Source organism: Paenibacillus polysaccharolyticus (genome assembly GCF_900102085.1).
GTDB lineage: Bacteria > Bacillota > Bacilli > Paenibacillales > Paenibacillaceae > Paenibacillus > Paenibacillus polysaccharolyticus.
The window spans coordinates 288356-495615 of the sequence record NZ_FMVM01000002.1; the positions used below are offsets into that span (position 1 = coordinate 288356).

175 protein-coding genes and 2 pseudogenes (1 of these 177 cut by a window edge) are annotated in these 207260 nt (G+C 42.8%); 106 read left to right on the forward strand and 71 right to left on the reverse strand.

Annotated elements, in window-relative coordinates:
* The 3 genes from BLQ13_RS03775 to BLQ13_RS03785 all read right to left on the reverse strand — a co-directional run.
* Positions 1-653: the 5' portion of a carbohydrate ABC transporter permease gene (locus tag BLQ13_RS03775; RefSeq protein WP_090916140.1), read on the reverse strand. The gene continues 238 nt to the left of window position 1, outside the view; the window shows 653 of its 891 coding nt (coding positions 1-653); its start codon is at positions 651-653; the stop codon falls past the left edge of the window.
* Positions 654-668: 15 nt separating this feature from the next.
* Positions 669-1559: an ABC transporter permease gene (locus BLQ13_RS03780; protein ID WP_090916142.1), complete on the reverse strand. Its 891-nt coding sequence runs from the start codon at positions 1557-1559 to the stop codon at positions 669-671.
* 77 nt (positions 1560-1636) lie between these two features.
* The gene (locus tag BLQ13_RS03785) at positions 1637-3232 is read right to left on the reverse strand and encodes a type 2 periplasmic-binding domain-containing protein (RefSeq protein ID WP_090916143.1); all 1596 of its coding nucleotides are present in this window, start codon (positions 3230-3232) and stop codon (positions 1637-1639) included.
* 322 nt (positions 3233-3554) lie between these two features.
* On the opposite strand from BLQ13_RS03785, the gene BLQ13_RS03790 reads away from it, so the two are divergent.
* The 3 genes from BLQ13_RS03790 to BLQ13_RS03800 all read left to right on the forward strand — a co-directional run bounded on the left by BLQ13_RS03790 (position 3555) and on the right by BLQ13_RS03800 (position 6820).
* Positions 3555-4790, forward strand: a complete 1236-nt coding sequence (locus tag BLQ13_RS03790) for an RNA polymerase sigma factor (protein ID WP_090916145.1) — start codon at positions 3555-3557, stop codon at positions 4788-4790.
* Positions 4791-5068: 278 nt separating this feature from the next.
* Positions 5069-6076, forward strand: a complete 1008-nt coding sequence (locus BLQ13_RS03795) for an alpha/beta fold hydrolase (RefSeq protein ID WP_338060859.1) — start codon at positions 5069-5071, stop codon at positions 6074-6076.
* Between the two features lie 123 nt (positions 6077-6199).
* Positions 6200-6820, forward strand: coding sequence for an NAD(P)-dependent oxidoreductase (locus tag BLQ13_RS03800; protein ID WP_090916149.1), 621 nt, complete (start codon positions 6200-6202; stop codon positions 6818-6820).
* Between the two features lie 119 nt (positions 6821-6939).
* Here the strand turns inward: BLQ13_RS03800 and BLQ13_RS03805 are convergent, their stop codons facing one another.
* A complete protein-coding gene (locus BLQ13_RS03805; RefSeq protein WP_090916152.1) occupies positions 6940-7362 on the reverse strand; it encodes a VOC family protein in 423 nt (140 codons plus the stop codon).
* A gap of 191 nt (positions 7363-7553) precedes the next feature.
* On the opposite strand from BLQ13_RS03805, the gene BLQ13_RS03810 reads away from it, so the two are divergent.
* From BLQ13_RS03810 to BLQ13_RS03820, 3 genes are all read left to right on the forward strand, one after another.
* On the forward strand, positions 7554-9368 hold the full coding sequence (locus BLQ13_RS03810) for a glycoside hydrolase family 43 protein (RefSeq protein ID WP_090916154.1): 1815 nt from the start codon (positions 7554-7556) through the stop codon (positions 9366-9368).
* A 365-nt stretch (positions 9369-9733) separates the two neighbouring features.
* Complete coding sequence (locus BLQ13_RS03815) at positions 9734-11086, forward strand: glucoamylase family protein (RefSeq protein WP_090916157.1); 1353 nt, start codon at positions 9734-9736, stop codon at positions 11084-11086.
* A 193-nt stretch (positions 11087-11279) separates the two neighbouring features.
* Complete coding sequence (locus tag BLQ13_RS03820; protein WP_090916159.1) at positions 11280-12299, forward strand: phosphotransferase enzyme family protein; 1020 nt, start codon at positions 11280-11282, stop codon at positions 12297-12299.
* Positions 12300-12386: 87 nt separating this feature from the next.
* Here BLQ13_RS03820 and BLQ13_RS03825 read toward each other — a convergent pair whose 3' ends face one another.
* Together BLQ13_RS03825 and BLQ13_RS03830 are read right to left on the reverse strand one after the other, a co-directional pair.
* Entirely contained in the window at positions 12387-13085 is a 699-nt protein-coding gene (locus tag BLQ13_RS03825; protein WP_090916161.1) for a transglutaminase-like domain-containing protein, read from the reverse strand.
* Positions 13086-13114: 29 nt separating this feature from the next.
* Positions 13115-13876, reverse strand: coding sequence for a helix-turn-helix domain-containing protein (locus BLQ13_RS03830; RefSeq protein WP_090916163.1), 762 nt, complete (start codon positions 13874-13876; stop codon positions 13115-13117).
* A gap of 212 nt (positions 13877-14088) precedes the next feature.
* Here BLQ13_RS03830 and BLQ13_RS03835 point away from each other — a divergent pair, with 212 nt between their 5' ends.
* Both BLQ13_RS03835 and BLQ13_RS03840 read left to right on the forward strand, forming a co-directional pair.
* A complete protein-coding gene (locus BLQ13_RS03835; RefSeq protein WP_090916165.1) occupies positions 14089-14451 on the forward strand; it encodes a hypothetical protein in 363 nt (120 codons plus the stop codon).
* A 78-nt stretch (positions 14452-14529) separates the two neighbouring features.
* Positions 14530-15285, forward strand: coding sequence for an SDR family oxidoreductase (locus BLQ13_RS03840; RefSeq protein WP_090916167.1), 756 nt, complete (start codon positions 14530-14532; stop codon positions 15283-15285).
* A gap of 115 nt (positions 15286-15400) precedes the next feature.
* Here the strand turns inward: BLQ13_RS03840 and ureC are convergent, their stop codons facing one another.
* Positions 15401-17113 (reverse strand): urease subunit alpha, encoded by a 1713-nt coding sequence (gene ureC / locus BLQ13_RS03845; RefSeq protein ID WP_090916169.1) that lies wholly within the window; start codon positions 17111-17113, stop codon positions 15401-15403.
* Positions 17113-17736, reverse strand: coding sequence for an urease subunit gamma (ureA, locus tag BLQ13_RS03850; RefSeq protein WP_090916171.1), 624 nt, complete (start codon positions 17734-17736; stop codon positions 17113-17115). Before ureA ends, ureC begins: the two co-directional genes overlap by 1 nt.
* Positions 17737-18047: 311 nt before the next feature.
* Between ureA and BLQ13_RS03855 the strand changes: the two genes are divergently transcribed.
* A complete protein-coding gene (locus BLQ13_RS03855; RefSeq protein ID WP_090916173.1) occupies positions 18048-18932 on the forward strand; it encodes an AraC family transcriptional regulator in 885 nt (294 codons plus the stop codon).
* 477 nt (positions 18933-19409) lie between these two features.
* On the opposite strand, the gene BLQ13_RS03860 is transcribed toward BLQ13_RS03855, so the two are convergent.
* Entirely contained in the window at positions 19410-19862 is a 453-nt protein-coding gene (locus tag BLQ13_RS03860; RefSeq protein WP_090916175.1) for a hypothetical protein, read from the reverse strand.
* Between the two features lie 33 nt (positions 19863-19895).
* Positions 19896-20342 carry a hypothetical protein gene (locus BLQ13_RS28205; RefSeq protein ID WP_139168845.1) on the reverse strand — a complete coding sequence of 149 codons (447 nt, stop codon included), beginning with the start codon at positions 20340-20342 and terminating at the stop codon, positions 19896-19898.
* A 216-nt stretch (positions 20343-20558) separates the two neighbouring features.
* Between BLQ13_RS28205 and BLQ13_RS03865 the strand changes: the two genes are divergently transcribed.
* Positions 20559-21539, forward strand: coding sequence for an ROK family protein (locus BLQ13_RS03865; protein WP_090916177.1), 981 nt, complete (start codon positions 20559-20561; stop codon positions 21537-21539).
* A gap of 73 nt (positions 21540-21612) precedes the next feature.
* Here BLQ13_RS03865 and BLQ13_RS03870 read toward each other — a convergent pair whose 3' ends face one another.
* The gene (locus tag BLQ13_RS03870; RefSeq protein WP_090916179.1) at positions 21613-22857 is read right to left on the reverse strand and encodes an AraC family transcriptional regulator; all 1245 of its coding nucleotides are present in this window, start codon (positions 22855-22857) and stop codon (positions 21613-21615) included.
* A 268-nt stretch (positions 22858-23125) separates the two neighbouring features.
* Here BLQ13_RS03870 and BLQ13_RS03875 point away from each other — a divergent pair, with 268 nt between their 5' ends.
* Together BLQ13_RS03875 and uidA are read left to right on the forward strand one after the other, a co-directional pair.
* Positions 23126-24478 (forward strand): MFS transporter, encoded by a 1353-nt coding sequence (locus BLQ13_RS03875; RefSeq protein WP_090916181.1) that lies wholly within the window; start codon positions 23126-23128, stop codon positions 24476-24478.
* Between the two features lie 81 nt (positions 24479-24559).
* Positions 24560-26347: a beta-glucuronidase gene (uidA, locus tag BLQ13_RS03880; protein ID WP_090916183.1), complete on the forward strand. Its 1788-nt coding sequence runs from the start codon at positions 24560-24562 to the stop codon at positions 26345-26347.
* A gap of 194 nt (positions 26348-26541) precedes the next feature.
* Here the strand turns inward: uidA and BLQ13_RS03885 are convergent, their stop codons facing one another.
* The 3 genes from BLQ13_RS03885 to BLQ13_RS03895 form a co-directional block, all read right to left on the reverse strand.
* Positions 26542-27315: an AAA family ATPase gene (locus BLQ13_RS03885; protein WP_244159208.1), complete on the reverse strand. Its 774-nt coding sequence runs from the start codon at positions 27313-27315 to the stop codon at positions 26542-26544.
* 8 nt (positions 27316-27323) lie between these two features.
* Entirely contained in the window at positions 27324-27845 is a 522-nt protein-coding gene (locus tag BLQ13_RS03890) for a DinB family protein (protein WP_090916185.1), read from the reverse strand.
* Positions 27846-28083: 238 nt separating this feature from the next.
* Positions 28084-28842, reverse strand: coding sequence for an AraC family transcriptional regulator (locus BLQ13_RS03895; protein WP_090916187.1), 759 nt, complete (start codon positions 28840-28842; stop codon positions 28084-28086).
* A gap of 137 nt (positions 28843-28979) precedes the next feature.
* Between BLQ13_RS03895 and BLQ13_RS03900 the strand changes: the two genes are divergently transcribed.
* Positions 28980-30401 (forward strand): family 43 glycosylhydrolase, encoded by a 1422-nt coding sequence (locus BLQ13_RS03900; RefSeq protein ID WP_090916189.1) that lies wholly within the window; start codon positions 28980-28982, stop codon positions 30399-30401.
* Positions 30402-30526: 125 nt separating this feature from the next.
* Here BLQ13_RS03900 and BLQ13_RS03905 read toward each other — a convergent pair whose 3' ends face one another.
* Entirely contained in the window at positions 30527-31441 is a 915-nt protein-coding gene (locus tag BLQ13_RS03905) for an AraC family transcriptional regulator (protein ID WP_090916191.1), read from the reverse strand.
* A gap of 209 nt (positions 31442-31650) precedes the next feature.
* Between BLQ13_RS03905 and BLQ13_RS03910 the strand changes: the two genes are divergently transcribed.
* From BLQ13_RS03910 to BLQ13_RS03925, 4 genes are all read left to right on the forward strand, one after another.
* Positions 31651-32529 carry a fumarylacetoacetate hydrolase family protein gene (locus BLQ13_RS03910; RefSeq protein ID WP_090916193.1) on the forward strand — a complete coding sequence of 293 codons (879 nt, stop codon included), beginning with the start codon at positions 31651-31653 and terminating at the stop codon, positions 32527-32529.
* A 49-nt stretch (positions 32530-32578) separates the two neighbouring features.
* Complete coding sequence (gene gucD, locus BLQ13_RS03915) at positions 32579-34045, forward strand: alpha-ketoglutaric semialdehyde dehydrogenase GucD (protein ID WP_090916195.1); 1467 nt, start codon at positions 32579-32581, stop codon at positions 34043-34045.
* 18 nt (positions 34046-34063) lie between these two features.
* Positions 34064-36061: a YjhG/YagF family D-xylonate dehydratase gene (locus BLQ13_RS03920; RefSeq protein ID WP_090916197.1), complete on the forward strand. Its 1998-nt coding sequence runs from the start codon at positions 34064-34066 to the stop codon at positions 36059-36061.
* Positions 36062-36142: 81 nt separating this feature from the next.
* A complete protein-coding gene (locus BLQ13_RS03925) occupies positions 36143-37741 on the forward strand; it encodes a glycoside hydrolase family 43 protein (RefSeq protein WP_090916200.1) in 1599 nt (532 codons plus the stop codon).
* 86 nt (positions 37742-37827) lie between these two features.
* On the opposite strand, the gene BLQ13_RS03930 is transcribed toward BLQ13_RS03925, so the two are convergent.
* Positions 37828-39396, reverse strand: a complete 1569-nt coding sequence (locus tag BLQ13_RS03930) for an FAD-dependent monooxygenase (protein ID WP_090916202.1) — start codon at positions 39394-39396, stop codon at positions 37828-37830.
* 121 nt (positions 39397-39517) lie between these two features.
* On the opposite strand from BLQ13_RS03930, the gene BLQ13_RS03935 reads away from it, so the two are divergent.
* Both BLQ13_RS03935 and BLQ13_RS03940 read left to right on the forward strand, forming a co-directional pair.
* A complete protein-coding gene (locus tag BLQ13_RS03935; RefSeq protein WP_090916204.1) occupies positions 39518-40165 on the forward strand; it encodes a TetR/AcrR family transcriptional regulator in 648 nt (215 codons plus the stop codon).
* A gap of 59 nt (positions 40166-40224) precedes the next feature.
* Positions 40225-40578, forward strand: a complete 354-nt coding sequence (locus tag BLQ13_RS03940) for an SH3 domain-containing protein (RefSeq protein WP_090916206.1) — start codon at positions 40225-40227, stop codon at positions 40576-40578.
* A gap of 48 nt (positions 40579-40626) precedes the next feature.
* On the opposite strand, the gene BLQ13_RS03945 is transcribed toward BLQ13_RS03940, so the two are convergent.
* Entirely contained in the window at positions 40627-41190 is a 564-nt protein-coding gene (locus tag BLQ13_RS03945; RefSeq protein WP_090916208.1) for a GNAT family N-acetyltransferase, read from the reverse strand.
* 42 nt (positions 41191-41232) lie between these two features.
* Positions 41233-42123 (reverse strand): LysR family transcriptional regulator, encoded by an 891-nt coding sequence (locus tag BLQ13_RS03950; RefSeq protein ID WP_090916210.1) that lies wholly within the window; start codon positions 42121-42123, stop codon positions 41233-41235.
* A 123-nt stretch (positions 42124-42246) separates the two neighbouring features.
* Here BLQ13_RS03950 and BLQ13_RS03955 point away from each other — a divergent pair, with 123 nt between their 5' ends.
* The gene (locus BLQ13_RS03955) at positions 42247-43425 is read left to right on the forward strand and encodes an MFS transporter (RefSeq protein ID WP_090916212.1); all 1179 of its coding nucleotides are present in this window, start codon (positions 42247-42249) and stop codon (positions 43423-43425) included.
* A gap of 128 nt (positions 43426-43553) precedes the next feature.
* Here the strand turns inward: BLQ13_RS03955 and lpdA are convergent, their stop codons facing one another.
* Positions 43554-44918 (reverse strand): dihydrolipoyl dehydrogenase, encoded by a 1365-nt coding sequence (lpdA, locus tag BLQ13_RS03960; protein WP_090916214.1) that lies wholly within the window; start codon positions 44916-44918, stop codon positions 43554-43556.
* A gap of 200 nt (positions 44919-45118) precedes the next feature.
* Between lpdA and BLQ13_RS03965 the strand changes: the two genes are divergently transcribed.
* From BLQ13_RS03965 to BLQ13_RS03990, 7 genes are all read left to right on the forward strand, one after another.
* The gene (locus BLQ13_RS03965) at positions 45119-45700 is read left to right on the forward strand and encodes a TetR/AcrR family transcriptional regulator (RefSeq protein WP_090916216.1); all 582 of its coding nucleotides are present in this window, start codon (positions 45119-45121) and stop codon (positions 45698-45700) included.
* 44 nt (positions 45701-45744) lie between these two features.
* Positions 45745-46164, forward strand: coding sequence for a GNAT family N-acetyltransferase (locus BLQ13_RS03970; RefSeq protein WP_090916218.1), 420 nt, complete (start codon positions 45745-45747; stop codon positions 46162-46164).
* A 66-nt stretch (positions 46165-46230) separates the two neighbouring features.
* On the forward strand, positions 46231-46602 hold the full coding sequence (locus BLQ13_RS03975) for a DUF4180 domain-containing protein (protein ID WP_090916220.1): 372 nt from the start codon (positions 46231-46233) through the stop codon (positions 46600-46602).
* 254 nt (positions 46603-46856) lie between these two features.
* Positions 46857-48470 carry a xylulokinase gene (locus BLQ13_RS03980; protein ID WP_090916222.1) on the forward strand — a complete coding sequence of 538 codons (1614 nt, stop codon included), beginning with the start codon at positions 46857-46859 and terminating at the stop codon, positions 48468-48470.
* The gene (locus tag BLQ13_RS28650) at positions 48467-48718 is read left to right on the forward strand and encodes a hypothetical protein (protein WP_090916224.1); all 252 of its coding nucleotides are present in this window, start codon (positions 48467-48469) and stop codon (positions 48716-48718) included. Before BLQ13_RS03980 ends, BLQ13_RS28650 begins: the two co-directional genes overlap by 4 nt.
* Positions 48719-48801: 83 nt before the next feature.
* Entirely contained in the window at positions 48802-49131 is a 330-nt protein-coding gene (locus BLQ13_RS28210; protein WP_139168846.1) for a hypothetical protein, read from the forward strand.
* Positions 49031-50416: an erythromycin esterase family protein gene (locus BLQ13_RS03990; protein WP_090916227.1), complete on the forward strand. Its 1386-nt coding sequence runs from the start codon at positions 49031-49033 to the stop codon at positions 50414-50416. The genes BLQ13_RS28210 and BLQ13_RS03990 overlap by 101 nt, the downstream gene beginning before the upstream one ends.
* Before the next feature lie 198 nt (positions 50417-50614).
* On the opposite strand, the gene BLQ13_RS03995 is transcribed toward BLQ13_RS03990, so the two are convergent.
* On the reverse strand, positions 50615-51499 hold the full coding sequence (locus tag BLQ13_RS03995) for an alpha/beta hydrolase (protein WP_244159209.1): 885 nt from the start codon (positions 51497-51499) through the stop codon (positions 50615-50617).
* 100 nt (positions 51500-51599) lie between these two features.
* Between BLQ13_RS03995 and BLQ13_RS04000 the strand changes: the two genes are divergently transcribed.
* Entirely contained in the window at positions 51600-52514 is a 915-nt protein-coding gene (locus tag BLQ13_RS04000; RefSeq protein WP_167375630.1) for a LysR family transcriptional regulator, read from the forward strand.
* 48 nt (positions 52515-52562) lie between these two features.
* Here the strand turns inward: BLQ13_RS04000 and BLQ13_RS04005 are convergent, their stop codons facing one another.
* On the reverse strand, positions 52563-53276 hold the full coding sequence (locus tag BLQ13_RS04005) for a DUF421 domain-containing protein (RefSeq protein WP_090916232.1): 714 nt from the start codon (positions 53274-53276) through the stop codon (positions 52563-52565).
* 122 nt (positions 53277-53398) lie between these two features.
* Complete coding sequence (locus tag BLQ13_RS04010) at positions 53399-54286, reverse strand: AraC family transcriptional regulator (protein WP_090916234.1); 888 nt, start codon at positions 54284-54286, stop codon at positions 53399-53401.
* Between the two features lie 119 nt (positions 54287-54405).
* On the opposite strand from BLQ13_RS04010, the gene BLQ13_RS04015 reads away from it, so the two are divergent.
* The 5 genes from BLQ13_RS04015 (at position 54406) to BLQ13_RS04035 (ending at position 60461) form a co-directional block, all read left to right on the forward strand.
* Complete coding sequence (locus BLQ13_RS04015) at positions 54406-55782, forward strand: MATE family efflux transporter (protein ID WP_244159210.1); 1377 nt, start codon at positions 54406-54408, stop codon at positions 55780-55782.
* 75 nt (positions 55783-55857) lie between these two features.
* The gene (locus BLQ13_RS04020; protein WP_090916237.1) at positions 55858-56487 is read left to right on the forward strand and encodes a sugar O-acetyltransferase; all 630 of its coding nucleotides are present in this window, start codon (positions 55858-55860) and stop codon (positions 56485-56487) included.
* A 340-nt stretch (positions 56488-56827) separates the two neighbouring features.
* Positions 56828-58756: an AraC family transcriptional regulator gene (locus BLQ13_RS04025; protein WP_090916239.1), complete on the forward strand. Its 1929-nt coding sequence runs from the start codon at positions 56828-56830 to the stop codon at positions 58754-58756.
* 188 nt (positions 58757-58944) lie between these two features.
* A complete protein-coding gene (locus BLQ13_RS04030; protein ID WP_090916241.1) occupies positions 58945-59550 on the forward strand; it encodes a DUF2239 family protein in 606 nt (201 codons plus the stop codon).
* 14 nt (positions 59551-59564) lie between these two features.
* Positions 59565-60461 (forward strand): alpha/beta fold hydrolase, encoded by an 897-nt coding sequence (locus BLQ13_RS04035; protein WP_090916243.1) that lies wholly within the window; start codon positions 59565-59567, stop codon positions 60459-60461.
* Between the two features lie 88 nt (positions 60462-60549).
* On the opposite strand, the gene BLQ13_RS04040 is transcribed toward BLQ13_RS04035, so the two are convergent.
* Both BLQ13_RS04040 and BLQ13_RS04045 read right to left on the reverse strand, forming a co-directional pair.
* The gene (locus BLQ13_RS04040; protein WP_090916245.1) at positions 60550-61200 is read right to left on the reverse strand and encodes a CPBP family intramembrane glutamic endopeptidase; all 651 of its coding nucleotides are present in this window, start codon (positions 61198-61200) and stop codon (positions 60550-60552) included.
* Between the two features lie 42 nt (positions 61201-61242).
* Positions 61243-63771, reverse strand: coding sequence for a tetratricopeptide repeat protein (locus BLQ13_RS04045; protein WP_090916247.1), 2529 nt, complete (start codon positions 63769-63771; stop codon positions 61243-61245).
* Positions 63772-63903: 132 nt separating this feature from the next.
* Here BLQ13_RS04045 and BLQ13_RS04050 point away from each other — a divergent pair, with 132 nt between their 5' ends.
* The 8 genes from BLQ13_RS04050 (at position 63904) to BLQ13_RS04085 (ending at position 71839) form a co-directional block, all read left to right on the forward strand.
* On the forward strand, positions 63904-64287 hold the full coding sequence (locus BLQ13_RS04050; RefSeq protein WP_090916249.1) for a tautomerase family protein: 384 nt from the start codon (positions 63904-63906) through the stop codon (positions 64285-64287).
* 48 nt (positions 64288-64335) lie between these two features.
* Positions 64336-64971 (forward strand): FMN-dependent NADH-azoreductase, encoded by a 636-nt coding sequence (locus BLQ13_RS04055; RefSeq protein WP_090916251.1) that lies wholly within the window; start codon positions 64336-64338, stop codon positions 64969-64971.
* A 137-nt stretch (positions 64972-65108) separates the two neighbouring features.
* Complete coding sequence (locus tag BLQ13_RS04060; protein WP_090916253.1) at positions 65109-65792, forward strand: metal-dependent hydrolase; 684 nt, start codon at positions 65109-65111, stop codon at positions 65790-65792.
* Positions 65793-65998: 206 nt separating this feature from the next.
* On the forward strand, positions 65999-67003 hold the full coding sequence (locus tag BLQ13_RS04065) for an ornithine cyclodeaminase family protein (protein ID WP_090916521.1): 1005 nt from the start codon (positions 65999-66001) through the stop codon (positions 67001-67003).
* A gap of 12 nt (positions 67004-67015) precedes the next feature.
* Positions 67016-67978, forward strand: coding sequence for a threonine ammonia-lyase (locus BLQ13_RS04070; protein ID WP_090916255.1), 963 nt, complete (start codon positions 67016-67018; stop codon positions 67976-67978).
* Between the two features lie 373 nt (positions 67979-68351).
* A complete protein-coding gene (locus BLQ13_RS04075) occupies positions 68352-69209 on the forward strand; it encodes an ABC transporter permease (protein ID WP_244159223.1) in 858 nt (285 codons plus the stop codon).
* Between the two features lie 18 nt (positions 69210-69227).
* Positions 69228-70106, forward strand: a complete 879-nt coding sequence (locus BLQ13_RS04080; RefSeq protein ID WP_090916259.1) for a carbohydrate ABC transporter permease — start codon at positions 69228-69230, stop codon at positions 70104-70106.
* A 47-nt stretch (positions 70107-70153) separates the two neighbouring features.
* Positions 70154-71839 carry an extracellular solute-binding protein gene (locus tag BLQ13_RS04085; protein WP_090916261.1) on the forward strand — a complete coding sequence of 562 codons (1686 nt, stop codon included), beginning with the start codon at positions 70154-70156 and terminating at the stop codon, positions 71837-71839.
* A gap of 101 nt (positions 71840-71940) precedes the next feature.
* Here the strand turns inward: BLQ13_RS04085 and BLQ13_RS04090 are convergent, their stop codons facing one another.
* Together BLQ13_RS04090 and BLQ13_RS04095 are read right to left on the reverse strand one after the other, a co-directional pair.
* The gene (locus BLQ13_RS04090; protein WP_167375631.1) at positions 71941-73581 is read right to left on the reverse strand and encodes a response regulator; all 1641 of its coding nucleotides are present in this window, start codon (positions 73579-73581) and stop codon (positions 71941-71943) included.
* The gene (locus BLQ13_RS04095; protein ID WP_090916265.1) at positions 73559-75289 is read right to left on the reverse strand and encodes a sensor histidine kinase; all 1731 of its coding nucleotides are present in this window, start codon (positions 75287-75289) and stop codon (positions 73559-73561) included. Before BLQ13_RS04095 ends, BLQ13_RS04090 begins: the two co-directional genes overlap by 23 nt.
* 595 nt (positions 75290-75884) lie before the next feature.
* On the opposite strand from BLQ13_RS04095, the gene BLQ13_RS04100 reads away from it, so the two are divergent.
* The 23 genes from BLQ13_RS04100 (at position 75885) to BLQ13_RS04205 (ending at position 112102) form a co-directional block, all read left to right on the forward strand.
* Positions 75885-77912 (forward strand): tetratricopeptide repeat protein, encoded by a 2028-nt coding sequence (locus tag BLQ13_RS04100; protein ID WP_090916267.1) that lies wholly within the window; start codon positions 75885-75887, stop codon positions 77910-77912.
* The gene (locus BLQ13_RS04105; RefSeq protein ID WP_090916269.1) at positions 77902-80076 is read left to right on the forward strand and encodes a hypothetical protein; all 2175 of its coding nucleotides are present in this window, start codon (positions 77902-77904) and stop codon (positions 80074-80076) included. The genes BLQ13_RS04100 and BLQ13_RS04105 overlap by 11 nt, the downstream gene beginning before the upstream one ends.
* Before the next feature lie 45 nt (positions 80077-80121).
* The gene (locus tag BLQ13_RS28215; RefSeq protein WP_139168847.1) at positions 80122-80232 is read left to right on the forward strand and encodes an ammosamide/lymphostin RiPP family protein; all 111 of its coding nucleotides are present in this window, start codon (positions 80122-80124) and stop codon (positions 80230-80232) included.
* Positions 80233-80320: 88 nt separating this feature from the next.
* Entirely contained in the window at positions 80321-81622 is a 1302-nt protein-coding gene (locus BLQ13_RS04110) for a TldD/PmbA family protein (RefSeq protein WP_167375632.1), read from the forward strand.
* A complete protein-coding gene (locus BLQ13_RS04115; RefSeq protein WP_167375633.1) occupies positions 81619-82869 on the forward strand; it encodes a TldD/PmbA family protein in 1251 nt (416 codons plus the stop codon). The genes BLQ13_RS04110 and BLQ13_RS04115 overlap by 4 nt, the downstream gene beginning before the upstream one ends.
* A gap of 12 nt (positions 82870-82881) precedes the next feature.
* Positions 82882-84615 carry a tetratricopeptide repeat protein gene (locus BLQ13_RS04120; protein WP_090916274.1) on the forward strand — a complete coding sequence of 578 codons (1734 nt, stop codon included), beginning with the start codon at positions 82882-82884 and terminating at the stop codon, positions 84613-84615.
* Between the two features lie 14 nt (positions 84616-84629).
* Positions 84630-85883 (forward strand): MFS transporter, encoded by a 1254-nt coding sequence (locus BLQ13_RS04125; protein ID WP_167375634.1) that lies wholly within the window; start codon positions 84630-84632, stop codon positions 85881-85883.
* An 11-nt stretch (positions 85884-85894) separates the two neighbouring features.
* Positions 85895-88354 (forward strand): lantibiotic dehydratase family protein, encoded by a 2460-nt coding sequence (locus tag BLQ13_RS04130; RefSeq protein WP_090916278.1) that lies wholly within the window; start codon positions 85895-85897, stop codon positions 88352-88354.
* 29 nt (positions 88355-88383) lie between these two features.
* Positions 88384-89514: a glycine oxidase ThiO gene (gene thiO, locus BLQ13_RS04135; RefSeq protein ID WP_090916280.1), complete on the forward strand. Its 1131-nt coding sequence runs from the start codon at positions 88384-88386 to the stop codon at positions 89512-89514.
* 8 nt (positions 89515-89522) lie between these two features.
* On the forward strand, positions 89523-91994 hold the full coding sequence (locus BLQ13_RS04140; RefSeq protein ID WP_090916282.1) for a lantibiotic dehydratase: 2472 nt from the start codon (positions 89523-89525) through the stop codon (positions 91992-91994).
* On the forward strand, positions 91975-94530 hold the full coding sequence (locus BLQ13_RS04145) for a lantibiotic dehydratase (protein WP_090916284.1): 2556 nt from the start codon (positions 91975-91977) through the stop codon (positions 94528-94530). The genes BLQ13_RS04140 and BLQ13_RS04145 overlap by 20 nt, the downstream gene beginning before the upstream one ends.
* Positions 94511-96793 (forward strand): lantibiotic dehydratase, encoded by a 2283-nt coding sequence (locus BLQ13_RS04150; RefSeq protein WP_090916285.1) that lies wholly within the window; start codon positions 94511-94513, stop codon positions 96791-96793. The genes BLQ13_RS04145 and BLQ13_RS04150 overlap by 20 nt, the downstream gene beginning before the upstream one ends.
* Positions 96786-98399: a hypothetical protein gene (locus tag BLQ13_RS04155; RefSeq protein WP_090916287.1), complete on the forward strand. Its 1614-nt coding sequence runs from the start codon at positions 96786-96788 to the stop codon at positions 98397-98399. The genes BLQ13_RS04150 and BLQ13_RS04155 overlap by 8 nt, the downstream gene beginning before the upstream one ends.
* Before the next feature lie 31 nt (positions 98400-98430).
* Entirely contained in the window at positions 98431-100968 is a 2538-nt protein-coding gene (locus BLQ13_RS04160; RefSeq protein ID WP_167375635.1) for a lantibiotic dehydratase, read from the forward strand.
* Positions 100940-103378 carry a lantibiotic dehydratase gene (locus tag BLQ13_RS04165; protein ID WP_090916291.1) on the forward strand — a complete coding sequence of 813 codons (2439 nt, stop codon included), beginning with the start codon at positions 100940-100942 and terminating at the stop codon, positions 103376-103378. The genes BLQ13_RS04160 and BLQ13_RS04165 overlap by 29 nt, the downstream gene beginning before the upstream one ends.
* Complete coding sequence (locus BLQ13_RS04170) at positions 103362-105281, forward strand: hypothetical protein (protein ID WP_090916293.1); 1920 nt, start codon at positions 103362-103364, stop codon at positions 105279-105281. The genes BLQ13_RS04165 and BLQ13_RS04170 overlap by 17 nt, the downstream gene beginning before the upstream one ends.
* Entirely contained in the window at positions 105250-105918 is a 669-nt protein-coding gene (locus BLQ13_RS04175; RefSeq protein WP_090916297.1) for a tetratricopeptide repeat protein, read from the forward strand. The genes BLQ13_RS04170 and BLQ13_RS04175 overlap by 32 nt, the downstream gene beginning before the upstream one ends.
* A 41-nt stretch (positions 105919-105959) precedes the next feature.
* Entirely contained in the window at positions 105960-106496 is a 537-nt protein-coding gene (locus BLQ13_RS04180; protein ID WP_090916298.1) for an NADPH-dependent FMN reductase, read from the forward strand.
* A gap of 11 nt (positions 106497-106507) precedes the next feature.
* Positions 106508-107308: a class I SAM-dependent DNA methyltransferase gene (locus BLQ13_RS04185; RefSeq protein WP_090916523.1), complete on the forward strand. Its 801-nt coding sequence runs from the start codon at positions 106508-106510 to the stop codon at positions 107306-107308.
* A 270-nt stretch (positions 107309-107578) separates the two neighbouring features.
* On the forward strand, positions 107579-108580 hold the full coding sequence (locus BLQ13_RS04190) for an AraC family transcriptional regulator (protein ID WP_090916300.1): 1002 nt from the start codon (positions 107579-107581) through the stop codon (positions 108578-108580).
* A gap of 37 nt (positions 108581-108617) precedes the next feature.
* Complete coding sequence (locus BLQ13_RS04195) at positions 108618-109409, forward strand: SDR family NAD(P)-dependent oxidoreductase (RefSeq protein ID WP_090916302.1); 792 nt, start codon at positions 108618-108620, stop codon at positions 109407-109409.
* 328 nt (positions 109410-109737) lie between these two features.
* Positions 109738-110484, forward strand: coding sequence for an ABC transporter ATP-binding protein (locus tag BLQ13_RS04200; RefSeq protein WP_090916304.1), 747 nt, complete (start codon positions 109738-109740; stop codon positions 110482-110484).
* A complete protein-coding gene (locus BLQ13_RS04205; protein ID WP_090916306.1) occupies positions 110468-112102 on the forward strand; it encodes a hypothetical protein in 1635 nt (544 codons plus the stop codon). Before BLQ13_RS04200 ends, BLQ13_RS04205 begins: the two co-directional genes overlap by 17 nt.
* 91 nt (positions 112103-112193) lie before the next feature.
* Here BLQ13_RS04205 and BLQ13_RS04210 read toward each other — a convergent pair whose 3' ends face one another.
* Positions 112194-113015, reverse strand: coding sequence for a MerR family transcriptional regulator (locus BLQ13_RS04210; RefSeq protein WP_167375636.1), 822 nt, complete (start codon positions 113013-113015; stop codon positions 112194-112196).
* Positions 113016-113147: 132 nt separating this feature from the next.
* Between BLQ13_RS04210 and BLQ13_RS04215 the strand changes: the two genes are divergently transcribed.
* Positions 113148-114656, forward strand: a complete 1509-nt coding sequence (locus BLQ13_RS04215) for an MFS transporter (protein ID WP_090916310.1) — start codon at positions 113148-113150, stop codon at positions 114654-114656.
* 244 nt (positions 114657-114900) lie between these two features.
* A complete protein-coding gene (locus BLQ13_RS04220; protein WP_090916313.1) occupies positions 114901-115464 on the forward strand; it encodes a GNAT family N-acetyltransferase in 564 nt (187 codons plus the stop codon).
* Here BLQ13_RS04220 and BLQ13_RS04225 read toward each other — a convergent pair.
* The gene (locus BLQ13_RS04225; protein ID WP_090916315.1) at positions 115427-116362 is read right to left on the reverse strand and encodes a helix-turn-helix transcriptional regulator; all 936 of its coding nucleotides are present in this window, start codon (positions 116360-116362) and stop codon (positions 115427-115429) included. The two genes, BLQ13_RS04220 and BLQ13_RS04225, sit on opposite strands and share 38 nt — an antisense overlap.
* A 130-nt stretch (positions 116363-116492) precedes the next feature.
* Between BLQ13_RS04225 and BLQ13_RS04230 the strand changes: the two genes are divergently transcribed.
* From BLQ13_RS04230 to BLQ13_RS04235, 3 genes are all read left to right on the forward strand, one after another.
* Positions 116493-119207, forward strand: coding sequence for a glycosyl hydrolase family 95 catalytic domain-containing protein (locus BLQ13_RS04230; RefSeq protein WP_244159211.1), 2715 nt, complete (start codon positions 116493-116495; stop codon positions 119205-119207).
* A gap of 145 nt (positions 119208-119352) precedes the next feature.
* Positions 119353-119517 (forward strand): hypothetical protein, encoded by a 165-nt coding sequence (locus tag BLQ13_RS28415; protein WP_167375637.1) that lies wholly within the window; start codon positions 119353-119355, stop codon positions 119515-119517.
* Positions 119518-119672: 155 nt separating this feature from the next.
* The gene (locus BLQ13_RS04235) at positions 119673-120563 is read left to right on the forward strand and encodes an RCC1 domain-containing protein (RefSeq protein ID WP_090916319.1); all 891 of its coding nucleotides are present in this window, start codon (positions 119673-119675) and stop codon (positions 120561-120563) included.
* Between the two features lie 86 nt (positions 120564-120649).
* On the opposite strand, the gene BLQ13_RS04240 is transcribed toward BLQ13_RS04235, so the two are convergent.
* From BLQ13_RS04240 to BLQ13_RS28755, 3 genes are all read right to left on the reverse strand, one after another.
* Complete coding sequence (locus BLQ13_RS04240) at positions 120650-122191, reverse strand: glycine betaine uptake BCCT transporter (RefSeq protein WP_090916321.1); 1542 nt, start codon at positions 122189-122191, stop codon at positions 120650-120652.
* Between the two features lie 237 nt (positions 122192-122428).
* A complete protein-coding gene (locus BLQ13_RS04245; protein WP_244159212.1) occupies positions 122429-123670 on the reverse strand; it encodes a methyl-accepting chemotaxis protein in 1242 nt (413 codons plus the stop codon).
* Positions 123627-123968: a hypothetical protein gene (locus BLQ13_RS28755; protein ID WP_244159213.1), complete on the reverse strand. Its 342-nt coding sequence runs from the start codon at positions 123966-123968 to the stop codon at positions 123627-123629. The genes BLQ13_RS04245 and BLQ13_RS28755 overlap by 44 nt, the downstream gene beginning before the upstream one ends.
* Positions 123969-124274: 306 nt before the next feature.
* Between BLQ13_RS28755 and BLQ13_RS04250 the strand changes: the two genes are divergently transcribed.
* Positions 124275-124613 carry a CPCC family cysteine-rich protein gene (locus BLQ13_RS04250; protein ID WP_244159214.1) on the forward strand — a complete coding sequence of 113 codons (339 nt, stop codon included), beginning with the start codon at positions 124275-124277 and terminating at the stop codon, positions 124611-124613.
* A 161-nt stretch (positions 124614-124774) separates the two neighbouring features.
* Here the strand turns inward: BLQ13_RS04250 and BLQ13_RS04255 are convergent, their stop codons facing one another.
* A complete protein-coding gene (locus BLQ13_RS04255; protein WP_090916323.1) occupies positions 124775-125347 on the reverse strand; it encodes a flavin reductase family protein in 573 nt (190 codons plus the stop codon).
* Between the two features lie 169 nt (positions 125348-125516).
* The gene (locus BLQ13_RS04260; protein WP_244159215.1) at positions 125517-125798 is read right to left on the reverse strand and encodes a MerR family transcriptional regulator; all 282 of its coding nucleotides are present in this window, start codon (positions 125796-125798) and stop codon (positions 125517-125519) included.
* 134 nt (positions 125799-125932) lie between these two features.
* On the opposite strand from BLQ13_RS04260, the gene BLQ13_RS04265 reads away from it, so the two are divergent.
* Entirely contained in the window at positions 125933-126904 is a 972-nt protein-coding gene (locus BLQ13_RS04265; RefSeq protein WP_090916325.1) for an aldo/keto reductase family protein, read from the forward strand.
* Between the two features lie 156 nt (positions 126905-127060).
* On the opposite strand, the gene BLQ13_RS04270 is transcribed toward BLQ13_RS04265, so the two are convergent.
* Positions 127061-127846: a leucine-rich repeat domain-containing protein gene (locus BLQ13_RS04270; protein WP_090916327.1), complete on the reverse strand. Its 786-nt coding sequence runs from the start codon at positions 127844-127846 to the stop codon at positions 127061-127063.
* A 314-nt stretch (positions 127847-128160) separates the two neighbouring features.
* Between BLQ13_RS04270 and BLQ13_RS04275 the strand changes: the two genes are divergently transcribed.
* Complete coding sequence (locus BLQ13_RS04275; protein WP_090916329.1) at positions 128161-129351, forward strand: glycine C-acetyltransferase; 1191 nt, start codon at positions 128161-128163, stop codon at positions 129349-129351.
* 37 nt (positions 129352-129388) lie between these two features.
* Positions 129389-130348, forward strand: coding sequence for an L-threonine 3-dehydrogenase (locus BLQ13_RS04280; RefSeq protein ID WP_090916331.1), 960 nt, complete (start codon positions 129389-129391; stop codon positions 130346-130348).
* Between the two features lie 123 nt (positions 130349-130471).
* Here BLQ13_RS04280 and BLQ13_RS04285 read toward each other — a convergent pair whose 3' ends face one another.
* From BLQ13_RS04285 to BLQ13_RS04295, 3 genes are read right to left on the reverse strand one after another with little or no spacing between them, the layout of a single operon-like run.
* On the reverse strand, positions 130472-130945 hold the full coding sequence (locus BLQ13_RS04285; protein WP_090916333.1) for a DinB family protein: 474 nt from the start codon (positions 130943-130945) through the stop codon (positions 130472-130474).
* Between the two features lie 60 nt (positions 130946-131005).
* Positions 131006-131587, reverse strand: a complete 582-nt coding sequence (locus BLQ13_RS04290) for a TetR/AcrR family transcriptional regulator (RefSeq protein ID WP_090916335.1) — start codon at positions 131585-131587, stop codon at positions 131006-131008.
* Entirely contained in the window at positions 131584-132045 is a 462-nt protein-coding gene (locus BLQ13_RS04295; RefSeq protein ID WP_090916336.1) for a nuclear transport factor 2 family protein, read from the reverse strand. Before BLQ13_RS04295 ends, BLQ13_RS04290 begins: the two co-directional genes overlap by 4 nt.
* Before the next feature lie 321 nt (positions 132046-132366).
* On the opposite strand from BLQ13_RS04295, the gene BLQ13_RS04300 reads away from it, so the two are divergent.
* Complete coding sequence (locus BLQ13_RS04300; protein ID WP_090916337.1) at positions 132367-132708, forward strand: GNAT family N-acetyltransferase; 342 nt, start codon at positions 132367-132369, stop codon at positions 132706-132708.
* Between the two features lie 22 nt (positions 132709-132730).
* On the forward strand, positions 132731-133162 hold the full coding sequence (locus tag BLQ13_RS04305) for a GNAT family N-acetyltransferase (protein ID WP_090916339.1): 432 nt from the start codon (positions 132731-132733) through the stop codon (positions 133160-133162).
* Between the two features lie 140 nt (positions 133163-133302).
* Here BLQ13_RS04305 and BLQ13_RS04310 read toward each other — a convergent pair whose 3' ends face one another.
* Positions 133303-133899 carry a TetR/AcrR family transcriptional regulator gene (locus BLQ13_RS04310; RefSeq protein WP_244159216.1) on the reverse strand — a complete coding sequence of 199 codons (597 nt, stop codon included), beginning with the start codon at positions 133897-133899 and terminating at the stop codon, positions 133303-133305.
* A 195-nt stretch (positions 133900-134094) separates the two neighbouring features.
* On the opposite strand from BLQ13_RS04310, the gene BLQ13_RS04315 reads away from it, so the two are divergent.
* From BLQ13_RS04315 to BLQ13_RS04370, 11 genes are all read left to right on the forward strand, one after another.
* Complete coding sequence (locus BLQ13_RS04315) at positions 134095-134754, forward strand: SDR family NAD(P)-dependent oxidoreductase (RefSeq protein WP_090916341.1); 660 nt, start codon at positions 134095-134097, stop codon at positions 134752-134754.
* A gap of 39 nt (positions 134755-134793) precedes the next feature.
* On the forward strand, positions 134794-135438 hold the full coding sequence (locus tag BLQ13_RS04320) for an NAD(P)-dependent oxidoreductase (protein ID WP_090916343.1): 645 nt from the start codon (positions 134794-134796) through the stop codon (positions 135436-135438).
* A gap of 51 nt (positions 135439-135489) precedes the next feature.
* Complete coding sequence (locus tag BLQ13_RS04325) at positions 135490-136134, forward strand: DsbA family oxidoreductase (protein ID WP_090916345.1); 645 nt, start codon at positions 135490-135492, stop codon at positions 136132-136134.
* A 281-nt stretch (positions 136135-136415) separates the two neighbouring features.
* Positions 136416-137081: a GntR family transcriptional regulator gene (locus BLQ13_RS04330; protein WP_090916347.1), complete on the forward strand. Its 666-nt coding sequence runs from the start codon at positions 136416-136418 to the stop codon at positions 137079-137081.
* A 15-nt stretch (positions 137082-137096) separates the two neighbouring features.
* The gene (gene ilvD, locus BLQ13_RS04335) at positions 137097-138788 is read left to right on the forward strand and encodes a dihydroxy-acid dehydratase (protein WP_090916349.1); all 1692 of its coding nucleotides are present in this window, start codon (positions 137097-137099) and stop codon (positions 138786-138788) included.
* Positions 138789-140679: 1891 nt separating this feature from the next.
* Positions 140680-140919, forward strand: coding sequence for a hypothetical protein (locus BLQ13_RS04345; protein ID WP_090916353.1), 240 nt, complete (start codon positions 140680-140682; stop codon positions 140917-140919).
* Positions 140920-141022: 103 nt separating this feature from the next.
* Positions 141023-141964, forward strand: a complete 942-nt coding sequence (locus tag BLQ13_RS04350; protein WP_090916355.1) for a helix-turn-helix transcriptional regulator — start codon at positions 141023-141025, stop codon at positions 141962-141964.
* Positions 141954-143339, forward strand: a complete 1386-nt coding sequence (locus BLQ13_RS04355) for a hypothetical protein (RefSeq protein ID WP_090916357.1) — start codon at positions 141954-141956, stop codon at positions 143337-143339. Before BLQ13_RS04350 ends, BLQ13_RS04355 begins: the two co-directional genes overlap by 11 nt.
* A 16-nt stretch (positions 143340-143355) precedes the next feature.
* A complete protein-coding gene (locus BLQ13_RS04360) occupies positions 143356-144165 on the forward strand; it encodes a hypothetical protein (RefSeq protein WP_090916359.1) in 810 nt (269 codons plus the stop codon).
* Between the two features lie 17 nt (positions 144166-144182).
* Positions 144183-145901, forward strand: coding sequence for a ferredoxin (locus BLQ13_RS04365; protein ID WP_090916361.1), 1719 nt, complete (start codon positions 144183-144185; stop codon positions 145899-145901).
* Between the two features lie 77 nt (positions 145902-145978).
* A complete protein-coding gene (locus tag BLQ13_RS04370) occupies positions 145979-146626 on the forward strand; it encodes a hypothetical protein (protein WP_090916363.1) in 648 nt (215 codons plus the stop codon).
* Positions 146627-146963: 337 nt separating this feature from the next.
* On the opposite strand, the gene BLQ13_RS04375 is transcribed toward BLQ13_RS04370, so the two are convergent.
* A complete protein-coding gene (locus tag BLQ13_RS04375) occupies positions 146964-147623 on the reverse strand; it encodes a YczE/YyaS/YitT family protein (protein ID WP_420848897.1) in 660 nt (219 codons plus the stop codon).
* Positions 147620-148052 (reverse strand): annotated as a pseudogene (locus BLQ13_RS04380) (GNAT family N-acetyltransferase). The gene BLQ13_RS04375 and the pseudogene BLQ13_RS04380 overlap by 4 nt, the downstream one beginning before the upstream one ends.
* 353 nt (positions 148053-148405) lie before the next feature.
* Here BLQ13_RS04380 and BLQ13_RS28220 point away from each other — a divergent pair.
* Together BLQ13_RS28220 and BLQ13_RS04385 are read left to right on the forward strand one after the other, a co-directional pair.
* The gene (locus tag BLQ13_RS28220; protein WP_139168848.1) at positions 148406-148552 is read left to right on the forward strand and encodes a paeninodin family lasso peptide; all 147 of its coding nucleotides are present in this window, start codon (positions 148406-148408) and stop codon (positions 148550-148552) included.
* 424 nt (positions 148553-148976) lie between these two features.
* Positions 148977-149801, forward strand: a complete 825-nt coding sequence (locus tag BLQ13_RS04385) for a class I SAM-dependent methyltransferase (RefSeq protein WP_090916365.1) — start codon at positions 148977-148979, stop codon at positions 149799-149801.
* A 144-nt stretch (positions 149802-149945) separates the two neighbouring features.
* Here the strand turns inward: BLQ13_RS04385 and BLQ13_RS04390 are convergent, their stop codons facing one another.
* Positions 149946-150575, reverse strand: a complete 630-nt coding sequence (locus BLQ13_RS04390; RefSeq protein ID WP_090916367.1) for a hypothetical protein — start codon at positions 150573-150575, stop codon at positions 149946-149948.
* Positions 150576-150834: 259 nt separating this feature from the next.
* On the opposite strand from BLQ13_RS04390, the gene nirB reads away from it, so the two are divergent.
* From nirB to BLQ13_RS04420, 6 genes and pseudogenes are all read left to right on the forward strand, one after another.
* The gene (gene nirB, locus BLQ13_RS04395) at positions 150835-153276 is read left to right on the forward strand and encodes a nitrite reductase large subunit NirB (RefSeq protein ID WP_090916369.1); all 2442 of its coding nucleotides are present in this window, start codon (positions 150835-150837) and stop codon (positions 153274-153276) included.
* Between the two features lie 20 nt (positions 153277-153296).
* Complete coding sequence (locus BLQ13_RS04400) at positions 153297-153662, forward strand: nitrite reductase (NAD(P)H) small subunit (RefSeq protein WP_420848900.1); 366 nt, start codon at positions 153297-153299, stop codon at positions 153660-153662.
* 474 nt (positions 153663-154136) lie between these two features.
* On the forward strand, positions 154137-155474 hold the full coding sequence (locus BLQ13_RS04405; protein WP_090916374.1) for an ABC transporter substrate-binding protein: 1338 nt from the start codon (positions 154137-154139) through the stop codon (positions 155472-155474).
* Between the two features lie 84 nt (positions 155475-155558).
* Positions 155559-156455, forward strand: coding sequence for a carbohydrate ABC transporter permease (locus BLQ13_RS04410; protein WP_090916375.1), 897 nt, complete (start codon positions 155559-155561; stop codon positions 156453-156455).
* 31 nt (positions 156456-156486) lie between these two features.
* Entirely contained in the window at positions 156487-157305 is an 819-nt protein-coding gene (locus BLQ13_RS04415; RefSeq protein ID WP_420848901.1) for a carbohydrate ABC transporter permease, read from the forward strand.
* A 49-nt stretch (positions 157306-157354) separates the two neighbouring features.
* Positions 157355-157549 (forward strand): annotated as a pseudogene (locus BLQ13_RS04420) (family 43 glycosylhydrolase); the annotation flags it as partial.
* A 691-nt stretch (positions 157550-158240) separates the two neighbouring features.
* Here the strand turns inward: BLQ13_RS04420 and BLQ13_RS04425 are convergent.
* Positions 158241-159155 (reverse strand): LysR family transcriptional regulator, encoded by a 915-nt coding sequence (locus tag BLQ13_RS04425; protein ID WP_090916379.1) that lies wholly within the window; start codon positions 159153-159155, stop codon positions 158241-158243.
* 672 nt (positions 159156-159827) lie between these two features.
* On the opposite strand from BLQ13_RS04425, the gene BLQ13_RS04435 reads away from it, so the two are divergent.
* Entirely contained in the window at positions 159828-160622 is a 795-nt protein-coding gene (locus BLQ13_RS04435) for an alpha/beta fold hydrolase (protein WP_090916381.1), read from the forward strand.
* 658 nt (positions 160623-161280) lie between these two features.
* Here BLQ13_RS04435 and BLQ13_RS04440 read toward each other — a convergent pair.
* From BLQ13_RS04440 to BLQ13_RS04490, 11 genes are all read right to left on the reverse strand, one after another.
* On the reverse strand, positions 161281-161685 hold the full coding sequence (locus BLQ13_RS04440) for an RDD family protein (protein ID WP_090916383.1): 405 nt from the start codon (positions 161683-161685) through the stop codon (positions 161281-161283).
* Positions 161686-161950: 265 nt separating this feature from the next.
* Complete coding sequence (locus BLQ13_RS04445) at positions 161951-164461, reverse strand: WG repeat-containing protein (RefSeq protein ID WP_090916385.1); 2511 nt, start codon at positions 164459-164461, stop codon at positions 161951-161953.
* 97 nt (positions 164462-164558) lie between these two features.
* Positions 164559-165947 carry a hypothetical protein gene (locus BLQ13_RS04450; RefSeq protein ID WP_090916387.1) on the reverse strand — a complete coding sequence of 463 codons (1389 nt, stop codon included), beginning with the start codon at positions 165945-165947 and terminating at the stop codon, positions 164559-164561.
* A gap of 16 nt (positions 165948-165963) precedes the next feature.
* Entirely contained in the window at positions 165964-166566 is a 603-nt protein-coding gene (locus tag BLQ13_RS04455; RefSeq protein WP_090916389.1) for a sigma-70 family RNA polymerase sigma factor, read from the reverse strand.
* Between the two features lie 219 nt (positions 166567-166785).
* Positions 166786-167064 (reverse strand): hypothetical protein, encoded by a 279-nt coding sequence (locus tag BLQ13_RS04460; RefSeq protein ID WP_090916391.1) that lies wholly within the window; start codon positions 167062-167064, stop codon positions 166786-166788.
* Positions 167051-168955, reverse strand: a complete 1905-nt coding sequence (locus BLQ13_RS04465; protein WP_139168849.1) for an SWIM zinc finger family protein — start codon at positions 168953-168955, stop codon at positions 167051-167053. The genes BLQ13_RS04460 and BLQ13_RS04465 overlap by 14 nt, the downstream gene beginning before the upstream one ends.
* Before the next feature lie 4 nt (positions 168956-168959).
* On the reverse strand, positions 168960-172520 hold the full coding sequence (locus tag BLQ13_RS04470) for a DUF4132 domain-containing protein (RefSeq protein ID WP_090916395.1): 3561 nt from the start codon (positions 172518-172520) through the stop codon (positions 168960-168962).
* Between the two features lie 25 nt (positions 172521-172545).
* The gene (locus BLQ13_RS04475; protein WP_167375640.1) at positions 172546-173706 is read right to left on the reverse strand and encodes a VWA domain-containing protein; all 1161 of its coding nucleotides are present in this window, start codon (positions 173704-173706) and stop codon (positions 172546-172548) included.
* 26 nt (positions 173707-173732) lie between these two features.
* Positions 173733-176174: a DUF5682 family protein gene (locus BLQ13_RS04480; protein ID WP_208606749.1), complete on the reverse strand. Its 2442-nt coding sequence runs from the start codon at positions 176172-176174 to the stop codon at positions 173733-173735.
* A complete protein-coding gene (locus BLQ13_RS04485; RefSeq protein ID WP_208606751.1) occupies positions 176162-177262 on the reverse strand; it encodes an ATP-binding protein in 1101 nt (366 codons plus the stop codon). Before BLQ13_RS04485 ends, BLQ13_RS04480 begins: the two co-directional genes overlap by 13 nt.
* 493 nt (positions 177263-177755) lie before the next feature.
* Positions 177756-178733 carry an aldo/keto reductase gene (locus BLQ13_RS04490; RefSeq protein WP_090916401.1) on the reverse strand — a complete coding sequence of 326 codons (978 nt, stop codon included), beginning with the start codon at positions 178731-178733 and terminating at the stop codon, positions 177756-177758.
* Positions 178734-178922: 189 nt separating this feature from the next.
* Here BLQ13_RS04490 and BLQ13_RS04495 point away from each other — a divergent pair, with 189 nt between their 5' ends.
* Both BLQ13_RS04495 and BLQ13_RS04500 read left to right on the forward strand, forming a co-directional pair.
* Positions 178923-180140, forward strand: coding sequence for a cytochrome P450 family protein (locus tag BLQ13_RS04495; protein WP_090916403.1), 1218 nt, complete (start codon positions 178923-178925; stop codon positions 180138-180140).
* Entirely contained in the window at positions 180137-180502 is a 366-nt protein-coding gene (locus tag BLQ13_RS04500) for a ribosomal protein L7/L12 (protein WP_167375638.1), read from the forward strand. The genes BLQ13_RS04495 and BLQ13_RS04500 overlap by 4 nt, the downstream gene beginning before the upstream one ends.
* An 86-nt stretch (positions 180503-180588) precedes the next feature.
* Here the strand turns inward: BLQ13_RS04500 and BLQ13_RS04505 are convergent, their stop codons facing one another.
* From BLQ13_RS04505 to BLQ13_RS04545, 9 genes are all read right to left on the reverse strand, one after another.
* A complete protein-coding gene (locus BLQ13_RS04505; protein ID WP_090916407.1) occupies positions 180589-181344 on the reverse strand; it encodes an SDR family NAD(P)-dependent oxidoreductase in 756 nt (251 codons plus the stop codon).
* A 170-nt stretch (positions 181345-181514) separates the two neighbouring features.
* Positions 181515-183242 carry a ubiquinone-dependent pyruvate dehydrogenase gene (gene poxB, locus BLQ13_RS04510; RefSeq protein ID WP_090916411.1) on the reverse strand — a complete coding sequence of 576 codons (1728 nt, stop codon included), beginning with the start codon at positions 183240-183242 and terminating at the stop codon, positions 181515-181517.
* A gap of 232 nt (positions 183243-183474) precedes the next feature.
* The gene (locus BLQ13_RS04515) at positions 183475-184236 is read right to left on the reverse strand and encodes an SDR family NAD(P)-dependent oxidoreductase (RefSeq protein ID WP_090916413.1); all 762 of its coding nucleotides are present in this window, start codon (positions 184234-184236) and stop codon (positions 183475-183477) included.
* Positions 184237-184386: 150 nt separating this feature from the next.
* Positions 184387-184695: a Dabb family protein gene (locus BLQ13_RS04520; RefSeq protein WP_090916415.1), complete on the reverse strand. Its 309-nt coding sequence runs from the start codon at positions 184693-184695 to the stop codon at positions 184387-184389.
* Positions 184696-184877: 182 nt separating this feature from the next.
* Positions 184878-185129, reverse strand: a complete 252-nt coding sequence (locus BLQ13_RS04525) for a type B 50S ribosomal protein L31 (protein WP_090916418.1) — start codon at positions 185127-185129, stop codon at positions 184878-184880.
* A gap of 144 nt (positions 185130-185273) precedes the next feature.
* The gene (locus tag BLQ13_RS04530) at positions 185274-185540 is read right to left on the reverse strand and encodes an HPr family phosphocarrier protein (protein ID WP_244159217.1); all 267 of its coding nucleotides are present in this window, start codon (positions 185538-185540) and stop codon (positions 185274-185276) included.
* Between the two features lie 203 nt (positions 185541-185743).
* Positions 185744-186817 carry an NAD(P)-dependent alcohol dehydrogenase gene (locus BLQ13_RS04535; RefSeq protein WP_244159218.1) on the reverse strand — a complete coding sequence of 358 codons (1074 nt, stop codon included), beginning with the start codon at positions 186815-186817 and terminating at the stop codon, positions 185744-185746.
* An 85-nt stretch (positions 186818-186902) separates the two neighbouring features.
* Positions 186903-189056 carry an alpha-glucuronidase family glycosyl hydrolase gene (locus BLQ13_RS04540; RefSeq protein WP_090916423.1) on the reverse strand — a complete coding sequence of 718 codons (2154 nt, stop codon included), beginning with the start codon at positions 189054-189056 and terminating at the stop codon, positions 186903-186905.
* Positions 189053-191233 carry a glycoside hydrolase family 52 protein gene (locus BLQ13_RS04545; RefSeq protein ID WP_090916425.1) on the reverse strand — a complete coding sequence of 727 codons (2181 nt, stop codon included), beginning with the start codon at positions 191231-191233 and terminating at the stop codon, positions 189053-189055. Before BLQ13_RS04545 ends, BLQ13_RS04540 begins: the two co-directional genes overlap by 4 nt.
* A 222-nt stretch (positions 191234-191455) precedes the next feature.
* On the opposite strand from BLQ13_RS04545, the gene BLQ13_RS04550 reads away from it, so the two are divergent.
* Positions 191456-192367, forward strand: coding sequence for a helix-turn-helix domain-containing protein (locus tag BLQ13_RS04550; protein ID WP_090916427.1), 912 nt, complete (start codon positions 191456-191458; stop codon positions 192365-192367).
* Positions 192368-192412: 45 nt separating this feature from the next.
* Here the strand turns inward: BLQ13_RS04550 and BLQ13_RS04555 are convergent, their stop codons facing one another.
* Positions 192413-193813: an aldehyde dehydrogenase gene (locus BLQ13_RS04555; protein ID WP_090916429.1), complete on the reverse strand. Its 1401-nt coding sequence runs from the start codon at positions 193811-193813 to the stop codon at positions 192413-192415.
* A 147-nt stretch (positions 193814-193960) separates the two neighbouring features.
* The gene (locus BLQ13_RS04560; protein ID WP_090916431.1) at positions 193961-194263 is read right to left on the reverse strand and encodes an ArsR/SmtB family transcription factor; all 303 of its coding nucleotides are present in this window, start codon (positions 194261-194263) and stop codon (positions 193961-193963) included.
* A gap of 270 nt (positions 194264-194533) precedes the next feature.
* Here BLQ13_RS04560 and BLQ13_RS04565 point away from each other — a divergent pair, with 270 nt between their 5' ends.
* The 5 genes from BLQ13_RS04565 (at position 194534) to BLQ13_RS04585 (ending at position 198570) form a co-directional block, all read left to right on the forward strand.
* Positions 194534-195220, forward strand: a complete 687-nt coding sequence (locus BLQ13_RS04565; protein WP_420848902.1) for a GntR family transcriptional regulator — start codon at positions 194534-194536, stop codon at positions 195218-195220.
* Positions 195221-195289: 69 nt separating this feature from the next.
* Positions 195290-196357 (forward strand): mannonate dehydratase, encoded by a 1068-nt coding sequence (gene uxuA, locus BLQ13_RS04570; protein ID WP_090916435.1) that lies wholly within the window; start codon positions 195290-195292, stop codon positions 196355-196357.
* Entirely contained in the window at positions 196354-197229 is an 876-nt protein-coding gene (locus BLQ13_RS04575) for an SDR family oxidoreductase (RefSeq protein WP_090916437.1), read from the forward strand. The genes uxuA and BLQ13_RS04575 overlap by 4 nt, the downstream gene beginning before the upstream one ends.
* A gap of 171 nt (positions 197230-197400) precedes the next feature.
* Positions 197401-198126, forward strand: coding sequence for a DUF421 domain-containing protein (locus BLQ13_RS04580; protein WP_090916533.1), 726 nt, complete (start codon positions 197401-197403; stop codon positions 198124-198126).
* Positions 198127-198198: 72 nt separating this feature from the next.
* Positions 198199-198570, forward strand: coding sequence for a DUF4363 family protein (locus BLQ13_RS04585; protein ID WP_090916439.1), 372 nt, complete (start codon positions 198199-198201; stop codon positions 198568-198570).
* 147 nt (positions 198571-198717) lie between these two features.
* Here the strand turns inward: BLQ13_RS04585 and BLQ13_RS04590 are convergent, their stop codons facing one another.
* The 7 genes from BLQ13_RS04590 to BLQ13_RS04620 form a co-directional block, all read right to left on the reverse strand.
* Positions 198718-199425, reverse strand: a complete 708-nt coding sequence (locus BLQ13_RS04590) for a M50 family metallopeptidase (protein ID WP_090916441.1) — start codon at positions 199423-199425, stop codon at positions 198718-198720.
* A 41-nt stretch (positions 199426-199466) separates the two neighbouring features.
* Positions 199467-199961: a hypothetical protein gene (locus BLQ13_RS04595; RefSeq protein WP_338060861.1), complete on the reverse strand. Its 495-nt coding sequence runs from the start codon at positions 199959-199961 to the stop codon at positions 199467-199469.
* Between the two features lie 160 nt (positions 199962-200121).
* Positions 200122-201195 carry a metal ABC transporter substrate-binding protein gene (locus BLQ13_RS04600; RefSeq protein ID WP_090916445.1) on the reverse strand — a complete coding sequence of 358 codons (1074 nt, stop codon included), beginning with the start codon at positions 201193-201195 and terminating at the stop codon, positions 200122-200124.
* Between the two features lie 23 nt (positions 201196-201218).
* Complete coding sequence (locus tag BLQ13_RS04605) at positions 201219-202094, reverse strand: metal ABC transporter permease (RefSeq protein ID WP_090916447.1); 876 nt, start codon at positions 202092-202094, stop codon at positions 201219-201221.
* Positions 202040-202747, reverse strand: a complete 708-nt coding sequence (locus BLQ13_RS04610) for a metal ABC transporter ATP-binding protein (protein ID WP_090916449.1) — start codon at positions 202745-202747, stop codon at positions 202040-202042. Before BLQ13_RS04610 ends, BLQ13_RS04605 begins: the two co-directional genes overlap by 55 nt.
* 56 nt (positions 202748-202803) lie before the next feature.
* Positions 202804-202953, reverse strand: a complete 150-nt coding sequence (gene rpmG / locus BLQ13_RS04615) for a 50S ribosomal protein L33 (protein WP_036613813.1) — start codon at positions 202951-202953, stop codon at positions 202804-202806.
* Between the two features lie 82 nt (positions 202954-203035).
* Positions 203036-204247, reverse strand: a complete 1212-nt coding sequence (locus BLQ13_RS04620; RefSeq protein WP_090916451.1) for a GTP-binding protein — start codon at positions 204245-204247, stop codon at positions 203036-203038.
* 308 nt (positions 204248-204555) lie between these two features.
* On the opposite strand from BLQ13_RS04620, the gene BLQ13_RS04625 reads away from it, so the two are divergent.
* The 3 genes from BLQ13_RS04625 to BLQ13_RS04635 all read left to right on the forward strand — a co-directional run.
* Complete coding sequence (locus tag BLQ13_RS04625; protein WP_090916454.1) at positions 204556-205629, forward strand: permease; 1074 nt, start codon at positions 204556-204558, stop codon at positions 205627-205629.
* Positions 205630-205770: 141 nt separating this feature from the next.
* Positions 205771-206769: a TIGR03943 family putative permease subunit gene (locus BLQ13_RS04630; protein ID WP_090916456.1), complete on the forward strand. Its 999-nt coding sequence runs from the start codon at positions 205771-205773 to the stop codon at positions 206767-206769.
* A gap of 240 nt (positions 206770-207009) precedes the next feature.
* The coding region (locus tag BLQ13_RS04635) for a transposase (protein WP_090916458.1) at positions 207010-207260 on the forward strand (251 nt) is incomplete at its 3' end.

A 207260-nucleotide genomic window follows, 5' to 3' on the forward strand; every position in this document is an offset into this window, starting at 1 on the left:
ATAATGCCGTCAAACCAAGAGTTCCAGTGACCCACAATGCTGAACAATCCAACCGTCGCGAGCGCAGGTTTGAGAAGCGGCAGCATAATGCGGATCAACACTTGCAGAGGGCCTGCGCCGTCAATGATAGCCGATTCTTCGATCTCTTCAGGAAGTCCACGAATAAAGTTCATCAGAATAATCATGCTGAACACGGGGAGCGCTCCTGGCAGAATCAGAGACCAGATGGAATCAATCAGTCCCATTTTCACCACAACCAGATACGTCGGGATTAAACCGCCGCTAAACAGCATCGTTACGATAAAAAATCCCATGTAGACGTTGCGCCCCATCACCTTCTGTTTGGTTTTGGATAAAGGGTAGGCTGTGAGCACAATTAACACCAGATTCACAAGTGTACCCAGAACCGTTCGCTGGATGGCAACCCATAGCGAGGAATAAAACGCGCCACCCGAAAGAGCAAACTCATAAGCTTTGGTTGTGAACTCGACAGGCCAGAAGGTAACACTACCAGCCGATACCGCTGAACTGCTACTGAAGGACACAGCGAGTAAATTCACAAATGGCAACACACAGAGTAGCGAGATGGTCAGCAGGATAGTGTAATTTATAATAAGAAACACGCGTCTGCTTATACTTTTATCATAGATCATGCGAATATGCCCTCCTTAGAAGATACGGTAACCCGCCACGCGGTAAGCTAGAATGTAAGAGACAGCGACTAGAATGCAGGAGATCACGGATTTGAATAATCCAACGGCGGTCGCAATGGAATATTGGGCTTGCTGTATCCCCAGACGATAGACATAAGTATCGATAATATCACCGGTCTGATAAACGACAGGAGAGTAGAGGTTGTAAATCTGGTCGAAACCGGCATTCAACACGTTTCCAAGAGAAAGCACAGACATCAGAACAATCGTTGGCATGAGTAGGGGCAGGGTGATATAGAGTGTTTGCTTCCAACGCTTGGCTCCATCGATCACTGCGGCTTCGTATAGTCCGGGGTCAATGCTGGTTAAAGCCGCCAGATAAACGACCGTTCCAAAACCGAAACCCTTCCATATGTCACTCACGATCATTGTCCATGGGAAGATGGAAGGGGTACCGAGAAAAGAGATCGGCTTGACGCCGAACAAACTCAGAAACGTATTCACGATGCCATTCGCACTTAGAACATCCAGCATGATACCCGCCATAATGACCCAAGACAAGAAATTCGGTATATACACGAGGGTCTGAAAGGTGCGTTTGATCCCGTTGTGCAAGACTTCGTTCAGCAGCAGTGCGAAAACAACCGGCACCACAATGCCGCCAAGCATTTTGAATATGGACATGTAGAGGGTGTTCCAGATCGTTCTCACAAAGTTAGGCTGATTGAATACATGCGTGAAATTGTCCCATCCAACCCACGGTGAGTTAAAGCCGAGACCGGGGTTATATTTTTGAAACGCAATAATGAGTCCATAGAACGGGATGTAGCTAAAAATAAATACCAGCACAACGCTGGGGATCAACATGAGGTGGTAAGGACTTTGCTGCTTCCATTTTTTCAGCATGGCTTTTCCTCCGTTCAGTTATCAAAAAGAGGGGATGAGAACGGGCTCACCCCCTCCGGCTTCACACCGCAAATGCTTTATTTCCCGTAGGCTTCGTTGACTGCTTCAATGGCATTATCTCCACCAGCTGCTCGCCAGTTCTGTACGACCACGTCAAAATAATCGATGCTTTCACTGCCCATAATGATTTTGGTAAATCCTTCGGTCAGAATGTCATCCAGCGTTGTGCCGTAACTGGAGAGAGCTTCCGGCGTAACACCCCATAGCGCGGTTTTGATATAGTTGTTGCTATCAAGCACTTTTTTGGCCAGACCATACGCATTTTTCGGAGCACCCTGTTGCAAATAATCGCCAGTTGCTCCCGGTGTCGCATTTTTAATAAACTCCACGCTATTATTGTATTTCTGCCACATTCCTGAAGTCGTAAGTCCGCTTGTATCCTTCGTTTCAAGAGCTTTGGACACAGCCTCAAACTGCTCATAGTCCGAATTCGGATTAAGTACACGGAACGCACCAACCACGTGGGCAATATCATTATCGAGCAGGGCAGACAGTGTCTCCGGTGTTTCCTTGCCGTTACCTTCATCTACGATGTAGGCATAATCATTCAGGATTTCGATCACCGCTTGCGGATTGGCGGCATCTTTTTTCATAACAATGTAGTTGTTGTTGGCAAAAAAGATCGACTGTTTTGCTTCCTTACCGTCCACGGTTGGAATGAGATACGGATAAAAGATCGCATCTTTGCCCAGATTGGCAATCGTATCTACGCCCGGATTATACCCCCACCACTGATAGTAAGGCTGAATGCCTACTTTACCAGCAACGATGTCGGCATTCATCGCGTTGAAATCTTTAATTGCAAATTCGGGATCAATAATGCCTAATTTAAACCACTCCGCCCACTCGGCAAGCGCGTTTTTCATCTCAGGTTGAATGGAGCCATAGGTGAGTTTTCCCGAATTATCTTCAATCCACATGTCGGGATGTGCATTCCATGCAATGGCAAGCAGGTTGAGGTAGTCCAGGGATTGATCCACAGCAATGCCGTATCCGCCGTGTTTCTCCATAAATTTGAGTGCCATATTTTTGATATCTTCAACGGATTTCGGATCTTGCAGTTTAAGTTCTTCTTTCCAGTCGTTCCGGATCCAGATAAAGTCGGGCTGTTCAATTAACCCCCAGTGCATCTGCGGTATACCGTAGAGCTTGCCGTCTTTTTTGCCTGATTCGTAGCTGTCTGCATCCGCTTTCATATACCCTTTCAGACGTTCCGAGGCATGCTGTTCAAAGGCTTCTGTCAAATCCATGACCATATCGGCTTCAACCAACTGGCGTAGCTGAGAAGGGTTCACTCGAAAAACGTCAGGTAGTTCATTGGAAGAGATGGCGAGATTGAGTTTTGTTTCATATTCATCACTGACCCAGTCCGTCTTGACGTTAATGTTTAACTTCTCTTTATACCGGCGAGTCCAGACATTATTGGTGATATCATCGCCCTTTGGATATTTCGCTGAACTATACTCCGATGTGACCGTATGAATGGTGACTGCACCTGTGCCGTCATCGTCCGCATCGGTCTGTGTTTTACCTTTTCCCGTGTCACTACAAGCTGTGATCAGCAGAGTAGACATACTCACTGACATGATTAGAAGCTTCATCTTTTGGTTCATTCACGTTCCCCCTCAAGTTCAAGTCATATTTAGGAAAGTTGTACTTGAAGATATTGTAATGGAGAATAAGAGGAGGGGATATAAACGTTATTGACCAGAATCTGTATGATTTTTTACTTTAGAGGAAGATTGAGAGAGCGAATGGGATGAAAAGTGTGTACGGATCTTGCACTTATTTGAACTGTGTTGCACTTTTTTGACCTGTTCGAACCAAAGAAGATCGTGAGAATTATCGGAAGTATACATATTTTTTCAGCTTAGTTGTGGCTATTCGTTGCGCTGCGGTGTCTAATTCGTTGTAAATCAAGAGGAGGTTCACACCATGTCAGGAGCTCATGACACAGATTTCACACCTGTTTATCCGGATGAACAGGATAGCAATACCCGATTTGAACACATCTATGCATTATATCGTGACCGCATCCGTAGTTACTTTTTGCTGAAAATAAATGCCATGGTTGCAGACGACCTTACACAACAGGTGTTTATGAAAGTCTCGGAGAACATGCATCGCTTTAGAGGGAGTGCGCATATTTTCACATGGATCTTCAAGATTGCTCAGAATACGTTAAAAAACGAATATCGCAGATTGTCACGTCAGAATGAAACACCGCTTGATTTTACACAGTTAGAATCCCAATCCATCACTCTTGAATTTACAAAGTATGTTGACTTTCGAATTGACATTGGCGCGGCACTACAAACACTGGATGAGAAAAATCAGGAGATTATTGCGTTACGTTTTTTCGCAGATTGTACACTACCCGAGATTGCGAGTATTGTTGGCATGCGTGAGAGCGCAGTGAAGAACCGATTATATCGCGCTCTTGGAAAGCTGAAGCATGAATTAAATGAATGGGGGAACATGGCCATCATGTCGATTGAACAATTGATTTCTATCGAAAATAAAGGAAGTTCAGAACATTCGGTTAATCGTCTGAAAAAAGCAAATCATGATCTCTTCACGCAACTAAGTGGAAATGTCGAACGACTGGCGACCAAATACAATTACCAGCCCAAACGTAAAGTCATCATTGAAATGTATCCAGATCTGCCAACGTTTCATCGGGCTGTAGGTGAAGTGGATGCGCCTAACTGGTTCACGGGTACGTATGAAGAAAATATTCTTAAGATCGTATCACCACTTAATCCCGGACCGGAACATACCTACGAGTCTATTATCAAAGGTACGGTTCACCTGTTCTCCATGTGGCTGATTGAGGAGATTAATCCGCTGGCCCCCAAATGGATTAGACAAGGAATTGGCGGATACGAGGCTAAACTTATGACGCCCTATTTTCTTGAAAATTCGACGAAAGAGGCCATTCGCACGAATTCTATTCCTACTTTTGCTCAATTAGACGATGATACATGGGATTTCGAAACCAAGAAAGGATTTCAATTCTCGTATATGTTTGTCGAGTTTGTCATAGAGAAGTACGGTTTAGAAGCTATGAATCAATTGATCCGTCAGCCGCAGGATCTCAAAGGCATTTTAGGCTGCTCAGAGACTGAATTTCGTCAGAAACTGGTTAACTATCTGAATCAATTATTTTAAGAACTCACACGAAACGAACGACAGTTTAACGGTTAATAAGCTCAGACACCTTCAGCAACATGTAGTCCTGTTCATTATGGGATATCATGACTGGAGGTGTTTTTTTACATTTAAATAAGGTAGAAGGAAGAATGAAGAAGGTTTGAAAGAAAGTTTATAGCGTTCGTTCATGTTCCGTTCATATCGCATTCATTCTAGGGACATCGAAGTTAAGTACACTTGACTTGGAGTAAAACAAGACCCACCCGAGAAGGAAACATGACATAAAGGAGCTGAAGGTGTTGATTGAACCAAGTCATTCAGATTCAAAAAAAACAAAAGCGAGCCAGGATTCCAAAGTCAAGCGAGTGCTTAAACTTTTACTAAAAGTCATAGCCTCTATACTTATCGTCATCCTGCTTTTCATCGCGACCGTGTTCACGGTGAACCAAGTCAGCAGTCATTCTGAACAAAAGCGACTGGAACATTACGGGCAACAGGTATCTGTCGATGGAAAACGAATGAACGTATTCATGCAGGGGGAAGGGAAAGAAACGATAGTCATCTTACCTGGGTTCGGGACAGCTTCTCCTGCGCTTGATTTTAAACCGCTCATATCCGAACTGAGTCCTTATTATAAGGTCGTAGTTGTTGAGCCTTTTGGTTACGGACTAAGTGAACAGACTGACAAGGAACGTAGTTCGGCTAATATCACGCATGAGATCCATAGTGCGTTGCAAAGCCTCGGTATCAAACGTTATACGCTCATGGCACATTCTATCTCAGGTCTCTATAGCCTGGACTATGTGAACCGTTATGCAGATGAGGTACAAGCATTCATTGGACTAGATCACAGTGTTCCGTCTCTTAGTGAGCAAAAAGTTGAAGCGTCCGACATTGAGCCCATTAAATGGTTCCGTAACCTTGGTTTTGCCCGTGTTCAGTTGAAACTGACTGATGACCCGTATGAAGGGCTCTCCTATGACGACGATACCAGGGAGCAATTAAACATTTTAATCCGTAAAAATATGTACAACAACACACAATTAAACGAGGCCGTAAGCATGTATTCTAATTTCCATGCAGCGAAACAGCTTACCTGGCCAAGTGATTTACCAGTTCTTTTCTTTGTACAGAAAAATCACCCGGTCGTGAAAGAGTGGGTTGCAGAACATGAGAAACAGATGACGAACGCTAAACAGGGAGAAATGGTTTTACTGGAGGCAGGACATTACTTGTATCGCTCCCATCCCAAGGAAATCGCTGAGAAGATCAAGGAATTCACCGAAAAGATCGCTACAGATTGAGGCAACGGCGTTATATGGCGTACTTAAAGTACCCGTGTAACGCTTTTTTTGTTATTCTATTGTTTTACGGGCAAAATGCTGATACAGCATCGTATAGTGAACACATAATCAGGGGGTTTAAATATGCAACTTTTAGTGCTCGGGGCTACTGGACGTGTCGGAAGCCATATCATTACACTCGCGCTTCAAGGCGGACATCATGTAACTGCATTGGTGCGTAATCCAGAAAAAATAAACAAACGCCATGATCGCTTGACCGTTATTCAAGGAAATGTGTTGGAATCCGAAGATCTTCTCCGTGCTATACAAGGAGTTGATGCGGTAATCAGCGCGCTGAACACGGATGGAACAACTACACTGTCCAAAAGCATGCCGTTACTCATCAATGCCATGGGGCAGGAGGGCTTAAAGCGAATCATTACTGTAGGAACAGCCGGTATTCTGCAAAGCAGAACCGAGCCAGAGAAACTTCGATATCAGTCGAGTGAATCCAGACGTAAGTCAACTAGGGCTGCCGAGGAACATGAACAAGTGTACACGTTGCTTAAAGGCTCCACCTTGGAGTGGACCATTGTATGCCCTACGTATTTGCCAGATGGGGAGGTTTGCGGCAACTACCGGGTAGAGCGTGACGTTTTACCTGAAGGAGGCACAGAAATTACCGTTGGCGATACCGCTGAATTCACCTATCGTCAACTCAGCGACCGCCGCTTTATAAATGCACGCGTAGGGATATGTTACTGATAAGCCTGCATGAAAACAGCCTGCCTTCAATTCATAGAAGTCAGGCTTTTTTAATCTTTATACAACACTGACATTCTAGAGCAGAACACTCTCCCCGGTTCTTCAAACTATTTGTAACACTACTTCACACGTTTGGAGATAGGGTGATCCTCATTCATTTGCAGCAAATCCCACAGGTTCCCATAAAGGTCTTTAAATACAGCAACGATGCCATAGTCTTGTTCCTTTGGTTCTCTCACAAATTCAATGCCTTTGGCAACCATGTCCTTATAATCTCTCCAGAAGTCATCGGTATTCAGGAACAGGAAAACACGCCCACCAGCCTGGTTACCGATAAAAGGCTGTTGCTCCGGTTTGGAAGCTCTCGCGAGTAAAATGGTTGTGCCTATAGATCCCGGAGGGGCAATCACCACCCATCTTTTGTCCTGCTCAGGTTGATAGGTGTCTTCAAGCAATGTGAAGTTCAATTTTTGAGTATAAAATTCGATCGCTTCATCATAATCGTTAATGACCAAAGCGATATGTATAATCGACTGAATCATAAGGGGGCCTCCATTTCATCTTTTGGTCAACGATACAGTTATACCATTGGAATTGGAGAGACTACAACGGTAAATAAGGAAAAGCAGGAAGTTTCCCTACTCCTAAACCCTGATTTGAAGTATGATATATACTAGGTTAAGCGCTTTCTTTTAGATCAAATTCAATATACATACTTAGGAGGCTACTAAACTTGTTGAATACAAACACCAATTACGCAGGATATCTTTTTGTGCATTTTATCGGTGAACAGCCCGATGGAGAGCAGGTTTATTTTTCATATAGCGAGGATGGCCTTCATTGGAAGGACTTAAACGGGGGTAAGCCCGTATTGCGCTCCAATCTGGGGGAACAGGGTGTACGCGACCCGTTTCTCATTCGCTCCGCTAAGGAGAATAAGTTTTATCTGATTGCAACCGATCTGCGAATCGCAAACGGCAAAGGCTGGGGTGTTGCTGTAAACGAAGGCAGTCGTGATATTGTCGTATGGGAGTCCAGTAATCTCGTGGATTGGTCTTCTCCTTGGACAATTACACTTGGCATCCCGGGTGCAGGTTGTGTGTGGGCACCTGAAGCCGTATATGATGAAGCAACTGATGAGTTTCTTGTATTCTGGGCCTCAGCCACACAAGATGCAGATGCATCTGAACGTAAACAGAAGATTTACAGCGCACGCACCAAAGACTTCCGTACATTCACTCCATCGGTAAAGTATATCGAGCGTGAAAATCATATCATTGATACGACCATTCTTGCTTCTTCGGGTTCTTACTACCGATACTCCAAAGATGAAACAACCAAAAACATTCGTGTTGAAAAGGGGAACTCTTTGGACAAGGATGCCTTCACTACGATCCATGCGCCTGTGCTGGAAGCTCTGATGGGTGTAGAAGGGCCACAGATATTTAAATTCAATGACCGGGATGAGTGGTGCCTGATTGTGGATCGTTTTGCTGAGGGAAAAGGTTATCTACCGCTGTTGACAACGGATTTGGATAGCGGAAACTTCCGAATAGCTTCAGATGATGAGTTTGATATGGGAAAAACCCAAAAGCGGCACGGCGGCATTCTGCCAATCACCGTGGAAGAAGGTAATTGTCTGCTGGCCGCTTATGGAGACGGTCACCAGGTACTGGCTGGTCAATACGCTGACCCTGATGTGGCGAAGTTTGGCGACCGCTATTATATGTATCCTACTACGGATGGCTTCGACGGGTGGTCAGGTACGCAGTTTAAGGTGTTTTCCTCCAGCGATCTGCAATATTGGCAGGATGAAGGGATTATTCTTGATCTGGCAACGGATGATGTGCCTTGGGCCATCGGGAATGCATGGGCACCAGCGATTGCCAGCCACAACAACAAATATTACTATTATTTCTGCGGCAAATTGCCTAACCAGGAAAGTGCTATTGGTGTCGCTATTGCCGATTCACCGACGGGTCCATTCCGAGCGGAGCCTGAGCCTTTAATTACAATGGATCAATTAAGACATCTTGGGATCAAGATGGGGCAAGCCATTGATCCTTCAATCTATGCAGAGCAGGATGGCAAGATGTATCTGTTGTTTGGCAACGGTGATGCTGCAATTGTGGAGCTTGGTGACAATATGATCACTGTTCGTGAAGAAACGATGCGTAACATTGCAGGATTGCATGATTTCAGAGAGGCCGTAACCGTGTTAAAGAGGGATGGGCTTTACCACTTCACATGGTCTTGTGATGATACGGGAAGTGAGGATTATCACGTCAATTACGGTACGTCGGAAAGCCTCTACGGCCCGGTCACCTATCACTACCCTGTCTTAAGCAAAAATGTAGAAAAAGACATGCTTGGAACAGGACATCACTGTATTTTCCATGATTCTGAAACGGATCAGTATTACATGGCTTACCATCGTTTTGTAACTCCGTTATCGCGGTTCTCCGAGGGGAAAGGGTACCACCGGGAAGTATGTATTGACCCGATTCAGTTTGGAGCAGATGGTCGTATGAAGCCTATTGTTTTGTGAAATGATGGGATGGTTGAACAGTATTGAAGCGAACAATCACGATACAAAACCGAAGCAATTCGAATAGAGTATCGTAATGGAGATTCATCATTTGTACGTCTCATGGAAGCCGCTAAACCATAGCGGCTTTTTTAGATTTTGCTTATATACGTACATGGGCCAAATCATCGCTGTTACACAAGAAAGAGTGACTGCTTGCAGAAGAATTTCTGTTATCGATGAAACGTTTCGAGTTAAAAGTCAAAAGATAAACCTAAATAAAACTTTTAAAGTAAGGGTTTTCATTTTGTTATTTACCAGATATGTACATTCGTGATATCATAAATGCGAAACGTTTCGAATTCATTTTTGAAGGGAGAAAAGAGATGAACATTGTAAAAAGGTTAGGACTTATTTTAACTTTTTGTCTGTTTGCCAGCACAGCTTTCGCTCCTGTCATATCTGCACATGATTCAGGCAAGACGCCGGGCTTCAAACCAGAATTGAAAGCGGTTGCCAAAAAAACGTACAAGTACTTCAAAGATTTTACCGATCCCAAAACCGGGTTGACGTATGATGAAGTCCGAATGAAGGAAACGGGAATGGAAGAAGCCAAGCGTACCTCGCCAACAAACATTGCGATGTACATGATGAGTACCGTTTCTGCGGAACGAATGGGCCTGCTTTCGAAGAAAGAAGCCGTATCCCGCTTGAAAACAACGTTAAACACACTGGAGAAGATGGATAAGTGGAATGGTCTCTTTTATAACTGGTACAACACGGACGATGGTTCCGTCAAAAAAGATTGGGGGCAATTTATATCACAAGTAGATAATGGCTGGTTATCCGCAGGATTAATCGTCGTTGGACAAGCGTATAACGAGTTAAATGCACAAACCAGCACTCTTGTTAAACAGATGAACTATACAACGTTATACGATCCGGAAGTCGGCCAATTCCGTGGTGGCTATGATGTCGCAAAAGGCGCACTGACAGAGCATCATTATGGGTCCTTTTATACGGAACCTCGTGTAGCGAGTTATATTGCCATTGGTAAAGGAGACGTACCGAAAGAGCATTGGTGGAAGATGTATCGAACTATGCCTCTTGAATGGGATTGGCAGTCTCAGATTCCTCAGGGTCAAACGGTGAATTATGATGGCGTCGATGTCTTCGAAGGAAGTTATGAGTATAAAGGTAAAAAGTTTGTTCCTAGCTGGGGAGGCAGTATGTTTGAAGGGCTGATGCCGGGTCTGGTGATCAAGGAAAAAGACTTGGGTACTCAGGCGTTAGGTCTAAACAATAAACATCATGTCGATCTGCAAATCGAATATGCCAAAGAAAAAGGGTATGCAGCATGGGGATTTTCCCCGTCAGCAACACCTACCGGATATAGTGAGTTTGCAGCAACACCGCTTGGCATCTCAGGTTATAAAGACGGAGCAACGGTAACTGCGCATGCAACATTCCTTGCCTTGGACTATGCGCCTGAAGAGGCACGTAAAAACATCAAAACACTGAAAAAGTTAAACATGATTGGCGAATATGGCTTATACGACTCCATCAATCTGGAGACCAAAGAAATCGCCAAAGCTTATCTGGCATTGGACCAAGGCATGATTATGGTATCTATTGCGAACTATCTGGAGGATGGAGTTATCCGTGATTATTTCCACAGCGATCCTATTGGTCAGAAACCTGAAGAACTGTTGAAAAAAGAAGTATTCTCCATTCAGTAGACCCGATTCAGAAGGAACGAGGTATCACTTGATGACGCCTCGTTCCTTTTTTGTTGATTAGACTTATGGCTTTTTTTGTGTATAGCATAGTTTAAATTGTTTACTACATATTTTTAAGCTTTTGCGATCGTTACAATAACGTATAAGAGAAGTAGGTGATTTTTACTACATGAAAATTGCAGGAGGATAACCAATGAAAGATTTTTTAAAATTTGATACGAATGAAGAACGGCAAGCGTTGTTAATCAGAGCAAGGAAGGTTGCTTTATCAGCAATCCAACAGTATGACTTAGAATGGGATAAAATCGAGTTTATTCAACTATCTGAATCGATCACGTATAAAATTGAAACCAGTACAGCTAACCATTATTTGCTTCGCATTCATTCGGACCGATTGAGCAGAGAGGAAATTCGTTCGGAGCTCCTACTGTTACAAGCACTGAAAAAATCGAAAGAACTAAATGTATCCGAAGGGATACCAAGTTGTGATGGTATTTATGTTTTGGAGATTGAAACAGAAATGGGATATAGACGGCCTAATGTAACAATGATGCGGTGGATCGAGGGTGAAAAAACAACAGGGGAATTTACGGATAGTCATGCGTATAATATGGGAGTAATGATTAGCAGGCTCCATGCAGCAGCAAAGGATTTCAATCCACCTTCTGATTTTGTAAGGTCTGCTTGGGGAGTAGAAAGCTTTAAACGTGAACTGGCTAAGTTGGAACGTTACCATCAACGTTTTTTATCCGAAAAGGCATGGAAGCTGTATCAAGATGCAGCGGAGAAGGTTGTATCCCAACTTACCACTATGCGTCAAACTGAACATAACTACGGACTAATTCATGCTGATTTACATACCGGTAATATGGTTTTTAACGATGATCAACCTTCACCAATTGATTTTGAAAGATGTGGGTATGGATATTTTCTCTACGATATGGCAGGCACCATGCTGGAGCTTTGGCCTAAACATCGATGGCAGCTTATCCAAGGTTATGAGCGTAGTAGGAAGCTGGAAACGGACTATACCCGGGATCTGGAATGTTTTTTCATCATGTTCATGATCGAGAATTATTGTCATCACGCCTCTAATCCAAGAGAAACCGCCAGTTTAATCGATGAACAAAAATATGCCCAAGCATACATAAGAGAATATTTAAATGGTAATCCATTTTTATTCGAAGTAATCGAGCCTGTAAAAATGGATTAATACTAGCTTTCAGACGGAACGAAACGGAGGGTCTTCCTCGGATCGTTCCGTATTTTTGTTCGTGTTTTGCTTCAAAAGAATAACCGATCACCCTCGCCTAATGCGTCTCACATTCCTATTCATCAGATGCCGAACCAGATGACTAAATATCATTCTCTTGATTGGATTTAACTTTTGGGGATGGAGAGAAAAGAATTGATCCGGATTGTCAAACGTACCGAAATCCTGGACAATGCCTTCTTTCTGCACATAGGTGTCATTTTCATTCCAAAAAATAGCGGGGTTCTGAAAATCATCCGTAGCCACGCCATACCCGCAAAATGAACCTGTACATTGCTCGAACTTTTGTTGAAGCTTGGTCAGATAAGCAAGATCCAGGATAAATCCCTCAATATTTAACCATCTGTCGTTATATAACACTTCAATCCAGCTGTGGATAATCTCTTTCGGAGAAAGGTGATAATACCAGCCTTTCATGGCTCCCTTTTGCAATTGCTTATGAATCGTAAAACCGTGAATGCGGCAAGGTATACCCAGCGCTCTGAGTAGTGCCATGAATAAAATGCCTTTCGTATTACACTGTCCATAGCCGTCGTGGAGCACTTCTGAAGCTTGAACATTATCGCTACGATTATAACCAAATTCAATCTCGTCACGAACGTAGTTATATACGTGAAGGATTTGTTCCTTTACAGGGAGTGAAGCCCAGTTACGGCTGAGAATGAGGCTCTGAATGGTCGAATGATTGTAATCTAACAATTGCGTTTGCTCGAGATTGTGGTTCATGATGAGCACCTCCTGCAAACATTGTATCGTCAGTGCAGGGAGGAAACTTGCAAAAACACGCTATCTTTGCGAATATCTTTGGCGGTCATGCCGAGCAATCGTTTACTCGTATTGGCAAAATGCGAGGGCGTATCAAAACCAGCTGCCATTGCTGCTTCCGTGATGCTCGTTCCTTGGAAAATCAGATAACATGCCTTCTGTAGCTTATGTAAGACGAGATAAGCACTAAGGGAAATTCCTGTATTCTCTTTAAACAGATGTGAGAGCCTACTACTCGAAAGACCGAACTGTTCCGCGTAATTACGAATAGAGTGCTCCGAATCCGTGCAATCCTTCATATGTTGGATCAGTTCCTTGATTCGTGAATCCGTAATCGCAGGTGGAGTGTAATCCAGTTGAAAAAGAGTCATGAGTTCTTGTAAAAATAAACCGTATCGCTCTTCATCATGAATTTGCGGTAACGATGCTTTTATAAATTCGGCGACTTCTTTTCTATCCACTGAAGGAAGCTTGGCGTACGCCTGTTTGCCCATATATTGTTTAAAGGCGGCAGCTATGCTTGAAGTGCTGTCTATTAAAAGCAAGACTAGAGGTTGCCCCGATCCCTGCAAACGATGAGTAACATTAGAATTAAGCACGATTCCGGCAGTACTTATAATCTCTCCCTCAACTTCAATCTGAAAATGATTTTCTAGTGCAATCGTGACTTGAATAAACGTATGTTGATGTTCCTCAGCATCAATGGCATTGGAATGCACAAGAATGTTATGCTGCGCACCATATAAATTCATCAAACGGCTATCACCTCATAGTTAAAATAAATCAATGATCACTGTATATTACAATACAACTGGAGTGATATTGAAAGGGGTATTACATATGAATCTTCTTTATCTCTTTATTTTAGAATAATTTCCCACTATGCAGAACGAAAATGCTTCACTATAATGCAACAGGACATAGGTTACGATTATTTTATAATAGACTAAAATGGGGTACACATGTGATTAACTTGTTATGGACGATTTATCTTGGATTACTTGGAACAGCATCCCTTGGTTATTTGCTAAAAGGGAAATACAAAACAACACTTGGCAAAATTGATTTTGTTGTATCTGTTATCACTTGGATTGGATTGTTAGGGTATGTAAAACACATTCAATGGCTGAACCCTTTAACATGGAAAGTAATCACAATCTTCGGTTTATTGTGGGAAATACTGTTCGGGATGCTGCTTAAGGATCACCAAGGCAAAGAAATTCTAGCAGAAATCTCCCTTCGTAAGAGAAGATTGCTAATGTTTTTTACTCTAGTACTCATACTTGGGCCTCTTTACTATGGACTGTTCAGATATTCTTTTGGGTAGAAGTGTTTCATAAATCACCTCTATTCACTATACTTGATGAGAAAGATACACATCTTTTATGTAAGTGGAGGTAGAATGATGACTCTAACTCAGAGAAAAATCGCGATTATCACAGGTGCCAGCGGTCCCAGAGAAATGGGAAGTGCTTTTTGTCGCAAACTAGCTTCCAGAGATATTGATATTTTCTTCACACACTATAAGGCTGATCCGGAATGGACACTTGCGTTTCATAAGGAAATTGAAGACATGGGGGTTCGCTGTACATCAATCGAGATCGATCTAACCGAGCGTAACGCAGCACAACGAGTATATGAAAGTGCAGTCCAGCAACTGGGACAACCCTCAATACTGATTAACAATGCGGCTTATGGTGTCAACACCGATTACAAGTCCTTTGACGCCGAACTCTTGGATAACCACTATGCTGTTAATATGCGAACGACATTTTTACTGTGTACGATATTTGCTCGTGAATTCGAAAAGTCCAATCTAACCTCAGGCAGAATTATCAATATGACGTCGGGACAGGATATATCGCCGATGCCAGGTGAGTTAGCGTATGTTGCAACCAAGGGGGCGATCTCTGCCTTTACCACGTCCTTATCCCGTGAACTTGCACCATTGAAGATTACAGTAAATGCCATAAATCCGGGGCCAACTGATACAACGTGGATGGATGATTCCATTCGTGATTATCTGATGCCAAAGTTCCCGCTGGGACGAATTGGAGCACCTGAGGATGCAACGAACATTATGGATTTTCTCGTGAGTGAAGCAGGAGCTTGGATTACGGGACAAGTTATTCATTCGGAAGGTGGATTCATTCGAGAATAATCGAACGTTGCTGGAAAGAAAATGATTAGAATCATAAAAAGCCCGGCTAGGTTAGCTGGGCTTTTTTGTAGATTTAAACGGAGCCATTCAATGAAGGCAACAACGATTTCACATATTAACTCAAGAAGTATCTCTGAGCCATGGGTAATTCGTCAACCGGAAGACAGCGTAGCGTTTCACCATTCACGGATACGGTATAATTTTTCGGATTAACCATAATCGTTGGCGTTTCTCCATTTAAAATCATATCTTTTTTGCTAGCTGCACGACAGCCCGTCACTGGCTTTAAAGATTTACTGAGCTCCAGAGGGGAAAGGGTACCAGCATCAATAGAGGCCTGGGACACAAAGGTTGCACAAATGGCAGAACGTGCTTTGCCATAGCTCCCAAACATCGGTCTGTACATATAGGGCTGTGGTGTCGAGATCGTGGAGTTCGGATCTCCCATTACACTATGCATAATCATGCCGCCCTTAATAACAAGTTCGGGTTTAACTCCGAAAAAAGCGGGTTTCCATAACACAAGATCCGCCATTTTACCGACTTCAATCGATCCTACATATGTTGAAATGCCATGAGTAATTGCAGGGTTAATCGTATATTTGGCAATATATCGTTTCACACGATTGTTATCCGCCTGGGTATCTCCGGTAAGCGAACCGCGTTGTTTTTTCATTTTATCCGCCGTCTGCCAGGTTCGGATTGCCACCTCACCTACACGGCCCATCGCCTGTGAATCTGAACTAGTCATACTGATTGCACCGATATCATGTAATATATCTTCCGCACCAATTGTTGTCTCCCGAATCCGCGAAGCGGCAAAAGCGACATCCTCCGGAATTTTGGGATCGAGATGATGGCAGATCATTAGCATATCCAGATGCTCATCGACGGTATTTCGGGTATATGGCATGGTTGGACTGGTGGAAGAAGGTAGTACATTCGCCATGGAAGCAACACGTAACAAGTCCGGCGCGTGACCACCGCCCGCACCTTCCGTATGATAGGTGTGAATGGCCCGACCATTGAAAGAACGCAAACTGTCCTCCACATATCCGGCTTCATTCAGCGTATCGGTATGGATATTGACCTGAATATCATACTGTTCTGCCACGCTTAAACATTTGTCGATAACATATGGTGTGCTTCCCCAGTCTTCGTGAATTTTCAGTCCGCCAACACCAGCAAGTACTTGTTCCATCAACGCTTCGGGTCTGGAACTGTTGCCTCGACCAAGCATTACAAAATTCATCGGAAGTGAATCAAGCGCCTGCAGCATGCGTTCAATATGCCACACACCCGAGGTACAGTTAGTAGCGAGTGTGCCCGTGGCCGGGCCGGAGCCTCCACCAACCATCGTGGTAATCCCACTTTGCAACGCAATTTCAATTTGCTGCGGAGAGATGAAGTGAACATGGCTGTCTACACCGCCAGCGGTTACAATCAAATTTTCACCAGAGATCACTTCTGTACCTACCCCAATAACCATGTCAGGATCGACACCATCCATCACAAATGGATTTCCCGCTTTGCCAATGCCTCGGATCAATCCGTCCTTAATGCCAATATCGGCTTTGACAATTCCCCATGTATCTACAATAACAACGTTGGTAATGACCGTATCCAGAACGCCTTCGCTACGCGTTGCCAGAGGATGCTGCCCCATGCCATCCCTGACCGTTTTACCTCCGCCAAAAACACACTCATCTCCATACACGGTAAAGTCTTTTTCGATCTCGATTTTTAACGAGGTGTCCGCGAGCCGAATCCGGTCTCCCGTCGTGGGACCATACATGCTTGCATATGTCGCACGATCAATGGTGTTCATCATTCAACCCTCCCGTTAGTTAACCCGGCGAATCCGTAGATTTCTTTGGTTCCACCGATTTCAACCAGCGTAATTTCATGAATTTCACCCGGTTCGAAGCGGACGGAAAGGCCTGAAGCGATATCCAATCGATATCCTTTAGTACCTTCGCGGTCAAATGATAGAGCGGGGTTCGTTTCAAAAAAATGAAAGTGTGATCCAACCTGAATGGGGCGGCTGCCTGTATTGGTCACGGAACGGGTAATCCGTTTGCGGTCAGGCAACAAGACAATTGGGTTATCCGCAAATTCATATTCACCGGGGATAATCGCACCATCGATCCGAGTAACAGGCTCATGTACAGTCACCAGCTTCGTTCCATCCGGGAACGTGGCTTCAATCTGAACTTCACTCAGCAACTCGGCTACGCCATCCATTACCTGATTTGCTGATAATAGGTGACGAGCTTCTTCCATCAGTTGTTTTACGGTTTTCCCATCCCGTGCACCCTCTACGACAAAACCTGAGATATAGGCAGCGGCTTCCGGATAATTCAACTGAACGCCACGTTTCAGCCGCTTTTCAGCCATATCCGCAGCGAGGTACATCAGGAATTTTTCACGTTCCTGTACAGTTAAATGCATAGTCAGCATCTCCTTCGCTGAGTTAAAATGAGAAGAAATAACAGGCTTGGTTCCATGTAATCTTTTTCCAATCATTGCTTATGTTTGAAAATGTAACATGGTTGTGGAGGGGAGTCAAACAAGAATGTCAAACAACATAACATCAGAAGATTGATTTGTGCAGGATTACAAATGGTTGTTAAAGAAAAGGTGTTGAACACAATATTTGCACAGAGATGGGTGAGGCATGATGAAACTTCAGAGTGCACAGATCGTTGCGAAGAATCGGTTACATAACGCTATACTTTACCTTAGTTGAGAGGAGGGATCAGATGGATTGGCTGATGAGAATGAATCGTGCTCTGGATCATATTGAAACGAATCTATCCAACGAAATCAGTTTAAATGACGTTGCGCAGTGTGCTTGCTGTTCTTCATATCAGTTTCAGAGGATGTTCTCGTTCATTACGAATGTACCATTGGCTGAGTATATTCGGAGAAGACGGCTTACACTGGCTGCCATCGAATTACAGAACAGTGATGCCAAAGTGCTTGATATTGCAATAAAGTATGGCTATGAATCTCCGGTATCGTTTGCAAGGGCATTTCATGCGTTACATGGAGTGAATCCTGCACGTGCCAGAGAAAAAGGGACGGCGCTCAAAGCCTATCCACGGCTTTCCTTTCTTATCTCTATTAAAGGAGCTGAGCCAATGAATTATCGCATTGAAACAAAAGAAAGCTTTGACGTGTTCGGGATTGAAAAAATATTCGACTTAAACGGAAAAGAAACCCCAGCCGACTTATGGAAACAAAGTCATGAGAACGGTGAAGTCGAAAGACTTGCACTTCATGCAAATGGGCTACCTGAGTATGTAGATCAGAACTATCATCCAGTACACGCGGTGTGCAGTTACAGACCGACAGAAGAAGAAACATTCCCGTATATGTTGTGTGCATTTAGAACGGAGACGAGTGAAACTGCTGGTTACAAAGTAATCTCCATTCCCGCCTATACGTGGGCCGTTTTTTCATCCGAGCCGTTTGGTTGGGATCAACTGGGTGAGGTTATGGACACGTTATATAAACGATTCTTCTCAGAGTGGCTCCCAACAGCAGGTTATGAGCAAGTCGATGGTCTCGAATTCGAGGTTACAGGAAGCAAGGATGGACTGCAATTCGTCGAATTATGGTTTGCTGTACGGAAAATAATGTAGCTTACTTTACCAAATCAAAAACAGGAGCCTCGAAATCTAGGCTCCTGTTACTAATAATCAATATAAGTTGAACTAAAGATTTTACACAGTCCACTCCAATATTGCTCATCAATCCATGCATATTAGTCAAATATCAGCCACTGCCTATGGCTAGTGCAAGTCCGCTATCCTCTGCTGCGAGCACTAACGATCAGGAGAAGCCTTATTTCGGCATATTCGGGCTTTGGAAAATTCTAACGATCCCCAGAGACGCTATTCTGCTGTAATCAGCTTAATCAGACTCATTTTTCAGGATTTTAAATGAAATAAGCTTCCTGGTGATCGTTAGCTTCCCATCCTTTACTTGAGCAGCCTGCCAATTATGGTATTATTCCCCAATTAAAGAGTGATTTTACAATCATGGACCATTAATCAGCATAATGTCGTTTTCTTAAGTTCAACTTATATAGATAACCATTTCATTTTAGATCAACCTCTTTAATCATCCGAGTATATCGTTGCATTAAAACTTTCAGGCCCCATTCTAAAGTTAGTGATACTGTATTGAGGATTGTAGGTAAAGACACTATACACAGTATAAGTAACCTGACCACTGCTGGGGGCGGGGACATTGTAGTCCGAGCCATTAAAGGTTAATGCACAGGGACTAACCAAACGGCCAGGTCTAACCACAGTTCCTACTTGATACACCAATTGCTGCAAACCATCTGATTCGCGGTACACTTCTACACCAAGAAACCCGCTAATAGGCAAATTTACCGCTTGGAATTTAATACTTCCTGAGAAAAACGTACGAATCCATGACCCTGGACTCTTCACCTGAAGTCCGACTTGAGCCATTAATAGAGGAACTCCATTTGTAAAAGTGGGATTTAATATTCCTATTCCATTAGAACCTTGAGATGTTCGTGCATCCAGCGTTTTGACCATGGCGAACTTCCTCTCTTAATAAAAAAATAAATCTTAATCGTCACTGTAAGCGACAGCGTTAAAACATTCAGGCCCAAGACGAGTCGCTTCTTGCGAAGGGGAGGATTGAAAAAAGGTCAAGTAACATGAGTACGTGAGTTGTCCAGTTGAAGGTGGTGGCACGTTGTAATCAGAACCTTCAAAACTAACCAACACGCTCCCTTGTTCGGGATATATGGGTTGTGAGAAGGTATAGATTGGTGCTCCAGCATTCGTAGGCCCTCTGAATATGTTAACTTGTATGCTAGAAGGTAATGAGAAAATATTGTCTACCGAAATCCGGTAGGTTCCATTAAACTGTGTACGTATGACAGGTCCAGGATTGACAATATTAAGTCCAAGGATACCTACTAACGTAGGCAATTCAGTGATAAGATGAATATTCAGAGGAGTATTTCCATCCGAACCGAGTGAAGTACGAGCGTCAAGTGTACGTACCATGATCATCCTCCAAACCATATTTTTTCACATTATTTTGTGATATAAGATACTATATGGAAGTTAAAAGGATAATGTATAGTCGTTATTACTTTAAACGAAAAAGAGGTATTTATTTATCTGCTGGAGTAAAAAAATGATTGCAGCCACATTAACGCTATACCTGTTTTCATAGTTTAATAATAATGTATCTATACCATTTAAAGTAGGGGTTCTAAAATGAGCAAATATATAATCGGAATAGATCTGGGCGGCACCAATATTAAATCTGCTGTGTTTAATACAACATTTAAGAAAATTCACGAACGAAGTGATGCCACGGAAGCCGATGAAGGCCCGATTCATGTGTTAAATAGAATGGCGAACATTACGCAAGAAATGATGGCGGCCGAAGGAATCCATCCAGATGAGGTAAATTGCATGGGTATAGGTGTGCCAGGCTTATTAGACCCACAAACGGGCTTATCTATATTTTCGCCTAATTTCCCCGGATGGGAGAATATCCATGTAGTGAATCACATGAACAAACATGTTGATTTCCCTGTTTTTATCGACAATGATGTACGCGTTAATCTATATGGTGAATGGCTGTTTGGTGCTGGTGTCAGTTGTCGCAACTTGGTATTACTCACCTTAGGAACCGGTCTGGGCTCTGGAATCGTTAATGACGGAAAGGTGATCTACGGAGCAACCTCAAGCGCAGGGGAAATGGGACACATGAATATGTATAGGGAAGGCCGTGCTTGTCGTTGCGGTAGTTCAGGCTGCCTGGGCAGATATGTATCTGCCATTGGGATGGTTCGGACGTTGACGGAAAAGCTGGAGGCAGGCCAATCCAGTATGATTACGGAGTGGGTAGAAGGAGATCTGTCCAGAATTACCGCTCATATGATCTCGAATGCATATGATCTTGGCGATGCACTTGCTGTTGAAGTCATGCACGAAACAGGAGAGATATTAGGTTTCGGCCTTTCTAATGTGATAAATATGTTGAATCCCGAAATGATTATCGTAGGTGGCGGCATGTCCGCAGCTGGTGATCGTCTCCTTAATTCCGTACGTAATACCGTTAGAAATCACTCATTAAAGCTCTCTTCAGGAGCTTGTACCATCGTGCAAGCTAAATTGGGTGGACAAGCGGGCATGATCGGTGCTGCCGCATATGCGAATCACAGACTACTTTCGAACACCGGAATGTAACTTGGAAGTTACTAAATACACCTTTAAAAGCCGCTTTTACAGCGGTTTTTTTGTTGTTTCTGATCCAATGAATTTAACCGTTTGTTCTTTGATCTTTAAATTGTTTGGGTGTACATCCCGTATACGTTTTGAACACTTTCGCAAAGTAACTCTGATCGTAAAAGTTCAAAAGAGTAGAAATCTCCGCTAACGTATAGTGAGAATGCGTCAACAGATTTTGCGCCTCTTCAATTTTCGTTTTCAAAATAAACTGCGAAATGGAGATACCCACTTCTTTTTTGAACAGATTGGACAAATAATTCGGATTCAACGAAGTGATTTCAGCCAATTGAGCGATTGTAATCCGTTCATTTAAATGGTTGAAGATATAGTTTTGGCATATGTTAATCGGTTTGGAGTATTTGTGTTTTTTACTACGCTTTACACGTTCCGCAAAATCAAGCACAGCAACCTCCATTAAATCCTCAACCGCTTGGCTGTCGGTTAAATCCTCAATTTTAAGGATATAAAAATCACTAAGATTATAAGCGATCTCTTGAAAAACACCACCTTCTACCGCTGATCTTGTCGCAAGCGTGATCAGGGAGATCGCCAGATTCTTTTGACTACGCAAATAACTCGTCTTGGACAACACACTCTTTTTGCCTTGTTTGTGAATGGTATGAAAGGATTCCAGCACCTTATCGGTTCTACCCAAACGAATGATATCAAATACTTTCTTCTCTTTATCGATTTCCGTGTGAATGAGATTATTTTGACGGTCGTCTATGATTTGCTTATACGGTTGCTCGATTTCCAGCGTTTTTCTCCAACGCTCATCCTCATTTTTCATCAAGATTTCGTCCAGCGTTAGCTTTTCCTGATAGAGCATGAAATACATCGCCATACTAAGATTAATTAATTTAAACGTACTCATCACAGAGACTCCGTCGTAATATTTCTTCATTTCATGATGATCCGCTTTGGCTAACAAATCACTTAGAGTCACACGAATAATTTCCTCTGTCATTTTAAAATTAATAATCGGACCTACAATGATGATTCCTTTCCACTGATGATCCGCATGAATACGTATGGCGAAAAATTTCTCCAAATACATTGTTTCACGAAGGACAGGGAGTTGCTCGATTGGCATGCTGGAAAACAGGTCTGTCATGATCTTGTAGTCAGAGGGGAATAAGGGGTTACACCGGAAATCCACAGGGGTGACCTGATAGACTAGCGTGTATTCATTATCAAAATAGTAGACGGGTACATTGTATAAATGATGTGTCATATTACATATATATTCAAGGTTTTCATCACAAAAGTTATGCATCACCAAGCCTCCATTTCAATCTAAGAACTGAAAAACACATGTGAATATTCCTATTTACATGTGAAACTTACCATATGAAACCTCACAAGACCGATTATAATTTGTCATGAAATCGATTTCAAGCATGGATTTAAGGGGGATCAGCAACTCAGCCAATATAATACACGACCTACACCCTGAATTGAGAGCGTTATCAAATGATCAGATTCATCTTGTAATAAAATTCGACAATAGTTATTCCAAATTTTGAATAAAGAGGTGGATTTTTATGCGTCCTTTCGGATATAAGGATAAATTCGGCTATTTGTTTGGTGATTTTGGAAACGATTTCTTTTTCGCGCTAGTTGGCTCATTTTTGATGGTCTATTACACGGATGTATTTCATATTAACCCGGCAGCGGTCGGAGGATTATTCCTGTTAGCTCGTTTGTGGGATGCCATAGCGGATGTCTCGTGGGGGCGTTTTGTTGATACGCGTAAAGCAAGCAAACACGGTAAATTTAAACCATGGATTTATCGCATGTCATTTCCGCTTGTGATCTCCGGGGTACTCATGTTTGTTTACATCCCCGGAATGTCGGACGGATTCTATCTCGCTTACGCTTATGTTACTTACATTCTGTGGGGAACGCTGTACAGCACCGTTAACATTCCTTACGGTTCCATGGCTTCAGTCATTACTGCTGACCCAGTAGAACGAACCGTTCTGTCTACATGGAGATCGCTCGGAGCAACATTGGCGCAATTATTTGTAGGCGTGGTGGGCCCGTTGCTATTGTTTGTTAATAACGAAGCGAATGCAAGCCGTTTTTTACTGGGAGCTGTTATTTTTGGAATATTGTCCATTGCTTCTTATATGGCGTGTTATAAATTATCGATCGAACGTGTTATCCCGGATATGAATGAGAAGCCAAATACCAATTTGAGAAAAACACTATATGGTCTTTTGAAAAATAGACCGCTTATCGTCTTCCTGATCGGATCGCTCATTTTCTTAATTAATTTAATGTTGCTGGGCACGGTTAATACGTATTTGTTCAAAGACTATTTCGGTAACGCGCAATTACTTAGTGTGTTCAGTCTGGTGCAAGCTGCGCCTATATTTATCGGAATGCCGTTAATCAAACCACTCGTAGCAAAGTTCGGGAAAAAAGAAGTTGCCGCTGCTGGCTTTTTACTCTCAACGCTCGTTTACTTGCTTCTCTATTTCATTCCGAATCTTTCCGCTATTCAATACATGGCGATTCTGTTCATTGGCTTGTTAGGATACGCTCTGTTCAATCTAATCGGCTGGGCGTTTATCACAGATTTGGTTGACTATCACGAACATGTTACAGGACTCCGAGAGGATGCGACGATATATTCCATCTATTCCTTTTCGCGTAAAGTCGGGCAGGCCGTTGCAGGTGGTATTGGCGGGGTAGCTATGGCGGCTGTAGGCTATAATGCTACACTGCATGTGCAGACACCACGTACACTTGAAGGCATTTATTTCTTGGCAACACTTGTTCCAGCTATGGGCCTATTTCTCGTATTTATCTGCATTGCTTTCCTGTATCCATTAAACAAAAAACGTACAGCACAACTTGTAAGCGATATCAAGGCAAAACGAATGAACTGATACCCGAGACCTGTTTCACAACGTGCATAAGGCAGGAGGTAGAGGAAGCACCTATTTTATAGAGAATGAAGGAGTGTTCATATGTTATACCCTATTTTGACCGAAACACGTAATCTAATCGATCTGAATGGAATCTGGAATTTCAAATTGGATGCCGGAGAGGGATTTCAGGAAAATTGGCAAAAGGCAAAACTCCAAGATCCGATGCGCATGGCTGTCCCAGCTTCATATAACGACATCGGAGTAAGCGCCAAAATTCGGGACCATGTAGGCTGGGTCTGGTACGAGCGGGAGATCACGCTACCGAGTGTGATGAATGAAGAGAGAGTTGTTTTGCGCTTTGGCTCCGTTACTCATATGGCCAAAGTGTATGTGAACGGGGAATTTGTTACCCAGAACAAAGGCGGCTTTTTACCTTTTGAAGCTGAAATAAACCGTTACCTGCACACAGGGAAGAACCGCCTGACCGTAGCTGTAAATAATATTGTGGATGAAACAACACTACCCGTTGGCTCCATTGTTGAGAAACAACATTCAGATGGGCAAACAACGGTGCACAATCTGCCGAACTTTGATTTTTTCAACTATGCCGGTCTGCATCGCCCTGTAAAAATATACACAACACCAACGACCTATGTTAAGGACGTCACGATCGTAACCCAATTGGACGGACAGGTTCATTATTCCATTAATGTGGTTGGCTCTGCGTCGGTTAAAGCTGAAATTATCGATGAATCCGGCTCTTTGGTTGCTTCATCCGAAGGCGAATCAGGCACAATGATCCTATCTGATGTTAGACTCTGGGAGCCACTGAATGCCTACTTATACACGTTGCGCGTAGAACTGCAAACCGAAGGGGAAACCATAGATGTATATGAACAGCCATTCGGGGTGAGAAGTGTAGAAGTGAAAGAAGGCAAGTTCCTGATTAATGATAAACCCTTTTACTTCAAAGGGTATGGCAAACATGAGGATACGACTATTCATGGCAGGGGATTTAATGAGGCCGCCAATGTGCTTGATTTTAATCTCATGAAATGGTCGGGAGCCAACTCTTTCCGAACTGCACACTATCCATATTCGGAAGAAGTGATGCGACTGGCTGATCGGGAAGGATTTGTTGTGATTGATGAGGTGGCCGCAGTTGGCATGCATCTGAACATGCTGGTTGTGCATCGCGGGGGCGTGCTGAAGAACACATGGGATGAACTTGATACGTTCGAACATCATCAGGATGTCATTCGGGAACTCATTGAGCGGGACAAAAATCATCCCTGTGTGGTCATGTGGAATATCGCTAACGAGCCTGCCTCTGAAGAAAAGGGAGCCTATGAATACTTTAAACCGCTGATTGATCTAACGAGAGAGTTAGATCCACAGAAACGTCCGGTGACTATTGTTACTCAAATGGAATCTTCACCAGAAAAAGATCAGATTGCAGAGCTGTTGGATATACTCACTTTCAACCGATATTACGGCTGGTATGTGGATGGTGGGGATTTGCATGCTGCCAAGGAAAAGCTTCGTGCCGAATTCAATGGCTGGCTAAAGCGATGCCCGAACAAACCTTTCATGATGACCGAGTACGGGGCAGACACGGTTGCCGGATTGCACGATGTTGAACCTGTCATGTTTACGGAGGAATACCAGGTGGAATTTTACAAAGCCAACCATGAAGTATTCGATGAATTTGAGCAATTTGTCGGTGAACAAGTATGGAATTTTACTGATTTTGCGACCAGTCAGGGAATTATCCGTGTGCAAGGCAATAAAAAAGGTATTTTCACACGGGATCGCAAACCTAAAGCTATCGCACATGAACTGAAAAGACGCTGGACGAGTATCCCTGATTTTCATTATAAGGGCTAAGAACGAAGCAGGAATATGTACATGAAGCAATCCGAGTAATCAAGAAGTAATTTTAGTGATCAACTCATTCTAGTTATCAATAGGTAAGCCAGCTAATCAATAAGGTTAGCTGGCTCTTTTTTATTTAGTAGCAGTGATAACACAGGTTGTTGGAGCAGGTCAGGGGGCAGCATCAGAATCAGTAGTTGGTGTCCTTAATCGTCTGTGTCCGCTCCTTCAAACAACTGCTGAATCATCTTATCTTTGTTATTCAAAAATTCCTTCATAATCAAGAAATGATCGGTTTCCTCCAAGATCTGTACCTCGATGCCTTCCGGTGTCAGGTTATAGATCTGCGCATCAGGATAAGCCATCAGAATAGGAGAGTGGGTAGCAATGATAAACTGTGAATTTTGCTCTACCAACTCATGAATTCGGGCAAGCATGGCCATCTGGCGAAGCGGCGATAATGCCGCCTCAGGCTCGTCCAGAATATAAAGACCATGACCGCCAAATCGATGAACAAACGTGGAAAAAAACGACTCTCCATGGGATTGCTCATGCAACGATTTCCCTCCATATGAATCCTTGATGGGAGCACCATAGGAAGGCTCACGATCCAACTCATCAATGGTTGTAGCCAGATTATAATAACTCTCGGCCCTGAAAAAGAAACCGTCCTTGGGACGCCGTGTGCCTTTGACTAATTGAATATGCTCATACAAGTTCGAATGCGTGGCTCGGGTAGAAAACGTAAAGTTCATCGTGCCGCCTTCGGGATTGAATCCCCATGACACGGCAATCGACTCCATTAACGTAGACTTGCCCATTCCGTTTTCACCAACAATGTACGTAACTTTGGGATGAAAATCCATCGGATGCAGGTTACGAATAACGGGCAAGTCAAACGGATACTCATCATAAGTGGCAATTTGATTCCGTTTAAGCTGTATTTGCCTCAAATAGGCTGGAGATCCTTTCAATTTCACTTCACCTCTTATATCTGTACATCATAACGATCGCGAAGGACTGACAAATGATGTAGCTCGTGTCCAGTAATCACATAAGCAATGGAACGAGTAGATGCCGTGTTATCATTGACCTGCCCCATACGCATCCAAGCTTCTGGACTCAGGCGGCGGAGCAGTACAATGGTGGAATACCGTACCGCTGCATATTCTTCAGCCAGATCAACCACGCTATATGCTTCAAAAGGGTGACCTTCCATAAGTGTGTCCTGATCATACCCTGGAAGAGAGGTCTTGTCTCCTCTGGCGATGCGTAACAAACGGCCGCTCATAATTCGCTCATTATCAATAAGGTGACCAAATACCTCTTTAACGCTCCATTTCCCTTCATCATAGCGGTAATCGGCTTGTTCCTCTGATAATGCGCGAATTGCGCTCTCCACACGTTCCGCTTGCTTTTGTAATAACTCAATGACATTTCCTTCAGGAACAAGGTGGATGTATCCTTCGTAGAAAGCAGCGTATTCTTCTTGACTCGGTCTTTCGTTCATATTAACTCTCCTTTAGTGGGCATCATTTTTTGTTTATTTTACCATTAATCCAAGGTAGAACCGAAGAAAACTACAACAACTGGTCTCATATGAGGATTGATCAATAATCGGTCAGGATAAGTCATTGTATGCATGTGTTAAAAACCTTATCTTAAATCATAAGAGAGCACTACCATTTCACGAAGAAACGTGGAGAAACAAACAAGTCTGTTTCAGAAGTGCAGATGCTCATTAAGACTCACTGATGTTTGAATCGCTTAGGCGATACACCTGTTATTTGTTTGAATTGCCGACAGAAATGTTCGACATTACGGTACCCGCATCTGTCCGCAATCTCTGCAACCGTATAGGGATGGTGTCTAAGGTACTCTTTAGCCAAGCGAATTCGGCTATGGATGACATCATCTATGCAGGACAAACCGAATGATTTCTTATAAATGAGTTGCAGGTATCCCGGGCTGATATTCATGGTTTTGGCCATCGTAGCCACAGTCCATGGATGACTTGGATGGTTGTGAATAGCTGTCCGAAGTTTCATCAGAGGATAATGCTGCGGGCCAATATTTTTTTGCACATAAGATTCAAGCAGTTTGTTAAACAATGTGCGAAGCAAATAATCGATGGATGATTCCTTGTAGCCTTTCTGGAGAGAATGCTCTGCGACAAGTAATTGAAACAGCTTATGACAATATTCAGGATCATCCAATGCAAAAGGCTCGCCCAGAGGGAGAGAGGTTTCGGTTACATAGAGCTCGTCACTTGCAAAACGTATCCAATCGTTCACATATTGGTCTGAGCAAGCGCGATAGTATATTTTCGAATAGGGCGGATACAGAACAGCACAATAGGGCGGGAATTCTTCCAGTTGACCTTTAACCCAGAACAGTGCCGGAGTCTGCGTAATGACCAACAGCCAGCAATCATGGCCTTCAGGTATATCAAACACAAATGGACCGTGATGCTCAGCATCATATTCAACGTAATAAATCGTATTCATCGTATTTCACCTTTACCATGCGTATTGTGAATCTCGTCTACGTGTACATCGAAACGCCATTGAAACATGAACATGCTCGGTGTCTCCTATTATACGAAAGTTATCTTGACAAATCTAAACAAGGGGTGCATTTTCCAATGAAAAAACAAGGTTTAAACCCTTATCTCCCATCATGGGAGTACGTGCCTGACGGCGAGCCTTATGTGTTTAACGACAGAGTATACGTCTACGGGTCACATGATCGGTTTAACGGACATGCGTTTTGTCTGAACGATTATGTATGCTGGTCTGCTCCTGTAGATGACCTTGGTAAATGGCGCAATGAGGGAGTTATTTATCAAAAAACAGATGATCCGCTGAACCCCGACGGTCATATGTGCCTTTATGCCCCCGATGTAACAATCGGACCGGATGGTCGCTATTATCTATATTATGTACTTGATAAAGTACCGGTTGTTTCTGTAGCGGTATGCGATTCGCCTGCGGGTAAATATGAATTCTATGGTTATGTTCAATATACAGACGGCACTCGGCTCGGGGAACGAGAAGGGGATGAGCCGCAGTTCGATCCAGGTGTGCTGACAGAAGGAGAGCTCACTTATCTCTACACGGGCTTCTGTGCACCCGGTGACCGTTCCAGACATGGAGCAATGGCGACGGTGCTTGGCCCCGATATGCTAACGATTGTAGAGGAACCGGTATTTATAGCCCCAAGTCAGCCATATAGTGATGGAAGCGGGTATGAAGGACATGAATTTTTTGAAGCTCCTTCGATTCGCAAAAGGGGAGACCTCTACTACCTCGTATACTCCTCGGTCGTCATGCATGAATTATGTTACGCAACCAGTACGTCTCCAACTCAAGGCTTTGAATATCAAGGTGTAATTGTGAGCAACTGCGATCTTCACATCGATACATACAAGCCGGCTGGAAAGCCCATGTATTATGGAGGGAACAATCATGGAAGTATCGTAGAGATCGGCGCAGAATGGTACATTTTTTACCACAGACATACGAATGGAGATGCATTTAACCGGCAGGGATGTATTGAAAAGCTTACGTTTGAAAAGGATGGCTTCATCCCTCAAGTTGAAATGACCTCTTGTGGTTCGAATGGAGAACCTTTGGAAGGTAGAGGCGAGTACCCCGCCTATCTTGCGTGCAACCTTTTTACCCAAGAAGATCAATTGTATACGGGTGGATTTGGTACAGGTGCTTGGCTCGACAGTCGCTTTCCGAAAATTACCCAAGATGGCCGAGATGGCGACGAAGAAACCGGATATATTGCCAATATGACGGAATCTGCGACAGCTGGTTTTAAATACTTCGATTGTAAAGACATTCAACAAGTCACGATTAAGGTGCGTGGATACTGTAATGGTAGCTTTGAGGTAAAAACCGCTTGGGACGGCCCCGTCCTGGGAACCATCCCGGTACACTTCACCAACGTATGGAAGCCGTATTCATCCGCGATTCACATTCCGGACGGTAAACAGGCCTTGTATTTTACATACCAGGGGATGGGCAGCGCGAGCCTGGCTTCATTTGAACTGAAATAACTTCATTTGTCTTCAAAAGTTCCAAGCAGTCAGTGGTGAGGGCACTCATCCTTGAGCTGCTTTTTCTTTTTCACATGGAATCGCGTTTCATTTTTAAACAGTACGTACTTCTCCATCTTTGCGCATTATTTGTCTTGCGTAAGACTCATCACATCCTGCTGGGCATGCACGCGAAATTCACTTGGCGCAATGCCTGTCCACCGTTTGAACTGGCGGCTGAAATGTGCATTCGTTTTGTATCCGAGCATCATGGCAATATGATCAATATTCAGATCCGTTTGTTTTAATAGCCGCTGTGCTTCGTTCAGTAACGTTTCGGATAAATACTTGCGCGGCGCCTGACCGTACACTTCTCGGAAAATTCGATTGACCTGTGACGTGCTCAAGTTGAGCGATTTTGCAATATCCTGAATCCAGGTTCTATCCGTTTCTTGAATCTCACTATGTAGATGGATATATCTTACCGAGTCCTCGATATACTCAGCGATCTGATGGGCAATCGCCTCTTTTCTGGATACAGTAACGGATGCGTTCTGCGATAACTGTCCGACTAGCGAGCCAAGAAGCTCAAATACAGCGGCATGCACCTTCATTTGTTTCGAGGAGGATAAGGATTCAGACAAATGCTCTGTGGACAGATCATACAATGTAGAGAGGATCGGGGACATCGCCATGGCCAGATTCGATGTTGCTGGATAGTAGGTGTCTTTGCTGCGGTTGAGTTCCCGGCAAAAAGAAGTATCGTGCACACTGAAATGAACTGAAAAATAGGTAAACCCTTCTGGCCCTGCCCCTGTGCAAGCATGGGTGATTCCCGGACGAATGAACAAAAGATCTCCTTTGGACTGCTGATGCAGTTTTCCATTGATCACCATGCTCATCTGACCCTCCATCATCCAATGAATTTCATACATCGAATGTTCATGGGATGGATATGTCCAGTTCGAATCTGCTTTTCTGGCATGCAACCCCATTAATTGGAACGACAGACGAACATCAGGCAAACGGCCTAAATACATCGCTTCTGAATGCTTCGCCACTGCAAGTCCCCCTCGTCCTGTACAATTTTTTATTCTGTCATCGGAGTGTCTGTGTAAATCAGCTTGTTGTAAAACTTATATCCTCATTTTAACAGAAAGTTGATGCGTGAAAAGGGTAAATGGTCAGAGTGATTAGAACATCGTCATGAGACATGGTGAATGCTAATCTAGAATTATCAACCCAATAGGGGCACAGGAGGCACGTTTATATGCGAATTATTCGATTTCTGGATGGAGAACAGAAGTGGCTGGCAGCCGTGACGGATGATGAACAAGCCTATCGTTTGCCACAGACCGATTTCATGACCTTAATCTACCAAGCGAGAGAACAGGGCATTTCAACAGTCCAACTTGTTGAAAGCGCTTTTAAACCTGTAAACAAACTGACCGACGATTGGACAACCCTGCATATTGTCAACCCCATTGAAGCACCCGAAGTATGGGCAGCAGGTGTAACGTATCAGCGAAGCCGGGAAGCTCGTAATTATGAAGCAACGGATGGCAAGCTGGATGCGACTACCTTTTACGATAAAGTTTATGATGCAGAACGTCCGGAAATTTTTTTCAAATCCACAGCTGCTCGTACCATTGGACCCAATGAAGCGGTCACGCTACGCAGTGATTCCACATGGCAGATTCCAGAGCCCGAGCTTGGGCTTGTGCTTGCCGCTGATGGCAGCATTGTAGGATACATCGCAGGCAATGACATGAGCTGCCGGGATATCGAAGGGGAGAACCCACTGTATCTGCCGCAGGCCAAAATATGGCGCAATTCTTGTTCTATCGGGCCAGCGATCCGGCTAGCGGAAACGGTGCAGAACCCCTATGACCTGAGCATTATTTGCGAGATCTATCGCAATGGAGAAGTCATTGTAAAAAGTGATGCTAGCACGAGTGAATTAAACCGTAAGCTGGATGAACTGGTTTCGTTTTTGGCAAGAGACAATGACTTGTTCGACGGTACAGTACTTCTGACCGGTACTAATATTGTACCGCCAAATGATTTTACACTTGAGCCAGGAGACCGTATCGAGATTTCAATCAGCAGCATCGGAACGCTAATTAATCCCGTTATTTCGAACTCGTGACAATCCGACAATTCTAAATTCTAATGACTGATTAGAGAGGATGAAAACAATGAGCACTTTTCAGTTAGAGCAGACCTATAGCAATTTTATTAATGGAGAATGGGTGAAAGCTGCCAGTGGAAAAACAGACGCTAGCATCAACCCGGCCAATCGAAATGAAGTGGTGGGGCATGTACCTGCATCTGGCGTGGAAGACCTGAATCAAGCCGTGACAGCAGCAAAAGCAGCGGCAAAGTCTTGGCGGAAGTTAACTGGCGCTGAACGAGGTGATTTTCTTTTTCAGGCGGCAAACGTACTGGAACGCAGAGCGAATGAAGTCGCAGAAGCGATGACGAGAGAAATGGGAAAAACGTTCCCTGAAGCCAAAGGAGAAACAATGCGCGGCGTCGCGATCTTAAGATATTACGCAGGTGAAGGCATGCGTAAAACGGGTGATGTCATTCCGTCCACAGACAGCGAAGCTCTAATGTTTACAACGCGTGTACCGCTTGGTGTTGTTGGTGTAATTGCACCGTGGAACTTCCCGGTAGCTATCCCGATCTGGAAAGCTGCACCTGCGTTGATCTACGGCAATACGGTTGTTTTGAAACCTGCACAGGAGACAGCGGTTACGGCAGCCAAAGTATTGGAATGTTTTGAAGAAGCAGGCCTTCCGGCTGGTGTTCTCAACCTGGTGTGTGGTAAAGGCTCGGTAATCGGTTCTGCAATGGCTGAACATCCAGATGTGAACGGGATTACGTTTACAGGCTCCAATGAAGTGGGTAAACGGGTCGGTGCTGCTGTACTTTCTCGGGGAGCCAAATATCAGCTTGAAATGGGTGGCAAAAACCCGGTCATCATTGCAGCTGATGCTGACCTGGATTTGGCTGTGGAAGGAACGATTAGCGGTGGCCTGAAATCAACGGGTCAGAAATGCACGGCGACCAGCCGCGTAATCATTGAACGAATAGTCTATGATGCTTTCAAGGAAAAGCTTCTGGCAAAAGTTGAGGAAATTCGTTTGGGCGATGGTATGTCTGGCGAGAGCTGGATGGGTCCATGCGCAAGTGAAGGACAGCTTAATACAGTCCTGAGTTACATTCAAAAAGGACAGGATGAGGGTGCAATACTATTAGCCGGAGGGAACAGACCGGACAGTCCTGAGCTTGCAGAAGGATTCTATGTACAGCCGACGGTATTTGAAGGTGTCGAATCCCATATGTCGATCGCTAGAGAAGAAATATTCGGCCCAGTGCTGGCCTTAATGCCTGTAGATTCCATTGAAGAAGCTATAGAGCTAGCCAATGATAGCGACTATGGATTAAGTGCTTCAATCTATACACAAAACGTTGGATCGATGCTTTCGTTTATTCGTGATATGGACGCTGGACTTGTAAGAATTAATGCGGAAACAGCGGGTGTCGAGCTACAGGCTCCATTTGGCGGGATGAAGATGTCCAGTTCCCATTCCAGAGAGCAAGGTCAGGCCGCTATTGAATTTTTCACCGCAATCAAAACCGTCTTCGTGAAATCTTAAACTGCGGGGAGAGATATCATGTACGAACAGATTCGATCCATTATGGGTGAAAATTCGCCTGATCTGAGTAACAATCAATCTGACCTCTTCACGATTCAAGCCCATGCTCCCGGGGTGGAAGGGCGTCTGCCTCTAACCGATGATTTACTGCGAAATGCGCCAAGTGGCGACTTGTTCGGCATGTCCCAGAATGTTGGCATGGGGTGGAAGCCTGGAGAGTTAAACGGCAAACAGTATCTGATTTTAAGTACGCAAGGTGGTATACGCAATGAGGATGGCAGTCCCACAGCACTCGGTTATCATACGGGCCACTGGGAAGTTGGACTACTGATGAAAGCAGCGGCAGATGAATTGTCCAGCCGCGGCGGAATTCCGTTTGCCGGTTATGTCAGCGACCCCTGCGACGGCAGATCACAAGGAACAACCGGTATGTTCGACTCACTGCCATACCGAAATGATGCTGCGATGGTGTTTCGCCGATTGATTCGATCTTTGCCCACACGCAAAGGTGTGTTAGGCGTGGCGACATGTGACAAGGGACTGCCCGCAATGATGCTTGCTCTGGCGGGTATGCCGCAGCTGCCAGGTGTTATTGTTCCTGGCGGTGTAACTCTTCCGCCTACGGATGGAGAAGACGCCGGGAAAATTCAGACGATCGGTGCAAGGTACTCAAGCGGAGAGCTTTCACTGGAGATGGCATCAGAGTTAGGTTGCCGGGCTTGTGCTACCCCGGGCGGAGGTTGTCAGTTTTTAGGAACAGCAGCCACAGCTCAGGTTGTAGCTGAGGCGATGGGAATGACTGTGCCTCATGCTGCTCTAGCCCCTTCAGGGCAACCGATCTGGCTTGAGATGGCTCGGCAATCCTCACGTGCACTGATCCAGATGGAGACTCAAGGGTTGAGAATGGCGGACATTATCACCGATGCATCGATTCGTAATGCCATGGTCGTGCATGCAGCCTTCGGCGGATCTACCAATCTGCTTCTTCACATTCCTGCCATTGCACATGCGGCCGGTTTAACCCTGCCCGATGTACAGGACTGGATTCAGGTCAATAAACATGTGCCGAGACTGGTGAGTGCGCTCCCCAATGGCCCCATTTTCTACCCGACCATTCGGGTTTTTCAGGCCGGTGGTGTGCCAGAAGTTATGCTTCACCTTAGACGTCTTGGTTTGTTGGATGAAACTGTGAAGACGGTAACAGGAACATCTCTGAGCCACGTCCTGGATTGGTGGGAGTCGTCCGAGCGTCGGCATGTTATACGAAAACAGTTGCAAGAGGTCGATGGCATCGATCCGGACAGTGTCATTATGAGTGCGGAACACTCCCAGCGGCTGGGCATTTCCTCTACTGTGACATTTCCAACGGGCAATATTGCTCCCGAAGGCTCTGTTATCAAATCTACGTCCATTGACCCGGATGTACTCGATGAACAAGGAGTATATCGTCACAAGGGGTTGGCCAAGGTATTTACCACTGAACGTGAAGCCATCCGTGCAATTAAAACAGGTGGAATAGTCGCGGGTGATATTATAGTCCTGCTTGGACGTGGGCCATCTGGAACAGGGATGGAGGAAACGTATCAACTTACTTCTGCACTTAAACATCTTTCCTTTGGAAAACATGTTTCGCTCATAACCGATGCCCGCTTCTCCGGTGTATCTACCGGTGCATGCATTGGTCATGTTGGACCGGAAGCGCTTGCCGGCGGTCCCATCGGAAAGTTGCGAAACGGTGATTTAATTGACATTGTCGTAGATCGGAGCACGCTGGATGGAAGTGTTAATTTTGTCGGAGCGGAAGGGATCGAAGTTTCTCCCGAAGAAGGAGCATTGATCCTGGCACAGCGGCCTTTTCATCCGGATATGCGACCAGACCAAGCACTGCCTGACGATACACGCTTGTGGGCAGCGCTGCAATCGGTCAGTGGAGGCACCTGGAGAGGCAATATATACGATGTAGACCGCATCATAACTGCACTTGAGGCTGGCAAAAAGGCGCTCGGTTGGAACTGAGGCTCTGCAATCAACGCATTCTTTTACCATGTGCTAGCCAGCAATGTTTCATAGCTATTACTTTTACCGGAGGTTGCTTTCATGAATACAACCACAACCATGATTACCAATCCGATCCTCACCGGCTTTCATCCCGATCCTTCCATATGCCGGGCAGGAGAAGATTATTATATTGCCACATCCACCTTCGAGTGGTTCCCAGGTGTCCGCATTCATCACTCCAAGGATTTAGTTCACTGGCGTGCGTTACCTTCACCATTGACGCGAAAATCCCAGTTAAACATGGAGGGGAATATCAACTCTGGAGGCGTATGGGCACCTTGTCTCAGCTATGATCACGGTATGTTTTATCTGATATATACGGATGTGAAGAGTAGAATAGGTGCTTTTAAAGATACTCACAACTACCTCGTGACCGCAACAAATATCGAAGGGCCATGGTCTGAACCAATCTATCTGAACAGCAGCGGCTTTGATCCTTCTCTGTTTCATGATGAAGATGGACGTAAGTGGCTGGTAAACATGATTTGGGATCATCGTAAGGGCAAAAACCGCTTTGCAGGTATTGTACTTCAGGAGTATTCGGTTCAGGAGCAGAAGCTGGTCGGAAGTGCTATCAACATTTTTAAAGGAACAGAACTGGGACTGACAGAGGCACCGCATCTGTATAAACACAATGGTTATTATTATTTAGTAACCGCTGAAGGCGGAACAGGTTATGAGCATGCTGTGACGGTTGCCCGTTCACGTACATTACAAGGCCCGTATGAAGTCGATCCGCACAATCCGATCCTCACATCACACGGAAGAACGGATTTACCACTGCAAAAGGCAGGTCACGGAAGTCTCGTCGAGACGCACACGGGCGAATGGTACATGGCACATCTGGTGGGCAGACCTGTTCAGGAAAAACACTGTATCCTTGGACGTGAAACGGCTCTGCAGCGCTGTACGTGGAGCGAGGATGGGTGGTTAAGGCTTGCAAGCGGGGATCGATATCCAGAACTTCAAGTGCCCGCACCGAATATAAAGCCTCAGCCGTTTGAACCGTCAGCGGAGATGGACCACTTTGATCAGAGCGAGCTTCGTAACGACTGGAACACTCTTCGTATCCCGCCCGACGAAAATTGGCTTACATTGAAGGAACGTCCTGGCTACCTACGTTTGTATGGGATGGAATCCATGAGTTCAACACACCGACAAAGCATGCTTGCTCGCAGACTTGATGCTTTTAAGTGTGAAGCTGCAACGTGTCTGGAATTCGAACCGGATCATCCGCAGCAGATGGCTGGACTGATCCTCTATTACGATACGCAGGATTACCTTTACCTTAGGGTGACGTATCAAGAAGAAAAAGGACTATGCCTTGGGATCCTTCAGTCTAAATATGGAGTGTATGATGAGCTCTTGGAGGAAGACGTTCCGCTTCCGCTTCAGACAGGTAACCCGATCCGCTTAAAAGTAGTCGTTCACCATGATCGTGCCTGCTTCTACTATGCGTTAGAAGAGCGCGAAGCATCATGGACTCAGGTCGGTGAGTGGACGGATATTACGCATTTATGCGATGAATCCCCGGAATACATCCGGTTCACGGGTACTTATATTGGTCTTTGTGTGCAGGATCTCGGTGGAACCCGAAGACATGCTGATTTTGATTATTTTCGTTATTCCACATCATAGATAATGAAGAAGATGGCTCCTGTTTTCACGGGGGGCCATCTTTTAGGTTTAGAGACATAATTTTATAAAAGGTAGCCTGACTTTAACTAGTTCGCGTGATACATAGAGTTCAGGTATTGTAGAATCTGTGCGCTGTCCTCAATGGAAGTGCGTAATGCGATGTAGCCATCAGGACGAATCAATAAAAGTGTCTCGCTTGTAATATCGTACATTTTATAGGCATTACCTGCTGCGTCAATAATGCATTCTTCCCCTTCAACATGTGATGGTACAATGCAGTGCGTATGGAGTTCATCAAAAGTGAAGTCCATTAGAGAAAGGTGGTCTGTACGGTTTACAAAAGCGAAAAGAGTCCAGTGTGGACCGCGCAAAAGGTCAAAGACATCTCCTGTGAACTCAGCACTTTGCAGACCCTTGGCATTAGGAGCACGATCTCCAGGCATTGAACGGGTAACATTGGCTTGATGAGAGGGGAGGGTAAGAGAACTTGAACGATAAGAAATAAGAAGTCCGCTCGTTAGATCATCGGATACGGTACTTAAGGATTGGGATAATGCTCCACGTTCAGTCGCTGTCCCTAGAATCGCTCCCATTTTTTTGGTGCTATCCTCAAGCACCGCTTTTGCTACGGGACGACGTTCCTCATTATAGGTGTCAAGCAAGGTGGTGTTTGCTCCGCGTATGACGGATTCCAGTTTCCATCCTAGGTTGTAGGCATCCTGTATCCCGGTATTCATGCCTTGCCCTCCGGCTGGTGAGTGAACATGCGCGGCGTCTCCGGCAAGAAAAACCCGACCGTTGCGGTAAGATTCAACCATTCGCACGTTGATCCGGTAGATAGATAGCCAGGAGGCATCGATAAACTGAACATGCCCAGCACCTGCCCGACGGTTAAACATATCCTGATACACTTCTAACGATGGCTTTTCCGGTTCCTTAATCTCTGACGGAATGGTAGCTTGCAGTTGCCAAATATCAGATTTAGGTAATGGCGTTACTCCGACCATCCCCTCCGGCGAAGTCCAGATATGGATATGATCACGATCCAGTCCTTCCAAACGCACATCGCCAAGATACCAGCGTTCATGATCGTGTGTATTCCCAACCAATGGATGATGGATAAATTTGCGAACACTACTTTTACCACCATCAGCGCCAACCACATAACGGGCATGAATTTGCTCTTTTCCTTCTGATGTATTCACTGTTACCAGTACACCCTCCAAGTCTTGAACAAGTCCTACGGCTTCCCTATCCAACTCCACTTTACCGCCAAACATCTCATATCGGTCACGTAATGCCTTTTCCACATCAAATTGAGCAATCCAGACCGGATCTGGATAGGGTGATCCCAGTTCAGCGCTGGCCGCAACGGTAATAGAGGGCTTAACTATACTTCTGCCATCCTCATTGTAATAGCGCACAGGTAAATCCACGACACCTGTGTCCATAATGTAACGAACGGCTTTCAAATCATCAACGACTTCAAGCGAACGGGGCTGAATTCCTTTGGCACGGGACGCTATGTTATACGAAGTGCTTCGTTCGATAATCCGATGGTCTACGTTTCGACGGGCAAGGTCGCAGGCAAGTGTCAGCCCTGTAGGCCCAGCCCCGACAATAAGAACATCAACAAAAGACTGTGGCGTGTTCATAAGTTAATTCCTCCTTGATCATGGATCGGGATAGGTTATATAAAATAAACTACACCGTGCAGTGTAGTTTGTAAAGAGGAACTCATTTTTGATAGTATAGTTATAGGGGGGAAGCTTAAGGATGAATACTACGGAAAACAAAAAAGTCCGCAAAGGCTCTTCTGACAAAAGAGCGAAAATTATTGCGGCGGCACGAGACTTGTTTCTCTCAGATGGGTTTGATCGTTCCAGCGTCGATGCGGTCGCAGCTAAAGCAGGTGTTTCGAAAAGAACAGTTTATGATTATTACGGTGACAAACAAAACTTGTTGCTTGCTGTTGTGGAAGAAACGAGTTGGGCGGTTTTGGACATGATCAAACAAGGAATAACAGACTACCTCTCGGAATTCGAGGATCTGGAGCAGGCTCTTATCTTGTTCTGTGAACAATTCGTAGCTTCAGCGAACGGTTCTTCTGATTACAGTGCTTTGATCCGTCTGGTTACGATGGAAGAAGCCAACCTACCCATCTCTTTTATAGAAAAGTTAGACAACGCAACGGAAGAGGGGATGATCAGGAGGTTTGCGGAGTTTGGAGAAAACGGACTGCTTGATGTGCCCGATCCCGAACTGGCTACAAAGCATTTTGCCGCATTAACGTTTTTGATGGTATTTAATCAACCGAAAAAAATCGGAAATGTTCAGGATGAACAAACCAAGCGAATCATCACTGAAGGGGTACGTGTCTTTCTTCGCGCCTATGGGCAACACACCATTTATTATAAAAAATGAAGAATTGTCCTGATCGTTGGGTTCACTTTTTAAAGAATTACATTCTGGAGGGAGTACATATGAAGCAATACAAAGTGATTCACCCGCATAAGTCCAATTATCCTGACCCTATTGTTCTGGCTAAGGGAGATATTGTTCATTATGGAGAGGAAGATACTGAATTTCCGAACTGGATTTTTTGTGAATCTATCAAGTCTAAAAAGCGTGGCTGGGTACCCAAGCAAATACTGAGCACACCGAATGAAGAACTGATAGCAAAAGTAAAGGAGGACTATGCTGCATATGAATTGAACGTGACTCCTGGTATGATCGTACTGAAAGAATTTGAGCTGAACGAATGGAGTCTTGTGCACACGACTGAAGGTGAGAAGGGGTGGGTACCTAATAAAGTTATCACCCCATTAAAACAATGACCCGTTGGGTTCTACGTCATTCTGGAACAACCCATTTCTTCACAAAGATTACCTACGCATGGTTAGCCATTCCGATTGCAAAATCGCGTATTGATACTCATCGATCCAATGACCTTTGGACATGTAATTTTCGAGCAAATGTCCTTCGCGTCTCATGCCCAAACGTTCCAGAACGTGAATAGACTTTGTGTTACGCACATCGGAAAAAGCGATCAATTTATGTTTGTTCAGTGTACCGAAAACATAGTCAAGTAGGGCACAAAGTGCTTCATGCATATATCCTTTACCTTGATGCTCAGGCGCAAGAGTAAATCCAAGCTCGACAATTCGAGGTTCGGCTCCAATTGTATGAATCGCACAATCTCCGATAATCTGATCAGACGCAGCCAAAGCAACCGCATATTGAAACCACCTACCCGGCTGATCAGGGGAAGATTCTAATTGACGGCCGACAAATGATTCTGCATCTTCAATCGTATAATTTTCCCAGGATTGAAAACGAGCAATATCGGGATTAGAGCGGTACTGATAGAAGGACTGAACGTCTTGCATGCCGAACTTTCGAATCACGAGACGCTCCGAAACGGCAAATACTTCTTTCGATTTCTCCATTTTATAAAACCTCATTTATTCTCTTCGAATTTTTGCTTTTCACTAGTTCGTTTTCGATTTAAAAAATTCAATCAACCACTCCGCTAGTTGGTGTTGCGCTTTGCTAATGAATCGATCCGCATAGTAGGTCAACTCCATATGTCGAACAGGTGCAGGCCCAACAATGGGAATCGTTACGATATCTTCCCAGCCGGAATGCTGCTTTAACAGTTCTCTTGGCTGGATCGTTGCACCAATACCTGCAGCTACCAGTTGCAATAGGGAAGAAGCAGAACCTGCTTCCATAACCGTCGTTAATTCCAGGCCTTGCTCCCGGAAAACTTCATCCACCAAATCTCTGCCAATATACCCTTTGGGATACATGACTAGCGCAAGCCGTGTCAATTCTTCCAGGGTTATTTCATGTTTATTTGCAAGATCACTGGATGCATGAACAAACAGTTCATAAGGCTCACTTCCCAGTGGAATCTGTACAAGGCGCTTGTCCTTGGGACCACGAAGACCAATGCCAAGATCTACTTTATGGGTTAGTACTTCGTCTCGAACGAAAATGGTTGAAAAAGCCTGTAGCTTCGTATGAGGGTACCGAGTCTTGAATTCAACAAACAGCGGAACAAGTTGAAAATCAAGATCAGAGGGTAACACAGCAAGCCGGACCGTTCCACGCTTCTCCGATACAAGTTCTTGAATCGCACTTTTTGCATCCATTTCAGCCTGAATCATTTTCATGCCGTATTGGTGAAGAAGCCTGCCTGCCTCAGTTGCAACTACTTTTTTTCCAATTCGATCGAAAAGGGGCATACCGACTTCAGCCTCCAGCAGACGGATCTGCTGACTCAACGTAGGCTGTGAAATCCCGAGAAGCTCTGCGGCTTTCGTGAAGTGAAGATGCTCAAAGACGGCCATAAAGTACGTTATATTTCGAGTATCCATCTTTTTCTCCTCGTTTAATGATAGTATTTTACTATCATAATAATACGAATTATTGGATTGATCAATGGATAGGACGGACGTATACTCAAAGTGACTTCAAGAAGAACCAGGAGAAAAAGAACGATGAAAAAATTATTATATTTATTCGCACTATTTATTGCGGCATTGAACCTGCGACCTATCATTACTTCCGTGGCATCCATGATGAGCATGATTCAAACCGAGCTAGGTATAAGCGCGTTAACAGCAAGCCTTCTGACTACACTGCCTGTCCTGTGTATGGGATTATTTGCTCCCGTCGCCACCACGTTAAGTCAGCGGCTCGGTTTGGAGCGAACTATTTTTATCTCGCTTCTTCTCATCACACTGGCCACTGCACTACGCAGTGTAGATCAATCTGTTATCGTACTACTTGCTACTGCTTTAGTCGGAGGGATTGGCATTAGCTTCGCGGGACCGCTACTATCAAGTTTTATTAAAAAGTATTTCCCGGCAAGCCCAAGCATAGTGAGTATTTACTCCGTATCGATGACGATTGGGGCAGCATTGGCATCCGGATTAACCATTCCGATTTATAATCAAAATGAACACAATCTTTCACTAGCCTTGTCCTGCTGGGCCGCTTTTGGTTTCATTGCTGTGATCTTCTGGACCTTACTCATTCGAAAAAACAAACCCTCCAGCAGCAGGTCACAACGTGTTAAACTGCCTCTGGGCAATAAAAAAGCGATTCAATTCACTTTGTTTTTTGGCCTCATGGCCAGCATGTTCTATAGCTTGACAGCTTGGATTTCGCCAATCGCTCTTAGCTTCGGATACAGCGCACCAAACGCAGCGTTGCTTCTGACCGTGTTTACATTGATTCAAGTTCCTGTTGCATTACTGATTCCGAATCTTGTAAACCGCTCAGGCAAGATCAAACTATGGCTTGTCTTGTGTAGTGTCTCAGAACTCATCGGTTTAGTGTTACTTTTGTTGCCTGTGCCCATGCTACCAGCCGTTATTTTTCTAGGTATCGGGGCTGGTGGATTGTTTCCACTAGCGCTGATGCTACCCATTATGGCAACAAATACGGCCGAGGAAGCAGGGTCGTGGTCAGCAATGTCACAGATGGGAGGTTATATCATGGGTGCCTTCGGTCCACTTGTTATTGGATGGATCTTTGATCTCAGCGGACGATTTAACGTATCCATTATTGCCATGCTGGTCATTGTAATGCTAATGATTAGTGTACAGTTATCCATGAACATGGGGAGAAAAGCTGTTGGAGCTCCTAAGGGTAATGAAGCGCAAAAAAGCTGATAAGAAAATTACCAAAATCAGGTTCGATCATTGAATTAGAGCGCTTAAGCTGTTACAGATCCTACACAAATTCATAGTACAAATCGCCGCAACCTACTGTTTGAACAGGTTTGCGGCGATTGTTCATTCTATGCTTGTTCTGCAGCCTCCATAATGATTTCCCCCAGCGTCGGGTGAGGATGAATGGTCATGGCCAAATCTTCAACTGTCGCTCCCATTTCAATAGCAAGAGACAACTCGGAGATCAGCGTAGAAGCATCAGCCCCGACAATCTGTGCACCTAATACAAGCCCCGTCGTAGCGTGAGCTACAATTTTAACAAAACCTTCGGTTTCCTTCAGAGCGAGTGCACGGCCGTTGATGGAAAAAGCAGATTTTCCAACAACAGTAGGAATGGATTTCTGTTCACATTCCGTCTCGCTAAGACCAACGCTAGTGATCTCCGGATGTGAAAACACGACTAGCGGAATCGCCTTGTAGTCGATGATCGAGGGTTTACCTGCAGTTGCCTCAGCTGCAATTTTTGCTTCATACGAAGCTTTATGAGCTAGAGCAGGGCCTTGAACGATATCTCCAATAGCATAAATATGCGGGATGGATGTTCTGCACTGCGCGTCAATCTCGATCAAGCCTTGTGGAGTAGGGGAGAGACCTATATTTTCAAGACCTAAAGTGCCGTCTGTGTTCGGTTTCCTGCCGACCGTAATTAACGCATATTCCGCTTGAACAACTCCGTGATCATTCAGACGTGTATAGTGGAGATCGATGTGACTCGTATACTGGTCTGCTCCCGTAACTTTAGCTCCGGTTAAGATGGTTATGCCGTCCTTTTTTAGTTGACGAATAACAGGTTCAACAAGCTCTGCTTCGAATCCGGGCAAAATCTGTTCACCCCCCTCAAGCATCGTAACTTTGGTTCCAAATCTCGCAAACATCTGACCGAGCTCCACGCCAATATAACCGCCCCCAACCACAACTAGGCTTTCGGGAATTTCCGGCAACGATAGCGCTTCGCTGGATGAGAGGATTCGTCCGCCAAAGGGAAGAGCACTTATTTCAATCGGACGGGAGCCGGTTGCCAAGATGAGGTTCTTAAAGACTATATGGCGCTCACCCTCTTCAGCATGATGAATCGCGGCGGTATGTGCATCTATCAAGTTTGCTTCACCTGCCAGAACAGTAACGCCTGCCGTTTTGAGCAAAAACCGAACTCCTCCAGACTGCTTATCCACCACGGCTTGCTTGAATGCCTGAGCCTCCTGAAAGGAAACGCCTTGATCGATAGCGCCCCATTGCCTGCGTAAAGAAAAACGCTCTGCTTCACCAATTAGTGCTTTGGAAGGGATACAGCCTACATGCGTACATACGCCGCCGATCTGCTGACGCTCCACGACCGCTGTTTTCATCCCGAGTTGTGAGGATCGTAGTGCGGCCACATAACCTCCTGGCCCTGATCCAATGACCAGTGTGTCTACAGCTTCTAATGCATTCATAGTGGGTACCTCCGAAATAAAATATGATGATTATAATATATTATAATCATCATATTTTAAAGGGGTCAATACTCCATTTATGATCACCTTTCCTCTGCTGAAAGTACTGATCTATGAATTGACATTAAATAATATGATAAATATAATATTTTAAAAACGATCGATATATACAGACCTAGGCAAAAAGGAGAGGAAGCACGATGCCTTATCCGAAAGGGCACAAACTCAAAGTTCGCAACCATATCATTACTAGTGCGGCTAAAGCATTTCGAACCCACGGCGTTCGAAATATAAGTCTTCCACATATTATGAAAGGTGCCGGACTGACACACGGGGGATTTTACTCTCATTTTGAAAACAAAGATCAGCTTGTGAAGGAGACCTGTCATTTTGCTATTAGTGACACTATGGAGATGCTACAAAAAGTTGCTGATAAAAACAAAAATGAAGATCAGTCTGCAATTGAGGCTGTCATTGATTTTTATTTAGGCTCCTTGCATCGAGATCAAACGGAAGTCGGTTGTATCCTACCTGCACTGTCAGGTGAAATTTCTCAGCTATCGGAGGAAATACGGCAGGCTTATACACGAGAGTTACAGCGTTTTATTACGTTTATTACAGAGTTGGCTGAAATAGATACTTCTGCCGGTTATGCGCTAGTGAGCAGTATGGTAGGAACCGTTGCTTTGGCACGTGCAGTCAGTGATTCAAAGTTCAGTGATGATTTGTTACAAGCGGGCCGTACACAGGCCAAACAAACGGTGAACACTGGCTCCAAGTAACATCCAAATGAATTGATGAGTCAGATGAATGGGGGATTGATCGAATGATCATTAGAGAAGCGAGAACTTCAGATTATGCACAATTGAGAGAAATTTATTTGCATTCCCGGCGGGAGAGCTTCCACTGGGCTAATGCCGATGAGATGACTCTTGAAGACTTTGACCGGGATACATCGGAAGAAGAGATCCTTGTGGCAGAAGCAGGGGATCAAATCCTTGGATTTGCTTCACTATATGTGCCTGACCGTTTTGTTCATAATTTGTTCGTACACCCGAAAGCGGCCGGGAAAGGTGCAGGTAAACAGTTACTCCAGCAATCGATAGCCAGATTAGGGACACCCGTCACGTTAAAGTGTGTTTCAGACAATCATAAGGCGCTGTCGTTCTATAAAAAGCAGGGCTGGAAGACCGTTATTGAAGAGGGTGAACCAGGAGCGAAATACTGGGTGCTTGTATATGAATAGACTCTAAAGTATATTTAGATGATTTTTGATACTTAGTTACAAATATGAGATGAGGGATCAGAAGACATGAACATTCAACAAATAAACAAAAACGGAGTATCCATAGCTTACGTCACGAATAACGAAACACTAATCTCGGATGTGCAATCGGCCTTGGACTTAATGGCAACCGTTAGATATGAATTGGACTCCAACCTGATCATCGTTAATAAATCGGAAGTTAGTGAAGCGTTCTTTGATCTGAAAACACGTCTGGCTGGTGAAGTACTGCAAAAATTCATTAATTATCAGACCAAAATTGCGATTATTGGCGATTACTCAGGCTATACCAGCAAAAGTCTGAAAGACTTTATCTACGAGAGTAATAATGGTAATGATATATTCTTTGTGTCAGACGAACATCAGGCTATTGAGAAATTAAGCAGCTTGAAAGCATAGAGCCAACAGATCGACTGTGTGGTCAAAATAAAGTATGAGTGTTCCTTCGATTAAAAATAATCGCATGATTGAAAGACATATCTTATTTTCATTTGCATGCAGAAAATGTGGTTATACATCCATTTCAGGCAGGTGAGAATCAAGTGTGTCTTTTTTACATTTTATAAAATCAACTTAGTTTATCCAATATACAAAGTTTCGTAAACATGTTATTATCTCACCAAGTTCAAGTAAAAGGTGGTGCAAAGCTTATAATGGATCAACATCTTAAACGAGCGATCCTCAGCGGAAATACCTCGCTTGGTATTGAATTTGGATCAACACGGATCAAAGCTGTTCTGATCAATAACACGCATGAAATCATTGCTTCCAGTAGCTATGAATGGGAAAATCAGTGGAATAATCATTACTGGACCTATCATCCCCATAAGATGGTTCAAGGGTTGCAAGAAGTTTATGCTCAACTGAAGCAGCAGGTTATGAACAATTATGGAGTGATGCTGAACAGCATAGGCTCCATCGGTCTATCCGGCATGATGCAGGGTTATCTTGTTTTGGATAGCGCGGGAGAACTGTTAGTTCCCTTTCGGACTTGGCGTAATCTCACAACAAGTACAGCAGCAATGTTGTTAACCCGGGAATTCCGGTACAAAATTCCGGAGCGCTGGAGTATTGCGCACCTGTACCAGGCGATCTTAAACGATGAAGAGCATGTAAGGAACATTAACTATATAACAACGTTGTCGGGTTACATGCACTTTCTTCTAACAGGGAATAAAGCCATCGGTGTAGGGGATGCTTCCGGCATGTTTCCGATCAATAGGGCGACACGAGGATACAATGAAGGGATGATCAGGCAGTTTAACGAATGGATTAGTCATAAAGAATATCCATGGAAACTGGAAGATCTTCTACCTTCTGTATATTCGGCTGGTGAACATGCAGGCTATCTTCATGAAGCCGGTGCACGTCTCATCGACCCGTCTGGCGATCTACAAGCAGGCATTCCGTTCTGCCCTCCGGAAGGGGATGCAGGAACAGGCATGGTAGCTACGAATAGTATCCATACAAGTAGCGGCAGTCTATCCGCAGGAACATCTATTTTTGCTATGATTGTTCTGGATAAAGATATAGGGGTGTATCCCGAGATTGACATTGTGACTACACCGGATGGAAGTCCTGTTGGTATGGTTCTTGCCAACAATTGCACTAGTGATATCAATGCATGGATCAGAATTTTTCATGAGTTTTATGAAGCATTAGGATATAAAGCTGACGCCAGTCACTTGTTCCATGTTCTGTTTAATAAAGCCCTCGAAGCAGACCCGGATGGCGGCGGTTTGCTAAGTTATGGTTACTATTCGGGAGAAAAAATTACCGGTATGACTCAGGGGCGTCCGTTATTTGTTCGTTCTCCAGAGAGCCGCTTTACACTCGCTAATTTTATGAGGACACATCTGTTCAGTGCGTTTGGCACATTAAGGATCGGAATGAACATTTTAACGCAGAAGGAGAAAATAAAGGTTGACCAGATCTTGGCACATGGCGGACTATTCAAGACGCCCTTCGTTGGCCAGAAAATGTGTGCAGTTGCACTTAACGTTCCCGTATCTGTCATGCCGACTGCTGGTGAGGGTGGTGCATGGGGTATAGCCATATTAGCTTCCTATATGGTTTGTAAGGAGAAAAACGAAAGTTTGACAGATTACCTCCATCTGAAAGTATTCAAAGACATCGAAGCCCTGAAGATTGATCCGGACATTTCTGATGTGAACGGGTTCAACCGCTTTATGGAAAGGTACACGAAAGGAATAGCCATTGAGCAAGCAGCAGGCGATCATTTACAGAAAAGAGATGAAATCCATTGACTGAATTCGTTTGGGGAATATTCGCAGTAGATGCCTCTGCACACTTTCCTAACTTTTTTCCTATTGGCATGTACAGCACGAGGGAAGAGGCCGTGAAAGAAATCGACACTTTACCCCGAGATCACAATTATCAATTGCTGCGAATGCCGCTGAATCATAACTTTGCGTTTTACCACAAAAAAACGGGGAAGCTGGCAGGAATGGATTCAATCCATCACGAACATTTCCATTTTAAGGATGAAGGTTGACTATAGCTCTTATTTTTCAGATGGACTAGACTATGCTCAAACGTTCTGGAGGAAAATCTTGTAAGATAGGGGCGATGTACGTTATGAATAAAACGATTCTGGAATTTGTGACTTGGGCTGAGTCAAACGGATGGATTGTAACTCTTAAATCCGAACGTGACCTCCATCTAGATCCTCGTTTACTCACTAGATACACGGATATTCCCGCGGAGTATACAGCGTTTTTGCGTGTGGTCAACGAATGTATGACACCTAACGAGCAGACGTGGTTTCTGTGTGAGGCTGACTACAACGATAAGGAGTGTCAGCCTAATGAATCCATGGTACAAAAAGGTTTTATTATCCACAGCAGTAATCTGCAGCTTAAGTATGGTGTCTGTGAATGCATCGGCGTATATGGCAGGTTCTTCTAAAGCGGGACAAGAGAGCCTTATGTCTCCTGATCTAATCTGGAAAGAACACGTTCGTACAAATGCCAAAACGATCACATCGGTCAAACTGGAAAAAGAGGATGAATACAATGATTTGAAGTTTCTGAAGTCTGTTCTAGCAGATAAACAAATCGTTAGCTTGGGCGAAGCTTCGCATGGTGCCTCTGAGTACAATTCGATGAAAGTGCGGTTAGTTCAATTCTTGCATGAGGAATTAGGATTTAACGTCATCGCATTCGAGTCTAATCTTTCGGATACAGCTACTGCGTATTCACAGGTACATCAGACGACGCCGGAACAATTGATGAAAAATTCTATTTTTGGTGTGTGGCAGGTTAAAGAAAACTTGCCTTTGTTTGAATACATTGCAGCGCAGAGCAAGACCGATCATCCATTGATTTTAACCGGATTTGACGCTCAAGGCCCAAAGGAATCTTTCATTACTTTCATCAAAGATTGGTTCGCCCAAGTCGATCCAAGTAAAGCGAGCGGTTTTGCTCAAACGGAACAATGGTATTTGAAAATGAACACGATTACCGACATGGATGAATTCAACAAGCAAAAAAAGAAGATCAAAGAAAAATATCTAGCTCTTCAACAATTCGTAAGCGAAAATCAAGATGAATTACATCAAGCACAGCCCAAACAATCCGAATTGGTGCCCTTAATTGAACGTGTATTGCAAAACCGTTTGGATATGCTGGATAGCTATCATCCGCACATCATAAACATGTTTGCTGGAATTGACCCTGAGAAGCAGTTACAAATGGCGAGTTATGAACGTGATCGCGTTATGGCCTATAACCTGACTTGGCTTGCCAAAACGGTATATCCCAATGAAAAAATGATCGTATGGGGACATAACTATCACATTCGTAAACACAATTCTACGATGATCACAGAGCATAACGGTTATGATTTTGACGAGAATCCATATCCCACCATGGGGGAGCTTCTGCCTTATTCACTGAAACAAGCTAATTATGTAATCGGTTTATTTGCTTACCAAGGAAGCTCATCCAAAAATAATGGCGAAGAGGAACAGGTTCAATCTCATGATAAGGGTAGCCTGGAAGATATTCTAGGAACGGAAATGGAGGCAGCCCGATTTATAGATCTGAGAGACCAAGCATTAAGCTCAGCGACGGAATGGCTGTTCACACCTCGCATAGCCAAGGCGTGGGGCGTATTGGATGAAAAGATGATCCCTCGTGATCAGTACGATGGAATCTTGTTGATCCGCGACATTCATCCTTCAACAAAGTAGAATTAGCACAAAATCTAATTTTTGCAAAAAATCTAAGGATACCTAACGAACTAAACGAGCCGAGCAAGTGGAGGAAAGTGCTCAGGACGTTTAAAAAAGCCGCTATTGAGCGGCTTTTTTAATTTTGGTTTAGATTAGACTTTTTTACAATGTCATTTTTCAAAATATCTTTTTCCGGAAAGTTATTGATACTTCTGCTTATCTTTGAATAATGTCTACAATCTGTTTAAGCGCCTTTTTCGCTTCAGGTATAGGAAATACCGGGAAGACATGATTCATTTTTGGATACTCAAAATAGTTTATGTCAACCGACTGACGGGCAGCTTTTTCTCTGAATTTTCGAGCATCCGGAAGGAAAAATTCATGTGTACCAATAAACAGAGAAATCTTGCCCAGATTTTTAATCTCTCCATGAATAGGACTAACTAAATAATGAGTTCGCGGGGTTTCACCAGCGTACCTCTTTCCAGCTTCAACCAGCATGTCCCAATTCAACATCGGCTCTTTATCAATCATGGCAAGGACTTGAGGGTTATTTAAGGTGATATCAAGCCACGGAGAGAGTAGAATAATGTCTTTAGGCTGTGGCAATTCTTGCTCTAATAAATATTGTGCAAAGGCTAAAGAGAGACCACCTCCGGCAGAATCGCCCATGATGACCATATTTTCAGGTTTCGCTATTTTTAATATATGCTGGTACACCTTAAGGACACTTTCTATTGCAGCCGTATATTGATTGTCCGGAGCTTTCGGGTAGATTGGCACGAAAACCGTGCAATTCAATTGCTCCCTTAAGTTGTGTAAGAAATGCCAGTGCCAAGTTAGTGGTTGCTCAACATATCCTCCGCCAGGCAAATACAACACAATTCGTTCGTCGGAACGAGAATTGGATTTTAGTATATACGTATCCAAAGGCAGGTTACCGTCTTTAGTGATATTGTACTTCTGTTTAAGTTTAGCAGGGACCTGATAGGATTCGCTATTGATTTGACTGCGTTTCTCCATAAATTCATTTACGTCCAGCTTTTTTTTCGTGATTCTTAGCAATACTTCTACAAGAAAACTTCGTATACTCCGCATCATAATCGACCTCCTGTAATGAGAATACTTGATTTTAAACATAAAAGATATTTAAATATAATTTAGTATCATAAATATATATTTAAGGATAAGAGGGATGAACATGAATATTTCACAGTTGCAATATTTGATTTCCGCTGCACAATGGGGTTCATTTACGAAAGCTGCAAATGTGCATCATCTTACCGTACCAACCATTAGTCAGTCGATCAAACAATTGGAAGAAGAGCTGAATACCGTTATTTTTCACCGAACAAAAAGGGGGGTCTTTCCAACAGCAGAAGGGGAATTGATTCTCCAGCATGCGGCAGCCTTTCTCAAAAATATTGAACATATGCAAGGTGCATTGCTTACTCTAAAAGAAGAATCCTTAGAGAGTATTACCATCTCCAGCATTCCGGGTTTTGTTCCTCAAGTGGTGCAGACGATGCTGGAATTGATGAAAACCTATCCGACACTTAGAGTCCAGATGATCGAGGGGGATACGCAGAAGGTAATGAAGGACGTTCAAGAGGGTCATGCCAATATGGGTTTGCTATCGTACCCAAAAAGCCAACGGAACACTTTATTTGATTGGGTCCCAATTGTTGAAGGTGACGCAGTATTGATCATGAACACCCGTTCACCTTTACGTTTTTTTAAAACGATATCGCCTGAAGACTTACATAATGAAGTATTTGTCCTATATAAAGACGAACAGATCGAAACAATCGCACACACATTAATGTCCGCCAATCATACCAACCGTATCGCCTTGATCACCAATAATATGGATGCATTATGTCAAATGATTGTTTATGGGAATGCCATCACGATCGCTCCCGATTTTATATTAAATGCGGTATCTTCGATCTATCTGGAACAATTAGTTACGGTTCCTTTGCAACAATTCAGCGCAGAGAAAGCCGTTCTAGGCAGAATCACACGAACAGATGAACCGATTTCTAAAATGGTGGGAGAATTTACAACCAAGCTGACAAATCTCGTGCAAAACACAAAAGGCTCTTCGTTGGATTAATCCATCGCGAGCCAGAGGAATTCATTAGGAAACACAATCAATATGCCTTCAGTGCTCAATTGGAGGGATTGTATCAAGCGTGGGCTGTGAAATATGCAATTTCAAATTCTCGTCGATTGATGCGTAAAAGATGTCCTCACTCTGGAGTCCCCGAGCAATAAGTTGTTCATCTAGCCAAGCTTCATCCTTGTTGACATATTCCAATACACGTTTTGAGACGTTGCCCTCAAGAATCAACGGATAAGCGATGCTTTGGTCTGTCTTCGTTAATCCTAAATCTTCGACGGTCACACTAGCCTTTAATGGGCTTTTGTGAACCGTCAATCTTCCGTTTGCCTCCAGTATCGCGAGCTCAACCTCTTCCATATGAAATATATCTTTTTCACGCAACATTTGAAGGATGTTATCAATGGAATAACGGACTTGATGTAGATTGGAAACAATTAAATTTCCATTCGATATGACAACGGTCGGCTTAAATGTAATCCATTTGCCGAATGTTTTGTATTTGATCACCAGCAAAGAAACGATTCTTTGCATAAGTCCAATAAAAATAATGGCATAACCTGTAGGAATATGCTCTATCTCAGGGTCTGCAATATCTGCACCTACTACAGCTCCAAGTGCAAGTACCACGAGAAAATCAAATACAGGCAACTCCCCGATTGACCTTCTTCCCATAACAAGCCCCATCACTAGAAGCAGGGGGAAAATGGTTACGATCCGTCCTGTAACGAGAAGGAGATCTTTAGCTAATTCCAATTCGTTTCAACTTCCTTTTAATTTGGATTTCTGTTGTCTGCGAATGCTTTGTATACACTATTTCCAATAGAAGAGGAGGATAAACGCTAGGAATTGCTGTGGATTTCACACCACGATTCGGTTTACGACGTATGGTTTATAACTTGCTTCCGATAATGTTGAGGCGTTACCCCCATCTGTTTATGAAAAATGAATGAAAAATAACTTGAACTTTGGAAACCGCATGCAAGTGCAATTTCACTTACGGATCTTCGTGTTTCTTTTAACATTTCACAGCTCTTCTGAAGACGATATTGCGTCACATAGTTATTGGGTGTCTGGCCTACATATTGATTAAACAATGTACAGCAACGACTCCTGCAAACCGCCCCGGCAGTTGCAATGTCTTCAAGTGATATTTTTTGATCATAGTTCTGATGAATAAAGCTTGTCATCTCCTGCACATGCGTTAATACGCCTGATTGTCGGGAAACAAACTGCAAGTGATCCCCAATAGCCGCACACAAAGCTAAGGCCTGTGACACTAAGCGAAAAGGATTCGGGGTAAGATGTTCCGTGTACATCTCCCAATAGATTTCCTGAATGGACTGTAACAGGCTTTTCTGCCAATCAATTTGATTGGTGAGAAACATATAATCCGTCATCATGTGACCGAATTTTTGCTCCCAATAAGATTGTAAAAATGACGTCTTCTCACCAAGGATTGAAGGATGAATGACAACCACAAGGAATACACAATCGCTGTGATCTGCAAGCGAGTAGCCGAAGTGCAAGCGCTGGCTATTCACGAAAATACCTTCCCCTGGATTCAAACGTGTAACCTTTCCATTCACCGAAAAATCCATCGCGCCTTCCAATACATAAATAAACTCCAGATCGATATGCCAATGAGCAACGGCTGCTTCGTTGTTAAATTGATGAAGATTTCCTTTTCTCACATAAAGCGGGAGATCAGGAAAATTATATTTTAAACGTTCTGACAAATCGGAGAACACCTCTAAATTGGTCATCCTAATCCCCCTTAGCTAAAACATACGATATTGATAAAATTATAGCCAATTCTGATGGAAACAACAATGTATATATCCTATTCTTACATTAAGGCGAATCAAAAGGGGACAGAATATTCGTGAATAAACCAATGCATCTTGGAGAATTGGGCAAGCGAGAGTTTAACAGGGAGTTGATGACACTTGTAGTTCCGATTGCTTTGCAGAATCTGATCTCGGCAACGGTGATATCTGTGGATGTCATGATGTTGGGGGTGATAAGTCAATCGGCCATGGCGGCCGTGTCCCTTGCAGGACAAATCACCTTTGTATTAACCTTGTTTTACATGGGGATGTCGGCAGGGGCAAGTATTCTCACAGCACAATATTGGGGGAAGAAGGATACCCCTGCCATACAGCGCATTCTTAGTATTGCCTGCATGTTCTCATTATGTATCTCGATTTTATTTTTTATGACCTCTTTATTTGTTCCGGAGGCACTTATGCGCTTATTTACAACCGACCCTGAGTTAATTCAATACGGCTCCAGATTTCTACAGTTCAATTCGTTTTCTTATCTTGTGATGGGTTTATCCCAAATGTATCTCAGCGTAATTAGAAGTATGGAGAATGCCAAGATCGGCGCCTGGATTAGTTCTCTATGTTTGATCTTGAATATTCTCTTTAATGCACTGTGTATATTTGTTTTATTCCCCTCCCAGCCTGAACTGTCCATTGCTGCAGTAGCTCTAGCCACCGTATTGGCCCGGTTTATTGAACTGGCCTGTTGCATCATTCACTCCTTGACCAAAGGAAGCATTCGTTTTCGTTTACCGGTATGGGATCGCATTGAGGGGAATTTATTAAAAGACTTTCTCCAATATACACTGCCAGTACAGGGCAATTATATCGTATGGGGCGGAGCACTTACGGCTACGGCTGCCATTATAGGTCATGTAAACTCCGATATGGTAGCAGCAAACTCGATTGCGTCTGTCGTGAAAAATTTGGCGATTGTTCTCTGTGGAGGCATTGCCGCCGGAGGTTCTGTACTTGTAGGTAAGTATCTAGGACAAGGAGATATGGACAAGGCCAAATATGCAGGCAACCTCATGTGTATGTATGCTTTCGTTTTTGGAGTCGTTGCAGGCTGTACCATCCTGGTAACGAAACCTTTAGTTTATTCCTTGGTGAATTTAAACCCCATTGCCCAAAGTTATCTGGATGGTATGCTCTACATTAGTGCATATTATTGTGTCGCCAAATCGTTTAACGCTACAACGATAGCTGGCATATTTCCGGCTGGTGGAGACTCCAAATTCGGTTTATGGTGTGATACGGTGGTCATGTGGTTTGTTATTCTCCCGCTTAGTTACTTATGTGCTTTTGTTTGGCAAGTGTCTCCCATTTTCTTATACCTTGTGATCAGCTTGGATGAAGTTCTGAAATTACCTATTGCTTTCATGCGATATCGTCAATTGAAGTGGCTCAACAACCTAACTAGAAACTTTGCATAAATCTACTTTAGTCAAAGATAGATAAATGCAACTAACTCTAATAAATATCAGCTTTTTATCAAAGGAGAACGTGTAATGAATATTCAACAGCGTATGGCAAGTAAACAATTATTTACAGATCATGATGCGAATTATCCGGAAGAGGCTGCCGAATTAGCTCATGCCCGCCAGCGAGGCAAAGCGTTATGCTACGAGATCAATAATCTGCACCCGGATGATGTGGAAATGCGGAAAATACTAATGAAGCAGCTCTTTGGGAGCATGGGAGAGAACGTATGGTTGGAGCCGCCTATTCGCATGTCCTATGGTACAAATACATCCGTAGGTGATAACGTGTATATCAATTTCAATCTCACTGTAGTTGACGACTACAAAGTCACAATCGGCAATGATGTCATGTTCGGCCCGAATGTTACGATTGCGGTAACGAATCATCCTGTTCACCCACAAAGACGCAAGGAAGGTGCAATGTTTGCATTACCTGTCGTGATTGAAGATGGGGCGTGGATCGGAAGTGGAGCCATTATTTTACCAGGCGTTACGATTGGCAAAGGAAGTGTCATTGGAGCAGGTAGTGTGGTAACCAAAGATATCCCGGCTAACGTAATCGCGGTTGGAAATCCATGCAGGGTTCTTCGAGAGATTACGGATCATGATCAAGAATTCTACTATAAAGATATGCGGTTTGATCAAGTAGAGTGGTAAGAAAGGACTTTTCCAATGAACATATTGTATTGTCTTATTGCAGGAATCATACTGATTTTCGTCATTAGAGCGATAGTTCATTCACAGTACACACACAAGATGGCAAGTAAAATGAACAAACAATTCAAGCATAATTTTAATGAAGATACCTACCATAAGGATCAGCAGAATGAATCTAGTTAGTAATCATGCACACGTGATACAACTACAACAGACACCTCTGTATATTTCGAAAACGCCTTGTTGACAGTATCCGTCTTATTTTGTATGGTGTTCTAAAATATAATCTAATTGAGAATGATTATCTTTTAGAACAGAAGAGGGGATTACAAATCATCTAATGGACGTTCAAAAACTTATACATATTTGGAATCAGGTCATGGTGCGCGTGTTGGATGTACGGCTAAAACAGACTGGCATTGATGATGATTTACATCAATACCGCTTGCCGGCTAGCGCTTTTATATTCGTTATGCAAGGACAAGGTGAATTATGGGTCGACAATGAAGTATGGCTCTGTGACCGGTTTTATGTATTACACGCCGGTAAGGGAGCTCGATTAACCGTTCGTAGCCGAGAAGATCTGAACGTGTATATCGTACTGTACAAAGCAGTTCTTCCCGCTTCCTCCTTAAGAGAATTCCACATGATGATTCAGGAATCAGATCCGTTTAAGGAATGTTGGGGTTTCTCTCCCGCAGAACCTCTTGTCATGCTGGATTTGCTTCAAACAATGCGCGAACATTGGTTAAAACCTGATGACGGATTGACCCGACTTGTGACAAAGGGGGACTTTATCCGTTTTGTCCATGCTGTTCTGCAGGAAAGCGTGCACAGAGATGGCGAGCTTTCCTTATCAGAACAGATCGTCCGACATCTGTCCAGAAATTACCGACATTCTTTCTCCTTAGAAGCTCTTGCTAGACAATTAAATTACAGCCAGCAATACATATCGAGAAAATGCAAAGAACAGACCGGTCTAAGTCCGCTGGATTACGTTATCCGTTTCCGAATGGAAGAAGCAAAATCACTGTTAGCTGTTACAATGGCAACTCAACAGGAGATTGCTTCGCATGTTGGATATCCCGACCTTATGTATTTCAGCCGTATGTTCAAAAAGTACACCGGCATGACACCAGGACATTTCCGCAAACAATATGGCCAATCCGTTTCAGATCATGCAAGGAATACGTCAAAATCATCCGTTGTTCTGAACGACAGAGTACGTTATCATTTCCAAGTAAGTGATATTGATTATCAATTTCAATGGAAAGGTGAGCAAAAAATGACCAGAGTTAATCAAAGTTTCTATGCAGCGCTCCTGTTATGTTTAACCATGATCGTAACCGCTTGTGGCGGGCAAGTAAATAGCGGGAGTACAACGGGTAACGCTAACGCTTCTACTAATTCTACCTCGACCTCTCAGGAGTTGGAATCTACGCCTTCTTCAGAGACCAAGATAGTGAAAACTGCTTTTGGCGATGTCGAAGTACCCGAGCATCCGCAGCGCGTAGCTGCAATATCGTATCTCGGAACTGTACTTGCGCTAGATGTCAAACCGATTGCTGGCGAATCGTTCCTGATGTCAAGTCCATATCTTGAAGGAATGCTGGATGGTGTAACAGATGTAGGAGACTCTGTAGAAAAGTTGCTAGAATTGCAACCTGATTTGATCATTACACATAACGGCCAGTCTGAAGTCGTTGAAAAATATCAAAAAATCGCACCTACGGTTTCCGTTCCTTACAATCAATTTGCCTCCATTCAGGAGGAAATGCTGTATTTCGGTGACTTGCTGGATCGACGGGATGAAGCGGAGAGATGGAACGAACAATTCGAGAAAGATACTGCTGATATTCGAAAAAAAGTTCAACAATCGGTTCCTGAAGGAAAAACGCTATCGGTTATGCAGGAGTACGATGGGACCGTGTTCCTTTTTGGTCCAAAGTCCGGGCGTGGCGGCAGGCTAATGTATGAAATCATGGGATTGAAGCCGCCTGCGGCGATTCCAGAAAATATGCTGCAAGAATCCTACTCTGAATTTTCGCTAGAGAATTTACCAGAATATACGGGTGATTATCTGATTCTTACAACCGAGGCCAGTTTACAGGAGTTACAGGCTGATCCCATTTGGGGCTTGCTGGAACCAATGCGCAACAATCGAGTATATCTATGGACCGAGAACCAATCCTGGTACCGCGATCCTATCGCATTGAACAAACAAATTACCCAGTTGACCGACTGGATCATTGAAGCAGCAACTCGGTAACGGTATTGAATTTCTAAATATATACGATATGCTCTCCTACAGTAATTGGGTGAAAAAGTCATCCCTATTGCTGTAAGGAGAGTTTTTTCATGCAAAAAAATTAAGAACCGAATTATACCCGGGTAATATTGACTTTGTGTTTTTACCCGGGTATAATTCATTAAGAAGATCATTAAAGGAGGGTTAACATGCAGGATTCACCTGTCGAAATAAACTGCACTGCCTTTGTAGGCAGAAAACATTTCGTCAAAGGAACATTACAACACGTTGTTAAAGTCATAAAAGAAAACTTGGAAGAGAATACACTTGTTGATTTGCTTGTTTTTGACGATTCTACTGGAAAACCGATAGATATTGATTTTCGAGGAAGCTTAGAGGATGTACTAGACCGTCTTAATAGTAAACCGGGACGAATAAAGGATACGAAAGAAAATGAACAACCCGCTCGCAGAGCCGGCCGTCCCAAACTAGGGGTAGTTTCCGGTGAAGTTACTTTGCTGCCTAGACAATGGGACTGGCTTAAAGCTCAACCCGGAGGTGCTTCGGTAACCCTGCGTAAACTGATTGATGAAGCTCGCCGTGCTGGGGAGAACGGAAATAAAGTTCGTGTGGCACAGGAAAACACGTATCATTTCATGACGGCAATGGCGGGTGATTTCCCTCAATACGAAGAGGCTTTGAGAGCACTGTATGCCGCAAATGAAGATCGCTTCTACGAATCGATTAAAGATTGGACACCTGATATCAGAGATTATATTAAGTCTTTGTCCAGTAATGCATTCACGCAGGAATAGAGGAGAACATCATAATGAATATGTTAAAAGTAAACGATATTGATATTGCTTATGACAGTTATGGCAGTGAAAAGAATGAAACCATTCTATTAATTGCAGGGCTCGGCACACAGATGATTCGTTGGACGGTTCCATTCTGTGAGATGTTAGCAGCACGAGGATTTCGAGTGATTCGTTTTGATAATCGAGATACGGGGTTATCGACCCATTTTAGCAATCATGCAACATTAGATTTCGAATCACTTGCCCAAACACTCATGTCGGGAAAACTTCCTGATCTTCCATATACCCTTGATGATATGGCTGCCGATACAATTGGATTGTTAAATGCCTTGGGGATCAAAAAAGCACATGTTGTTGGTCGTTCGATGGGCGGTATGATTGCCCAGCTTATGGCCAGCCAATATCCCGAGCGTGTCCTCTCGCTTACTTCACTAATGTCAACTACAGGTAACCCGGAACTTCCACCGACATCCCCGGAAGTCATGGCATTGATGACTGGGCCAGCACCGAATCCGATGGAGGATGAAGAGGGTTATTTGGCTCACAGCGTAGCTTTTGCCAAACGTATTGCCGGTACAGGTTACCCTTTTGAGGAAGACGCGTATCGTTCACTCATTCGAGAGGAAATACAGCGAGCTTATGATCCGGGAAGTGTTGGGCGACAGATTGCTGCAATTGCGGTTTCAGGTGATCGGCGGGCGCGATTGGCAAAAGTTAAGGTCCCAGCCTTAGTGATTCACGGTGTGGAAGATCCGATGTTTGTTCCCGCTTGCGGTAGAGACACGGCGGAAGCGATCAACGGTGCAGAATTGATGTTACTTGAAGGTATGGGCCATGATTTGCCGCAGCAGCTGTTTGAAACCGTTGTTGATGGAATTGAGAGGGCAGCCCGCAGTACACGCCCGTGATGAGTAAAAAGCCGCTTTAATAGCGGCTTAAACTGTATTATCTTTATTTGTGATAAGTCGCAGTAAACCCATGTTGTCCGAAACTTAATTATATTTTATGCTGCATCAACTGTGATCTTTGGGAAAACACCCAGACGGCAAACAGCATCACCAAAGCAACCAATATGCCGGATTCCCCTGTCCATAGATAGGCGTTTTCTCCGCTTGTGGAGAGATCAAATGAATCCTGAATCACGGCGTTCCAGGAAGCATGAAGGAGGATTGCTGGCCATATGCTACCTGTACTTAAACGAAGATGACTGATGACAAAGTTAAATGAACTGATCGTAATCAAAAATAGGATAATTGACAATCCGAGTGATGGTCCCGAATAATAACTCCCTAACAGAATGGCGGGAATATGCCACGCTCCCCAGATCAACCCGCTTGTAAGAATCGGTTTGGGCACACCTGCTGTTATTAATCTGGTAAGCATATAGCCTCTCCATCCCAGCTCTTCACCGGCACTGCTGATCACACCGAACAATGTACCAGCAAACATCTGATAAATAACAATTCCCATCAGAGCCCAGATAAAAGAGCCACTGGTGTGCACGTAGTCGACCAAGCCGGTTATCCAGGCGAATCCATAAGCTAACGACCCGACAACTACTGGAAATAGTAGCACAAAAGGAAGCGTTTTTAACGTTAATATCCCGCCAAATCGCAGAGAAATATCTGCAAAGCCTTCGCGCAACATAAGCCATAGAATACGGCTTAAGACGGTTCAGAAACGATCATTCTACAATTCGAGCGCATAAGCAAGGACTCGCGCTTGGCTCATGTCTGCCCCTTTATTCCACCAAATCTGCCATTCGTGCTGCTGTAAACCTTGATGGATGGCTTCCACACATTCCAAATATTCTTCTGGAAAGCTCGGTTGCTTATCCCCGCCATAGGACTGACGCCTTTTCTCGGAAGCACCGAGTAATAATGCGGCTTCCATTAATGCTCCCCGAGCACATAATGTTATTCCCAAACCCTCAACTCCACGAGAAAGAACCCAGGAACCGCGGTAGATCTGACTTGCAGCGATACATTTCTTGAAATATTCAACCGCTTGATTCATTTCCCCGCGTTTCAACGCGGAATACCCGAGACATTCGTACGGGCCAGATAGTTCCCATGGGTCCTTTACCATTTGGAAAAGACGCACGCTCTCTTCCAGCAAGTTGGAAGCCTCTGTATAACGTTGCTGTTCCAAACGAATTTTGCCGTACGCATGCAGTGAAGAAGCAAGATTCCAAGAGTCATTGATACTTCTTGCCAATTCTACGCTCTGTTGTGCCATTACCTCCGCTTTTTGAAGATCGTTCTGCCGAATGTAGATAAAAGCAAGCAAGCGAAGGGAAGAGGCAGACAGGGAATTGTCTTGTTGTTCACGGGCTAGCTCCACACTGCGTGTTGCAGCGTCCATTCCCGATTGGATGTTCCCTTGAACAAATTGAATGATGCCTAACCCGTGCCATGCTTTGGCACAATCCGTTGTAGAACCATCGTTTGATTCTTCTACATGCAAAAATCGTTCCAGCCAGAACAATCCATCCTTCAATCTGCCCTCGTGAAGCCAGAACCCATACAGATGGGCCGCCAGATGAAGACCCCATGCACGTGCGTGAACATGAGCATAGCACCATTGAAGTGCAGCACTTAAGTTGGCGTATTCCGTTCTCACAGATTCGATACTAAGCTCTCGTTCAATCGTTCTGAAGCAGGCTTCAGCCTGAATTAAATAGCCTTTGTAATATTCCATATGTCGCATAGAGAGGGTACTACGTTTTTCATCATCAGATTGTTCGTTCCATTTATCTGTGGCATATTCCTTGATTGCCTCCAGCAAAGAGTAACGAATAGAGCCATGGTGCGAATCAATCCCGGTGGAGACAAGAGACTTGTTAACCAGACCCGATAAAAGATCGAGCATATCTTCGACCGTAATAGGGTCTTTCTGGCCAGACAGATCCGGTTCACATATGCAGATTGCTTCTGCTGCTTCCAGCGTGAAACCGCCCGCAAATACACTTAACCTTTGGAGCAAAAGGCGTTCCTTGCCTGTCAGCAGATGATAACTCCAATCAATGGTTGAACGCAGTGTATGGTGCCGAGGACCGGCGGTTCGTTTACCTGAAGTCAAAAGGGTAAGCTGCTGAGTGAGACGTTCTTCAATCTGTCCCAAGCTCAACATGTTCATTCGTGCTACCGTAAGCTCAATCGCTAGAGGTATGCCCTCAATTTTCCGGCAAATTGCACCGATTTGCTTCAAATTTGAAAGCGTAGGCACAAAGTGCGGAACCAGAACGCTGGCTCGTTCCACAAACAGCTGGATCGCTTCATAACTCATCCATTCTGATTCAGTATGTACATCCGATAAGTCCTCCTGCGCAGGATAAGAGAGTGGAGGAAGGCGATAAACCAATTCTTCACTGATATTAAGAGGCTCTCGACTGGTGGTTATTATTCGTAGGTCTGGTGTTTCCATCAAAAGGAATTCCGCTACCTCAGCAATTGTATCAATGATATGTTCACAGTTATCAAAAATAAACAGCAGCTCATAATGACGTATCACTTCAATGATCACAGCTTCATCCGACATCTTCCCCTGGGTGGTCAGCCCCAATGTAGATAAAAGCAAAGGATATACGTCATGTGCATCATGGATTGTACCAAATTCAAACATATATATTCCTTGCGAAAAACGAGCTGTGAGTGTGGAAGCCAATTCGGTAGCAAAAGACGTTTTGCCAATCCCACCAGGTCCGATGATAGAAATCAGAGCATGATCAATCAATTTCTCAGTCAGCACTTCTCTGGAATGTTGTCGTCCGACAAAGGTGGAGGGTCGATTGCGTAATCGTACTGCTGCCTTGAACGGTGTTGTGGACACTTCTTTCACAGCCTCACGTTGCACAGTTTCACTTGCCATGAGGGTGTTGAACCATGTTTGATCAAAATCTGCAAATTCACGACCTGACGCCGAACGCGCTTCCGAGAATCGCTTGACGGTATTCCATAACATTGTAGCTTCCTCTATAGCAGCATCCTCTAGAAAAAGTCCTTCTTCCCAAAAAGCCTGAATGATCTGCTTCAGGCTTCCAATACTGGGGAGACGATCCCCATTCTCCCATTGCTGTACCGTCCTTGGATCTACGCCAGCTCGCTTGGCCAAATCCACTTGCCGCATTTTTTTAAAAGCGCCTTTCCGAGAAGGCCTTGTACGAATTTTTTTAATCCATTCATGGGGCCAATCATTTGTATATTTATCGTTTTCCATGACATCACCTGAATTTCATAGTCTAAGCAACCTGAGCACACGAACAAACACGAACTCATGTACATTCGTGTTCTGGATTGTAGCAGATAAAATAATTCATATCAACACCAATTAACTAAGGAGGTAACACCGATGCCTTTAACTCGCATTGTCGCATTGAAAGGTCGTTCAAACGAAGAGAAAACGCAGCTCAAAGAAGTTGTTTTACAAACCATCGTGGATAAACTGCATGTGCCCGCAAATGATCGTTTTCTGATTATTGAAGAACTGGATCGAGAAAATTTCAGCTTTGATCCAACTTGTCTGGATATCGAAAGAAGTGAGGGTTTCCTAATCATTCAGGTCACCTTGAACCTGGGTCGTCCTGACGAAATGAAAAAGGAGTTTTATGAAGCGCTCGCTGAAGAGTTACATCAGAAGGTGGGGATTCGAAAAGAAGATGTATTCATTAATCTGATTGAAGTTACCAAAGAAAACTGGTCATACGGCAATGGAATTGCTTCGTTTATTGTCTAGATCTGTAACAATGCATTCATTCCGTATATAAGAGAGGAAGTCATAACTATGTCAACTTTACTATATGTAACAGCTCATCCCGGCAACCCCGAGACATCGTATAGCCTTTCGGCTGGCGAGCAATTCGTACAAGCTTATCGTGAAAGTCACCCTCAAGATGAGGTCGTGCACGTAGATCTGTATCAACGCAATATCCCACACATCGATGCAGACGTATTGGATGCTTGGGGCAAACTGCAAACAGGCGGCACATTCAATCAATTGACTGAAATACAGCAACAAAAAGTAACTCAATTGAATGAACTTCTCGAAGAATTCGTGGCTGCAGACAAATATGTTTTTGTGACACCCATGTGGAACTTTTCTTATCCTCCCGTAATGAAAGCTTATATCGATTCCTTTTGTGTCAGAGCCAAAACATTCAAATATACCGAAAACGGTCCAGTTGGCCTGCTACAAAACAAAAAAGCGTTCCACATTCAGGCAAGTGGCGGAGTATACTCAACTGGTCCTGTAGCGGATCGGGAGAATGGCAACCGTCATCTGGAAACAGTACTTCATTTTGTAGGCATCACAGACGTTCAGCATCTGTTTATCGAGGGTGTATCCACAGCAGGAGAACGTGCACCACAGATCAAAGCCGAAAGCATTGAACAAGCGCGTAGCATAGCACAAACATTTTAATGCTAGATATAAAATAAAGCTGTAAAACAGGAATTACAATACGCCAAATTGTATCGCATCTCATTGTACCCATCACTCATTTGTCGGTTTATCCGTCATTTGCAGGATGGGTATCTTGATTCAAGGAGGATTTAGTCATGAAAGTAACTTACCACGGACATTCTGTAGTAAAGATCGAAACGCAAGGCACTATCATTTTAATTGATCCTTTTATTACCGGAAACGCACATACCGATCTTGATCCATCCACCATAGAAACAGACGTTATTCTGCTGACACACGGGCACGGCGATCATGTGGGAGATACCGTAGACATTGCAAAACGCAACAATTCACTGGTTATTGCTTCACCCGAACTCGCCGACCTGCTCGGATGGGAAGGCGTTCGTACACATGCCATGAGCATTGGGGGTGCGTATACGTTTGACTTCGGGCGAGTGAAATTGACACAAGCTTTCCATAGTTCAAGTTATGTAAACCATATTTCGAAAAAAATTACGTATACCGGCATGCCAACAGGAATTTTATTTACCTCTGAAGGAAAAACGGTGTTCCATGCAGGAGACACTGGCCTGTTTTATGATATGAAAGTGATTGGTGATCGCCATGCCATTGATCTCGCTTTTCTCCCCATTGGAGACAACCACACCATGGGACCCGAAGACGCGGCTGTGGCGGCTGAATGGCTTCAAGCCAAACAGGTGGTACCGATTCACTTCAATACCTTTCCGTTCATTCAGCAAAACCCGCATTCCTTTGTCGCGCTGTTGCCTAGTGGAGTAGGGAAAGTTCTAGAAGCCGGCGAAGGAATTGAACTCTGAGTCTCATTTGTATATCCAAACGGAATAATCGTTGTATTCTCAACAAAGTTCAGCTAAAATAAAGCTACAAATTTTATATCATGCTTGTTTTTATCCCCGGGTAAGAACGATAAAAAGCATTGAGTCTCAATCCCCACTAGGGCCTATGTAATGTAGGAGGGATGAGATTCAGTGCTTTTTTTGATAAAGAAGGAGGAGAGTACCGTATGCGATTTTTAAGTGATCACGATGTCAGACAAGGATTGAATGTACCTCAGGTGATACATTTAGTGGAAACAGTATACAAGGCTAGGAGTGAAGAGAACACGGAGACTTGGCCGACAATCTTCTACGATTTTCTTCCAGGCAAGGCAGATATGGATATCAAATCAGGATATTTGAAGAGTGATAAGGTATTTGGACATAAAACAATCACATGGTTTGCCGAGAATGAAGCGAAGCAACTCCCCACGTTGACGGGGCTTATAAACGTATTTGATGCCGATACAGGCAGATCCTTAGGCATAACCGAGGCATCCTATATTACGGGCATACGTACAGGTGCTTCGGGGGCAATCGGAGCAAAATACTTGGCAAGAAAAGACTCTGAAACTCTCCTTGTCGTAGGTTCTGGCAATCAGGCGATCTTCCAAATCGCTTGTGCCTTATCCGTGCTTCCGAACTTGAAAACGGTTTGTGTGGCCGGTAGGGACCAAGAGAAGCTGAGAACTTTTGTAAACACCTTACCACACCGACTTCAATCTGAATTTGGTACGAACTTAGAGAACGTTACGTTTGAAGCAGCAGAATCGTTAGAAGAAGCTGTAAAAAGCAGTGATATTATCATCACCGTCACATCATCCAGAACGCCGATCATTAAGAGGGAGTGGGTAAAAGAAGGCACACACCTTTCTTGCATAGGTGCAGATATGACGGGGAAACAGGAGATTGACTCCAGCCTAGTGTCACAAGCCATCTTATATGTAGATGATCGGGAGCACTGTATACACGTGGGCGAGATTGAGATACCGCTGAAAGAAGGCAAGATTACAGAAAGCCATATACGCGGTGAGATCGGGGATTTGATTTTAGGAAAAATAAAGGGAAGAACCTCAAACGAACAAATCACCATATTTGATGCGACAGGTATGGCGATTCTGGATATATATGCAGCGAAAACTGCATTGCAGACTGCAGAGGAACGAAATCTCGGCGTTAAAATTGACATCTAGGGAGAAAGAGAAATGACTTTTAACTATGAACATGTGTTACAAGCATATGATCGTATCAATAAACACCTGAAGAAAACACCACTTGAAGAGTCGTTCTATCTAGGCGATCTGAACAGAAGATACTTTTTCAAACTGGAGTCCTTCCAACGAGCAAAGAGCTTTAAAATCCGAGGGGCTTTAAACAAAATGATGACGCTATCCGAGGAAGAAAAGAAGAGAGGCGTTGCCGCCATTTCTTCAGGTAACCACGGTAGTGCTGTGAGCTACGCGGCTTCCATTCTCGGAATTCATACCGTCAAGGTGATCGTTCCCGAAACGACGGCCCAAAGCAAAATTGATAAAATGAACTATTTCGGGGCAGAAGTGATGAAATTAGGTAAAGATTTTGACGAGGCTCATACGCTCGGCATGAAGTACATTCATGAACATCATTTAACGTATATTGATCCTTACTACGATGATCCGGAGATTTATGGTGGACAAGGCACGATAGGCATTGAAATTTTAGAACAAAACCAGGATATTGATACGATCGTCGTGCCAGTAGGTGGTGGGGGCCTGATTACAGGGATTGCGGTTGCTGCCAAATCGATCAAGCCGTCCATTCGAATTGTTGGAGTGCAAACCGAAGCCTGCCCAGCCATGATTAAATCTTACGAAGATCATACTTTATATGAACAATATCCTAGCGAGGAATCCCTCTGTGACGCACTTCTTGGTGGGGTTGGAAAACTGAGTTACGAGATGGCGAAAGATTATGTTGATGATTTTATTGCCGTATCGGAGCATTCGATTGGCCGAGCCGTAAGTTTTCTGGCCAAAGAAGAAAAATACATTATTGAAGCAGGAAGCGCTACTGTAGTTGCAGCAATTATGGAACAGGGGGAACGAATCGGTGGTCGAAATGTCGCACTTGTGTTAAGCGGTGGCAACATTGATGGAGATGTACTCCTGAATATTTTATCTAAATACTAACACTTACACTTCATACTAAATACATGTTAAGTTATTTTCGGTGAATTATACCTGTAAATCAATAACCCTCTTACCTGTGGAGAGAACGCTCTATAGGCATGAGGGTTATTTTCGTTCAAACAACGTGTCATATTAACAATTTGTTATCGAAGCTATCGTTTTATCATGTTGACTTCGGAGCGGTGAATCTATACTGAATATACGGAGATACAACAGAGCTGACGCCTATCTCTGCAGAACATAGAGAAAGAAGGGGAGCACACGAATGAGTAATGCAAAAGCCACCACACCCACACAAGCCGATGTGATTCGTCCGAGTCCCCGGCGCACCAAACGCAAAAAAGGCTTTAAACGAACACTGGCACTGGATCTTATGCTACTGCCAGCAGTCATCTTGACGTTCATATTTGCGTACATACCGATGGGCGGATTGGTCATTGCTTTTCAGGATTACAAGCCCTGGCTCGGGTTTGCCAAATCTTCCTGGATCGGCCTGGAACATTTCCAATTTCTGTTCAGCATGCCGGAGAATGTGCAGGTGATCTGGAACACTTTAATTATTGCGGGAATGAAACTGATTGGAGGTCTGATTGCACCATTGGTCTTTGCCTTACTCCTCAACGAAGTACGGAAGGAAACCTTCAAGAAGAGTATACAAACGTTCGTTTATCTGCCGCACTTTCTTTCATGGGTTATTCTTGGCGGAATACTGCTGGACATGCTCGCAACAAAAGGTATGATCAATCAGTTTCTTGGGGCCGTGTTTGGCCTGGAACCAATTTTTTTCCTCGGAGAAGGTACCTGGTTTAGAATCGTTGTGGTCACCAGTGATATCTGGAAAGAATTCGGATTCGGCGCGATTATCTTTCTCGCCTCGCTGGCAGGTATAAACCCTGCACTATATGAAGCTGCTGAAGTGGATGGAGCGAGCCGGTGGCAACAAACCTGGTCCATTACGATTCCTGCCCTGATTCCGATCATGATTGTCGTAGGCACATTGTCGCTCGGAAATATTTTGAACGGAGGATTTGACCAGATTTTCAATCTATATAATCCACTCGTTTACGATAAGGGCGATATCATTGATACCTTCGTTTATCGGGTAGGTCTCATCGACGGGAAGTTTGGATTCTCGGCTGCAGTCGGGCTGTTCAAGTCGGTTGTCGGATTCGTTCTGATTGTGCTCGCATACCGTGCAGCTTATAAATTTGCAAATTACCGTATTTTCTAGAAAGGAGACCTTACCGGCATGTATCATAAAACAAAACCTTACAAAGTTTTCACCGTGTTTAACTATACGTTCTTAATTTTATTATCGTTACTCTGTATTATCCCGTTGATCCACATTCTCGCGGTCTCCTTCAGCGGTAAAGCAGCTGCCAATGCGAATCTGGTCGGACTCTTTCCGGTTGAATTTACTTTGGATGCTTATGAGAAAACGTTGGCTAATGAAAACTTTATACGTTCCCTATGGGTTGCTGTACAGCGAACCGTGCTGGGTACACTTCTCAGTATGATTGTTGTCATTCTGGCAGCGTATCCGTTATCTCGCGAAAATAGAAGCTTCAAACGTCGTAATATCTACACTTGGTACTTTGTATTTACGATGCTGTTCAGTGGAGGCTTAATTCCATTTTACATTCTTATTCAGAAGCTTAATTTGCTCAATACGATGTGGGTGCTTATTCTTCCCGGAGCGGTATCTGTGTGGAATATGATTCTATTATTAAATTTCTTCCGCAATGTGCCTAAAGAGCTGGAGGAGGCTGCCTTTATTGATGGTGCGGGTTACTTTCGAACATTGGTCTCTGTCTTTTTGCCCGTGTCGATGCCAGCCATCGCTACACTATCCTTGTTCTCCATGGTAGGGCACTGGAACGCCTGGTTCGATGGTTTGATTTTCCTGACGGATCACGAAAAGTATCCTCTCGCCACCTTCCTGCAGACGATCATCGTACAGCAAGATTTCAGTAAAGTTTCAGTACGTCCTGAAGACTTGGAGAACATCTCACAACGGACGATCAAGGCGGCACAGATTTTCATTGGCATGGCACCGATTTTGTTGGTGTACCCCTTACTGCAACGCTTTTTTGTTAAAGGGATTGTACTTGGTGCTGTTAAAGAGTAAGACCAATTCAGGGTTAACTAAATTTTATATGATATGGGGGAGACAACATGTTAAAAACATGGAAAAAGCCGCTTCGCATTCTGATGGCTGCTACAATGTTATCTGGTGTACTCGCAGCATGCAGTAACGATTCTACATCACAGAAAAAGCCTAGCGACAGTAATGAATTTTATTCCGCACCGTTTGAAAATGGTAAGTATGTTGAACCGGTTACCATTTCGACGGTATTCCCAATCACTAGCAGCCTGAAATTCAAAAATGGGGAAAACATTGAAAATAACGTTCATACCAAGTGGGCTCATGATACACTAGGGATCGATATTAAGTACTTATGGACGGTCAGTGAACAAAATAATGCTTACCAGACCAAACTTCGCCTAATGCTCACATCGGGTCAAAAAATGCCGGATATTATCTCTTTCCGTGGCAGCCAGACATTAATCAGTGATTTAATTGAATCGGGTCAATTCGTGGATGCAGGAGAACTGTTCGATAAATATGCTTCGGATACGTATAAAAAAGCGATGGCGGAAGATCCGAATGTATGGAATCCCTACATCCGTGATGGTAAACGAATGGCAATTCCTATTCTGGAGAACGCTTACAACAATGATCCAGTGATGTACATTCGTGAAGACTGGCTTAAGAAGCTGAACCTGAAGGCACCAACAACATTAGATGAATTAGAAACGGTAATGGATGCCTTCGTCAATCAAGACCCGGATGAAAACGGGAAGAAAGACACCGTTGCTCTCTCTGTAGGGTTCAAAAACAATTTGAACACATGGATGGCAGAATCCGGCTGGATTTTTGGTATGTTTGGAGCGATGCCGAATCAGTGGAATAAAGCAGCAGACGGTTCGCTTGCATACGGCTCTATCCAACCCGAGATGAAACCGGCACTGGAGAAGATGAAGGAGTGGATGCAGAAAGGTTATATTGATAAGGAAGCGGGACTATATGATGAGCCTAAGGCCGCTGAAGCATTCACTGCCGGCAAGTCTGGTATTATCGTTGGCCCTTATTGGATGACAGGCTGGCCAATCCCGGATCTGCAGCAAAATGTGCCAGGTGCTGAATATAAAGCTTATCCACTTCCTGCTGGTCCCGATGGTAAAATGGGACGCCACGGAACACCAATTAGTACGGGTGCTGTTCTGATCAACAAAGATATGGAACACAAAGACGCTTTCTTTGTATACCAGAACTATCTGTTTGATCACTGGGCTAATCCGGACAGTACAACATTCGTACACGGGTTTGCCAAAGGATATGATTATGATATCGGCCCTGACGGTGAGGTATATAAAGAGCAGCAAAGTGACAAAATTCCGGGCGGCTGGATTGATGCGATCCGTTATTCATTAACCTTTGATGGAGCGATCATTCCTAACCTGATGATGAATACGTTAGCTGATCTTGCGAATGGCAAAGAGCCGACCACTCAGTATGAGAAAAACCTGGCGGACCGAATCCCTGAACAGATTAAGGCAGCCAAGATTGTCATTGATCAAAAAGATATTGTAATGCCTCAAATGTTCACGGGTGTTCCAACGAAAACACAGGTTGCCAGAGGCGATATGCTGACCAAGCTGGAGAAGGAAGTATTGAACAAAATCATTTATGGCCAAGCGCCGATTGAGGAATTTGATACTTTTGCGGAGCAGTATATGACTTCTGGAGGTAGAGAGATCACGGAAGAAGTTAATGCATGGTATGACACGATAAAATAAAAAAACGAACCGCGCTTTACGTACAAGGGGTTTCATTTACCTGTGTACGTGAAGCGCGGTTTTTACTTTGTTTTATGCTACTTTCTTCACGATATGCCGCATTACTGTTCCCGGTATTCCTGCGGTGTCATCCCGAATTTATCACGAAACACCTTGATGAAATATTGGGAGTTGGCATACCCCAGTTTTTCCGAAATCTCATATACCTTATCCTGGGAATGGTTGAGTAGGTAGAGGGCAAGATCCATTTTCACGCTTAAAATATACTCACTTAAGCTGATACCTTGAAATTGTTTAAACAGCTTGGAGACGTATACCGGATGCAAGGATACATGATCTGCGATCGATTGAAGACTGAGGGAGTGCAGATTAGCAGAGACAAATGTCTTGATCTGATGAATAACGTCATGTTGCTCATCAAAAGACTGTTCTTCCAGCTTAATACGCAGCCGATCAAGCATGTTACCCGCCCAATCCGTAAGTTGGGAGACTGAACGAAAGGGCACACGTGGAACCCATTCGTTTCCGGCCAGATCAGACAACAGCGCTTGGTTTTTGTGGGCAATGTAATGAAAGGCGGATAACAATACAATCTGAATCTCATCCAGATGTTCTTCGGTTTGTTCAGGTAGCGCACTATATCCGATCTTAATTCGGTGTAGACGTTCTTTGAATACTTCCCATTGTGCCGTTTCAAGTAAATGATTGAAGGTTGGAGGTTCATATAATATATGCAAAGAACGAATGGATACGGGGCGATAACTTTCCTCGAGGGAAAGAAAGTATCCCGTGCCGTTACCTACCTGCTTTTTGAGAGCCGATAGGGCTTGCTCGTACATGTCACGAATATCATGCTGAAGTCTGCCTCCATGGCTAAGAATAACCGAAATGCCACCTTTCAGGTATTCATTAACATTGTGATGCAACTGCAGGGAAAGATGGGTGAGATCTTGATTTTGCTTCGTAAGCTGCTCACTGTGATTCGTCTCTGGTGAAGTATCAATTTCGCTGGCTCCAGGTCCAGCGGGCTTTAACAAAAAGACCAAATAATCGTAATGATCCCTACAGTGCCAAGTATAAAAAGCCGTATTGAACAACTCACATGCAATGTTGGTCACAGCGTATTCAAACAATTGCAGGCTGGTCGTTGTATACCTGGTGAAATGCTCTTCCAACCGCACCAGAACAAGCTGCACATTATCTTCCGCACTGAAGGGTAACTGATAATGGCCCAACTTATCGTTCAGAACATCTTCTGAATAACGATTACCTTCAATCAGTTGATTCAGTAATCTGTCCTTCAGCGAAGGCAGATGCTCACGAAATGAGTTCATGGCTTGTTCATAGGACAAAGCCCTGCGAATCTGTTCTTCAATGGACAGCACTGTTTTTTCGAGACAGGATGCCAGCTTTTCGACATCCAGCGGTTTCAATAAATACTCGACAACACCATATTTCGTCGCTTCTTTGGCATACTCAAACTCGGCATAACCGGTAAGCAAAATGCAGGGAAGGTTGGGTTTTACCGCCTTGATCTGCCGTATCAGTTCAAGTCCGTTCATGACAGGCATTGAAATATCAGTGATCACAATGTCTACCGTTTGTTCCTCCAGAATGGATAATGCCTGCATGCCGGAGTATGCTTTGTGAATACCTTCAATACGGTATTGATCCCATTGGAATGAGATCTCAAGATCGTCGATCACATAGGATTCATCGTCAACTAACAGAATCTGATGCATCTGCAATATCCTCCTTATGTATAGTAATGATGTACGTGGTACCTTCATATAAGTTAGATTGTATGGACAAGCCTGATCGTTTGCCATATGTAAGCTTGATTCGCTGATTTACATTTCGGACTCCTGTTCCAATCTGTTCTTCTGGACGTGTTAATTCATCCATATGCTCACTGATGAGTGCAAGCCGTTCTGCTGGCATGCCTACACCATTGTCTGCAACCGTGATACGTATGAACTCCTGATCCTGCTCTGCACGAATTGTAATTTTCCCAGGACCCATGGAAGGTTCTATCCCGTGTTTGACACCATTTTCAACGAGCGGTTGCAGGATCATGCGAGGAATGCGAATAGATAGAAGCTGTTTTGGCACATGAATCTCACAGGTAATACTCTTTTTTCGCATATGTATGATGGACATGTAATGATTCACAAAACGGAGCTCCTCACCAAGCGTGGTATCCATATCTTCAATGCGGTGAATATAACGGCAATAGGCAGCCAGTTCCAAGGTCATGGCGGTTACAGATTCATAGTCTTTGACACTGGATTTGCTCTGAATATAGTTGAGGCAGTTATATAGAAAATGTGGATTGATCTGGGCTTGATACTGCTTCAACCTGGCCTCTTTGACCGAAAGCTCTCCAAGTAGCACCTGCTCGATTAACGTCTGGGTATTCTCGGCCATTCGGTTAAACGACCGGCCTAATATTCGAAACTCAAGAGTCTGGGTTTCATCAACACGGCTGGAGAAATCTCCCCGGTCAAAACGATCAATCGCTTTACGCAAACGAATAATCGGTTGTTGGATCTGATTTCGCAGCGCCAGAGTGTACAGTAGAGAGAGCAGAAGCATCGCCATCAGCGCCAGCACAAATAATGTATTGTTACGTGAGATAGACTGTTGCAATTGATTGGTAAGATGGTAATCAATAAAGTACAAATCGAGAATACTTGCTTTCATATAACTGATGAAATAATTCTGATCCTGATATGCAATTTCGAAGAAACCGCTATCATCTCTGAGTTGTGGAATAACCTGTTCATCCGCTTCCGCAAGTTGTGAGGAGCCTGCTCCCCGGATTGGTGTCTTAAAATGCGAATCATAGAGCATTGGTGTTCCGGAAGTATATTCAGACATCATTTTCTGCAACACCTCCAAGGATATTCGAATCTCGATGTACATCGGTCCTCGATGTCCCTTGGTAAGATGCGAATAATACCCCGTACCATCCTTGTTCATATGTAACGTCCATTTATCCAGCGGATCTTTGGACATGACAAACGGCTGAAATGAAAATTCACGGTCCGAAGATACGGTAGCCTTCTCATCTGGATAATATAGAATGATCGTATTGTTCCAAGCCGTTGAAGCACTGTTAAGGGCCAACTTCTCCATTAGCTCGAGTTTGGCTTTGTATTTAGCAAAATCATTCCCGAAAGTGAGAGCATACGTATACCCTCTAACCGACTGATCCTCAGATAATGTCAGCGCATTCATTAATACCTGCTCAAATTGATTAGACAGCTGGGAGGACATGAAACGTACTTCGCCCAGTTTATTCTTCTGCAGCTCACGCTGAATTTCTTCTACGTTTAATCGATAGATCCACCAGAAGATCAGGATGATTAGTACAAACATCAAAACCAGGCCTAGCGCCAGTTTTTGAAAAATAGAAGCGTTTTCTTTTGAAAACTTTTCCTTCAACATATTTTTCCCCCTGTGCAGCAAAGAAGCATAATGACTACCCTTTATTCTACAATAACTTTTTGTACAAGGGGAAGGAACTTGAATCTTCTAAAGTCATGGGCGTCCTTGGAATGAGCTGAATCCAGCTTTAAAAAGGACGTGTTCTGTCGTATTTTAATGAAGCAACAGGCTCGATAAAAGACAAATGTTGGCGGATATTTATCAATTATACGAAATTTGACACATGAAAAATCTATGTTATCATGTATAACAATAGAAAAATTTTACACATTAAAGAATTGCTGTAGTTAAATTGAATTTTATTGGATAATCCAATGGTTCTACATAGCATTCTGCCCATTTACTTTACCCTTCGCTAAAAAAGTCAGAATAGTTTTCGTATTGTACTTTGGAAAAGGTCACGACGTAAAATTACATGACACTCTTCTTATTCTACTCAAAGTTGAAAGAGTAAATCCCGCACATTCTTTGTCCAAAATTTCAATACAAAACTCATATTACTCAATCTCACAAGATCTCTTTTGAATCACATCATATTTGATAGACTTATCAACAAAATAACACGTCAGATTATTCAAAAAGGATGGTGTTATATATGCATTCTAAAGAAGTAGGGATTCCTTTTCTTATTGAAAGTAAGATAAAGTCAAAATATGAAATATTAGAATCTAGTGTATTGAAAACCCTGGAACAAAAGAGGAACAAACTTCCCTTAAAAATAGAAGATAAACTATGGATTTATAACGATAATTTGATTAACAGAGTTACTTTTGCTAAAAAAACACATGATCGATTAGTTCATACAACGAATCTAATTACCATTGGAGGTAGAAGGGGAACTGAGGGGTTTAATTCCATTGCACCTCTGATCTATACAATCGTTTCTTCCTTTCTCCACAACGGGAAACACCATCTTCTAAAAAGCCATGCACCTGAGATTCTGTATCTTTTTCCAAAATTCCGTTCCGAGTCTCCTTTTGTGAATGCTCAAAATCTTGAAGATATTGCACTTCCTCCATCACGTCGTAGGTTGCATAAAGAATCGGAACAAATGTTCAGAGTTACACAAGCCATTGTAAAATTGTTATTAGAATATACAAAACATCTGAATCACACAAACACCATAATTCTATTTGACCAGATCGACAGAATGGACGAACATTCTCTTCGATGTTTTGCCCGCTTGTCTAAGTGTATTGAGCATCATCCCATTGTCATTGTTGCAACCGTATCCGAAGCCAGTGAACGTGATTCCCGTTTCCACATGGCATCACATAACGATATCTGCATGCATGTCAATCTGGCGGAAAACAGAAATAAATTACTTGAAAGTCTGTACCATCAAATCAAACCTAGTATATATGAATTAACAGACTTGAAAGATGAGAACCAAAGTGACTGCTCATACGAAAATTCGTTAACCATGCAGCCTGTAAACAATGAAACTCACAAATCAGCACAGCTTCTAGACAGCATTACCAATGGAGATGTAGACCATCTTGATGAATTGTTACTTGAAGCGCTAGAGATCAGTGTTTTCACGCAAAATTATGAACATGCGCTGTTTCTCATCAATAAGGCATCCCCGTATATCCACAATCTGAGGAAAGAGACACACGTTGAACTATGGATTTATATGGGCTTATGTTATGCATTCATGGTTGAATATGATAAAGCATTAGCTATATTCAAGAATGCACTTTCCCTTACAGAAGATACATTAAAAAAGTCGGAATTACATTTGTATGTAGCATTGCTGTGTACGAAACGTTTGAACAAACCCTTAGTAGGAAGGGAAATTATTGATCAGGCACTCCAGAGTATTGAGGGAACAACCGGTTCCGAAGTAGAAGTGGAGCGTACTTGGTTACATAACCTAAGGGCACTTACCTTCGTGGGAACGGGCGATCTGGCTCAGGCATTTAAAGAGTGCAAACAAGGGTTGGAACATATAAAAGAGGGCAATCGGAAAGAAGATGCTATCCATATCAAAATCAACTTAATCTCCAACATATCGGTCTTATTTGAATCGATGAAGAAGGTAGATGCTGCGCTCAAACATTGGTCAAAATTTGAACCGTTTGTCATACATTCAAGCCCGATTTTTACAAAGCATTATTTATATAGAAAAGCAGGCCTGCTTTTTAAACTTCAGCGATATGCTGAAGCCATTGAGTCATTAGAAGATAGTTATCGAATTGCCAAAGAGATGAATGATGCTTTTCATATGGATATCATCGCCAGAAGCATAGGAGCCATATATTTCGAGCAGGAGATTTACGATAAAGCGACGCAATGGTACAGCCAAAGTCTTGATTCCAAGCTGGCTCTTATGCAAGATGAAGATCTTCCACGGGTTGCAACGGCGTTAGCCATATGTCTGGAAAGACAAGGAAACGGGGAAGCAGGGAAACAGGAAATTTTGAATAGCTTAAAGGTTCAATCCGAAGGAAGCGCTGCGCAAAAAGCATCAGAAATCGTACTAAAATGGGATCAAAAAAGAGATGAGACGTGGGAGAGTTACGTAAAATGGTCAATCCAAAAACCAGAAACCAAACTAAATCGACCTTTTGATCTTACTAATCTTTATTATGAAAAAGCGGAGAGAATCCGTGTGGGCTAAAACATCCACCTGGGAATGGTTAAAACCCTATGTTTTACGTAGCACATCTCTCCCTATTGAAGATATTCTTCAGCTAAGAGTAGTTAAAACGAAGGATGATTTTCATCAATGGCAAAAAGCTACGAAAGTTTTGAACGATTGGTGCAGCCAATGGATTGAAGAAATAAGAACTATTCCGAAGCAAAAGATCCTACTTTCCCAACAGCGTAGAATCATCCGAAGAATAAAACAGAAGAACCCTTTAACTGAAAATGATAAAACAACGCTACTGAACTGGCATATGGAAGAGAAAATCCAATTTTATTCACTTAAAAATCAAGAGTTGGTCCAGCTTGAAATGTTAACTCGTAATACATTTGAGCAAGAACTCGGACTTCTACAACAAAAACTATTTGAACTGTATCAATCGGAGCGTTATGATCGAGCGCTTTATACAATTAACTCGGCATTTTGGAGTTTTTATCAATCTTATAAGCGAAAAGAGCATACAAAGCATAGTCAGAAAAGACAAATGGGAAGAACTCTTTTCGCCTATCTTCAACGTGTTACCACAAAAAACGATACGATGGGTGAATTTGGCCCCATTAGTTATGGTGTTTTAGATCGAGGAGCACCCCTTAAAGAAAGAAAGATTATAGAGAAAAAAGCATTCATGTCACATCAAGCGCTACAAAAAATATTAACTGCTATAAAGCATGACTTGGGTACAAATGCAGCGGAGTGGAGACTTCCTTCTTCCGCAGTAGATGGCTTAGATGAATTGCAGCTTTTACTGAAATCAGGAGATTGTAATTCACCTAAATGGTCCGCTGTATTGTCTGAGATCAAGCACAATCTAGAAAAGTATGGCAGTAGTTTTTCACCCATTGAAAAGAGTAACACCTTAGCTAAAATCGAAGAGATGTATACCGAAATTACAGGAGAGCATTATCAAGGTAAAAACACCCAATATTTTGCTGACAAAACCTTAGTATACGAGGAGTGTTACGATCAGCAATTTTTGCCCGTCGTTATCCCGGAAGATATCTGGCAGGAATTAGACCAAACGATATTGATCCAAGCAAAACTTCGATTAGAGCGGTGGAAGGCATTCCAGAGAACGGCAGTACAACAATTTGAAAAAATAAGTCATGGCCGTTCATCCATACCAGCAAAGAGGTGGATATCGTATTGGCTTCGGAATCCTGCAGTTATTGAAAATCAGTCCATGGTCAAGTTTCTAGAGAGTTGGTTAGTTGAAGATCAGGGGGATTTTTACATTCAAGTGCCTCAAAACGTATTGCAAGAATGGAGATCAGAAATGGACTCATTCAGGTGGCTTCTTTCTCCTGATCTTATGATCATTGGCAATGAAAGCAAAACAGGAATTGAAGTTTCATCCATTGTTATAGGAGAGCTTCATCATGGATTTACGGGTGATGGGTGGATGCAATATTTTAACATCGAAAAAGATAAGATACGACAAACGGTCCAGAACGCCTTACAAGTCGAACACAGCACACAGTCGTGGGCCAATTGGGTATTTAAACGCACGATGAAAAGCACCCCACAAGAATATCCAGGTCTTTGCGTTGAATTAACAGGTGTCTCTGAATCGATCAAGGAGAATATTTTGTCTTTAGAGCAACTCGAAGTGCGAATTAAAAATAATGAAGTAGCTCTTTTTATAAAAGACTCGCAACAATGTTTACATTTTTATTCTCCTTCTCTTGGATTTAAAGAGGAAACCTTTTTCCCATTTGCTCTATTCGGTACACCCATTTTTGATCCACCTAAATCGATATCAAAAGGTAGACACGCACCCGTTAAAGTAGGAAGAGTCACCATGATACGCGAACATTGGAGATTTGAGCCTTCAGATTGGGTCGGTGAGCAGAACTTATCCGATTGGTTTCAACAGTTTGAGCGGCTGCAAACCATCCAAAGCAGATTTAATTTACCAACGGAGGGTTTTATTCACTTTTCGCACGAACAGAAGCCCATGTGGTTCGATTTTGACAATCCTTTTTGTATTGATCTGTTTTTTACCGAAGCCAAAAAAGCAAAATCTTTCATTTTCACAAGAATGGACCCTTCTTTCCGGGATTTGTGGATGAAAGATAAGTATGGCCACTACTGTTCCGAATTACGAACTTTTCTATATAGAACAGAAAAATCGATTTAGCGTTATGGATAGTCTTTATTATACCTTGTGAAGGAGGTGATAAAGATGGCTGACACAGTTGAATTGGAAGAATTGGATCTGGAGTTAGATGACCTTGATGATATCGATTTCGAATTGGAAGAGATCGAAGATAAGATTGCACCTTTAGCCCTCTGATAATACAAGCTTTTGAGTATAGGGATCGGCTTATCACAGCTGATTCTTATACTCACAATTTACGTGAAAAATGAACAATAAGGGGGATATGATGCAGAATATTCACCTGTTTGCTGAACAAAAGAAAACCGAGCTTCTCATTTTTAATAACCTTGAAAAAATTGAAATGAAAAATTGGATCGAAAAGGGTAGTGCTGTTCGTTTGAATCACGGAGCACATCGACAAGTCATCGGTATCTCTGATTTGAGTCCGGATTCTTTATATGATGCTTCCAAACAACATTTAAGTGGAGAACAATTCCAGTTATTTAAACATTGGGACCCCAAGCATGAGAACAGCTTTGAGGATGATATGACAAACGAAATAGAACAATGGAACCACCATATGAATGAATTAGCTCTGAACTTTGCACCAGAGATCTTGTCTACAAGAGCTTATTGGAAATCTGTAAAGCAGCATGTGTGGTTTTATTCGACAGCAACAGGGTTGCGGGAAGATATTAGACCTTGTTTCATGTTAGAGCTAGATGTAATCGCAAGAAAAAACAAAAAAATAACGAAATCAAATGTTACGAAAAGCTGGCTTTCACCAAAACATGTGCACATGAAAGACATTGAAAAATTAGTGTCGTACGCTGCCGCATCGGCGTTGGACAAGCTCCAGGCCAAACCATTTCACTCTGGAACATACTCGTTAGTACTAGGTCCTTTAGCAGCACCAGGCATCTTTCATGAAGTTGTTGGGCATGGACTTGAAGCAGATATTGCGGCTCTTACAGGAGCGGCATTCCATAACTGTAAAGGTGAAAAAATTGGCTCCGATAAACTTAACATTGTTGACGATCCAACCATTTTGGGTTTACCCGGGAGCTATAACATAGATGATGAAGGTATTACCGCCAAGTGCACACCATTAGTCGAATCAGGTAGAATATCTAACTATTTAAGTCATCTGCACAGTAATGTTGAGAGCAACGGACATGGACGTGTCCTCAATTATGCGCATCCTCCTCTAGTAAGAATGTCGAATACGTTTGTGTTACCAGGAGAGGACGCACCAGAAGAGATCATTTTGGAAACAAAATCAGGAATTTATATCAAAAATGCTTTTAATGGAGACGTAAATATGATTACTGGTGAATTCAAAATTCATGTTACTGAAGGCTATCTTATCGAAGATGGTAAACTAACCTCACCAATAGCGCCTTCTATATTAGAAGGGGACGGCCGTAAGCTGCTTCGTTCCATTGATCGAGTAGGAAATGATTTTCAGATCCATGCAGAAGTAAGAGGCGGATGCGGAAAATTAGGACAATCACCTTTACCCGTTTCAGCCGGTTCTCCGACTGTAAGAGTACTCAACTGGGAAGTGCAGGGAATCGACTCATGAGTAAATATGCGGATTATTATGGAACAGAACTATTCCAGAAGTCATGGGTCATGACCGAGATTGAGTCTCTTTATTCCGAGAGAAAAGGATGCGGAGGAGCGCTACGAAGGTGGAGGGAAGATCGATTCTATTCATGTATTCGCCCTTTATCCAATTATACAGATGTGAAAAATCAAGATTGGATTCATTGGGCTTGTGATAGCGGAGTAGCAGGGACTGTACCGCAGCGATCTGATGAAACGAATATAAACCAACCCTGTTTGAACATTCACCAGCCTATCTCAAACCAAGTTATAGATCATATTTTGCTTGAAGGAAAAGAAATCATATATTCGATTCCTGACCTTATCGTGAGTCCGACTCTTTTTTTTGAAGCGGAAGAGAAATCCGTTTTTTATCAAGATACGGAGGGAAGAGAACTCGAGAAACGAGAAGCTCAACATACTGTATCTATTTTGGTCCAGGGGAAATCCCGTAGGGCCAGTACGACATTCTCTTTTCGTTCCATTGCAGATTTAGATTGGCAGTTACAGTGTGAACAGTTAAATGTTCAACTGCAATCTCGAGCAGATGGTCCAAACAGAAGCGCAGAACATTCACGCATCATATTAACGGAGCAGGGGACAGAAGAGCTGCTCAAAGCTCTTGGAAATCTTTTTATTTCTGACTATATGGATGCAAATGTACCTGTACTTTGGCAAAAACAAGGGAAAAGAATTGCAAGTCCCACATTCACATTAACGGATTGCGCTCACATCCCTGATTTGCTTAGAAGTTCGACTTTCGACGATGAAGGAGCCATCTGTAGGGACGTTGAGATCATCAAAAAGGGCGTATTTAATGAAGCCTTGCATTCACTCTCTTCATCAACTAAACATAAACAGACGGCCAATGGCCGAGCATTTCGCAAAAATTATCAAAGTACTCCCAAAATCCAATACACAAACTTGAAGGTAGAAGAAGGTACTCTTTCGACAGAACAAATGATAAGTAAGAAGCTATCCGATTTTGTACTAAACCGCAGCTATGGTGGACATATTCGAGGCGGCAAACTCATCTTTGAAGCGGAAGGCTGGAGAATTCACAATAACCAATTAGCGGAGAGATTATCACAAGTCCGCATTGAAGCACCTTTATTTCAGATGTTACGTTCAATTGATCCAGCGACAGATGGATATCATCATACATGTAGTAAAGGATTTATATCTCCATCTTTGTATGTAGAAAACGTATCTGTATTCTATTAAAGGGGTGAGAAGATGAAGGTAATGAAAAGCGACAAACACGACCTGCTCAATTGGATAGACCAAGGAGCACTGGATCAGTGGTTCTCCGCTTGTCCAAGTGTTACGGGCCGGGAACATCAAGAACTCCCTTCTTTAGATGGAAGAGTGGCCATTCTGATCCAACTACAAGAGGACACATACACGCCTGCTCATTTACTTTGTAAAATGTGGGACGTTTTAATTCATCCTTACATCGGAAAAAGTATTCAATTGCAACATGCCTATACCCCTTTGCATCAGGCTCTTGAAGAGGATGAGACAGGCTGGTTGACGCCCCTTCCAGCTCACTCAATGGATCGACAATTCTCAACTAACATGGAGAAAATACTGCGTATAGCAAATGATATGGTAAGTTGTTTGCTTGAAATTCGTGCTCAAACACCTGAAATACAAGTCCCTTGGATTCTACAATTAAATGTCTCTTGCATGGATAAGGTAAGTTTGATATTTCTACAAAGGCTAATTGTTCGGACAAAAGACCTTCCGTTTGGTATCGCAACATATTACTTCAACCAGGAAAACATTCCATGTAAAGATCAAAACGTAAATCAGCTCATCCAGATCCGGGTAAAGGATTTTTACAAATCACTAGGTGTAGACCACTTAAAGGAAACGTCCATAATCAGATCATCCTATGAACCGTACCCCTTATTAAATCTATCTTTAGAAAAAGCACTTGTTTGGTGTGACGGATATGCAGTATTAGCACATGCTAACGAAGCACTTGACAAAGCAGTGAACGACGAAGAAGAGGCTGAAGTTTTATTTCTTGTCATGCGTGCCTATCTTTTTGAGAGGCAGCTCTCTGCAGCAGAATCAACGTTGCAAAAAATCACTCAAGCCCATAAATATTCAAACGATATTCGTGCAAGAGCAGCGATATATGATGCGTTGTTATTAGCGAATCATATCAAACGTCCTGAAGATGCCATTCACGTTGTGAGAAAAGGGATATCTTTTCTTCGTGGAAGGAACGATGAATCAGCCATTAGAGAAATGGCTTGGTTACATAATGTAGAAGCTTTAACTTATTACAGGCTTCAGCAACTGCCTCAGGCAGCGAAATCATTACAACAAGTTAAAGAATACATTAAGCAGCTAGGCGAGGAAGATGCAGCCCTGCTCTCGTCTGCATATGCCCAGAATTCAAGCTACCTTTACGAAGCTATCGGGAAAATAGATGCAGCGAAACAAGCCCAGCACATATTCATCCATAAAAATGCAGGACAGGAAGACCGTTTTTTGCTCCCGCACTGGTTCCGCATAGGATTTCTGGCAGGAAAGAAGGGAGAACTCGAGCAAGCGCTAAGTTGGTTAGACAAAGCGTATCAAGCTTGTAACCGGTTATCTGACTCTTACATGCAAGAATGGATTGCCAGAAGCACAGCATATCTATTACTTCAGTCCAGGGAGATGGATCGAGCAGCATTATGGCTTCAAAGAAGCGCAGATCTGTGCCAAAAAATTCATCTTCTGCCAGAGTGGATATCTATCTCTACAGCTTTAAGGGCAGTCCGCCAAATCACTGGTGTATCAGAAGAACTGTCGGAATCAACAGTCAAACGAAACGTGATTTTATCCCCTTCTCAATTGAGAATTAGAAAAAAACAACTAGAACAGATCGAAAGAGGGGAGATTGAAATCTACCAGATCGTCCCGAAACCGAATTCAAGATTCTTTTATCCTTTTCATCATTTTTGGTTTTAAGGGAGGCACTTCATTTGTCAGAGATCATACCTTTACGCAAAAATAGAAGTTTTAATTTTTGGGTATCTGCCCAAATTGTTTCACCCATTGCAGAGAGTTTCTCCACGATTTTAATAACCTGGACGATTTGGAAAGAGTCCAATTCGACTACACTTTTGGCTTTAACCTTAATCCTTACGACCATCCCGCAAATTATCTTTGGCATGGTCGCTGGAGTGGCAACAGATCGTTTTAACCGCAAAAAAATTGTGATGTTTTGTAATGCCATAAGAGCTGTGCTCATGGTTGTAATGGGACTTTTAGCTTTTTCTAGCCTCTTAAATGAAATCATTTTTATGTTGGCTTCGTTCATATTAGGTTTTCTGCGTTTATTTGCGATGACCGCATACAGAGCTGCCATGCCGGGTATCGTTCATAAAGAGCAATTAATGAAAGCCAACTCCATAACGAACAGCGTGAGAATGGGGTTTTGGCTCATTGGACCGTTATTTGCTGGATTCTCATTAACGTTACTTAGTACGGGACAAATTATGATTATGAACGCTATTCTATTTATAATTTCTGTATTTTTACTTATGCCTGTGCAGATTAAGCAAGTGAAAGTGGAGCATAAGAACAAAAATCTGTTCAAAGATTTAGGCGTCGGATTAAAATTGGTATCCCAAGATCGACTAATCTTCTCCATTTTTATTACGTTTGCTGCATTTACCTGTTTTGGTCGGGGGATTGCCCACCTAGGTAATCTGATGGTTTCAAATGAAATTGGCTTAGACTCTTCGGGTTTTGGTGTTCTTTCGAGCGCCGATGGGTTTGGATACCTGATTGCAGGCATTATTATGGCTCGTCTTGCCATTAAGAACAAATACCGTACAATGATGCTTGCTTGGCTGGGAGGAGGAATCGCATTTCTTTTCATGCCGTTTAGTGACTCCATCTGGCTTCCTCTGATCCTATTATTCATGGTAGGGATAACTCAACCCTTCGTCGATGTTCCTTTAGTTACTTTAGTACAACAAAGAGTGGCAGATGAACACTTAGGTAAAGTTTTTGGATTTCATACAGTAACGATCTGGATCGGGGAATTTATGGCTTATGCGTTATTTGGATATCTTTTTGGAGCTTTCACGCCAACTATGGTCTATGCAACTTCCGGTTTTATCGTAGGACTTCTGGCAATCGGAATGTTAATCTTTGGTCGAATCAGACTAAACAATGCGAATAACAACATTCATCAACCAGAAAGTATGACGAAGAACATCAGTAATTAGGAGGTGCAATAATGACATTAGAAATGACAGCAGATCCTACACGGAAACAGTTAGACCGAGGAGAATGGCGTTTCTTCCCACATGTCATTCTTCGGAGTGCAGGATTTCCTTTACATTGGTTACAACAACTTTCTTTTCTAAAAACATCAGCATTGATTTATGAAAAGAAACAGCAAGAAGCCAAGTGTAAAGAAGCGCTTAAGGATTTTAAAGTCGCACTAAGAAACATGCCTGAATTAACAAATCGACAACGAAAGAGATTACATCGCCAACTGGATCTGTACACCTGGCCAGCAGGTGAGGGAAGTGATGAACTACTAGGTAAGATTGAGAATCGTCGGCTCATGGAAACAAAAGAATTATTCGATACATTGAAGGAAATATCCGATCAAATAAACACGGTCTTTGCAGACGAGTTAAGGAGAAATCGCCGACATTTGCAACAAATATTTATGGAATATGAAAATCTTCAAGAAGCGACCTACCTGTCATCTCCGAACGCATATGAGACCGGATTACATTTGTTCATAAACAGTGAGCTAGATTCATCTCGTGCTAACAGCCAGCGAAAAAAGGAAAAGATGGCCACGAAGTATTTACAGAGGTTTACTTCAAAGAATGAAACGGCGAGTTTCTATGGGCCTTCTAACTACGGCGTGTTTACATCTCAACCTGGCCGGCTAGATGTCCGTGTTAACGGTAAAATACAGCGCCGAATATTTCTTGCTTACTGGGCAGTACAGAGCTTAGCTGACAAAATTGCAAATGATATACATGTGCAGCCATATCTGAAACCCAAACTCAGCCCATTTTTGAAAAGAGAAAATACACAGCTCAGACAAGTAGCAACGGACAAATTGCTTCGGCTTCCAAACTTATATCAACAAATTATTGAAGAGAGCAACGGAATAAAGAACGTTAGTGAGATTGCTCATGTTCTAGATTTGCCATTAACCGAATGTCTGTCACGAATTTTGAAATTAAAAGAAAAACGTGTCCTGGTTCTTGAGGTGGATTTCCCCACTTCCGTATTTGAAACGTTTCACGAATTAAAAGAATGGATCCATCAGCTGCCCAATGACTGTGCTTCGAAGGCGACCTGGCAAGAAATTGCCCATGAATGGTCTGACCTTTTAAACGAATGGAATCATAGCAGCACCTTTGAACAACGTCGAAAGCTGCTAAAATCACTTGAAATCTCCTTTGAAAAACATATCGGAGTTTCTTCTAGAAAAGATCAAGGAAAGCATTATAGCGACAGAATGATCGTATATGAAGAGGCTCATGGAGATGTAAGCACTTGTCTGATTGGACAAGATTTAAAGGAGCAATGGAAAGCGCAATTAACCCCTATTTTCCGTTTATTAACTTGCCGTGCTGGTATTGAACATCAGGCATTCACAACGTTTGCCTATGAACAGTATCAGAAATTTGAGAGCAAACCTAACTTTCTTTCCTTCGCACTGCATATGCAACAATGCAAACAGGATGCACTGGAGTACGTAAACAAAGAACTTCAGGCATTTGATCATAAGCTAGTTACAATGCTACAAGGAATCCCCCTAGATTCAGACAAAATCAATGTTACAGGAGAGGAGATTGAACGATTTTGTTCTCAATTTCCTTCAACAGATTTGGCTTTATTCAGCCCGGATGTAATGATGGCGGCGCCTGATGCGGAAGCAATAAATGAAGGGCAATATCAATTGGTATTGGGTGAAGTTCACAGTGGTATACAGGTATGGAGCGTGCTTGACTCCGTTTACCCTGAAAGAGACCAACTCAATGCGGAGATTTATCATCATTTAGGTGACCGTTTACAAGCCCTTTGGCTTGAACATGTAGGGCCAAGAGCACCCGGGAAGACGTTTAGGCCAGAACTAAGCGGGGGCATAACTATTGAAAACCTAGGTCGCTCCATGAAATCGCAAGATGAAGTAAGAGCGGTTTCCGAATTAGATCTAGTCTATGATGATCGCTTTTATATTGTAGAATCCGGACATAAAAAGATTATGGACCTGGAGACGGATGTTGAACCTCTTAATCAGATCTTTAGTTTCCCTTCCGTCAAGTCGTTTTCGCTTCATATGGGTGAACATACGCCCCGGATTGAGATTAATGGGGTCGTTTATCAGCGTGAACGCTGGAAACTAAACAGTCAAGAGATTCTAACGAGTGCGAGTGATCAAGACATTAACGATGGGTTGCTTATTGAATGGGCCATAGAGTTCAAAGAAACATATTCGATGCCTCGCTATGTATATGTGAGGGGAGATCGCGAGCCTAAACCCATTTTCGTTGATTTCGAAAATTTCTTCACCTTGGAATTACTGATTCAGCTTCTGAAGAAAAATGAGCTTGTAGTGATATCAGAGATGTTACCATCAGCGGATGATCTATGGTTTGAACGTCATGACAGCAAGTATACTTCGGAATTCCGGTTCAGTGTCATATATGAGAATCTGACCTAGCAGTATAACGTTAAGGTTAGGAGGAACTTATGAGAGAGAACTTTGATATATGTGTTATAGGAGGCGGCGTTATCGGTCTGTCTATCGCCATTCATGCAGCGCAAAAGGGAGCGAAGGTTGTCATCGTAGAGAAAGGACAACTTGGTCAGGAAGCATCGGGAGGCCGTGCTGGCTTGTTAACTACTGTCTCCGAAGGATCAAGTGAGGAACATCCTTACGCTAGATTATCCAGAGAAGCACTTCAATATCTTCTCCATTGGATACCTGAACTTCAAAGCAAAACACAGATCAGCAGCGGACTGGTTCAACAGGATTTATTGCGACTGTCCATAAATCACGAAGAGACCTCAATTCTTGAGGATACCTTTCAGCTTCAATCCGCAGCTAATCCGGGGACAACCGTACTGAGCGCTGAAAAAGCTAGAGAGATCGAGCCTTTGCTATCTCCCCATATTCAAATGGCAGTCCGCAGTCCAGGAGAATACCATGTAGACCCGGTACAATATTCTCATGCCTTAGCAAAAATGGCGAGGAAGTTAGGTGTAACGATCAAAGAACAGACCGAGGCTGTTCAGCTAATTCAACAAAACCAAAAACTGCACGGAATTTTAACGAATCACAATGATCAGATTCGAGCTAAAACGACTGTATTGGCTGCTGGAGCATGGTCTGCTTTACTTGCAAGATGGGCCAAGCTAAAGCTTCCCGTTTATCCTTTAAAAGGGCAGATCATCGTACTAAAACAGGGAAATATCGATCTGAACGTTATGATTAACACTTCCAGAGGCTATATTCTCTCAAAGCCAAATGGCACTGTTGTGTTGGGAGCAACCAACGAAAGAGAGAAATTTAACAAAGCTATTACTCCAAAAGGGTTGGAACAATTGCTCCCCTTATTTGACTACGTGCCTGAGCTTAAACGTTGCGAAATACAGGAATTATGGGCTGGACTTCGGCCTGCTACCTCTGATGGACAACCGATTATTGGGGCTGTCCCTGAATGGGAAGGATTTTATCTAGCGACCGGCCATACAAGGCATGGTGTCCTGCTTAGCGGTATAACGGGGCATCTAGTAACTCAGGAATTGGAAATGAACAAAACTCCCAATCTGCTGAATGCGTTCGGCTTCGAACGGTTCACAGCTGCAGGAATGAGGTGAAATCGGTGATGTGGTCTTTTTTATCGGATTATATTGTACGCAGTACTGGATTTCCTCAACATCTGATGGACACGCTTTTATTTTCAGAGACAATAAATCAAATTCAACATACAACTCAGCTTAGAGAGAAATTAGAAAAAGAACGGGAATGGTTTCTCACTACTTTTGATGAATGGGTTATTGTAGCACAACACATCTACCCTCAGGGAGATCCTGTGTTTAAAACGTTATACAACGTAAAAAAACGGATCACGAAATATGCTCCTTTATTAACTTATGACTGGCCTCACAATCTGCCTCCCGGGGAAGCATGGCTTAGAGAATACGAGAAGCAAAGAGCAACACTAGTGAAGGAAGAAGAAAACACCTTACATGTTCTGCATGAAGAGAAAAATAGGAAAATAATCCAGCTGCGATTCCTATTAAACCTACCAGACATCCAAGAAGCCATCGCCCATTCAAACCGTGAGGTATGGAATTCGTTGAACAGCTATCTTCAAAAAGAGACGAGTTCAATGAAACCTTCCAGAAGACGTTATGAAGAACGAACCTACATTAGTTACTTTCAGCGGTTTTTGTTCAAAAATGATACGACCAGTTTTTTTGGCCCATTAAATTACGGATCTTTCAAAGAACAAAATCAGAATATTGGTTTGACAAGAACGGGACACATCCCTAGCCAACGACGAACATTTCTTGCCTATTGGGCGGTCGAGTCTTTAGCTCATCAAATCAATCGCGAAGAGACATGGAGCCGGTTTTTCCCTCTGTCTTTACATGATAGTTTTTATCTGGACGAAACAGGCATTGTGCATGCTCAGAGTGGTAGAAAAATAGGAAGCCGAACCGAAATCATTAAAATTTTACAACAATGTGACGGACTGAAATCAGCGAACGACCTACTCGGTAACCATTCGGCTGCTGTTTTAAAACAGATGGAACTCTTAATCAACAAAGGTATCGTCATTCGAGGGTTCAGATTGACACCTTCTACACATCATTTACTTGAAGACTTAATTGAATTCGTTGAGAAGTTACCCGAAAGCTCTCGGAAAGAAAGCTGGCTACTACATTTGAGTCAATTTAAGAAGTGGCAATGGGAGTACAGTAACGGAAACGCGGAAAGTAAAGTGAAGATTATTCAACAAGCCGGCGAACTTTTTAAAAATCTCACAGGTATGGAGCCATATCAATCATCAGGGAAAAATTATGCGGATCGTAGTTTGTATTGTGAAGAATGCGCAGGAGATGTGACCCAGTTCATTTTATCCGAAAAAATAAAGGAAGATTTAGAACATCGTATATCTCCTTTGTTAGATTGGGGCTGGACACTGGCTAATCAGAAAAAGAATTTGGCACAATCTCAAGCCAGGCAGCTGTTCAAGCAATTAAGTAACGATTCGGGGTCACAACAAGTTCCTTTTTTAGTATTTTTACTTGCTCTACAGCAGCAAAGATTTCAATTAGAGGTAGAGGGGGCATCGCCTTCTGAACTCTTGAAGAAGTGGGTTGATGAAGAGGAACTGCAACATAGTAGGGTCGTTGAACTGAAGGAGGAATGGGTGGAAAACGTCATCGATCTTCCAGAAGCAGAGCAGTATCTATGTGTTACGTCCCCAGACGTCATGATTCAAGCCAAAAGCATAGATGAAATCAATAAAGGAAACTTCCAGTGGATCATTGGCGAGGTTCATTGGGGAACACAAGGGATGAGTAATTTGCTTTATTATCATCCGAATCGTGATCCATGGATCAAAGAGGTCAAACAGGCTATCGAAAGCTTGCCTAACGGAAAGCATATTGTAAATGTGGTTTTAAAGCAGAGAGCCGGAAAAAATTTCTTTCTAGAAATTTTCAATCGAAGTATTACACTCATGGGTTATTCGGCGAAAAACAAAGATGACGTGTTGTCGTTTAGCCAATTATATGTGGTCGAAGAGAATGGGGAACTATTGATTCGGGATATACATCATGAGCGGATTATTCCACACATGGGAGAACCAGACGATTTGGTATCGCTTGTTTTCTCTGAACCTAATGTTGTCGTACCCAAGTTTAAACTTCCTGGGCATACACCACGGATTCTGTTTCGTGACATTGTACTGCAGCGTGAAACATGGACCATGTCAACCGAAGAATGGCACAGCATTTTGACAGCGGATGAGAATAAGCGTTTTATAAAAGCCTGGCTCTTAAAGGAGAAGTATCAACTTCCTGATGAGGTATTTGTGCGTCTGGAGAGCGAGTTAAAGCCGTTCTATATTCATTTCAAAAATTATTATCTAGTTGATTTGTTACTTAAACATCTGGTTCCAGAGCAGAATGTAACCTTCAGTGAATTACTGCCGAACCGAGACTCTACTTGGTTTGAAAATGAGAAGGGAAGCTATTGTTGTGAACTCAGGGGCATTATGATTCGCCCTCCCATAAAGCAGAACAGCCTTAAGGAGGAACTTCAACATGCTGTTATCCAATCATGAGAAGAAGTGGACGTTGATGGATAGAATGATCCTTCGAACGACAGGTTTTCCTTTTGACATGGTGGAGAGATTAAATTCTCAAAAAGTAGTCGTTTCACTAGAGCGTTGGGAAGATATTCAACAGCGTAAAGAAGAGTTGGCCAAACAGTATCTTCAAACCATTTACGATCTGATGATGAGTTGGGAATGGAGTCAGACGGAAAACGAGCAACACCACCACCAAGTGAACAAGGTTAGAAAGTACTTTTTTAAAAGAACCCCTGTTCCCGGCGAAATGGTGCGTTGGTGGTTATCCAGAAACTACCCGAAAAAATGGAGGGAAATCCCTGTTTTGTGGAATGCTCTTTTTGAAGAGGAATCACGAGTTGAGTTAGAGGCAAAGGAGAAATTTGAACAAGAGTTCAGCAAAATAAGAGCAGGTCTTAAGGAAATTGCAGAAGATTCCCGTTTTCAGGAAGCAGTATATTTTAGCAGTCCGTCTGCTTATGAAGCATTGGAGAGGCACGCCAAGTTATGGCAACATTCTGGTAGGGAAGGCCCCTCTTTGAATAAAGAGGTTCGCAAAAATGAATCTTTAATCTTTGGTTATTTGCAGCGTTTTTGTACGAAAAACGATACAACCAGTTTTTTTGGGCCGATTAACTACGGGCGATTTGAACAAAAGAATGCTCGTTCGTTAGAAATACAGCATACAGAGGGAAGAACATTACAGAGAAAAGCAGCTACTTTTAGTCAATGGTGCATACGTGCAATGGCTTCAAAAATCAGTAGTGATCCTGCTGTTCTGAGACATATTGCTCCTAGTAAAAATCCGTTAGTTACCATGGTAGACAACAGACTAAAGTATCACTTCACGGACAAAACAAGGGTTCTTCCAGAAGTCTATCTCTCTCTATTAGAACGAATCGACGGTCAAACGCAACCACATGAGTTAGCCCGCTTAATAGATGAGCCCATTGAAAAAATAGATTACATGCTTGCACAACTCAAAAAAATTGGAGCGATTCGGCATGAGGTTGAGCTTTGTGCCACAAGGGTCCCATTACTAGAGGATTTAAAACGAATTGTAGAGCAACTACCTCCGGATGCTCGAAATCGTTGGGCTTCGTTAGTGGAAGAAGCTGTAACACTGAGAGATCAATTCGAAGCTTCGGCATGGCCTGAAAAAGCCCGTATTTTTGAAGCAACGGAAACGTGGTTTGGTTCGTGGCATGAAGATGAAGTTCGCCGTAAAGCGGGTACGCTCTATGGTGATCGGTTGATTCTTACCGAAGATTGTGTTGGCAGTGTAACCCATTTACAGATCGGCGGAGAGCTCTATGAACGGCTATATAATCAAAGCGTTCTCGTATTGGAATTTTTAAAAATCCCTGCAGCCTTGCGCTGGTTAGATTATCAGGAAGCCGCTCTTCTTGTTTATGAAAAATTAAGAGGGGAGAGGGACTCCATATCTTATACCGAGATCATTCAGAGTCTGGATAACCCTGGCTTAACTTTTGTTTCATCAAGAGTGAATGAATTTGAAAAAAAAGCAAGTTCAGTACTCCAGGAGACGACCGAGGGGTATGTGCTTGATGCGCATCAAGTAGAGCAGTTCATTCGAGAATATGAAGAAATCATAAATCAGGTGTATTCACATGCACCATTTAGTTTTCCTAGCCCGGATCTCATGATTGCTGCCCATTCAGTAAGGGATCTTGAAGAGGGAGCCTACCAAATTGTATTAGGAGAAATACATGATGACTGGAGTACGATTTATGATGGTGTGTTCGGCTTCTTTCATCCCGAAAATGAGAAAGTGAAAAAAGAGATGCAGGATTTTATATCTGCTTTGCCTGTATCATCTCAAATGTCTAGTGTTGTTTCTAACCGGCGCCATAAACATGTCACCCCGGAGTTACCTGGTTGGACCATTGAACTCGCATCGAAATCCACCAAAAGCAGGGAACAGATTATTCCTATTGGCGAAGTGAATGTTGTCAAACATGGAGAACATCTAACTCTTGAATATCAAGGCAAGGAAATCATCCTTTATCCCGGGGATGTCAGAACCATAGCTCATGGAGCGTTCTCTTTACCCCGGATCATTTCAATAAACCTATTGGATTCGCATGATCGAACAATGTTACCTCGAATTTATGTTGGAGAAATGGTGTATCAACGAAAAAAATGGAAAATCAATACACGGGATTATCAAAGCCAGACTGTGCCATCTGGATATGAACTTCTAAAAGAAGGTTACAAGTTCAAGGCTGCTCATCATCTTCCAACGCAGTTCTTTGTAAAGTGGTCGAATACTGAGAAGCCGGTATTTGTCGACATCCGAAATTACTGGGCTTTAGATTGGTTGTTCCGGATCATGAAAAATACTTCTTCTATTGAAATTACGGAATTTTTGCCTGCAGCAGACCAGCTATTCCTGGAGGGTGGACACGGTAAGCAAACCTGTGAATTCAGAATGGGATTTACATACTCCCATCAGCCATTTTCAACAAATTTAGAGGGTGTGTTAGCTAATGAATCTGTTAACAGATAGTTCTAAAAATACTTCGTCGCATGAGCATGATTTTTCCAGTGGTTGGCAGTGGTTTGGGCATTTCGTTTTGAGAAGCACAGGTTTCCCTTTCGAATGGTTAGCTGAGTTAAGAATGGAGCAAACCTCACTCCTTTTAAACCAGGATTCCAATCAAGAGCGAGCGGAGATTGTCTTTGAAAAAGAATTCGCGGAGAAAAGAACAAAACTAAAATACTTTTTTGATACGGAAGACTTTCGGCAGGCTATCTTTATATCGAACCCAGATATGTATCAGCATATTGATCGATATATGCAACACTTTTCAGCTTCCCAAAGACCTTCAAAGGTAAAACGAATCGAAAAAAAACTATTTTCTTATCTCCAGCGGTTTTGCGCTAAAAATGAATCGGCTAGTTTTTTTGGTCCATTGAATTATGGAAAGGTGGATCGTGAAGAGCCTTGCTACTGGAATGGAGAATGGGATCATCGAAGCTATTTACAAGATAGAGAGTCCTTTATATCCTATTGGGCTGTTAAGGAACTTATTAAAGCTGTGGCGGCTGAAAAGGAACTTAGTGCCTACGTCCCGTTGCATATTTCTGCTCGGACTATTTTAGAGAAAAATGAAATTCAAATCTCTTCAGAAAATCGAATCAAACTGCCTGCACAGTTGATGTCTATATTACGCTATATTCAGCAGTATTCACCATGTCTTGCGGAAGTCATGGAGGTACATTCGCATCTTGCACCAGCACAAATTAAAAAATGGATAGATCAACTCATCTCCAAAGGAATTTTACGAAAGGAATGGGTGATCCCATCCACATTGGTTCATCCCATTTCTATGTTTTTGAAACAGCTTCGAGCTCTGCCAGATAACGAAGTGAAAGAAAAATGGTGCAGTGAATTACAGGAACTATGTGGAATAGCAGAGCAATTGGCCGAACAACCCATAACGTCCAAGATAGAATGGGTTCACAAACTCGAAGAGAAATTTGAGCAACTAACGGGTAAGCCAAGCAGACGTGGCAAAGCTTCTTTATATGCAGACCGGTTTGTTTATTACGAAGATGCTCACGGACATATTAAGCATTTTACTTTGGGAAATCCCTTTATTAAAGATTTGGAGTCCAAGATGTCAGGGGTTCTGAATCTGAGCGCAGCATACGGGGAAGAAGTGTGGAACCACTACCAGCAGCTTGGGAAAAATGTGTTCGAAAGAATGGAAACGGTAGATCGTGAAGGCGTTCCTTTTTCTAAATTTATAGAGCAATTAAGAGAGCACTACCCAGATATACCCACTTTGCCGTCATTTTCGCTTACACAGCATCTGAGAGAAATGCTTGAAGAGAAGGGTTCGGAGTTGCAACAAGTCGAACTATCTTCCAAATCTATGCAGATCAAACGTTCCAATCGTTCATTATACGCTCTACCGGATCTATTTCTCCAGGCCAGGAATACAGAAGATTTACAAACCGGCAACGTACAAATCATTCTGGCCAAGCTGCATCATCATTTATTGATGAATAATTGGATGACCTATTTTTACAGAGAAAAAGAAAGTCTGGAGACAGAGCTGGTTCAACTATTGGAGCAGATGGATCAGACGGATGGTACTACGCTGGCCGGAATTGAAGTGATGCGCAGAAATAAAGCCTTTTATGATTATCCATCCAAAGTCATTGAGATCGCGGAGAAGCCTGCGCAGGGAAAGCCATCCATCCACTTGTCCGAATTAGTTGTAACAACAAATGATGAAGGACATCTCATTCTTATGAGAAAAGACAGCTTGGAGCAAATAGAGCTTTACATCCCTCTGGCCGATCAAGTATTTTACTTGCCTTTTGCAATATTTAGTAAACCTATGCTACTTCATGTTCCTATATCTACTGGAAAACATACACCTAGAATCGTGATTGATGGTGTAGTTTATCAACGAGAACGTTGGAGCTTTGAAGCAGAACCCTTGGATCTAACCTTTAAAGGTTTGCATGGCCTTGAATTAATGAAGAAAAGCGAGGAATGGAGAATAAAAGAAGGCCTTCCTGAAATCATTTATATGAAAGGATCTAACGTTAGGAAACCTTATTTTATTGATTTCAAAAATTACTTTTCTCTTGAACTGATGCAGCAGATTTTAATGGACAATGACAATGTGATGATTGAAGAGATGCTTCCGGGCCCGAATCATCTATGGTTGACCTCAAACAAAGGAAGCCATTCTTGTGAGCTCAGAATGGGTGTTTACAAAATCGGAACAAAGGAGGAGGAAGACCATGTATAAAGATCCTTCTACCCTTGTTACGCATGAAGAAATCAGAGTCTCTATTTCCTTCGAAGAGAAACTGTTCCATTCATTCTACGGGTTAAAGGAATGCTGGTGGCAACTTCGAGACGTTGTTGAGAACCATCACCCCGAGTTGAAGCGACGATTCTCAGCTGAGTTACAATTTTTATTCCCAGAAGAATCGTTTAACGAGCGTATAGACCCTTTAGAAGCGCTGGCTGCAGGTTCTTCCGAAAGAAGGTTATCCAAAGAATCCGAACAGATTTTTCGCGTCGTTTGGGGCATATCCAAGTTAATTCAGTTTGTAAGTTATCACAGTCCTCTACAAATTCGTTTTTATAACCTAGCAGAGGCGGACCGAGTTAGTCTTCAATTTATCAGTTATCTTTCTTCATTGAAGGGAAACATGAGACTACGAATACATGTTGGCGAGGTTCCAGTAAGCTGGGATGAAGAATGCAAACTCTTGCGCTTTGAACTTCTGCGGTTATGGAAGAAGAGCCTATATAAGATTGATGAAATTGAAGCCCCATTTGAACAAGTAACACAGAGTAGATCTTTATCCTTCGATGAAAAAGTCTCGTTATCCTGGTTTCAGCATCGTGAATCCAGCGACACTTACGATATTGAGGAAACCATTCAGCGGTTGGTTATGGATGGGAATTATGAAGCTGGTCTGGCACTGATTCAAGAAGGACTGCAACAGATTAGCGATAAGGAACGCCTAGCAACCTTTTGGATGAAAAAGGGGCTTGTATACGCCTTCATTGGCAACTACAACAGGTCAATAGCTTGTTACAAACATCTATTTTCACTCTCGATGAATGCTCAGAAACGAACTGCAACCTGCATGTACCTGGCTCTGCTCTCTAGTAAACGACTGGATCAGGAAGACGAAGCACAGTCTTGGATTAATAAAGGGATGCAAGAGGCCGAACAGTTGGAAGGGAAAGAAGCCGATATTGAAAAGGGCTGGCTATTTAATGTCCGTGCATTGTCTGCTTTCCGGGAAAAGAACTACCGTGAGGCTTTAGAGTACAGTCAATCTGCTCTGAAACGAATTAAGAATCATCAAGCAGGAGATGCACTTCATTTAAAAATTAATGTTATTTCTAATTTAAGTGTACTTTTTGAAAAAATGGGGTTGAGCGATAAAGCACTGGCGACTTGGCAAAAATTTGACCAATTTATAACCCGTGGCACAACCGCAGCGTTTAGCAAAACTTATTATTTCCGATTGGGAGCACTCCTTGTAGTGTCCGGTCAGCAAAAAGAGGGTATTGCACACATCATGCAAGCTTATGAAATTGCAAAAGGGATTGACGACGTGTTCCATGCCGCCTTTATTGCCCAGGAGCTGGCGATCTATGCCTACAATGACAATAATTTCGATCAAGCTGTCCACTGGCTGGAACAGTCGGCGTCTATGGCAATGGAGTTTGGTGATGAGGAGATCGCTTCGCTGCAGAGGAGAAGAGTCGAGATATTACAACAACATGATTCCATGATGATAAAACCACAATTGGATCTGGGTTTACCGATTACGAAAATCGGTCGTCCCTTTTATCCGATCCATAATCCTAATCCGTTAATCCAACAGTAACTAGAATACGATGTTTGGAGGTATGAACAGGATGGATATCAACGAAAATTTGGACTGGACGTTTGTATCAAAATTGGTTGTCAGAAAAACGGGGTTTCCTTTTGAAATACTAGAGCAGCTCCACTGGAAAGAAACTATGCAGCAGTTAATCGTTGTCACTTCCTTAGACAAAGATAAAGAATTACTAACGGAACAATTATTACGTGACATCATTCCTCGGTCCGTCAAACTGTATGCCGAACAGAACCAAAAATCGATCTTACACCTCCTGTCCCGAATTCGGAAATATCTAGCAAAAAATGTGATACGAAACCGTGAACTGGAGGAAGTGAATCAATTCTTTCCTTCGGATCACCCTATGCGTAAAGGTTTGCAGAGATGGCATGATGTTGATCTGCTTATCCATGAAACCATAAGACGGGCTGAGGCTAAATTTCTTGAAGAACTAAAGATGAATAGGCAACAACTCCAGAAAATATTTCAAGATCCGTATTTAGCAGAAGCCGTATATATATCTAATCCGGATGTTTTCAATATTTCCTATCCTCGTTTTATGACACATCGGGACTATGAGAGTCGACCTTCGAAAATTAGAACACTGGAAATGCGTTTTTATTCTTATTTGCAACGTTTTTGTTCGAAAAATGATACCGCCAGTTTTTTCGGACCAATGAATTATGCAGAGTGGGATATGGAATCGCATGAACCAGTGCATTATGAAGCACACTCGGGCAAATTCGCAGAGCGCATCATCCATTACTCCTTCTGGATGGTCAGAGAGCTCGCCAAAGGTATGACAGAAGAGCAGGAAATCCAAAAATTTCTGATTCCCAGACTGCACCCGATGTGTACACTCCAACAAAATAAACTGTTCTTTTTACACCTGAATAAAGAGGTCTTACTCCCTACAAAGTACGAAAAGATTGTCCAGGAAATATCGAATGAAGAGCAAAATCTGCATCAATTGTCAGCAAAATTGGGTCTGAGTATTCCTGAACTTACGAGGTACATCAAACAACTGGCCGATAGAAACATCGTTCTTTTTGAAATTGAGATTCCTTCTACCATTTTTGATCCGTTAAATTACTTGTATTCATGGTTAAAGGATCTTCCGCTAAACAACGGCAGTAAGAGAAAATGGCTCGACATATTGGAGCAGTTTATCCATCTGAAAAAAGAAGCATTAGCGAAAGATTTAGATCATCGTCAAGATGTCACCGGTCGTATGGAACAACTTTTTGAAGAAGTTACTCGTTCCTCGGCACGGCGAAGCCAAGGGCAAATGTATGCGGATCGAACGTTATACTATGAAGAATGTAAGGGAACCATTGATAGGCTGTCGTTTGGACAGAATTTCTACGATGATTTTATGGAAAGGCTCAAACCGGTTCTTGATTTAAGTGCCGCCTACGGTGATGTAATGAGGGATTATTACCAAACCATTGCACAACGTATCTTTGAAAAAATAAAAGACAATCGAACTCACATTCCATATTCAGAATTTATCTATCAATCCCAAGCCTTATTGGCTGAAGCCAAGGTTGACCTTTCTTTTCCTGCATTAGACCAATTTCATACGCTGCTTGATGAACTGGTTCAGAATCGGCAGGAAGGTTCAATCGCTCACATCACCTCTGAAGATGTCGAGCATTTCAAACGCTTCAGGAAATTTGAGGAGTGTCATACTTCTCCAGATGTCATGTTTTCAGCTAAGAATTTAGATGCACTATCCAAAGGAGATTACAAAATCATTTTGGGTGAGGTCCACCAATTTATTGCGATGTGGGGTTCACAACTTCTCTTTGATTCGAAAAGAGAGCAGGTAAATGAAGAGATTAATCACATGATTTCCGATATGCCCATGTACCAAAACCTCTCTGTCATCCTCAATACAAGGAGGCACAAAGGACTTATTCATGAAACTTTTCCGGGCACGATTATCAAACTATTTGGTACACCATCCACAAGAGCTCAAGACGTAGTGTCCATTCGTGATCTAGTTGTAACCTATGAAGATCGGGAATTGAAATTAATAGATCAGGATCAAAGACAGCTCTATTTATACAATAGCGGAGACGAGAACATTCATTTATGGGCTTTTGCTCCCTCACGTGTGAGTTCGCCTGTAGTCCGAATTTCGGAGCATACACCAAGGATTGAAATTAACGGTGTAATCTTTCAGCGCGAGCGTTGGGAACTCGGAGAAGCAACTTTAGAAGGGCTGCGTAACGCCAAGGATGTGTTTGGCATTTTTGTTGAAATGCAACGTCTTCGTGAACAACACCAACTTCCAAGATATGTATTTTTTAAGGTGGGTTCAGAGAAAAAGCCATTTTTCTTTGATTTCGAAAATTTCTTTGCAATCGAACTGCTCCATAGTTTACTCCAAAAAAATAAAGGTGTAACTTTCATTGAAATGGAACCCTCGCCCGATCATTTGTGGCTTAAAGATGAGGAGGGCAAATACTGTTTTGAGATGAGGGGAACTGTTTTTCAAAAAGGAACATCCGTATCCGAACGATTAGGAGGTGAGCGGTATCGTGACTCCAAAGTGGGAGCACTTTCCTGAATTTATTTTACGCTCAACCGGGTTTCCTGTGGAATGGATACAACAACTTCGCTTTGAAAAGACCGTTCAAACGTTTCATCAACGCTATGACATAGAGAGAGCTATAGAACAGGGTATTACCCAATTGAAGGAATTGGAACGTGCCGACTCCATCTCAAACGCAGTACTTCCTTTTTGGAAAAAAGCTCGCAAAACGATGTCGAAAAGAAAACCAATACATCTGGAGCTCATCACAAGCCTTGAAACAGGTGGATTAGACTCAAACGCATTAGATGAATTAAAACGTTATCAAATAAATGTTGAACGTTTGGAAATGGTCTGTGAAGAAAGTAATCAAGTATTCAAAGAGGAACTTTGTTTAAAACAACGTCAATTACAGAACATCTTTAAGAACGTGCGATTACAAGAGGCTGTTTTTCAACAAAGCCCATCCATGTATAAGAACGCATTATTACCCTATCTGCAGAATTCTCTAGAAAAAAGGAATGCAGAAGTAAAGCGGATAGAGCGACAATTAATTTCCTATCTGCAACGATTTTGCACAAAAAATGAAACCACGAGTTATTTTGGTCCTATTCAATACGGCAAATTAACAAATATTGATGAAGACGTGACATACACTATTAGCGTTTCAGGACAAGAAAGGGAGCGGAGAACCTTTTTCCCCTACTGGGCAGTGTCCAGTTTAGTCAACGTCTTGAAGGTCAAAGAAGTGTTTAGACCCTATTGTAGTGTGAAATTATCTTATCTGCTTAACAAGGAAGGCTCCACACTTTATTTCCCTCATTCCGGGAAACGCATTACACTTCAGGAGCGTTATCATCCATTGATTGAGGGGCTTTCTCATGATTTTCAAACCATATTGGAGCTGACGGATCATTTACCTTGGACGTACGAAGAAACAGAACCAATGTTATCGAGGCTCGAAAGCAAAAAATGGGTTGACATTGAAATACCCATTTCCATTACGGAACCAGATGCCCTACGCAGTTTAAGAGAGTGGCTGAACAATCCAGTCTTACCCACACATCCAGAAGTAACCTTATGGAGACAAAGGATTAATTGGCTCTGGGATTTAAAAAATTCATATGCCTCATTTCCATTGGAAGAAAAGATGAATGCATTGACCCAACTGGAGCAGTCTTTCACGGAATGGACAGGGGAGAATCCCCGAAGAAGTGGTGGGGCTATATATGCAGACCGTACTCTTTTGTATGAAGAAAGCCACGGTCCATTAGATGAATTACAGATAGGTGGCACCATTGAAGCGGTTATTCGGGAAAGCGTACCTAAATGGCTCAATCTCTGCGCTAAACATGGCCAAGAAAAGTATGAGAAACAGCAAAAACTGGCGAAAGAGATATTTACCGCCCTATATCCGTCAGCAAAAGAGGTACCTTATCTGAAATTTATAAAGGATGTTACTCAGCATCCTGAAGCTCAGATCTGGGAAAATCGATGGCAAAACATACAAACGGATACAGAGCAGCACGTGCAATCCTTTGTTCAAAAGAGCAATGACTTTGTTGTTGAGCTTCCTAACGATTCACCCTATGAATTTGATTCAGACCTCTGCTGGATTAACTCTCCCGACCTGATGCTAGCCAAAAAGAATGATGGTACTTATCAAGTTATACTCGGAGAAATCCACGATACCGTTATGATATGGGGATGGGCATTGCAATTTCATAGTGATGAAGAAAATCTAACATCACAATTAGAAAACAAGATTAAAAGTAGCACAATGCATCAACCTATGTTGAATCTATTATCCAATAAACGATTTAAAATTGTACCCTTCGAATATCCTGGCATAACCGCACAAATGAGCAGCATATCGAATAGCCCAAATCAAAAAATTCCCCTGGCTCAAGCGAAGGTGCAATGTTTAGACAACGGTGTTGCTATATCTCTTCCAGAGGACGATGGCATGTATCGTATTTATAACGGTGAACTTCACACGATGGTACATTCGTTCTTCGCTTTACCTAAAGCGGTGCCATTTGTTATTAACACAGGCTCATTCACTCCAAGATTGATGATGGGGGAAGTAGTTGTGCAAAGAGCTAAATGGCAGATCAAAAAGGAAAATTTCTGGGATGGAGTATATAAAGGCTCTTCCAGTGAACTTTTTTATGCTGCTTTTAAATTTCATTTGGTAAACGGACTCCCCAAAGAAGCATTCGTTAAAACGGCGAATCAGCCTAAGCCATTTTATATTGATTTTGAGAACTACTTTCTTCTGGAAATGTGGAATGCATTCTGGACTGACGAGGAATGTACTCTAAGTGAAATGTTACCCGGTCTGAACGAAACCTGGCTAACCAAAGGTCACGAGCAACATCATACAGCCGAATTAAGAATAAGCTGCTTTGTTGAAAGGGGAAATGGGCATGACTCTTCCGATTAAAGTAATCTATCCACCTTTGAAAGATCCCTCCGAAATTCCTTTTTTGTTAACGTCCTGTATCTCTTCTGTACAAGCTTCTTATACGGAGATTGAATTTGTAGACGCCAATCTTTTGTTTTGGAACGATGTCGTAGATTCAGATGCGGTAAAAGAACGGTATCAACAACTTGAATCTGAATGGGATCAACTGCATGTTCGAAACGAAATTCAACCAGAAGATCAAGAGTATGTGAGAGGTTTGATTAGGGCCTTTTTGAGAAGGGACCTCATAGAAAAAAACCTTCCTGAAGCGGTACAAGCGATGAAGACAAAATGCGGTGTACGCGAACGGGAAGAGGCAAGAAATCTGATCCGGTATGCAATAGAGCTTTTTCAACTGCCTTATCTCCCAACTCAATTAGCAATGAATGATATTAATTTACTGTATTCCACTGAAAGTACAGCGCAACTGGAGAAGAGCGTTACTGACGAGAAAACAAATCCCTTTAAGCCATTCCTGAAATCCATTATAGAAACCGAAGAGAGAGAATGGATCATTTGGATCGAGTCAGATCAACAAATCGTTTCAGCCTACACGCTGACCGCCCTTATTCGTGAAAAGAATTCAAATGCGTCGATTTCCTGGGCTGGCCCGTTTTTTTCGGATTTTGGGAGAGCTTTAATCAGCAATCCTCCGATGAACCTAGCCCAGGTTATAGCTGTTAGACATCCTCAGGACTTCATTTTGCATCAAAGCTCTAAGCATGACATCAGCTGGGGATTCGGGGAATTAGAGTCAGCTGAATATTGGACTCCTTACCGAGATGTTCGAGTACAGAAGAACTGGATGCAGGACGATTCATTTTTCTCCTGGTTAACCGAGAGCAAGCACTTAGCGGATAAACGCCTGTATTTTTATGAACCTACGACTTTGAAAGAAGCTCTACACTTTGGAGAACGCTTGGAAAAATCACATACTGAAGTCCCTTGGGGGATCTATCTCAAATTCGATCAATCCTTGAAAGAGGATGAATTGATATGGCTAAAGAGTAGAGGGCTACGGTGGGTCCACTGGGAGATCAAGGGTTGGCTTGAAAGGGATAACGTTGAACAGGTCAAGCAAAAGATGCTTCAAACTTGGCAAGCATGCAGGTCTCAGCAACTTCCGGTGTACCATTCTGTCGTTCTAGGTTATCCGCTGACTTCTCCGGAAGGATTTACAGAATTTATATCCTTTCTGAAAGAACATTCCGAATGGACAGATCGTTATATTCGTTTCAAAATTTTCCGTCTTTATGAGGGTAGCAGCTTTTGGAATAAATCCAAGGAATACGGAATCGAGTGGATCGCTGAGAAAAACCCGGAGAAAGATTTGCAACGGAGTTATCCTTTCCGAACAGAAACGGGTTGGGACAGTAAACATTTTCTTAGCTTTGCCTCTTCACTAGTAGGGGAGCTTCAACATAAGGAAAGATACGACTTTCCTCGTGATGTGCTGGCTGTAGATGATACGGAGCTCTTCTTAGATCCACCTCGAAAAGCGGATTCAGAAGCTGAACCCGTGTTGAAGCAAGATTTAGTAGTGTCGCTCTCACCTTCATGTAAAATGTACACCTTACCTTACTCTCTATCGGAATTAGAAAAAAATATGCAACCAACTGTTCCAGGTAAGGAGAAGGAGTACGCTAGCGTAGCCATTGAGAGAAAGGAAACACGTATACTGTATGATTGTAAAAAAGATAGCTTTATCACGATCTCTCCAGCTATCGTCACCGTTCTTACACAATGCAAAAATCCAATCACAATAGGCAATTTATTGAACAAGTTTCCAGAGAAGCAGGAGGCCTCCGTAAGAAAGCTATTACTTAAGTTATACACGGGGGGAATATTGGTTGAAGAAACTGGAGCAACGATCTCCTCATAAGGGATCCAAAGTGACTTATTATATCCTATCTTTCTTTTGGCGCTCTGTTTACTTTTGGAGAAGGGATACAAATTCCCTTTATCATCTTGGAAATGTATATTTTGCTCACGGCCACCTATTCAAAGCAACACAACTGTGGAACAATGTCGTTCTTAAAGACCCAAGTCATTCTAAGGCGTGGCATAATTTAGTACAAGCTGCTATTTCGAAGGAAGAATGGATGCAAGCAACGACTGGCTTATCTGCGCTTTGCCGATTGCACCCTGATCACTTGGAATACGCTACGTTGTATTCACAAATTCTGAAAAAACAAAATAGAACGAACGATATGGAGCAGTTATATCTCAATTATGTAGATAGCGTCCATAAAAAATGGGCAATAACTGAACTGGCGCTACTGTATATTCGTACTAAGAAAGAACAAGAAGCATGCTTATGGCTTACCCCTTACTTGAAAGAACATCCCCAAGATGCTTATGGCTGGCGATTGCTCGGGATAAGTTATATGAAGTTAAAAAAATATCCCAAGGCTTTAGGAGCCTTGCAAGAATCTTACGGTTTACATGCCGACACGGAGGTTAAGTCATGGATTGTAAAAATGAATAGCAGGTTAGAACAATTGAAAAATACCAATTAAAAAACAATTAAAACCTTTTTAGTAGAAATAGGAGGAGCGATATGGCTAAAATTGTTCTGATTAATGGAAGTATGAATCCAAATTCGCTAGGAAAAAAACTGTTAAACATGGCAAGTCGAACGCTGCAGAAGAAAGGACACGATACAGAGATCATTTGTGTATGTGATACGAACTTTCCTTTATACAGCCCAGTAGTACCTCTAACAGAAGAGATGAATATCGTTTCAGAGAAAATAAAGGCGGCTGATGCTTTCATTATTTCTTCGCCAGAGTATCATGGAGGGTACTCTGGCGCACTGAAAAACTTACTGGACTACCAAGATGGATCAGGATTTAAAAATAAAACCATCGCACTAATGTCAACTTCAGGCGGAATGAGATCAGGCATCAATACCCTGAACTCGATGCGCTTAATATTTCGTTCTTTACATGCTCATGTTATTCCTCAGCAAATCTCCGTGTGTGAAAAAGAGTTGTCAGAGAATAACGAATTAAGCGAAGAAGCTCAATCACAGTTTAAAAGCGTCCTCTTAGGTTTGTTACAAGAGGTCTCCTATCGATTCCAACATAGATCGTGAGTGTGATGAACATGGAAACGTATGGTCATGTATTTGCCGGATTATATAATAAAAAATGGTCAAACTTCGCTCTTCAAGCAGCGCCAAGAATTTGGAAATATTACGTTGAACAGGCTATACACCTTGATAACAATTACGTTCTTGATTTATGTTGCGGAACAGGGCACTTAGCTCATTATTTTCTAAAAAAAGAATTTCAAGTAACGGGTATCGATCTTTCCTCAGGGATGTTGAATTACGCAAAGCGAAACAATTCCAGATATGTTGAGACAGGACAGGCTGCATTTGTACAGGCAGATGCAACTGATTTCAAGTTGGAGCAGAAATTTGGTCTCATTGTTTCAACATTCGATGCCCTTAACCATTTACCTGATATGCATGCCTTAAAGAGATGCTTTCGTTCCGTTTATAACGTGACCGATGATCACGGGATCTTTATTTTTGATCTGAATACCAATAAAGGTCTTAAAGGATGGACCAATATCGTGATTGAGGACAATGAGGAATCCATGATTGTATCTAGAAGTTTCTATGACGAAATGAATTTAAGAGCCGTTACAAATATGACAGGTTTCTCTAAAAACCAAAATGGGGATTACGACAGATTTGTACATTCAATCACCAATACCTGTTTTAGGTTAGATGAAGTAAAGGCCTCTCTTCTAGAAGTGGGATGGAACCAAGTCCACTTTTCCAAATTGAAAGACTTATCCGCTCCTATTGAAACCCCGGAAGAAGAGGACCGTGTTTTTATTGTTGCGCAAAAGAACGAATCTTCTGATAATATGAAAGCACACATGTCGAGGAATTAAAAACACTCTCATTTAAGTCGCTAATTTAGCGACTTTTTATGTTAATGGGAACAGTTTTCCATAGAGCTAAAATACACGGAAGGATATTCGAAGAAAGGATTGTAACATGACCTGAATATGGTTTAGAAAATGGCGTAATTTGTTGGTCTGTTGTCACCCTGTGCTAGTTACATATCAGAAAGTTAAGGGTATCATCATATTCATGAGTCAGCGAAGACGAGGGAGGTTTGTCATTCGAGTGTGTCAGTCAACAGAAGGAGGTACAAATGAATGTCATCCCATTCCTATAACCGTATCAAAATGCCACAAGGTCTCTGGGAAGGACTGCGTCAGTTAGGGATTGCCTCACATGATCTAGCTCGTAAAGCCGGATTACCGCTTACCATCATTTCCGAAACGACGGTAAATACCGCTCAATATTATGCTATTTGGCAAGCGTATTCTGACCTTTCAGGCGATATTGCCCAAGGGCTCATCAATCTTGCAACCGTTTATGAAGTAACGAAGTATCCACCGCCGATATTAGCCACTTATCATGCCCGTAATTATCGCGATGCATTGCATCGGATGGCCAGGTATAAACAACTTTGTCCTCCCGAAAGATTAAAGATGGTTGAGGCGGGGGAGAGTTTTACAATTGATCTGGAGTGGATCATCACCGATCAGACTTGTCCGCCATTACTGGTCGGCATCACATTAGCATTCCTGCTTGAATTGGGACGGAAGGGAACAGGACGGCCTCTTATTGCAAGTGCGGTAGAATTTACTCAACCGATGGGAGATGAAAAAGCTCTCGAAGCTTATTTTGGTTGCCCCGTCCAGACAAATGGCAGTAGAAATCGGTTGACGTTACATCGAAAAGACCTGGATCTTTCTTTCCTCACCTACAATGAAGAGTTAATTGAGATTTTGAGCCCTGCACTGGATCATACGCTACATGAATACAAAGTAAATCGTTCCATGTCGGACATGGTCAAATGGATCATGAAGCGTAGCTTAAGCGCCGGACGTCCAGAAGTACAGACTATCGCTAAGGAATTGGGCATGAGTGACCGCACTTTACAGCGCCGATTAACGGATGAGAAAACAAGTTTCGTACATCTGCTCACCCAGGCAAGGCATGAACAAGCACGGATGTACCTGGCAGACTTATCGCTTGATATCAAGGAAGTCGCATTCCTGATCGGATATGAAGATCAGAATTCATTTTACCGTGCATTTCGTGCTTGGGAAGGAGATACACCTGCCAATTGGCGAAGCGAACATGCGTAGAGATACGCCAAACTAGACAGAAATGGAGAAATGGTTTATGGATATGGGATTAAATAATAAAACAGCATTGGTGACAGGCTCCACCAAAGGAATCGGTAGAGCGATTGCTATGGAGTTAGCCCAAGAAGGTGTCAACGTACTTATCAATGGACGATGTGCTGAAGAGGTAGAACGAGTCGTTCGCGAGATCAAATCTGCCTATCCGAACACTTCTCCTCAAAACGCGGCTGCCGATATCGTCAACGCCGATGAACGTGAAGCTTTGTTCAAAACGTTCCCACAGGTTGATATTTTGATCAACAATGCCGGGATTTACGAAATCATGTCCTATTATGATGTAGACGACGCTGTATGGGAAAAATATATTCAGACAAACGTTCTTTCCGCAAACGCACTGACCAAGTTTTATTTACCAATCATGCTGGACAGCGGCTTCGGAAGGGTCATCTTTATCGCGAGTGAAGAAGCTGTGATGCCTGGACATATGCCGCAATATGCTGTAACCAAATCCATGCTACTCTCTTTATCGAAGAGTCTAAGCCAATTGACAAAAGGTACGGAAGTAACGGTCAATACGATCATGCCTGGACCAACCCTTTCGGAGAATGTAGAGCAGATCATAGAGAGTGTCATCCAGGATGAGAGTCTGACCTTTGATGAGAAAGAACAAAAGTTCATGGCGGCCAATCTTCCCCAATCCGAGTTGCAGCGTTTCATCAGACCAAGCGAGATCGGAAGACTAGCAACATTTGTATGCAGCCCTTATGCAGCGCCATTTAAAGGTTCACCGATTCGTATGGATGGGGGACTGGTTCCAACCATTTACTAATGAAGTTACAGCCATAAGTGGTTTACATGGACAGGAACTAGTAATTCAATAACTTGCATAAGCGGACTATCATTCAATAGTTCGTTTTCTTTTATTTGCAGATACAACAAGGAATATTATAAATCAAGATCGAATACAAGATTAAGTAATTGTCTAATTTCCCAAGATTAGCTATTGGGTTCCATTAAGACGATTTACCTTCTAAAGGGATGTGAATGGCTATCCTTTTATGAAAATAACTTGAAGGGATTGATAAGTATGAAAACTAAACAATTAATCAATTTGTATATGAACGAAAATAATGGCTTTGGAAGCGAGGAGTTAATCAATGAAACTGGTATTGCAGAATGTAAGGAAGACTTTTGGTGAGAAACACGTATTAAGTGATTTAAATTTTCAGTTCGAGAAGGGAAAAATCTATGGCCTGCTTGGACGAAATGGTGCTGGAAAAACCACATTATTCAATTGTCTGGGTGGCGAGATTCAGACGGATAGCGGCACAATGGAACTTATTAACGAATCAACATCGCGTCACTTGGAAATCGATGATGTAGGCTACGTTTATTCTCTACCCATGTTACCTGAATTTCTGACGGGATATGAGTTTGTACGATTTTTTATAGATGTTAACGTTGATGTAATCGAAGGGCGAGGAAATGACATCGATGGCTTATTCGACATGATGCACATGACATTAGAAGACCGCCACAAACTCATTAAACAGTATTCGCACGGAATGAAAAATAAAGTTCAAATGATGTTGTTCTTACTGATGAAACCCGCAGTGATTCTCCTGGACGAACCTTTGACTTCCTTTGACGTCATCGTGGCGAGCGAGATGAAACAACTGCTGCGTGATATAAAAAAGGATCATATCCTCATTTTCTCAACCCATATCTTACAACTGGCAACGGATCTGTGTGACGAATTAGTTATACTAAATCATGGGAGTTTGACTCGGATTTCACCTGACATTCTCACTCAACCCGACTTTGAAGCACAAATAATTGAGTTATTGCGACATGAAGGCGAAGAGGGTAGCCAGAAGGAGAATTCCGATGCAGGGAATCTTTAATACGGTTTCTCTCATGTGGCAGTTGCAGGTGATCACGCTAGTCAACCGTTTAATATATTTACTACAAAGGTTACCGGTCGTAGGCATTTTAATTCGTGATCAAACGTATACTGCTTTCCGGGCGAAACGCACATTAGGTGCAATCGCAGTTATTTTGATGTTCGGTGCGGGTTTAATAGAGAGCTTACTCTACTTCTTGGGAATGCTCGTACTGCCTATCCTTATATGGACGGAAGGTCATTTTACAGAGCAATTTACGCTTGTTCTTCATATGTATTTTTGCATTAGTGGCGTGATGGGTGCAATAACGAGTGCAAAAGTGCTGGAAACAAATAAGATGAAGTATACTGCAATCAAGCTTATGCGAATAGCACCAAGTCGATATATGCGAGCTATACTGTTTCACAGGTATACCACATTTTTCTTGTATCAAGGGATAGCCTTTACACTGGTCTCCTTATTTTTCAATTTTTCGATCAGCCATGTATTGCTGGTCGTCTTAATCATGACTTGTTGGAGAGTCTTATGCGAATTTTTACATTTGGCAATATTTCAGCAGAAAGGCATTGTTCTCATACAGAAAACGTGGGCTACGAGTTTAACAATGTTAATCGCACTTGCTCTCGCTTACCTTCCTTTAACCCAATGGAGCATTCCTTTATTTGGGGCTGCAATATTGGATCAACGATGGTTTGTGACCATCATCGTGTTGTCAGGGACTGTCGCTGGGTATGCTTTGCTCAAATATACGGATTATGCCGCTGTAGTGCGAGCAGTAACAACCTATGCTGATCCTTTGTTAAACAAAGAAATCATGATCGCTGATCTTCAACAACGAATGATCCAGTCGAAGGGGAGCGGTCCTAGCCAGCCTTCATCCACTAACCTCGATGTCATTGAGCAGAGCGTCCAGAGCACCGTAAACAAAAAGGGATACGAGCAGATGCATGAATTATTTGTTAAGAGGCACTCTAATCTCCTCCGCGCACCGTTCCACAGACGTTTAATCGCTATTGTGATCATTGGTTTATTATTATCTTGCTTGGCATTCATTTTTAAAGATCATATTTCGCTGTATGAGGCTGAAAGATTTACGCCTTTACTCATTCTAGCCATGCTAAGTCTGACGGTAGGTAGTCAAATCTGCAAAATGTTATTCTATCATTGCGATATACCACTTATGCGTTATGCATTTTACCGTAAGGATGCGAAACAGCATTCCCTTTTGAGGTTTAAATATATATTAAGCACCAATTTAAAATTAGGCTTGTGTTTTGCGGCTGTCATAAGTGTGTCTGTACTCATATTAAGTGAGGGACGGAATATAGATTCACTTCTTGCTATCTGGATTTTAATCATTACGCTGGCTGTTTTTTTCTCAGTACATCATCTATTGTTGTATTATGTGCTCCAGCCTTACACAGCCGAGTTGGATACGAATCATCCTCTTTTTACAATCGTGAACAGTCTGATCTCATTAGGTATTGTTGTCGCGATCATTCTAGGTCCTGCACTCTGGTTGTTAACTGCTACCATAATCGTGTTGACTGTAGGTTATCTATTCAGTGCTGTACCTCTTGTCAGCAAATATGCTCATCACCATTTTAGAGTCAAATGAGAGTGAACATATTAAACGTTTAACATTAATCCTCCCTTTTAAAAAGAAGGGGGGATTTTGTTATTCATCTGGCATGCAAATGAGGAAGAGATCAATGTGATACCTGAACAAATATCCTTATTTTATAGTCGTCTGGATTCTTTTCTGTCCAATAGGTGTGCAGTTCCAATGCATATACATCTCCGCTTATATACATTCCTTTACGTGCAATGAAATTTTTAATGATAGAATACGTTTGTGGCATGCTATCGTATGATCCTTTGTGATCTATAACTGCATATAAACCTGCAGGTTTGATCAACATCTTTTCTTCAGGAATGGAGGTCTTTATTTGGTTTGCTATGTATTCAGGATAATAGCCCCCGGATTCAAATCGGTCTTTACTTATAATCGTCCAAATCGCAAATTCATGATCGATATAGTGTGTTTCACAAAAGTCTCGATGTTCGGTTAATTTTTTGGCAAACTCCTTATCACCATCACCTGCATCCAGTTGGGTCGTTATAAAATATTCCTCTAGGCATTCAAGAATCATTGGTGCGTTTCGTAACTCTACTGTTGCTTTCTCTGTCATCTTGATGGCACTTGTCAAAATATTTTGCATCTGAGTAATTCTACGTTGTTCTCTTTCCAACTCCACCTGTTTTTCTTTTAACATATTGATTAATAGAGGCGTATTTTGCTTCTGGAGAAACACCTTGATTTCCTCTAGTGAACTCCCGGCTTTTTTGAGCACCATAATCAAATCAAGTACAAGACATTGTTGAACGGAATAATAACGGTAGCCTTTAGAATTGACAAATTCAGGTTTTAACAGTCCAATATCATCATAATGAAAAAGGGTATGTTTAGTCACTCCGCAAGTTTTAGCTAGTTCACTGGTTGTGAAATATTCGTTTGATATATTCGACATTTTTCTATCCTCCATGCCTCTATAGCTATGTATTAAATTCGCTGAAATTGTTTGTTGACTATAGGGTTACCCTATACATTATAGTTCAATATGTTAAAAGTTTAAAATAATTCGTACGGAGGAAGATTACTTATGTCAACATTCAAACGCTGGATGATTTTAATCATTGTATCCAGTGCACTCTTACTCATCGTCATGGATATGACCATTCTTTACACGGCTATGCCAACGTTAACACATGAATTAGGTGCGACTGCTTCACAAAAATTATGGATATTAAATGGTTACTCCCTTGTTATGGCGGGTTTGCTTCCCGCAATGGGGACATTAGGAGACCGCCTGGGTTATAAACGGGTTTTCTTAATCGGTTTGATTATATTTTCAATCGCCTCACTTACTGCGGCTTTTGCTCCCAACCCCTATGTTTTGATCGCGGCAAGGGTACTTCTTGCTGTTGGAGCATCGATTATGATGCCTGCTACCATGGCAATCGTCAGAGTTACTTTTACAGATCCGCGTGAGTTAGGCTTGGCTATTGGCATTTGGGGTGCTGTTGCCTCAGGAGGTGCAGGACTTGGACCCATTGTAGGTGGACTTCTTCTCGAGTATTTCTCATGGGGATCTGTATTCTTAATTAATTTACCCATCGCAATTCTAGCATTTGTACTAACCATATTGCTTGTTCCTAAACATGAAGGGAATAGAAGTAAAAAATTTGACTTCACCAGTTCAATCCAAATTATGATTGCCTTGGTGACTCTAATTTATGCGATCAAGGAGTTTACTCGCCGCGAAGGTTCGGTAACTTTTGCAGTAATCGGAGCTGCTGTCGGCATTGTGGCACTTGTTATCTTTATACGTCGTCAAAACAGAAGTTCTGACCCACTTATTGACCTTTCATTATTTAAGATACCTCTGTTTACCACAGGATTTATTACGGCATTGGTAGGTTTATTTGCTATGACGGGAATCCAATATATTGTGACGCAACGGCTTCAATTAATAGAAGGTTTCAGCCCACTACTAGCCGGAGTATATACGTTAACGATCCCTTTTGCATCTGTCATTGCAGCCCCAGTGACCGGAATGCTCTTGAATCGCTTCAATGTTATTTATATCAAGAGTGCTGTTCTATTCCTTACAGCAGCCGGATTGGGAATCTATCTTGTACAATTGGATTCGGGCATTGCTGGGCAGGTATTAGGACTAGCCATTTTTGGAGTAGGCTTAGGTGGCGGGATGACGGTAGCTTCTCATTCTATAATGAGCAGTGCTCCGTATGAAAAGGCAGGTATGGCTGCATCGATGGAAAGTGTGGGATATGAAGTTGGTGGAGCTACAGGAATAGCCATAATCGGCAGTCTATCAGGTCTTGTGTACACATTAACCATGAAAATCCCAACAGGATTGACTGTTCCAGTAAATGTGAAAGATAGTTTGGATGAAGCTTTAATCGTAGCAGAAGGGCTGCCTGGAACAGCCTCGGAAACATTGAAACAGGCCGCGCGATTTGCGTTTGATCAGTCCTTTTCCGCTGTTATTGTAGCCATTATTGTGTTACTGGTAGTTGCTTCATTAAGCATGTTATGGATTGGATCACGATCAATAAAAAAAGTAGAAGAACCGCGGCACTTGGGATAAGGTGCGGGGGGGGGGGAACATATTCTGAATGCTGTTCAGAAACGTAATATGTAAGTAAAAACCTGTGCGAGCAGGTTTAAGGCGGGGAGCGTTCTTCCACTCCCATTGAAGTCGCTTTAATAGCGGCTTCTTTGTTTTGATCAGGATAAGCTGACTTCGTTTTATAAATAGTATAATTAATAGGACTCACTGTTGATCAAAAACATGAGACAGGAATTGTGATAACCATCTGGAGGCGATAAAAGTGCTGGAATTAGAGTTTACGACGATAGAGACCTGGGATGATGCTTTGTGGGCGCGGATGGAGCGGATCTATCGAGAGGCTTTTCCATATGGCGCCAAGACAAAAGTGATTCTGCGCAGTATGCTGGATCGGGGGATTGGTTATTTACACATGGGGGTTCATCAGGGGGATGTAGTTGCTATGGCGGTTACTGGGCTAGTGGGAAAGGGTGAAGATTCTCTCCTGATCATCGACTATCTCGCGGTTGAACAGAAGTTGCGTGGGTCGGGTATAGGGACATGGATGCTGAAACAGCTTAGAGATTGGGGAATAAGGGAACATGGGATCAATGGCATGATTATCGAGGCGGAGTCCGGGACAACGGAGGCTCATCTGGAACGTGTTCAGTTTTGGCAACGGAACGGATTTGTCCTGACCTCCTATGTTCATCAATATAGCATGGTGCCAGAACCGTATCAGGCAATGATGTTGCCACTGGGTAGAAGCAAGCATGTGCCTGATGATGGTAAAGCACTATTTCGTTATATCAATGCTTTTCATAGGGTTGCTTATCGGAAGAGCTAGACGCAGTCAAGGTTATACGATTCTCACTGCGATATTTAGAGGGAGACTGGTTATAATATTTTTTAAACGAATGACTGAATCGTTCCGGTGTTGAAAAGCCTGCCGCGATCGCTACCTCCCGAATCGGCAAATCGGTCGTCAGCAGAAGCTGTGCTGTAGCCTCCATACGCGCTTGCCATTTTTTGTCCTGAAATGACATTCCGTATTGCTTCCGCACGGTCCGTTCTGTCTGCCTTGTACTTAATCCAATTTTGTCCGCAAGCTGTTTCAGTGTTATGGATTGATAATCATATAAGAAACTGTTTTCAATGGTCACAAGCCTGCTATCGTTGAGTGTTTTAACTGGTGCATTTAGCACATTAGGACCTTGGTGATAGTGTCTGATTGTTCGAGCTACAATTATCTCAAGTATGTTCGATGTCATTTGATGAAAACCTATATGTTTGAGTGACACCTCCCGAGCAAGCATCTCAAATAAAGTCATCATGTTTTCCTGATCGGGACCGATCCAGAAAGGCGTATCCAGTAGCCACCTAGAGAGAAGCCCTTTTCTCGGAAGATCTCTTGTGTTTTGTTTCAGTTGAAGTGGTCCCGTAATAATCTCGAAGAAAATACAATACTCAGCCATGGGGTCTGTTTGATCTGGAATTTGCTCATGCTCGACCTCAGGGCCAGTCATAAACAACGTGCCGGGCGTTAAGGAATAATGCTGGCCGTCGGCAATAAGAAGCCCTTTACCGCTCGGAATATAATGAAGCTCATAGCTTCCATGACTGTGGCTGTGTTTGGGCATCGTTTGATGAAAATAACCGAATTTTACATAAAGTACGTTAAGGACAAGGTCATCGAGTTTTAACTTGATATCCATATCATCAATATCTATCGGGGGTAGATTCATGGTCTATTCTCCTCTGTCATAATGCGACATCATGAACGGAACTTGGTCGGCTCTTGTGATAACACAACTCCATTGCTCATCTCTATAATTATATCTATGAATCCAAGATTGGGAAACGGGGGAGAAGAAGTTGGGAAAAACGAAAACGCGAACTAATCTGTACGATAGAGGCAATTACGCTCTGCATTATACCGAAATACCCGCTTTAAATCCGGGTCATGCCTGGAGAGATGGCATGGTGAGTGGTAATGGAAGAAACGGCTATATCACGTCAGGTTCACCGTATTCCGACAGCTTTATTTTTCAACATATGTGGTTCAATTTCCCTTCCGCTGACCCCAGAGAGATACCACCAGAATTGACTAGTCAATTGCAGGAAGCCAGACAAAATGTATTTGAACAGAATGACCAATGGAAAATCAAACACAACAATGGTAAGACCCGTGTAAGAACATTCTATTACAGTTACCATCCAGGTCATCAGCTTCGCTTGAACATGGTGAACAGAGGACAAGTTGCAGATTATGAACGTTGGACGAACTATGAAACGGCTGAAACGGGCGTAAAATATCGTGACAACGATGGCCTGTGGGTACGAACTTCGTTTACATCCAGAATTGATGACGTGTCCATCACGAAGCTGGAGCATTCGAATCTTGGCAAAAAAATAAATATGGTGTTGCAGCTTGATGATATTTCACATATGGACGGAGCGCATAATGGGATGTCCGAAGTTCATGCACTTCGATACAAAAAACTGGTGGATCCCGAAGCCCGTTATCTTGCTCAAGTGGCCCACTATCCATCTTATGCAGGCAGTGAGTTGTGCCATGGAGGATATGCAGGTGTCACTCAAGTTATTGTAGTTAATGGTACGAAGGAACGTATTGTGCTGGAAGATACCCACGAGGAGATGAATGTAGGACTTGAACGGAACCCTGCAATTCAGATTAAAGAAGCCGATGCCGTATTTCTGATCACAACTTCGGGACGAACTCATGAGATGGGCAGTATAGAGAACTTTGCCGACTGCTCAAGCTACTTCCTTGTAGATGAGTTGTTACAGCACACCCAGTCGGTCGTGGAGAAGTATAGTCATGCGCAATGTGCATTTGATTATGAACAGGCACTTTCATTACATGCAGCATGGCATTCCCGTGAATTTAACGCTGTACGTTTTGCTCTCGGTGGTGATGAGGAACACAAAGATGTGGATAATCTGAAACTCATCGAACTGCAACGGGCATCCCCAAACCGAATTAATCATGCTTTTATGGAACAGGTCTATAACCAGGGGCGGTATGCTATGATCTGTTGCAGCGGAAGCAGTGCACCTCGCTTATACGGAATGTGGACAGGCGAGTGGAATCCGGGATGGAGAGGCATTTACACACTTGATGCGAACGTGAACCTGCAGGTCGCAGCCATGAATACGGGGAGTCTGACACAAGCTCAGCTTGGGTACATCTCATTTTTTCTCAGAAATGCCCCGGATTTCGAAGCTAATGCCCGTATGGCCTATGGCATGCATGATGCGATTCAGGTAAGTGTTAACTCGGACGGAGATCGTGCTATGCATGTCGAATATGATAACGACTATCCTTTTGAATATTGGAATGCCGGCGCGAGCTGGTGTTTACTTCCTATTTTTGAATACTGGCAATGTTTCGGCAATCGGGATATTCCCATAGTAGAGGACATGAACATTGATCGTCTGCAACCGCTGTTATCTGTCAATGATAACGGCTTATCTGATGAGGCATTTGTAAGTTTGAAAGAACGCGGTACGCTGAATCTGCTTCAAGATATTTTGCTACCGCTGCTCACCAAACAGGCTAACTTCTGGGAGCAAATCTGTACACCTGAGTATTTCACAGATGTTGCGGGACAATCACGTTATGAACCAGGCAAACAATCATTACTTGCCGGAGAGCGTTATATGATTATTCCTACGTACTCTCCTGAAAATCACCCAATCGGTTATAACAGCACCATCACCGCTAACGCTACGATGGATATTTCTGCAGCACGGGATGGATTAAACATGGTTATTCAGGCGGAGATGGCTTTAAAGCGCCCCGGATATGACAAAGCGGTAGGCAAGTGGAACAAGTTGCTGGAACAGTTACCAGCATATCGTTACGATGAAGATGGTGCGCTCTGCGAATGGGCCATGGCCGAGTATATTGAAAACAACAATCACCGGCATTTGAGTCATTTATATGCTGCCTGGCCTGCGTATGAAACCCACAGTGATGCTGACCTCGCATCGGCTTCTGCTGTAGCTCTGGCAAACAGAGACCAGTTTAACACAACGGATGCCACAGCAGGACATGGCTGGATGCATAAAGCACTCGTACATGCACGCTTGAAAAATGCAGATGGTGTCCTTCATTCACTTCTGCCGATGATGATCGAAGGGGGTTATTATGATTCTTTAATGACTGATCATGATACCAACCGTAGAAATCATTGTTATTGTACGGACACAGCTTTTGGTGTAGTTGCTACGGTACAGGAAGCACTGCTCTATTCCAACACGGGAGAGATTGAAGTGTTGCCTGCACTTTCTTCAGACTGGATATCGGGTCACATCGAAGGGCTAATGGCAAGAACACAAGTGAGAGTAAGCCGTTTGTCATGGGATCAATCCGTGGGGATAACAAGCGTAGTTTTGTCCTCACTTATTCAAGATAACACCATTCGACTAAGTTTGGGTTTGCCATGGACAACCGCGCTGGTCGATGGAGTAGAGGTACAAGTTCACATGCATGGCAAGCAGAAATATGTGAACTTAACACTGCAAGAAAATCAGGAGACTTCAATCGTTTTTAGTACGGCATAGATATAGATTCAGTAGAAACTGACTTTCTTTGAGCATCGTAAAATCCTTTTACAAATATTATCAGTAGGTTATAATACAATCACTAGATGAAATTACCCAAAAATAAAGTGAAATATTGTTATTCTTCAGTGAAGGAGGTATTGTTATGGTCAAGAAAAAACTTTCCACTGCCGTGAGTGCAACTTTAATCATTTCTATGTTAGCTGCTGGTGTAATCGTTGCGATCCAAGGTAAAACAACGGAGTTAGAGGTGGCTAAAACAGCAGGGGATAAAAAGGTTGAAGTTATCAAAGGAATTGAAAACAACTGATACAACAGTCACTAGAATCAAAAGACTGCAACATGATAGAATTTTGATAACATAATGAATGGATTAACCTCAGAATAGGTATATCATCTGAGGTTTTTTTATTAGTGCAAATATTCTGCTTGAAAATCGCAGGTTTTCAATTGGTGGAGGGCGATATGGACTACAATTCAGGAGAGCACGCATGGTTTGACACGAAACAACTTAGAAACTCTACTATAGCTGCGGGTCGTCGTCATACCGTCGGTCTTCGATCAGACGGTACAGTGACAGCAGTTGGTGATAATAAATACGGACAATGTAACGTAAGTGATTGGACCCACATCGTCGCAGTTGATGCTGGCAATGTTCATATGGCTACGAACACGGGCAATGCCCACACCGTTGGTCTTAGATCTGATGGTACGGTAGTAGCTACAGGTTGGAATAAACATGAGCAATGCAATGTAAGCGAATGGCGCGATATGGTTTCCGTTTCAGCAGGCTGGTGTCGTACTGTCGGGGTTAAGTCAGATGGAACTGTGGTTGCTGTGGGGAGAAATAACGAAGGGGAGTGCAACGTTAACTGCTGGCGCGATATTGTAGCGGTCACGACAGGGGACTGGCATACAGTCGGCCTCAAATTAGACGGTACAGTAATAGCCGTTGGTAACAATAAGTATGGACAATGTAACGTTAATGACTGGAGCGACATATTAACTATATCCGCCGGGTATCTTCATACGGTTGGGCTTCGATCGGATGGTACGGTAGTAGCTGTGGGTAGGAATAAGGAAGGTGAATGTGACGTAAGCGGATGGCGTGATATTGTAGCTATTGTAGCAGGAAGTTATCATACGGTAGGTCTAAAATCGGACGGTACAGTCATTGCTGTGGGTTCGAATAAACATCAGCAATGCGTTGTAAGTGAATGGCAAGATATTAGAGCTATTTCAGCGGGATGTACCCATACCATAGCACTGAAATCAGATGGTACGATGGTTGCTGTGGGTGATAATGATTATGGACAATGTGATGTAATCGAATGGAGTAACATCATGAATAAATAAAAGGACACCCACACAAAAGTGAGTGTCCTTTCTTTCTGTAGAGATTGTATACGTTATAGATCAAGAATACATTACCTGCTGGCCATTCAGATCTGCAGGTTTTCCTGTTCTTCCAGCAGTCGTTTCAGTTTTTGGCGCTGTCGTTTTTCCTTCTGACGGCGCTCTCGATCTTCAGCTTGCAGAGCTTTGAGAAGGGACACACACATGCCAATAAGTACAACTGCGAATGGCAGTGCAGCTACAATAGAGGCTGTCTGAAGACCATTCAATCCCCCACTAATCAGCAGTACAACCGCAATAGCTGATTGAAAGATACCCCAGGTTAATTTCACTCTTGCACTCGGGTTCAAATTACCATCTGTGGTTAACATGCCAAGAACAAACGTAGCCGAATCCGCTGACGTAATGAAGAAAATCATGATTAAGATTGTGGCAATGAAAGCTACGATCGTGCCTAAAGGTAGTTGCTCCAACATAAGGAATAGAGCCGTTGTCGTATCTTGCTTGACAGCTTCCGCCAGATTTGCAGCATTAAACAACTCCATGTGAAGACCTGTACCACCAAAGACAGAGAACCAGACAAATCCGAAGAGGCTTGGAATGAGCATCACGTAAATCACGAATTCTTTTACCGTTCTTCCTTTGGATACCCTTGCGATAAAAGTTCCGACAAACGGAGCCCACGCGATCCACCATGCCCAGTAGAATAAAGTCCATGCTCCAATCCAGGTTTCTCTTGAGAACGGCGTTAGTCTCAAGCTCATGTTAACAATATTTTGCAAATAATTACCTAAGGTTGTTGTAAATGTGTCAAAGATAAACGTAGTCGGTCCGGTCACCAATACAAATAACATCAATAGCAAAGCTATAACGAGGTTCGTATTGCTTAGAATTTTAATCCCTCGATCCAGTCCGGAGGTAGCGGAGATTAAATAAAGCACGGTTACTACCGTAATGATGATCACCTGTACCGTCGTGGAGTTAGCGATACCGAATAAGTGATTCAGTCCTCCACCAATCTGCAGTGCACCCAGTCCAAGTGATGTCGCTACACCAAAGATGGTGGAGATGACCGCTAAAATATCGATAGCCTTGCCAAGCCAGCCTGCCGCAAGACGCTCTCCGATCAAAGGGATAAAGGTGGAACTAATCAAGCCTTTATACCCTTTTCGGAACTGGAAGTAAGCAAGCGCTAAGCCGATAACGGTATAGATCGCCCAAGGATGCAGACCCCAGTGGAAGAAGGAATACCGCATGGAAAGCCTTGCTGCCTGAGCGGTTCCGGCTTCAGCTCCTTCCGGTGCAGATAAAAAGTGGGATAGCGGTTCGGCAACTCCCCAGAAAACCAGTCCAATCCCCATACCAGCGCTAAAAAGCATGGACAGCCAGGAAACCGTAGAATATTCCGGTTCATCATCGTCATCCCCCAGTCTGATATTTCCGAATCGACTGAACGCCAGATAGAAAGCGAAGATCAGGAAGAACAGTGTCGCAAGCAAATAAAACCAGCCAAAATTGTGAATCGAGAAGTTGTAGGCCACGTTAGCCACATCAGCCAGCTGATCAGGAGCAACAGCCCCCCATATTGCAAAGAGTGCAACGATGATAATTGTGATTGTGAATACCATGATGAGACCTCCGTTATGTAAGCTTTAGCCAACTAATCCTTAGTATTGCTAGTCCGGCTTGTAATCATGCGAAAAGCCAGCTGTTGATAATTTAAAACAAACCGCTATGTAATGAAACACTGGCCGGCTGAATTTTAGTTACAGAGAACCGTAACTCAAACTATGAAGTAAAACAAAGTGTCAAAAACTATAAAAAAAAGACCGGCACTTGTTTGATCAAGCATCGGCCTTTACTTATTATTTATCCGTATCACGGATTTCGATTTGAAATTGATCTGAATACGATTTGAGGTTATCGGCAAGGTGGGTTAGATCTCCGGAAATGCCCGATAGTTCATTGGCCGAACGCTGTTGCTCTACAGCACTGGCGGAAACTTCTTCGGACATGGCTGATGTTTCCTCAGTTGCTGAAGCAATGTAACTCAAATGTTGCTCCACCTCTTGGCGAATGGATTGCATATGGATTGTCCGATTTTCCAGACGTTGAGCAAGCTCATGCACTTCAGAGGATAACCGGCTTACCTGTTTGAAGCTTTGAAGACATTCAGCGATCTGTTCTTCCTGCTCCTTGGCAGCCAACATATTTGAATCCAGATGCGTTCCCATATGATGAATTTCTTGAACAAATGAAGTTAGTATCTCATCAATCTCCTGAATCGAACGTTCGGATTCTTGAGCGAGATGTCCCATCTCATTAGCAACAACTCCAAAACCTTTACCCGCTTCACCAACACGGGCTGCTTCGATCGAAGCATTTAAAGATAAAATTTGAGTTTGTTTTAATATGTTGTGAATCTGTCCACTGATGGAAGATGCAAGTTCCGAGCGTGTCGTCAACGACTTGGAAATATTCTGTTGATCCTCAACAAGTTTGGCGTTCTCACGACCCTTTTCTAGCAGAACTTCATGTTGGCGTGTCACTTGTATTTGCAATGCAGATAACTGATCGGAAGTACGGGTGAACTGTTCCACATAAGAACCTACTTCATTCATAATACTGCCCAGATTTTCAGAATGTTGGACGGAGTGTTCTGTCTCTTCAGCTTGTTTCATGGAGCCTATGGCAATTTCCTCGATGGCTCTGGAAAGCTCTTCAGACTGACGCTGATTGGTAAGAGATGTTTTGGCAATATTTTTAGAAGCCTGTTGCAGTGTAGAAGAACCTTGTTGTATTCCCTTCATAATATTCGTTAGTTGCACAACCATAGTATTAATTAGGTTACTGATGTCCCCGAGTTGATCGTTTGTCATCTGAGTGGATACAACCCGGAGATTTCCGGAAGAGACCTGTTCCAGGCTTGACTTAATGTCAGATACTTGACGAAGGATTCCTCTTACGACAAGCCACATGATGATGAACGATAAAATTAAAACCACTGCAAAAATCGGGATAACTTTACCATACGTATTATTCAACGTTATTGCAGAGACGCCTTCAACTTCTGCTGCAGACTGATGTTTTATTATACATATAAACATAAAGGGCTCCCGATTGAAGGCGAGCCTTAACAAGCTGTTCTCTAAGTATTTTGTATTCAGAGCTTTCCTCCGAACCTGAAGTGTATAAGGAGTTGATTAATGCCGATTCCTTACCCATCTCAGAAGCGATGTTCACTGCAAGCTTCTGGTTGTTATGCTGCATTGTCATTAAGGATGAATTTTCACTGGAGTAGTTCGTGGCCCACAGAATCAGACCGCCAATAGTCAGTAGTGGGACAAGGATGATCAAATATAGTTTTAACCTTAAATCCATTCTTTTGTTGCGCGTGTGTTTCATGTTCTGTTCCCCCTCGGAAGTAAATAAAGCATAAGGCTATATGTATAGCTCCATACTCTTTATCGTAAAAATGACGAGGGAACTGTAGACTGATTCATAATTTAGTTGCATCCGCTCATGTTTTTAGGAGAATGATACTGCATAATAGAATCAAGCGTTTCTCCCAATGTTATTGAATTCCTGGGGAATTGATGAATATGACCCTGAATTTCATTTTTTTCCAAATATTTGCAGGATGAACTGCTTAGTTCAGATGAACCAACAAATGATATAATGCACATTCGTTACAAGGAATTGTTATTTAAGGTGTCTGAAGGCAGTTTCTATGGAAAACCTAACGAATATTTATCTAAACTCCTCTCAGAAATAGCAGGGAGCGATATTGAGGTTGAAGGCCGCGTGGAGCAATTATTAGCTTGTCCTTGTTGTAATTATGAAACCTTGGAACAGAGAGGAGAATATGATATTTGTCCAGTTTGTTTCTGGGAGGATGATGGTAACAATGATCCAAGCAGGTACAGTGGACCTAATCACATGACATTGTCAGAAGGCAAAAGTAATTACGAAAAGTACGGAGCATGCTCAGAAGGAGAAGCTGATTTCGTAAGTTCTAATCGATATGAAATCTACAAAAAGGCTGATTAAGAAATAAGGCCTTTTGTTTGGAGTACTGTTAAAGAACTGACCCCTAACGGCCATATTTATGGAGAGCTCAGCATCGGGAAAAATTCGTAAAAACCCATAATGACGAAAGGAGTTCCCAAAAGGGGACTCCTTCTATTTAGCTCTAATCAGTCGATTTAGTTCTACTTCGATCGATTAAGATGCAATGGATGGTTCTTTTCCGCGCTTTCCTGATTTAGTATTTTGTAGGTTGATCGGCCTGCATATAATGGAACCTCAAGCTTTGAGAAGTCGGGGAGTCCATTCTCTAAAAAACATGAATCATCTCTATAGCGCTGAACAATTTCTCCTGCGATCCACTCATGGTCGCCAAAACTTGTAATGCTCAGCGTACGGCATTCATATGCAAAGTAGGCATCCGTGAGAACAGGTATATCGACTTGAAGTCCTTCTTCATACTCAATATTGAATTCCTTGAATTTATCCAAATCTCTTCCACTGTATGTTCCAACGGCTTGAATTATTTCTGAACAATGTGCAGGCAAAAAGTGTACACCGAATGCTCCGCTCTGCTCTATTAGTGTATAGGTATAGGTCTCTTTCCGAAGAGATATGCCATATATTCCTGGTGAAGAGCCGATGTACGTGTGCCATCCTGAAGCCATAATATTTTGCTTTCCCTCATGACGCGCAGTCACTATTGCAACCATTCCGGGGTATGAGTACCATGATTCGTCTTGGATCGGTTGTCGCATGAAAATCACTCCTCGTAACCATATTTTCAGAGCTAAACTTGAAAAGGCCACCCGTCTGAAAAACAAAAATCATATTATCGGGTATCGATATGAAAGATGCCAATCTCATTATAGTGATCCAGCTTGTAATCAATGGTTCCCAGGCTACAGTTCAACACGTCCATTTGCTTCACGATATTTTGCCGATGTTGCTGTAACATTTCTTTCCTCTGTTCACTAGTACTTGAACCTTCCAGACAGAGCGCATGAATGCTTTTATATCCTCAAGTGGCATACCACTATCTCTCAGACAGCGTACTAATTCCAGCCAACATATATCCATCTCGGAATATTTACGTGTACCGTATTCTGTCTTTTTCAACAAAGGCATCAGACCTGTCCGATCATAGAACCGCAGCGTGGAAGCAGGCAACCGGGTGCGTTCTGCAACTTGTTTAATCGTAAATTCCAAACAAATCTTCCTTTCAAAAAAAGGTTGAAGGTATTGACTTAAACCTAAGTTTAACTACTATCCTAAGATAGTACAATAGAGCGTTTTCATAAATAGCCTCTAGTCAAACCATTCTCAAAAAGGAGTGATTTCAGTTGAAATACAGAAAGCTGGGTAGAAGTGGATTGAAAGTTAGTGAAATTGGATTAGGAAGCTGGCTGACCTATGGATCGGCCACTTCTGAGGAGGCAGCGCGTGCATGTATGCATAAAGCATACGAACTCGGTGTCAACTTTTTTGATACGTCGAATTCGTATACAGGTGCTGAAGAGGTCATGGGAAGTACGTTGAAGTCGTATTCACGCAGTAGTTATGTCCTTGCTACAAAATTGTTTTTCCCGCAAGGATCGGGACCGAATGAACGTGGATTGTCCCGTAAACATATCGTCGAGCAGTGTGAGGCGAGCTTGAAACGATTGGGCACAGATTACATTGACCTATACCAATGTCATCGTTTTGATTCCGAAACTCCTGTTGAAGAGACGCTTCGAGCATTGGATGATCTGCAAGCGCAAGGTAAGATTTTATATGCAGGTGTCAGTGAATGGACGGCCGCACAGATTGCGGAAGCCTCCGGAATCAGCAAACGTCTGAACTTGCGTCCGTTAATTTCCAATCAGCCAATCTACAATATGTTTGAGCGATATATCGAGAGAGAAGGTGTGATTGAGCAATGCGAGCAGGAGGGGCTTGGTCTCATTGTGTTCTCTCCACTAGCACAGGGCATACTCACAGGCAAATACAAACCGGGACAACAAATTCCAGAAGGCACACGAGCTGCGAATAATCAAACAAATGGTGTCATCAACAGTTATTTACGTGAGGATGTGCTCCAATGTACTGTACAACTATCGGAAATGGCTAACGAACTCGGGACAACCTTATCCCAATTCGCATTAGCATGGATTCTCCGACAACCAGCGGTAAGCTCTGCCATTATTGGCTCCAGCAGACCCGTTCAGATTGAAGAGAATCTCAAAGCAATTGAGCTTAAACTTACACCGGATATTATCTCGGAAACCGAAAAAATCCTGTCTTCCATCAGCCATTTTGCGCCAATGCGGTAACAACGAAAAATGAATGGAGATATAGACTAACAGGTAGAGAAGCGCTCGTGTGACTTATATATACTGCAATGCACAAAAAAGGCCGTTAATATTAACGGCCTTTTTGTCCTATTTGAAAGAAAGATGGTCTAAAAATCTAAACTTAAGTTGATTAGACTAATCCACTTTATCAATCTCCAGGCTCACAATCACTCCGTTCTTCTCCAAATCTTTAACGATCTGCTTCGCATGTTCATTTAGCGGGTTGTTTCCCAGATATACCTCGGTTAAATGAGGAATCGTTTCAAGCACAGCAATATCTTGAATAAGATTATCTTGCAGATAAAGATGTTGTAAAGTTGGATGGTTTTTTAATGGTGTCAGATCCTTAATGCGATTATTGTCCATACTAAGCCATTCAAGATTCATCTTTTGGAGTGGTCTTAAGTCTGATACTTGATTGCCGCCGGCAAGCAAACTTGTAAGATTGCGTAAATTTTTTAGAGGTCCTAGATCTTTTATTTGGTTATCATTAATCAATAAACTTTCCAAATTGCGCAATCCTGAAATTGGAGATATATCTGTAATTTGATTCCCATCTAAAGCCAATAGGTTTATTTTCGTCAGCTTGGAGAGGGGGTTTATATTTTTGATTTTATGGCCGGGTAGAACTAGTTCCGTTATGTTAACTGCATACTCAAGTCCTTGCAAATTTGAGATTTTTCTTTTTGCATCCAATGAATACAATGATTTCATTTTTTTTAAATCGGCTGCTTTCAGTTCATTTTTACCCGATAGCTTTAATTCTGTTCGAATGATTTGTGTTAAAACGGGATCTTTAACAACTGAAGCTGCCAAAGTTGTGGATGTCGGTAATATTAAAAGCATCAAACAAAATACGATTAAACGTTTTACGAATGGATTAGGCATAGTGCACTCCTTAAAATTAGGTTCTACATTCATTCTTCGATCTCTTTCTCTCAACTATGTATGACTATGTACGATTCATGATCCACTCCTTATATGATTTAATAATAAAGAATATACCATGATTTGGAGCATAGTACATGGTTATATTGTCAAAATATTATACTAGTCCAGCGATGCAATCGCTATGTTTATTTGCGGATTTTTTTGTCATTTTGTCCACCATATGTGTACAAAAAATAAAAAAGATGCTACATTGAAATCAGGAAAATTCCTTTTATAACAAGGTTTTAAAACAGAAATTTCTTGTCTCCTGTACGAGGACATACGTATATCGAGGAGGGAATAGAATGTCAAGTCAAGCATTGGATCAATTTTTAAGTTCGAACATCGAAGATCTAAAGACTAAAGGTCTATATAACGTTATCGATACGCTACAGGGTGCAAATGGTCCGGTTATTCGAATCGACGGAAAGTCTCTAATCAATTTGTCTTCTAATAACTATTTGGGACTGGCAACGGATCATCGCCTGATTGATGCTTCAGTTAAGGCAGCTCAGACATACGGGGCAGGCGCAGGGGCTGTGAGAACCATTAATGGTACGATGGATCTTCATATTGAGCTTGAAGAAAAACTTGCCCGTTTCAAAAAGACGGAAGCCGTTATCGTGTATCAATCGGGATTTAACTGCAATATGGCTGCTATATCCGCGGTAATGGACCAGCATGATGCAATCTTATCAGATGAGTTGAACCACGCTTCAATTATTGATGGCTGCCGTCTGTCGAGAGCCAAGGTTATCCGCTATAAGCATTCGGATATGAATGATTTAAGGCAGCAGGCGAAAGAGGCCAAGGAATCCGGTCAGTACCATAAAATTATGGTCATTACCGACGGGGTTTTCTCCATGGATGGTGATATCGCAAATCTGCCCGAAATCGTGAAAATAGCAGAAGAATTCGATTTGATTACCTATGTGGATGATGCTCACGGTTCAGGCGTTCTCGGAGCAGGTGCTGGAACCGTGAAGCATTTTGGATTGTCCGACCGTATCGACTTTCAAATTGGCACTCTTTCCAAGGCGATCGGCGTTGTCGGCGGTTATGTCGCGGGTAAGAAACAACTGATTGAATGGTTGAAGCTGAGAAGCCGTCCGTTTTTGTTCTCAACATCGTTGCCTCCGGCTGTAATCGCTTCTTGTAGCGCTTCTGTCGACATTTTGATGAATGACAAAGAACTGATCGAGAAGCTGTGGGAGAACGGCAATCATTTGAAAAATGGCTTGAGTCGGCTTGGATATGATGTAGGCCAAAGCGAAACACCGATCACACCTTGTATCATTGGCGATGAAGTAACCACCCAACAGTTTAGCAAACGGCTCTATGAAGAGGGCGTTTACGCCAAGGCAATCCTGTTCCCTACGGTTCCGAGAGGAACCGGAAGAATACGCAACATGCCGACAGCTGCCCATTCCAAGGAGATGCTGGATCAGGTTATCTCCGTTTATGAGAAAGTTGGCAAAGAAATGAAGCTGATTTAGTTGCACCTACGGGAGTCTATTTCGGGAGGAATGTCTTATGAAGAAGATATTGGTGACCGGAGCACTGGGCCAAATCGGTTCTGAGTTAGTTGTTAAATTACGTGAAATTTATGGTGCGGATCACGTCGTTGCTACGGATCTCAGGTCATCATCCCACGAAATTACCCGATCCGGACCATTCGAAGTGCTGGATGTGACAAATGATAAGGCGATGTTTGAAATCGCCAAGCGGTACGAAGTAGATACCATCATGCATTTGGCTGCGCTACTGTCGGCTACGGCAGAGGAGAAGCCCCTGCTTGCCTGGAACTTGAATATGGGCGGACTGATGAATGCACTTGAAATATCCAGGGAGCTCGGTTGCCAATTTTTCACTCCAAGCTCCATTGGATCTTTTGGCCCTTCGACTCCCAAAGACAATACACCGCAGGATACGATCCAGAGGCCCAATACGATGTACGGTGTGAACAAGGTGTCCGGCGAACTACTTTGTGATTATTATTTTTATAAGTACGGTCTGGATACGAGGGGGTTACGATTCCCCGGATTGATATCTTATATGACGCCTCCCGGTGGAGGAACGACGGATTACGCGGTGGAAATTTACTATGCCGCTGTGACGACTGGTCGGTATACATCTTATATCGCCAAAAACTCTAACATGGACATGATGTATATGCCGGATGCCCTAAACGCTATCATTGATTTAATGGAAGCGGATTCATACCGATTGATACACCGAAACTCATTTAATGTCACTGCAATGAGCGTCGACCCAGAGGCGATCGCTGCCGCGATTCGGAAAGAGATTCCCGGATTTATCCTGGATTATGATGTTGATCCGAAGAGACAGGCAATTGCCGATAGTTGGCCGCACTCCATGGATGCAACAGCTGCGAGAACAGAATGGGGATTTCATGCCCGCTACGACTTGAAGGCCATGACGAAGGATATGCTTTCACACCTAAGCGATAGACAAATGCTTCGCAAAGCTTAAATTTATGTTGAATTCGCCGTGTAAAGCGAGTAGAACTACAAAAGAAGCTGCATCAAGAGGTTGGGCTTTACCAAGACCTTTTGTTGTAGCTTCTTTTTTTATCCTCCAGCCCAGTCCGTTTCCTTAGTCGGATTCAATTATGCTCTTGATATTTTTAATTGTTGCAAAGTGCATTGCTTCATGGTAAATCAGGAAACTCAGTAATTGTTCTGCATTCGTAAAGCTAAGTCCTGTAGAAGACTTGTAATGAGGATTGATTTCTTCTTTCAATTTGCTTGAAAGTACCGATTCGACCCTTTCCATTTGTTCAGTTAACAAGTCGATTAATTGAGACAATGTCGGAGGCTCTGTATCCCAGTCAGACGGGTTAGTTCCTGGATCAAACAATTTACTAAAATTAGCAGGATATTTGGTTTCTTCACCAGTAAGCTGGAAAGCGAACTTCTCATGTATAACATACATGTGGCCGAGATTCCATTTTATATTGTTTTTCAAACCTGTTGGAATGATTTCGGATGCAGAGTCAGTTATATTCCTTACATAATCAACTGCCTGACGGCGAACAAATTTCAATTGATCTGCGACAAAATGGCTCATGATATTGACCTCCCATAAAATAAAGTCGCTAATGAAAACGTTAAAGAGAACACGTTTGTGTCAGTGACCAGAGTTGCTTTTAGAAACATAAGTTGAGACTCGTTGTGAAAGATTTGCCAACGTACGTTCAAAGAAAGATTCATCATTAAGCGCTCTACTCAGAACCAATGCTCCTTGAATACTAGCAATTATCTCCTCTGAAAGCTGATTAGCAGTCTCTTTAGAGATACCTGTTTGAACTAGCGCCGCGCTTAAGGCTTCAATCCATCTTATAAAATATTGCTGTATTACAGTAGCGAATCGATCTCTTGTTCCGTCCAAAGCGAATGCACCAATAAGGCATATACGCTGTCCCGATTGAAAATAAGTATCGACCTCTTGCCACATATGATCAATGGCTTCACGAGGTTCATTCTTTTCGAGCGGTTCAAAAATATTCTTTACAAACCATTGATCAATATGAGTAAGAATTTCAGCAACCATCTCATCTTTTCCGCCTGGAAAGAAATAATATAAGCTTCCTTTAGATAGACGCGTACGGGATGTAATTTTACTTAACGATGCACCTTCATAACCTAATTCACGGAATACCTCCGTAACGAGAGGGATGACGTCCGATTTTTCAAAAACAGTACGAGTCATAGGTTTAACTCACTTAGGCTAGGGTGTTCAGCAGGGCGTGTGCCGAGAGGCCAATGAAATTTTCGTTCCGATTCCTTAATCGGCATGTCATTAATCGAAGCGAATCTTCGCTTCATCAAGCCGTCATCAGCAAATTCCCAATTCTCGTTTCCATACGATCTGAACCAGTTACCGCTATCATCATGCCATTCATATGCGAATCTCACTGCAATACGGTTATCCGTAAATGACCAAAGCTCCTTAATAAGGCGGTACTCCAGTTCTTTGGCCCATTTTCTAGTTAGTAAAGAAACAATTTCTTGGCGACCTGTTGTAAACTCGCTCCGATTTCTCCAATAACAATCTTCAGTATACACAAGTGAGACACGCTGAGGGTCTCGGCTATTCCAGCTGTCTTCTGCCATACGAGTTTTTTGAATTGCTGTCTCAAGTGTGAATGGGGGAGTTAAATTATTCATTAGTTTTTCCTCGCTTTCTAAACCTTTTGTATCACTATAAACCGATCGGTTTATAAAAGCAAGTTCAAATCATAATACTTTAGCTGACAAACGTGAAGATCTTGTGGTGGACTATTCAGTTGAACTACATAGTCGTTTTGAATTTGCCAAATAGCAGAATTGGTATGTTGTAAAAGAATAAAAATGGTACTTACTTGATCCCAAAATAAAATGCTAACATATTTCTTAGATTACGATGAGTTTGACTCTGATGAAAAATACAAAGGCAAACACTCACTTCATGGTGAGTCTAAGCGTAGAAGAATTAGGGGGATTGATCTGATGCTAATCAGAGAAGCCAATATAAAAGACTATCCACAATTGAGACAAATTTATCTAGATTCCCGTCGTGAGAGTTTTCATTGGGTTAACACAGATGAAATGACACTTGATGATTTTAACAGGGACACATTAGAAGAACAAATCCTTCTTGCAGAGGAGAACTCCCATATTCTCGGATTTGCTTCATTATATGTACCTAACCGATTTATTCATAATTTGTTTGTACACCCCACTGCTGCTGGCAAAGGTGTTGGCGATCTGTTACTCAAACGGGCAGCTGTTGTTGAGGAAGGAGAGCCTGGAGCGAAATATTGGGTTCTGATTTATGAGGTTCATACTTAACATTAACGCAGGAGTGGTTACAATGGATATTCGTGTAGATGATTTGACCGGGGCACAAGTGATTGGGTTAATTGCAGAACATTTGCAAGGAATGGCAGATGACTCTCCACCAGAGAGCATTCATGCCCTTAATCTGGACGGTTTGAAGGCATGGGAGGAAGATGAGCTTCTTGGCTGTGGGGCTATTAAGGAATTGGACAAGGAACACGCAGAGCTAAAATCGATGCGGACTGCTAAAGATCATAAGCGTAAAGGTGTTGCTAGACATATTCTTGCCCACATTATTGAAGAAGCTATCAACCATGGATACAAAAGGATCAGTCTAGAGACTGGCTCCACGGATTCATTTATTCCAGCTCGCAAGTTGTATGAAAATTTTGGTTTCACGTATTGTGAGCCATTTGCAGATTATATCCCAGATGGGAATAGTACATTTATGACCAAGGAACTGTAAACCTTTCCTAAATGTGAAGATATAACAAACAGAAACCGACCTTACTCCATTGTTGGAGAATTTAAGGCCGGTTATTCGTTATTCCATGGCGAGATTTTGGTTTCAGCAAATTATTACTAGTCCTAACAGCATGCATCACTTTAATCTTTGATTGGAATCCCCGCAGCTGTTAAATGTCCGTGAGTTAAAATTTTTCCAAATTGAGAGGCAAGTTCACTCGGAGTATACGAAAAATCATTTTTAACCCACCATATTACAATGCCCATAAAAGTAGATGCGATATATTGAAGTAATAATTCCTTTGAAATCTTCAGAGGGGTATGATCCAAGCCATCTTCCACAGTATTTTTTATAATCTCCTCCATTTTTGATTGAAAACCATAAATTCTGTTCTCATCCAGTAAGAATGCTTTGTAAAAGGGGATATTGTCCTTAATTTTCTCCAGTATGGTTTGCATCAGTTGTTCAAGCATAGAGCCACTTATAGTAGATGTGCTACTCGAACAAAGCTTGAGTGTACTCTTTAACTCATCTAATAATTCGTCCATAGATACATTTAACAAATCGGGTTTGTTCTGATAATGAAGGTAAAATGTATTTCGGTTAATCATCGCCTTATCGGCTATATCTTGGATCGTAATCCCCTCGTATCCCTTCTCATTGAGAAGTTCTATAAATGCTTTTTTTATCGAATGTTTGGAGCGAATGATACGCAAATCAGTTTTTTTCTTCATCATGACCCGTTCCCTTAACTTTTTTTTGTTAGATATACGACATTGGAGTTGAAACTGTATTTTATCTCTCAAAATCAAAATTATTAAACATTGAATGCAGATCCTTTATTAATCATAATAAACAAAAGATAAATATACAACACGTTGTTCATTATTTATCTTGTTGATCATTAACTCTATTTGAAGGGAAGATATGAAATGAAAACGATAGCGATTGTTGGAGCAGGAGCAGGATTAGGGATGTCCATTGCAAAGAAATTCGGACAAAATGGCTTCCGCGTAGCTCTTATTGCGCGAAATGAAGACAAATTGAACCAACTGGTTATTGAATTAGAACAATTGGGAATCGAAGCGGCTTCTTTTCAGGCGGACATATTAAACAAAGAACAAATTGAGATGGCATTTGCTGCTATTAAAGAGAAATACGGATTTATCGATGTTCTTGAATACAGTCCAACGCCGAGCTTTGACACAGTAGCGCCAACATTAGATGTAACTGAAGAAAATGCGTTATACCAATTTCAATATAATGTTTTAGGTGCTTTATCGAGCATTAAACAAGTACTTCCGGATATGCTGGATAAGCAAAGCGGTGCTCTGTTATTTACAACTGGAGGTGCTTCAGTCCACCCGGTACCGATGATGGGTAATGTAGGAATTGCAATCTCAGGACTTCGTAATTATATCTTTAATTTGAACGGCGAATTAGCGGACAAAGGAGTATATGCAGGTCATCTTTCGATCGGAATCTGGATGCAGCCGAATTCAGGAGTTCAGGATAAAATCGCTGATATTTGGTACGACATGTACACCAAAAGAGATAGAGTAGAAGAGTTTATAACTGAAGATAAAGTGTGAGTTGAATAATTTATTTTAAAGGAGATACAAGAGAAAAATATGAATATCACTGTTTTTGGTGCAAGTGGTGCAATTGGACAGCTTGTAACACAACTAGCTTTGGATCACGGAGATTTCGTTACGGCATATGTTAGAAACCCCCAAAAAATCAGCCTCAAACATCCAAATTTGAGCCTTGTACAAGGGGATCTTTCGAATACTTCAACCATTGAGAAGGCCGTTGCCGAATCAGATGTCGTAATCAGCACATTGGGGCCAGCATCCGATATGTCACGAAAGCTTAAAAGCACGCCGATTGCTGACGGGCACGAACGGATCATTAAGGCTATGAACAAACTTAACAAAAAAAGGCTCATTACACTTGCGACGCCGGCTTTGCAATCCGATGACGATAAGAAAAACATTTCCACGATACTTCCAGGTGTCTTAGCGAAAGTTTTCCTACCAAACGGTTATGCAGAAATGAAGAAACTGGAAGGAATGATTAAGGAATCCAAACTGAATTGGACAGTCGTTCGAATTATTAATCCCAATGTCAAATACAAAGGGCAATCTTATGATTATTCATTCGGTGATAAACCAGCTAAATTAGGTGTTTCCAGAGAAAATGTTGCTAAATTCATGTACTCTGCCGCTCGTGACAACGCATTGATTAGGAAAATGCCTATTATTTATAACAAATAAATTTAAATGTAGTATTCACCGATTAAGGTGGTTAGTGAGGGAGGATTCAAAATGAAAATCGAGATATGGTCGGATTATGTTTGTCCATTTTGTTATATTGGTAAACGACGATTAGAATCTGCACTGGAGCAATTCGCTACTCCGAATGAAGTGCTTATTGAATATAAAAGCTTCGAACTTAATCCGCAAACATCCATGTACTCAGGCAAAAGTATGCATCAAATACTTTCGGAGAAACATGGTATGAGTCTCGAACAAGCGAAAAAGGCACATGCTGAACTTGAACAACAAGCAGCAATGATGGGTCTCGTGTATAATATCGACCAAATAAAGCCCACCAATACGTTTGATGCGCATCGTTTAACCCAGTATGCCAAATCTGTGGGTAAAGATCAGGAATTAGCTGAGAAGCTGTTCTATTCTTATTACACGGACGCCAAGTTAATTAGTGATCATGATACTTTAGCCAGTATTGCAGAATCAGTTGGAATGAATAGGGACGAGTCAATCGCAGTTCTCCATGATTCCTCCAAATATGCTAGCGAAGTGCGTTCAGATGAAGCCACAGCAAAACAATTAGGCATAACAGGAGCGCCTTTCTTTGTCATTGATAGAAAATACGCGATATCCGGCGCACAACCAACAGAGGTATTTTTAAAAGCTCTTAAACAAGCATCTCAGGAACCCTTCGTATGATTTTAACGATTATAAGCAAGTTTTAGTGAACATTTTAACACAACATTTTGGTTTAACTAACTAACAGATTCAATGATGAATGTAAATCTAACCGTGCTTAATAAATCAAGGAGGCAACTGATCTATGATTGGTTGCTTTTTTCATGCATTCGAACGCGCCAAAAAAACAGGTAGTTATCAGAATAAACTTAAATAAGCGAGTTAAAATGAAATAATAATTGCTTCTCAATCCTGTATGCGATATATTGCATATAAGAATAATTGTAATGAGGATGAAAACCATGCCAATTCCTAAAGATTTTGCCTTACCGGTCCGTATGTCCGCAAAAGAAAGAGCGTTTTCTCAGATTCAGCGATGGATTATTGATGGAACACTGCAGCCAGGTGAGAAGCTTATTGATGCGGAAATGGCTGAATCACTTGGAGTCAGCCGGACTCCGATTCGGGAGGCATTTCAGTTACTCGAAGTTCAAGGCCTCGTGTCGATGCATCCAGGGAAAGAAACAAAGGTAACGAATATTGAGAAAAACGATATTTTTAAAATGTATTCAACGATGGCTGCTCTTCAGGCATTAGCTGCTGAAATCACCGCCCAGATTATTGTTCCAGAACAGATCGAGAAACTAAGATCTATTAATTTGGAATTTGCAAATTCCATTAAAAATGGTCAAGTGTATCAGGCCATGGAGGTAGATGAGCTATTTCATAATTATATTGTGGAGCTCTCAGATAATCCTTATGTGGCCACATTTAATGCATCTCTTCAGATTCACATTAGGCGATTTAAATATGTGTTTTTAAAACAACCTATTACGGCTACACTAGCTTCAGTCGAAGAGCATGATTTGATTATTCAAGCTTTTGAAGGCAAAAATAGTGAGGATGCTCACGTACTAATGAAACAAAATTTTATCAGGCCTATGCAGGAACTGAACGAAATACTTTGAAATGAGGGAAGAAACATGGAGAATAAAAAAGATCTTCGTATTCGAAGTAAGGTAATCAGTGAAGGAGCTAACCGGGTACCAAACAGAGCAATGCTGCGTGCGGTTGGTTTTCAGGATGAAGATTTTAAAAAGCCAATGATCGGCATAGCGAGTACCTGGAGTGAGGTAACACCATGTAATATGCACATCAATGATTTAGCGGTACAAGCTAAGCAGGGCGCACGCGATAACGGTGGTGCTCCACTAATTTTTAATACAATTACCGTTTCAGATGGAATTTCAATGGGTCATGGCGGGATGTTGTTCTCACTGCCTAGTAGGGAAGCTATCGCTGATTCAATTGAAATTGTGACCGGAGCTGAGCGTTTTGACGGCGTTGTTGCGATTGGTGGTTGTGACAAGAATACACCTGCATGTCTGATGGCTATTGGACGAATGAACATTCCTTCTGTCTATGTATATGGGGGAACCATTCAACCAGGTAATCTCGATGGAAAAAAAGTGGATATCGTTTCCGCTTTTGAAGCCGTTGGTCAATATCAAGATGGCAAAATAACAGATGAACAGCTACATAAGGTTGAATGTAGTGTTTGCCCAGGCCCAGGGGCTTGCGGGGGGATGTATACCGCTAATACGATGGCCGCAGCTGCAGAAGCCATGGGTATGTGTTTGCCAGGTTCTTCCTCGACATCAGCGATTTCAGCGGATAAAGCATTAGAATGCGAAGCAGCCGGTAAACAGGTCATCTCACTGCTTGAACAGGAAATCTATCCAAGAGACATTATGACGAAGAAAGCATTTGAGAATGCGATCACCGTTGTTATGGCTCTGGGAGGATCAACTAACGCATTTCTCCATCTGCTAGCGATTGCGCACTCGGTAGAAGTCGATTTAACCTTAGATGATTTTGAACGCATTCGCCTCCGTGTTCCTCATTTGGCGGATTTGAAGCCAAGCGGCCAATATGTGATGCAGGATTTGAATGATATCGGTGGCGTCTCAGGGGTAATGAAGCTATTGCTTGCTGAGGGATTACTACATGGGGATTGCCTCACCGTAACCGGTAAAACATTGGCGGAGAATTTAGCGGAAGCTGATCCACTTCCGAATGATCAAGAGATTATACGACCACTCGATAATCCGCTGAAACCTGATGGACCATTGGTTGTACTTCGAGGAAACCTCGCTCCCGAAGGTGCTGTTGCCAAAATGTCAGGCATGAAGATCCAGCAGTTCTCCGGCCCTACCAAGGTGTACGATAGCGAAGATGAAGCAACAATAGCGATTACGAATGATGAAATTAAAGAAGGCGATGTCGTGGTCATACGTTACTGTGGTCCGAAGGGCGGCCCAGGTATGCCAGAGATGCTTTCCGTTACAGCACTTATCGTAGGCAAAGGACTCGGCGGGAAAGTGGCTCTCATCACGGATGGTCGATTCTCGGGTGGCTCACACGGATTTGTAGTCGGACATGTATCACCTGAAGCACAAGTAGGCGGACCGATCGCGTTGCTCAAAAATGGGGATATTATCACCATTAACAGTGATATTCAGGAAATGAAGGTTGAAGTATCAGAAGAAGAATTAGCCGCTCGAGCGAAAGCGTGGGTACAACCTCCGCTGAAAGTAAAATCCGGTGTACTCGCCAAATATGCTAAATTAGTTTCTTCTGCTTCAAAAGGTGCAGTAACCGATTTGATGGAATAGACAACTTTCTATTGTTATGCTTATAGTAGGGTAGGAAGAAACTGCTACGACGAATACTTGAAGCGCAATAAACTAAAAAAGCACCAGCTTTAAAAATCAAGAATTCACCAGAAATGATGAAGAATACGTTTTGTAATGATTAAATTGTTAATCTCCCGTTATTTTCATGAACTGAAAATTAACGGGTTTTTATTTTATCTGGACAGATTCTTTTCTTGCGTCAAAATGACTTGATTCTCATTATTGATAATCTCGTTTAATTCACGCTATTATGTGAGATAAGAACAACCATTTTGTCGAATTGTAAACATATGAATAATACATAGATATGTGTTTCATTGAAAGTAACTGGTTAATTCCCAATTGAGATTACAGGAGGTTGTGCAGATGATGGGAGGGCTGTAATCCTGTTGACTGATAAATACATTGGTATATAATAGATATTTAAAACAAAATAAGGATAGTGCATTCTTGGTATAAAATGTTGGTTGAACTTGGTATTAGAATTGGTGAACTGAAATAATTAGGTATGAATAAGAATGAAGTAGACAGAGTTATTCAATATTATGTTAATGAATATGAGAAGGGTACTAACTATTTTAACTTCTTATACAATTTATTTTCACGAATATCGAGTTAAGCCTTTGCCTTCCCTCTGTTTCCACTAAGTATTACAAAGATTCAATTAAATTGGATAAATCAAAATCCTCCTGAGTGGAGGTTTTTTTGATTGTGAAATTCAGATATCTATACTTATGTAAGGTTGGTTTTATCAACATATAAGAAGTTCTAGCCACCTTTCATCCAATCCATTTACATTACTACCAATAAGGCAGGAGACATATGATATAAGACCATCTGAAAAGTACGTTACGAATGATTATGAAGAGGAGAGCTGTGCAGAATGGAATTCAAATTTGGGAACGTTGCTATTGTTCTACCCCCTTTACAAATCACAATTATTGGGATCATCATTATACTCTTGTTAGTACGGTGGAGCAAACAATTAGAGACAAGACGTTTTACCGTATTCTTATACTTTTGGATCAGTACACTAGTTATACCAATCTATTCCTATGGTTCATCAGAAGGTGACTTTCAGCTATCGCTTCCCATTGGATTTTTATTGATTATATTATATCTATCAAACCGAGAGAGGTACCACCCGTCAAAAATGAAGGCGAGTCTTCTAGGGCTTTCCATAGCAATATACCAGCTAATTCTTCAATATGTTGGATAGCTACAATTGACGGGGGAGGAGGGATTACGAGTAGTAATTCGATGACTAATATGAAATACCCTAATAAAAAACGACGTATGCCTAGCTCTATCAAGGAGCGAAGTCATACGTCATTAGTCGGTAGAATGTGCAAGCTTTCATAATTTATTTTAAAACGTATTTTGTGATTGTTTTATCCATGTGAATATAAAATGTGTTTGCATCGTGAAAACGAATATCAGCTTGGTGAAAAAGAGCATCATCGATTTCAAGTGTGTTTTTTACTTTTAAGGTACGTGAATCGAAAATGTAGTAGATCGCCTTCTTCGGCTCTGGTTTAGTTGAATCATACCAAGCTTGTGATCGATCAGTGGTCCGAAGACAATACTCTGATCATTGAGTTGCTGTAGCAATCCTTGTGCAGGTAAATCATCAAACGTCTTGGTCGCAATCAATTGATTGTTAGCATTGTACAGACTAAGCTTATTTTATCTTGAATCAGATAGTTATTTTCTAAGGATATATAGAAAGAATCGTACATGTTATGCGCGTATGTTGTGATGTTTATGTATTAACATTAGATCACTGCAAGGAAATCATTACAGAAAGATGGAAGCGGTTTAGTAAGCGTGCCTTGAATGGTTCAGACACTTACATTTTTGTTGTTGCTTTATGCAAAATCCGATAACAATAGGAATGATCAAATATGGTGATACGAACGAAGATGTTACTAGCTATATCAAAGAGCTGAAAAAAATTATAGAGGGACTAAATCCCTTATTTATTTATGTTGAACAGAATGATCTTGAGCATTCCTTCAGAAAAGCGAGATATAAATGTGGATTAGCTAAACATTCAGCAGAAACAACAGCACTGCAAACTGTATCTCATTTATTACTTGCTGGTTTATAGAATATAAACTTGGAGATTTCTCATAGTTATTTTGAAGCACCCCAATATGTGTCCATTTAACCTGTTATAATGAAAATGAATTAGGCCTTTAGGTGGTGTACAAATGAATTACAAGAGTAATAAAGGATTTCGCTTATTAAATATTTACGAGCGTCTAAACAAGGGAGAAATGATCGATAAAGCTAACCTTGCTACAGACTTTGGAGTGACACAAAAGACAATACAGCGAGATATTGACGATTTACGAGCGTATTTGGCTGAGATGCACTATTCTGAAAGTGATGTATCTATCAGATATGATAGACGTAAACATGTCTATTATTTAGTTCGTTTTGAGAGAGAATGGCTTGCAAATAGTGAAGTCATGGCGTTGTGTAAAATCTTACTTGAGAGCCGTGCATTCGCACGGGAAGAGCTAGATGCATTAATTGGAAAACTACTTAAACAAGTTGTACCAAACGACCGTAAACAAATTCAACAAGTAATTAGCAATGAGCAACACCATTATGTTCCTCTGAAGCACAACAAACCTTTGATAAAAACCATATGGAAACTATCATTGTTAATCAGTAAACGAAAGATTATAAAGTTTAACTATACCCGTCAAGATGGCAGTTCGAAAACTAGATTTGTCAAACCTTTGGCCATTATGTTTTCAGAATATTACTTTTATTTAATTGCTTATATGGAAGATGGCAATAATGAGTTTCCAAAAACATTTCGTGTAGACCGAATTTCAGGTTTAGCGGAAACAAAACGTCATTTTAATCTTCCTTACAGAGATAAATTTAATGAGGGAGAGTTTCGTAAGCGAGTACAATTTATGTATTCAGGTGAATTAATGAAAATTGTATTTAATTTCTCAGGTCCTTCATTAGAGGCCGTACTTGATAGACTCCCTACAGCAGAAATCATCTCAGAAAACAATGGTATTTACACCATTCAAGCTGAAGTTTACGGTACAGGAATCGATATGTGGCTCCGAAGCCAAGGCCAGTATATCCAAGTTTTAGAAGAGCGAAAGGGAGATGGAAATGGAAGATAAAACAGTTCGATTAATGTACAGTCTAACAGCTAATCCAATTTTGCAAGAAATGAAAATTCATAATCAGAAGCAGTATGGAGTTACTCAGGAGTATAACAGTGTAAATCGAAATAAATTATGGGATTCAGCATCTGCAAAAGGTAAATTTAAGCAATCTACTTTTAAGGATCGGAAAATCTACGATGACCCAATAAGCGGACAGCAATTGCATTTCTCACAAAAAGCAGCTCAACGTAGGTTTCGCATGAAAAATGAAGCAGGAGAGAATATTTCATCAGCTTGGGCGAGACATTCTGCTGAGGTTGATCATGTCGTTTCCTTAAAAGAAATACATAATCGTGTCAAATATAACCCATTCTTTAGCGATAAAGATATGAAGGAAATCGCAAATCAAAAGAGTAATTTCAGGGTCACTTCCAAGTCATTGAATACATCTAAAGGTAGTAAAAGTGATTTTGAATTGGCATTCGCGCCTGACAGTAAGAGTTCAACCCCAGGGAGAGTCAAGCTAATACAAGGTAAGGTCGTTGCGGAGGCCAAAGTCAATACGGATATTTTGTCTAGATCTATGAAAAATGCTGGAGCAGACTTTACAGAAGGAGCACTATTTTCACTGCAATCCTCTGCTGTCCCATTAGTAGTTGAAGGTGTGGGTAACTTGTACAAAGTTGCCTTAGGAGAGAAAAAGTTTGAAGATGCTGCCAAAGATATGGGGAATCTAACTCTATCTGTTGCAACTACAGGGGGCACAATACGAGTTGTTTCTACAGGAGTGACACATTTACTTGAAAATAGTGGAAAAGAAGCAATTCGTAAACTAGCAAATTCAAATCAAGTGATGCAGGTAATTACTATCTCTCTAATGCTAAAAGATTCAATTTTCAAATATGTAAAGGGAGAAATAGATGGAAAACAATTTTTCGAGGAAGTCGGAGAGAAGGGAGTAGGAATGCTTGCAGGAACTATCGGAGCAATAGCAGGTCAAGCACTTATTCCAATTCCGGTTGTTGGTGCGGCTCTTGGATCATTGATCATTTCAACGGTATGCATGGATCTTTATCACTCATACCGTAATGTGGATGAATATAAACAGCTTGAGCAGGCATCAGCTAAGATTGCATCTGAAGCTTTGCAGGAGATGGACAGACAACAAGCCGTATTAAAACAGCTAATTCAAGAAGAATATGCCGAGTGGAATGCACATTTTATTAAAGGATATAACATGATATTTAATGGATCTGTATCAGATTCACCAGAACAAATCAACGAAGGTTTAAGTACAATTCTCTCTGTTTTCTCAAAGAATGTCTCTTTTGAAAATCAAAAGGCATTTGATGATATGTTCTTTGATAACAATTCAGTATTCAAAATGTAGGCTAGGGGGCGTTTTTATGTTGTTAGAAAGTATTTTGCTCGGCGGGGCAGTCAGCAGTACCGTAGCGAGGATGATAAAGGCAGATAAGTTAAATGAAAAGGCTGAAAGTGTTAATGTCCGTTCGTTTGAACGAGTAGTGGAGGCAGAAGAAAAGGTCAAAATACAAAGTTCAAAAACGCAAGCCAGCATTCAAAAGCTTATCAATCGAAAACGGGGTATATATAAAACTTCAATTGTAAACTTTTTAGAGCTGTACAGAAATCTACAGAAAATTGAAATGGAGGAGGGAGCGGGATTAAAGGAATTGCGTTCTTCTTTTCTATCTCCAATTGCTGTTGAATCAATGAATAAGATGGTTGGAGTATCTAAAAGTGAACTATCTGATTCTCAAGTTTTTTCTACTTACATATTTTCAGGAATTGCCGGAGTGATAAAAAAAGAAGCAGAGATGAACTTGTCTGCAGCTAATGCCCGTAGCTCGCAATCATTCATGATTGAAAAACAAGCAGAGACAATTTGCATTGCTCTGGATGCTATATTCCAGCGTTCAGAACATATCTGTGATGTTCTACGGAATTTAAATGCATTATTTATCAGATCATTGCAACAATGTAGATCAATTATCCAACGTAACGATAACGAAAAAAATCAATATTCGCAAAAAGACAGGGAAGCTTTCATGATTTGTTTCAACTTTGCCAAAGGAATCAAAGATATATTGGATGTTCCTCTACTTGATGAGACTGGTGAAATTAACTTGAAATCACTTGAATTGATAGAAACAGGAGAGGCTTTTCTTAACAAAATGAAGAAAATAAATATTTGATATAAGGAGAAAATTGAATGCAACAGTTAATGAAAAGAATTGCCGTATCAGATAAATGTGTAGCTTGTGGATCATGTGTTGTAAATTCTGAATTTCTAACAGAAACCCCTGAGGGTTTTGCCATACCTGTTGATCCAGGATTAATTACCGAAGTGCAGTATCTTGATTTTAAAGAAGTAGAGGTAAGCTGTCCCGTTCAGGCCATATCTGTAGAAGATGAATATATCACAGGACATAGTGGGTCTGAGGCACTTGTAAAGCTCAAAGCTTTGATCTCCGAAAAACTGGATAACTTTTCAATTCCTTATCCCTCCCAATCAGATTATGATTTTGTTGAGAACAACTATGAAGCTCCTCCACTATTAACTAAAGACATGTCTGCCAAAGTGTATAACTCATACGATAAGGCAGATAGAGAAGGCTTTAATGCCTTTAAAGATACGATGTACTCCCAGCAAAAAGCACTTATTCAGGCAGTTTGTATTAATTACAAGACTAAACAACTCAAGAAGTTTTCCTATTATAATAAAACTGAAGGAAATTACTTTTATGATATCAATCGAGAAATAGCTAAAACGCTAGGAGAAGTAGTTGTATTAGGGCAAGCGATCTCTAACAATCAGCTAAATCTCCCTGCCGATTTTAGTGAGTTTGACGTTGGTCCTGATTTTGGCTTTGAAGGAGAATCTTATTGTTATCGGTTGAGGCATTTGGAGCGATACGATTGGAATACCGGAATGAAAGAGGCTGAATTTTTCAAAACTTACATCAACGTTGAAGATTACGGAGATGGCTACAAATATTCACTAGTCGAGGCCGAAAAGACATTCCGTGAATACATTGTATTTGGGCTCTCTATGCAAATGTATAAAGAGTTAGATCCGAAAATTGAAACATTGTATAAGAAATATTCAGAAGTATTCCAGGAGACATTAAATAAAAAGTTAAGCCTTTTAAAATCCGAACTGAAAAAACACATTAATTTAGAAAGTTCACCAAATGTCAATCAAGATGCAATTATTCAACAAATTAAATCTCTCGTGAATGAAACTAAGTCAATCCCATTAAAAAAGGAATCTGTCTTTCGCTCAATTGATACAGATTATGACAGCTCTTTTCGTTTTTCATCTCACAGTAAAGCGAGTGAGGCAGCACAAAATCGTGTTTGGCGGCTGTATAAAGAATGCTCAAATTATTTAGAAATTGGAAATGCAGATAGAATTAGTTTTGACTTAGCAAATAAGTATCAGACTCAACTGGAAAGTACGGTCAATACATTTAAGAAGAAGCTACAAGCGATTTATGATAAACATGGTATGGCTTATCCTAATTTCACATTGGAGCTTGATTGCGGAGCGTATATCATACTTGTAGATCTGTCAGATTATAATCAAGTAACTTCTCACATAAATGGGGGTATTCGCGAATTCATAGATGAAAATGTAATAGGCTGGGGCAGAGGGATAGATAAGGAAAACTACTTCTCTTATAGTGATCTAAGCTATGATGTAATAGAATCTATTACATGGAAGCAAGGCTTATTTGGAGAGAAAGAAGTTCCTGTCTTCTGCTATCATTACTTCAGTGGAGAATTTCTAAGTGGTTTTTATAGAGCTATTGAAGCTTGTTGTGATTATGTATTTGAGAGTGGTTATATGAGAACCTTGGTATTCAAGGTCTACGAATCTTTGCAACAAGAAGTGAAACAAAAAATTATACCTACATTAAAAAAATGATAATTTCTTTAGTGATGATCTACAAAGTAGATAACTTGAATTTTTTAATGTACATAGTTTGATGTGGGAGGGGAAGTATGGAGAAAGATAATGAATTGCTTTTACGTAAAGCTTATGAAAAACTGAAGATTGAATTATCTCAACCTGAAAACCAATATATTGAGCGCTCTGCTGTGCAGTTATTGGATGAGTTAAGCCAAGAAGTTCTTAACTGGAATATTAATGATACAATCTCCATATTCGATAAGTATTGGACAGCCACAAGAGCCAATGATATTTCAAAAGAGGGCACAGCTAAAATTTTCCGTTCAGAATTCAATAATATATTTCTTAAAGATCAAGATGTGCAGAATAAGATTCAAAGTTTAATTTTACTTCGCTTGCAAGAACCGCTTGACTACCGTCTTATTAGTAAAATTGCAAATGTTAAATTAATTGAGCAACTAAATAGAATCCCGTTTGAAAATGGTAGACCACTTTTCTACGTACATCGTTTAGAGATTATGATTTTTCCGCAGCTGTTTACTACTATAGCTGATAGAAATAAATTGGATAAAACAGCAAAACTACTTGGTATTAAAAGTGATAAAGTCGCTTTTGAACGTGTACAGTATCAAATCCGTGAAAAGGTAAACGACTTTATTCACAATGAGAGACTAAGTCAAGAAAGCGAATTTATAAAAAGTGCAATTGCCTGGTGGTTACTTGAAGTAGGAAATAATTAATTAAGTAACATGTATAATGTACGTGTATTATAAAAGTTATAAACGATGAACAAGAACATCTTCCTATTGAAGTCGCTATTATAAGCGGCTTTTTTATTTCGTCGTTACAAGTTCTTATCCTACGCCAAGGACAAAAAGCGTATTTAGGTAAGGATTTTTTGGGAGAAATACGCATTATAGATTAACAAACTGTGTTTTTGAAGGTAAACAAAGGCTGCTAAGCATTACAAAATTGAAATTTAGTAATAAAACTAGCCGCTGAGGGACACGAACCTGTTTCAATTCCTGATTAGCGACAATTCATAAATACTAAAAGTCTTTATATACGCGATATATTCTAAACGGAATGGTTTCCATCGACCTTATTACTTCCTGATTCTGTTAAACTCCATTTTTCTATCATTTCTCCAATACATGGCATAAAAACATTTAAAATGGCCCCACTGAAGCAGACAGCCAGTGCAGTTCCTATACCTATGGGTCCATTAAAAATGAATGCCATGAACAGGATTACAACATTAATCAGAGTTCTCGCAAAAAATATATTCGTTCGAGTTATTTTTTGTAGTGAGAGTGTTAATCGATCGATCGGAATCGGTGCAAAATTGGTCTGTAGATACATGGCCGTTCCTATTCCTGCAACAACCAAACCAGAGCCGAAACACAAAAATTTCAAAAACAATAGATCAGGTGCCACCCAAGTCCGTAACAATAACAGCCAGAAATCAATACAAATGCCTGTTATAAGTGCAGTTACTAAACCCAAATATTCAGGTTTCTGTTTTTGTAGCAACGAATTGAAAAATATCATAACTAGAGCGATGATAATCTCCCAGCTGCCAATAGTTAAACCTACGTTTAGGGACAATCCGACTAGAAGGGCGTCGAATGGAGAGCTTCCAAGCTCTGATTGTATGGTCAACGTAATGCCAAGAGTTAGAATTAAGATACCTATTGCGTAAATTAAATATTGATTTACACGTGATAACGGCATCATTTCGATAATAATTCTTTTACCATTAGATAATGCGGAATTCCATCTTCCATAAATACATCGGAGGTCGTCTTGTATGTGATAAAACCCCTCTGCATGTGTCTGTCCGTGTAATTTAACTTTGGATATTCCTTTATTTTCTGCAATTTCTTCCAGTGATCTAACGATTAATTTCCCAAGACCGTATTGGCGATAAGGTTTTAAGATACATATTCGATCGAGTTTACCTACGCCATCTTGAATAATAATTCTGCCTGTTCCGGCGGGTAGTTCATTAAAATAGACCAGGATGTGCTCACACTGTCCATCTAAATTATCATAATCATCAAACTCATCTTCAAGTGGTACATTTTGTTCTTTCACAAACACCTCTTCTCTAATTTCAAAAGCGATCTTGAGCTCCTCAATGGAGTCTATTTTTTTTGATTTCATTTCTAATAATCCTTTCAGAAATTCATTTTGTAATTAAAAACAAATTAAACGTCCTTTTAGATGATTATAAATGATAATATTTTTGTTGTAAATACAACAAAAATGGGGTAAGGGACTAGAATTACGAAAAGATGGTTCCGATCAAGGTAACCGATAGATGAATTAGCACCGTCTTTATGTGGGATGTCGCACTTCATATAGAAAGGGATGAAATAGTTGTTTACTTGGATACGTATTGTGTCTTATAATTTTCGAAAAGATACATATTGTATCTTAAAAGATTTGTATTGCGCAAGTAATGTAAGGGTGCTCGCGTCTTGGTTCTAGTTTTTGTTGAAAGGAGGGGACAACTGATGGAAACGAAAAAAGCGCCTTGGCAGGAACCGAAATTAGAGGTTCTGGATGTGCGACAGCAAACGATGGCTGGCCGTGGATACAAGCAAATTGATTGGATCTCCGAACATGATGCAGACCTCTATAATCCAGCGTCCTCAAGTTGAAAATCGTATTCTTGCGCAAAAGGTCGCCTGTGGGCGGCTTTTTCGATGCTATGATGAGGGACAAGAATGTGTTGTGTAATTCATTATGCCGTTCGACAAACATTGTCTAAATAATGCCTCCACAAAAAAAATATTTCTCCAAAAAAGGCTTATACAGACAGTTCATAATATATAGCGGAGCTTGTTCCTTCAAATCCAATGGTTGAAACACCTGTGATACACCAAGGTGGATGACAAACAAGTCACCTTTGGAAACCAAAATACATTGGCCCCAATCTAATGAAGGCCTTCTTCTTCGTATACATAAGCGATTTCAACAAAATCATGGTGATGCATCATCGTAAACGGCTCTTTTTTGAATTATTTGTTATGCTAGAACAGCTTCTACACCATTTATAGTGTTGTGAGAGGGGATTGGGTCATTTTGAATACATCTAAACAAACGATGCCTCAGAATTCCAATGATCTTTTTAGTAAACTTGGAATTTATAGCGTCCAAAGTGTTTTTATTATTTTTTTCTTGCTGTTAACCCCTGTCTACTATTTGAACAAATGGGACTTCAAACGTCACAAAAAACGGAAACCTTTCTACACTAGTAAATTGGTTCGATTGCAAGAGCGTTATCCGATTTTCTACGAATTGGCCATGTACGTTCAAAATTTCCCTATTCCTCGTAATGTCTACAAAGTTCTACCCCCTTTAAAGGGCGATGTTCTACAAGTGGGCTGTGGTACAGGTTTATTGAACAAGTATCTTCGCAAGCAGAAGGATGTTCGTTTTCTCAACATGGATCCGAATTTAAATGCTCTAAAACTTGGAAAAAAGTGGGGAAGGTTTGATTCTTATATCCATGCTTTCATTGATAAGCCGACTTCTTTACCTGACCATAGCTGCGATATGATTTTGTTTGCAAGAAGCTTCCATCACATTCGCTATCATAAAAAAGCCTTCATAGAGAGCTGCAGACTGTTACGTGACGGTGGATCTATTATTATTGCAGACCCGGTTGTTCTCAAGTCTCTTTCAGGTTCTGTAACGGACGGTGGATATATGGCGAACTCTTCGATTGATGGTGTAATTTGGAGATTTACCAAAGAAACATTAATTACTCACATAGAGCGCTGTCTTCCTCCTGAATTAAAGATTGAATCCGTAACCGAAACGAGACAAGTGCATGTAACGAATTATAATTTATTTGTACCTCAGACAGATATCGTAGTGGTCCTTCGAAAAAGAGAGGCTGTATAAAATGACAACTAAATCTATTTATGGTGTTTGAAATCTTTAGCATTATTCAATGTTTATCCGTTGTTCAGCCAGAAACATGTCTAGCGGATAAATTAGCTAAAGGTACCTCTCCACAGAGGTGCCTTTTTTGGTTTATGATAACGTTCAGCCACTAAATAATGATTTCCACCTGTTTCTAATCACTCCAGGCTCATTGTAGTGACTATTCTCAAGTTTTGGTTTTAACTTCCAAAAACCTTTTTCCCACTGTGAACAATCGGGTTCAATATATTGAAGTCCGCTAATTACAGAATCAATATCAGAAGGGGAGAGATCGATGAGTTCTTTTTTATGGAATAGGGCTGTAAAGCCGTGTTCAATAGAAATTCTGCAGTTTTTGTTAAAATTAAGGGAATAGTATGAATGCCCATCTTTAGCATATTCATGTAGAATCTGAAGTATAGGAAGACCTACATATGAATGGAGGTCCTCTATTTTTTTAGGATAAATCGATTGAAACGAGTGATTTTGTTCATCATATATCTCATAAGCAATGCCGTATAATTGCCATTCCAACAGACTTTCTAAGAAGATTGTATATATCTCGTGAAAATTTTTTTTAACAAATTGAATTGTACTTAGATCTTCCGTGGTTAGTGCATATTTAGTATCGATAAACGTATTAAGCGAATATATCTCCGTATTAAATAAATCTACCGAAGCTTTAACCTCCAATGACCCTTCCCAACTTTCATATTTTTCGATGTATCGCAATTGATCTAATGTTCTGTTCATTGTTCACCTCATAATTAATCTTTATTGAACATACAGCTTTCTCATAAGAACTAATATCCTCCATGACAAGTAGGCAGAGAGAATCAGTGTTTTCTTGTCACTCTGTATTTTAACAAAAAAAGAGTTGCCCTATATAACCTTCTTTGATATAAATACAATAAATACTGCCAAAAATGGCTCAATTGTATATTTGATGTTTAGTAGGTTACAAGTTTTCTTTGTCATGGATAGGAATATATAGGTAGTAGGAGGTTTTAGCATGGTAAAAGTACAAGATCGTCGGCATTTAGTCTTGATTGGTAACGGGATGGCTGGGATCAACACGGTGGAACAGATCTTAAAACTGGCGCCCAGCACCTACAGGATTACCGTATTTGGGAGTGAACCTTATCCCAACTACAATCGTATTCAGTTATCGTATGTGCTAGAGAAGAGTAAAGCAGTAGAAGACATTATTTTGAATGACAGGAACTGGTATTTAGAGAATGGAATAGAGCTATATACCGGAACGACTGTAACACATATTGATACGGAACAAAAAATTGTGAAGGCAGACAATGGTATGGAGGTTCCATATGACAAGCTCATTGTTGCAACCGGTTCCAATCCGTTTATGCTTCCGGTACCAGGAGCAGATAAAGAGGGGATTGTAGGTTTCAGAGATATCGCAGATTGCCAAAACATGCTGCATGCAGCAGATCAGTACAAGAAAGCTGCTGTTATTGGTGGGGGCCTGCTGGGATTGGAGGCTGCCAAGGGGCTACTCAAACTGGGGATGGATGTGACAGTGGTCCATCTATTCGAGGAGATAATGGAACGTCAGCTCGATCATACCGCCTCACTAATGCTTCAGGCAGAGCTGGAAAGCCAAGGATTGAAATTTGCTACCGGCAAACAGACTGAGGAGTTTCTCGGAGATGATCGGGTCAGCGGGATTCGTTTTACCGACGGAACGACGCTGGATGCAGAATTCGTAGTCATGGCGGTGGGAATTCGACCAAACACTGCATTAGCCAAGAAAAGCCGCATTGAGGTTAATAGCGGGATTCTTGTGGATGATTATATGCGTACTTCAGCACCGGATGTTTATGCAGTAGGGGAGTGTAACGAGCATCGGGGCATTACATATGGGCTGGTAGCTCCACTATTTGAACAGGGAGCTGTTCTTGCAAAGCATCTGTGCGGAGTGGATACGAAGCCATATGAAGGATCTGTGGTATCTACTCAACTAAAAATATCTGGTGTAGACGTGTTCTCCGCTGGTGAGTTTATGGATGCAGAAGGACTGTCTATAGTGCGGATGCATGATGAGTGGTTACGTATTTACAAAAAAGTGCTCCTGCGCGGCGGACGGATCGTCGGCGGTGTTCTGATTGGTGACGGAAAGGAATCTTCCAGACTGCAGCAGTGGATTCGAACAGGCACGGTAATGACAGAAGCCATTCATAATGCGATTATGGGACAAGCCTCGGTCGAAACCGGAAATACAGCCGCAGAGCTGGCGGATGAGGAAATCGTATGTGGTTGTAATGGTGTGACGAAAAAACACATTGTGGATGCCATTAACGAAAAAGGATTAACCACGTTAGAAGAGATCAAGGTGGCGACAAGTGCATCGCGTTCTTGTGGAGGTTGCCGACCGGTTGTAGAGCAGATTCTTCAATATGTGCTCGGAGACAAGTATGATTCAGCGGCGGCGAAACAGGAAGCAATCTGTTCCTGTACCACACTGAGCAGAGATGAAGTCGTGACGGCGATTAAAGAAAAGGGGCTGATCACATCTAAAGAAGTAAGATATGCGCTGGAATGGGATAACCCGGAGGGCTGCTCTAAATGTCGTCCTGCGCTGAACTACTATCTGGGTATGATCTGGCCAACTGAGCATGTGGACGAGAAGGATTCACGTTTTGTGAATGAAAGGATGCATGCGAACATTCAAAAGGATGGAACATTTGGCGTTGTGCCGCGAATGTACGGCGGGGTAACCACTCCGGACGATCTCAGACTTATTGCTGATATTGCGGTGAAATACAACGTCAAGCTGGTTAAAGTAACCGGTGGTCAGCGGCTGGATCTGCTTGGGGTCAAAAAAGAGGACCTACCAAAGATCTGGAAGGACCTTGGCATGCCGTCCGGTTATGCATATGCGAAGGCGCTTCGCACGGTCAAGACATGCGTGGGATCACAGTTCTGCCGTTTTGGTACGAAAGATTCGATGGGGATGGGAATACTGCTTGAGAAGAAGTTCGAGCGGTTAGATATGCCGGCCAAGTTCAAGCTTGCCGTTAACGGCTGTCCGCGTAACTGCGCGGAGTCAACAACCAAGGATATTGGGATCGTCGGTAATGAGGGAGCTTGGGAAATTTACGTTGGCGGTAATGGTGGAATTAAAGCCCGACTTGCTGAACTGCTGTGTAAGGTGCGAACAGATGAGGAACTTCTGGAGATTGTCGCCGCGTTCATGCAGCATTACCGGGAGACAGGCAAATATCTGGAGCGGACCTCGGAATGGATTGAAAGGATGGGATTGGAATCCGTCACGGAAGCTGTAGTCAATGATCCGGATAACCGCCGGGTTTTGGCTGAGCGAATGGAGGTCGCTCTGACGCAGGTGAAGGAACCTTGGAGTGAAATCCTGAATAATTCGAATTTAAGAGAAAGGATGTTTGAAGAGATTAGTGTCTCTACGAAACAGGACTAGAAACAGGAAGGGGCTGCATGATGGAACCGATAATGAATAAAAATGAATACACGTATTATCTTGTTGGCAATGTAGATGATTTCACAGAGAGACTGGGACGAGTAGTGCGCTTAGGTAATGAAGAGATTGCGATATTTAAGACAACGGATGGACATATCTATGCTCTTGAGAATAAAAGCCCTGGTCCGCGCGGAGGCACGATTGCAGAAGGAATTATATCCGGGGACGTCCTGTTCGACCCAATCTGTGACTGGAAGATTTCGTTGACGGATGGTCAGGTGCTTGATCCTGATACGGGACAGGTTCGGACTTATCCGGTTCAGGTTCACGTAGAAGAGGTACGAGTTGGATTACTGAAGAATGGGAGAGAGATTTCCCATGAGTAAAGACCTTCAGAACAAGAACGAATGGGTGCTTTAATTGTGGAGATTGCGAATTATTATGAAAGTCAGCGAAGTGGAGTAAGACAGATTAAAAGCTGAGAACACAATATCTAGATTAAAAGGTTCGAATAGATGGGCTGTAAAACATCACTCATATCATGTCGAGGGACAAGAACATGATCCCATTAAAGTCGCTATTTTTAGCGGCTTTTTTTATTTTATCAGTACTAACAAGTTCTTGGTCAGTCATGATTTGTCAGTGGACAAGAACATCGTTTCATTTAGGTTAGAGCGCCAGCTTTTTCAAAGAGTAGCGTCTCCCCATAAACTTTATGATTTTATAATCAATTGGTTATATAAAGCTTATTTCATATATATATTAATACGGCACGGAAAGCGCTTACCGCTTAAATTAACAGAACTAACTAGTCAGCCGACTTTTCAAATGCATAACAAAAGAGAGAGGATGACGAACAAATGAAAAAACGCAGTGCTTTAATCTCCATCGTTACACTCCTTATTATGTCACTTGTTTTTACTGCATGTGGTAATTCTTCTGGTTCAAAAACGGAAACAAAGCAATTAGGCGCTAACGCCGGTGAGAATGCTACAGAATTATCATTTTGGACATTCGTAGATTTGCACGGCAAGCATTTGGATAAAATGCTGGGGTTATGGAACGAGCAGAACCCAGATAAACAGATTAAGTTGAATGTAACGGTTATGCCTTACGACGATATGCATAACAAGCTCTTACTGGCAGTTACAAGCGGAAAAGGTGCTCCTGATATCGCAGATATTGAGCTTGGTAAATTCCCTAAATTCTTGGAAGGTGACAACGTTCCCTTGGAATCTTTGAATGATGTATTTACACCATACAAAGACACTGTTGTTCCTTCACGTGTCGAGATTTACTCCAAAGCCGATCAGGTTTATGGCTTTGATTATCACGTAGGTGCTACGCTTGCTTTCTACAACACTGAAATTCTCGAACAAGCAGGGGTTGACTACAAGACCATCAAAACATGGGAAGATTACAAACAAGCAGGCATCCAGGTGTACGAAAAGACTGGCAAGTACTTAGGTACTGCTGATACGTCAGCTTCGTTCCAAGCATCGCTGCTACTAGCTCAGCAAAATGCTGATTTTACAGATGAAAATGGTAATCCAAAAGTGAATTCGCCTGAAATGATTAAAGCGCTTGAAATGTTAGTCGATCTGCAGAAGAACAATGTTATTCATACGATCCCTGGCGGACAACCCGACACAGAAGAAGCAAAAGGCGAATATAACAAAGGCAACTACGCAAGTGCATTAATGCCTGAGTGGTACATGTCCCGCTTTGTAAACGAAATGAAAGACCTTAAAGGTAAGTATGCAATAGCTCCATTACCTGTATTCGAAGAAGGTAACCCTCGTTCCGTTGGCTTAGGCGGTACTGGCACAGTTGTTACTAAAAATGGTAAAGACGTTCAGTTGGCAAAAGAATTTGTAGCCTTTGCTAAGCTTTCGAAAGAAGCTACTACTGAAATTTGGAATACACTTGGATTTGACCCAATCAACATGGAAGTATGGAAAGATGATGCAGTTACGAAAAACCCTGAAAATGAATACGTCCAATATTTTAAGACAAATGCATTTGATACTTTGAATGAAATCAAGGACGAAATTAGAGCGATAAAGTCCGTTAAAGCTTCACCAACCATCGGCAATATATTCAATACGGTTACTTTGAATGCGATCTTTGAAGATGGCCAAGACGTGAAGGAAGCGTTGGATGAAGCACAAGCAGCAATTGAACAAGAATTGAAATAAATATAATAAGTAAATGATTCGATTAAACCTGTTGGCAGGTATAGTGGTCGGCAGGTTTAACCATAGTTAAGGGAGATTGAGAATATGATAAAGAAATTTGTATACTCTCAAAAAGTTGCACCTTATGTTTTTGTATTGCCATTTATACTCATATTTTTGATCTTCTGGTTATATCCGCTTGTAAATTCATTCGTAATGAGTTTTCAAGATCGGATGTTGGGGCAGGATCCTAAGTGGATTGGTGAAGCAAATTATTCGAAATTGCTTACAGATAAAGTATTTTTGATATCTATTAAAAATAGCGTTGTGTACATGTTAGGAACCTTAGTGCTGTTAATTCCCTTTCCCATGTTATTCGCCGTTATGATCAACAGTAAGTTAATGGTGGGAAGAGAGTTTTTTAAATCTTCGTTCTTTCTCCCTGCCTTGACATCTGTCGCAGTTGCGGGGACCATTTTCCGTCTTACATTCGGTGAAATGGAAGGTTCATTAATGAACAGTTTCCTGGGTCTATTTGGTGTAGAGCCTATTAAATTTTTGAAAGACGGAGCATGGAGTATGGCAGCACTGTTAATCCTCGCATGTTGGAGATGGACGGGCGTGAATATACTTTACTATCTATCCGGTTTGAAAAGCATTGACAATGAATATTATGAGGCTGCTTCAATTGACGGAGCATCTGCTTGGCAGAAGTTTAGAATGATCACAATGCCATTATTGAAGCCGACCACGGTATATGTTACCACAATTAGTGTTTATGCAGGTTTAGCCATGTTTACCGAGAGTCTGATGATGTTCAACGGTAACAAATCACCCCAAAATATTGGCTTAACCATTGTTGGATATCTGTATAGACAAGGGATTGAGCAGAATAAGCTGGGTTACGCAGCTGCGGTTGGTATCATTCTGTTAGTCATTGCTATGGTTATCAATTTAACACAGTTAAAATTTAGTGGAATGTTCAAAAAGGAGGAGGATTAAAGTGGGCAGAAGTCAGACAAGGAGTGATTTCATCTCTAGAATAGTAATTATTTGTTTCTTTATTATACTATTCGTTATAATTATGATCCCATTCTACGCAGTGGCCCTATCTTCCTTTAAACCAGGTGAATCATTAGTTAGATATGGTCTTAACCTAAGTTTGGATTTTGAAATCATGAGTTTTGATAATTTTATTTTTCTGTTTACTGGAGAACATGATTATTTTGTGTGGTTTTGGAATAGTATGATTCTAACAATTGTTCAAGTGGTTTTAACACTTTTTGTAAGCGCATTTGTTGGATATGGTTTTGCAGCATATCATTTTAAAGGTAAGAACTTCCTCTTTATATGTGTTTTGCTCATAATGATGGTGCCTTTCGAAATACTGCTGGTTCCTTTGTACAGCCTAATTAATGATTTGGGAATGGTGAATAGCTATTCGGCAATCATTCTTCCCGGTATAGCGAATGCCGCGACCATATTTTTTTTCAGGCAATATCTACGAAGCATACCCAAAGAGATTATTCAATCTGGGCGGGTTGATGGCGCAAACGAGTATGCGATTTATTTCAGACTAATTATGCCGATTATGAAGCCATCCTTTGCAGCAATGGCTATTTTGAATGGGATGAATAGCTGGAATAATCTGTTGTGGCCATTCATGGTGCTCGGAGATCAGAGTAAATATACACTTCCAATCGGTTTGAAAACGTTGTTAACTCCTTATGGCAATAACTATGACCTATTGATCGTGGGCTCCTTCTTCTCCATCATTCCAATTTTCATATTATTCATTGCTTTTCAGAAATATTTCATAGACGGTATGACTGCTGGCGCTGTTAAAGGGTAATATATATTATGATGAAACAGGTGATAAGTTACATCAACTACTGTAGTGATCGCACACGACGGAAACGAACGAAAGCTTGTTCGACCATCGGATGTACGTGCTAGAGAATGAAAATGACAATCCACTCGAAGGTAGTTGGATGGAAAGGGGACAGGTTCATACCAGATGGGAGAGCTTCGCCCTCGATGACACTACCTTTGAGCATAATGGCAGCCGTTATTACGTATGGGCACGTGAAAGTCCCTTTTTTATGTTACTGAAAGTAGGTCTTACAAATGTATGCTAATGATTTCAAGGGAGAAATTGTAATAAATACAGAATCGCAGGTAGTTGAGTTTATTCGAAATCGTCCAGCATTTAATGCCCCTTTTACGAGAATGTTCATGGCGCAGAAGTAGTTTTAGCAAGTACAATGGTTATTACTGTTAAACAAATGACTGATGCGTGCACAGAATTTTTCAAGAATTAAAATCGGTACAGGACTGGCTGCCGCGATGATCGGCTGGATTCTTGCCATGGGCAACTACGACGGAGCGTTAGTAAAGTAGGCGGATTCAGCGATTACCAGCATTCTGATTCTGACGGTATATCTTCCTTTGGTGATATTCGTTCTTACGTATATCTGCTTGCGCAAGTACGATTTGGATGAGAAGTATCCTCAAATAGTAAAAGAACTGGAAGAACGCTCGAATTCTTAGGAAGAACAAGATTGCAGTTGAAAGCGGTAGCATATTTTCGAAGCAGGATGTTACTTTAAAGAGGCTGTCCCGAAAGCCTTTAAAACAAACATCGGTGAAGAGAATGAACACCGATACGTTCAAAAAGGATAACGAAGTGGATCATTCTGCTTTGTCCTGCTCAAACTAGAGAATTACATCCAAAGTGATTTGCTGATCTAGGAACTATTTTTCGGTTCGGTATGCGACATTTTTATATCAGATCCGTTCTATTGAAGTTCGATTGGAAAAATATTCGATCAATGCCCGATAAAACACTTTGGAAGGCGTGTTCAATACATGTTTTTTGTGCCGGACGATGCCGTGAACGAAGGTGACTTGTCGAGGCAGCGGGAGCGAGATGACGCTGCCTTCCGCAAGTTCCTGCGCCACAGAGATTTTCGGCACAAGAGCAACGCCAAGTCCGCAAGTCACGACCTGTCGTACAAGTTCGGTACTTGCAAATCCGGTCGAACGGATTCCGGGGGGTAGCCCCATTTCGCTTAACAGTTTGAGTCCTTCCGTATGATATACGCAGCGGGAACCGAAACCGATCATCTGAATCCCCGAAGTATTTTCCCATCCTTCGTTTTCGATCAAATGAGCCAGATTCTTGGAGGCGACAACGATCATTTCCTCTTCGATCAGCGGTTCAAAAATCAATTCTTCTTTTTTGGGGTCCATCGGTACGATTCCGAAATCGAGTACATGAGACTGAACCTGTTCAACAATGTCGGCTTGAAACCCCGTTTCTAGCAGCAGATGGATTTCTGTATATTCCGTAAAAAAAGAATGCATAAAATTGGACATTCGTGTCACCAAAAAAGATTCCAATGATCCCAAACGCAACGTGCCTCGGGGATGATCCAAATTTTCCAATGCTTCTTCGAGCGAATAACCCAACTGTACAAATTTTCGGGCATAACGTGCAAACTGTTCGCCCGCTTCAGTCGGTTTTACGCCACGGGGAAGTCGGTGAAAAAGTTTTTTATTACAGCTTTGCTCCAATAACTGGATCTGTGAAGTAACCGTCGATTGTACATATCCCAGCTTTTCAGCGGCACGGCTGAAATTTCCTTCTTCCAATACTGCCAAAAAAGTGAGCAACGATCGTCCTTCCAAGGTCTCCAACATAACTTTTCCTCCTAGGTATCGAAAAAACAAATGGATTCTATCATATCTTTTCGTTTTTAAAATGGATAAACCGATGATAACATGAAGATGTTCTCAAGCCAACAACATCTTCAAGGAGGAACCATCGTGATGAAGAAAAGCGGATTTCGATTAGGAATTTATGTGTTTAAAGATGCGGAAGTCATCGATTATACCGCACCTTACGGCGTGTTTTCGGTAGCGAGAAGACTTGATCCGTAATTGGACGTGTTTTTGGTAGTAGACTCGCCTCGTCCTGTATAAATTCAGGCCGGGTTGACAGTAATTCCGAATTATTCATTTGTCGAAGAACCGGATTTAGATGCTTTTCTGATTCCTGGGGATTCGGAACACGCCATGAAAGGCATAACGGTCGCTTGTATCGCTATATACGCTCTCTTTCAGAACAATGTTTACGGAAAAATGGGATTGCTTGACGGCATCGCCGCAACGAGCTACAAAGCTCCCGATCGTTTGGCTGAGCTTGCGCCGGCCTGCCGCATTAGTTGGAACTGGGATTTCATTTGCTCAGAAAAGTGGGTTATGACGAAGATTTCATTACGGAGGTAGCCCGAATCAAGGAGTAATACCGCGCTTATGAAATCTACCGTGACGATATAGAGTGGAACGCTTAACTACAAGGGGGAGATTATAATGTTGCATACAGCTAATGGTCATTATGTTGAGGTCGAGGAAAATGTTACTCTTTATGTGGAAGATGTAGGCGAAGGCAGACCTGTTGTATTTGTGCACGGCATGCCTGTCAATCATAGGATCTACGAGTATCAGCAATCAGTACTGCCTCAACATGGTATCCGTTTTATCGGAATCGATCTGCGAGGATACGGCCGTTCCGACCACCCGCTGAACGGGTACACTTATGATCGAATGGCAGACGATATTAAGGCAGTGATCGACCAGCTTAATCTCAACGAAGTTACACTGGCCGGTTTTTCTATGGGCGGCGGCGTTGTAACGCGGTATATGGGCAGACATCTGGGACATAAAGTTTCCAAACTGATGCTTTTCGGAGCAGCGACGTTGAGTAAACTTCCTGAAGAAGCGGTAAACGGATTGATCGCCGGACTTCAAGCCGATCGGCCGCAAACGCTAACGAACATGTTTAAAGGTTTTTTCCACACGGTGCCTTCCCAAGGGATAGAAAACTGGTTATGGCACATGGGGATGAAGGCGAATGTTCATGCCACGATCGAAACGGTAAAAGCGATCGGCTGCGAGGATCTTCGCTCCGATCTTGAAGCCATCCGTGTCCCGACACTGATGCTGCATGGAGTTCACGATCAAGTGTGCCCATTCCCCGCCGCCGAACAAGCTCACGAAATCGTATCGACGTCAAAACTTGTTCGTTTTGAAAACAGCGGACATGCCCCTTTCTATGAGGAAAAAGAAAAATTCAATCAGGAAGTTATTGAGTTTGTATTAGCCTAAAAGAATACGTATATTTTTCGTAAGTCTTATTTATCCATTTGGACTTGTCGGTTTTATTCGGCAGGTCCTTTTTGTTTTCTATCGAATCACTGCAATTACGAATGACACAAAGTTGCCCCCTAGACTGGAAAAAATCACCGAAGAAATACAGATCAAGTTTTAAATTTACTCAGCCATATTTCCAATGAAGCAAAATCTCCGTTCCAGTGTTGAATAGGGTGAGAACTCCAAACTGTCGAGTGGGATAATGTAATCTGTTTCTGTAGCTAACCTGCATGTTAGCTTACTTAAATGTAAGTGAAGAGGGAACAGGGAACAGTAATGATGGATTGTAATATGAAGTGCGACACCCGCTGGAAATAAATAAAAAATGGCCCATGGTAAGTATCATTAATATTAAGCCACTGCAAAAGGAAATATAAAATAAAATATTCTGAAGCAAGGCTTGTAATAGTTAGAGAGATGTAATTCAAAGAATCTCGGGTTTGTAACTTAAAATTATAGTCATACGAAGTTGTAGAAGTTAGTTGTAGAAGAAATGGAATGGAAACATCAACTGATACATATGTACAAAATACGAGTTTTGTGAAACAGTACTTAAGAAAATAAAAGAACCGCTATGAATTTATATCCCATTGCGGTTCTGCTCATTTTTAACTTAATCCCACACAACTTCTGTTCCTGCTATAAAATCATGTATTGCACGACGATCCTCTCGCATACCAACCATAAACGCGCTCACAATAATTCCAATACCTAGCGTCAATACGTACACAAGTCCAGCAACTAAAACTCGCATTAACATTGTAGTAATTTTAGGCGGTTCTTGTGTATCATAGATTTGAATTCGAATCCCACAAATTCGTTTACCAACCGTTCGGCCATACCAATAAACAGGTAAAAAAATCGCATATAACGAACTTAATATCTTCGCAATTGGTTCATCTGAATCATAATTACCAGTAAGCACACCTGCGATGATTACTGTTGGTATTCCAATAATAAGTCCATCCAAGAAACTTGCTGCAAGCCTAATCCAAAAACCTGATTTGTACAAAATCATTTCCTCCAAACTATTTTGTCATACCTTGATGCATGGTTATTTATATTATACAAGAAATATATACCATTTGGTTCATATTATTCATTTTTATCTCCCAAATATCTTTCTTTCCACTTTGTGAAATTATTAACTATTATATAGATGCGTTTAATATGTTTAGACTTCACCTTTTCGCGTAATCCCTCTCTTCTATTACTTCCAAAATAAAGAAAAAGCCATATTACACATATGGCCTGGAAGTATATTTACCCTGCTCTTATAATCATCAATGAAATGCTCTCCAGAATGATCCTTCTGTATTAATGATGCTCATGATCTGACTAAACGGAATCGTAAAGGTCGGGAATCCCGCAGCATATGGCGCGATATCATAAGGGTTGAAATACAGATGTAGTGCATCTCCTGTCACAAAAAAAGGCAGGTCCGCACTTATTCCAGTGTACGTATCTGGAAAAACATACGAATACTGCGGATCATTTTTGATCTGGTCCCCTACAATTTGGCTTAATACCTTCACATAATCACTGTCCGGCTTAAACAGATCCTTCAATTCATAGAGCTGACCGTCGGTTAGATTAATAATGGCATACACCATCGTTGGCATCCCATGTGCAGCTCCTGCTGGATAGTTATAACCCGTCAACTGGAGTTGGAGCAATTGCTTCTGATAGAAAGTTATATCAAAATCACCGGTATAAGTATAGTCCAGTTGTTGATCTGCAGGAATCGGTTTTACTTGGGAAAGTTCTTTCAGCTTAGCATTAAGCTTACCCTGCTCTATCTGATTGGCTAATCCGTCAACCTGCGGATAATAAACGAGATAATCCCGGTTGGGTTTATACTTCTCTTCACGCACCTGATAAGGCGGATGTAGCGGTACGATCGTATTCTGTTGCCAAATTATACGTCCAGCCCGGTCCACATAGGATAAACGTTGATCCACAAACACTTTAATCAGATCCGGCGCCACCACTTCCATCGATCCTGCCCCTGTTACACGAGGATATCCAGGAGCCGGTCTGCCGCTCAAATCCAGAAGATACGTCTGATTTCCGTCTGATGCAGATGCAAGGCCATGTTTGTAATTTTCCACATTACGATAGATAAACTCCGTTAGTATTCTTCCATTCAATTCAGCGATTGCATACAACGAGCCGATGTAAGGTTGTTCTGCATCAATGGCTTTCCCGAGTGCGTACCTGTTCTCCCCAAGCTCCCGAATATCGTTATAAGCCGGTTGAATCACAAATGATCCCCGCATATTAATGACACCATAGTTCGATTTGTAATCCTCTGCCGTATTAACAATAGCCTGCCCATCGTTAAAAGCAAATGCAGAAGTAAACTTAGGCTGAATACGAATGTTACCCTGTTCATCGATGTACCCATATTTTCCAGAGGATTCTTTTTGAAAAGCAAGCAAACCATCCCCTAACGGCCCTACATAGGCATATGGGTAAGTCGCTAATCGATTTCCGTTCCGATCAATAAGGGCATATTCCTGATCCTTAATCTGTACAACGGCTTTACCCTGCTGAAAATCATTTGCTGAAGCGAATTGCGCTCGGATTACCTCATTTCCTGAAACATCCAGGTATCCATACAAGCTAGATGATCCATTCGTCTGATTCGGATTTTCATTATAAAACATCGCTCTGCCTTCATGCATATCTGCGATAAACGGATAAGCTCGTTTGGTGAGCACGGTACCTTGCTCATTGATCATTTTAAACCCTTGAGAATCAATGGCCATGGCCCGCTCTTCGGAAAAAGAATTAATCGAATCATACACAGGCTGAACTACATACTGCCCTTGAAGATTGATGACACCAGCACGACCATTCTTTATGACGACTGCCAATCCGTTAGGCTGAAACGCCTGAGCGTCTTCTAGCACCGGCTCTAGACGGATATGTCCCTGTGCATCCATATAACCCCAGGGTGTCCCGCTTGTTGTTCGAACAGAGACGGGATATAACCACGCTGTCACTCTGGCATGTGTGCCTGCCGTTGCAGTCATCGCCTGCTTTATTTTATTCTCTAGTTCAAGCAAGTTCTCTCTTGAAGGATACGCTTCCGGAAAACGCAGCGCTTTCTGAACCGAAGTGAGTGCCGCGGGATAGGAGCCGGCATGAAACTGAGCATCCGCAAGATAATACCAATAGAATACATAATCGGGATACTGCTTCGTTAACTGCTCATAATATTTCACGACTTTAGGAAAATAGGCTCGGTATACATCTGTTGCTGGAACCCACTGATTCTGCTGCCACCGAATAATCTCCACTCGATAAGCTTCACCAGTGTCATGAATCCAGAGCGCTATTTCTACCTTTCCATCTCGCCCGTGCACGCCAGGTATATCCACAATCTCAGCGTAGCTGTAATACAAATCGTCTGGGGCAATGTCCATAAGACCGGATTCGGTCCACTCATATACAGCGAGTTTTGACCAAATGGCTCCAATCTGCCAGCCTACGATTAGATTATTTCTTGCCGTTGAAGTTACAGGCGCTGCTGTCAGTAACGTAACGCCATAACCTAATCCTTTTGTCAAAGCCATTTTAATCCAATGCCCTTGAACGAATTTTAATATAAGCAGATACAATTCACTATTCAACTGATACACTGTAGAAATCTCAGGCATTCCATCACCTGTAAGATCAGCCGCATACACTGCCGGATGTTGAATTGGCTTATCTATCGTAATGACCGTTGCCCCCGCCGGAATATGTTGATTTACAATTTGCAGTAATAGCGGTTCACTCATCGACATCTCCGCTTCCTCCCTTATGACCGCATTCGCCTAATGGTATGCAACATAACTCGGGATATGACATGAAAATGTATTGTGACACCTCTACTTCATCCTATTACTCTTCTAAATTCACCTTCTGTCCATTGATTACAAGATTGCTTACATCTTCTACGCGAATGGTTTTAGAAGATATCCATTTGACCAGATCATTGTGCAATTGAATAAAACCGGTTAAAGCAGACATTTTTGTGCCGTCCTTCAGCTGCAATTCGATTTTCAAGTCCTCCATACGAATCATGCCTAAGGCCTCGCCTGTTAACGTAATACCGATTGGTGAAAGAGTTGCTTCCACTTGTGTGCCTGAATTCTTACCCAGGTTTACATGTCCACGTTTACTTTTGTTAAGCTGGTTCAGGTTAAAGCTCGTTTCCCACTTACCTTGAATAACTTCACCGATATTTGTAAAACTGCCCTGTAGCTTAAGCTTATTTAGTGCTTTGACTGATGAAATATCATATATATACTCGATATAATCTCCACCATAACCTACGCCATCTTTCATATAATAACCGTAGCTGATGGAGTTTTCAGGAATATCGAGCCTATGACCTTGTTCATCTATGAAATAGAAAAATCCATGATTATATCCACCCACCTCATTATCCGGATTAATCTGCACATGCAGCTTTCCATTAACGAAGCCGATATTAGATATATACATCCAGTTCACACCCTGAACGGCAATGTTCGTTTGATCCTTTCGCAGTACTTGGAACGAATCTGTATCCATTTCATTTGCAATTTCACCACCAAGTCCGCTGATTTGATCTGAATTCAACATTTCGTAACTGTTTTTCTCTTTTTGTTGTAACAATGATTTCCAGTCCACAGGGACGGAATAGCCATCCTTCCTAGCCGCTCCCGACATCAAAGTATTTATGCGGACAGTCATCCGATTGGTACTAACTTTACCCTGGGTTACAAATCGAACAATTGCTGTTTTGGCGGCTCTATCATAATAAATAATTTGAGCATTACTTGCTTTTCCTCCAGTTAATCTGTAATCATACACATCGAGATTCCCGTCAATACGGTTACTTATCAGATCGGATACAGAAACATAAACTTCGGTTGTATCCCCATCTCTAACTGCCCCGATAACCTCCACATGTATTCCTTGATCTTCACTCTCCTGATGAACTGGCTGGAGAATAGCAATTCGATCTACTCCCAAAAAATGAAGAACAGAGGTCAGGTCAAGGATCCCGATCGCGGCAGCTGCACCAGTAAATATACATAGAAATAACGCTACGGTCACAGGAATATAAATGAATTTACGATATCTTCTCCGATTGATTATGCTTTTTTGTGTTTGTTTAAGTCTGCTAAATGATGATTCAGATAGAACATTCAGCTCTAATTCAGCCTTCGTTATTTTGTCATAAAACCGTCTCTTAATATTGGATAGGTGTTGCTCGTTGAATTGATTTTTGGATTTCCCCATAGGATCACCTCCTTGTTTACTTCCTATCGTTCCACCATGTTTTCAAACGTTGTCTGGAACGATACAGTTTGTTATGGACTTGTCTGACATGCAACGACAGATCTTCTGAAATTTCATGTGGCTTTTGACCATTATAAAAACGACGTTTCATGATCTCGCGTTCAGGTTCCGGGAAAGAATGAATCATTTGATCAAGCTCTATATCATTCTCTTTGCGAATAAGCTGTAGTAAAACATCTTCCGTTTCTATTGAATGAATGTGCTCTTCATATGTAATCTCGGATCTTCGATTTATTTTCCGGTAACGATCAATCGCTTTGTGTTTTACAATTGTGGCAAGATAATTTTTCAGACTGCTTCGCTCTGTTTGGAATGCCTCTGGTTGTTGCCAGAATGTGAAAAAGGTATCTGCTACACATTCTTCAATCTCTTCATTGGAAACATGTTGAAGAATAGAATGTGCAATCGTCCACAACAATCCTGCGTATTGATTCATCACCCATTCCATAGCCTCAGGATTACGATTCACTATGGCCTTCCTGATCTGTTCTTCCTTCACAATTACATCTGCCTCCTTTCCATGTTCATCCCCTGTGACTGCTCGTTCCTTCGTAAACATGAGCTTCCTACATATATTCGTTCATCAAATCACTTTTACTCACATTCAACAACAAAAAATCGCAGGGGCTCAGCCACCTGCAATTTTTTTTAGATTATTTCTATCGAATTAGGACTAAAACCAGCCCAAGAATTACTTCATAACATACCTTAGTACAGACTTAACACTGTTCATCGTTCTCTAAATCAGCCATAACGTTAAACAAGTTAACTAGAGAGATCAAGTTTGTGATTGTACACTAAGCTGAACATATTGACTCAGACGACAAAATTGATCCAAGAGCCGTTCATCTTGTGCTTCGCCTAGTGCCACTTTGCGCCCTGCCTCTAGAACACCAATGATCAATTCATGCAGGAAGTGCATCTGCAATCGCTGCGCGTTGGCATCCAGTTGCTCAAGCAGTTGCGTATCTCGAATCGAAAATTGAGATAACCCCCGAAGAAGTAGTTCTTCAGACCAATCGGATAACTGCTGTATCAATCCACTATCTTCTTCCAAAACGTCCCATCCTTCCACTACTGGAATCCAGCTTCAAGCTTAGCAACGTCTGGCCCTTTAGAAAACTGATTGGACTAATACGTTTCGTTTCTATTCGAACAAATGCATAAAAATGTTCAAGTTTTTGAGAACCAAATCCTGATTCGAGTCTGTTAATCATAGATTGCCAATCCGATGAGTATGGAAGTGTGAGAGGCAAGCGCGCCCCCTCAGTATTCTCGACCATAAGGATCAGATCCTGCGTTTGTTTGTTAAAGCTATGCTCTGTAATACGGGCAACCTCAATTAGTGCCAACCGTTCTTTTGGTTCAGTGAATAGATCAATAGAATCGGGCTCCCGTTCAAGTGCTGCAGGTATGTCTAGCAGGTACTCTCCAAAATGAACCTCAGTCACTCCGGTTCGTGGTAAAATAGTCAGTTTCGCTCCATCACCTGAAGAAATTCGTCGTTCTTCATTCACTTTAACCGACTGGAACTGAACTTCTTCTCCCGTAAATTGACTAAATGTCAAACTTGGCAACCAAGGGGTAAACGCTGCATAATGCTCGGCAAACGAGAATTGTTGATCCTCATAGTACACCGCACGTACATCACTGTACGTATAGATCTGCCCATCATCAAAGCAATAGAAATAATACGTAATGCCGCGAAATCCTGACCGTGTCTCCCAAGAGTCTGCTCCTAGCCCATAGAGATGCAGTGAAGGTACGGTAAAGTACTTACTTCGGAAACTGCCAACCAGCTGACTTTGTTGCCTAACAGGGATTTCGCCTTGTTCAAGCACTTCTAGCGCGAGATACAGCTTACTTATACGATCCAGCATCGTCTGCATGGAGAAACGTACATGACGCTTGAAAAAAAGCTGGAGTTCTCCCTGAATGCCGCGTAAACTACGTTCAATCTCTGGAAGGTTACCACTATGTGCAGCAATGGCCAGCGTCTCCAGCTGCGCATTATATGACTGAGGTAGTCTGGCAAGCCCTGTCCTAAGCATGCCTGCCAACATATCGCGGCACTCATGAATCGTTTGAAGCGAGAACTTCGGCTCGTATGCGCGGACACTCAAAGCGTCCGTATCATCCACCCCATGATACATACGGTATCTCAGTAAAGCTTCAAGCTTGGCCATTTTTCCCGCGGTCTGCTTTAACTTGCATAAAGCTTTGGTTAGCTGAGGTTCTTCTGTGAAGGAAACCTCGATCTTCTGACTTTTTAAAAGTACAGTAAGCAGTGTGTCTTCCATGATTTGAATGTCTTCGGGATAACGCAAACGAAAAACGACCTCTTCAACCATCGTCGAAGTATATGATTTCAGGATGGGAGTAAGATCGGCTTCGAGCATCCAGCGAAAACGGACATGTCCCTTCGGCGCATGAGACTGCAAACCGTAATCCAGCCTTTCTGACTCGTTAATCTGATGAAACTTATCCTGCGTCTGAAGCTCGTATTCTTTAATCGTGTCAGGATCTGCAAAATCAGCAGAAGATGGTTTTAGATCCAAGGCTGACGGAGAAGATGTAGGAATGTCTGCTGAAGGCTTGGCAACTTGCGCAACTTCCACAATATCCTCGCCCATATCACTGTTTTCAGTTATCTGCTGACGCTGATCATATAGAATCGCAATCAATACATGCTTGCAGATATTCTCCGAGGGACAGGAGCACTGCCATTCATCCAGCGTAGCATAGAGGGTACACTCGATACCCTCACTTAGCTGACAGCTCACTGAAGCTGTATTCCAGGTGTACTGTACTTGTACACCTTGATCCAGCTCTTTAAGCGCCCTTTTATATAGCCCTTTGTTCGCATAACGAATGAGATAATCCTCTGTGCACAATTTTGAAAAGTGCCTGAATTTCTGCTTGAATTCACTGAAATCGTTCATAACCACCAAATCAACGCCCCGTTGCTCTCAAAATATCATAGAGAGTCTCACTGAATACTCGGCCTGAAATTTGGCCCAAAGGAATGGATTTGTTATCTGCATAATAATAGTGCTGTCTCTTGCCATTTGGTTTGAAGAAATGTAACGATTCCAGCGTCACGTCGTCCATCCCTTCATAATACGTGATACTTGTACCGCTGAACCGAAGTTCAGCAACAATCTCTCCGTACTCTTTGTAAAACTCGTTGAACCAGCCGCCATCTTGCGCAGGGCCTTTAATCCATCCGTATTTCTCCAATGCTTTCGGGAGAGCTGTTGGTGAAAATTCCTCTTCTGGGAGACCATCATATTCAGTCTTGGCCCGATCTTCATCCTCAATTAAATGGATTTGACGTTTCAATTGTTCGAACGGCTGCTTGACCTCATAATCCTCAAGCTGAGTAGTCCAGCCTTCTAGCGTATCCTGGTCCAGTTCTAGCGGATGTACAAGACCCACCTGAGCTCCTGATGGCAGATCCGTTTCATCCTCGTCCACCGTATTAAATGTACCGTCCTCCATATAACGGAATGTACGGATTAACTCACCCTGCTCATAAATGCCCCAGATTAATCCAACGGCAAATTTCTGCATGATGACATTGTCTACAAATAGGGAAGTCCATTCCTCAGCTGTCCATAAACGCTGTTTGGATAAAGACTCTTCCAAGCGTGCAGTCTGGATCGTAACCATCGTTTTCAGATCCTTCTTCAACTGGGTAAAACGTGCCTTGGATTCTGCCGCGAGCTCAGGATCATCCTTTTGTGCCGGAGCAGGCAAACTTTTAACGGCTTTACCTGTTTCTTCGTTTACGACCACAACCTGTAGATCGGCATTAACTTTGACCTGGAAGGACCGTTCACCGTAACTAAGTTGTAACGTGCCTTTTTCATCAAAACCAAGGGAAGTGACTAGACGGTCTTCAAGTTGCTCTGCAGTTAATCCCATATTTTCTGCTGCAAGCTGCAAAGCCTCTTCGGCTGCGCCTTTTACCTGACGGTTCTTGACACTGCGTTTAACCTTGTCAATTGCCATCAGTGCGGCAGGTTCTTTTAGAAATGCGAGTACTTTCACTGCCTCGGCTGCTATAGCCCCGCGGCTATTCTCTGTCCATTCCTTAATCTGTGGGGTCAATATATGAACAATCTGAAGATCACCGAACAGTGCGGAAACATACATGATCCACTTTTCTTTCGCAGGTGCACCATCCTGAATCCATAGCTGTAACAGTTCCTTTGAAAAACGAATAAGTGAAGCTTCGCTTACATATTCACGTAGTTCATTTAACCGCTCATTCGGTCCAGACCCATGATCAATCGATTGCAGTAATACATATTGTTTGATCCGATCATCTAATGGCAAACCATCTGTGGATCGAATCAAGGCAGGCAGTTCCTTTAGAGGTAACCAGCTGATCCGAGACATCTTTTTCGCATCGGCCAGGTCAGCTAACGCTGCATGTGAATATTCAGGGCTTAGGTCAGCCGTATCAAGTAGAATTTGAATCAGGTTTTTCCATTCGGTGGCTTTCTCATTTTGTAAGAGTTCAGTGTATAATTCCTTACTATTATCCAGACTACGGATCGCTGTTAGCGCCATTTCTTTAATCGAAGTCTTTTTCTCCGCACGGTAAATCATCATATACAGTTCTTGATCCGGAACCCGGTTGAACTCAGCCAAAGCAATACTGCTCGCCCGTTTAGAAGCATCCTGTAAACCTACCTGAATAGCTGCTACCAATTGTTGCTTAGGCAGGGTATCTCGCTGCTCAAATGCAACCTCAAGCGTTAAAAGACGTGTATCCGTTGGCAGTTTTTTATACTGTTTCAATGCATACTCCAGATTTTGCTGTAAAATACGCCGATACTCATCCTGCGGCATCGATTGATACGTATAATCTGTCATACCATTCAGCGAAATCAGACTAGTCAGCAGTTGTTCTCGTTTCACCTGAGGGTCGTCACCATACGTATTTAAAATCTGCTCACCACTAAAAGCATAAGAATGATACATGTCCGAGACAATGTCCAGCGTCCATTCCGGATGAGTTAGCAATATCGCAAAGCGGTGCATTGGCTCCGAATCAATGGGCAGGAAGCTGATACTAATGAGATTGTTAATCCGCTTCCGATCCCGGTTGACATGATTAAACAATCCACGGCTGTCCTTGTCTTCCCAATACTCTTCAAGCGTGTACTCACCACTTAAATATCTCGCAATGGCAAGACCTTGTCTCCCACCTTCGAGCGGTTGACGCAACACGCGGAATACAGCATCTTCAATTGTGTTTTCCGGTTGAATTCCATTGATAGCTTGATCCAACATCATTTTATGAAGACACAACTTCAGGAATGGTGCTCTGACAATCTCATATGCTCGTTTGGCTTGCTCAGGTTGATTGGCAATTGCCGCTTTGATTATAATCCAAGACACGCGGTACGAATTCAATTCGAGTTGCATCAATTCAATCAATTGATAGGGCTCGTTCAGAGGGATCAGCCCGGACAGCAGATCATCTTCACTTCTTGAACGAGGGTTCATGCTAAGTAAATACTTACGAACCTCCATCGGATACAGTTCATGCAGGTGATGAATGACTTCGAGTAGTACCTTGCCAACGTCACTAACGTTATCCAGAAAGCGTTGCTTTCCTCCATTGATATTCGTCAGATACAAGACTGCACTGCTCAATAAAACCATCGTCTGATGGAATTCCGCATGTGAAACATGATGTTTCGCGGAGTAAGTGATTTCGGGATAATGCTTGGCAATCAATTCGTTACGTTTCTGTTTCAGGAATTCCTCTTCTAGCAACTGTGACGAACCGTTTTGTTTGCCTTGAACGTTGCCTGCAACCAAAGGTTCAATCAAGCGGTAGAGCTCTTGATGAAGCTTTGCCGCATCCTTCGCCATAACATGCTGGAACAACTCGGGCAGGACGGAACTCATATCCTCGATCTCTTGTTTATTCGCAAATTCCACATCCGGTTGCACACACAAATGAACAAGCATCATGGCATCAATCACATCTCTGAAATTACCCTGACTATCTGCTTTTTTGGAATCGAATAGCCATTGTGCTCGCTTCACGCGCCTCTTAAGCTCAGAGAGAATTTCTTCTTCACCCGCATATTGCTTCATTTTCTTCAAACGAGATAACAAGGTTCCCATCCGATCAGAAATCTTGCTTTTCCCATTTAATCCGTAAGCCTCCGAATCATCACCGAGACAAGCTGTGAATGCGTTAACCCCCCAAGGGCTTCTACGGAAATAATTCGATTCCAAATGCATGGCAATAGCTCCGGCACGAAAAAAGATATCTCCATCATCTTTTTTGCCAAGCTTGGACAGAGCTTCTACCGTTCGATAGACATAATGACTCGTTTTACCCATCATCTCAGGGAACTTTTCGGTTGCACCCATGACGTAATCGATAATTTCGGAGCTACGATCTGTTTTGAGCGAGTAGTCATCTGAACAAATGGAAGCGAACTTTTCAACCAAACTCTCTACTACACGGTCTGCGGTCAGCATGATTTTATTCCTCCTAAAAGTATGTTTAAGTGATAATTTCTCCGATCCATTCGGCAAGTTCGTTAGGTGTAATCGCTGCTACATGTGCCCCCATATTGGCTAAAGTCTGTGCAGCATGTTTGTTGTACACCGAATCTCCGTTGAAATCGAGAGCGGTAAGCACAAGCAACTTGCATCCCGCATCGATAATATCCTTACAGGCTTGATACATTTGATTAATCGGGTAACCTTCCTCCAGATCACTTACCAAAATGTAGATCGTTTTTCCAGGATTCTCAATCAGCGTCTCCCCATAACGTAGCGCTTTGGCGATATGGGTTCCTCCACCGAGTTGCACATTCATCAATACATCTACGGGGTCCTCAAGTCGGTCGCTCAGGTCCACTACTTTGGTATCAAAGATGAACAGCTTTGTGCGTAATGCGTTCAAGCGATAGAAAATACTCGCCATGACCGAACTGTAAATCACCGAATCCATCATACTACCGCTTTCATCTACACCGATAATGATGTTCCACTTATTGTGTTGCTCTAAATTTCCGTCAAAATAAAGTCGATCGATCACAAACCTTCGTTTGTGTTTATCATAATTTTTAAGATTACGAGTAATCGTTCGTTTAAAGTTCAGGTTGCGCAGGGATCGCACCGAACTGGATGCGTACCGACTGCGTTTCCCCATTATACTGGCCCGAGTATGAGACTCCAGCTTCCTGCGCAGATCCTCAACCACTGTGCGTACAATATCTTTTGCACTCCGCAGTACATCACCTTTCATTCGCCCTTTGAACTGCATGATGTTTTTGAGCAGGTTCATATTCGGTTCAAGGGACTCCAGCAGTTTTTTATCGGTTAAGAGCTCCGTCAGTCCATAACGATCAAGTGCCTGCTTCTCCAAAATTTCAACCGTTGATTTGGGAAAAAGATCTCTGACCTTGTGTAACCAATTGGGTACAGTAAGCTCGGATGAACCACGTCCACCCTCTTTTCGGTAACCTTGTTCTTCACCGTATTCACGGTTATAGAGGTACCCCAGAATCTCGTCCAATTCAACATACTGAAATTCACCCGTTTTATATTGATCCGATTCACAAAGACCTTCCTCTGCAGATTCCCCCAAAATCAGGCGCCAACGGTTCAAAGTTTCAACAGCACTTCGTTCTTCCGAGGAAGACAACTCTGGCAACATTTCGTCCTGGCCGCGACGGGCATCATTCATATTAACTTCCATGCAGCAAACTCCTTTCGAAGCGCTTCGTCCTGTGTTCTGTAACGAATAAGCAGTTGCTCGTCCAGCACAGGCATCAACATTTCATCCGACCTCACTTGGTGCAGATTGGCCACGCGCTCGGCAATCAGATTTGTTTCCATTGGCGTAAAATAAGTGAAAGCCAGACGTAGTTCTGGAATCATAGCAATAAAATCATCATAGGATAACTGCTCAATTAACCCGTTTAGCTCTTGTAACAGCTGGTCCTCATATAGAAATGCATCTCGAGCTACGGTAAACACACCTTGTAAAAATAAAGCCGTTTGACGCGTCTGTTCCGGCGTTCCGCGGATATAGCCCCGGGCACGCTCCACGATCTCTTCTCTAGATCGATCACCAAGTCCCGAAGCAATAGCGATACAGACCCCTTCGAGCTGAGCAGGAAGCTTCGAATCCGATAAAAGCTCGTGCAAATGGTTTCGAAAAGCCGTATCCTGGAATTGCTCTTCGGCAGACTCGGCCAGCATTGCAAGTAGCTTTATTCCCTGAATAATACCTTCATGCTCGTCCGCATTCGTTCGCGAAAGCTGTTGCAGCTTGTCCACCGCGTTACGGTAAGCTTCAGATACTAACTCAGAAAGATGAGGGTCATCCGATAATCCTAGTAGCCGTCGATGCTGATGAATCCGATTCAAAATCGTTAAGCTGTTACATAGTGACAGAAAATGTCCATCTCTCCGCAGAGCATCACGAACCTTGGTGTACAGCTGCATTGCTGTCTCCTGAAGTCCCATTAATAGTGCCTGAAGCATTTTTTGAGCAAGTTCACCGCTGTGATGATCAGGAATATCTCGCATCTGCTCTTCCATCTTTCGAGTAGCTGCTGTGGCAAGTGTTCCGCCATATAAAGAATTTTCAATAAGCCTGGCTTCAATTCGTGAGGAATACATGTATTCCCACGTTTCACGAACCAGATTCATATCACGTTGCGCGATCCAATCCGGTCCCGCCTGTCGCTTCGCGAACTCGGGAACAAGATAAGAGATGCATTGAAACAACTGGCTAATCAAACGATGTTCCGGCTTGGCATACAGATCAAGTACCTTTTTATGCTGACCCGTTGTTCGAATCTGAAGTTTGAATTCTGTGCATCGCGCTTTAAAATCCTCAACGATAGGAATATGAAAAGCATTAGGTGCAACGCTCCCTATGGCGTCTCCGGTCAACAGAAGTTGTAGTTCCTGAAGCGGCTTGTCGGTGGCAAGTGTAAGCTCTCCTTTGACAAATGAAGAGAGGGCCGCGTCCATCAGCTCGTACACTCCGCCTTCCTGCTTGCCTCGAAGCTCCGCCAGACCTTGAATCATACTATATGCCTCAATGGCATCACTCGTGGAAACATGTTCTTCCCGTTCTCGCAGCTTGCGCATCAATCTGGATAACACGTTCAGTGTAGTTACACGGTAAGGAGAACGTGAAGTATGGAGCAGTTGATCCCAGATTTGATCGTAAAAATACACATAAGGCATACCGCTGGCATAGCCATTCAATCGATCAGCTTCGGCAAATGTATACACCATCGGATACACCTGTTCTTGAACATTTCCTGAATCAGATATATCGTGCCGAGTCGAATTGCCCTTGGTTTCCTTTTCCTGAACAGTAGAATTCACTAACCCAAAAGTATGAAAACCTCCCGTAATTACAAGCACACGCTGATACTGCTCTTCAGCTTCCTTGATTCGTTTTGCCATATGGGCTTCTCTCACCAGGTCACCACTCGTCATCAGCCGCTCCGGAGTGTAGCACATTCGGGATAATGTACAATACGTGAAAACATCCTGCACAAAGGCAGAGGTGGGTTTCTGTAGCCCCCCGATCTCAAACACCTTTTCCCATAGTTCATCAAAACTACGGCAGTTTGTTTTCTCACATAAACGGTTAATAAATTCTGAACTGGCAAGCAGTGTTTCGTCCTGAACGGAGATTTCTTTCTGTTCTGTTTGCGAAGGACTCTCCGTGTTTCTGGATACATGCCGATAATCCAAATCTATAAATTGTGCCGGAATGCCAAGCCGGTGGGCTTGCTTCAACGCAACATATTCGGGTGAATACCGGAGCATCGGATAATAACAGGCTTCTCTTCCATATTCATCTTCATAGGTATAATAGAGACTGACCGGAGGCAAGGTCGCTTCATCCGTTAGTACAGGTATAAGGGGATTACCGCTTTCTGGCCCTTCAATCAAAATGATATCGGGTTTGTAATCCCCGATGACATGCAACAGATGATGGGAACAAGCTGGACTATGATGCCGTATTGGAAAATAAACCGTTCGATTATTTAAGTTATATACACTCGTATCGAATAAGGATTGAAGCTGATTGAAATCCGTAACATCCGATAAACCAACAACGTCGGCGGGCTCTACTTGGTCTAACCGATCCATTTTCTTTCCTCATAATAATTTTTCCAAATCTCCTCTTCGGCAGAGCGAGCTTTGACAATTTTGGAAAAATAGTTTTTGAGAATGCCTAGGTCCTTGTCGCTTTCCTTTGCAATGGTTCCCAGCATGTTTTGTACCAACCGATCCAGCGCAATAGATTTCCCCTCATAATAGTACGATGTCATTGCGCTCTGCACATATACCGACACGGCTTCTGCAGTACTCATGGACGCTTGAGGTGTATCGAGCTTGTATCCTTCACGTGACATGCCTGTTCGCAGCTCCATAAATGTAGTTGCCAGCAACTCCACCACGTCGGTTTGAATTTCGGTATCAATTCCACTATGTAATAACAGGTTTCTCGCCTGAGATTCAATGATTTTGGCTTCCATCTTCACATTCTGGATCGGTCTGATCGTTTCAAAATTAAAACGTCGCTTGAGTGCGCCGCTCATCTCATTTACACCTTTATCCCGAATGTTCGCCGTAGCAATGACGTTGAATCCCGGTTTGGCAAAAAGCACACCCCCGTCAAGTTCTGGAATGCTCATGACTTTATCGCTCAAAATACTAATTAAACTGTCCTGTGCTTCAGCCGGACAACGTGTAATTTCCTCAAAGCGCGTTAAAATTCCTTTTTTCATGCCGTTATATAACGGGGAAGGCACGAGAGCTGCTTCAGAAGGCCCTTTGTCCAAAAGCATCGCATAATTCCAGGAATACTTGATCATATCCTCCGTTGTTCCAGCCGTACCTTGTATGGTATTCAGACTGGTCCCCGAGATCGCTGCCGTAAGCAACTCACTGAGCATTGTTTTTGCTGTACCGGGCTCACCGACAAGCATCAACCCGCGATTTCCTGCAAGGGTAACAACTGCACGTTCAATCAACACATCATTCCCGTAAAATTTACGTGTAATGGTGATCTTCTCTCCATCCAGCATCGCTGGCTTATCTCGACCAATAATAAAATCCCGCACATTAGCTGGAGATAATAACCAGTTGGGCGGACGATGACCCTGATCCTCCTGTTGTAACGCCCTTAACTCAGCCTCGTATAATGTCTCCGCAGGCGGTTTAAGCATCTCTATCATCAAGATGTCTCCTCTCAAATAAACAGATCGTATGTTCCTATTCACATCATTTTATCACAGCCGTAAGTTATTAAGTCTGAAAACGGGCAAAAATGGTTGAAACGTCCTTCTTACCTGCACTTTTGACTAAGTCCAAGGACTTACATCACCGCACAAATGTGAATCCTCTCTCCCGGTCTACCTCTAGAATAGAGCAATTTCTCATTCTATCCTTTGGAATATCGCTTAGGCATATAGTTCTACCTATCAATACTAACGGCCGGACTTCAGAGATAGGGCACTACAATCTTATAAACAATCCAACATCTCTTCTAATCACTGCATAAAAAGAAAAGAATACAAAACACAGAACTGTACTTCCTGTGTTTCATCCACCCGCATAATTGGCGGCATATTTTCGCTCACTTCACGCACTCAACTGGCTACAGCCATAAACAAAAAGCCGCTAGATTAGCGACTATATGCAAACATATATCCTGTTCTGTAGACACTACATTCTCCGTCCGCACGAAGACGAGTACAGCTCGTACCATTCATACCGTGTGAGTTCAACCTGAGCCGCATCACGACAAGCGAGAATCCGCTCTGGGCGAATCGAACCAATCACCGGCTGAATTCCGGCTGGATGTTTCATTAACCAAGCCAGTACAATGGCTTCACTCGTGACACCACGCTCTTTAGCAATACGAGCCACCAGTTCTGCCGTTGCTTCAATCTCGGGTCGTTGTCCTTCAATCGCCCTGCCTGTAAATCTTCCCTGTGCGAGAGGACCCCAAGCTTGCAACTGAATGCGCTCTGCCTGGCAGTACTCCATCGTACCGTATGGGAAAACATTTTCTTTCGCCTGCGCACGGTTCACGGTTACGCCAGCCTCTACAAAACCGATTTTATCAAGGCTCATCTCCAGTTGATTCACGATGAATGGCATACGACTGTGCATCTGAAGCAAACGGATCTGTTCAGAACCCATATTAGACACGCCGAAGTTTCTTACTTTTCCAGCCTGATGAAGTTTAGACAGCGCTTCTCCGATCTCCTGCGGATGGGCAAGTGGGTCGGGACGATGCAGCAGCAAAATATCCAGATACTCCGTGCCGAGCCGGGATAAAATCCCGTCAACACTCTTTATAATATGTGCCCCTGATGTGTCATAACGCTGTGGCCCCTCATCATCCCCTACCAGCCGAATTCCGCATTTAGATTGAATAATGATCTGTTCCCGAAGTCCGTTCCTTTCAGATAAGATCCGCCCAAATACATGCTCCGCTTTCCCACGTGTATAGATGTCCGCCAGGTCAAAATGATTAATGCCAATCTCCAGTGCAGCTTCTACCGCTTGGTGGCCTTCAACCACCAAATCTTCAGTAATGGGTGCTCCATCCCAATCTCCTCCAAAGCGCATACACCCCAGAACAATAGGACTCGCGGGAATTTGATGATCATGTAAAGGCAACTGTCTATATGACATTTCCGTACTCCCTCTCATTTTTTTATTTTTGAAAACGTATTCTTGACTTCCTATCTTGTCTTCTTGAGTCCAACACGATATTCCTGCATCGCTCGCATTTTTATCATGGCAAAACAAGGTTTCGAACCTTTACATATGGAATAATTACAAAGTGACATATCTTATTGCTAAGGAGAGGAGATTACACATTTGAATCCAAATGAATCTAATGAGACGAATGAGAGCAACGAGACCTCTAGCCCAGATTTTTTCACAGCATCATTTACTCAAAATCCTTATCCGGTATATGAAAAATTAAGAAAAGATGACCCCATCTTTAAAGTCATGTTTCCGAGTGGAGAGTTTGGCTGGATCATTTCTCGATATGAGGATGCTGTTCAGATTTTGAAAGATTCCCGTTTCAGCAAAGACATCGTTAAGCGCTATGGGGCGGACGGACAGAGTATTTTCTCTAGTAACATGTTGTTCTCCGATCCACCTGATCATCGTCGTTTGCGAGGTTTGGTACAGAAGGCTTTCACGCCAAAACTTGTCGCAGATATGAGAAGCCATATTCAGAGCATTGCGGATGTTCTGCTCGACGAGCTACCTTCCCAAGAAACAATGAATCTTATAGATGACTTTGCTTTTCCGCTACCTATTATTGTCATCAGTGAAATTCTAGGCGTGCCGGCAGAGGATCGGGATAAATTCCGCATGTGGTCCAACACTGTTATTGAGGCTTCCACCGGCCAGAATGCAGAACTGTTCCAACAACATGAACGAGAGTTCACCGAATATTTGACCGCTTGGTTCGCCAAAGTACGTCAAGAGCCTGGTCAAGATCTGATCAGCCAGCTTGTTATTGCTGAAGAATCCGGGGAACAGTTGACCGAAAAAGAATTGCTCGGTGTGGTCTCGCTGCTTATCATTGCTGGACATGAAACCACAGTAAATCTTATTGGAAACGGTATTTTGGCTTTACTTGAGCATCCGGAACAAAGAGATTTGTTAATTCAGAAACCTGAACTGATCCATCAAGCCATCGAAGAGATGCTGAGATATAACGGACCGGTTGAGTTCAGCACTTCACGCTGGGCTTCAGAAGATATAGAGTTCCGTGGGCAGCAGATTGCCAAAGGTGAACTTGTAATTGTCGCGCTCGATTCAGCTAATCGTGATGAAGAGCAATTCAAAGACCCGGATGTGTTCGATATCACACGTGAGAAAAGTGCGCACCTCGCTTTTGGCAAAGGTATTCATCTCTGTCTCGGTGCACCGCTGGCCCGACTTGAAGGCGAAATTGCCGTAAGTACGCTGATCAATCGCTTTCCTAACATGAAGTTGCAGATCGATGTCGATACACTGGAATGGAGACCGGGCATGATCGTTCGCGGCGTCAAGGAAATACCGGTGCTCCTGAAATGAGCAATTTCTTGTTCGTGGTGTTCCTGTTGATTATTCCGATTCTGTGGTCCAAACTCAGCAATCTTCAACGTCAAGTGCATGAACTGAAATCAGAGGTAGAGCGACTTCAAAGCGGTTCGTCTGTCGATGCAAATCGTTTTGCTATCAACGCTTCTTCTGTCCAAAATGCTTCATCATTTTCTTCATCTACAAGCACAGACTCTTTTCCTCAGAGCGGATTCGACATGAATACGGAGTTGGATCAGGAATTGCTTGCAATGGTACGGGGTGGAAACAAAATTCAAGCCATTAAAAAACTTCGTGAAGCCCGCAGCCTTTCTTTAAAAGAAGCGAAAGATTATGTTGAAGCATTAGATCGATAGTATCGCCCTCAAAATGGAAGAGGAACTGAGCGGATTAACGCATACAGTTCCTCTTTTGAGTACTCTTTTTCATAGTGCCTGACTTCTTACTGAGCAGTTACCGCACCATCGATCGGATATACAGCTCCGTTGATGTACGGTGCATCGTTTCCAAGCAGGAAAGAAACCAGATTAGCGATTTCTTCCGGCTTACCGAGACGTCCGGATGGAATGCTATCTACTGTAGCTTGGAAAACCTCCGGATTATCTTTACCGAATTGAACAACCATCGGTGTCTCTATCGTCCCTGGAGCAATCGCATTCACGCGAATGTTCTCCTTGCCATATTCAATCGCTGCTGTGCGCGTCAAACCAACAACACCATGTTTGGTCGCCGCATACGGAGCAACTGCCGGAACACCCACAATTCCAGCGGTAGAAGCTGTATTCACAATGGAACCTCCACCCGTTTTGAGCATTTCGGTAATGACATATTTTAATCCGTAAAATACGCTTCTCAAATTAATATCAATAATCTGGTCAAATTGCTCAATGGTATGTTCGATTAATTTGATCCCTGGGCCGGCAATTCCCGCATTGTTGAAAAACATATCAATCCGGCCAAACTCTTCAATCGTCTTTTTCACATAATTCTCTACCTCAGCAGCTTTACTTACATCGGCCTGAACAAAAATTGCCCTGCTACCCAGCTGTTCAATCTGCTTCACCGTTTCAAGACCTGTCTTTTCCACCAAATCTACGACAACGATGGAAGCTCCCTGCTCCGCTAGTTTCAGTGCTGCGGCTTGACCTAATCCACTTCCTGCTCCCGTAATGATGGCTACTTTTCCTGCGTGACTCATGATGATCTCCTCCGATTATGTGTCATTTGTGATCGTACCTATTCATTCCTCGGCCTTATATGGATGAGCTATGTAGGTCAGCAAGGACATGACTCCTTCCTGACTTTACCTATTTTAATAAACAATTGATTTAAAAACAAACTAAATTATATCAACCCATATGATTTTGCTTACCGAAGCAAGTTCGTTTTCGCAAGCTCAATTAATTCATCGCCACGGCCATTCAGAACGGCTTTCATCATCCATAACGTGAATCCTTCCGCTTGTTTTATATTAATTTTCGGTGGCAGGGACAGCTCCTGGCGATTCACAACAGCGTCGATCAATACCGGGCCATTGTGTTGCAACGCGCGCTCCATGGCTCCCTCAAGCTCGGCAGGATCTTCTACGCGTATGCCTTCAATGCCCATTGCTTGTGCCACCATCGCGAAGTTTGGATTCACAAGCTCTGTCCCCGATTCGAGGAAACCGGCAGCTTTCATCTCCAGCTCTACAAAGCTGAGTGCACCATTGTTAAACACAACTACTTTGACTGGGAGGTTATGCTGCTTCAGCGTGAGCAGATCTCCCATAAGCATCGCTAATCCCCCATCTCCGGACAACGAGATGACCTGCCTTCCAGGATCAGCAACCTGAGCACCAATGGCCTGAGGCAGTGCATTGGCCATCGTTCCGTGATTGAATGAACCCAGTAATCTGCGGTTACGGCTCATCTGAATATAACGTGCAGCCCATACCGTTGGTGTCCCCACATCACAAGTGAAGATTGCATTTTCCGCGGCGGTATCACTGATCACTTTGGTTAAATATTGCGGATGAATAGGCTTTTTACCTGGTTTGCCCACCGCAAGCTCGTCCAAATCCTCCCGTACTTTCGTATAATGCTTCACGCTTTTACGCAGATGTTTGTCACTATGTTCAGCCGTGAGGTATGGAAGCAGCGCTTGAATCGTCGCCTTGATGTCGCCACACACGCCATAATCCAGTTTGGTTCGCCGCCCTAAATGCGAGGTTTGAATATCCACCTGTAACACCGTCGCATCTTCTGGGAAAAACTGACGGTACGGGAAATCCGTTCCGAGCATAAGGAGCACGTCACAGTCCATCATGGCATGGTATCCCGAAGAATATCCGATTAAGCCTGTCAGCCCTACTGAATAAGGATTGTCGTATTCTAAGTACTCTTTCCCTCGAAGCGCAATAACCATAGGGGATTTCAATCGATCACAGAGCTCCAGCAGTGGTTCACGAGCCCCCGCACATCCTGCCCCGCATAAAAGCGTAATTTTTTTGTCCTGATTCAAGTACTCCGCCAGTTTGGCGAGTTCGGGTTCAGAAGGATGTACAACCGGATGTGGTGCATGGTATACATGCTCAGGAACAGGCAGATCAGCAGCTTCAAGTCCAGCAACATCGCCCGGAAGCACAATGACAGACACACCGGAACGTGCTACTGCTGTCTGCATCGCCATTGTGAGCGAACGAGGCATCTGCTTGGCTGTCGTGATCACTTCACAATAATGGCTGCATTCCTGGAACAAATACTCTGGATGAGTCGCCTGAAAATATTCACTGCCAATCTCGTCACTTGGAATGTGAGCAGCAATGGCCAGAACCGGCACACGGTTTCGATGGCAATCATAGAGTCCGTTAATAAGATGCATATTCCCAGGCCCGCTACTACCTGCACATACGGCAATACTCCCACTTACTTGGGCATCTGCACCCGCTGCAAAAGCCGCTACTTCTTCATGTCTTACATGAATCCATTCAATTTTGCCCGACTTGCGGATGGAGTCGAGGACCGCATTCAACGAGTCTCCAACAATGCCGTATATCCGGTGAATTCCCGCATTTAATAAAGCTTCGACAAGGACGTCTGCTATCGTTTTTTTCATAATGCTTAGTCACTCCTTTATAACGTTATCTTGATTAGGTTTCCATCCCTTGAATATACCTATTCTTATACCCCAATATTTTGAAAAACGAATCAAAAGCATATGTCACTCCAAGTATATAAGCACAATCTGCGTTAACATCTGGAGAAAACTCAAAAAATCCGTTTACCTTGAAAGGCAAACGGATCACTCTTGTTTTTCACACGATATCTATTCCTGAGAGCATAATTAATCAAATGGCTGGCATAACATTTCCACCACTTACAGGGATATACGCTCCAGTGATAAAAGAGGACAAATCGGATGCTAGAAAAGCAACGACATTTGCAATCTCCTGGTCTTCTCCCCTGCGTCTCAATGGTACGGATCGAGTATACGCCTCATCATGTCCCGGTTCACTTGTTCGGTCACGTTCACTAATTGTCCACCCCGGAGCTACTTGGTTAACCGTAATCTGATATTCGCCAACTTCCTTCGCTAACACACGATATACACCGTCCATTCCGCGTTTTCCTGCGGTATAGGCCGATTGATGGGCAAAATTTTGCATCGCGCATTCAGTATTAATCCCAATGAAGCGACCGGACCTCATTTCCTGCATCTGCGGAATGAAAGCTTTGGCAAGATATACACTCTGCATGACACATGATTCGAACTGGCTCAAGTAATCCTCTGGTGCTTGCTCCAGAACGGAAGTCCATTCGTATTGAATGACTGCATTCGCAACGACGATATCCACATTACCCAGCGTATTTTGGATCGCATCTCGTATCCGAAATGCGGTATCCTGTTTAGTCATGTCACCTTGTACGATAACGGCCTGACGACCCATTGCTTCGATCTCGTCCTTAAGTTCTTTGGCCTTCATTTCGTTGTTTATGTAGTGCAGTGCCAGATTCGCGCCACAAGTTGCGAGTGTACGAGCAATCACTCTTCCCAATTGCCCCGTTGCCCCCGTAACTAATGCCGTTTTACCGGTTAAATCCAACTTCATGACCTGAGTCACCTCCTTATCCGTTTTACACTAAAACGATTTCGAAAAGTGAATTTTGGAATACTCGTGACGCCTGCATTTTCGGATATCAAGACTTCCTTTGGAGATTTTCTTGACTCTCAGTCCATTTTCAACGTTACTTTTGGATCTCTATTCACCATTGTGTTTCATAAAATCAATTTCCTGAAAACGGCTGACTTCCTTCTCCCAGCGCTCAGTAACATACTGACGGTGTACGGGATGATCATTATAAGCGTCATAAGCAGCCTGATCTGCAAACTCCATAGAAAACCCGTAATCAAACTCATTTTTTGCACTCACTTGGCGTAGGACCTGGAAATGTTCAACACCTGGAATTTCCGCAAGCGCTTCCTTACTTTCGTTCAAAAAAACTTCGGACTCCGCTGTATCTTTACCTGCATAAAGTGTAAATGTCACCATATGTGTAATTCTGCTCATCTCTGTTTCCTCCTCCACTATGTTCAGACTCTGTACTCTAGTTTACAACTGAATGCGCTGAAAGCGCAATATTTGGTTGAATAGAACCAATGAGCTTTCATACAAGAAACTAAGAAAACACAACCAAAAACAAAAACCCCCGGAAATAACATTCCAGGGGTTGCTCCTCATCTATAAGAGAACTAGTTTTTGAGGTTGTATTTGCGGTTGAACTTGTCAACACGTCCACCGATATCCACGTTTCTTTGTTTACCAGTGAAGAACGGGTGGGATGCAGAGCTAGTATCTACACGGATAACAGGGTAAGTGTTACCGTCTTCCCATTCCATTGTTTCATTCGAGAACTTCGTGGAAGAAGCCAGGAATTTGAAGTCAGCACTTGCATCGTAGAAAATAACGAGCTGTGTTTTAGGATGGATGTCAACTTTTGGCATAATCTATTTACACTCCTTTAATATGGGTACTTCCTAGAATCAAACTAAATTTTATTATACTCTTTTTTTGCACGAAGTACCAGCAAGAATTGACGAAAAGACAAAAAAATTATAATCCATGCGAGTGGGTATCTAAATCCATCATTACGCCGGGCCTTTTTCCAGTACATGCAATATGTACTCGAGCGCCTCGAGTTCGTCCCTTCCTCTCGTCTGTAATCGAACCATACTGCCGTTTCGAAGCGGAAGTAATGCCATGCCTAGCAGGCTCTTTACATCTACACGATGTTCATGATCAGCCTCCGTGTAAGACAATGATATGTCCGAAGCAAAACGTGACGCTTGAGAGGATACCGACAGTAACTCATCCCGATGAAAATCCGCGTGAATCATAAATTCATGTGTTCTCACAACCTTCAATTCCTTTCGCCAAAATATGAGTACCTGTAATTATGTGTTTTCATTTATATATTAAAATCAACATGAATTATACCATGTGCTGGCAGGTTGTCCATGCCTTTAATGCGGAAAAAACAAAAAATTACGACTACTCCCGTTACAATTAAAAAAAGGTCCTGTACACATATGTGTACAGAACCCACACTCTTTTCTTATTACATACCGTTCGGGTAAACCATCACTTTAAGACTACCGCTTTTGTTATGCAGCGCCCTCTCCATTGCCTGTTGTGTCTCTTCAAGGGGGTATCGATCGGTGATCAAAGACATCACATCATGCTGTCCCGAACTTAAAAAGGCTACCCCCGCAGGATACGTATTGGCATAACGGAATATGCCATAGATATCGACTTCATTGTCGGCAATAAACGGTACATTAATTGCAATCTCATCCTGGGCAGGCAATCCAACAATGGCCAGCTTACCACCTCTGCGAAGAGAATATAGCGCCGACTGCAGTGCTTTGGGATTACCTGCCGTCTCCCAGGCTGTATCCACTCCGATGCCCTCGGTAATTTCCCGAATCACAGCAAGCGCATCCTCATGACGCACATTGATGGTGTGCGTTGCTCCCATCCGGCGTGCGGCCTCAAGCCGGACTTCCTCTAGATCCGTGACAATGATGGTCTCTACTCCGAAGGATTTCGCTGCCGCAACAGCCATCAGTCCGACGGGGCCCATGCCCATAATAGCCAGTGTCGTTCCTGGAGCCAGTTTACTCCTGCGAGCCGCATGAATACCAACGGAAAACGGTTCATTCATGGCTGCTTCCTCAAAGGTCAGGTGATCCGGGATTGGAAATACCATATCCTCTCGTATGACCATGTACTGCACAAATGCTCCATCGACCGGAGGGGTTGCCAGGAATTGAACTTCAGGACACAGATTGTAACGTCCTTCCTTACAAGCTGTACAGCGTCCGCAAGTCACTCCAGGTTCAATGGCAACTCGCTCCCCCACCTTCACTCGGGCAACGTCTGCACCAACCGCAACGATAATCCCCGCACATTCATGGCCAAGAATAATCGGTTTCTCCACAACAAATCTGCCAATGCGACCATGCTCAAAATAGTGTACATCAGATCCACAAACGCCTACGGCCATAACCTTAATGAGCACTTCATTGGATGAAGGTCTGGGAACAGGTTGATCTTCAATGATAATATGTCCAGGCTTTGTCATGACTGCAGCCTTCATCTTTACGGGCAGTTCGTGTTCACTCATACGCATTCTCCTCCTTATGCATGTCAGTGCTGTCTCTCGTTTCAAAGAAAACATTGCGTACTTTCGTACATTTTTATTTCATGCATGATTATTAGTAGATTTTTCGAGCTTGCTCATCCTGAATACCGCTTTTGCGATAAAAATACGTGTTAATCATATCGCGCCATTCCTTCGCGTGATCTGCCTGTTCCTCCTGCAGCGTAGCTACCTTGTTAAAGATGACTGGATCCACTTTACCTTCCAGTTCTCTCCATGTTTCGAGTAAAGCTTCAGCCTGCGCAGCACCTTCGAAATGAGTATCGTAGATGTGCTGGATAACCGTTTTACCGGAATGTAACACATGCGTGTACGGGACGTGATGGAAAAAGAGAATTAATTCATCGGGACAAGTCTCCAGTGATTCATATCGAGCTGCATTTTCAGCATGATATTGGGAAGTATAACCTGTACCACTCTTCACCGTCCGATCAACCCCAATTCCATGACAATCGGCAAAGTGATACGTTCCCCATTTGGAATACTCGTAACCATCCACATTAGGTCCGTAATGATGATCCGGGTTTACCATCCAGCCTACACCGAGAGGTGCAGTATAATTTTCATAGATGTCAAGTGAAGACAGCAACATACCCGTAACCCGCTCTACGACTTGCTCATCATGTCCAAACGTTAATCTCACCCATTCATCTGCGATGGCTTCTGCCGAGAGCTCAGGATTCCACCCCAGTCTGCCATATCCGTACAAATTCGCTTGAGCCAGCGGATGGCCTGTCCAACTTGCATCCGCACCGATGTTGGATACAGCCGCAAATCCACTGTACTGGCGCTGAAAGAGCGAACCGTCTGCAATGCGCTTGATCTCTGAGCCTTTGCCCTTGGCATACGTGTCAAAATCCAGAATTTCCTTCCACTGTGGCACAAGATAAGCCAGATGACGCTGTTGTCCTGTGTATTCTTGCGTAATCTGGAACTCGATCACTTGATTCGTATTCTCCATCGCCCCGAATAAAGGGGATACTGCTTCTCTAACCTGAAAATCCATAGGTCCATTTTTAATCTGCAAAATGACATTGTCTGCAAACCGTCCGTCTAGCGGTTTAAAGTGGTCATAAGCCGCGCGAGCCCGATCTGTAGTACGATCCCGCCAGTCCTGCTTGCAGTCGTATACGAAGCACCGCCAGATGACAAGTCCGCCAAAGGGACGAAGGGCTTCTGCAAGCATGTTTGCACCGTCTGCATGGTCACGATTGTATGTGAAAGGCCCCGGACGATTTTCAGAATCCGCTTTGATCACATATCCGCCAAAATCCGGAATCGCAGCGTACACCTTCGCCGTTTGAACGTTCCACCACTCACGTACCTGATCATCCAGTGGATCAGCTGTCTGCAAGCCACCAACTTCGATTGGACTGGCGTAATTGGCACAAAGAAACAAGCGAATACCATACGCTCTGAATTCAGCCGCTACCTTCGCAACATCACCAAGGTATCGCTCTGTCAGAAACAGACTCTCTTGTTTATGCACATTCACGTTATTAATCGATATCGCATTGATTCCGGTTGAGGCCAGTAATCGGGCATAGTCTCGAATCCGCCCTAAATCCTGCGTGAACTCACCGTTTTCGTAAAAGATAGAACGTCCGGCATATCCCCGCTCAATACTGCCGTCCACATTATCCCACTGATTAATCATGCGAAGTTGATTCACGGGTTGCTCTGTAATAAATAAGGGCTTCACCCCGTCAAGAGCCGGTCCGGCCTCTTCTGACTTACCTTGCTTTAATGTCAGTTCGCGCAACAAATGAAAAACAGCATATAAAACACCTTGCGGCGTCTCTGAACCAATAACCATCTCCTGAAGAGACTCATGTTCACGAATGATAAAACCCTCACCCTGTACAGCAGCACGTTCCGCCTCCGTAAACGCACTTGTCACCTGATTGTTCCCTGCCCAGGTGCCCACTCGGATTGAAGGTTTACGTTGTTCGTCTGAATCCGTGCTTTGGGTCTGAGAATGGCGAATGACAGGCTGTTCACCGTATAACTTACCGAGCCCTTGCTTGAGCTCGGTAAGAGCGGTGTCGATGACTAGATGCTGTTCCTTTACATCAATATGCCGGCTCCAGAGAGGAGCTGCCGTTCTCGTTCTCGTAGCCCCTTTCGCTTCTGGTAGTGCAACATGATAACCTAGCCATGCTTCATATTGCGGGCCGGACAGTCCAGATTGTACGGTAGTTTGACTCATTGTAGAGCCTCCTTGCTTGCATAGATCTGTGCAAGACGATTATTTTTGCCTTCAAGCAACCACAGTATAGAAGTTACGCCACGTGGATAATATTTGCTGCCGACAGCAACACCGGATAAGATCTGGTCACTCCAGCACCAGTAGGATTCCTTCGGATGAAGCAACCATTTCACATGAGTTGCATCCGCTGCTTTCCCAGTCTCATCCCACTCCACACCCAGAATCTCACGTGTGATAAATTGGGACAAATAGATTTTGCTCAACCAGGAGTTCTTGCTTGTCGAAGACAGCTTCCAGCCACCATCTTCAAACAGGCATATTCCTGGAACTAGCACCGTTTTTAGATGTGTGTGTAGTGCCTTGATATAGGGTCCGAACCGGCCGTTAACATCGAGTGCCGCTTCACAACCTGTAAAATACGGGAATACCAGGCCTTCAATCGCCGGAATGATACGCGAATCGTTATTTTCCGCAATAACCGCCGGAATGTAACCTCCGTCAGTCAATTGAGCAGCGACGCTTGCCGCGCAGCGATCTGCTTGTTTTCCTGCCTGATGAGACAGCTCTGAGAGCTTCTCGCCTGCAAACAATTTTTCGAGTGCAACGTAGACAGCCCAGCATTTACCCGCAAGATAGATATTGTTCCGCGATTGTCCAAGGGATACGTCCAAACTGTCGTACGTGGTAATCTCTGCCCTGCCTTGTGTACGGCTGCTATCCAGTCCCATTAAGCCATTACGTTGATCTTCTTCTGGATGGTCACGGTTAAGCATACTTTGGAAGCATTCCTGAATAACCGGCAACATCTCAGTCAAAAACTCCCGATCTTGCGTCTGCTCAATATATACCGTTGCGCAGCAAAGCCAGTTGACAAGCTCTTCATGGCTCATCTGTGAGAAACAATCATCGATGCCGACGAGTTCATACGCCGAATGACCCGGACGGGAAAATACATTGGCGATTCCAATATCATGTGTAAACGTAATGCCGCCCGGATGAAGTGTCTCTTCTCCAGGGAAGCGAACCTGATCCGTATAACTATAACGCTTCACAAACCACTCCAGCTCATTACGAACAGTCCATGGATTAAGAGCAAGCTCGAAGTACAGCTGATCTGCGGTCAGATCCAGCGTATTCATCATCCGATATTCGCCTTCATTCACAATCCAGAGCGGCTCGCCATCTGCATCGAGCAGTTGAGTGCTCGCATAGTAGCTGTGGATGGAATGGGCAAGCATATAGGACTGATCTTCGCTAAGCGCTGCCGTTCCAAGTCGCCGATCTACTTCGGCACAGGATGCAGTCAATGCATCAAAACGATCGAGCGCATACTCACCCGCTTGCAGAATGTCAGCAAAGTAACGTGTGTACCAATACGTGGTGTCCATACCGGTAGTTACAATTCCTCCCCGATAGAAACATACCGCGAATTGGAACGTGCGTTTCTGGCCTGCCGGAACTTCCATCAGTAATACCGAGGTAGATCCTAAGCCAAATGCCAGATTGTCACGATGTTTTTCCTCTAAAATTTTCTCCAGCGTAAATCCGCGTGCAGGCCACAGACCTTCATTTTTCGACACAATAGCTGTCAGACGCCCTTGTCCAACCCCTGTCAATGGTCCTCCCTCTGGTCCACCAATTAATCGCATCGCAGAATACGGATCACTACCTTGATAACCGAAGTACCCTTTACGGGTTTTCTCGCCTTGGCTGTTGTCAATGGTCATCTCGACCAACACTGCGGGTACGAGTGCATCCATCAGCGCTTCACGATCTGCACTCTTCGGATGCGGAACGGGACGTACAGGCGAATAAATACGGAATTCAAGATCTCCTGCATTCCATGTATCTGTCCCCGAAGTGAACTCCCGAGTAATGTCTTCATCCCGAAACGCAGAGATCAACGGTTTTGCCCCCGCACCGTCAGACTGACTTCCACTGTCCAGCTTCTCCACATCATAACGGCTGCTCTCATCTTCACTCGCTTCATAAAAAGGCAATGCCTGATAATGCTCTCCATCACAAGCTTGTAATCCTATATATACGTTTTGGTCAGCCGGCTTCCCAAGTTCAAGCCCCAGCCCACCTTTAGCCCCTTTGTAACCTAGCGTGAAACTGGCAAATGCACCGATTGGTGCGTGATGAGCATTGTAAAAAATAGAATTGGATGTACTCATTCTTCATAACCTCTCTCGGAATAAGATATGCATGCGTTTTCATTAGCCCCATCCTATCACGCAGTGTCCGTCCAGACCATGAACAAATCAATCGGATATTTACCCAAATCAAGCTGATATATGATAAAATATAAAGCGGTTACACTTTTAAAATTTTAAAAAATTCGTTTTAAATATGTACATAACCTAGCGTAACATGACCCAACTTAAGGAGGAATTCAAATGTCTTCCACGTATTTACCTCCCGATCTGGGAGAAAGTGTGCATGAAGTGTTTTACCCAGATGTGCAAACCACCGTTAACTTGTTCGCCATTCATCTGCGCAGTGTCGGACCCGATTGGGACTATCCGGCGCACGAGCATCCTCAATATGAGCTCAATTATGTAACAGAGGGTGTGCAGTATATGACCATAAACGGTACTTTGTATGTACAAAACGCCGGTGAGCTCCTGCTGATCCCTCCGGGAAGCATTCATTCCAGCCAGAGCCGAAGCGGACAAGGCTTCACCTACTTCTGTATGCATTTTGATATTGATGATCAGCTGTTTCTCTCTCTTCTGGCACGAATCAAGCAAGTATTATTCGGAGCAGACAGCCCGGTTACCCGGCAGATTGAACCTGTGCTGCACAAGCTCATGTCCTCTGCCCACGATCAATCCCCCAGTGCTATGGTACAGCGCATGCAACTGCAATCCGCGGTATTTGAGCTGTTTGGTCACCTCTGGGAGACGGTGTCTCAGGAAGCAGTCCAGACGTTTGCGGGTGGGTACGAACGGATTGAACTGGCGCATCAGATTCGTACTCGGCTTCAAGGACTAATGAGCCAGCAATTCAAACAAGGCGATGAATCCGACAGCCACTATGGGATCGATGATATCGCCGCAGAACTCGGCATCAGTACTTCGCATTGCAATCGTGTGTTCAAACAAATATTCGGGCAGTCCCCCCGTACCGTTCTATCCCAAATGGTGCTGCACGAGGCCAAAGTTTTACTAGGTAATCCACAGCTCTCTGTACAAAATATCGCAGTGATGCTTGGATATAAGGATATCGCCCATTTTAGCCGTCAATTCAAACGGTGGTCGGGGAAGTCCCCTTCACAATATAGACAGGAACAGCCTGCTCTGGAGTAATGTCCAGCAGCAGGCTGTTTTATTTGATGTTTACGTTACATATCGTTATTTCAGCAAACGTTTGATCAGATTCAGTTTGTTATTGTAAGGCGGGTACAGCATATGCGGATTAAGCTTGGTACTCTTTTTCAAAACACTTTTCATATGTGAAAAGGTCTCGAAGCTGTACCGTCCATGGTACGAGCCAATACCAGAATGACCTACTCCTCCAAACGGTAGCCGTGGATTGGCCACATGTGTAATCGTATCGTTAATGCATCCTCCGCCAAAAGAAACCTCGTTTAACACTTTATCCTGAACAGCTGAATCGGATGTGAACAGGTACAAGGCTAACGGCTTTGGTCGTTTAATAATTTCGCCAATTGCATCATCTAGATGACTATAACTGATCATCGGCAAAATCGGCCCAAAAATCTCGTCCTCCATCGTAGCTGCATTCCACGATTCCGCATCAATTAAGGTCGGTTCAATAAAGCGATCTTCTTCATCGGAAGTCCCTCCATAGATGACCTGGTCCCGGTCTCGTTCAATTAATGCGGTCAAACGTTTAAAGTGTGACTTGTTCACGATGCGCCCATAGTCCTTGTTATGCTGAATATCCGTTCCAAAGAAGGTTACAATCGCAGCTTTCATCGCATCAATTAAAGGCTGTTTTACACGCTCATGTACAAGCAAATAATCCGGGGCGATACAGGTTTGCCCTGTGTTCAGCAGTTTGCCCCAAATAATACGTTCGGCCGCAACTTGAATATCCGCCTGCTCATCCACGATGACAGGACTTTTCCCTCCAAGCTCCAGCGTAACAGGAACAAGGTTTTTCGCTGCGGCCTCCATCACGATTTTACCAACGGGTACACTGCCTGTAAAAAAGATATAGTCGAACGACGCATGGATAAGCGCTGTTGTTGTGTCTTTGGCTCCTTCGACCACTTGTACATATTCCGGCTCAAATACTTCACCAATCAATTTCTTCACAACAGCCGATACAGCCGGGGTGTTCTCTGACGCTTTGAGCACCGCCGTATTACCTGCGGCAATCGCACCAACCAGTGGTTCAATAAGGAGTTGAAAAGGATAATTGAACGGCCCAATAATAAGCACTGCACCATACGGTTCAGGAAGGATAAAACTTTTGGAGCCAAGGAGAGCCACTTGTGTCCTAACCTTAACAGGCTTCACCCACTTTTTGATTTTACGCATCGTGTGTGTGATGCTGTCGAGCATAAATCCAATCTCTGTCGTGTAGGATTCAAATTCGCTTTTCCCCAAGTCTTGATACAGTGCCTCGGTCAATCCGGATTCATGTTTCTGAATGGCCTGTTTTAAACGTCTTAAACGTTCTATTCGAACTTCCGCTGGTCTCGTGGCACCGGAACGGAAAAATGTACGTTGTTTCTCCAGTATGACGTGTACATCTTCGTGTGTTAATTCTTGAAACGTGGTCATAATGCTCACTCTCCTTCGTTGGAAAAGATTATTGATGAAAGGTTTAAACTTATGAACCTATACGTTACATGCCGTAGCATGCTAAGCCTTTTCTTGTTGTTGTGCAATCTAACTTTTGATTAATCGAGCGCTGAAACAGCTACCTATTTATAGGCATTCCTCTTCAAGCGCAGCGACAAGCTGTTTCAGCAGATCGACGGAAGCATGCAACGAAGCTGAATAATAACGTTGTGTTCCCTTCTGTTCCACGGATATGAGCCCTTTCTCCAGCAACAACTTCAAGTGGTGGGATATCGCTGGACGGGACAGGCTGGAATGTTCCGTAATCTCATTCACTGTCATATGGCCTTTTTCACTCAGCATGAGCAAAATCGATTGGCGATGGTTGTCACTCAGAACTTGAAACAGCGGGATACATGTTTGGAAAATGGTTATGGCCTTCTGACCCATATTTACACCTCGATTATCTTTCTGCGTTCTATCTATTAACTATCATTCTACGAACTTTATAGTTTTTACTTTTATTCGTTTAAACATTTAAACCTATAAAATGAATTGTACTTCCTTATATCTTAAATTTCAAGAAAAACAGCTCAGAACAACAATCTTTTTTAAATAAAACGCTTCCACTCTGCCATACTTGTATGGTAGTATGGCAATGAAGGAGTTGAAGTTGTGGAACATACCCCCAGATTATCATCCAAAGCCGGTTTATCGCCCTTGTCAGGCCACCTCTCGGCGTTGAACAAGCAATCCTACTCGACGCGAGATTTGGTCTATGACACGCTGAAACAACAGATTTTGAGTCTGCAGTTGCCTCCGGGTACGGCCATTTCGGAGAAAGAAATCGCCCTGGACTTTCAGGTTAGCCGGACTCCTGTGCGCGAAAGTTTTGTCCGACTCGCTCAGGAAGGTCTGCTGGAAGTGTATCCCCAGCGTGGAACGTATGTCTCTCTGATTCAACTGGATCTCGTCGAAGAAGCCCGATTTATGCGAGAGCAGCTGGAGCGAGCTGTCATCCGTCTAGCTTGTGCACAATTTCCAGAAGAGCAGATGTTGGCCCTTGAACACAATCTTGCAGAGCAGCAGCAATGCCTGAGCGAACCGGATGATGAACGCATGTTTCAACTGGATGAGGAGTTCCATAGCACTCTTTTTGCTGGCTGTAACAAAAGCAACACCTGGACGGTGATTCAGCAGATGAATGTGCATTTGAATCGAAGCCGGATGCTCCGTCTGTCTTCCGATCATCATTGGGATCACTTAATCGAGCAGCACCGATCCATGGTTCAGGCGATTCAGCAGCATGATGCAGAGAAAGCAGAACGTCTGATGCAGGAACATCTGTATCTGACAGTCACGGATCTGGCTGTTCTGCGGAGTACATATCCTTCCTATTTCCAATAAGTAAAGAATTCCTGCTTGCACATCGTAATACATGTTGTTTCTTCCACTAATGAGGATGAGGTGAATGAAATGAAGATGGTTTTTCGCTGGTTTGGCGAAGGCAATGATACGGTATCGCTGGATCAGATCCGGCAAATTCCGGGCGTCGAAGGCATTGTATGGGCACTACATGATGTTCCTGCAGGCGAAGAATGGCCGATGGACAAAATACTTGCTGTCAAGACAGCTGCGGACCAAGCCGGACTACATCTGGATGTCGTAGAAAGTGTTAATATTCATGAAGATATCAAGCTTGGACTGCCTTCACGGGATAAATATATTAGCAACTACATTAAAACCATGGAGAAACTTGCCCAAGTGGGTGTCAAAGTGATCTGTTATAATTTTATGCCGATCTTCGATTGGTTGCGTACGGATCTGCACAAAGAAATGGAGGACGGATCAACAGCCCTCTTCTATGAAGCTAGCAAAATTGAAAACATTGAACCACTGGAACTGGTTCGCAAAATTAATGAAAACTCCACCCTCACGATGCCGGGTTGGGAACCGGAACGACTACAGTATCTCACAGGTTTGTTTGAAGCCTATAAAGATGTGACCGAGGACGATATGTGGGAGAACGCACGTTACTTCCTGCAAGAGATCATTCCTACCGCCGAGCGGCTTGGCATTCGAATGGCGATTCATCCCGATGACCCACCATGGCCGATCTTTGGTCTGCCTAAAATTATAATCAATCAGGACAATGTTCGCAGATACCTGAATCTATATGATAGTCCGTCGAATAGTGTAACGCTGTGTAGCGGATCTCTCGGTGCCAATCCAGACAATGATATCATCGGTATGATTCATGAGTTCAGTGATCGGATTCCGTTTGCTCACATCCGGAATGTGAAGGTCTATGAGAATGGTGACTTTATCGAAACCTCTCACCGCAGTCAGGACGGAAGCGTAGATATCGCGGGTGTTGTAGAAGCCTATCACGATATTGGTTTTGAAGGATACGCCAGACCGGACCACGGTCGACATCTGTGGGGAGAAGAATGTAGACCAGGCTATGGACTATATGATCGTGCACTCGGAATTATGTATCTCTGGGGTGTCTGGGATTCACTACAAAGGAGGGCAAACGCATGAGCGAACACCATTCGAACCTGAATCTGGAGCGTACTTCTCGCCTTCAAGGTAAAACAGCCGTGATTACCGGAGGGGCAGGCGTATTATGCCGTTCCATGGCTGAAGAACTCGCAAGACACGGCGCCAAGGTGGCCATCCTGAACCGGACGGTATCCAAAGGTCAAGACGTTGCATCCGCAATTGAAAAAGCAGGTGGCCGTGCCATTGCCGTTGCATGTGATGTCACCCAAGCCGAAAGTGTACAGGCGGCGGCAGATATTGTTCGCGAGCAACTCGGCCCATGTGACATATTGATTAATGGTGCTGGCGGCAATAACGCCAGTGCCAACACAACAAATGAAATATTTAAACCGGAGGATTTGGGTAATCCTGATGTGACCACCTTTTTTGATGTAAGTGTAGAGGGGTTTCGGCAGGTCATGGATCTGAACTTTGTTGGCTCCCTCATCCCTACTCAAATTTTTGCCAAACACATGATTGAGCGCGATGTACCCGCTACGGTCATCAATATATCGTCCATGAGTGCCCCATCTCCTATGACCAAAGTGCCTGCGTACAGTGCTGCCAAGGCGGCTATTAACAATTTTACACAATGGCTTGCTGTGCATCTGGCAGAGTCGGGGATTCGAGTCAATGCGATTGCTCCAGGCTTCTTCCTGACCGAGCAGAACCGCAACTTGCTCTTGCAGCCAGACGGCTCACCTACGGAGCGTTCCAGCAAAATTATTGCGCATACCCCAATGCGCCGTTTTGGTAAACCGGAGGATCTGCTCGGTACGTTAATGTGGCTGGCAGATGAGCATCAGTCCGGCTTTGTAACGGGTATTGTTGTGCCTGTAGACGGCGGATTCATGGCTTATTCCGGGGTGTAGCCCTCATTTTTGGATACATCGATTGTCTGAAACAGATTCACACTCCAACCGAACCTCGTGATATGCTCACGGGCTTCGGTTTTTTTGACGTTGATTTGATCCTCAAGTGATAAGGAATAAATTGCATCGTTGTGGGCAAGGATTGAGGGTGTAAAGGGTGGTGATGCATATATGATGGAGGAAACTACGGTCGTTGCTGTGCGAGCGATTATCGCTTTTCTCACCTTAATTGTCTATACGAGGGTTCTGGGAAAACAACAAATGGGCAACCTGACCTATTTTGATTATATTAACGGCATTACGATTGGCTCCATTGCCGGTACGTTTGCCACGGATTTGTCGTCCAAAGCGTGGATTCATTTTGTAGCGTTAACCATCTTCACCTTGATCACCATCATTTTTCAATACATTACGCTGAAAAGCCGAGCCTTCTCCCAAATTATGGACTCCGATCCCACCCTGGTCATTCAGAATGGCAAAATTCTGGAACAAAATCTGAATCAAATGCGCGTGAAGTTCGACGAACTCACCATGATGCTACGGCAAAAGGATGTATTTGACCTGACCACGGTCGATTATGGCATTTTAGAGCCAGATGGCACCTTATCCATTGCTTTGAAACCAGAGAATCAGCCCGTAACCGCAAAGGATATGCACATGCACCCACCATCCCAGAAACTCATGACCGAGCTTATTATCGACGGTGTATTAATGAAAGAAAAACTGGCCGAGCGCAATAAGGACAGCAGCTGGTTAACCGAACAATTGAAAAAACAAAACCTGACGATTCAGGACATTGCATTTGCTGCCATTTTACCGAATGACAAGTTATATATCGATTTGTATAAGGATCGGTTATCAGACAAGACCAGCACGGATGAGAAAAAAAAAACGTAACTGATCTGAATGAATCTAATATATCTGAACTCATAAAAACAATCTGACCAAACTTGTCCGGGAGGTTCGGAAATGAAAAAGCATAAATGGCTTCTCTATACGATCCCCATTATCATGCTGATGCTGTTCATCGCGATCATGATTAGCGGCCCTTGGCTCAAAAAACCTTTTGGCACGCAAGATCGCTTACTGGAATCCATCCAGAAGCTGGAGAAGCAGGTTCTGGACAAACAGTGGACTCAAGCTAAAGGTCAGATCGAGTATGCCATGCAAGCTTGGCATCGAATCGTGAACCGCATTCAATTCAGCGTGGAGCGTGAGAGTATTTATGATGTTCTGGGTGCACTTGCACGAATTCAAGGCGGTATTGCGGCGCAGGACGATCAAGCGATTATGGAGGAAATTTATTATTTTTATGCCTTATGGGATAATCTCGGGGACTAACACTACGCACGATCCAAAGAGAGTTGCTACTAACTCACAAATTATGCTGAGTGGTACAAAACAAAAAAACAAAGCACACCTCCTTTTCAGAAAAAGGAAGTGTTCTTTGTTTCATCCTTCAGACCGTCGCCCTATCTACATTACGTTCTATGCTCTGTTTAATCCACGGGATTTCGACTTCGAGGGACTTGCCGTTCCTTCTTTTCGGAAGAAAAGTGCAAGAGCTCCCTTTGCACACCATAGCGCAAACAATGCAAACAGCGTACCCCAGAACAGAGCTGGCATGAACGTCTGTTGCGCCAGATTTGCCGCATCTCCGGCCTGAGATGGACGGGTCCAGGATGCCCAACCGATATACATCGCACTGACGACAGACTCTTCGAGCGTAATAAAGGCCAGTAGCAGATAGTAGTACTTCGCGATTTTCACACCAAAAATCATAATAACTACATTCAACGCGATAAACCCGGTCAACCACAACATTCCGAATTCGCCTCTGACATATAACACCAGCGACACAAGTGCCACAGCCGTCATAACTCCCAAGCCCCACATGTGCCGCCCTTTGCGGTACAAGTAAAACAGAAGCCATGCAAAAAGCGATGCACCAATGTATCCTGCCAGCGAAACAAATATCGCTCTCCCCGATGTCAGCATAGATGAATACGTGACACCGCTATGATCCGCGTATAATTCAATGCGTAACACTTTACCGGACAAAACCAGTGTCATCAGCGCATGAGCGAATTCATGAATCATCGTATCGAGATTACGGAACAAGGATGAGAACGGGATGAATCGTGTCAGAAATACAGAGGCCATTAGAAAAAGGATCGTTTTGAGCCACTTGTTCAATCTGTTCATACCTCCTTGCCTTCAACTACCGAGCCTATCCATTATAGTACGTCAGGCTTCCCTGCTTCGTTTCGTCTTTTGAAGTCAAGTGCGCATCGCTCCATCCACCAGCAAAAGCTGCGATTGTGCCCAATGAAAAAAGAAGATAGATCATATCGACCACGCCCTTTCTCAAAAGTCACCAAAAGTCGATTTCGCATCCGCAAAATGGCATCGTTCACGAACTGTTCGGCGGCTTTGCTCTGGATAAGCGTTACATACGCATATAGTGAATGATCGACAGGCTCATCCAGCGGACTAACCCCGGCACATGAAAACTCGGTCTGCACCCCTGCTTCATGGAGCAGGCTCAGGGAGCGAACCAGCTCCGCGTCGACCTCTACCCCGTTCCATATCACCGTCCGTTTGGGAGACAAGGTTCGTTTGTCCCGTTCGGTCCAGTGCAACAGTTCCTGTTTCCGTCTTCTCCACAGATGTACAGGCTGTTCACTGAGCAGTACTTCCTGTTCCTCAAATTCTTCATGTACGTTCATCATGTTCCTCCTGGTCTGCATATCCAAACGTCTCAAACGAAAAAGAGCACATCACTGTGCTCTCTGCTTCGCAAAAGGCAAAGGAATAGGTCACGTTCATTCCTCAGCATGTTGTTATATTGTACCTTTTTCGGCGAAAAGCATCAAATGCTCATTAAAGTTCCTATTCGTTCAATGCCAGCTTCAGCGCTTCCATATTCTCTCTCATCACGCTAATGTAGTCCTTGCCTGCCTTAACCTCATCCTCGGTTAAACCTTCGATAGGATTCAACACAGCCGTCTTGGCTCCAATCTCCTTAGCGATAGTTTCCGATACTTTGGATGAAACGAGTGTTTCAAAAAAGATTGTTTTCACCTTGTGTTCCTTGGCAAAATCAATGACAGTTGCCATCTGAGCTGCGGATGGTTCCTGTTCAGGAGACAACCCGGCAATCGGAACCTGCTGCAAACCATACTCCGCTGCCAGATATGCAAAAGCCGCGTGTTGTGTAATAAAGTCCTTCCGTTTGCTGTCCTTCACAGCCGCTTTGAAGTCCTGATCCAGTGCTTCCAGCTTGACAATATATGCATCGGCGTTTTGTTTGAACTGGTCTGCATGCTGTGGGGCCGCTTTGGCAAGTCCAGCTTCAATGTTTCGTACTTCCTTTATAGCGAGCGCTGGTGACAGCCACACGTGAGGATCAAGCCCGCCATGGTCGTGGTCATGCTCTTCACCTGTTGCGGCGTCATGCTCGTGACCTTCCTTCGCAGAGGCGTCATCTGCGTGATCATGTTCTTCAGTGGTTGTTGCTTTGTCCGCATGGTCGTGGTCATGTTCCTCTTCTTCTCCACCTTCACGAATGCTAATCCCTTGACTGGCTTCCACCTGCACAAGTTTGCTATTGCTTAGGCTGTCTTTGACCTGATCCATCCAGGACTCCATGCCTGCCCCGTTGTAGACGAGAACATCTGCTTTTTCAATGCTCGCGATGTCCTGAGGCGTTGGTTCCCAATCATGCGGCTCCATGGCTGGCGGAATAAGCGTATGTACATCAGCCAGATCGCCCGCTACATTTTTCGTAAAATCATACATTGGATAAAAGCTGACCTCTACATTTAATTTTTGCTCCGAAGCCGCTGTAGTACTAGCTGCAGCAGCTTGATCCGGATTGGAGGTTGTTGTTTTTTGGCCGCAACCTGTTGCAACAATTGCCAAACTGAAGATAATTCCCAGCGCTGAAGTTTTGCCCAGTTTCATAGTCTGAATTCCCCATTTCATCTTTATGTGTTGCTTTTTGAATGAATATATAATGTTGCTGTCTGCTGCTTAACGGCGCGATGACGTTTACGATTGTATAGTGAAATCAGCTTTTGGGCTGATATTCCAGTCAACAGGAAAAGTAACAGGATGAGTGCAATGGTTCCTCCCGGAGGTGTATTCCATTGATACGAAGCAGTGAGCCCGCTAAAAATGCCCATCAATCCTGTAACGATAGCAATAACAATGGCTGCGGCAAAACTGCGTGCAACCCTCAAAGCTAATGCTGCCGGCAATACAATAAGTGCAGATACGAGCAGCACACCGACTATCGGCATCGCAGAGGCCACGGTCATTCCGGTTAGTATCGCAAAGGCAAATGATAAACCTTTCACCTGCACGCCTCCAATGGAGGCGGTCTCTTCATCAAAGGTCAAATTGTACAACGGTCTTCGCAAAACGAAAAAAAAGGTCAATCCAATCAAACATACCGCTGCCATCATCCACAGCTGGATATTGCTCACCGCGACGATGGAACCAAACAGATAAGAACTGAAGGTTTTGGAAAGATTCATTTTTAGACTCATTAATACAACAGCCAAAGCTAGACCAGAAGTCATAATGATTGCAACCGGCACCTCACTGTACGTCCGATAGCTTCGCCGTAGCTGCTCGACCAGCAGAGCACCAATAATTGCAACAGCGAAGCCGCTTAGAACCGGATTCAGGTTCATAACCGAACCTAGGGCAACCCCTGCCAGTGAAACGTGAGAAAGTGTATCAGCCATAAGTACCTGCCGTCGAAGCATCAGATATACACCCAGAATAGGTGCAATGATTCCAATTAGTCCTCCAGCCCAGAAAGCACGTTGCATGAATTCGTACTCAAACACTGCCATTCCTCACTTTCTTGTCTCTCCAAGGTGATCGTTCGATCCAGCCGGTTACCCACTTCTTCGAGACCGTGTGTGACCATAATGATGGTGAGACCATGAACATCTGCATAGTGACGCATCAATTCATAGAACCCTTCTCTACTTCGCCGATCCATCCCGGTGGTGGGCTCATCCAGCACAAGCACTTGCGGCTGTCCAGCCAGGGCTCGTGCGATACAGATTCGCTGCTTCTGTCCGCCCGAAAGCTCTCCTACACGTGCGTTGCGGTATTCCCACATGCCGACTTCACGCAGGCTTCGTTCAACAATCGCTTCTTTGTCCGAAGTGAATCGCCGAAAAAGACCTAACTTGTGATAACAACCGGATCGCACGAGTTCGATGACTGTACTGGGAAAACCACTATTAAACGAGGCCATTTGCTGAGGTACGTAACCGATCTCCAGCTTTTTGCCTCGAAGCTGCTGTGTATTCATATGTACCGAACCGCTCCAGGGCTTCAAGAGCCCCAGCAACAGTTTCAGCATGGTTGTCTTCGCAGAGCCATTCGGCCCCGTGATGCCGACAAATTCACCCACATGAATATCCAGCGACAGATGATCAATGACGGGCTCTTTACCATATCCAAATACGACATCACGCATGGAAGATAAAATCATGGGTTAACCTCTTTCTTTTTTTCGTAAATATTACGATTTGAAAAAATCAAAATTTTTTAGCGGGTTTCCCGGTGAATCGTCATCTTCTTCAAACGAGGTGAATACTTCTTCATCTCCAGACGTTCCGGATGGTTACGCTTGTTCTTCGTTGTTGTATAGTTGCGATCCCCGCACTCCGTGCAGGCTAAAGTTACAATGACTCTCATGATGTTGCCTCCCTTTGTCTATTCGTAATTATTACTATTTAATGATAGTAGCCTATGCCTTTTCTTTTGTCAACTTCTTCTCTTAGCTCCATTGTGGAAAAGGGTCTTTCAACTCCCGCCAGTTCATCTGCATCTCATCATCTGTAAGTAATGTCTCATCCAATGTTCGTTCAATAGCTGCACGATCCATATCAATCCCGATAAACACCAGCTTGGTTACCCGATCACCCCACTCTTCATCCCAATCCGGAATAGCTGGAAGCGTGTCGCCAAAATGAAGATGCCGCTCTTCCTCACTCATCGCCCCTACCCATATTCCTGCCGGTGCAAGCTGTTTGGACGTACCCGCATGGCTAAATGAGATGGCCATATGGTTGCGAGTAGCCATCCACATTAAACCTTTGGAGCGAACGATACTGTCTGGCCATTTGGCAATCCAGCGCAGCAGGCGCTCGGGATGGAATGGGCGTTTGCGGTGATATACAAACGAATGAATACCGTATTCCTCGGTCTCAGGCGTATGCTCCTCTTTCATTAATTCGCGGATCCAGCCCGCGGACTGGCTTGCTTTTTCAAAATAAAACCGACCGGTATTCAAAATTTCTCTCGGATCAATCTGCCCATGCGTCGTGCGAACCAACTTGGCCTCTGGCTGCATCGCATGCAGTGCTTTTTCCAGCTTCGATAGCTCTACTTCGGATACTAGATCACATTTGTTCAGCACAAGAACGTCGCAAAATTCAACCTGGTCGGTCAGCAAATGCACAATGCCCCGCACGTCATCTTCTCCGGCTTCCTGTCCGCGATCCTTAAGCGTCTCTTTCGAATAAAAGTCACGCCAAAACTGAGCGGCATCCACCACCGTTACCATCGTGTCTAGACGAGTGAATCGAGTCAGATCAATGCCAAGTTCCTCGTCAATGTACGTAAATGTCTGAGCCACAGGAACGGGTTCGCCAATGCCCGTAGATTCAATCAATATGTAGTCGAACGACCCATCCAGCGCAAGCCGCTCCACCTCTTTTAACAAATCCTCACGAAGTGTGCAGCAGATGCACCCGTTTGACATCTCCACCAGCTTCTCATCAATCCGCGATAAACCGCCTCCGTCCCGAATCAACCCTGCATCAATATTGACTTCACTCAGATCGTTTACGATGACGGCGACACGCATGCCCTCCCGATTATGTAACACGTGGTTTAGCAATGTCGTCTTACCCGCTCCAAGATAACCGCTAAGAACCGTAACTGGCACTCGATTTTGAATATGTTGTTGTTTTTCTGATACTGACATTATTGCTTCCTCCACTTCTTATGGGTGAATTTAAGTGCTCCATCAAACCTTTCGGGATATCTAGATGGTGAACTAAGATGATGGATGATGTACTTATGCTGATCTAGTTATATGGGCGATGTATTTAATCGTAATTATTACGATTAAATACATTGAGAACTATACCTTATTCCACCTTTGCTTGTCAACTGAGTCCCTTTGAGCGAACTTTTTAATCGTAAAACAACTGATTAACTGCCCGAATCGATGTATGTTACAGCGAGTACAAGCATATATTCTAGCAAAGTTCTAGTAACGGAGGTCTTTTCATGAGAATCGCAGCTAGTTTGAAACTTCTCACCTTCCTTGTTCCTTGCGCCTTTCTGGTTCCGGTTGTTATTGCGTTCGCCCCGGATCTGAATAAAATCTGGAATAGCGAGGCGTTGCAAAATATAAAAACAGTATTTGTGAGTATTTTTCTGGAAGCAGCCCCCTTTCTGCTCATGGGCGTGTTCCTGTCCTCTCTGATGCAATGGTTCGTATCCGAAGAGATGGTGCGAAGACTGACCCCCAAACATCCGGTTGGGGGCGTGCTTGTGGCGGGCCTGCTCGGTATTGTTTTTCCCATCTGCGAATGCGGAATGATCCCGGTTGTACGGCGGCTTATGCATAAAGGCATGCCTGCATATATTGCGGTAACGTTCATTCTAAGCGGTCCTGTCGTCAATCCGATTGTGTTTACAGCAACTCTCATGGCATTTCCTAGTCATCCAGAGATCACCATCGCTCGAATGGGACTGGCTTTTACGGTGGCTGCTGCCGTTGGTGGGCTTGTGTATGTTTTTGTGAAACGCAATCCTCTGCGCATGCCCAAAACGGTCGTGACGGAAGTAAAGACACATCCTGGGTTCAAAATGGCTTCTTCAGCTCATTCTCATAAACATTCTGATGATCATTCTCACTCGCACGGTGGCACCCATAACCATCATCACTCTCATAAGAAGGACTGGCGCAGCTTTTTCATCCATGCAGGTGAAGAGTTCGTCGATATGAGCAAATATTTGGTGATTGGAGCATTGATTACTGCGTGTATTCAGACATTTGTGAGTCGCAGTGATCTTGTTGCGCTGGGAAATGGCCCGGTTGCCTCGTATGTATTTATGATGGGCTTTGCATATGTTCTGTCCTTATGTTCTACATCGGATGCTTTTGTTGCGTCAGCCTTCTCACATACGTTTGCTTTGGGTCCGCTGATTTCCTTCCTTGTGCTCGGCCCGATGCTGGATTTCAAAAGCACGCTTATGTTACTCTCCACCTTCCGCACCCGTTTTGTCATTGGCTTAAGTATGGCGATTATCCTTCTGGTTTTTGCCGGGTCTTGGCTCGTGAACTTCTTAGGGTGATTGAGATGAAACTGCTTCTAGCAAAGAGTACTATGTTATTAACAACATTAATCATTAATGCTGTTAATTAGTTTACCGGGTGGTATCTCCTCATTTGAAATGATCCATAGATGAGATTCATACAAGAAAGGAGTGCAAGTCATGGCTCACGCAAATCATGCGATGAACAAGAACTTTTTTACGAAAAGGATCGTCATTCAGTGGCATACGCTCATTCGAGCAGGCTGGATTGGCAGTCTGGCTGTGTATATTATGCACCTCAAATCGAGCAATTCCCTGCATTATTATCTGGCTCCTACGATGCAAAAGCTGCTTCTCGGTTGTGCTGTTCCCCTCCTGTGTATAGCTGTAATTATGGCTTGGCATGCTTTTTTTGGTCGAAATGAATTCGACTGTGGTTGTGAGCATCCCCCTCCTTCTGGGCTTTTCCGCAGCTCCATGGTCTATGGTTTGATTGCTTTACCATTATTACTTGGATTTTTGCTCCCAGATCAAGCTTTGGGCAGTTCGATGGCCAGTCAGAAAGGAATGTCCTTAACGTATTCTCCACCTGAAATAAGGCGTAAAGACCCACTGCCAGATTCAGCTGTTAAGTTGAGCGTACAAGATTATGCGGTCACGCAAGGTATAAAGCAGCAAAATGACAAGTTATCCGAATTCCCTGCCAGTGTGCAGTTTGTACCACCGGATGAATACAGCCGGGAATTCGCGGAGTTGGCAGAAAAGTTATACGTACAACCTGTCATCCAGGTGTATCCAGAGATATTCTCGGAAACCCTCGGCACCATCGATATGTTTCAGCGCCAATTCACAGGCAAAGAGATTATGCTGACCGGATTTGTTTACCGGGACGATAACATGGAGCATACATCTCATTTTGCATTAGGACGTTTTCTCGTGATGTGTTGCCCGGCAGATGCGGCTCCTTTTGGCGTGATGATTCATATTCCGGATGCCAACAAGTTTGAGAAGGACAGTTGGGTACAGATTCGTGGTACCATTGGCTCCGCGCAAGTCGACGGTAAAGATACGATGGAAATTCAGGCAACGTCCGTAACACCGATTAATCAGCCAGCTTCTCCTTATATTTACACCAATGCCGATTCCGTTAAGGCATATGATAAGATCGTAAGTGAGTGAGTGAGAGAAAGTAGAGCATCATTGAGTTGAAGTGGGAGCACTTTACGAAAAGATCGCCAGCACACTTCTATTTCTAACGATCTCAGACGAGCTTATTTAGGTGAAAATAGGCTTTTTGAAATTCTAACGATCACCAGAGAGCTTATTTTGCTAAAAACACAAGAAAACTTTAAAGCCCCCTAATCCAATTGGACACTCAAAGCTACCTCAGATACACTAAATGAAATGAGGAGAGTGTTCATGAAAAGACGATTTAGATGCCCGGTGGAGGCGAAAAAGGAGTATGTCGTAGAGGTGCTTTCTGGCCTCCGGACAGAGGTCGTGGCACGAAAGTACGGCATGTCTCCTAAAACGCTGACGACTTGGGTTCGTCAATATGAAGATGAGGTGGGGGAACTGGTGGCTAAAAAACAAAAAGAAACGCAACAAATACAGCAAGATGCAGCCAACTATCAAGAATTACAAGAGAAATACGATGAAGCTTTGAAACT

Bases quoted from the DNA above. Each gene is read 5' to 3' on its own strand.
- BLQ13_RS04540 (WP_090916423.1), bottom strand. From the start codon at position 189,056: ATGAGTCAAACTACCGTACAATCTGGACTGTCCGGCCCGCAATATGAA.
- BLQ13_RS04455 (WP_090916389.1), bottom strand. From the start codon at position 166,566: ATGTTTACGAAGGAACGAGCAGTCACAGGGGATGAACATGGAAAGGAG.
- BLQ13_RS04355 (WP_090916357.1), top strand. From the start codon at position 141,954: ATGGAAGATAAAACAGTTCGATTAATGTACAGTCTAACAGCTAATCCA.
- BLQ13_RS03870 (WP_090916179.1), bottom strand. From the start codon at position 22,857: ATGCATAACTTTTGTGATGAAAACCTTGAATATATATGTAATATGACA.
- lpdA (WP_090916214.1), bottom strand. From the start codon at position 44,918: ATGAATGCATTAGAAGCTGTAGACACACTGGTCATTGGATCAGGGCCA.
- BLQ13_RS04060 (WP_090916253.1), top strand. From the start codon at position 65,109: ATGAAAGTAACTTACCACGGACATTCTGTAGTAAAGATCGAAACGCAA.
- BLQ13_RS04290 (WP_090916335.1), bottom strand. From the start codon at position 131,587: ATGACTCGTACTGTTTTTGAAAAATCGGACGTCATCCCTCTCGTTACG.
- BLQ13_RS04535 (WP_244159218.1), bottom strand. From the start codon at position 186,817: ATGCGTATGAGTGAACACGAACTGCCCGTAAAGATGAAGGCTGCAGTC.
- BLQ13_RS28205 (WP_139168845.1), bottom strand. From the start codon at position 20,342: ATGGTACGTACACTTGACGCTCGTACTTCACTCGGTTCGGATGGAAAT.
- BLQ13_RS04445 (WP_090916385.1), bottom strand. From the start codon at position 164,461: ATGTCGATGAGTGAACCGCTATTACTGCAAATTGTAAATCAACATATT.
- ilvD (WP_090916349.1), top strand. From the start codon at position 137,097: ATGGAGAATAAAAAAGATCTTCGTATTCGAAGTAAGGTAATCAGTGAA.
- BLQ13_RS03840 (WP_090916167.1), top strand. From the start codon at position 14,530: ATGACTCTAACTCAGAGAAAAATCGCGATTATCACAGGTGCCAGCGGT.
- BLQ13_RS04045 (WP_090916247.1), bottom strand. From the start codon at position 63,771: ATGGAAAACGATAAATATACAAATGATTGGCCCCATGAATGGATTAAA.
- BLQ13_RS04605 (WP_090916447.1), bottom strand. From the start codon at position 202,094: ATGGCAGTGTTTGAGTACGAATTCATGCAACGTGCTTTCTGGGCTGGA.
- BLQ13_RS03830 (WP_090916163.1), bottom strand. From the start codon at position 13,876: ATGAATTTATATGGTGCGCAGCATAACATTCTTGTGCATTCCAATGCC.
- BLQ13_RS04360 (WP_090916359.1), top strand. From the start codon at position 143,356: ATGTTGTTAGAAAGTATTTTGCTCGGCGGGGCAGTCAGCAGTACCGTA.
- BLQ13_RS03800 (WP_090916149.1), top strand. From the start codon at position 6,200: ATGCAACTTTTAGTGCTCGGGGCTACTGGACGTGTCGGAAGCCATATC.
- BLQ13_RS04130 (WP_090916278.1), top strand. From the start codon at position 85,895: ATGACATTAGAAATGACAGCAGATCCTACACGGAAACAGTTAGACCGA.
- BLQ13_RS04190 (WP_090916300.1), top strand. From the start codon at position 107,579: ATGTCATCCCATTCCTATAACCGTATCAAAATGCCACAAGGTCTCTGG.
- BLQ13_RS03820 (WP_090916159.1), top strand. From the start codon at position 11,280: ATGAAAGATTTTTTAAAATTTGATACGAATGAAGAACGGCAAGCGTTG.
- BLQ13_RS04185 (WP_090916523.1), top strand. From the start codon at position 106,508: ATGGAAACGTATGGTCATGTATTTGCCGGATTATATAATAAAAAATGG.
- BLQ13_RS04350 (WP_090916355.1), top strand. From the start codon at position 141,023: ATGAATTACAAGAGTAATAAAGGATTTCGCTTATTAAATATTTACGAG.
- BLQ13_RS04070 (WP_090916255.1), top strand. From the start codon at position 67,016: ATGACTTTTAACTATGAACATGTGTTACAAGCATATGATCGTATCAAT.
- BLQ13_RS03890 (WP_090916185.1), bottom strand. From the start codon at position 27,845: ATGAACGAAAGACCGAGTCAAGAAGAATACGCTGCTTTCTACGAAGGA.
- BLQ13_RS04300 (WP_090916337.1), top strand. From the start codon at position 132,367: ATGCTAATCAGAGAAGCCAATATAAAAGACTATCCACAATTGAGACAA.
- BLQ13_RS03895 (WP_090916187.1), bottom strand. From the start codon at position 28,842: ATGAATACGATTTATTACGTTGAATATGATGCTGAGCATCACGGTCCA.
- BLQ13_RS04440 (WP_090916383.1), bottom strand. From the start codon at position 161,685: ATGATTTTGTACAAATCAGGTTTTTGGATTAGGCTTGCAGCAAGTTTC.
- BLQ13_RS04295 (WP_090916336.1), bottom strand. From the start codon at position 132,045: ATGAATAATTTAACTCCCCCATTCACACTTGAGACAGCAATTCAAAAA.
- uxuA (WP_090916435.1), top strand. From the start codon at position 195,290: ATGAAGATGGTTTTTCGCTGGTTTGGCGAAGGCAATGATACGGTATCG.
- BLQ13_RS04515 (WP_090916413.1), bottom strand. From the start codon at position 184,236: ATGAAGTTGGATTTAACCGGTAAAACGGCATTAGTTACGGGGGCAACG.
- BLQ13_RS04560 (WP_090916431.1), bottom strand. From the start codon at position 194,263: ATGGGTCAGAAGGCCATAACCATTTTCCAAACATGTATCCCGCTGTTT.
- BLQ13_RS04480 (WP_208606749.1), bottom strand. From the start codon at position 176,174: ATGGATCGGTTAGACCAAGTAGAGCCCGCCGACGTTGTTGGTTTATCG.
- BLQ13_RS04310 (WP_244159216.1), bottom strand. From the start codon at position 133,899: ATGATGAAGAAAAAAACTGATTTGCGTATCATTCGCTCCAAACATTCG.
- BLQ13_RS04470 (WP_090916395.1), bottom strand. From the start codon at position 172,520: ATGCTGACCGCAGACCGTGTAGTAGAGAGTTTGGTTGAAAAGTTCGCT.
- BLQ13_RS04610 (WP_090916449.1), bottom strand. From the start codon at position 202,747: ATGATTTTATCTTCCATGCGTGATGTCGTATTTGGATATGGTAAAGAG.
- BLQ13_RS04585 (WP_090916439.1), top strand. From the start codon at position 198,199: ATGAAAAAGCATAAATGGCTTCTCTATACGATCCCCATTATCATGCTG.
- BLQ13_RS04050 (WP_090916249.1), top strand. From the start codon at position 63,904: ATGCCTTTAACTCGCATTGTCGCATTGAAAGGTCGTTCAAACGAAGAG.
- BLQ13_RS03965 (WP_090916216.1), top strand. From the start codon at position 45,119: ATGCCTTATCCGAAAGGGCACAAACTCAAAGTTCGCAACCATATCATT.
- BLQ13_RS04280 (WP_090916331.1), top strand. From the start codon at position 129,389: ATGAAGAAGATATTGGTGACCGGAGCACTGGGCCAAATCGGTTCTGAG.
- BLQ13_RS04630 (WP_090916456.1), top strand. From the start codon at position 205,771: ATGGCTCACGCAAATCATGCGATGAACAAGAACTTTTTTACGAAAAGG.
- BLQ13_RS04390 (WP_090916367.1), bottom strand. From the start codon at position 150,575: ATGAACAGAACATTAGATCAATTGCGATACATCGAAAAATATGAAAGT.
- poxB (WP_090916411.1), bottom strand. From the start codon at position 183,242: ATGAAAAAAACGATAGCAGACGTCCTTGTCGAAGCTTTATTAAATGCG.
- BLQ13_RS04195 (WP_090916302.1), top strand. From the start codon at position 108,618: ATGGATATGGGATTAAATAATAAAACAGCATTGGTGACAGGCTCCACC.
- BLQ13_RS04365 (WP_090916361.1), top strand. From the start codon at position 144,183: ATGCAACAGTTAATGAAAAGAATTGCCGTATCAGATAAATGTGTAGCT.
- BLQ13_RS28210 (WP_139168846.1), top strand. From the start codon at position 48,802: ATGAATAAAACGATTCTGGAATTTGTGACTTGGGCTGAGTCAAACGGA.
- BLQ13_RS04375 (WP_420848897.1), bottom strand. From the start codon at position 147,623: ATGATGCCGTTATCACGTGTAAATCAATATTTAATTTACGCAATAGGT.
- BLQ13_RS04075 (WP_244159223.1), top strand. From the start codon at position 68,352: ATGCTACTGCCAGCAGTCATCTTGACGTTCATATTTGCGTACATACCG.
- BLQ13_RS04120 (WP_090916274.1), top strand. From the start codon at position 82,882: ATGAAGGTAATGAAAAGCGACAAACACGACCTGCTCAATTGGATAGAC.
- BLQ13_RS04010 (WP_090916234.1), bottom strand. From the start codon at position 54,286: ATGACCAATTTAGAGGTGTTCTCCGATTTGTCAGAACGTTTAAAATAT.
- BLQ13_RS04030 (WP_090916241.1), top strand. From the start codon at position 58,945: ATGCAGGATTCACCTGTCGAAATAAACTGCACTGCCTTTGTAGGCAGA.
- BLQ13_RS03815 (WP_090916157.1), top strand. From the start codon at position 9,734: ATGAACATTGTAAAAAGGTTAGGACTTATTTTAACTTTTTGTCTGTTT.
- BLQ13_RS04400 (WP_420848900.1), top strand. From the start codon at position 153,297: ATGGAACCGATAATGAATAAAAATGAATACACGTATTATCTTGTTGGC.
- BLQ13_RS04270 (WP_090916327.1), bottom strand. From the start codon at position 127,846: ATGAATGTAGAACCTAATTTTAAGGAGTGCACTATGCCTAATCCATTC.
- BLQ13_RS28755 (WP_244159213.1), bottom strand. From the start codon at position 123,968: ATGAAACACACGCGCAACAAAAGAATGGATTTAAGGTTAAAACTATAT.
- BLQ13_RS04600 (WP_090916445.1), bottom strand. From the start codon at position 201,195: ATGAAACTGGGCAAAACTTCAGCGCTGGGAATTATCTTCAGTTTGGCA.
- BLQ13_RS28220 (WP_139168848.1), top strand. From the start codon at position 148,406: ATGGAAACGAAAAAAGCGCCTTGGCAGGAACCGAAATTAGAGGTTCTG.
- BLQ13_RS04305 (WP_090916339.1), top strand. From the start codon at position 132,731: ATGGATATTCGTGTAGATGATTTGACCGGGGCACAAGTGATTGGGTTA.
- BLQ13_RS03930 (WP_090916202.1), bottom strand. From the start codon at position 39,396: ATGAACACGCCACAGTCTTTTGTTGATGTTCTTATTGTCGGGGCTGGG.
- BLQ13_RS04215 (WP_090916310.1), top strand. From the start codon at position 113,148: ATGTCAACATTCAAACGCTGGATGATTTTAATCATTGTATCCAGTGCA.
- BLQ13_RS04575 (WP_090916437.1), top strand. From the start codon at position 196,354: ATGAGCGAACACCATTCGAACCTGAATCTGGAGCGTACTTCTCGCCTT.
- BLQ13_RS03975 (WP_090916220.1), top strand. From the start codon at position 46,231: ATGAACATTCAACAAATAAACAAAAACGGAGTATCCATAGCTTACGTC.
- BLQ13_RS04410 (WP_090916375.1), top strand. From the start codon at position 155,559: ATGATAAAGAAATTTGTATACTCTCAAAAAGTTGCACCTTATGTTTTT.
- BLQ13_RS28415 (WP_167375637.1), top strand. From the start codon at position 119,353: ATGGTCAAGAAAAAACTTTCCACTGCCGTGAGTGCAACTTTAATCATT.
- BLQ13_RS04405 (WP_090916374.1), top strand. From the start codon at position 154,137: ATGAAAAAACGCAGTGCTTTAATCTCCATCGTTACACTCCTTATTATG.
- BLQ13_RS04520 (WP_090916415.1), bottom strand. From the start codon at position 184,695: ATGAGCAGAATTACACATATGGTGACATTTACACTTTATGCAGGTAAA.
- BLQ13_RS04170 (WP_090916293.1), top strand. From the start codon at position 103,362: ATGACTCTTCCGATTAAAGTAATCTATCCACCTTTGAAAGATCCCTCC.
- BLQ13_RS04505 (WP_090916407.1), bottom strand. From the start codon at position 181,344: ATGAGTCACGCAGGAAAAGTAGCCATCATTACGGGAGCAGGAAGTGGA.
- BLQ13_RS04435 (WP_090916381.1), top strand. From the start codon at position 159,828: ATGTTGCATACAGCTAATGGTCATTATGTTGAGGTCGAGGAAAATGTT.
- BLQ13_RS04545 (WP_090916425.1), bottom strand. From the start codon at position 191,233: ATGAGTACATCCAATTCTATTTTTTACAATGCTCATCACGCACCAATC.
- ureC (WP_090916169.1), bottom strand. From the start codon at position 17,113: ATGAACACCATTGATCGTGCGACATATGCAAGCATGTATGGTCCCACG.
- BLQ13_RS04110 (WP_167375632.1), top strand. From the start codon at position 80,321: ATGATGCAGAATATTCACCTGTTTGCTGAACAAAAGAAAACCGAGCTT.
- BLQ13_RS04275 (WP_090916329.1), top strand. From the start codon at position 128,161: ATGTCAAGTCAAGCATTGGATCAATTTTTAAGTTCGAACATCGAAGAT.
- BLQ13_RS04550 (WP_090916427.1), top strand. From the start codon at position 191,456: ATGTCTTCCACGTATTTACCTCCCGATCTGGGAGAAAGTGTGCATGAA.
- BLQ13_RS04595 (WP_338060861.1), bottom strand. From the start codon at position 199,961: ATGATGAACGTACATGAAGAATTTGAGGAACAGGAAGTACTGCTCAGT.
- BLQ13_RS03805 (WP_090916152.1), bottom strand. From the start codon at position 7,362: ATGATTCAGTCGATTATACATATCGCTTTGGTCATTAACGATTATGAT.
- BLQ13_RS03955 (WP_090916212.1), top strand. From the start codon at position 42,247: ATGAAAAAATTATTATATTTATTCGCACTATTTATTGCGGCATTGAAC.
- BLQ13_RS04225 (WP_090916315.1), bottom strand. From the start codon at position 116,362: ATGAATCTACCCCCGATAGATATTGATGATATGGATATCAAGTTAAAA.
- BLQ13_RS03875 (WP_090916181.1), top strand. From the start codon at position 23,126: ATGCGTCCTTTCGGATATAAGGATAAATTCGGCTATTTGTTTGGTGAT.
- BLQ13_RS04095 (WP_090916265.1), bottom strand. From the start codon at position 75,289: ATGTTGAAGGAAAAGTTTTCAAAAGAAAACGCTTCTATTTTTCAAAAA.
- BLQ13_RS03945 (WP_090916208.1), bottom strand. From the start codon at position 41,190: ATGGAGAAATCGAAAGAAGTATTTGCCGTTTCGGAGCGTCTCGTGATT.
- BLQ13_RS03825 (WP_090916161.1), bottom strand. From the start codon at position 13,085: ATGAACCACAATCTCGAGCAAACGCAATTGTTAGATTACAATCATTCG.
- BLQ13_RS04620 (WP_090916451.1), bottom strand. From the start codon at position 204,247: ATGTCAGTATCAGAAAAACAACAACATATTCAAAATCGAGTGCCAGTT.
- BLQ13_RS03785 (WP_090916143.1), bottom strand. From the start codon at position 3,232: ATGAACCAAAAGATGAAGCTTCTAATCATGTCAGTGAGTATGTCTACT.
- BLQ13_RS04020 (WP_090916237.1), top strand. From the start codon at position 55,858: ATGAATATTCAACAGCGTATGGCAAGTAAACAATTATTTACAGATCAT.
- BLQ13_RS03865 (WP_090916177.1), top strand. From the start codon at position 20,559: ATGAGCAAATATATAATCGGAATAGATCTGGGCGGCACCAATATTAAA.
- BLQ13_RS04450 (WP_090916387.1), bottom strand. From the start codon at position 165,947: ATGGGGAAATCCAAAAATCAATTCAACGAGCAACACCTATCCAATATT.
- BLQ13_RS04580 (WP_090916533.1), top strand. From the start codon at position 197,401: ATGATGGAGGAAACTACGGTCGTTGCTGTGCGAGCGATTATCGCTTTT.
- BLQ13_RS04085 (WP_090916261.1), top strand. From the start codon at position 70,154: ATGTTAAAAACATGGAAAAAGCCGCTTCGCATTCTGATGGCTGCTACA.
- BLQ13_RS04025 (WP_090916239.1), top strand. From the start codon at position 56,828: ATGGACGTTCAAAAACTTATACATATTTGGAATCAGGTCATGGTGCGC.
- BLQ13_RS04345 (WP_090916353.1), top strand. From the start codon at position 140,680: ATGCAAAATCCGATAACAATAGGAATGATCAAATATGGTGATACGAAC.
- BLQ13_RS04325 (WP_090916345.1), top strand. From the start codon at position 135,490: ATGAAAATCGAGATATGGTCGGATTATGTTTGTCCATTTTGTTATATT.
- BLQ13_RS04065 (WP_090916521.1), top strand. From the start codon at position 65,999: ATGCGATTTTTAAGTGATCACGATGTCAGACAAGGATTGAATGTACCT.
- BLQ13_RS03925 (WP_090916200.1), top strand. From the start codon at position 36,143: ATGAATACAACCACAACCATGATTACCAATCCGATCCTCACCGGCTTT.
- BLQ13_RS03920 (WP_090916197.1), top strand. From the start codon at position 34,064: ATGTACGAACAGATTCGATCCATTATGGGTGAAAATTCGCCTGATCTG.
- uidA (WP_090916183.1), top strand. From the start codon at position 24,560: ATGTTATACCCTATTTTGACCGAAACACGTAATCTAATCGATCTGAAT.
- thiO (WP_090916280.1), top strand. From the start codon at position 88,384: ATGAGAGAGAACTTTGATATATGTGTTATAGGAGGCGGCGTTATCGGT.
- BLQ13_RS04115 (WP_167375633.1), top strand. From the start codon at position 81,619: ATGAGTAAATATGCGGATTATTATGGAACAGAACTATTCCAGAAGTCA.
- BLQ13_RS04315 (WP_090916341.1), top strand. From the start codon at position 134,095: ATGAAAACGATAGCGATTGTTGGAGCAGGAGCAGGATTAGGGATGTCC.
- rpmG (WP_036613813.1), bottom strand. From the start codon at position 202,953: ATGAGAGTCATTGTAACTTTAGCCTGCACGGAGTGCGGGGATCGCAAC.
- BLQ13_RS04255 (WP_090916323.1), bottom strand. From the start codon at position 125,347: ATGCGACAACCGATCCAAGACGAATCATGGTACTCATACCCCGGAATG.
- BLQ13_RS04370 (WP_090916363.1), top strand. From the start codon at position 145,979: ATGGAGAAAGATAATGAATTGCTTTTACGTAAAGCTTATGAAAAACTG.
- BLQ13_RS04330 (WP_090916347.1), top strand. From the start codon at position 136,416: ATGCCAATTCCTAAAGATTTTGCCTTACCGGTCCGTATGTCCGCAAAA.
- BLQ13_RS04080 (WP_090916259.1), top strand. From the start codon at position 69,228: ATGTATCATAAAACAAAACCTTACAAAGTTTTCACCGTGTTTAACTAT.
- BLQ13_RS04285 (WP_090916333.1), bottom strand. From the start codon at position 130,945: ATGAGCCATTTTGTCGCAGATCAATTGAAATTTGTTCGCCGTCAGGCA.
- BLQ13_RS04210 (WP_167375636.1), bottom strand. From the start codon at position 113,015: ATGTCGAATATATCAAACGAATATTTCACAACCAGTGAACTAGCTAAA.
- BLQ13_RS04235 (WP_090916319.1), top strand. From the start codon at position 119,673: ATGGACTACAATTCAGGAGAGCACGCATGGTTTGACACGAAACAACTT.
- BLQ13_RS04245 (WP_244159212.1), bottom strand. From the start codon at position 123,670: ATGTTTATATGTATAATAAAACATCAGTCTGCAGCAGAAGTTGAAGGC.
- BLQ13_RS03855 (WP_090916173.1), top strand. From the start codon at position 18,048: ATGGATTGGCTGATGAGAATGAATCGTGCTCTGGATCATATTGAAACG.
- BLQ13_RS03995 (WP_244159209.1), bottom strand. From the start codon at position 51,499: ATGATGCGGAGTATACGAAGTTTTCTTGTAGAAGTATTGCTAAGAATC.
- BLQ13_RS03935 (WP_090916204.1), top strand. From the start codon at position 39,518: ATGAATACTACGGAAAACAAAAAAGTCCGCAAAGGCTCTTCTGACAAA.
- BLQ13_RS03780 (WP_090916142.1), bottom strand. From the start codon at position 1,559: ATGCTGAAAAAATGGAAGCAGCAAAGTCCTTACCACCTCATGTTGATC.
- BLQ13_RS03980 (WP_090916222.1), top strand. From the start codon at position 46,857: ATGGATCAACATCTTAAACGAGCGATCCTCAGCGGAAATACCTCGCTT.
- BLQ13_RS04100 (WP_090916267.1), top strand. From the start codon at position 75,885: ATGCATTCTAAAGAAGTAGGGATTCCTTTTCTTATTGAAAGTAAGATA.
- BLQ13_RS28215 (WP_139168847.1), top strand. From the start codon at position 80,122: ATGGCTGACACAGTTGAATTGGAAGAATTGGATCTGGAGTTAGATGAC.
- BLQ13_RS04490 (WP_090916401.1), bottom strand. From the start codon at position 178,733: ATGTCATATAGACAGTTGCCTTTACATGATCATCAAATTCCCGCGAGT.
- BLQ13_RS04180 (WP_090916298.1), top strand. From the start codon at position 105,960: ATGGCTAAAATTGTTCTGATTAATGGAAGTATGAATCCAAATTCGCTA.
- BLQ13_RS03910 (WP_090916193.1), top strand. From the start codon at position 31,651: ATGCGAATTATTCGATTTCTGGATGGAGAACAGAAGTGGCTGGCAGCC.
- nirB (WP_090916369.1), top strand. From the start codon at position 150,835: ATGGTAAAAGTACAAGATCGTCGGCATTTAGTCTTGATTGGTAACGGG.
- BLQ13_RS04555 (WP_090916429.1), bottom strand. From the start codon at position 193,813: ATGACCACGTTTCAAGAATTAACACACGAAGATGTACACGTCATACTG.
- BLQ13_RS04525 (WP_090916418.1), bottom strand. From the start codon at position 185,129: ATGCCAAAAGTTGACATCCATCCTAAAACACAGCTCGTTATTTTCTAC.
- BLQ13_RS04425 (WP_090916379.1), bottom strand. From the start codon at position 159,155: ATGTTGGAGACCTTGGAAGGACGATCGTTGCTCACTTTTTTGGCAGTA.
- BLQ13_RS04205 (WP_090916306.1), top strand. From the start codon at position 110,468: ATGCAGGGAATCTTTAATACGGTTTCTCTCATGTGGCAGTTGCAGGTG.
- BLQ13_RS04090 (WP_167375631.1), bottom strand. From the start codon at position 73,581: ATGCATCAGATTCTGTTAGTTGACGATGAATCCTATGTGATCGACGAT.
- BLQ13_RS04160 (WP_167375635.1), top strand. From the start codon at position 98,431: ATGGATATCAACGAAAATTTGGACTGGACGTTTGTATCAAAATTGGTT.
- BLQ13_RS03990 (WP_090916227.1), top strand. From the start codon at position 49,031: ATGAATCCATGGTACAAAAAGGTTTTATTATCCACAGCAGTAATCTGC.
- BLQ13_RS04155 (WP_090916287.1), top strand. From the start codon at position 96,786: ATGTATAAAGATCCTTCTACCCTTGTTACGCATGAAGAAATCAGAGTC.
- BLQ13_RS03860 (WP_090916175.1), bottom strand. From the start codon at position 19,862: ATGGTCAAAACGCTGGATGCACGAACATCTCAAGGTTCTAATGGAATA.
- BLQ13_RS04040 (WP_090916245.1), bottom strand. From the start codon at position 61,200: ATGTTGCGCGAAGGCTTTGCAGATATTTCTCTGCGATTTGGCGGGATA.
- BLQ13_RS04320 (WP_090916343.1), top strand. From the start codon at position 134,794: ATGAATATCACTGTTTTTGGTGCAAGTGGTGCAATTGGACAGCTTGTA.
- BLQ13_RS04145 (WP_090916284.1), top strand. From the start codon at position 91,975: ATGCTGTTATCCAATCATGAGAAGAAGTGGACGTTGATGGATAGAATG.
- BLQ13_RS03940 (WP_090916206.1), top strand. From the start codon at position 40,225: ATGAAGCAATACAAAGTGATTCACCCGCATAAGTCCAATTATCCTGAC.
- BLQ13_RS03790 (WP_090916145.1), top strand. From the start codon at position 3,555: ATGTCAGGAGCTCATGACACAGATTTCACACCTGTTTATCCGGATGAA.
- BLQ13_RS03970 (WP_090916218.1), top strand. From the start codon at position 45,745: ATGATCATTAGAGAAGCGAGAACTTCAGATTATGCACAATTGAGAGAA.
- BLQ13_RS04140 (WP_090916282.1), top strand. From the start codon at position 89,523: ATGTGGTCTTTTTTATCGGATTATATTGTACGCAGTACTGGATTTCCT.
- BLQ13_RS03950 (WP_090916210.1), bottom strand. From the start codon at position 42,123: ATGGATACTCGAAATATAACGTACTTTATGGCCGTCTTTGAGCATCTT.
- BLQ13_RS04150 (WP_090916285.1), top strand. From the start codon at position 94,511: ATGAATCTGTTAACAGATAGTTCTAAAAATACTTCGTCGCATGAGCAT.
- BLQ13_RS04000 (WP_167375630.1), top strand. From the start codon at position 51,600: ATGAATATTTCACAGTTGCAATATTTGATTTCCGCTGCACAATGGGGT.
- BLQ13_RS04625 (WP_090916454.1), top strand. From the start codon at position 204,556: ATGAGAATCGCAGCTAGTTTGAAACTTCTCACCTTCCTTGTTCCTTGC.
- BLQ13_RS04035 (WP_090916243.1), top strand. From the start codon at position 59,565: ATGAATATGTTAAAAGTAAACGATATTGATATTGCTTATGACAGTTAT.
- BLQ13_RS04475 (WP_167375640.1), bottom strand. From the start codon at position 173,706: ATGTTGCCAGAGTTGTCTTCCTCGGAAGAACGAAGTGCTGTTGAAACT.
- BLQ13_RS04500 (WP_167375638.1), top strand. From the start codon at position 180,137: ATGAGCAATTTCTTGTTCGTGGTGTTCCTGTTGATTATTCCGATTCTG.
- ureA (WP_090916171.1), bottom strand. From the start codon at position 17,736: ATGCATTTAACTGTACAGGAACGTGAAAAATTCCTGATGTACCTCGCT.
- BLQ13_RS04055 (WP_090916251.1), top strand. From the start codon at position 64,336: ATGTCAACTTTACTATATGTAACAGCTCATCCCGGCAACCCCGAGACA.
- gucD (WP_090916195.1), top strand. From the start codon at position 32,579: ATGAGCACTTTTCAGTTAGAGCAGACCTATAGCAATTTTATTAATGGA.
- BLQ13_RS04240 (WP_090916321.1), bottom strand. From the start codon at position 122,191: ATGGTATTCACAATCACAATTATCATCGTTGCACTCTTTGCAATATGG.
- BLQ13_RS03900 (WP_090916189.1), top strand. From the start codon at position 28,980: ATGAAAAAACAAGGTTTAAACCCTTATCTCCCATCATGGGAGTACGTG.
- BLQ13_RS04200 (WP_090916304.1), top strand. From the start codon at position 109,738: ATGAAACTGGTATTGCAGAATGTAAGGAAGACTTTTGGTGAGAAACAC.